We start from the raw sequence: 222,838 nt of genomic DNA on the forward strand, positions 1-222,838 counted from the left end.
CCCGGAGCGGGTGCGCCGCGCCCGCGCGATCGTCGCCGCAATGCCGGCCTATGAGGCGGCCGAGACGGCCTATCGCGCCGACCTTGCCCGGGACCGCTCGGCGAGCCGTCGCCGGCGCTGGGGGCAGGCGGCCGTCCTCGCGGCGGAGCTGCCTGACGATGTCGCGATGATCTACGTCCATTTCCTCCACACGCCGGCCTCCGTCGCGCGCTATGCCGCCAAGCTGCGGGGGCTGCCGTTTGCCTTCTCGGCCCACGCGAAGGACATCTATACGACTCCCGACTGGGACCTTTCCGAGAAGATCGCGGACGCCGAATGGGGGGCGACCTGCACCGCCACGAACGCGCGCCATCTGAACGCTTTGTCGGTCGCGGCCACCGGCCGGGAGAAAGTCGCCCTCGTCTATCACGGGCTCGACCTCTCGCGGTTCGAGGCTCCGCCGGTGCGGCGACAGGCCGGACCGATCCGGATCCTGTCGGTGTGCCGCGCGGTGGAGAAGAAAGGGCTCGACGATGTCGTGCGGGCGCTCGCCCGTCTGCCGGCGGGGCTCGATTGGCGCTTCGAGCATATCGGCGGCGGTTCCGACATTCCGCGTCTCAAGGCGCTGTGCGACAGGCTTGCGATCGCAAGCCGCGTTGACTTTTCCGGTCCGCGGGCGCGCTCTGACGTCATCGAGGCCTACCGGCGGGCCGATCTCTTCGTCCTCGCGAGCCGGATCGCCAGGAACGGCGACCGGGACGGCCTGCCGAACGTCGTGATGGAGGCGATGGCGATGGGGTTGCCGGTGGTATCGACACGCGTTTCGGCCCTCCCCGAAATCGTCACCGCCGAGACCGGCATCCTCGTCGAGCCACGCGATCCTGCGGCGCTCGCCGAGGCGATCGGCGGCCTCGCGGCGGACCCGGCGCGTCGCGAGGCGATGGGGCGTGCCGGCATCGCGCGCGTCGCGTCCGCGTTCTCGTCGGCGCCGGGGATCACCTATCTCGCCGGCCGCCTGGCAGAGGCCGGGCGGGAGCAAAAGGCGGCTTGAACCCATGCGGATCGGGTTTCTCACACCGATGAAATCCCCGGACCACACGGTCCCCTCGGGCGATCGCACCTTCGCGCGCCTCATCGTAACGGCGCTCGAGCGGGCGGGACACACGGTCCGCTGCCCCTCGCGCTTCGTGACGTGGCGACCGACGCCGGAGGGCCTCGATGCGCTGCTCGCCGAGGCGGGTGCCGAGATCGAGCGGATCGCCGCCGAGTGGCGCCTGGAGGGCGCGCCCGATGTGGTGCTCACATACCACAATTACCACAAGGCGCCGGATCTTCTCGGCCCGACCCTCGCCGCGCGCTTCGGGCTTCCTTATGCGATCGTCGAGGCGAGCCGCGCGCCGAAGCAGGCGGCCGGACCGTGGGGCCGGCATTTCGCTCTCGCCGATATCGCGCTCGCGAGCGCCGATGTCGTCGCCGCCGTCACGCGGCACGACCATGTCGAACTCGAACGGTACATGCCCCGCCGCCTCGAATGGGTGCCGGCGTTCATCGACACACGGCCCTTTCTCGGTGAGCGCCGCCCGCCGACCGGCAACCGTCTCGTGTCGGCCGCGATGATGCGGGAGGGGCGCAAGGCCGACAGCCTGCGCGTCCTCGCCGACGCCTTCGGCAGGCTGACGGGCGCGGCCGAGCTCGTCATCGCGGGCGACGGCGCCGCGCGACCGGCGCTCGAACCGCTTTTCCCGCCGGGCACCTTCGTCGGCCTGCTCGATCAGCCGGCGCTCGCCGCCTTGTTGCGCGACGGCGATCTCTTCGTCTGGCCGGCGCTCGACGAGCCGTTCGGCTTCGCATTTCTCGAGGCGCAGGCGGCGGGGCTTCCGGTGGTCGGCGGCGCGGCGCCCGGCGTCGCGGATGTGGTGCGCGACGGGGAGACCGGCCTTCTCGTCGAGCCGGGCGATCCGGCCGCCTTCGCCGAGGCGATCGACCGGCTCCTCGCCGACCCACCGCGACGGGTGCGGATGGGCAAGGCCGCGCGCGCCTTCGCCGGCGAGCACGATATCGACGTGGGCGCCGCCCGTCTCGACGCACTCGTGACGCGCGCGGTCGCGCATCGCCTCTCGTTCACGGCGAGTGGACTGAAAGCGGTCGCGCCACTTTGATGCGCGCCGTCATCTGGGTGCAGCATCTTCTCGGCACGGGCCACACCGTGCGCGCCGCAGCGCTCGCCCACGCGCTCCGTGACGCGGGCGCCGAGGTGACGCTCGTCCTCGGGGCGCGGGCGCCGGCCACGTTGGACCTGTCGGGCATTAGGACCGCCGCGCTCGATCCCGTTGCGGCGACGGACGCGAGCTTCCGCACGATCCTCGCCGAGGACGGCACGCCCTATGCCGAGATCCAGGAACGCCGCCGCGCGCACTTCCTCAGCATCGTGCGGGAGGCGAACCCCGATATTCTCCTCACCGAGACCTTTCCGTTCGGCCGCCGGGCCTTCGCCGGCGAAATCTTGCCGGTGCTCGAGGCGATGCCGGCGAAAACGGTGGTCGCAAGCTCGGTCCGCGATGTCCTCGTGCGCAAGAGCGCGGCGAAGGAGGCGGCGATGACCGGCCTTGCGCGGGCTTGGTACGATTTGATCCTCGTCCACGCCGACCCGGCCTTCGTCCGCCTCGACGATTCGTTCGCCGCGGCGGGAGAGGTCGCCGATCTTCTGCGTTATACCGGCTTCGTGCACCGGCCTGCGCCGTCCGCGCCCCCGACCGGGCCCGTGTCCGAAGGCGATTTGGACGGGGCGGGAGAGGTCGTCGTCTCCGCCGGGGGCGGTGGTGTCGGCGGGACCCTCGTCGAGGCGGCCATCGGCGCCGCGCGGCGCGACGAGGCGGTGAGGTGGCGTATTCTCGTCTCGCCGAAAATGGGCGCCAAGCTCGCCGCCTGGCGCGACCGTGCGCCCCGCAACGCGATCGTGGAGGCGAACCGGCCGGATTTCGGCGCACTTTTGGAGCGGTCGAGCCTCTCGGTCAGCCAAGCCGGATACAACACCGTGCTCGACGTGATGGCGGCCGGAACGCGGGCGATCTTCGTCCCCTTCGCCGCCGACGAGGAGACCGAGCAGACCGACCGCGCCAACGCCCTCGCGCGGCGGGGCCTCGCCCGCGTCCTGCCCGAGGCGACGCTGACGGCCGAGGGCCTCGCCGCCGCCGTCACCGCGGCGCTCGCCGAGCCGCGGCCCGGCCGTCACGCGGTCGACACCGAGGGCGCGCGCCGCAGCGCCGAAATGCTGATCGCGGCCCGGCGATGAAACCCGTCTTCGACCGCCTCACGCGCCTGTTCGATGCCGCGGCCGAAGCCGGAACGCCCCGGCGCGTCTGGTGGCGCGACGATGACGCGGTGCGCGAGGGGCCGCGTCTCGACGCGATCACCGCGCTCGCCGCGCGCGAAGCCGCGCCGTTGACGCTCGCCGTCATCCCGAACCATGCCGAGCCGAGCATCGTGCGCCACTGCGAGCGCCATGGGCATGTGATGGTGCAACACGGAATCGCGCACGAAAATCGGGAGCGCTCCGGCAAGTCGGCCGAGCTCGGCGGCGCGCGTGATGTCGCCGATCTCGTCGCCGCCTGCCGTGCCGCGCGGACGCGTCTCGAAGGCTCGCCTGCGTTCTGGCCGGTGATGGTCCCGCCCTGGAACCGGATGCGGGAGGATCTCGCCGCCCCGCTCGCGCAGGCGGGTTATCTCGGCCTTTCCCGTTATGGCGGCGATGTCGTTCCGGCGCCGCTCAAGCGGGTCGACACCCACATCGATCCGATCGCATGGCGCGGCGATCGGAGCCTTGCGGGCGAGGACGCCCTCCTCGCGATGGTCGAGATGGCGGCGGCGCAAAGCGGGCCGATCGGCCTTCTCACCCATCATGCGGTTCATACCGAGGCGGTGGACGGCTTTGTCGCGCGGTTCGTTTCGCTCGTCTCGGCCCACCCCGGCGCTCTATGGTCGGACGCGCGGGCGCTGTGGCCGCGGACGGATGGAGAGGCCCGATGACGGTGCGAGCGCACGCGGTGGACGCACGATGAGCGCGGCGTCTCCCTTCACTCCGATCGAGGAGATCGGCGACCTGTCCGGCGCGCTCTTCGGGCTCGATTACGGCACGCGCACCATCGGGATCGCGGTGTCGGACGAAGGCTGGCGGATCGCCTCTCCGCTGAAGACGATCCGGCGCACCAAGTTTAAGGCGGATTCGGAGGCGCTTCTCGCCCTCGCCGCCGCCTATAATGTCGCCGCCTTCATCGTCGGCCTGCCGATCAATATGGACGGGACGGCGGGGCCGCGCGTCCAGTCGACGCGCGATTTCGCCCGCAACATGACGAAATTGACCGAATGCCCCTTCGTCTCGTGGGACGAGCGCTGGTCGACCGTCGCGGCGAACCGCGCGCTCCTCGAAACCGACACCTCGCGCGCCAAGCGGCGTGAGCAGATCGACCGCGTGGCCGCGGCCGTCATCCTGCAAGGCGCGCTCGACCGGCTGCGCGCCCTCGGCTACCCGAATGCCGCGCGCTGACCAGCGTCAGGCGGTGTGCGCGACGTAGTTTGACGGGAAGAGCGACTGTTTCGCCTCGTCGTCGACCGTGGCCTTGAAGGCGAAATTGTCCGGGATCGCGACCGCGCGGGTGACGGCAGGGCGCGCATTTACCCCCTCGAACCAGCGTTCGATCTCCGGATAGGCGCTGAGCGCGCCTTCGCCGAGAACGCGCTGATGCATTCGGATCCAGGCCCAGCCGGACATGTCGGCGATGGTGTAGGTCTCGCCCACGATATGGCCTCGTCCGGCGAGGTGCTGGTCGAGCACGCGATAGTGGCGGTGCGCCTCGAAGCGATAGCGCCGCTTGGCGTATTCGCCGCCCTCCGCCGCGCCGGCGGTCTGGAAATGGACCCATTGGCCGGAGAACGGGCCGAGGCCCGAGGCGATCCAGAAGAGCCAGGACAACAGCTCGCCCCGGTCGGTCGGGTCGCCGAGAAAGGCGCCGTGCTTTTCGGCGAGATAGAGAAGGATGGCATTGGAATCGAAGACACGCACGCCGTCATCCTCGATCGCCGGCGTCTTGCCGTTCGGGTTGATCGCGAGGAAGGCGGGGGCGTGCTGCTCGCCTTTATAGGTGTCGACGGGCACGACTTCGTAAGGAATGCCGAGCTCCTCGAGGAGGAGAGCGACCTTCATCGGATTGGGCGTGCGGTGGAAATAGAAGCGGAGCATCGGCGCCTCCCATTGTGAAGGCGTAAGAGCTATCCGGTCCGCGATCACCGGCCAATAGGGGCCATAGCACATTTTCGCGAGATCGACCCGCGTACGGTGACGGGGCCGCGGGGACGGGAGCGGTGTGCGGCCGCTCCCGAAGTCGGCCCTCAGCGGGTCGGACGGCCTTCCAGCGGATAACGCGGATCGTGGAAATGCGGGACCGCGTGCGAGCCCGGGGGGACCACGGCGTCGACCGCGGCTTCGTCGTCCGCCGTCCAGGCGACGTCGACGGCTTCGAGATAGGCTTCGAGCTGTTCGAGCGTGCGCGGGCCGACGACCGCGCCGGTGATCAGTGGGTTGGCGAGGACGAAGGCGATCGCGAAGGCCGTGGGGGCGACGCCGCGCGCCTTCGCGTGGGCGACGATCTTGTCCGCCGCGGCGATCGAGGCCGGTTGGAAGTCGGTCTCGAGGAGGCGGGTGTCGGAGGCGCTGGCGCGGCTGTCGCTGGGAACGGTGTTGCCGGAATATTTGCCGGAGAGCACGCCCCGGGCGAGCGGGCTATAGGGGAAGACGGCGATATCATAGTGGCCGCAGGCGGGCAGGACCTCGACCTCGATCGCGCGGTTCATCGCGTGATAATAAGGCTGGCAGACCACCGGGCGGGTGATGTTCGCCTGATCGCAATAACGCACGATCTCGGCGATGCGCCAGGAGCGGTGGTTGGAGACGCCGAAATAGCGGATCTTGCCGCTGCGCACGAGGTCTTCGATGGTGCGCACGGTCTCTTCGAGCGGCGTCTCGTGGTCTTCCTTGTGCAAATAGAGAACGTCGATGCGGTCGGTGTCGAGCCGCTTCAGCGAGCGCTCGACCTCGGTCATCAGCCAGGCGCGGGAGAGACCAGCGTGGTTCGGATTGTCGCCGAACGGGTTTGCCGCCTTCGTCGCGAGGACGACATCGTCGCGCTCTTTGGCGATCAGCCGGCCGACGATCTCTTCCGACTTGCCGGCATTGTAGGTGTCCGCCGTGTCGATGAAGTTGATGCCGGCTTCGCGGGCGCGCGCGTAGATGATCGCGGCGTCGCGTTCTTCGGTGCGGGCGCCGAAGGTCATCGTGCCAAGGCAAAGGGACGAGACGCGAAGGCCGCTGCGGCCGAGGCGGTTCATGGGGATCATGGGGGTCTCTCTCGGGTCGGGCGTGGTGGCGCGCATTGTCGCCAATCATGTCGACCATAGCGCCCATCGCACCCGCAGACCACGCCCGTGCGCCGTGTTCAGGGGCGGATATCAAACCATGCCGATCGCCTGTAGCCGCTCCTTCGCGCTGGCGCACGCCGCCGCGTGGAGGCGGGCGAGCACGGGGTCGGCCATCAGCTCGGCGAGGATCCGGTCGCGCGCCGGCTTCGTGCGATGGATCGAAACGTCTTCTTCGTCGTTTGTATTGAATTCGTCGTATCGCTCGCGTGAATATCGCGGGTCATCAAATATATTTTCAGGGACGGGGCGAAACACATTGCCGCGAAACGCCTTTAATTTGAACGTTTCCCATGTTCTCACGAAATGATGGTTGATCTGTGCCACCGCCCAGGAGGCCGCGACGATCCGAAAGCGGCCGCGATAGGGGTGCATTTCGTTGTCTTCTTTCACGCGGACACCGTGAGGATAGTACATCTGCGAGTGGATGCGCTTTGACGGATCCGTATCCGCAACCTCACGCGGCCGATGCGGGCCGAAAATCGGCCATCGAATATGGTCGCGAATGAGGGACTTGCATTGATTCTGGTTGTTCTGCGGCGTGGCGGCGCGGGTCTGCACGTCGGTCAACGGCGCGTCGATCCAGCCGGTGAGGCCGTTGTCGCCGAACATGCGCCAGCAGATCGGGACGAGATCGGCATCGTCGGGCAGAACGGCGAGAAGATCGGGGATTCGGCCCGCGCCGACTTTGATGTTCAGAAATTCGTCGGCGTCGAGCGTGATGACCCAATCCGCGGTGGCGACCGCCGGATAGCGACGGGCCCGCGCATAGGCCGCGGTCTGAATGTTGATGCCGATATTCTTGTACGGCGGATAATTGTCGAAATGCGTGAGATGGCCGAGCTCGGCGAGCCGGTCCAGCATGTGGTCGGTGCCATCGGTGCAATCGTTCGAGGCGACGACGATGCCGTCGAAGCCGAGCGCCAGATGGTGGGCGATCCATTCGAGAAGGTAGGGCCCTTCGTCCTTCACGGTCGCGATCATCGCGACCCGTCCATCCGCCATGTCCACCCTCCTTGGTTTGGTCCGCGTCGTTGTCTGGTTCCGCGTCGTCCGCGCGAATACGCATCGTCTCGCGGGACCAGCCATCAGCCGGTACCACGAGTCGGTGTCGCTACGATAGATTGCAATTATAGGTAGATTGTGCGCGTGTGTCACGGGCACTTTGCGTGACGCCGTCAGGGTGATGGGAAGGGTCGGCCGATGCGAGGGAGTTTGCGGGTCGCGGTGCTGCCGGGCGACGGGATCGGGCGGGAGGTCACTCCCGCCGCGCTCGCCGTCATGTCGGCCGCCGTCCGCGCGGCGGGGGCGCCGCCTCTCGGCTTCGAGGTGAAGCGCGCCGGCGCGCAGGCCTTTCTCGACACCGGCACGGCCTTGTCCGACGCCGTCGTCGAAACATGCGAGAAGGCCGACGCGATCTATCTCGGCGCCATGGGGCTGCCTCGGGTGCGCAATGTCGACGGGACGGAGATCGCGCCGGATTTCGAGCTCCGGTCGGTGTTCGAGCTTTATGCCGGCCTTCGTCCGATCCGCACGATCCCGGGCGTTCCCTCCCTCCTGAACGGAATGCTGACGCCGGATGTCGACTTCGCCGTGGTGCGCGAATCGACGGGCGGTCATTTCGGCGCCCGCTGCAAGGGCGTCGTCGAGACGGACGAGATCGCGCGGGACGAAATCACGATGACCCGCCGCCTCACCGAGCGCGTCAGCCGCTTCGCCTTCGAGGAGGCGATGCGGCGCGCCGCCGATCGTGCCCGCGCGGCGACCGTCACTCTGGTCGACAAGGCCGACCTCCTCGTCACGCACGCCTTCATGCGCACCGTGTTCGACGAAGTGGCACAGCGCTATCGTGGGATCGGCACGGCGCACCTCTATCTCGACGCGGCGATGCTCGCCCTCCTCACCCGCCCGTCGACCTTCGACGTGATCCTCACCGAAAGCCTCCTCGGCGAACTCCTCTCCACGGTGACGGCGGCGATCGTCGGCGGCCCCGGCTTCACCCCGTCCGCCGATATCGGCGACGATCACGCGCTTTTCCAACCCGCGCACGGCTCCGAGCCGGAGATCGCGGGGAGCGGACGGGCCAATCCCACCGCGGCGATCCTCTCCGGCGCCATGCTGCTCGACTGGCTCGGCGATCGTCATGAGACGGCGCCGCTCAACGACGCGGCGCGTCTCATCGAGAACGCCGTCGATGAGAGCTTCGGCTCCGGCGCCCTTCAGGTCCATGCGCACGGTGGGTCCGACGGGGTGCGGGAGGTGACGAACGAGATCCTCGATCGGCTGGAGCCGCCGAAGGGCGGGCGGCGCTGAGCTCAGGCCGTCGCCGCCGGGCAGAGACGAGCCGTGCCGTCGGGCTCGATTTCGGCGCGCCCGCCAAGTTCGAGCTCGACGAGCGCGGCCAGAACCTCGCCGACCGGCAGCCCCGTCGACCGCGCGAGCGTGTCGATCGCGATGGGGGAGAGGGAGAGACTGTCGGCGATCCGTTCGATCGTGCCGGGATGCGGATCATCCTCGAACGCCACGGGGACGGCGAAGGCGGGCGGCGGGTCTTCCGCGAACTGTCCCGTGTCCTGCTGCGGCCGCAGCGCCTGCAACACGTCCTCGGCGTCGATGGCCATCGAGGCTCCGTCGCGCAGGAGCCGCAGGCAGCCGGCGGCCCGTGGATCGAGCGGGGAGCCCGGAACGGCGAAGAGGTCGCGATTCTCGTCGAGCGCGAATCGCGCGGTGTGCAGCGCGCCGGAATTCGCCGCCGCCTCCACCACGACGACCGCTTCGGAGAGGCCCGCGATCAGCCGGTTTCGCCGGGGAAAGTCTCGCGCATAAGGCGACCAGCCGAGCGGCATTTCCGAGATCAGCGCACCGGTTCGGATGATCTCTTCGGCAAGGGCGGTGTTCGTTTCGGGCGTCGGCCGGTCGACGCCCCCCGCGAGCGCGGCGACCGTCCCGCCCGCGAGCGCGGCCTTGTGGGCCGCGGTGTCGATCCCCGTCGCGAGGCCGGAGACGACGGCGTGGCCGTGATCCGCGAACGCCGCGGCGAGGGTGCCTGCGATCGTGGTTCCGACGCTGGAGGCTTTGCGCGCGCCGACCACGGCGATCGGCCGCCGGGTCAGGATCTCGAGATCGCCGCGCACCATCAGCACCGGCGGCGGCGCGTGGATCGCGGCGAGCGAGGGCGGGTAGCCCGGTCCGCCCAGGAACACGTGCCGCGCCCCGATCCGGTCCGCCGTCTCCACCTCCCGCAGGACCGCCCCCCGTTCCGCGATGCGGATGGGGCGCTTCAGCCCGCCCGCCGCGGCGAGCGCGGGAAGCGCGTCGAGCGCCGCGGCGGCGGTGCCGTAGCGGCCGAGCAAGGCGTGGAAGGTCGCCGCGCCGACATTCTCCGAACGGATGAGGCGCAGCCAGGCGACCGCGTCCTCTTCCGTCCGCGGGCTCATGATTTGCTGCCGATCCGGCTTTCCTCGCCCGCGACGAGGCGGCGGATGTTCATGCTGTGCTTGTACCAGAGGATGGCCGTCATGATGCCGAAGACCTGGGCGAGCAGATAGTCGTCGAGCCAGACGAGGACGAACGGCGTCGCCAGCGAGGCGAGCAGCGCGGCGAGCGAGGAGTACCGCGAGACGAGCGCGGTCGCGATCCAGACGGCCGCGAAGGCGAGCCCGGCCGGCCACATCGCGGCCATCAAGCAGCCGACATAGGTGGCGACCCCTTTGCCGCCGCGGAATTTCAGCCAGACCGGGAAGAGATGGCCTAGAAACGCGCCGATCGCCGCGACCGCGGCGGCCGGCTCCCCGGCAAATTTCCAAGCGACGAGGACCGGCACCGCGCCCTTGACGGCATCGAGGAGCAGTGTCAGTGCGGCAATATCTTTGCGGCCGGTGCGTAATACGTTGGTCGCGCCAATATTTCCCGAACCAATCTTGCGAACGTCGCCGAGTCCGGCGGCGCGAGTCAAAATTAATCCAAATGGAATCGATCCGCACAGGTAACTAAAAGCGAAAAAGAAGACGAAATACGGCCATGCGTCGGCCCAGGTGATCGGATCCGGCATTGAATGTCCCGATTGTGTTGCCTGTACGCCGCGATAGGTGGCTGAATATTCACCGTCTCGCAAGTCGGGCGTTGCTGCAAGCAACCATGACGGGTACACGTTAACGCGTGGGTAATGGGTGTGCGGGTCCGGGGTCCGGTCGGGGGATGGCGCGGTGCATAAGACAATGGACGAGACGCTGACCCGGCGCATCGGCGTGCGCCGCGGCGAGGCGAGTGATGCGCCGTCGTCGCGGACGCCCGATTATGCCGGGCTCAACGCCTATGGCGCCGACCCCGTCCTCGTCGCCTGTCTCGAGTCCGCACTCGACGAAGCGATGGAGGACGAGCTTCAGGCCCTCGGCGCCTATTGGGGCTCGGCCGAGGCGCAGGAAGTCGCCCGCCTCGCCGCGACGCACGGGCCCACTTTGCGGCCGCTCGATTTCGAGGGACGGCGGATCGACCAGGTGGAGATCCACCCCGCCTATCACGCGCTGATGAACCGAAGCGTCGTCTCGGGCCTCCTGTCGTGCGCCTGGGAGGAGGGGGAGGATCGCCGCCAGCACCGCCGCCGCGCCGCCGCCCTCTTTCTGACCGCGCAGTGCGAGCGGGGGCACCTCTTCCCGGTCTCGGCGACCCACACCGCGATCGCCGCGCTCGCCTACGCGACCGACCTCGAGACCGAGCTTTTCCCCCTCATCGCGAGCCGCCGTTACGACCGCCGCCCCATCCCCCTCGAGGAGAAGGACGGGGCGACCGTCACGCTCGCCCTTGCGGAGCGTGATGCCGGTCTCGACCGCACGAACATCACGATGCGCGGCGAGATGACCGCCGGCGATCGGCTCCGCGTCACCGGCGAGAAGTGGCTCGTCGCCGCTCCCAATTCCGATATGGCGCTAACCCTCTGCCGGACGAGCGAGGGCCCCACCGTCGCCATGGTCCCCCGCTTCGCGCCGGAGAACGCCGAGGCGGTGCGGATCGACCGGCTCATGTCGGTCGGCGGTCTCGGCGCGCAGGCGCTCGCCACGATGCGTTTCGACGGGGCGCACGCCCGCCTCATCGGCGAGCCCGGCCGCGGCCTTCAGGTCATGCGCGACGTCCGCACGCTCACCCAGCTCGACGCCGTGTTGATCAGCGCCGGCGCGATGCGCGCCGCCATCGCCCGCGCCGCGCACGCCGCGCGCTACCGCCAGAGCTTCGGACGCGCGTTGATCGCGCAGCCTTTGCACGCGCGCGTCCTCGCCGATCTCGCGCTCGAAAGCGCGGCCCACACCGCGCTCGCGATGCGCCTCGCCAGCGCGTTCGACCAGGCCTTCGAGCGCGATGGCGACCATGCCCTCGCCCGCATCGTGACGCCCGCGGCGCGCATCTATGCGCTCAAGGCGGCCCCCGCCGTCCTCGCCGAAACGCGGGACGCGATGGGTGTGCTCGCCGCGGTCGACGAGCATCCCGTCGCCCGGATCGAGGCGGACCTGTCGGTCCTCGGCCAGTGGGAGGGGAGCGCCAGCGAAGCCGCGCTCGAACTCGCCGCCTTGGTGGAACGGGACCCGAATGTCCTCGCCGACGCGCTCGACGAGATCAGCGCCGACCTCGGCAACCAGAACGGCGATATCGTCGACGATGTGGCCCGGCTCGGCGAGCGGGCGGCGGCGGATGTCTCGCTCGCCCGCGTCTTCGCCGAGCAGCTCGCGATGCTGGCCGCCGCGGGCACGATGCGGCGCAACCTGCCGCGCGTGGTGTCGGACGCCTATATCGCCTCGCGCCTGCGCGACCGGCACCGCGTCGCCTACGGCGCGCTCGACGGCCGGTTCGATGCCGAAGCGCTGATCGACTTCATCGTTCCCGAGGGCTGATCCCCCGGTCAGCGGAAGTGCCGACGGATCACCTTTCCGGTGGTCGTGAGGGGGATCTCGTCCACGAACTCCACGATGCGCGGATATTCGTGCGCCGACAGGCGTTCGCGCACATGGGCCTGGATCCCGGCCTTCATCGCCTCGTCGGAAGGGGCGCCGGGCCGGAGCTTCACGAAGGCGGCGACGACCTCGCCTCGGATCGAATCCGGCCGGCCGACCACCGCGGCGAGCGAGATTTCGGGATGCCCGGCGAGGCAATCCTCGATCTCGCCCGGCCCGATCCGATAGCCCGACGAGTTGATCACGTCATCGTCGCGCCCGACGAAGGTGATGCCGTCCGGTCCGGCGATCCCCTGATCGCCCGTCATCAGCCACGGGCCGCGGAATTTGTCGGCCGTCGCCTCGTCATTGCGCCAATAGCCGAGAAACGTGACGGGATCGGGCGCGGCGATGGCGATCGTTCCCTGCTCGCCCTCGGCGAGGGGCGTGCCGTCCTCGTCGACGATCGCGACGCGGTGGCCCGGAACCGGCCGGCCGATCACGCCGGGCGCGGCGATGCCCCAGCGCCGGCAGCTCGACAGGACGAGATTGCACTCGGTCTGCCCATAAAACTCGTTGATCGTGAGGCCGAGATGCTCGCGCGCCCAATGGAAGGTCACCGCGCCGAGCTGTTCGCCGCCCGAGCCGACGGACCGCAGCCGCACCGTCGGCCGTGTGTCGCGCATCATGCGCAGCGCCGTCGGGGGAATGAAGGCGTTCACCACGCCGGCGCGCTCGATCCAGTCGAGCGCCTCGTCCGGCTCGAAACGCTGGTTGCGCTGGGCGACGACCGGCACCCCCATCATCAGCCCCGGCAAGAGGACGTTGAGGAGACCGCCCGCCCAGGCCCAATCCGCCGGGGTCCAAAGTCGGTCCCCGTCCTGCGGCATCAGATCGTGGTGCATCTGGACGCCCGGAACATGGCCGATCAGCACGCGGTGGCCATGCAGCACGCCCTTCGGCTGGCCGGTAGTGCCGGAGGTGAAGATCATCATCGCCGGATCGTCCGGCTGCGTGGCGACGGACGCGAAGCGGTCGCTCGCTCTGTCGAGGAGGGGGGCGAGGGCGGTGGCGTTCGGGGCGGGTCCGTCGATCGTGAGGATGCGCGCGGCGAGCGGCGGCATCCGCTCCGCGCCGGCGACGGTCGTCGCGATCACCGAGACACCGGCATGATCGACCCGGTACGCGATTGCGTCGGGCCCGAACACGGCGGCGAGCGGTACGGCGATCGCCCCCATCCGGTAGATGGCGAGATGGGTGACCACCGTTTCGAGGCATTGGCCGAGATGCACCGCGACCCGGTCGCCGCGCGCCACGCCCAGTGCCGCGAGAACGTTCGCCATCCGGTTGGTCGCGGCCGCGAGCGCGCCATAGGAGACCGCGCGCGGCGCGCCCCGCTCATCGGGGACGATCAGGGCGGTCTTGTCCGGCGCATGGGCGGCCCAGGCGAAGCAGCAGGCCTCGGCGATGTTGAACGCGGACGGCTGCGGCCAGCGAAAGCGGGCCATAGCCGCGTCGTAGGAGGCGAACGCGGCGAGGTAGATCACGGGACGAAACCTTCGCAAGGGCTGGCCGGGACGGGCGGCCGTCCGGCGAGACGGCCTTCGCGCAACCCTATAGGGGGATCAGGGGGCGGGATCATCCTCGATGTACGCTGCGCATGCCGGCCGTCAGTGGGGCACGCCGAGATAGGCGTCGATGACGTTTTGATCGCGCCGCACCTCGTCGGGCGTGCCGTCGGCGATCTTCTCGCCATAATCGAGCACGACGACGCGGTCCGAAATGTCCATCACGACGCCCATATCGTGCTCGATGAGGGCGATGGTGGTGCCGAACTCCTCACGCACGTCGAGAATGAAGCGGCACATGTCTTCCTTCTCCTCGACGTTCATGCCCGCCATCGGCTCGTCGAGGAGGAGGAGGTCGGGCTCCATCGCGAGCGCCCGGCCGAGCTCCACCCGCTTCTGGAGGCCGTAGGGAAGCCGCCCGACGGACGTCTTGCGGATCGCTTCGATCTCCAGAAAATCGATAATGTCCTCCACCCGCCGGCGGTGCGCGACCTCCTCCTCGAGCGCCGGACCGACGCGCAAGAGCTGCCAGAAAAAGCCGCGATGCATCTTGAGCGTCCGGCCGGACATGATGTTGTCGAGCGTCGTCATCCCCTTGAAGAGGGCGACATTCTGGAAGGTCCGCGCGATCCCGCTCGCCGCGGCCTGGTAGGGCCGCATCCGCCGGCGGGGGACGCCTTTGTAGGTGATCGTCCCCTCTTGCGGATAATAGAAGCCGTTGATCACGTTGAGCATCGACGTCTTCCCGGCGCCGTTGGGGCCGATGATGGCGCGGATCTCGCCTTTCCGAATATCGAGCGAGACCCCGCGGATCGCCTTCACGCCGCCGAACGAGAGGGAAACGTCGCGCACATCGAGAAGCGGAGGCGCGCTTGCCATCTGTGGTGGTATGGCGGTCCGCGTGTCGTCGAGCGCGTCGATGGCCATCACCCGTTATTCCCCCTGAAGGCCGCGATGATCGTTGAAGTTTATCGCGTCGTATCCGGCCCGTTGGGCCAAGTTTGCCAGTGCGGCGTCCACCGTCAAGAGCGTGAGGGATCGGACGCCGCCGGCGCGGGGAGGCGCGGGGAGGCAGGGGAGGCGGGGGGATGGGGCGCCCTATGCCGGATGCTTCTGCGCGGCGTCGATCCGGCGTTTGCGGCGGGCGAAGATGTTGAGCACCTCGACGAGGCTCGAAAAGGCCATCGCGGCGTAGACATAGCCCTTCGGCACGTGGAAGCCGAAACCGTCGGCGATCAGCGTCATCCCGATCATGAGCAGGAAGCCGAGGGCGAGCATGACGACCGTCGGGTTCCGCTCCAGGAAGCGCGAGAGCGGGCCGGCGGCGGCGAGCATGGTGCCGACGGCGATCACGACGGCCACCACCATGATGCCGATCTCATCGGTCATCCCGACGGCGGTGATGATGGAGTCCAGCGAGAAGACGAGGTCGAGGAGCAGGATCTGCACGACCACCGCCCCCATCGTCGCCGTCACCGCCTTGCCCATCATGCCCTCTTTCGCGTCCTCCGGGTCGACCGAATGGTGGATCTCGGTGGTCGCCTTCCAGACGAGGAAGAGGCCGCCCGCGATGAGGACGAGATCGCGATAGGTGAAGGCGTGGTCGAACAGCTCGAACACCGGCTGGGTGAGGTGCACGATCACGAAGACCAGCGAGAGGAGCACGAGCCGTAGAATGAGCGCGAGGCCGATGCCGATCCGCCGCGCCGACGCCCGCTGCGCCTCGGGCAGCTTGTTGGTGATGAGCGAGATGAACACGAGATTGTCGATCCCGAGGATGATCTCCATCGCAATCAGGGTGACGAGCGCCGCGTAGGTGGTGGGATCGGAGAGGAAGGCGAAAAACTCGGTCATCGAAGGCCCATTCGTGTTCAACGGTTCGCGAACAGGACTGAGCTAGAGCGTCGCAGCGACGAAACAATGCACCCGCGCCGCGATCACCACGCTTTCGCGCCTCAGGCGGCGGCTTTGGCGCGGCTGGTCGTGGTCTCGGCGTCGTGGATCGCGACGGTCGCCTGGATGAGCCCCTTCCGTCCGTCCTCGAAGGTGACTTCGGTCGAGATGAAGCAGTCCGTCTTGCCGCCATAAAGCGCCTCGACCAGCGGGGCGTAGCGCTCGGCGACGAAGGCGCGGCGGACCTTCTGGGTGCGGGTGAGTTCGCCGTCGTCGGCGTCGAGCTCTTTGTGGAGGACGAGGAAGCGGCGGATCTGCATCCCGGCCATCTGCGGGTCGTCCGCAAGCGCGCGGTTGGTCGCGGCGACATGGGCGCGGATCGTCTCCGCGACGCGGGGGTGCTGCGCGAGCTCCTGATAGGAGGCGTAGGCGATGTTGTTGCGCTCGGCCCAGTTGCCGACGGCGATGAGATCGATATTCAGCATCGCCGTGACGAAGTCGCGGCCGTCCCCGTAGGTCACGGCCTCACGGATTTCGGGAAAGAATTTCAGTTTGTTTTCGAGATATTTGGGCGCGAAAAGCGAGCCGTCGGTGAGGCGGCCGACGTCTTTGGCGCGATCGATGATCTTGAGCTGGCCGTCCGGCTCGAAGATGCCGGCATCGCCGGTCTTGACGAAACCGTCCTCTGTGAGGGCCTCGACCGTCTTGTCGGCCGCCTTGAAATAGCCGGTGAACATGCCCGGCGACTTGAACAGAACCTCGCCCTTGTCGGCGAGCTTGATCGTGACGCCCGTCATCGCGGGGCCGACCGTGTCGGCGCGAACGGCGCCGTCGGCCTGGGCGGTGATGTAGAGAAACGCCTCGGTCTGGCCGTAGAGCTGTTTGAGGTTGATGCCGAGCGAGCGGAAAAACGAGAAGAGATCCGGCCCGATCGCCTCGCCCGCCGTGTACGCCGTCCGAATTCGGCTGAAGCCGAGGACGTTCTTCAGCGGGCCGTAGACGAGCCGTTCGCCGAGCCAATAAGCGATGCGGCCCGGCAGCGGCACCGGCCGCCCGTCGAGGATCGCCTCGCCATGGCGTTTGGCGACGCGCATGAAGTGGTGGAACATCGCCCGCTTCGGCCGGCTCGCATCCTCCATGCGGATGAGGACGCGGGTGAGGAGGCTCTCGAACACGCGCGGCGGCGCGAAATAGAAGGTCGGCCCGATCTCGCGGAGATCTTGCTGCACTGTGTCCGGGCTTTCCGGGCACGCCATGCAGAACCCCGCGACGAGGCCTTGCGCATAATTGAGATAATGATCGCCCACCCAGGCGAGCGGCAGATAGGCGAGCACCTCGTCGCGCTCGCTGATATGGTCGAACGCGGCGGTGTCGCGCGCGGCGGCGACGGCGCCGGCGGCCGGCAACACGACGCCCTTCGACTGGCCGGTGGTGCCGGAGGTGTAGAGGATCGTCGACGGATCGTCCCCCGAGGCGGCCATGATGCGCCGCTCCCAACTCGCGGCGAGTTTGGGGTCGGTGGCGAGCCGGTCGGCGCCGATCGCCTGGACGGCGCTGAAGGCGTGGAGGTGCTCGGGATCGTAGTCGCGCAGGCCGCGCGGCTCGTCATAGATCAGCGTCTTCAGCTTCGGCAGCCGCTCCTGCTCGCCGAGACATTTGTCGACCTGCTCCTGGTCCTGGCAGACGGCGAAGCTTGCGTCGGCATGGTCGAGAACGAAGGCCATCTCCTCGGCGACGGCGTCGGAATAGACCGGGACGGGGATCGCCTGGAGCGACTGGGCGGCGACGAAGGTCCAATAAAGGCGCGGACGGTTGCCGCCGATGATCGCGACCGTGTCACCTCGTTTGACGCCGAGCGCTTCGAGACCGAGGGCGAAGCGCATCACCTCGTCTTTCATCTGCGCCCAGGTCCAGGTCCGCCAGATGCCGAGATCCTTCTGCCGCATCGCCGGCCGGTCGGCCCGCCGGCGCGCATTGTCGAGCAGAAGCTTCGGGAAGGTGTCCCCCTCGGCCTGTTCGGGCGGATGCGGGCGGCTCTCCATGGCGGCGTCCCCGAGCGTGTTCTTGTCGTTGCAACCATAGAGCACAAAATCGCGGGCCGATCATCCGCCCTTTAGAGTTTCCTGCGAGAAAAGGGCGGGATCCTCCGTGAGGCTGCGATGATCAAACTGGCGCTCGAAAACTTCACTCTGACGCTGTTTCTGGTCGGCCTCGTCGCCGGTCTCGTCGTCTTCCTGGCGGGGAGGGCGCGCACCGGGCACGCGCTCGCCGAGGCGATGCTTGCGACGTTCCTGTTCTTCTCGGTCGGCGTCAGCTATCTCTACAACTTCGTGATGCACACCGTCTTCGGGGAGATCGCGGCCCGGTTCATCGGCTGGGAGCAGAGCCCGTTTCAGGCGGAGGTGGGCTTTGCGAGCCTCGGCTTCGCGGCGGTCGGCGTCTTCGCGACATGGTCCGGCTTTTCGGCGCGCGTGGCGGCTGTCCTCGGTCCGGCGCTTTTTATGCTCGGCGCCGCGGGCGGGCACATCCGGCAGATGATCGTCGCGGACAATTTCGCGCCGGGCAATGCCGGGGTTATTTTCTATACGGATATCGGCTTTGCCTTTGTCGGCGCGGCACTTCTCGTGTGGTGGTGGCGCACGCGGCCGACGTCAGGCGTCCGCCTTTAAGGCGCGTTTCGGCAAAGGGGCGCGCCGCCTTGCGGCGCGGCGCGCGGGGGACGGCGCCGGCGGGTTTTCACCCGCCGCGTGACGTTCGCAGGACGAAGACACGACCCGCCGGCTTTATTCCGGCTGATCGCGCCGCCAATCTTCGTAGGAATCCAGCCCGGTCTCGAGATAGCTGGGAAAGATATCGATCTCGAACAGGCGATGGCTCGCCGGGCCGCTGTGCTGCGCTTTCGCGTCGCGAATGGCGGTTTTGAGGTCGGACGGCTCATAATCGCCGCGGCCGATATAAGTGAGGGCGAGAAGCTCCGCCTGCTCGTCGACATTCAGCGAGTCGATCATCGCGGCGACCTCCTCGCGCGTGCCGTCGACGTCCTCGTCCTCCTCGGCGAGTGCGGCGTCGGAGCGCTCATAGCCCGTGCCGGCGTCGAGCTCGGTCTCGATCTCCGGCTCGTCGTCCTCCGCGTCGGGCATTTCGAACACCACGGCGCTCGCCTTCGCGACGATGAGGCGAACGAGATCGGGATCGACATTGAGGTCGAGGTCCGCATTCTCCTCGCCGCTCTCCTCTACGCTCATCGCTTGGCCTCCTTGGCCTTCTTGTCGGTGCTGTAGCGATTGCCTTTGCCGAGCTCAGCTTTTGCCCGGACGTCCTTGTCCGTCAACTTGGCGCTTTCGACGGGATCGGCGTCCGGCGTCAATTTGGCGTCGGGCATGACCTGGCGCTCGTTGCGCACGCTCTCCTGATCGTCGCCCTGAAGCGCGTTGCGCCCCATGATGTCGCCGGCGAGATCCTCTTCCGAGGGCATGCCTTTGTTGGGATCCTTGGATGGGTTGGAACGGGCCATGAGTTTCGGCTCCTCTCGTTGCTTCCCCACCAACCACGAAGGCCGGGTGATGGTTTCGCGACGGTTTCGCGCAGACGCGCTGCGCTTCGGCTTGACGGGGGCCTGCGGCGGGCGTACTTAGCCCTCGCGCGGCACAGGCTGCGCCCCCACGTCCGTCAGCGCGTAGCGCCCACGGGCGCGTTTTGCGTTGCGTCGATTTACCAACGGGTGGAGCCATGTTCGACAGTCTTTCAGATCGCCTTTCCGGCATCTTCGACAAGCTGACGCGGCGTGGCGCGCTGTCGGAGAGCGACGTCGACATGGCGTTGCGCGAGGTGCGCCGCGCGCTTCTGGAGGCCGACGTCGCGCTTCCGGTCGCCCGCGACTTCATCGAGCGCGTGCGCGAGAAGGCGGTCGGCGCCCTCGTCGTGAAGTCGGTGACGCCGGGCCAGATGGTCGTGAAGATCGTCCATGACGAGCTCGTCGCGACGCTCGGCGAGACGGCCGAGCCGATCGACCTGCACGCCGCCCCGCCGCTGCCGATCATGATGGTCGGTCTCCAGGGCTCCGGTAAGACGACGACGTCCGCCAAGATCGCCCGCCGCCTCCAGACGCGTGACAAGAAGCGCGTTTTGATGGCCTCGCTCGACGTGCAGCGCCCCGCCGCGCAAGAGCAGCTCCGCGTGCTCGGCGAAGAGAACGACATCGAGACGCTGAAGATCATCCCGAACCAGACGCCGACGCAGATCGCCGAACGGGCGATGACCGCGGCGCGTCTCGGCGGGTTCGACGTCGTCATCCTCGACACCGCCGGCCGTCTCCATGTCGACGAGCCGCTGATGCACGAGATGGCCGACATCAAGAAGGCCACCAACCCGCACGAGATCCTCCTCGTCGCCGACTCGCTGACCGGTCAGGATGCCGTCAACGTCGCCAAGTCGTTCGATGAGCGGGTTGGCATCACCGGCATCGTCCTCACCCGCGTCGATGGTGACGGGCGCGGCGGCGCGGCGCTCGCGATGCGCGCGACGACCGGCAAGCCGATCAAGCTGATCGGTGTCGGCGAGAAGGCGGACGCGCTCGAGGAATTCCACCCCAAGCGTATCGCCGACCGTATTCTCGGCATGGGCGACATCGTCTCCCTAGTGGAGAAGGCTGCCGAGCACGTCGACGCCGAGAAGGCGCAGGCGATGGCCAAGAAGATGGCCAAAGGCGGCTTCGACCTCGACGATCTGAAAGATCAGCTCGGCCAGATGGAGAAGATGGGCGGCCTCGGCGGGCTGATGGGCATGATGCCCGGCATCGGCAAGATGAAGAAGCAGATGGCCGAGAGCGGGCTCGACGACAAGGTGATCAAGCGGCAGGTCGCGATCATCAATTCGATGACCCGTGAGGAGCGCAAGAAGCCGGACGTCCTGAAGGCGAGCCGCAAGAAGCGCGTCGCCGCCGGCTCGGGCACCCGCGTCGAGGAGGTGAACAAGCTCCTCAAGATGCACCGCCAGATGGCGGACATGATGAAGATGATGGGCAAGAAGAAAGGCGGCCTGATGGGCGGCCTCGGCGCCATGATGGGTGGCGGCGGTATGCCCAAGATGCCGGCCGGCATGGAGAATATGGACCCGGCCGAGCTCGAGAAGCTCGCCAAGCAGATGCCCGCCAATGCGGGTGGCGGAATGCCCGGCCTCGGCGGCGGCTTGCCGGGTCTCGGCGGGATGCCGGGTGGCGGCCTTCCGGGCCTCGGCGGTCTTCCGGGCCTGCCGGGCGGTCACGGCAAGGGCAAGCGCGCGAAGGGCAAAAAGCGGTGACGATCGCGTTCTCCCCCCTCGAAGCCGAAGCGCGCGAGCGGTCTGAGCGCGCGGCGCTCGGCGGCTTTGCGATGCCGCGTCTCATCGAGACGGAGCGGCTCGTGCTCGAGCCGATGGGCGTCCACCAGCTCCGCGATTTCGCGACCTTCTGGGCCGATCCCGATTCCACCACGTTCGTCGGCGGAGTGAAGGACCTCCCCGGCGCGTTCGAGATGATGGCCCGGATGACCGGCCAGTGGTGGGTGTACGGCTTCGGCGTCTACGGCCTCACCACCCGCGCGGGGGATTTCGTCGGCTATGCCGGCCCGTGGTTCCCGGCCGACCGGCCCGAGATCGAGATCATGTACGGCCTTCTGCCTGGATTTCGCGGCAAGGGGTACGGCGCGGAGGCGGTGCGGGCGATCCGTTCGGTCGCCGAGGCGTGCGGCGCGCCGTCGCTCGTCAGCTATATCGCGCCGGACAATGCCGCCTCGCACAAGCTCGCTCTGTCCGCCGGCGCGACGCTCGACGGGCGGACGCGGCTCGGCGATGACGCGATCGCGGCCGACGTGCTGCGCTATGAGTGCGCCGGCCATCCGGTGCCCGACATCGCCGACGATGAGCGCGAGGTGCTCCTCGAGACGAGCGCGATGCCGCTCACGATCCGCACCCGGCGGCTGACGCTCACCCAGTGGCGGCCCGATCACCTGCCCCGCCTCGCCGCCCATGTCGCGGACGAGGAGACGATGCGCTTTCTCGGCGGCACCCGCCGTTATGGCGAGGCCTCGCGGCTCCTGTTCGCGCTCGCCGGGCAGTGGATGTTGCGCGGCTACGGCTTTTATGCCGTGGAGCATGACGGGGCGTTCGTCGGCTCGGTCGGGCTCTATCACCCGGCCGGATGGCCCGAGGTCGAGCTCGCTTACAACATCACCGCGGACGCGCGCGGTCGCGGCTTCGCGCAAGAGGCGGTCAGCGCCGTGCGCGACGTCGCCTGCGAGCAGGGCCGCATCCGTCTCGTCTCGTTCATCGACGAGGCGAACACCGCATCGCTCAGTGTGGCGCGCCGTCTCGGCGCCACGCATGAGGGGATGGCCGAACTCTCCGGCGAACGCGCCGCCGTCTGGCGGCATCGGATGCCGGATCGTCCCGCGCTCGATCGCGCGATCGGCCTTCGCGCGAACGAGACATCGACACCGGCGTATTGACGCCAACAACGAACCCGGTCGCCCGAGCGGCGCCAATTTTCCGAAGGAGAACCCGAAGTGTCCACCCGTATTCGCCTCGCCCGCGGCGGCTCCAAGAAGCGCCCCTATTATCGCATCGTCGTTGCCGACGTGCGCTCGCCGCGCGATGGCCGTTTCATCGAGAAGGTCGGCACCTACAACCCGATGCTCGCGAAGGACCATCCGGAGCGCGTGACCCTCATCGAGGAGCGCATCCGCCATTGGTTGACGCAGGGCGCCCAGCCGACCGATCGCGTGCTCCGCTTCCTCGATCAGGCCGGCATCGCGAGCCGTCCCGACCGGTCCAACCCGAACAAGGCGAAGCCCGGCAAGAAGGCCCAGGAGCGCGCCGATGCGCGTGCCGCCGCCGCGGCCGAGGCTGCCGAAGCCACCGAAGCGCCCGAGAGCGCCGAGGCGTAAGACCGACGGGACCGGGTTCATGGAACGCGTCGCGGTCTCCGCGGCGCGTTCTGGCCCGTCCGCGAGAGGCGAGCCGGACCTTGTCCGGCAATGATGGAGCGGTGAATGAGTGAGCGGCGGATCGTCATCGCCACGATCGGTGCACCCCATGGCGTGCGCGGGGCCGTGAAGCTCAACGTTTTCGCCGAGGACCCCCTCGCTTTGCGCCGCTACAACCCCTTCGAGGACGAGGCGGGGCGGCGCTACAAGCTCACCTCCGTCAAGCCGATCGGCAAGGCGATCGTCGCCGCCGTCGAAGGGATCGCGGACCGCAACGCCGCAGAGACGCTGCGCGGCACGTCGCTCATGGTCCCCCGCAGCCGGCTGCCGCGGCCGGAGGACGACGAATTCTACCATGTCGATCTCATCGGCCTCGAGGCGCGCCTCGTCGATGGGGCCGTGCTCGGCATCGTGCGCAATGTCGCCGACTATGGCGCGGGCGATATTCTCGACATCGAAGGCGAGCGGGACGCGCTGGTGCCCTTCACGCGCGCGGTGGTGCCGGAGGTGAATATCGCCGAAGGCTATCTCGTGATCGACCCGCCGCTCGGCCTTCTCGACGACGCCGAGCCCGGCGAGGGCGAGATGGAAAGCGCCGAGATGGAGGGCGACGGCTCGGACGCTGATCACGCCGCCGATTTTGCCGGGCCCGGCGACGACGCCGACAGCGAAGAGGGCGAAGGGCCCGCCCGCTGATGTTCGCGGCGACCATTCTCACGCTCTATCCCGAAATGTTTCCCGGCCCCCTCGGCGCCGCGCTCGCCGGCCGTGCGCTGCGCGACGGGCGCTGGTCACTCGACGCCGTCGACATTCGCGACTACGCGACCGACCGCCACCGCTCGGTCGACGACACGCCGGCCGGCGGCGGTCCCGGCATGGTGATGCGGCCCGACGTCCTCGCCGCCGCGATCGACGGGGCGGGCGGTGCCGGCCCGCGTCTATTGATGAGCCCGCGCGGCCGGCCATTCACGCAAACGGATGCGCAAAGCCTCGCCCAAGGCGACGGGGTCACGATCGTCTGCGGCCGCTTCGAGGGTGTCGACGAGCGCGTCATCGAGGCGCGGGGGCTCGTCGAGGTCTCGCTCGGCGATTTCATCCTGTCGGGCGGCGAGATCGCGGCGCTCGCGATGCTCGACGCGGTCGTTCGGCTGCTTCCGGGCGTCATGGGCAATGCGGCGTCCGGTGAGGAGGAGAGCTTCGCCGACGGCCTCCTCGAACATCCGCAATACACCCGCCCGGCGGAGTGGGAGGGGCGGACGATCCCCGCGGTCCTCACCAGCGGCGATCATGCCAAGGTCGCGGCCTGGCGGCGTGCCGAGCGCGAGCGCCTCACCGCAGAGCGCCGGCCGGACCTTCTCGCCCGTCCGGCGCGCTGACCTTCAACGGCGTCCTGCCGACCGGACGCCGCCCAATCCGTTCGGCACCCCGCCCGGCGCGCTGGGGACGGCTGCTTGCGTTTCGGCGACGAAGCCCCAAATATCACTGACGAGAGGGCGCCCGATGGGCCCTCTCAACGGTCGCTTGTCGCAAGGACTGCAAACGATGACTCGGATGACCCCTCTCTCGAGCCCGCTGCTTCTGGGCTTTGAAGAGATAGAGCGCGTGCTGGATCGCGTGACAAAGAGCGGGAGCGATGGCTACCCGCCCTATAATATCGAACGCATTTCCTCGGAGATCGGAGACAAGCTGCGTATCACGCTCGCCGTGGCGGGCTTTACGCGGGATCAGCTTTCCGTCACCGTGGAAGACAATCAGCTCGTGATCCGTGGCCAACAATCCCCCGAGGCGGACATGGGCCGCCAATTTCTCCACCGTGGGATCGCGGCCCGGCAGTTTCAGCGCGCCTTCGTGCTCGCGGAGGGGATTGAGATTTTGAGTGCGGCGCTCGCCGATGGGCTGTTGTCCATCGACCTCGCGCGTCCCGAGCCGGAGCGGACGGTACGTACCATCGAGATCGGTGCCAACCCGGCGCCGCAGTCGAGGAGTTCGTGAGTTATGACTGAGATCGAACGCAATTCCGCCGAACAGACCCACACCATCAGCGCCGAAACGCTGGCTGAACTCGGGTCCGGTCACGTCGCTTATGTGCGCTCCTTCCGTTCGGAGGAGGTGTCCGCACTCTTCCCCAACGCGCCCGAAATTGCGCCGGGCTTAAGGTTGTGGGCGCTCTTGTCGGCCAACGGCACGCCGATCGTGCTCGCCGATACGCCGCAGGCGGTGCTCGCCAACGCGATGGAGAACAACCTCGTCACGGTCAGCGTGCACTGAGGATTCGGACGGCCCGCGCGCGTCGCGGGCGAACGGGGCGCGGTCGGTGCCGCGCCCGTCTGTGAGTGAGGGCGTTTCCCCGCCCGAGCCGGAACAGGGTGTGTTTCCGCGGTGAAGCTGGAGCAAGGCGCGGACCCGCGTCTTTGCCAGAATAAAGCGCGTATCCGCGCGCGTGCCCGAATAAGGCGCGATCCCGCGCGTGTGCGAGAATAAGCCTCAGTCGCGCGCGTGTGCCAGAATAAGGTGCAGTCGCGCCTGTGCCAGGAGGGCCGCCCGGTGCGGCCCTTTTGTTTGTCCGCCGCTGCGCCCGGTCCTCAATAATCGTAGGGGCGGCCGGTGCTGCCGAGTGGGTTGGGCGTCGCCGTGCGATAGGTCCAATGGAAGGCGGCGAGGATCATCATCGCCGCCGCGATCGCGACCGACAGGAGCGTGTCGAACGTGCGCATCGCGCCCGCGCCGATGAAGGCGGCGTTCATCACCGTTTCGGTCAGCGTCGCCACGGCGAACACCAGCGTTCCGCCGACGCGCCACCCGACGCCGCCCCGATAGGCGAGAAAGCCGATCAGCGCGACGAGCGCGTAAAGCGCGGTCGCGATCCCCGCCGCGGCCGGCGTCGCCTCACCGCCGAGGACGGCGGCCGGCATCATCACCGTCATCACCGCGAGGAAGGCATAGCGCGCGCCCATCATCACCAGGAGCCCGACCGAGAGGGCGACATCCATCACGCGCGCCCGGGTGAACGGGCGCCGACGCCGCCACAGGACGACGAGGCCGGCCACGATGGCGAGCGGCAGGAAGGCGATGGTGTCGAAGACGGCGAGGCTCGCCAGGGTCGAGATGATCATACGGGACGCAACAACTCCTATTTGGTCGCCACCAGGGCCACGATGGGGTCGGGCTGTTCTGCGGTCGCCGTCCGATCGCATCAAGCCCGTGCGGGGCGCCATCCTCACTCTCTAGCATGGCTCCAGGCGCTGCGTATGGCCGCTTTTGTCCTAGGGGCACGCGAACTTTATATGGGGGCATGGACTTCCGTTCCGCATCGACGCATTTTCCGCCGCAGCCTTGAGGGGAGACCCGTGATTCTGAAAAATCTGACCGCGCCTCTGCCGGATTGCGTGCGTTATCGCGTTCCGCTCTACGACCCGTCCTTTCCCTATATCCTCCTGTGGAGCCAGAAATCCGGCTGCACCACGGTGGTGAAGTGGTTCTTCGCGCAGCTCGGCCTGCTCGACGAGGCGCTGGCCCATAATCTGTGGATCCACAATTACGAAACCGAGGTCTTCAAGCAGCGCAAAGGCTACAAGCGCGAGCTCACCGCGGCGCTGCGCGAGGGAACGCACAAGGTCGTGAAGGTCGTTCGCGATCCGATGGTGCGCGCGCCGAGCGCCTTTCTCGTGCTCGCCGAACGGGGCGCGATCATCACCCACCGCCGCCACTGGGTGCAGGATCATTGGCTCCTCGTCGACGAGTGGCTCGCCGCGCGCGGCCAGGATCCGAAGGACGGCATCAATTTTCTCGAGCATCTCGAGATGGTGGACGAATTCGAGACCCGCTCGCCGCAGAGCATCAACCAACATCTGTCGCCCCAGTTCATCACCGGGGAGGACGAGTTCGTCCAGCGCATCGTGCCGATCGAGCGGTTCAATGATTGGGTGGCCGAGGTCAGCGGCGAGCCCGGCGTCAAGCCGATCGACATGGACGCGATCGAAGGGTCGAGCCACCATCACGGCTCCGACGCGGATCGGACCGCCGCCCTCGGCGATACGCCGGAAACGGCGCGGATCACGCGCGGCTGCTATGCCGATGGCCGCTTCCCGTCGAGCCGCGCCTTCATCAACGAGCGGACGATGCCGAAGATCCGCGAAGCCTACCGGCTCGATTTCGACGCTTACGGCAAAGAATATTAACCCACGGCCCCGCCGGACCGGCGGGGCGCCTGCGGTTTGCGCGAAAATGTCGTGCGCCGGTGTACACCGGCTTTCTGGATGTTCTAGGTTCGTCCTCTTCGACGTTCCAATGGGAAGCCGTCCTCATGATTGCTCGTTGCGCCGCAATCGCCGCATTCTCCCTCGTCGCCGCGGCCGGCCTGTCGCCCGCCAGCGCCGATGACGCCGCCTGTGACCTCGACCGGCCAGTGATGTTCGGCGGGCTCGATTACGGCTCGGCCGCCTTCCACACCGCGCTCGCCCGCTCCATCCTCGAAAAGGGCTATGGCTGCGAGACCGACGTCATCCCCGGCACCACGCTCGTCCTCAATCAGGGCATGGGCCGCGGTGACGTGGACGTTCTGATGGAGGTGTGGACCGCGAACACCGCCCAGGCCTTCCTGGACGCGGAGGCGGAGGGCAAGGTGAAACGCCTCGGCGCGACCTTCCCCGATGCCACGGAAGGCTGGTACGTCCCGCGTTATCTGGTCGAAGGGCCGGACGCGGCGGCACCCGACCTCAAGTCGGTGACCGATCTCGCCGATTACAAGTCGCTGTTCCGCGACCCGGAAGAGCCGGACAAAGGGCGCTTTCTCAACTGCGTGATCGGTTGGCAGTGCGAGATCGTCAATTCCAAGAAGCTGATCGCATACGGGCTCGCCGATGATTATAGCAACGTGCGCCCCGGCGCCGGGGCCGCGCTCGAGGCGACCATCGAATCGGCCTATCTGCGCGAGCAGCCGGTTCTCTTCTATTTCTGGGCGCCGACCTGGCTGATCGGCAAATACGACTTCGTGAAGCTCGAAGAGCCGCCTTATGACGAGGCGATCTGGAACGAGATGATGGCGTCCGACGCGCCGACCAAGGCGACCGCCTATCCGGTGACGCGCGTCGTCATCGGGGCGAACACGGCGTTCACCGAGTCCGCGCCGAACCTTGCGGCCTTCTTCACGAACTACAGCACGACGAGCGCCCAAACGAGCGAAGCGCTCGCCTTCATGCGCGACAACGATGCCGAGGCGCCGGAGGCGGCCGAGATGTTCCTGAAGGAGCATCCCGACGTCTGGAAAGCCTGGGTTCCCGAGGCCGTCGCCGAGCGGGTGTCGGCCTCCATCGGCGAGTAGGCGCACGCGATGCGCGGACCGGGAGAACGGAAACGCCCGCCACTCCCGGCCTCGCGACACGTCACCCACGGCAGGGCCGGGCCGCGTCGCGCCGCATGGGGCCGGCGGGGCCCGTCCCGACCGGCCGAGCGCGCCGAAGGCGCTTATTCCGCGCCCACTCCTGAACGATCGAAGGCGTTCGCGCGCCTCTCCCCTCGGCGCGGTCCCGCGTCACGGAGCCGGACATGAACGACACATTGTTTCTGGGCGAGCGCGTGGGCGATTGGATCCGCGATGCGACCAACGCCTTCGTGAAGTATCTTGTCGTCCAACATGGCGACACGTTCGAGGCGTTCTCGAACTTTCTGCTGCAGGCCCTCGTGTGGCTGGAGCGGCTCCTGCGGGATTCGCCGGTGCTTGCCGTTCTCGCGGCGCTCGGCCTGATCGCCTATGCCGCCTCCCGCTCGCTCAGGCTGGCGATCGCGATGGTCGTCGCGCTCTGGTTCGTCGGCACGCTCGGCCTCTGGACCCAGGCGATGCAGACGATCGCGATCATGATCGTCGCCGTCGGCATCGCGGTCCTCATCGGGGTGCCGGTGGGCGTCCTCACCGCGAAATCCGACCGGGCGCGCTCGATCATCAACCCGATCCTCGATCTGATGCAGACGATTCCGAGCTTCGTCTACCTGATCCCGGCGGTGATGCTCTTCGGCCTCGGCAAGATCCCGGCGGTGCTCGCGACGGTGATCTACGCGACGCCGCCGCTGATCCGCCTCACCGATCTCGGCATCCGCCATGTCGACGCGGAGGTCGTCGAGGCGAGCCGCGCCTTCGGAGCGACGCGCTGGCAGATGCTGACCGGCGTTCAGATCCCGCTCGCCCTTCCTTCGATCATGCAAGGCATCAATCAGACGATGATGATGGCGCTCGCCATGGTGGTCATCGCGTCGATGATCGGCGCGCGGGGTGTCGGCGAGACCGTCCTTCTCGGCCTGCAACGCAACGATGCCGGGCAGGGGCTGATCGGCGGGATCGCCATCGTGATCCTCGCCATTATCTTCGACCGTATCTCGCAGTCGGTCGGGGCTCGCGCCCAAACCCACCGGCATGTCGCGCGTTAGGACGCTGTATGGCTCTCATCGAAGTCGAGAACGTCACGAAGATCTTCGGGCCCGCGCCGAAACGGGCGCTCGAGCGCTATCGCGCCGGCCTCTCGAAGGAGGCGCTTCTCGCCGAGACCGGCCACACGCTCGGCCTCGCCGATGTCTCCCTGTCGATCGAAAAGGGGGAGATCTTCGTCGTCATGGGGCTGTCAGGGTCGGGCAAGTCGACCCTCATCCGCCACATCAACCGGCTCATCGATCCCACCGCCGGGCGCATCATGGTCGACGGGGTGAACGTCCTCGAGATGTCCAACCGGGCGCTGGAGCGTTTCCGCCGCACCACCATGAGCATGGTGTTTCAGCGCTTCGGGCTGATGCCGCATCGCACCGTTCTGCAAAATGTCGGCTATGGGCTCGCGGTGCGCGGGGTGCGCCAGGCGGCGCGGGACGCCAAGGCGATGGAGTGGATCGAGACCGTCGGCCTGTCGGGCTATGAGAACCAGTATCCGACGCAGCTTTCCGGCGGGATGCAGCAGCGCGTCGGCCTCGCCCGCGCGCTCGCGACGGACGCCGAGATCCTCTTGATGGACGAGGCGTTCTCGGCCCTCGACCCGCTGATCCGCAGCCAGATGCAGGACCAGCTCATCGCGCTTCAGGCCAAGCTCGGCAAAACCGTCGTCTTCATCACCCACGATCTCGACGAGGCGCTGCGGCTCGGCGACCATATCGCCATCCTCAAGGACGGGCGCCTCTCCCAGGTGGGCCGGCCGCATGAGATTCTCCTCAACCCGGCCGACGATTATGTCGCCGAGTTCGTCCGCGACGTGAACCGGGCGCGCGTTCTCACCGTCGAGGTGGTGATGAAGCCGCCCCAGGCGCGGCTCACCGGCGAGAACATGCAGCGGGCGCTCGACGAGATGCGGCGCGTCGGGGCGCGCTATGGCTATATCGTCGAGGGCGAGCGCTATCGCGGCGTGACGAGCGCGGCGCGGCTCGAAGAGGCGGTGTCGGGCGCCGGCGGGAACAGCCAGACCCTCTACGACGTCGCCGAGACCGGGCCGACCCTCGCGGCCGACGATGCGCTCGAGACCGCGCTGCCCGCGGCGCTCGAAACCGAATATCCGCTGCCGGTGGTCGGCGATGCGGGCCAGCTCATGGGGGTCGTGTCGCCGAGCGAGATGTCGACCGTGCTCGCCCCGCCGAAGGCGAACGGCGCTCCGCTCGCCTCAAGGCCCGACGACGAGCGTCTCGCCTCCTGAACCGGCCGCCCGCCGCCCCGCCGGAGGTCGCCGTCAGATCCCGAGGGCGAGCTCCTTGTTGCCCTCGGTGAGACGGTGCCACACGTGCGGGACGAACGATCGCCAGGCCTCCAGACGGAAGGCGTGCGCCGCGTCTCGCCGCAGAACGACGGTGATCCCGTCATAGACGGTGCGCGTGCCGTGACCGGAGGGAAAGGCGTCGAGGTCGATCGCGATGCCTTGGGCGAGGAGGGCGGTGACGGCCTCGCCTTCGAGATCGATCGCGATCTCACGGTCGCTGATATCGACGAGGCTGTGCGGGTGGGCCGCGCCGATCCCGGCGAAGGCCGTGGCGATGGGGGCCCGGTCGGCCTCCGGGGCGGTCAGCACCCATTCGTCCGGCCCGAGACAGAGCGATTCGCGCCCCGCCTCGCGGCCTCGAGCGCCGATCGTCGCGAAGATCGGGGCGCCGAAGGCGGTTTCCGCCGCGGCGAGGTCATCGGGCGTGACGCCGATGCGAAGGCTGAAGCGGGCGCCGGTGTCCGCCATCGAGAGGGCGACCGGGCCGTCGGCGTGTGTCGTCATGCTGGGCCTCACAGATGGAACCGCGCGCCGTCGGGATCGTAGAAGACCGGCGCGACGACCTCGGCGGCGATCGTGGTGTCGGGCATCGGCAGATAGAGCGTTTCGCCGATCCGGGCGCGGCCGTCTTTGACGAGGGCGAGCGCGATCGAGCGGCCGAGCGTCTCGCTCCAATAGGATGAGGTGACGTGGCCGATCATCGGCACCGGCGGCCGCGCGTCCTCCTCCACGAGCTGCGCCCCCTCTTCGAGGACGGTCGCGGGATCCCGCGTCAGCAGGCCGACGAGCTGCTTGCGGCCGGTGGCGACGAGATCCGGCCGGGCGAGCGAGCGCATTCCGACGAAGTCGCGCTTCGTCTTGCCGATCGCCCAGGCAAGGCCCGCATCGTCGGGCGTCACTGTCCCGTCGGTCTCCTGGCCGACGATGATGAAGCCCTTCTCGGCGCGCAGGACGTGCATCGTCTCGGTGCCATAGGGCGTGATGCCGTGCGGTTGGCCGGCCGTCCAGATCGCCTCCCACACCGCGAGGGCGTGGCGGGCCGGGACATTCACCTCGAAGCCGAGCTCGCCGGTGAAGCTCATGCGGCAGAGCCGCACCGGAACGCCGGCGACCTTGCATTCGGCGACCGACATATGGGGGAACGCGTCGGCCGCGATGTCGAGCCCTTTGACGAGCGGGGCGAGCACGGCGCGGGCGAGCGGGCCATTGAGGGCGACGGTCGCCCATTCCTCGGTGGTGGAGGTCAGCCAGACCTTGAGATCGGGCCACTCGGTCTGGAGATAGTCCTCCATCATGGTGAGGACGCGGGGCGCGCCGCCCGTCGTGGTGGTGACGTGGAAGCGGTCCTCGGCGATCCGGGCGATCACGCCGTCATCGCGGATGAAGCCGTCCTCGCCGAGAAGCACGCCATAGCGGCAGCGGCCGGGAGCGAGCTTCAGGAAGGGGTTGGTGTAGAGGCGGTTGAGGAACTCCGCCGCGTCCGGGCCGACGACCTCGATCTTGCCGAGGGTCGAGGCGTCGAAGAGGCCGACCGCCTCGCGCGTCGCGCGGCATTCGCGGGCGACGGCCTCGCGCATCGTCTCGTTGCCGCGCGGGAAATAGCGGGCACGGCGCCAGAGGGCGACCGGCTCGAATACGGCGCCTTGCGCCTCGGCCCAGCCGTTGATCGGTGTCTTGCGCGTCACCTCGAAGGTCGCGCCGGCATGATGGTTCGCGAAGGTGCCGAAGGTGGTCGGTGTATAGGGCGGGCGGAAGGTGGTGAGGCCCACCTCCGGCGGCGACTTGCCGAGCGCCTCCGCGGCGATCAGGAGGGCGTTGATGTTGCTGGTCTTGCCCTGATCGGTCGCCATGCCGGTGGTGGTGTAGCGCTTCACATGCTCGATCGAGCGCATCCCTTCACGCACGGCGAGGCGGACGTCTTTGGCGGTGACGTCGTTCTGATGGTCGACGAAGGCCTTGCCCCGTGTCCCGCGCGAGGGAAGGGCGGCGATCGTCGCGCCGGTTTCGACGCGCTCGCCTTCGACGCTGAAATCGTGGACCCGTCCGAGGTGGCCGACTTTGGCGGCGGCCGTGGCGCCGGCGCGGGCCCCGTCCTCGAGCGCGGCCGCGATGCCCCAATGCCCCGCGCCCCCGCCCGCCGTCACGCAGGCTTCCGGCGATTGGCCGGGCAGGAAGGTCTTGAGGTCCTCGTCCCAGACGAGGCTCGCTTTGGTGTGTGAGAACAAGTGCAGCGACGGCGTCCACCCGCCCGACATCAGCACCGCGTCGCAATGGATCGCCCGCGCCGCGCCGATCGTCCCGCCGGTGACGGGGGCGATCTTGAGGCCGGAGACGCGCATCCGCCCCTCGGTGCCGAGCACGGTGTGTCCGGTGGCGACCGCGATGCCGCGACGCGCCGCCTCGTCGAGAAGGACGGGCTCGACCGTCGGCCGCGCGTCGATGATCACCGGGATGGTCGCGCCGGCGTCCGCAAGCTCGAAGGCGGTCGCATAGGCGCTGTCATGGCTCGTGACGACGGCCGGGTGCTCGCCGACGAGGACACCATAGCGGTTCAGCATCGTGCGCGCCGCGCTGGCGAGCATGACGGCCGGCCGGTCGTTGCCGTCGAACACGAGGGGCTTTTCGATCGCGCCCTGGGCGAGGACGACCTCGCGCGCCCTGACGCGCCACAGCCGCTCGCGCGGGGCGCCATCGGGCGGGGAGGCGAGATGGTCGGTCAGCCGCTCGGCGAGGGCGACCATGTTCTGATGGAAATAGCCGAACGCGGTGGTGCGGGGGAGAAGGCGCACGTTCGGAAGGCTCGCGAGTTCGGCGAGCGTTTCGGCGAGGAAGGACCATGCGCCGCGCGCGTCGATCCCGATTTCGGGCATAGACAGGAGGCTGCCGCCCATCTCCGAATGCTCGTCGACGAGGAGGACGCGTGCGCCGCTCCGCCCGGCCGCGAGGGCGGCGGCGAGGCCGGCCGGGCCCGCGCCGACGACGAGAATGTCGGTGTGGTGGTAGCGGGCCGTGTAGCTGTCGGGATCGGCCTCGTGCGGCGCGCGGCCGAGGCCGGCGGCGGCACGGATCACCGGCTCGTAGACATGGTGCCAGAAGGGGCGCGGCCACTTGAAGGTCTTGTAATAGAAGCCCGCGGCGAAGAGGTGCGGGATCGCGTCGTTTATCGCGCCGATATCGAAGCCGAGCGAGGGCCAGCGATTCTGGCTCTCGGCGGCGAGGCCGTCGAACACCTCCTGCATCGTCGCGCGCGTGTTCGGCTCGAACCGGCCAGGGCCGCGCGACGTGCCGATCAGCGCGTTCGCGTCCTCAGAGCCTGCCGACAGGATGCCGCGCGGCCGATGATATTTGAACGAGCGTCCCATCAGATGAACGCCGTTCGCGAGCAGCGCCGAGGCGACCGTGTCGCCCCCGAGCGCGCCATAGGGCTTGCCGTCGAAGGTGAAGCCGACGCGGCGGGTCCGCTCGACGCGGCCGCGGCGCGCCACGCGAAAGGCGCCGTCCGCCACCGGCGCGCCGGTTTCGCGGAAGGCGAGGCCGATCTCGGGTTCGGCGGCGATGTCGCTCATCGTGCGCGCTCCGTTTCGGCGAGGAGGGTGGCAAGGTCCGGCTTCGGCGCGCCGGCTTTGTAGGTCGCGAGGAAGCGGTCGCTCACCGTGTCGCGCACGGCGTTGAAGAAGCGGGCGCAGCCGTGGACGTGCCGCCATCGCTCGAAATGGGGCCCGCGGGCGTTGGTGCGGATGAAGAGAAAGTCTCGCCAAGCCTCGTCGCTCATCGCGGCCGGATCGGCCGGGCGGACGATATGGGCCTCGCCGGCATAGGCGAACTCCACCTCCGGCAGCGTCTTGTCGCAATAGGGGCAGTGAATGAGGAGCATCGTGGCCTCCTGGCGCATCGTCGGGACCATCGGGGGCCGCCTGGATGATGCGAAAGATGGAGCGGGTCTTGCAATCCCCGGATCAGAGCCGGGCGCGCTTTAATGGGCGACGGCGGCGGCCGCGGCCTCGTCGATCAGCCGGCCCGTCGTGAAGCGTTCGAGGGTGAAGGGCGCGTTGATCGGATGCGGCTCGTCCCGCGCGACGGTGTAAGCGAGGGTGTGGGCCGCGCCGGGCGTCGCCTTGAAACCGCCGGTTCCCCAGCCGCAATTGACGTAGAGGCCAGGGACGGGCGTCTTGCCGAGGATCGCCGACCGGTCGGGCGTCACGTCGACGATGCCGCCCCACATGCGCAGCATCCGCATCCGACGGAACATGGGGAACATCTCGCAGATCGCCGCGAGGGTGTGCTCGATCACCGGCAGCCCGCCGCGCTGGGAGTAGCTCGTATACTGGTCGGTGCCCGCGCCGATCACGAGTTCGCCCTTGTCGGACTGGCTGATATAAGCGTGGACCGTGTTCGACATGACGACGCACGGAAAGCACGGCTTCACCGGCTCGGAGACGAGCGCCTGCAGCGGATAGCTTTCGAGCGGGAGGCGCACCCCCGCCGTCTCCATCACGACCGAGGTGTGGCCGGCGGCGGAGACGGCCACCTTCTTCGCCTTGATGAACCCTTTGCCGGTCTCGACGCCGAGGACGGCGCCGTCCGGTCCGCGGCGGATCGCGGTGACGGGGCAATTCTGGATGATGTCGACCCCGCGCGCCGCGGCCGAGCGGGCAAAGCCCCAGGCGACCGCGTCGTGACGGGCCGTTCCGGCGCGCTTTTGGAGCGCGCCGCCGATCACCGGATAACGCGCCGTCGGCGAGACATTCACCGGCGGACAGAACGCCTTCACCTCGGCGGTCGAGAGCCACTGATTGTCGACGCCGTTGAGGCGGTTCGAGTGGATATGCCGGCGGAAGCTCTGCTCGTCGTGCACCGTGTGGGCGAGCATCAGAACGCCCCGGCGGGAGTACATGACGTTGTAGTTCAGGTCCTGCGAGAGGCCCTCCCACAGGTCGAGGGCATGGTCGTAGAGGCGGGCGCTCTCGTCATAGAGATAATTGGAGCGGATGATCGTCGTGTTGCGGCCGGTGTTGCCGCCGCCGAGCCAGCCTTTGTCGATCACCGCGACATTGGTGATGCCGTGCTCCTTGGCGAGATAGTGGGCCGCGCCGAGACCGTGTCCGCCCGCGCCGACGATGACGACGTCATATTCGTCCTTCGGGGTGGCGTCGGGCCATTGCGGGCGCCAATTTTCGTTGGCGCTGAAGGCACCGGACAGAAGTGACATGAAGGAAAAGTGCGTCACGGCGGCCCTCCACTCGAACGCGAGGCCTGAATGTCGCGCCAAGTGAGGATTCGTGCCTGAAGAATTGCGTCGCGCGGGCATGATTTTTGCGACATAGACGAGATTGCGACGATCGGGCCGCGCCCGGGATCGGCCAGCGCCAGCCGCCGGAGATTTCGCGATGGACACGACCACCAAGCCGCGCCTGTCGATCGGCTTCATCCTCGCCGATCGCTTCACCCTGTCCGCCTTTGCCAACTTCGTCGACGTCCTGCGCCTCGCCGCCGACGAGGGCGATCGCTCGCGCCAGATCTTCTGCCGTTGGCACGTCCTTTCGGCGACGATGAACCCGGTGCGGTCGAGCTGCGGGCTCACCGTCCAGCCCGACGCGCGGCTCGGCGATCCGCGTCGCTTCGATTATGTGGTCGTCGTCGGCGGGTTGATCGGGTCGGTGGAGCCGGTGGGGCGGGAGGTCGTCGACTTCCTTCAGGAGGCCGGCCGGGCCGGGGTGCCGCTCGTCGGCATCTGCACCGGGGCGTTCATTCTTCACCATGCCGGACTGATGCAGGGCTATCAGTGCTGCGTCTCCTGGTTCCATCGCGACGATTTTCTCGACGAGTTCGAGGGGCTGGAGCCGGTGTCCGATCAGATCTTCGTCGTCGACCGGGATCGGATGACGTGTTCCGGCGGCGTCAGCTCGGCCCATCTCGCGGCCCATCTCGTGGAGCGCCATATCGGCCGCGTCGCGGCGAAGAAGAGCCTCAACATCATGATCATCGAGGAGGCGCTCGCGGCGGAGCGGCCGCAGCCCGTCCCGCTCGATCTGTCGACCCGCGACGAGCTGGTGCGCCGCGCGCTCACCCTGATGCGTGAGACGATCGAGGCGCCGCTGACGGTCGCCCGCCTTGCCCAGCGCCTCCACGTCAACCGGCGGACCCTGGAACGCCATTTCGCCGAAGCGCTCGGCCTGTCGCCGCAGGAGGCGGCGCGGGCGATCCGGCTTGCGAAGGTGAAGCAGCGTCTCGACGATCCGTCCGAGAGCATCACGCGGATCGCGGCGGAGACCGGCTTTTGCGACGTCTCCCACCTCGTGCGCACCTTCCGCGCCGCGGAGGGGATGACGCCGCACGCCTGGCGGCGCGTGCGTCAGGCGACGTTGCTGCCGTCAGAGGTCTGAGGCGAAGGCGGCCTCGATCCAGGCGACGAACGCCTCCACCGCCGGCTCGTCGCGCACATGATCGGGGACGACGACATGATGCCCGTCGCCGGGGGTGACCGACACGTCGCCGAGACGGACGAGGCGGCCGTCGGCGAGCGGGCGTTCGAGGAGATTGTGCCAGCCGAGCGTGACGCCTTCGCCGTTGATCGCGGCATAGACGGCATCGCTATAATGGTTAAAGCGCAGCCCGCTGCGGCGTGAGGGGCGTTTCAGCCCCGCCATGGTGAACCACTGGCGCCAGGTGAGCCAGGAGGGCTCCTCCGGGTCGATCTCGATCAGCGGCAATTCGCACAGCCGCGCGATGTCGAAATCTTCGGGCAAGCCGTCGGCGAAATCGGGGCTGCACACCGGATAGGCGGTCTCGGGGTGAGAGACGAGGGCCGTTCCGTCGCGAAACGGGCTCTTGCCGAAGCGCAACAGCACGTCGACCCCGCCATCGCGCAGGTCCACCGGCACATCCTGCGAGATGACGCGCAGCTCGAGCTCGGGATGCTCGTTGCGGAAGGAGGGCAGGCGCGGCAGGAGCCAGAAGTGGGAAAAGGCGAGGGTGGTCGAGACGATGAGCGTGTCGGCCGGCGTCGGATTGCGCACCACTTCGATCGCATCGGAAATCCGCTCGAAGGACTGGCCGACCGCCTCGGCGAGAACGCGGCCGGCGCGGGTGAGCTGAATCTTGCGATGGGCGCGGACGAAGAGGGGCGTGTTGAGGTCGTCCTCCAGCGTGCGGATCTGGCGGCTGACGGCAGCTTGCGTGACGCCGAGTTCGTTGGCGGCCTTGGTGAAACCGCCGAGCCGCGCCGCGGCCTCGAACACCGCGAGTGTCCCGAGAGAGGGGACGCTGCGCTTGAACGTCGTCATGGCGTTCGTCCTCCGTCCTTGGCGCTGCACGCTCGATACATAATCTGGCGTAATGCTGAACCCAACTTATTTGTAGGGCAAGACGGATTTACCGTGATCGAGAGTCGCGCGCGAGACGCGCGGCGGCGGCTCCGGCCCATTCCGACCAACGACTTGGTTGAATTCTTCGCGAGGTCTTGCCGTGCCGGAATGTGTTGCGAGAGGCGGAACGCCCCGGAATGCCTAAGCCATAATCTGATTGCATCGCAATTTCACACGATCGTGCTTAATCCGCGCTCTCGTGGAGCTTGTGGCATGACCTCAAGTTATCCTTTCGACTTAGAATTTATGCCATTGAGCGCGACCTGGAATTGCATCAAATCTTGAAGGCATACGCCGACGGGGCGTTCTGTGTGATTCGTACGATGGCGGCGGCTTATGCTTCATCAATTGCACGACCTGTCCGATAGCGCTTCGCACGCGACCATCGCGTCGCTGATTGCTGCGCGCGAAGCGGGGCACATGCTGCCCGCCGGGCTCTACACCCGGCCCGACGCGTTCGAGGCCGATCTCGACATCATCTTTCACCGCCACTGGATCTGCGTCGGTCTCGAGGCCGACGTGCCCGAGGCGGGCGACGTCTATGCCGTCGATATCGGCCGCTCCTCGATCGTCATCGTCCGCGATGAAGACGAGACGGTCCGCGCCTTCCACAATGTGTGCAGCCACCGCGGCGCGCGCCTCGTGCCGGCGGGTCGGGCGATCGTCGGCAAGCTCGTCTGTCCCTATCACCAATGGGCTTACGAGCTGACCGGCGAGCTCTTCAACGCGCCCCATATGGGCCAGGAGTTCAATCGCGGCCTGCACCATCTGAAGCCGGTGGCGATCCGGTCGATCGGCGGCATCCTCTATGCCTGCCTGTCCGATGATCCGCCGGAGGACATCGAAGAGCTCGACCGTGTGGTGACGCCGCGCCTCGCCGATTACGATCTCGTCAACACCCGCATCGCCTATGAGAGCGATATCGTCGAGAGCGGCAACTGGAAGCTCGTGATCGAGAACAATCGCGAGTGCTATCACTGCGAGGCGAACCATCCGGAGCTCTGCGTCTCCTTCCACGCCAGCGATTTCGGCTTCGACCCCGAGGAGCTCTCCCCCTCCGAGCGGGACGAGGCGGCCGCCCTCGCTGACCTTTATCGGGATCAGACCGAGGCGTGGGAGGCCGCCGGGCTCGCCTCCGCCGCCGTCGAGCATACTGTCGGCGTCGCGACCAACTTCCGCACCCAGCGGCTGATCATCGCCGGTTCCGGCGAGAGCCAGACGCCGGATTCGCTCGCCGCCTGCGCCCTGCCGCTCGGCACCGCGAAAAAGGGCACCGGCGACACCCATTTGTGGGGCATCAACTCCTGGTCCCACATGATGGCCGACCATGCCGTCGTCATGACGCTGATGCCGCTTTCGGCGGATCGGACGCTCGTTCGCACCAAGTGGCTCGTCCACAAGGACGCGGTCGAGGGCGTCGATTACGACCTCGAGAATCTCACCTCGGTCTGGCTCGCGACCAACAAGCAGGACGCCGACCTCGTGCGGATCGCGCAGGAAGGCGTCCAGTCGGCCGGCTTCCGCCCCGGCCCCTATTCGCGGTTCACCGAAAAGCAGCTCGACGATTTCGCCACCTGGTATGTCGAGCGGATGAGCGCTCATGGGTACGGGCGCTGACAAGGGGATGAGCCCCTTCGCCTCTCCCGTCCGCCGCGGCCAATGGCGTCCGGATCGGTGGGGCACCATGGTGTGCCGCGCCGTATGGGACGAGACGCACGATGTGCGCTCGTTCCTTCTCGCCCCCGCCGATGGGGCCCGGATCAACCATGAGCCCGGCCAGTACATCACCGTCCGCACGGCGGGCGAAAGCGGGACCGAGCGCAGCTATACGATCACCTCATCGGCCGCCTCCGACCGGGCCGTGGCTATCACCGTTAAGAAGAAGCCGGGCGGCGTCCTGTCCGGCCATCTTCACGACACGCTGAAGCCGGGCGACACGATCGAGGCGTTCGGGCCGGCGGGCCGGTTCGGTCCGGTCGCGGCGCCGGCGGAGCGCTATCTCCTGCTGTCGGCCGGCAGCGGCGTCACGCCCATGCTGGCGACCGTGCGGACCGCGGCCGATCTCGGCATCGATCTCGATGCGGTCTTCCTCCATGCCGCCCGCACCGAAGAGGATTTGATCGGCCTTGCCGAATTGACGGCGCTCGCGCGGCGACTGCCGCGGCTGCGGATCGTCATGGTGCCGAGCCGGCCGGTCAACGGATGGGCGGGCGCCAAGGGCCGGCTCGACGCTGCCGCACTCGCCGGCCACGTGCCCGATTGCGCGAGCCGCACCGTGCTGTGCTGCGGGCCGGAGAGCTTCATGGCGACGATGCGCGAGGCGCTCGCCGAGCTCGGCCTGCCGCCGACGGCCTATTTCGAGGAATCCTTCGATTTCGGCGCGATCGGCAACGACCTCGTGGCCGATGACACCCTCCCGGCGCGGCGCATCACGTTCGCCCGCTCCGGCAAGAGCTTCGATTGTCCGCAAGGCACCACCATCCTCGCCGCGGCGAAGGCGGCGGGCATCGCGATGCCCTCGTCCTGCGCCAAGGGGGAATGCGGCACCTGTAAAAGCTTCAAGGTCTCCGGCACCGTCACGATGGGGGCCACCACGGCCTTGCGCCAGCGTGAGATCGACCGCGGCTTCATCCTTCCCTGTTCGAGCCGTCCGGAAACGGACGTCGTACTCGACCGCTAACCCCGTGAGGGCCCGCCCGTGCACAACAAGGCTCCGCTCCGCGACGTGATCGACCGTCCCGCAGGCTCGGCACGCACGATCCTCTCCGGCCGGCAGGATCCCCTGCTGCAGCCCTACACGTTCAAGCATCTGACGCTGAAGAACCGGCTGATCTCCACCGCGCACGAGCCCGCTTATACCGAAGGCGGCCTGCCGAAGGATCGCTATCGGCTCTATCACGTCGAGAAGGCGAAGGGCGGGATCGGCCTCACGATGATCGGCGGCTCCACCGTCGTCGCGCCCGACAGCCCGCAATCCTTCGGCAATATCGAGTTGTTCCGCGACGAGGCGGTCGACTGGCTCGCCCGTCTTGCCGACAGCTGCCACGAGTATGGCACGGCGGTGATGATCCAGATCACCCATCTCGGCCGGCGCACCTACTGGTCGCGCTCCGAATGGCTGCCGACGCTCGCCCCGTCCTCGATCCGCGAGGCGGCCCACCGCTGCTATCCGAAGGCCATGGAGGACTGGGACATCGACCGCGTGGTCGAGGCCTATGCCGACGGCGCGGAGAAGGTGAAGGCGGCCGGCCTCGACGGCATCGAGATCAACGCCTACGGCCACCTCCTCGATCAATTCCTCTCGCCCGTCACCAATCACCGTGACGATGAATATGGCGGCTCGCTCGACAACCGGATGCGCTTCGCCTGGCGGGTGTTCGACGCCGTTCGCGAGCGGGTGGGGCCGGAGATGATCGTCGGCATCCGTCTCGTATGCGACGAGGATCTCAAGAACGGCATCACCAAGGCGGAAGGGCTCGAGATCGCCCGCCGCTTTGCGACCTCCGGCAAGATCGACTTCGTCAACGTGATCCGCGGCCATCTCGACACCGAGGAAGGCCTCTCGCGCGTCATTCCGGGGATGGGCGCGCGCTCCGCCCCGCACCTCGATTTCGCCGGCGAGGTGCGCGCCGAGACGAAAATCACCACGATGCACGCCGCCCGCATCCAGGACGTCGCGACGGCGCGGCACGCGATCGAGGCGGGCAAGCTCGATCTCGTCGGCATGACGCGGGCGCACATCGCCGATCCGCACATCGTCGCGAAGATCATGGCGGGCACGGAGGAGACGATTCGGCCCTGTGTCGGCATGGGCTATTGCATCGACAGCATCTATAACGGCGAGGCGGCCTGCGTGCACAACGCGGCGACCGGCCGTGAGGCGACGATGCCGCACGTCACGCCGCCGACCGACGGACCGATCAAGCGAGTCGTGGTCGTCGGCGCGGGGCCGGCGGGGCTCGAGGCCGCGCGGGTCGCGGCGGAGCGCGGGCATCAGGTGGTCGTCTTCGAGGCGCAGGACGCGCCGGGCGGGCAGATCCGCCTCACCGCATCGCTGAAGCGGCGGCGCGAGATCCTCGGCATCATCGATTGGCGGATCGAGACGTGCGAGCGACTCGGCGTCGATATCCGTCTCAACACCTATGCCGAGGCCGAGGACATCCTCGCCGAAGATCCCGATATCGTGGTGATCGCCACCGGCGGAATGCCGGATCCGACCTTCCTGGAGGCGGGCGCCGACCTCGCAGTGTCCTCCTGGGATATCCTCTCGGGCGGGGTGAAGCCGGCCAAGGAGGTCATCCTCTACGATGATAACGGCGCCCATCCGGGGCTGACGACGGCCGAATATCTCGCCAAGGCCGGCGCCATGGTGGAGATCATCACGCCCGAGCGGGTACTCGCGCCGGAGGTCGGCGGCACGTCCTATCCGCCTTATTTCGCGGTCTTCTCCGAGCACGACGTCAAGACCACGCTCAACCTCAAGCTCGTCGCGCTGCACCGGACCGGCAATCGCATCGCCGCCCATTTCGACGACGAATATGGTAAGCGCACCATCGTGCGCGAGGCCGATCAGGTGGTGATCGAGAACGGCACGCAGCCGATGGACGACCTCTATTTCGAGCTGCGCGAGGGGTCGGTCAATCGCGGCGAGATCGACCATGCGGCGCTGCTCGCGGGCCGTCCGCAGGAGGTGGTGCGCAATCCCGCGGGGCGCTATCGCCTCTGGCGTGTCGGCGACGCGATCGCGAGCCGCAACATCCACGCTGCGATCTACGACGCGCTACGCCTCATGAAGGACGTCTGAGCCGGCGGCGCCCGGTCAGCGGGCCGGCCAGTTCCAGGCCGGCGGCTCGGCGCCCGGCACCGTGGTCTCGCCGAGCGGCTTTTCGAGTGCGTGGACGAGGGCGCCGGCCTCTCGGAGCGCCGCCACCAGCGGCGCGGCGTGGGTGACGACGATGATCTGACTGTCCGCCGACGCCGCCGCGATGAGGCCGGCGAGCGGGGCGACGAGGTCGGGATGGAGGCTCGTTTCCGGCTCGTTGAGGACGAGAAGCGGCGGCGGGCGCGGCGTCATCAACGCCGCGACGAGGAGGAGATAGCGCAGCGTCCCCTCCGACAGCTCCGCCACTCCGAGCGGGCGCAACAGCCCCTCCTGCCGCATCAGAAGATGAAACAATCCGTCCGATTCGCGCACGCCGACATGGCTGCCCGGAAAGGCCGCGTCGATCGCCGCATCGAGGCCGGCGACGTCGCCGATCTCGCGAATCGTCTGGATCGCGGCGGCAAGGTCCGCCCCGTCCCCGGCGAGGGCGACGGTGCGGGTGCCGATCTGCGGCTGGCGGGCGGGGGCGGCGCGGTCGGTGCGCAAATGGTCGTAGAAGCGCCAGGCGCGCATCCGCTCGCGCAGCGTGAGGAGTTCCGGCGTCGCGGTCCGGTCCGCGGCGTGGAGCATCATCGTCTCGAACGGGGGAAGGTCGTTGATGATCGTGGTGCGCTTGCCGCGATCGCCGAGAACGGACACGCCCGGCCCCTTGCGCAGCGCGAGGACGTTGGAGCGCCGCATTTCCGGCCCGGCCCAGACCGCTTCGACCTTCACCTCGGGATCGCGGTTGAACGCCGAATCACCCCGCACCGGCAGGCCGAGATCGATCGCATAGCCGAAATCGTCGGACGCGAAGCCGAGCTTGAGGGCGACGCGGTTCTGGCGAACGGTGCCCTGAACCGCGGCCTCGCGCGCCTTCATCGCCCTCGAAAACGCTTCGGGGCCGGCCCACAAAGTCGACGACAGCCCGCCCTCCGCCGCGAGCGAGGCGACGGCGCGGCCCTGCGACACGTCGGCGAGGAGACGAAGGGCGCGATAGAGGCTCGACTTCCCCGCTCCGTTCGCCCCGGTCACAACGGTGAGCCGGTCGAGCGGGAGGACGAGATCGCGCAAAGAGCGGTAGCCGGACACGGCGAGAGTGAGAAGCACCGGACGTCTCGTGGCGTGGACGAGGAGGCGTGAACGCAAGGAGCCTATTGAACCCCATGCGGCCCGCCAAGGGGGCGGCCCGTCGCGCCCGGAGCGGCGAGGCTCGGTGCACGGTGCGATCAGCGGGGAGAGGCGGCGGCAGGCGTTCGGGACCGTGAGGACCGGTGGCGTCTTGCGCGCCGGCAGCCTTGGAGCGCCGATTTGGGCGAGTCGGTCTGGGGAGACGGACGCTTGCGCACCGGCGGGCTGTGCGCTCGAGACCAGCGCTTCAGCCTTCGATGCTGGTGGCCCGAGTGTCGGAGGCTTGGGGGCAGTGGACGGGCGGAGCGCCCGTCCGATCGGATCTCACGCGGCAGGCGCCGCATTGTCTGATCTCATGCGGCAGGTGCCGCATTGTCGGATTTTATGCGGCAGGTGCCGCATAATGCGCGCTTCGCACCCCGCGTTCGCAGGGCGCCTTGCGCGGTGTCGCGATCAGCGCGGGGCGCGCTTGGCGAGGATCCGTTGCAGCGTGCGCCGGTGCATATTGAGACGGCGGGCCGTTTCGGAGACGTTGCGGTCGCACATCTCGTAGACGCGCTGGATGTGCTCCCAGCGGACGCGGTCGGCCGACATCGGGTTTTCCGGCGGATCGGGCCGCTCGGCGCCGTCACGGGTCAGGGCGGCGAACACGTCGTCCGCGTCGGCGGGCTTGGCGAGATAGTCGACCGCGCCGAGCTTCACGGCGGTGACGGCGGTCGCGATGTTGCCATAGCCCGTCAGGATCACGGCGCGCGCGTCCGGCTTGCGACGGCGCAGCCGCTCCACGATCTCGAGGCCGTTGCCGTCGCCGAGGCGCATATCGACCACGGCATAATCAGGAGGATTCCGATCTGCGAGCAGATTGGCGTCATGGGCGCTCTCGGCGACGTCTGTCACGAAGCCGCGCTTTTCCATGGCGCGTGCCAAACGCTGGCCGAACGCCGCGTCGTCATCGACGATCAAAAGCCGTCCACCATTGACGGTCTTAGTCGGTGTCGGTTGAACCAGCGCATCCATCATAGGATCTCCTACTCGAACTCCATTTTACTCAGCTAAGTTAGTCCGTCCGGGGGGTAAACGGGCACACATTGCCGAAATTTAATCTTCAGCGTCGCCTTTCCCACACAGAACGTCGCGTGACCAACTCACGATGGCCGTGGCGCCCGGCCCTTTTCGGAAGGCGATCGACGCCCCCGTTCGCTCCAGCAGCGTCTTCGCGATGAAGATGCCGAGACCCAGGCCGCCGCCCCGCGCTGCCGCCGCCCGGCGGCTGATGAACGGATCGCCCAGCCGGTCCAGAACGTCGTCCGGGAAGCCGGGGCCGTCATCGGAAATCGTCAACGTGAGACGTTGCGTGTCCCACTCCGCCCGGACCGTAACACGAGTTGCAGCGAAATCGACCGCATTTTCGATCAAATTGCCGAGCCCATAGTGAATCGCCGGGTTGCGCCAGACGATCGGCTGGTCTTCGTCGGCCCCCACCATGGTAATTTTGATGTCGACTTCGGTGTCGCGATGCGGCGCGACGACTTCTTCGAGAAGTTGGTGGACGGTAAGCCGGGTGAGCGGGCTCCCCCCGTCTTCGCCGAGCGTTTTCAATTTGCTGAGGATTTCGCGGCATCGTTCCGACTGGGAGCGAAGGAGTCGGATATCGTCGGCGATGGGCGAGTTCGGATCCATCTCCCGCTCGAGCTCGCGGGTGACGACGGAGATCGTGGCGAGCGGCGTGCCGAGTTCGTGCGCCGCCGCCGCGGCAAGGCCGTCGAGCGCCTGAAGATTTTGCTCGCGGGTGAGGATGATTTCGGTCGCGCTGAGGGCGTCGGCGAGCTGTCGCCGCTCCTCCGCGACGCGGAAGGCGTAAGTGCCCATGAAGGTGAGGCTGCACACCAGTGCGAGCCACACGCCGCCGACGAAAAGGAAGGGAGGCGTAAAGCTTTCGCCTTCATACCACGGCAAGGGCAGGTGAAAGATGGCAAGCAGCGTTGCCGACAGCAGCACCAACGCACCGAGCGTGATCGTTCGGCCCGCCGACAATGTCGTCGCCGACACCATCACCGGCGCGATAATTAATAGCGCGAACGGGTTGGTGAGGCCGCCGGTCAGCCAGAGCTGGGCGGCGAGCTGGAGCACGTCGAACCCCATCACCCACGCCGTCCACTCCTCGGTCATCCGCCGATTGCCGGCGAATCGCAGCCGCAGGAAGACGTTGGACCAGGCGGACAGCGCGACCAGGCCGAGGCAGGCACTGGTCGCCATTGTAAATTCCAGCCCAACGGAAACGAACAGAATCGCCGCCAGTTGCCCCAGAATCGCTAGCCAGCGTAGAAGGAGGAGGGTTCGTACGCGAACCACTCGCTCATCGAACGCCGGAACGGCTGCATCACTCATGCGGTTGTACGAGTCCCTTCGTTCGAGACATCACAGAAGCTTGCCATCGGCCTTAACCAGCGCGATATGCTGCACTGCAGCAGAGGCTCGAGTCCGCCTTTGGCGCCGCGTCCAACCCGTACGAGGCTTTCATGTACTACCAGTTCTACGAATGGAATCACGCGATCCTCAGCCCGGCCCGTGTGATCAACGACGCGATTCGCCTCTACTACAAGAATCCTCTTAACCCGTTCGCACATACCGAGATGGGCCGGCAAATCGCCGCTGCCGGCGACGTGTTCGAGAGGCTGACGCGCCGCTATCGCAAACCCGAGTTCGGATTGGACACCACCGAGGTCGACGGCCGCACGGTCGACGTCACCGAAGAGGTGGTCTGGGAGCGCCCATTCTGCCGGGTTCTCCACTTCAAGCGGGACCTGCCGCCCGGCACGCCGAAGCAGTCCAATGTTCTCCTCGTCGCCCCGATGTCGGGCCATTATGCGACGCTGTTGCGCGGCACGGTGCAGGCGCTTTTGCCTCACCATGAGGTCTACATCACCGATTGGGTCGACGCCCGGATGGTGCCGATCGCCTACGGCAACTTCGATCTCGACGACTATATCGACTACGTCATCGACTTCACCCAGTTCATGAAGGGCGACATTCACATCGTCGCCGTGTGCCAGCCTGCGGTGCCGGTGTTCGCGGCGACGGCGCTGATGGAGGCGGGCGGCTCCCCGGTGCAGCCGAAATCCATCACGCTGATGGGCGGCCCGATCGACACCCGCGAAAACCCGACCGAGGTGAACACCTACGCCGCCAAGCATGACCTCGACTGGTTTCGCCGCAACGTGGTGATGTCGGTGCCGATGCCCTATCCGGGCATGATGCGCCAGGTCTATCCGGGCTTCCTGCAGCTCACCGGGTTCATGACCATGAACCTCGACCGGCACGTCTCGGCCCATTACGATTATTTCGACCATCTCGTGAAAGGCGACGGCGACAGCGCCGAGAAACATCGCGACTTTTACGATGAATATCTGTCGGTGATGGATCTCACCGCCGAGTTCTATCTGCAGACCGTCGACACCGTGTTCCTGCGGCATCTGTTGCCGAAGGGCGAGATGATGCACCGCGACTGGCATGTCGATCCGAGCCGGATCCGGCAGACGCCGATCTTCACGATCGAAGGCGAGAAGGACGACATTTCCGGCCTCGGCCAGACGAAAGCGGCGCACCGGCTGACGCCGAATCTGCCGGCCGAGAAGCATGCGCATTATATGCAGGAAGGCGTCGGCCATTATGGCGTCTTCAACGGTTCGCGCTTCCGCCAGGAGATCGCGCCGCGCATTACCGATTTCATCAACCGCTGGGACGATCCGAGCGGCGTGACGGCGACCGCGCAGGATACGTTCAGCGCCGCGGGCGAAGCCGCCGCGACTGCCGCCAAGGCGATGGAGAGCGCGGCGGCGAGCGTGTCGTCGGTCACGAACATCCTTCCCGTGGAGGCTGAGGCCAAGGCGGACGGCGCGGCGCCTGACGAACGCAAGACCATCGGCATGATCGAAGAGGCGCTCGCCCCCGAGACGGAGGCCGACAGGCCCGCCGACGACAAGCCCCGCGCGGAGCGGAAGGCGATCGCCGAGGCGCCCGAGGACGACGACGTCGAAAACCCGCTTCCCAAAGCGAGCCCCGTCCGCAAGCCCCGCTCCCCGCGCCGGCGCGTCGTCAAGTCCACCCCGCCGAGCACGACGCGGCATTGACGCCGGTGCGGCTCGCCGCCGGGCGGGCCGCTGGTCGCGCCGTTCGCCGTCGGCGGGCGGCGGTTGGATCGAAAGGCGGGTTGGTCTATGGAGGCCCCCGTTTGCGGGAGGCAGGCTCCCGCCCGAAAGCGCTTGTACCCGAAGACATCCTTTCTTAGTGGGTGGCGGGTATTGTTACCTATCCTTGTAATCCCCGCCCGCTCCGCCATCGCGGGCGTTTCAAAGGGATCGTCGAATTCTTGCGACAGGCACTGAAGGGGGGACGGCGCGATGACCGACCCCGGTGACGCTATGCGTGCGAAGCGGCGCGGGTCCGTCACCTTGAAGGACGTGGCGCGCGAGGCCGGTGTCGGCATCATGACCGTCTCGCGGGCGATCAACTCACCCGACGCCGTGTCCGAAAAGCTGCGTACGCGCGTCGAAAGCGCGGTCGTCGCGCTCGGTTATGTTCCGAACCGCTGGGCCGGGACGCTCGCGTCCGCCCGCTCGCGGCTCGTGACGGTGATCGTCCCCTCGCTGTCGAGCCGCGTGTTCGGCGAGATCGTAAGCGCGGCGGACGCGGTGCTGACCCCGCACGGCTATCAGATCATGGTCTCGAACACCGCATTTTCGCTGGACGACGAGGAAACCGTCTGCCGCAAGGTGCTCGGCTGGCGGCCCGAAGGCATCATCATCTCGGGGATCGACCACAATCCGGCGACGCGCGAGATGCTCATGCAGTCGGGCATTCCGGTCGTCGAGGCGTTGGAGCTCGGATCGGATCCGATCGACATCAATATCGGCATCTCCCACGCCGATGCGGGGGCGACGGCGGCGGAGCATCTGTTGTCGCGCGGTCGCCGGCGCATCGCCTTCATCGGCGCGGAGATGGATCTCGACTTTCGCGCCCAGCGGCGGCGGGCCGGCTTTTGCGAGGCGCTCGCCCGTCATGGTGTGACGCCGGCGTTGGAAATCCACCATTCGGGGCGTGTCGGCTTCGCGACCGGGGCGCGGGCGATGGAGGAGCTGCTCGCGTCAGGGGAGGCGGTCGACGCCGTGTTCTGCGTCAATGACGAGCTCGCCGTCGGCGCGGTCGGCGCCGCCATCCGCAATGGCCGGGCGGTGCCCGACGATCTCGCGATCATCGGCTTCAGTGACCTCGATGTCAGCGCGGAGATCGTCCCATCGCTGACGACGATCCGGCTGCCGCGGGTCGAGATGGGGCGGCTCGCGGCCGAGGCGGTCCTCGCCGGGCGGCGCGAGACGGGCGAAAAGCGGATCGATGTGGGCTACGAGCTCGTGGTGCGCGAGTCGTCTTAGACGCGTCCCGGCGGCGCCAGCGAAACGCCGCTCACGCCGCTGCGCGCTAATCCGAATACTGCAAATCAGGCCGGCTCGGCCGTCCACGCCGCGGGCGGGCCATGCCGGATCCGCCTTCGCCGACAAGGATTTACGGGCGAGCCGGGGTGCGAAGGCAATCATTCGGCCTCACGCTAGGTCCATGAAAATAAAGGAAAAATGCAATCCTCGCCAAAATGGTAGCGTTCCCAAATGAAGCGTGATAGGCGTCGCCGCACTGCTTCATGCCGAGCGATATCGACTGACATTTCGGTGCGAAGCGTCGACGGAGGAAGCGTACAATGAGACTCTCAACCTATCTCGCGGCCGGCGCCTTGGCTCTCGGCATGATGCAGCAGGCGGGCGCGGCCGAACTGCGCTTCGCCCATACGAATTCGCCGCAGAGCTACGGCCACATGGCGGCCGAGAAGTTCGCCGAGATCGTTGCGGAGAAGACGAACGGCGATCTGACCATCGGCCTTTATCCGGCCGGTCAGCTCGGCGGCGGCGGTGATCTTTTGAAGGGCGCCCGGCTCGGCACGATCGACATCACGATGAACGGCAATCCCTGGTACACGGGATTCAATGCCGTCCAGAACGTGCTCGACCTGCCCTTCATCTTCGACGATCACGCCCACGTCTATCGCGCGCTCGACGGCGAGGTCGGCGAGAAGATCGGCGAGAGCCTCGAAGCGCATGGCTTGAAGCTGCTTGCCTTCTGGGAAATCGGCTTCCGCAACGTCATCAATTCCAAGCGTCCGGTGAAGGAGCCCGCCGATCTCGCCGGCCTCAAGATCCGCACGACGGGCAACAAGGCCCACATCTCCGCCTTCGAGCTTCTCGGCGCGAACCCGCAGCCGCTTCCCTTCGGCGAGGTCTATCTCGCCCTCCAGACCAACGTGATCGACGGCACCGAGCATCCGGTGAACGAGATCTACGAGATGAAATTCCAAGAGGTCACGGACAATCTCTCCCTCACCAATCACGCTTATACGGCGATGGTGGTGACGATGAACCTCAACCGCTGGAAGTCGCTGAGCGAAGACGAGCAGACCGTCGTCATGGAGGCCGCCAAGGAGGCGACCGACTATCAGCGCGCCCTTCTCGCCGAGGAGAATGTAAAGCGCCTCCAGCTCCTGAAGGACGCCGGTATGGCCGTCGTCGAAGACCCGGACCGCGAGGCGTTCCGCGCCATCGTCTACGACAAGGTGAAGGCCGACTACGAGGCGGAGTTCGGCGACGAGCTGACGACCGCGATCGAAGCGGCACGCTGATCGAAGGGCCGGCCCGGCGCACGCCCGGCCGGCTTCAGGAGCGCCCGGCCGGCCGGCATTCCGGCGCGGCTCGGCGCGCTCGACAAGGGAGAAGCCGTTGAGCGACGTGTCCGTGCGACCCACTCCAGCCCCGCGCCCCTTATGGCGACGGGGACCGGCCATGGTGATCGATCTGATCCTCGGCCTTCTCCTCCTCGCCATCGTCGCGATCACGCTGGGGGCGACGGGCAACCGCTATCTTCTCGGGGGCGCGCTGCCCTGGGCGGAAGATCTCAACATGCTTCTCTGGGTCTGGATGATCCAGATCGCGGCACTCCGCGCCGTGCACATCCGCGTCGATTTCGTCGTGAAATTGTTTCCTCCCCGACTGCGGGCGGCGTGGTCGGTCGTGCTTGCACTGATCAGCCTCGCCGTCCTCTTTTTCGTGACGCGGTCGGCGATCGGGATGGTCACGTTCACCGCGAGCGACTTTTACATTTCGCTCCCCGGCCTGTCTGAAAAGTGGGTCTATGTGCCGGTCGTCATCGTCGGCCCGCTCTGGGCGCTGCGCATCGTGATCGACACGATCGACGGGCTCAAGGAAGAAGGGCTCGCCGCGTGAACGTCGCTCTGTTGCTGGGTGGGATGCTGCTTCTCACCTTTCTCGGCCTGCCGCTCGTCTTCGCCATGCTCGCGGCCTCGATGGCGACGATCGCCGTCTATCGCGGCTTCTGGCCGGACGAAATTCTCTCCCAATATTTCGTCTCCGGCGTTCAGAATTTCCCGCTCCTCGCGCTCGCTTTCTTCTTCCTCGTCGGCGAGTGGATGAACTCCGGCGGCATCACCAAGCGCATCGTCGACTTCGCCGATGCGCTTGTCGGCCATATTCGCGGCGGCCTCGCGCAGGCGAACATCGTGTCCTCGATGATGTTCTCCGGCATTTCCGGCTCCGCTCTCGCCGACACGGCAGCGCTCGGCTCGGTGCTCATTCCGTCGATGAAGCGGTCCGGCTATGGCGCGGCCTTCTCGGCGGCGGTGACGCAGACCTCGGCGGTGATCGGGCCGATCATTCCGCCCTCGATCCCGATGATCATCTTCGCCTTCCTCGCCGAGGTGTCGGTCGGGCGGATGTTCATCGCCGGCATCGTGCCGGGTCTCGTCATCGGCATCGGGCTGATGGCGGTCGCCTATATCATCTCGCGCCGGCGCGGCTACCCGGTGAACGACCGGCCGACCGTCGGCACGATCGCGCGGGCCTTCCGCCGCGCGGCGATCGCGATGCTGGCGCCGGTCATCATCATCGGCGGCGTTCTCGGCGGGGTCTTCACGGCGACGGAAGCGGGCGCGGTCGCCGCGCTCTATGCGTTCATCGTCGGTCGTTTCGTGCTCGGCGAGCTCTCCTGGCGCGAAACCTGGCTCGGCGTCGTCCGGGCCGCGGTCGCCACGGGGCAGGTGCTCATCATCCTCGGTGCGGCCTCGCTGTTCGCCTTCCTGATCGCCGACTTTCGGGTGAGTGAGACGCTGGCCAAATTGATCTTCGCGGTCTCCGACAACCCGCTCGTCTTCCTGCTGCTCCTCAACATCGCGCTTCTCGTCGTCGGGCTCTTTCTCGACAACATCCCCGCGATGGTGATCATGGTGCCGATCTTCTTCCCGATCGCGATGGAGATGGGGATCGACCCGATCCATTTCGGCATCATCTTCGTGATGAACACGCTGATCGGGCTGTGCACCCCGCCGATCGGCATCCTCATCTACATGTCCGCCAACATTGCCGGCGTCGGCCCGGAAAAGGTGATCCGGGAAAGCCTTCCCTTCATCGCCGTCCTCGTCGGCGCCGTCCTTCTCGTCACCTACGTCCCGGCGATCGCACTGACCCTGCCGGATCTCGTTTTCTCCGGAAGAGGTTTGAACCCATGACGCGCCGCCTGATCGATCTGTCGACGCCGATCCGCACGGACCATTTTCGCTGGCCGGTCTCGCGCAAGGAGCTGAAGAGCCACGGGGCGGACTCCTATCTCCAAGCGACATGGATCGGCTGGCCGATCCATGGCTTCACCCACATGGACGCCCCCCGCCATTTCGACGCGAACGGCAAGACGACGAGCCAGTTGCCCCTCGACGTCGCCTGGGGACCGGCGGTGGTGGTCGACCTGTCGGCGATCGGGCCGGACGAGCCGGTGACGCCGGCGATGCTGGAGGCCGCCAATGCCGATATCCGGCCCGGCGACATCATCCTCCTGAAGACCGCCTGGGACACCAAGGCGTCGATCGACGAGGCGACCTTCTGGTCGACCGCGCCCTACATGACGACCGAGGCTTGCCGCTGGCTCTACGCCCGCTCGCCGAAGGGCGTCGCCTACGATTTCCCGCAGGACCATTGCATCCGCGACATGGTGAGCGGCGAGCGTGAACCGGCCTTCGAGGAAAATGTCACGCACATCGAGCTCCTCCTGAAGGGCGTCACGATGTTCGAATATCTCTGCAATCTTTCCGAAATCCGGCGCGAGCGGGTCGAGTTCTTCGGCCTGCCTTTGAAGGTGCCGGACAGCGACGGCGCGCCGATCCGCGCCGTGGCCGTCGAGGACGAGTGATGGACGTCAACTTCCTGCTCACGCAAAGTGGCGCCGAGGCGCAGCTCATCGGACGCAAGGGCGCCGACATCCCGACGCGCGCGGCGCTGATCGGCGTCGGCCAGTTCGGCCGCACGCTGCTGATGCAGTCCCGCCGGATTCCGCTCCTCGATCTGCGCGTGCTCTGCGACATCGATCTCGATCGCACGGAAGCGGTGTGCGTCTCGGCCGGCTTCGATGCCGCGGACGTGGCCCGTGTGACGTCCGTCGCCGAGGGGGAGCGCGCGCTGGACGCGGGCAAGATCGTCATCACCGACGATGCGGAAATCGCGATCAAGCTGCCGATCGACGTGCTCGTCGAGGCGACCGGCAACGGGGCGGTCGGCGCCGCGAACGTCGCGCTGGCGATCGAGGAGGGGCGGCACATCGCCCTCGTCAACAAGGAGACCGACAGCGTGGTCGGTCCGCTGCTCGCGCACCAAGCGCGCGCCGCCGGGCTCGTGCTCAGCCAGGTGGACGGCGACCAGCCGAGCCTCCTTCTCGGTCTCATCTCCCGCGCCCGCGCGCTCGGTTTCGAGATCGCCTGCGCCGGCAAAGCGAGTGAGCATGATTTCGTCTGGAACCCAGAGACCGGCATGGTCCGAGGCGAGGGCGGGCTCGACATCTCCGCCCCCGCGCCGGCCGAGATCTGGGACGGCGGCGGCCGGCCCTTTCCCGAATTGATCGCTTGGCGTTCGTCGGTGCTCGCGGCGATCCCACAGCGGACGCCGCCGGATTATTGCGAGATGTGCCTCGTCTCCAATGCGAGCGGCCTGACGCCCGACCGGCCGCAAATGCACGCCGCCGTCGCCCGCATGACCGAGCTGCCGGACATCTTCCGCGGCGGCGAGCATGGCGGCGTCTTCGCCAAAGACGGCCATCTCGACATCTTCAACTGCCTGCGCCGCGAGGACGAGATCAGCGCGGCGGGCGGGGTGTTCGCCATTCTCACCGCGCCGGACCTCGAAACGGGCGAATTGTTCCGGGCAAAGGGCATCCCGGTGAGCCGCGATGCGCGCCACGTCCTCGTCTACAATCCGACCCACCTTCTCGGGGCCGAGGCGCCGTTGTCGATCCTCGTGCCGCACCGGCTCGGCCTGTCGACGGGGGCCCAGCGGGTGGCGCCGGTCTCCGACCTCACGATGCGCGCGACGCGCGACATGAAGGCGGGCGAACGGCTCACCCAGTCCGGTTCGCACCACAAGGTCGACGGGATCGCGCCGGAATTGTCGCCCAACATGGTCCTCACCGAGGATGCGGCGGTCCCTTATTTCATGGCCGTCGACCTGACGCTCGCGCGCGACGTGAAGGCGGGCGACGCGGTGACGGTCGGCGATGTCGTGAAGCCGGAGGCCTCCTCGCTCTGGGCGATGCGGGCCGAGCAGGACGCGATGAAGGACGCGCTCAGCCTCTAGGCCCGACCGCCGGCAGGTCGGAACGGCCGCCGCGCATCTCGCCTTTTTGGGGGGCGGCCGGACCTATCGGCCCTCGAAAAGGTCGGCGAGGCGCGCGCCCGCCGTCCAATGCACGGCGTTCCAGCCGGCAGCACGCGCCGCGTCGACATTGGCCAAGGTATCGTCGACGAGGAGCGTATCCCCCGGCGCGGAGCCGCTTCGCCGGAGCGCCGCGTCGAAGAAGGCGCGATCGGGCTTCCGCGCCGCGATCTCGGCCGAATAGACGATCCCGTCGACATGGTCGCCGAGCGCGAGCCGGTCCATCAGATGGCGCGCCCGCAAATGCTCCTGATTGGTGGCGAGATAGACCGTCACACCGCGCGCCCTCAGGGCATCGCAATCGGCGAGGACCGCTGCGTCGAGGGCGGCGTCCTTGGTGAACCAATAGTCGATGAAGGTGTGGGCCGAGAGCGAGGGGGCGAGTTCGGCGAGACACGCGGCGAGCGTGTCGACGAGCGGCTTGCGGCCGGTGACGATGTCGTTCCAATGCGGGACGAAGAAGGCCCCGTGCAGCCGATCCGGTGCGATGCCGAGATCGCGCTCGATATCGGTTGCCCAGGACCGGCCGTCCTCCTCGCGTCCGTTGACGACGACCCCGTCGACATCGAGCATCAGGCACTGCGTCATGGTGCGGATCCGTCCCTCGCGGATGGCGAATGATCCCCCTCAATCCGCGCAATCGCGCCGATGTGCAATCCCGTGCGGGATGAGCCTCCGCATGGCCTTCCTTTGTCTGCGCGTCTGGTTAATCTGCGCCCGCGGAGCGTTGCACTCATCCTATCGGCGCGGCCTCCACCCATACGACCAACGCGGAGGAGCCCGATGAGAATCCTGTTGACCCACACGCGGCACATGCTCGCGAACTATTATGGCGCAGGGCCGCTCGCCGCCCTGCGCGCGCTCGCCGACGTCCGCATCAACGACAGCGACGCCGTGCTCGAAGGCGCCGCGCTCGCCGAGGCCGCGAAGGGCTGCGACATCGTTCTTTCGGACCGGCAGACGCCCGGCCCTACGCCGTTCTTCGCCGCGGCACCCGACGTCGTCGCCTTCATGCGGTGCGCCGTCGACGTGCGCAATATCGACGTCGACGAAGCGAGCCGGCACGGTGTTCTCGTCACCCAGGCGACGCCGGGCTTCACCGCCTCCGTGGTCGAGCTCGGGGTGGGCTTCATGGTCGACCTCGCCCGCGGGATGACGGATTATGCATCGGACTATCGCAGCGGGGGCGAGCCCGACGGGCAGATGGGGCGCCAGCTCGCCGGCGCGACGGTCGGCGTGATCGGCTATGGAACGCTCGGCAAGCGCTTTTCCGAGGTCGCCCGGGCGATCGGGATGCGCGTCCTGGTGAGCGACCCCCACAAGACGATCACCGACGAGGGGATCACCCAGGTCGACCTGCCGACGCTGCTGTCGGAGGCCGATTTCGTCGTCTGCCTCGCGATCGCCACCGAAGAGACGGAGAATCTGATCGACGCGGCGGCGTTCGCGCGGATGCGGCCGACGAGCTATTTCATCAACCTGTCCCGCGGCAATCTCGTCGACGAAGCGGCGCTCACGGCGGTGCTCGACGCGAAGGGGATCGCCGGCGCCGCGATCGATGTCGGCCGCGCGCCGGACCAGAAGCCGAGCCTCGATCTCGCACGGCGGTCGGACGTGATCGCCGCGCCGCATGTCGGCGGCCTCACCCCCGAGGCGATCTCCCATCAGGCCTACGACACGGTGGCCCAGGTGAAGGCGCTCACCGAGGGGCATATGCCCAAAGGCGCGGTGAACCCGGACGCCGCCGAGCGTCTCGCGCGGATCGGCGTCGCCCGCTGATCCACGGCATCGAGGGGCTCCGCGGGGCCCCTCAGCCTTTGTTCGGGCCGGGGGAGAGGCCGAGGCGCTGGAAGCCCTCCATCGCGACCGGCCGGCGCGAGGAGATGCGGCGGGAATTGACGCCGGACCAGCGGATCTCACCCGAAAGGCGGCCATATTCGATCTTCGGGCAGCGGTTCTGGATGACGGTGAGGCCCGCCTGTTCCGCGACGGCGGCCGCTTCGTCGTTGCGCACGCCGAGCTGGAGCCACAGCACCTTCGGCAGCGGTTCGAGGGCGAGCACCTCCTCGACCACCTGCGGCACCGCCTCCGACGCGCGGAAGACGTCGACCATGTCGATCGGCTCCGGCACGTCGGCGAGGCGGCCATAGCAAAGCTGGCCGCCGATCGTCTTGCCGGCCTGGCCCGGATTGATCGGGAAGACCGTGAAGCCCTTCTGGACGAGATAGAGAAGCACGAAATTCGACGGCCGGACCGGGTTCGCCGAGGCGCCGACCATCGCGATCGTCTTCACCCCGTGGAGGATGCTCTCGATGAGGGCGTCGTCATACTGGTCGTGGTTCATGCGAAAGCTTCCGGGGTCGGGAATGGGGACGGGTCGGTGATCAGCGGTCCCGCCATTCGGGCGGACGCTTCTCGGCGAAGGCGGCGAGGCCCTCGCGGCCGTCGTCCATGAGGAGATTGTCGACCATCGCCGCGCTCGCGCATCGGTAGGCCTCGTGGACGGGAAGGCCGGCCTGCGCCTTCACCGCGCGCTTGCCGAGGGCGAGCACGGCGGCGGACTTCTCGGCGATATGGGCAGCGAAGGCCATCGTCTCCGCCTCGAGGAGGGCGGTCGGAACGATACGGTTCACGAGCCCGATCCGCAGCGCGTGCTCGGCGCCGATGAGGTCGCCGGTCATCAACAGCTCGGCCGCGTGCTTGGCGGCGACGGTGCGGGTGAGGGGCACGGCCGGGGTGGAGCAGTAGAGGCCGAAGGTGACGCCGGTGGTGCCGAAGCGGGCGGCCTCGGAGGCGACGGCGAGATCGCAGGCGGCGACGAGCTGGCATCCGGCGGCGACCGCGGTGGCGTGCACCTCGGCGATCACCGGCTGGGGGACGCGCTCGATCTTCTCCATCATCGCCGAGCATTCCTCGAACAGGGCGGCGAAGAAGGCGCGCCCACCGTCGGCGTCGGCATGATGGGAGGCCATCGCCTTCATGTCGTGTCCGGCGCAGAAAGCCGGGCCGGTGGCGGCGATGACGATGACGCCGGCATCCGGCGCGTCGAGCGCGGCGGAGAGGGCGGCCATCATCTCGTGCGTCAGAAGATTGCGCTGCGGGCCGCGATTGAGCACGATCCGCCGCACGCGTCCGACATCCTCGATGAGAACGGCGTCAGTGGGTGCTTGCGAGGGGGGCGATCCATCCATAGGGCTTAGAAAACGCCCGCCACAACGTGCAGTCAATCCATGACCCTCGACGAGATCCGCGCCTATCTGACCGCCGAGTTTCCGCAAGTCTTCGCCCGGCCGGGCATCGCGATCGACCGCGCCGAAGACGGATTCGCCGCGCTCCATTTCCTGCCGGGTGAGGATCATCTGCGTCCCGGCCGCATCGTCTCCGGGCCGACTTTGATGATGCTCGCCGACGCCGCCGCCTACGCTGCGCTCCTCTCGATGCCGATCGACGCCAAGATGGCGGTGACGACGAACCTCAACGTGTCCTTCCTGCGGGCGAGCCCCGAGGGGCAGACGATCGTGCAGGAGGCGCGAGTGATGAAGCCCGGCAAGCGGCTCTCCGTCATCGTCTGCGAGGCGTTCGGGGCGGATCGGACCGCGCTCGCCCACGCCACGATGACTTACGCGATGCCGACGGTTTCTCCGGTCGCGTAAGAAGATCGGCGTGTGGTAATATCATACCCTTGATGTAAGATATTGATTTTATTGGTATAATAAAAGTCGCTTGACGTTTCCGCGGGAAGGCCTCATATGCGCGCCACGCTGCGGCTCACGCAGCACGACATCTTTTTCATGGAACACGCCATGCACACCATTTCCGCAAAGCCTGCGGAGGTCGAAAAGCGCTGGGTCGTGGTCGACGCCACGGATCTCGTTGTGGGTCGCCTCGCAGCGCAGATTGCCCTGCGCTTGCGCGGCAAGCATCTGCCGATCTTCACGCCGCACGTCGACTGCGGCGACAATGTCATTGTCATCAATGCCGACAAGGTGGCCTTCACGGGCCGCAAGTACGAGCAGCAGATGTACTATAAGCACACCGGCCATCCCGGCGGCATCAAGGAGCGCACGGCGAAGCAGATCCTCGAAGGTCGCTTCCCCGAGCGCGTCCTCGAATCGGCCGTGAAGCGGATGATGCCGCGTGGCCCGCTCGGCCGCCAGCAGATGAAGAATCTGCGCATCTATTCGGGCCCCAATCATCCCCACGAAGCCCAGCAGCCGGAGGTTCTCGACCTCGGCGGGCAGAACACGAAGAATGTGAGGGCGAAGTGAGCGATACCGTTCAGTCGCTGGAAGATCTCGGTGCCGCCATCGGCCAGGGCGAGGGTGACGCGGTCGAAACCGCGCCCGTCCACGTCCAGAAGCTCGACTCGTTCGGCCGCGCCTACGCGACCGGCAAGCGCAAGGATGCGGTCGCCCGCGTCTGGGTGAAGCCGGGTACCGGCCGCATCACCGTGAACAAGAAGCCGTACGAGGAATATTTCGCGCGGCCCGTGCTCCAGATGGTGATCCGTCAGCCGATGCTCGTCGCCTCGCGCGAGGGTCAGTTCGACGTGATCTGCACCGTCTCCGGTGGTGGCCTCTCCGGTCAGGCCGGCGCGGTCCGTCACGGCATCTCCAAGGCGCTCACCCACTATGAGCCCGAGCTGCGCAGCATCCTGAAGCGCGTCGGCTTCCTCACGCGCGACAGCCGCGTCGTGGAGCGTAAGAAATACGGTCGCCGGAAGGCCCGTCGTTCGTTCCAGTTCTCCAAGCGCTAAGCGCTCGGCTCCCATCTCGTATGGTACGAAGCCCGGCGCATTGCGCCGGGCTTTTTTTGTTTCACTGGGCTATCGGGGACAGACATGGACACCCTCAACGTCGCGATCTATGGCGCTTCCGGCTACACCGGGGCCGAGCTCATCCGCCTTCTCGCCCGCCATCCCGCGGTCCGAATCGCGGCGTTGTCGGCCGAGAGCAACGCCGGCAAGCCGATGGCCGACGTCTTCCCGCAATTCTCGACGCTCGACCTGCCGATCCTCCAGAAGCTCGACGAGGTGGATCTCGGCCCGATCGACGTCCTGTTCTGCGCGCTGCCGCACGGCACGACCCAGGTGACGCTGAAGGCGGCGCTCGAGGCGAAGCCGAGCCTCAAGATCGTCGACCTGTCGGCCGACTTCCGCCTGTCCGATCCGGCGTCCTACGCAACCTGGTACGGTCACGAGCACCAGGCGACCGCATTGCAGAAAGAGGCCGTTTACGGCCTCGTCGAGATCCATCGCGAGGCGCTGAAATCGGCGCGGCTCGTCGGCAATCCCGGTTGCTACACGACGGCGACGCTCCTGCCGCTGGTGCCGATCGTGAAGGCCGGGCTCGTCGACCTCGAAGAGATCGTCGTCGACGCCAAGTCGGGCGTCACCGGGGCGGGCCGGGCGGCGAAAGTCGCGAACCTCTTCGGCGAGGTGTCGGAGGGTTTCCACGCCTATGGCGTCGGCAAGCACCGGCACACGGCCGAGCTCGACCAGGAGCTCAGCCTTGCCGCCGGCACCAGCGTCGCGCCGACCTTCACGCCGCATCTCGTGCCGATGAACCGCGGCATCTATGCGACGATCTATGTGAAGGGCGATCCGAAGGCGATCCACGCGACGCTCGCCGAGCGTTATGGGGACGAGCCCTTCGTCGCGGTGCTGCCGTTTGGGGAGGTGCCGCAATCGCGCCATGTGCGGGGCTCCAACCACACCCGTATCGGCGTGGTGCCCGATCGGCGCAGCGGGCGGGCGATCGTGCTGTCGACGCTCGACAATCTGGTCAAGGGCGCGTCCGGCCAGGCCGTTCAGAACATGAACGTCGTGACCGGGCTCGACGAGGCGACGGGGCTGTCACAGCTCGCCCTCTTCCCCTGATCCGCGGCGACAAGCCCGCGGCAACCGAGCCGTGTTTCCTGGTCCCGCATTCGGGGACCAGGGGAGGGCGCGATGCGCCGGCTCGTCGTCATTCTCGCCGCCGCTGGTTTCGCCGCCGTGGCGTTGCCGCTTCATGCCGCCGCTGCCGCACCCTCGCGGCTCGGCTGGCACGGCGAGGGTGCCGTGCGCCCCGCGCAATTCGACGCTGAAGCGCGGCAAAAGGCCTATAAAAGCCAGGAGGAGCGACGGCGCGCCGTCGAGGAACGCTATCGCGCCACGGCGCGCGAGCATCGCGAGCGTCTTGAACGGCTCCGCCGCAATGCCGACATCGCTCGCGAGGCGCGCCGCCGTGCGATCGCCAATGAAGCGGATGGCCGCGCCTTTACCAATGAAGCGGACGGCCGCGCGTTTACGAATGGCGCGGATGGCCGCGTGATCGCCAATGGCGCCGACGGTCGCGCGATGACGGGCGACGCGGACGGCCGCGGCGGCCCCTCGGCTCCCATCCTCGGCGACGAGGGGCTCGACATCGCAGCCCCCAGCGCACGGTGGACCGCAGAGGCGATCATGCGCGTCGACAGGGCGGCGAGCGCACGGCGTTCCCGTCAGGCCGCATGGGAGCAGCGCGAGCGTGAGGCCGCGCGCCGCGCCGGTCCGTCCGGTCAGCGTGCGCCCGAGCTCGGCGCGCTCGTCCGCGCCAATGCGGACCGGCTCGTCTATATGGCCGGAGACGGTCGCTCCCTCGTCGTCTCCCGCAAGCCGCTGCGCTTTGCCTGGCATGCCGAGACGACGGAGGTGACGGCGCTCGATCGAGGGTGGCGGCAAGAGGTCATCTCCCGGCACGATGGATCGAAGCTCGAACTCACCATCGACGAACGGGATATGCGGGTGCTCCTGGAACGCGTTGCGCCGGGCGGCGCGCGCATCCGGCTTTATTCCAATCGCCCCCGCTGGCGAACCGCGGCGCAAGCACCGTCACGCGAGGCCGATCAGCCCATGGCGAGTTCCGTCTTCGTGCCGGATGCGACGCGCAATTCCGCCGGGGGCGATGCGGTGGTCGCTGCCGCGCGGTCGGAGCCCGTCGCGGATCTATCGCGGTCCTACACGCTCCATCAGGTGCTTCAGAGCCGGTCCCTGCGCGAGACGATGCCGCAGATCGAGCTCGACACGATTTCGTTCGATTTCAACTCGGCCACCGTCCGTGCGGCCGAGGCGCGATCGCTCGACACGCTCGCCCGTGCGATCCGATCCGCCCTCGCCACAAACCCCGGCGAGGTCTTCCTCGTCGAAGGGCACACCGACGCTGTCGGCGATGCGATCGACAACCTGGAGCTCAGCCACCGCCGCGCCGAGGCGGTGGCGGCGCTCCTCACGGCCGGATATGGCATCCCGCCGGAAAATCTGGTGACGCAAGGCTATGGCGAAGCCTTCCTCGCGATCCCGACCGCGGCGGCGGAGCGGGCCAATCGGCGGATCGCGGTCCGCCGGATCACGCCGCTCCTCACCCAGGGCGAGGATCCGATCGCGACCGGCGCGTGAGGCTCAATAACGCATCTTCACGAAGCGCCCGGGGGCATCTTCGATCGGCGTAAGCACGCCGCCACCCGGCGTCCGGCCGGGCACCGTTTCGCCCGAGCGATGCGCGGTCAGCCACTCGTGCCACATCGGCCACCAGGAGCCGGGCGTCTCCGTCGCGGTGGCGAGCCAGTGCTCCAGCGTTCCCGATGAGTCGCCGTCGGTCCAGACCTGATATTTCGTCTTCGCCGGCGGGTTCACGATCCCCGCGATATGCCCCGATCCGGTGAGCACGAATTTCGCCTCGCCGCCGAACATCTTGTTGCTGCGGAACACCGACAGCGCCGGGGCGATATGGTCTTCCTTGGTGGCGACGTTGAACACCGGCACCGTGATGAGGTCGGGCGACAGCGCATAACCGTCGACGAGGAGACCGCCCTTCGCAAAGTTGTTCTCAAGATAGAAGTTGCGGAGATAAAAGGCGTGGTTCGCCGCGGGCATCCGCGTGGAGTCGGAGTTCCAGTAAAGGAGATCGAAGGGGAACGGATCCTTCCCCTTTATATAGTTGTTGACCACATAGGGCCAGATCAGGTCGTTCGCCCGCAGCATGTTGAAGGCCGAAGACATGACCGACCCTTCGAGATAACCTTTCGACCGCATCTTGCGTTCGAGCGCTTCAAGCTGCTCCTTGTCGACGAAGACCTTGAGATCGCCCGAATGGGTAAAGTCGACCTGCGCCGTGAGGAAGGTCGCGCTGTTGATCCGCGTGTCGCCGGTGCGCGCCATGTAGGCGAGCGTCATCGCGAGGAGCGTGCCGCCGACGCAGTAGCCGACAATGTCGAGCTTGTCGGTCTGGGTGGACTTCAAGGCGACGTCGATCGCCTCGAAGATGCCCTCGTGCATGTAGTGGGTGAAATCCTTCAACGCGTGCGTCTCGTCGGGATTGACCCAGGAGATCACGAACACCGTGTGCCCCTGACCGACCAGCCAGGCGATCAACGATTTGTCCGCGTTGAGATCCAGAATGTAATATTTATTGATCCACGGCGGGACGATCAGCAGCGGCTCCTTCGCCACCGTCTCGGTGGTCGGCGCGTACTGGATCACCTGGCAGACCTCGTTCTCCGCGATCACCTTGCCGGGCGTCGTCGCCATGTTGACGCCGACGGCGAAGCCGTGCGGATCGGTCTGCCGAAGGCGCAGCTCGCCCTTGCCGCGGGCGACGTCCTCGGCGAGCATCTTCATGCCCTTGGCGAGATTCTCGCCCGACCGACTGGCCGTCTCGCGCAAAAGCTCTGGATTGGTCAAAACGAAGTTGGACGGTGACAGCGCGGCCGAGAGCTGGCGCACGTAAAAGCTCGCTTTGGCGCGGGTGTGCTCGTCGAGATCGTCAGTCTCGGCGACGAGCTGCTCAGCCCAGCGTGTCGTGATGAGATAGGCCTGCTTGAGGAAGTCGAAAAACTGAACCGTCGACCAATCGGGGTCGCGAAACCGTTTGTCGGCGGGGTCGGGCGAGACGACCGGATGCGATTCCTCGCCAGCGAGGCGGCGCATCGCGTGGGCGTAGAGGTTCATCCAGTCGCTGGCGAGGCGGGCCTGCGCCTCGAACGCGCGATGCGGATCGGACAGCCAATAATGGCCGACCCGCGAGAGCGTCCGCATCCACTCCGACAGCTCGGTCGAATAATCGGATTTGATCTCACCCTGCTGGGCCGGCGCGATATAGGCGGCCATCGCCTCGTTCGCGTGCTCCAGCATTTTCGCCAGGTTTTTCGCAAACTCCTCGGGGTTTTGAACGATGTAGTTCAAAACTGGATCGCGTGGTGTGTCGGCAGTGCCACGTGCGTCCATTTTCGTGCCCTCCAGGAAGCGCGATTAACGACCTGTTCTTTCCTTTGCGTCCCACTCATGGAACCTCGTCAGCCGATTGCCAACACATAAGGCGGCGAGCGCTGGTTGCCCATCATGTGAGATGCGTAGCCTATCGCATAGTCGGATGATCCGCTCATGACGCGTAAGAGTATCTTAGTTAACGCGCTCATTGCCGCATTCCTCGCCGGCTGCGGCATGGATCCGGCTGCTCCCCTGATTCCGACGCCGAAACAACAGGCGACCGTGTTGCCGACCGAAGTGGCCGCCGTCAACGAGGACGGCTTCCCGAATATTCTGGCGGACCCGGTTTCCGTGGCCGGTCTGCCCCGATCGAGTCGATCGGTCGCGGCGGAGCGCGACGCGGTGGCGGCCGAAGGGGCCCGCACCGCCACGCAAGCGCGCCGACTCGCGGCAAGTGGTGGTCCCGCGACCGATCTCGCGTCGCGCGGTCGCAACCATGTCGAAGAGACGCGCCGCAAGATCGAGGCGAGCGGCCGGCCGCAGCAGGCCGCCGCGGCGGCGCCGCAGCCGGCGACCGTCCCCGCGGCCACCGCGCCGGCGCCGGACGAGGCGGTCGATATCGGCCGCCCCCTCTCGCCGGACGAGCCGCAGCCGCGCGCCGTCGGCGCGATTCCGCCGCAAGGCGCGGCGCCCACGAACGAAACAGTTGCCCCCGCACAATAGGGACTTTATTGCGCTAGTCAGTTCGGAGTGTTGGTGATGCAGAACTTCCATAAAATTCGCCGTCTGCCCCCTTACGTGTTCGAGGAAGTCAACCGCCTCAAGGCGGCGGCGCGCGCCAACGGGGCCGACATCATCGACCTCGGAATGGGCAATCCGGACCTTCCGACGCCGCAGGCGATCGTCGACAAGCTGACCGAGACGGTCGCACGGCCCCGCACGCACCGCTATTCCGCCTCGCGCGGCATTCCGGGGCTGCGTCGCGCGCAGGCCGCCTATTATGAGCGCCGCTTCGGCGTGAAGCTCGATCCGGACACCGAAGTCATCGCGACGCTCGGCTCCAAGGAAGGCTTCGCCAACATGGCGCAGGCGATCACCGCGCCCGGCGACGTCGTTCTGACGCCGAACCCGTCTTATCCGATCCACGCGTTCGGCTTCCTGATGGCCGGCGGCTCGATCCGCTCGATGCCGGCCGAGCCCGGGCCGGACTTCTTCCGCGCGCTCGAGCGGGCCGTCGTCCACTCGGTGCCGAAGCCGATCGCGATGGTGCTGTGCTATCCGTCGAACCCCGGCGCCTACACGGCCGATCTCGATTTCTTCAAAGAGGTGATCGCCTTCGCCAAGAAGCACGAGATTTTCGTGCTCTCCGATCTCGCTTATTCGGAGATTTATTTCGAAGGCCCGCCGCCGCCGTCGGTGCTCCAGATCGAGGGCGCGAAGGATATCGCCGTCGAGTTCACCTCGATGTCGAAGACCTACTCGATGCCCGGCTGGCGCATGGGCTTCGCGGTCGGCAATCCGGAGCTGATCGCCGCGCTCGCCCGCGTCAAATCCTACCTCGATTACGGGGCGTTCACGCCGATCCAGGTCGCGGCCGCCGCGGCGCTGAACGGTGGCGACGAGCCGATCGTCGAGATCCGCGAGACGTACCGCAAGCGGCGCGATGCGCTGGTGGAATCCTTCAGCCGCGCCGGGTGGGAAATTCCCTCGCCGACCGCCTCGATGTTCGCCTGGGTGCCGATCCCGCCGTCGATGGCCCATCTCGGGAGCCTGGAATTCTCCAAGCAGCTCCTCGAGGAGGCGCAGATCGCGGTGGCGCCCGGCATCGGCTTCGGCGAACACGGCGACGGCCATGTCCGCATCGCGCTCGTCGAGAACGAGCAGCGTATCCGCCAGGCTGCCCGCAGCCTGAAACGCTTTATCGATCGGCAGCACAATGTGGTGTCGTTCAACGCCGCCACCCGCTGAGGTTCTGTGTCGACGCTGAAAATTGGAATTGCCGGTCTCGGCACCGTTGGTGCCGCGACCATCGAGTTGTTGGAAGCCGAGCCGACCCATGGCGGGTCCGGCCGCACCATCGAAGTGGTCGGAGTTTCCGCCCGTGATCGCAACCGCGATCGCGGCGTCGACCTGTCGGGCGTCGCCTGGTTCGACGATCCCGTCGCCCTCGCGACCAGCGACATCGACGTCTTCGTCGAGCTGATCGGCGGAGAGGGCGGCAAGGCGCTCGCCTCCGTCGAGGCGGCGCTGAAGGCCGGCAAGGCGGTGGTGACGGCGAACAAAGCGCTTCTCGCCGCGCATGGGATGCACCTCGTCGCGCTCGCCGAAGCGTCCGGCGCGCCGCTGATGTACGAGGCGGCGGTCGCCGGCGGCATTCCCGCGATCCGCACGGTGCGCGACGCCCTCGCCGGCATCCCGATCGACAGCGTGCTCGGCATCATGAACGGCACCTGCAACTACATCCTGACGCGGATGGAGAACGAGGGGCTCACCTTCGACGCCTGCCTCGCGGAGGCGCAGCGGCTCGGCTATGCCGAGGCCGATCCGACCTTCGACGTCGACGGCTTCGACACCGCCCACAAGCTCGCGATCCTGTCCTCCATCGCCTTCACGACCGAGCTCGATGCGAGCGCGGTCTCGGTCGAGGGCATTCGCGGCATCGAGCCGGCGGACCTCGACGCGGCGGCCGAGCTCGGCTTCCGCATCAAGCTTCTCGGCATCGCGACGATGTCCGAGGAGGGCGTCGACCAGCGCGTCCATCCGACGATGGTGCCGCGTGGCAGCGCCCTTGCCGAGACGTCCGGCGTCACCAACGCGGTGTCGATCCGCGGCAAGGCGTTCAGCGAGCTCGTCCTGTCCGGTCCCGGCGCAGGCGGCAGCGCGACGGCGAGCGCCGTCGTCTCCGACCTCACCGACCTCGCGCGCGGCCTCGCGCCGCCGCCGCTCGGCCGTCCCTCGTCGAGCCTTGCGCTGTACCGCAAGCCGCAGGCCGGCGGGCATCGCGGCGCATTCTATGTGCGCCTGCCGATCGCCGACCGGGCCGGCGCCTTCGCCGCTCTCGCCTCGCGCATGGCGGCGGAGGGGATCTCACTGGAGCAGATCGTCCAGAAGACCCCGCACCGGCCGGAACACCTGCCGCCGCTCGACGAGCAGACCGTGATCCTCGTGACTTATCCGACCACGGGCGCGGCCCTGTCCCGCGCGCTCGATGCGATCGCCAAAGACGGCATCATCGTGCGCGGGCCGCACGTCATTCCGATCGCGCAGACACTTTGACCAAAAGGCCGATGCAACTTTCGTTGGATCGGCCTTTTTCGTCCAAGACATCCGTCGGTCAGCCGGGCCGATCGGGTCTCGGCTCTCTCCCTGGCACAATCGAGCGGATGATCTGGGGCCGGCGAGATCCGGCCCGCCGGCAGCTTTCGTGACCAAATTGTGTATTAGTTTAAAAAGCGCTGCCTCGGATAAGGCGTGAATGTGAACTTATCCGCCGCGGCACTTGGTCAATTCTTTGCCGGCGCGAACATGGGTGCTATGTGCTTGCGCGTTGGCGTTTCGCGCGTCAGAAAGAAACGTGTTTGTGAGCCGGAGCGCTACCGTCATGCAAGAAGATCGTACCCCTAAGGGGGCGCTTGATCGCGTCCTCACCGTCGAAGTGATGCGTGTGACGGAGCGAGCCGCCGTCTCAGCCGCACGACTTCGCGGACGGGGCGATGAGCGCGCCGCCGATCAGGCTGCCGTCGACGCGATGCGCCGCGAATTGAATCGCCTCAACATCGAAGGCATCGTGGTCATCGGTGAAGGCGAACGCGACGAAGCGCCGATGCTCTATATCGGCGAAGCCGTCGGCACGGGCGCCGGCCAGCGCGTCGACATCGCGCTCGATCCGCTCGAAGGCACCACGTTGTGCGCCAAGGACATGCCGAACTCCCTCGCGACGCTCGCGCTCGCCAAAGGTGGTTCGCTCCTCAACGCGCCCGACGTCTACATGGAAAAGATCGCGATCGGTCCCGGCTATCCGCAGGGGATCATCGACATCGACATGCCGCCCGTCGAAGCCATTCGTAAGGTCGCCGCGGCCAAGGGTGTGCCGACGGAAGAGATCACGGCCTGCATTCTCGACCGGCCGCGCCATGCCGAGCTGATCCAGGCGGTGCGTGAGACGGGCGCCGCGATCCGCCTCATCGGCGACGGCGACGTCGCGGGCGTCATCCACACCACGAACCCGCTCGAGACCGGGATCGACATCTATATCGGCACCGGCGGCGCGCCGGAGGGCGTTCTCGCCGCGGCGGCGCTGCGCTGCATCGGCGGCCAGATGCAGGGTCGCCTCATCCTGAGGACCGACGAGCACAAGGCTCGCGCCGAGCGCATGGGTATCTCCGACTTCGAGAAGGTCTATACCCACGAGGAAATGGCCCGCGGCGACGTCTATTTCTCGGCGACCGGCGTCACCGACGGCAACCTCCTCGAAGGCGTGCGCTTCTATCCCGGTTACATCACCACCGAGACCATCGTGATGCGGTCCTCCACCGGCACGGTGCGCACCATCAAGGCCCGCCACACGGACTTTTCCAAGTTCATCCTCGATTAGGCCCAGGCGGAACGATCCGACTGAGATGGCGGATCGGCGGCGATCACGGTCGCCTGCCGGCCCACGGGGTGTGCGGCGCAAATTGCGGGGCGATTGATCCATGATCGCCCCGCTCGATCCATTCAACGCATTCGTCGATCGTGTCGACGCGCCGGGGGAGGGGCCCCGCGTCGCCGTCAAGGACATGATCGCCGTTCGCGGGCGACTACAGACGGCGGGCCTCGCGGTCTATGAAGGCCGCCGGGCCGAGGCGGACGCCGCGATCGTCGCGGCCTTCCGTCGCCATTCCTACGCAATCGTCGGCACCACGCGCAGCGATGCGGCCGGCTACGGCACTATGACCGACGAGGTCGCAAACCCGCGGGACGCCGACCGCGCTGTCGGCGGCTCGAGCGGCGGTTCGGCGGCCGCCGTCGCGGCCGGCCTCGCCGACATCGGCGTCGGCACCGACACCGGCGGCAGCGGGCGCATTCCGGCGGCCTATTGCGATCTCTTCGCCTTCAAGCCCAGCCTCGGCCGATCCGATATGGTGGGCATCATCCCCCTCGCCGAAACGTTCGACACGCCCGCGCTGATGACGGCGGATCCGGCGCGCCTGGTCTCTGCCGCGCCGATGATCGTGACCGATTGGCGCGACGCGGAGGAGGCGCCCGCGCGCCTCACTTATGACAGCATCGACCGGATCGCCGATCCGGCAATCGTCGCAGCGTTCGCGAGCGCCTTGCGTCACCTCCCGGCCTCCGCCCCGAAGGCCGTGCCGACGGCCTACGAGCCGATGGCGGTCGCCCATTCCGCGCTGGTCTGCCGGGAAGGGCTCGCCGTCCACGCTTCGGCGTGGGAGACGGCGCCGGAGCGTTTTCCGGCCGTGGTCGCGCAAGCCTTTCGCTATGCCGAAAGCCTCACGGATGATGAGATCGGCTATGCCCGCGAGGCCGTCGCGGCGGCGCGTGCGGCCTGGCGCGCGGCGATCGGGCCGAACGAGATTCGCATTCGCCCGACGCTGCCCATCGCGCCCGCCCCGCGTCATACCGAGGCGGTGACGCTGCGGGGCGTCCGCCAGCCCATCACCAACGCCAATATTCGGCTGACTTTGGCGGCAAGCGTCGCCGGGCTTCCGGTGGTCGTGGCGCCGGTCAATGGGCTGTCGCTTCAGTTTATCGGCGCCTATCGGCGGGACGAATGGCTTCTCGCCCGCGTTCTCGAACTTCTCGCCGAAGCCTAGGCCGCGTTCCGCACCGACGCGGCGGCGTCGGCGATGTCCAACACCACGATTTCGGCCCGCGGCACGCCGCGAAAGACACCGTGCGAGACGTCGACGGCGATATGCAGCGCCTCGCCGCGGGCGCGCTTCAATCGGTCGCCGATCGGGCCGGTGGTGCGGAAGGCCATCGCCTCGAGCCGCCCGCCTTGGAGGGAGGAGAAGCCGAGGCGGAGCGAATCGGCAGCGCCGACCGGCACGACACTGTCGAGGACGAGCCCGTCGAGCGCGATCACCGGCTTTGCCCGCTGCGCGCCCCATGGGCCGGCCTCGGACAGGGCGCGGGCGAGCGTCTCGTCGATCGAAAGCGGCGCGGCGATCGCGTCGACCTTCAGGCTCTCGGCCGCGACGGCTTCCGCGACGCTCTCGCCGAGCGCATCGGTGAGATAGGCGGTGAGGAGGGGGATCTTGTCCGCCTCGATGGTGAGGCCGGCCGCCATCGCGTGCCCGCCACCCTTGACGAGGAGGCCGTCAGCGGCGGCTGCGCGGATCGCGGCGCCGAGATCGACGCCCGGAATCGAGCGGGCCGACCCTGTCCCAGTGCTCACCTCTCCGTCGACGCCGATCGCGACGGCCGGGCGGCGATACCGCTCCTTGAGACGGGCCGCGACGAGGCCGACGACGCCCGGATGCCATGGCCCGGCGACGACGATCACCGGAGGGTCGCCGGTGACGTGCGCGTCGGCCTCGAGGAGGGCGCGCTGTTCGAGGGCGCGCCGCTCACGGTTGAGCTGGTCGAGGATCCCGGCGATCCGCTCGGTCTCGACCGGATCGTCGCTCGTCAGGAGCTTCGCGCCGAGGCCCGAATCGCCGATCCGTCCGCCGGCATTGATGCGCGGCCCGAGAACATAGCCAAGATGAGTGGAATCGACCGGGCCGCCGATGCGCGCCACGGTGATCAGCGCCGCAAGGCCCGGATTGGTGCGATGCCGCATCGCGATCAGCCCGCGGATGACGAAAGCGCGGTTGAGCGCCGTCAGCGGCACCACGTCGGCGATCGTGCCGAGGGCAACGCAGTCGAGAAGGCTCATGAGGTTCGGCTCGGCCCGGTCCGCGAACCGCCCGCGCCGCCGCATCTCGCGCACGAGACCGACCATCACAACGAACGCGACGCCGACCGCGGCGCAGGCGCCGAGCCGGGACAGATCGTCCGGCCGGTTGGGATTCACGATGGCATCGGCCGGGGCGAGCGTCGTCACCGGATGGTGGTCGATGACGAGCACCGTCATGCCGCGCGCCTTGGCGGCGGCGATCGGCTCGATCGCGCCCGCCCCGCAATCGAGCGCCAGGAGCACGTCGGTGCCTTCGGCCGCGAGCCGCTCCATCGCCTCCACCGACGGTCCATAGCCCTCGGTGACGCGGTCGGGGATGACGATACGCGCGTCGGCGCCGAGCCCGCGCAAGGTCCGGGTGACGACGGCGGCCGACGTCGCGCCGTCGACGTCATAATCGGCGAAGAGGGTGATCCTCTCGCCGCGGTCGATCGCATCGGCGAGGCGGGCGACGAGGGCATCGCAATCGGTGAGGCTCGACGGGTCGGGCAGCAGCGCGCGGAGCGTCGGGGCGAGCTCGTGCTCGGCATTCTCGAGCGTCACGCCACGCCCGGCGAGGACGCGCGAGACGATGTCCGGCAGGGCATGGCGCTGGGCGAGCGCCATCGCCGTTCGCTCGCCGGTCTCGTCGAGCCGGCGCAGCCAACGGCGGCCCGTCACGGAACGGGAGACACCAAGAACCGGCGGTGGGGCGTTGGGGGCGTCCACGGCAAACTCACGATCGGTACGGTACGAGTATGGCTCATCCGATCGCGACATGGTTGGCAAGCCGTTAACGTCCCCGCAATTGCGGGCCTGTGGATGGACGGCTTGTGGAGAAATCAGGCCGCGAGCATCACAGGCATGCTGTCGCGCACCTCCTGGGCGAGCGTCTTCGTCGCATTCTCGGCGCGGCGACCGATGCACAGGCGCACGTCGTAGGTGGCGAGTTCGGGAAGCCCGTCGCTCGGGCCGATCGCTTCGAGGCCGGGGCCGAGAAGGCTGACGGGAAGCGGGGCGATGGCGAGGTCGGCGCGAAGGGCGGCGATCTGCCCCTGCGAATGCTCGGAGGTGAAGGCGACGCGATGATGGCGCCCGCGGCGCTCCAGCGCGTCGAGGGCGGCATGTCGCCAGACGCAGCCCGGCCCGGACAAGGCGAGCGGCAGCGGGTCGTGCGATTTCGCGGTGCCGCCGGCGCAGCCCACCCAGATCAGCTGCTCGGTGTGGACGATCTCGCCGCCGCGCCCGCCGTCGCCCTTGCCGTCGGAGGTGGTGAGGGTGATGTCGATCTCGCCTTTATCGAGCCGGTCGAGGAGGACGATCGTCGGGGCGAGAATGACCTCGACCTCGACTTGCGGGCAGAGCTTGGCGAAGCGGGCGAGGATGCGCGGCAAAAGGCGCGTGCCGTAATCGTCCGGCGCGCCGAAGCGGACCTTTCCGTCGACCTTCGGGCCGCGAAACCGGGCGAGCGCCTCCTCGTTGAGCTGAAGGATGCGCCGGCCATAGCCGAGCAATTCCTCCCCCGCGGGGGTGAGGGCGACGGATCGGCCATTCTTCAGGAAAAGCGGGGTTCCGATCTGCTCTTCGAGCTTGCTCATCTGCATCGAGATGGCCGAGGGCGTGCGGTGGACCTCGTCGGCGGCGGCGCGAAAGCTGCCTTTGTCACAGATGGCGACGAAGGTGCGGATCAACTCGCTGTCCAACATCAACTGCATCGACGGATCCCTCCCGGCGGCCCCGTCCGAATGTTCACATTCTGTGATCAGTCGGATCAGAACAATTCGTTCGACTGACCATTAGATGTGTCCCATCTACCCGTCATCGTCAATGCGGTGATGGAGAAGAAAGATGGCCGTGAATGATGTGACGCCAACGCGGTGGGCCGGAGAGAGCGAACCGCGTCCGGTGAGTGTGGTGTTGACCTGGCTTCGCGACAAGGTGCGTGAACGCCGCCGGGTGCGTGCCCGTCGGGCCGCTTTCAACCACCTTTTGACGCTCGATCAGTCCTTGCTGGACGATATCGGCGTGACGCGCGACGAAGTGACCTGGGGGTCTTATCTCCCGATCGAGCGGAACGCTGCGCACGAAGTGCAGGAGCGCGCCCGTAAGCGTCGCGCGTCGGAAGGTTGGATCACGCGTCGCACCCGCTGACACATGACAAACCAGCAATCGGCCATCGCACGAACGTCCCTCCGGGCCAGCTCGGGACGTGGGGTTCAACGACCCTCGAAGTGCGGTGGCCGTTTCTCGATGAAGGCCGCCCGGCCTTCGATATAGTCGTCGCTCATGTCGGCGACATCGACGAGGCGCTTGGCCTCCTCGAACAGGTCCGAAACCGCCCCCTGCTCGGCCGCCCTCAGCGCTACCTTCGCCGCCGCGAGGGTCAATGGCGCATTCTCCGCGAGGCGTGCGGCGAGCCGCTCCACTGCATCGTCGAGTTCGTCCTCCGGCAGGATCTCGTGCACCGCGCCGGTCACGAAGGCGCGCTGCACCGGCAGCCGCCCCGCCGTCAAAAGGATCCACCGCGCCGTCGCCATCCCGACGCCGCGCACGAGGCGGGCGACCCCGCGCGGGTCGTAGCCGAGCCCGAGACGCGCCGCCGGAACCATGAAAAACGCATCCTCGGAGGCGAGGCGAAGGTCGCACGACAGGGCGAGCGCCGCGCCCGCGCCGACGACCGGCCCCGCGAGCCGCGCGATCGTCGGCTGGCGAATCGCCTCGATCGCGGCGCATGCGAGTTCGAGCTGGTCGTCATAAAGGCGGGCGGCGTCGCGATCGGCGCGCGCCTCTTCGAAGCCCGTGATATCGGCCCCGGCGGAGAACACGTCTCCGTCGCCCTGGAAGATGACGACGCGCACGTCCGGATCGTTGGTGATCGCGAGGGCGAAGGCTTCGAGCTCCTGCCACATGCCGACGCTGATCGCGTTGCGGCGGGCGGGATTGGACAGGGTGACGACCGCGACCTCGCCCTCCTGGGCGATGACGACGCGGGGAATCTCGTCGCGTTCTTCCATGTCAGACGCCGTCACTGGGCTTCCCCTTTTTTATCGCGCGTCGCGTGAGGTACAGGCCGCTTGCGGTCGAACGCAAGGGTCAAGCGACCACCCGGCGCATCATGGTCGGCGGAAGCCCCTTCGATCGAAGCCGCGCGATCGTATCGGCGAGCCGTTCCACCGCCGTCATCATATGGAAGCCGTTGGCGTGCAGCAGGCGCTCTTCATCGAGCATGATGCCGACATGGCCCTTCCAGAATACGAGATCGCCACGCACGAGGCCCGCCGGATCGAGCGGCAGCGGGGCGCCGAGTTCGGCCTCCTGCATGTCGGAATCGCGCGGCGCGGTCTGCCCGGCCGCCTGAAGCGCGATCTGGACGAGGCCAGAGCAGTCGATCCCGTCCCACGATTTGCCGCCGAAATAATAGGGCGCGCCGACGAAGATCTCGGCGATCGAGACCCAATCGGCGGCGAGCGGCCCGCGCGAGACATGTTGGTCGAGGATGTAACCACCATCGGCGAGGGCGTGGAAGTGCTCGCCGCCGGTGCGGTCCTCGCCGCTCGTTTCGATCCATGCGCCCATCGGCAGCCGCATCGAAGGCGGCACCTTGATGGATGGGGAGGGGAAGACGAGCGCCAGCGGGGCCGAGACGCGGTGCGTCGGTGCGCCGGGGCCGGCGAGCGCCTCCTCGCGGACATAGCCGACATAACCGTCGACGCCGCTCTGTACCCAGGCCCAGCCGTCGGCGCGATCGAACACGTCGACCGGCTCGCCGAACAAAAATTCGGTGTCGAGCGGCGCATCGCCTCTCGGACGGCGACGGCAGGCGGTGATCGGGACGGCGATGCGGGCGACGGTCGGCGTTGCGTAGCGCGGGGCCTTCACGGCGTCTTCGAGGCGGACATCGGCGAGATCGTCGCGCACCGCGTTGCGGCGGGTGTCGAGCTTCATCCTCTGTAGCGAACGCCGAGCCAGTGATAGAGCGCGCGGATCGCCTGTGCCTCGCCGCCTTTCGGTCGGCCCGGCCGTTCCTCGGCGTTCCAGGAATAGACGTCGAAATGAACGTAGGCGCGCGCCTGCTCCACGAAGCGGTGGAGGAAGAGGGCGGCGGTGATCGATCCCGCGAAGGGCTGGGACGAGATGTGATTGATGTCGGCGATCGGCGACTTCAGCCACTTTTCATAGCGCGGCCAGAGCGGCAGGCGCCAAACCGGATCGTGAACGTCCTCGCCCGCGAGGCGCACCTCTTCGGCGACGACATCGTCGCGGGTGAAGAGGGCGGGAAGGTCCGGCCCAAGGGCGACGCGCGCCGCGCCGGTGAGGGTCGCGAAATCGATGAGAAGGTCGGGGCGTTCCTGGTCGGCGAGTGCCAAGGCGTCGGCGAGGACGAGGCGGCCCTCCGCATCGGTGTTGCCGATCTCGACGGTGAGGCCCTTGCGCGAGCGCAAGACGTCGCCCGGCCGGAAGGCGGCACCGCCGATCGCGTTTTCCGCCGCGCCGATGAGGACGCGCAGCCGCACCGGAAGGTTCGCGTCCATGATCATCGTCGCGAGGCCGAGCGCCTGGGCCGCGCCGCCCATGTCCTTCTTCATGAGGGACATCGCGCGATCCGGCTTGATATTGAGGCCGCCGGTGTCGAACACCACACCCTTGCCGACGAGCGTGAGCTTCGGTGCGTCCTCGCTCCCCCAGGTCATGTCGATGAGGAGGGGCGGGCGCGGCGAGGCGGCGCCGACGGCGGCGATCATCGGAAAGCCGTTCTCGAGGGCCTCGCCGTCGGTGATGGCGATGTGGGCGCCGTATTTGCGGCCGAGCGCCTGCGCGGCGTCGGCGAGTTCGGCGGGGCCGAGATCGTTGGCCGGCGTGTTGATGAGATCGCGCGTCAGATAGATCGCGTCGGCGATGCGCCGCACGTCGACCACGTCCACCCCGTCGGGGGAGACCAGGCGCGGGGCGCGCTTCTTGCCGGTGGCGTAATTTTCGAAGCGATAGAGTGAGAGGAGGAAACCGAGCGCGCTGGCGGTGTGGTCGCTCCAGCCTTCGCCGAGCACGAAGGCGCCTTCGGGAAAGCGCGAGAGGGCGGCGCTCGCGAACGGGTCGGACCCGTCGCCGACACCGATCAGCACCATGGAGAGGCGGCCGGCTCCATCGGGGAGGGCGAGAACGTCGCCCGGGGCGCCGTCGAAGCCCATGGCACGGGCGAATGTCGCATGTTCGGAGGACAGCCGGGCGATGAAGTTCGCCGCATTGGCTTTGGTGACGGCGTGGGCCGGCGTCGACCTGTCGACCTCGTGACGACCGACGATCATGACCGGGCTCCTTCGATCAGCGCAGGAATGCAGTGTCCAACCCGGAGAGCATCTCCAGGACGGGACCGCCGGCCGCCATGACGGCGACGACGACGGCCATGACGAGAAGAGCGGCCACCATCGGCAGCTCCGTCATCGTTTCGGCTCGCGGTGCCTTGGCACCGCGATGCCGCGTTTGGATGTTGGCCCCTTTGCCCATGGCGTTCTCGCGACCCTCGTCCGGCGGTTTCATCACGAGCGAAACTCACTGGCTCACCTTTGTGCCGAGTTAACGTCGTGCGCCGTTGCGACCTCGCCAAATCGTTTGTCGTGCTAGCCTTAACGTTCGGTGACCAAAGACGGTTGGGATGTTTCAGATGGACTGATTGTAATCGCCGACTTCGCTGTTTTCGCGAAGCACGCCGTCGACCGCCTTGAACATCTCCCGCATCGCCGCCTCCGACGTCGGGCTTTCGACGACGACGACGAGCTCCGGCTTGTTGGAGGAGGCGCGGACGAGGCCCCAGGTGCCGTCTTCGGCGACGACGCGGACGCCGTTCACGGTGATCAGCTCTTTGATCTTCTGGCCGGCGACCATCTCGCCCTGCTTTTCCATGTCCTCGAAGCGCTTCACCACGCGGTCGATGACGCCATACTTCAGCTCGTCATCGCAATGCGGGCTCATGGTCGGCGTCTGCCAGGTCTTCTGGAGGTCGCCGCGAAGGTCGCTCATCGAGCGGTCCGGGTTGCGGTCGAGCATCTCGAGGATGGCGATCGCCGAGACGAGGCCGTCGTCATAGCCGCGACCGATCGGCTCGTTGAAGAAGAAATGGCCGGATTTCTCGAAGCCGGCGACGGCGTTGAGGTCGTTGACGCGGCGTTTGATGTAGGAATGGCCGGTCTTGTAATAGTCCGTCTTGGCGCCGTTCTGCTTGAGGACCGGGTCGGTCATGAAGAGGCCGGTCGACTTCACGTCGACGACGAATTGCGCGTCTTTCGTGATCTTGGACAGGTCGCGCGCGATCATCAGGCCGACGATATCGGCGAAGATCTCGCCGCCTTTCTCGTCGATCACGCCGCAGCGGTCGCCGTCACCGTCGAAGCCGAAGCCGACATCGGCGCCGTTTTCGAGCACCGCATCGCGGATGGCATGAAGCATCTTCATGTCTTCCGGGTTCGGATTGTAGCGCGGGAAGGTGTGGTCGAGCTCGGTGTCGAGCGGGATCACGTCGACGCCGAGGCGCTCGAGGACGTGCGGGGCGAAGGCGCCCGCCGTGCCGTTGCCGCAGGCGCAGACGATCTTGAGCTTGCGGTTGACGTGCCGCCCCTCGACGAGATCGTTCATGTAGCGGCGGGGGAAGTCGTCGACGAATTCGTAGCCGCCACCGCCCGACAGGTCGAACGCGGCGGCGAGGGTGATCTCCTTGAGCCGGCCCATCTCGTCCGGCCCGAAGGTGCGCGGGCGGTCGGCGCCCATCTTCACGCCGGTCCAGCCGTTCTCGTTGTGGCTCGCCGTGACCATGGCGACGGCCGGCACGTCGAGCGCGAACTGGGCGTAATAGGCCATCGGCGTCACCGCGAGGCCGATATCGTAGACCTTGCAGCCCGACGCCATCATGCCCTGGATGAGGGCGGTCTTGATGGAGGAGGAGTAGGAGCGGAAGTCGTGACCCGTCACGACTTCGCGGGGTTTGCCCATCTCGCCGAGCAGGGTGCCGATGCCCATGCCGAGCGCTTGGACCCCCATGAGATTGAGCTCTTTGCCGAACAGCCAGCGCGCATCGTACTCGCGAAATCCGGTGGGTTTGACCATCGGCTGCGACTCGTACGCGTACGTGTTTGGCGTCAGCTGGGGGTGAGGCTTAGGGAACATCAGGCTGGCTCCGACAGTACGACCACATCATGTAGCTATCGCGTTTGTGCGGTCGAGCAAAGATCACACGATGCGCGCCTGCTGCCCGAAGCGGGAGGGGCCGCGCAATATAATCCGATAAGCGAGCGATTTAGGGCGCCGCTCGCCGAAATCTAAGGTTCAACACGCGCACCGGCTCAAACGAGCTTGCGGAGGAGCCGGAGGAGCTGCTCGCGCTCGCGCGCGGTCAGCGGCTCCAGCGTCTCCTCGGTGATCGAATGGCCGCGCCGGCAAAGCTCGGGGACGAGGGCACGGCCGTGTTCGGACAGGTCGATCACGCGCCGACGGCTGTCCTTCTCGTCGACCGACAGCGTGATGAGACCCTTCGTCTTCAGACGGTCGACGACCCCCTTCACGGTGGCATTGTCGAGACCGGCGAGGCGGCCGAGCTGATTTTGCGAGGTTGGCCCACCCTCCGCGAGGCGGATGAGGACGGTGAATTGCGGCGGCGTCAGCCCCTCGGCAATCCGCTCCTGGAAGATCGCCGTGTGCCGCTGGCTCGCAAGACGCATCAGATAGCCGATCTGATCGTCGAGAATGTAGTCGCCCGACGCGGTCATATCGCGAGCGTCGTCTTCGCGATTTCGGGATCGGCATCGAGGTCGGCGAACGTGCCGGCGAAGCGGACGGCGCCTTTCTCGATGATCACCGCGCGATCGGAAACGAGGCGCGAGAAATGGAGGTTCTGTTCCGAGATCAGGACCGCGAGCCCCTCGCGCTTCATCTCGGCGATCACCCGCGCCATCTGCTCCACGATGAGCGGCGCGATGCCCTCCGACGGTTCGTCGAGGAGGACGAGGCGGGGATTGCCCATCAAGGTGCGGGCGATCGTCAGCATCTGCTGCTCGCCGCCGGACAGACGCCCGCCCGCCTGGCGACGCCGCTCGGCAAGGTTCGGAAAGAGGTGGAAGAGGCGCTCCACCGTCCATTCCGGCGCGTTCTCGCGCGCGGGCCGGCGGCCGACTTCGAGATTTTCCTCCACCGTCAGCTCGGTGAAGATGCGCCGCTCCTCCGGCACGTAACCGATGCCGAGCCGGCACACCCGGAAGGCCGGCGCGCCGAGGATCTCCTCTCCGTCATAGACGATGCTGCCCGAGCGCGGGCGGACGAGACCCATGATCGACTTGATCGTCGTCGACTTGCCGGCGCCGTTGCGGCCGAGAAGGGCGACGACCTCGTTGCCGCCGACGGTGAGGGCGATGTCGGTCAGAATATGCGCCTGACCGTAGAAGGTGTTGAGGGCGGCGACCTCAAGCATCGTTCGCCTCGCCTTTGAAGACCGTGCCGCCGCCGAGATAGACCTCCTGCACCATCGGATTGGCGCGGATTTCCGGCCCCGTCCCCTCGGCGATCAGGGTGCCGCGATTGAGGACGAGGATGCGGTGGGCGTGGGTGAAGACGACGTCCATGTCGTGCTCGGTGAAGAGGACGCTGACGCCTTCGGATTTGATGATCTCGCCCGTCAACGCCATCAGGGCGATGCGTTCGCTGGGCGCCATGCCGGCGGTCGGCTCGTCCATCAACAGCACCTTCGGCCGGTGGGCGAGGGCGATCGCGAGTTCGAGCCGCTTGAGGTCGCCATAAGCGAGTTCGGCGCAGGGCCGCGCGGCCTCCTCCGCCATGCCGACGCGGGCGAGGAGCGTGTCGGCTTCCTCGGCATAGAGACGGGTCGCGCGGCGGGTCATGTTGAGCGTGCGGCGATGGTGCGAGATCAGCGCCATCTGGACGTTCTCGCGCACCGTCATCGACGGGAAGGTCTGCGTGATCTGAAAGGTGCGACCGACGCCCATGCGCCAGACGGCGCGCGGCTTTCGGCCGACGAGCTCGACCCCTTCGAGCGTCACCGAGCCGCGATCCGGGCGGATATAGCCGTTCAGCATGTTGAAGCAGGTCGTCTTCCCCGCTCCGTTGGGGCCGATGAGGGCGAGGAACTCCGCCGCGCCGAGCGCAAAGGAGACGTCGCGCACGGCATCGACACCGCCGAAGCTCTTGGACAGGTTGGAGACGGACAGGACACTCATGCCCGCTCCCCCGTCTTGCGTCCGCCGCGGACGAGCTGCCACAGGCCCGACAGTCCGCCCGCGATACCGTTCGGCGCTGCGAGAACGATGACGAGGATGACGCCCCCGAGGATCGCCCGCCAATAATCGAGCCGGCTGATATAATCTTCGAGGAGGACGAAGGCCGAGGCGCCGAAGATCGGCCCGATGAGCGCCTGGACGCCGCCGAGCAGCACCATGATGAGCCCGTCGATCGACTGGCCGATCGACAACGCGTCGGGGAAGACCGAGCCCTTGGAAAAGGCGAAGAGGACACCCGCGAGACCGGCGAACGCGCCGGCGAGGATGAAGCCGAGCCACTGGTGCGCCCGCAGATCGATGCCGATCGCCTCGGTGCGGATCGGCGAATCGCGGCCGCCGCGCAGGACATAGCCGAACGGCGAGTGGGCGAGATGCCGGATGAGGACGAGCCCGGCGACCGAGAGGACCAGCGCGAGGTAGAAGAAGGCGGGCTTGGAGGAGGCCCATCGTGCCGGCCACACGCCGAGGATCCCGTCATCGCCGCCGGTGACGCTCTGCCACTGGAAGGTGACGCCCCACAGGATCTGTGCCGCCGCGAGCGTCAGCATCGCGAGATAGACGCCGGACAGGCGCACGCAGAACCAGCCGAAGATCATCGCCCCCAAGGCCGCGACGAGCGGGCCGAACGCCATCGCCGCGAGCATCGGCAGGCCGAGCGCCTTGACGGCGAGCGCGGCGGCATAGGCCCCGAGGCCGAAATAGGCGGCATGTCCGAAGGAGACCATGCCGCCGACACCCATCAGGAAATGAAGGCTCGCGGCGAACAGCATCGCGATCAACACGTCGATCATGAGGACGAGGATGAAGCCGTCATCGAGCCGCGGCAGGAGGGCGACGAGCGCGACCGCCGCCGCCACGACCGCGATGCCGGCGATCGACATCGGCTTCATCGGCGCTTCCGGCACGGTCGGCGGGCCGTGGGCGGAGGCGGCGGTGCCGAAGAGGCCGTAAGGCCGCACGATGAGGACGACCGCCATTACGAGGAAGGGCAGCACCAGCGAGATCTGCGGGAAGACCAGCACGCCGAACGCATTGAGGACGGAGATGATGACGGCGGCGACGAACGCGCCCGTCACCGAACCCATGCCGCCGATCACGACCACGACGAACGCCTCGCCGATGATCGAAAGGTCCATCAGGAGGGAGACGGATTCACGCGGCACCTGCAGCGCGCCACCCAGTCCGGCGAGGAAGGCGCCGACCATGAAGGCGCTCGTGAACAGCCAGCGCTGATTGACGCCGAGCGCGCCGACCATCTCGCGGTCCTGTGTCGCGGCGCGGACCAAAACGCCCCAGCGCGTGCGGCTGAAGAGGAGCCAGATGAGGCCGAGCACCACCGGGCCGATGATGATGAGGGCGATGTCGTATTCCGGGATCGGCTCGCCGAAAATGCGAACGGCGCGCGACAGGCCCGGCGCGCGCGGGCCGAGCAGGTCCTCGGCGCCCCAGATCGCGAGCGTGACGTCCTGGATGATGAGGAGGACGCCGAAGGTCGCGACGAGCTGGAAGAGCTCCGGCGCGCGATAGATCCGGCGCAGGACGAGGATCTCGATCACCGCGCCGATGACGGCGACGATGAGGGCCGCGAGGATCACGCCCGTCCAGAAGCCGAAGCCGCCGGCGTCGAGCGTGGTGATCAGCGTGTAGGCGAAATAGGCGCCCAGCATGTAGAGCGAGCCGTGGGCGAAGTTCACGATCCGGGTGACGCCGAAAATGATCGACAGGCCGGACGCGATCAGAAACAGCGAGGAGGCGTTGGCCAGCCCCGTCAGAAACTGTGCGAAATAAAATCCCATGGCGCGCTCGCGTCAGGGGCGCGGCAAGCCGCGCCCCGTCTGCGATTTATTCCGCCGGCCGCATCTTGGCGGCGTCTTCCTCCGAGGGGAGGAAGTCGGCGCCGTCGGCATAGACCCAATCGACCATGCCGGGCTTGCCGTCGACCATGCCGGTCTTGCCGACATAGGCGCCCATCGTGGCCTGGTGATCGGCCGGGCGGTAGAAGAAGGGCCCGGTCGGGCTGTCGACCTCGAGACCGCTCATCGTCGCGAGGAGGTCGTCCGTTTCGAGCGAAGGGGTCTGCTCGAGGAGCGTCTTGATGGTCATCATCGAGTTGTAGCCGACGACGGAGCCCGTCTTCGGCGCTTCGCCCCACTTGTCGACATAGGCCGTCTCGAACGCGTCGTGCTCGGGCGTGTTGACCGCGAGACCCGGATAGCCGGTGACGATCCAGCCTTCCGGCGCCTCGTCGCCGAGCGGGTCGAGATATTCCGGTTCGCCCGACAGGAGGCTCACGACGGGCCGATCGTCGAACAGGCCGCGGATCGAGCCTTCACGCACGAACTTCGCGAGGTCGCCGCCGAAGGTGACGTTGAAGATCGCATCGGGCTTGGATTGCTCCAGCGCGCGCACGGTGGAACCGGCGTCGATCTTGAAGAGGGTCGGCCATTGCTCCTCGACGAACTCGACGTCCGGCTTCAGCGCCTTGAGCTGCTCCTTGAACGCCGCGACGGCGTCGGTGCCGTAGGCGTAATTCGGCGCGATCGTCGCCCATTTGGTGGCGTCGAGCTTGGCGGCCTCGGCGGCGAGCATTCCGGTCTGCATCCAGTTCGAGGGACGCAGGCGATAGGTGTATTTGTTGCCGTTCGACCAGACGATCGCGTCCGTCAGCGGCTCGGAGGCGAGATAGAAGATCTGGTTCTGGTTGGCGAAGTCGGCGAGGGCGAGGCCGATATTCGACAGGAAGCCGCCGAACAGCATGACCACCTCGTCGCGATTGACGAGCTCTTCGGCGATGCGGATCGCGGCGGCCGGATCGCCCGTGTCGTCACGGGAGATGATTTCGAGCGGACGGCCGTTGATCCCGCCATTGGCGTTGATCTCCTCGAGCGCCAGCTCCCAGCCCTTGCGATAGGGCTCGGTGAAGGCGGCCATGCGCGTATAGGAGTTCATCTCGCCGATCTTGATGGGGTCCTGCGCGTGGGCAGCGCCCCCTGCGAACGGCGCAGCGATGATCGCAGCAGCGAGCGCCATCTGAAGTTCGCGACGGGTCAGCATAGGTTCTCCTCTTTGAGGCAGGTCAGCGAAGGCCGTCTTCGCCTTTGATTTCATTCTTGGCGAGTCCACCGACTCGCGCGAGCGGACGCCCGGATGCCGTCACCGCGACGGCGACCAGGATCTCTCCGGCACGCGGCGCATCGTTGAGGCGCACCTCCATGCCGTCGAAATGGGAGCGGACATAGGCGGCGTCCTTGTGTCCGAGCGGAATGTCGAGCACCTGGCCGGGGCCGCCCATCTTCTTGGAGGAGGGAACGAGCGCCTTGCCGCCGCCCACCTCGGCGCGCAGCGGGGCGCCGAGCTTGGGGTGGAGGATCGCGGCCGCGTGCTCGAGTTCGCCGTCCTCGCCGACCATCGCGGCCTTGCCGTAGCTTTCGGCCGCGTCGGGCGCGATGCCGAGTGCATCGATGCAGCGCTTGCCGAGCAGCCCGCCGAGTTGGGCGCCGATTTCGATCAATGCCGAGAGGTCGTCTTCGTAGCGGCCGGCGAAGGGGTTCGCGATCACCGCGACGGCCGCCGCGCGGCGGGTCGGCGGGTCGATGGCGCGGCCCATCTCGCGATAGGTCTCGTCCAGAAACAGCGCGATCTTGCGGATGTCGGCGGTCATCGGACCTCCTCGTGGGCCGCGGCGGAACCTGTCATCGACCTCATGCGGGGTTACGCATCGGAGGAACCGCTTTCGATGCGGTTAAAGTTGCCTACAGTTCTTGCGTGGCCTTGCAAGAAAAATGCAGCGCCGAAAATGAGTTTGTTGGACAGCATCTCCTCAGCGGCGCGAATGCCGGCCGAAACCGCGAGGTATTTTTCTTCGCGGGTCAGTCTGCCGCACCCGGTGGTGACGAGGCGGGAGCCGAGATCGCTGTCGGGGTCGAGCGTCTCGGCCGGGACGCGGGTGATCGACGGATGATCGGGAAGGTCGACCGCGTTGGCGAGGAGCGTGGAGGCGGCGTCCGCCTCCGCCGCGCCGGCGGCGAGCACCGTGACGCTGTCGGCGATGCCGAGCGACAGGCTGCGCCCCTCGCGGCCCGACGTCGCGATCCCGCCGATCGCGTCGCTGCCGCCGAGGGTGACGCTGCCGAGATCGGTGTTGTCGGCGCCGACGAGGCGGACGTGCGCGATCTCCGGCATGGTGAGGTGCACCGCGATGTCACCGCCATTGTTGACGAAGGCGCGCGTCAGCGGCGCCGATGCGGTCATCACGTCGAGAATTTCGTCGGCGACGGCGCCGGCGACGGCGGCCATCGGGGTGATGAAGGTGTGGTGCGAGTGCGGTGCGACCGCGCGCACCATGCGCGAGGCGATGAGCCCGCTCATCGCGCTGTCGGGATCGACCGGCCGGCGCAGCACGGCGAGCTCGTCGACGAGTTCGTTGAGGACGGACACGAACCGGCCGGCGGCGGCCCGAAAGCCGACATCGACCGCCTCCGTCGGTCCGTCGGCGCTGATCACAAGATCGATCGGGCCGTGCTGAAGGTGGAGCCGTCCATCCGGTAGGATGGCGGCCGATGGTCCACTGCTGGTCATTAGGCTGCCTCCCCGCTCTTCGGCGTCGTGTCGTCCATATCGGGCGCGCCGTCTGCGTCCGGCGCGTCGGTGGCGCCGCCGCGGGGGACATGGCGAAGGCCCGCATGGGTGCCCTTGGCGAGGACATCGCTCAACGTGCGGATCTCTTCGACATGGCCGCCGAGAGCGGCATAGTCGTCCTTCGTCATCGTAAACTCGATCGGGGCGACGAGGGCAGGGGTCGGCACGTAGCCGAACGCATTTTCCGGCATGTCGAGAATGTCGGCCATCACCGTGATGCCGCCGCCGGGCCAGACATAGGCCTTCGCCCCGCCGATGGTGACGGAGGTGAGCGCATCGCGCACCGAGCGGGTGAGGGCGACGGGATTTTCGGTGACGCCGGCGCGCAGCGATCCGCCCGCGCCGCCCATGAAGAGCACCGAGCACGTCGCCGGCTCGCAATTCTCCGCGATGCGGTCGACGACCGCGTCGAGGGCCGGCGTCATCGGCGCCGGCTGCGGGACGAGATCGTCGTCGAGAATGAAATAGGCGAATTGCTCCCCGGTGGTGGAGACCATGAGGAGGCGGAGGCCGGTCCAGGCCACTTTCGGATCGAACGGCCCGAGGATCTCGCGGGGATCCTCGATGTTCGTGCCGCCCCAGGACGTGCCGGGGTCGGCGACCTGGAAATAGCGGCCGGGCGTCGACTTGCGGCCTTTGATCTTGATGCCGGTCGGCTTCATGTCGAGGAGCTTGCCGGCCTGATGTTCCGACAGCACGCCGGTGATGTGGTCGTCCACCACGACGACCTCGTCCGCATGGTCGAGCCATTGCGTGGCGAACATGCCGATGGTCGCCGACCCGCAACCGACGCGCATCCGCGCCTCCGTGACGCCGTTGATGATCGGGGGCTTCCCCGCCTGGACGATCAAGTGTGCGCCGTCATCGATGGTCATTTCCACCGCCTCCCGGTTGCACAGTGCGAGAAGCGCCGCGCAGGTGACGCGGCCCTCTTTCTTCGAGCCGCCGGTCAGATGGTCGACGCCGCCGAGCGACAGCATCCGCGAGCCGTACTCCGACGTCATCACGTGTCCGATGGCCTCGCCGTCGACACGCACGATAGCGCGTTCTTCGCCGATATGGCGATCCGTGTCGATTTTCACCTTCACGCCGCAATAGGAGAAGATCCCCTCGGTCACGACGGTGACGACATCGGCCCCGCGGAGCGGCTGGCTGATGATGAAGGGCGCGGGCTTATAGTCCGGATAGGTCGTTCCCGCGCCGACGGCGGTGACGAACGGCCGGTCCTTGAGGAGAAGATCGCCGTCCCAGTCCTCGCCCCCGCCATCGAGGAAGGGGACGAGCTTGCCGCCGTCGCGGGCGTTCGCCTCGAGGATGGTGAGCGGATCGAGCCGGACGAGATTGCCGGCGTGGTTGGCATAGCGGTCGCAAGCGCCGGTGCGCCCGTCGGCGATGTAGCACAGGACCGGGCAGGCGTCGCAGCGGATCTTGTCGGCCGGTGCAACACTCGTCATGGCCTTGCCTCCAGGATTGCGGCGCGCACACGGTCGGGCGTCGCCGGAACTTGGGTGATGCGGGCGCCCGTCGCGTGCCGGATGGCGTTGAGGATCGCGGGGGCGGTCGGGATGAGGACGTGCTCGCCGAGACCCTTCGCGCCATAGGGGCCGTGCGCGTCGGCCTCCTCGACGATGAGGGTGGTGACGGGCGGCATGTCGCCGATCGTGGGGATCAGATAGTCGTGCAGGTTCTCGGTGCGGCCGGGCAGGTAGGCCTCCATCAGCGCCATGCCCGCCCCTTGCGCGATGCCGCCCTCGACCTGCCCCTCGACGAGAAGCGGATTGATCGCCCGCCCGACATCGTGCGCCGCGGTGAAGCGCAGAAGGCGGACGGTGCCGAGCTCGACATCGACCTCGAGCTCGCACAGATGCGCGGCATAGCCGTAGACCGCATAGGGCGCGCCCTGGCCATTCTCGTCGAGCGGGGCGGTCGGCGGATCGTAGCTCTCGGCGACGAGGAGCGCGTAGCCTTCGCCGCCGGCTTCGAGGGTGGAAAGATCGAGCGGGCGGCGCACCGCGCCATCGACGACCGCGAGCCCCTCCGGACCGGTTTCGATCGTCGCATCGTCGCCGGCATTGGCCTGGCGCAGCAGTGCACCCCGCAAGGCGGCACCCGCGAGCCGCGCGGCGTTGCCGGAAATGAATGTCTGGCGGGAGGCGGAGGTCTTCCCGGCGTCGGGCGTCACGTCCGTATCCGGCCCGACGATCGAGACCGCGGCGAGCGGCACACCGAGCGCCGCCGCGAAGATCTGCGCGATCACCGTGTTCGCGCCCTGGCCGATATCCATCGCGCCCTGGTGGAGGACGATCCGCCCGTCCGGCGTCACGCCGGCCTTGATGGTGGACGGGTTCGCCATCGAGGTGTTGCCGCAGCCATACCAGCCCGCGGCGAGGCCGGCCCCGCGCCGGCGCGTGTCGCCGGACGCCGCCGCCTCCCGGTTGAAGGCGGCCGCCGCCTCGCGGGCGATCGCGAAATGGGGACGCAGCGCGTCGAAGCAGGCGCGGATGCCGACGCCCTGCTCGAAGACCTGGCCGCACACCGTGGGCACGCCGTTGGCCAAGGCGTTCTTGTGGCGGAACTCCAACGGGTCGAGCCCGAGCCGTTCGGCGAGATCCTCGAACAGGACCTCCTGCGCGATCGCCGATTGCGGGACGCCGAAGCCGCGAAACGCGCCCGATGGCGGGTTGTTGGTGTGGATCCCGGCGCTGCGGGCGCGATAGTCGGCGATGCGGTAGGGGCCGGATGCGTGGACGGGCACCCGGTTCGCGACCGTCGGCCCCCAGCTCGCATAGGCGCCGGTGTCGAAATCGCCGTCGAAGACGAAGCCGCAGATCAGCCCGTCTTTCGTCGCGCCGACCTTGGCGCGGATGTCGGAGGGATGGCGCTTGGTGGTCGATTGCATCGATTCGGTACGGCTATAGGTCATCCGCACGGGACGGTCGCAGCGCATGGCGGCGATCGCGAGAAAGGGCTGGACCGACAAATCGAGCTTCGAGCCGAAGCCGCCGCCGACCGCCGTCGGCACCACGCGCACTCTGCCGAGCGAGACGCCGAGGATCGCGGCGACGCCTTCCTGGTCCATCACCGGGGCCTGGGTGCAGGCATGGACCTCGACCCGGTCGCCCACCCGAACCGCATAGCCGGCTTCCGGCTCGATATAAGCGTGCTCGACGAAACCGGAGCGGAACCGCCCCTCGACCACGATGTCGGCCTTGGTGAGCGCGTCGTCGGCGTCGCCCCGCTGGACGAGCCCCCGGCACATCACGTTTCCGGCGCGTCCGGGGTGGAGCATCGGCGCGCCGTCGACACGGGCGTCGGCGACGGACTGGAGCGCCGGCAAAGGCTCCCATGCGATGGGGATCGCGTCGAGATCGAGCCGCGCCATCGCCTCCGCCTCGCCGACGATCGCCGCCACCGCCTCGCCGCGATGGCGAACCTCGCTCTCGGCGAAGACCGGCTGGTCGGCGAAAGGCGGGATGACGCCGAAAATGTTCGTCCCCGGCACGTCCTTCGCCGTCAGCGCCATGACGAGGCCCGGCCGCTCGCGCACGAAGCCGTCGAGATCGCCGAGCGTGAAGCGCGCGCGGGCATGGGGGCTGCGCACGACGCGCAGGACGAGACTGTCCGCCGGCGCGACATCGTCGCCGAAGCGCTCCGTCCCGTCGACCTTCGGCCGGCCGTCGATCCGCACGACGCTGTCGCCGATCCCTCCGATCCCGCCGGTGCCGGGCCCCGTCGCCGCGGCGCCGACATCGAGAACGGCGTCGATGATCTTGCGATAGCCGGTGCAGCGGCACAGAACGCCGCCGAGCGCATCCATCACTTCCGCCTCGCTGGGGGCGGCACGGCGCGCGAGGAGCGCGTGGGCGCAGACCATCATCCCCGGCGTGCAGATGCCGCATTGGGCCGCGCCATGGGCGAGAAAGGCCTCCGCGAGGCGCTGCATTGGCGGCGTCCGCGACAGGCCGGTCAGCGTCTCGACCCGCCGGCCCTCGGCCTGATGCGTGGCGACGAGGCAGGCGCACACCACCTCGCCGTCGAGGAGCACGGAACAGGCGCCGCAATCGCCCGCATTGCAACCGATCTTCACGTCCCGCGCGTCGAGCCGCTCCCGCAGCGCCTCGGACAGCCGCAGCCCCGGACGGGCCGCGACGGCGACGGGATCGCCATTGAGGGTAAAGCGGACCGGCTGGTCGGCCGTCGCGTCCGGATGGGGGAGGGTGACGGCCGTGTCGGTCATTGCAACTCTTGTGGTTTCGAGAGTGAGAGGAGGAGGCGCTTCAGAAGCGTTCGCGCCGCGTCGCTGCGATATTCGGCGGAGCCGCGTAGATCGTCGATCGGCGCGAGCGGCCGAAGATGAGCCGGCTCCACGCGGTCCGCCATCGCCGCGACCGGCGTGCCGAGGAGGGCCGCCTCGAGCGCCGGCAGGCGCACCGCGACGGGGGAGCATGCGCCGACCGCGACACGCGCCGCTGCGACGCGCCCGCCTTCGGCGCGGACGACGGCCGACACCATCGCGATCGAGATGACGAGATAGCGCCGCGCGCCGAGCTTCAGAAAACCGCCGAGCGCCTCCCCCTGCGGCGGGACGAGCACGGCGGTGACGATCTCGCCCGGCCGCAATGCCGTACGGCGCGGGCCGGTGATGAACTCGTCGAGCGCGAGGACGCGCCGGCCGTGATCGGAGGCGATCTCCACCGACGCGCCGAGCGCCATGAAGGCCGGCACGCCGTCGGCCGCGGGCGAGGCGTTGCACAGGTTGCCGGCGACGGTCCCCGTGTTCTGGATCTGCACCGAGCCGACCTCGCGCGCGGCCGCCTTCACCCCGTCGAACGCGGCGGGAAGGGGGGCGGCGAGAAGGTCGGTCCAGGTCGTCGTCGCTCCGATCCGCCAACCGTCGGGACCAGAGGCGATCCCGCGCAAGCCTTCGGTGCGGGTGATATCGACAATGGGGCGATCGGGCGCGCGCTCGCCGAGCGCGGGAAAGACGTCGGTCCCGCCGGCGAGGATCGAGGCCGGGCCGAGGCGCTGCAAGGCGTCGAGCGCGTCTTCGAGCGTGAGGGGCGTCACATACGTCACGATCAGGTCTCCGCTAGATCGTTCGTATGCAAACGATATGCCGTGACCTTCCATCTCGTCAATCGTCTCCTCGTGCCCGAGAAAAGGGGCTTCGCGCGGAGCCGATTCGACGCCATGATGCGCCGGTCACGATCGTGGCGGGACCGTCATGAGGACGGCCTGCCGCACGCGGCCGGTCCCCGCCGGCGTGCGAAGGCCCCTTAAGGAGATCCGATGAACGGCGCCGAAAGTTTGGTCCGCACCCTCCATGGAGCGGGCGTCTCCGTCTGCTTCGCCAATCCCGGAACCTCGGAAATGCAGTTCGTCGACGCGCTCGATCGGACCGGATCGATGCGCTGCATTCTCGGCCTCTTCGAGGGCGTCGTCACCGGCGCGGCGGACGGGTATGCGCGCATGGCGAAGGTGCCGGCGGTCACGCTGCTCCATCTCGCGCCCGGTTTCGCGAACGGCGCGGCGAACGTCCACAACGCCAAGAAGGCGCGGACGCCGATGATCAATCTGGTCGGCGATCACGCGACCTATCACCTCAAATATAACGCCCCGCTGACGGCCGATCTCGAAGGCGCGGTCGCGCCGTTCAGCGACTGGGTGCGCACCGCGACGACCGCCGAGACGATCGGGCGTGACGGTGCCGAGGCGGTCGCGGCGGCGATGAGCGGTCCGGGCCGGATCGCAACGCTTCTCGCGCCCTCCGATACCGGCTGGAACGAGGGTGGCGTGGTCGCCGCTCCGGTGGAGCCCGAGCCGCTTGCGGCGTATGATCCCGCGGCGCTCGACGCGGCGATCGCGATGCTTGAAAGCGGCGAGCCGACGTTGATCTATTTCAGCGGCGCTGCGCTCGAGGATCCGGCGCTGACCGGCCTCCTGTCCGCCATCGCCGACAAGACGGGGGCGAAACTCCTCTCGCCGACCTCCAATCGCCGGATCGAGCGCGGGGCGGGACGTCCGCGGGTCGACAAGCTCTTTTATGCGGTCGATCTCGCGCTCGAACAGCTTCGGCCCTACCGCAATGTCATTCTGATCGGCGCGCCGGAGCCCGTCGCCTTCTTCGCCTATCCCGACAAGCCGAGCGTTCTCCTGCCGGAGGCGGCGCGCCGGCTCACCCTCGCGACCTCGGAAGAGGACGGCGTGGCGGCGATCCGCGCGCTCGCCGATCGTCTCGGCGTCTCGCGTCCCGTGATCGTCGACGCGCCGCGGCCGATCCCGCCCAAGGCCGGCTCCATCACCTACGAGGCGCTCGCCGCCGCCGTCGCCGCCGCGCTGCCGGAGGGGGCGATCGTTGCCGATGAGGGGATCACCGTCGGCCGTGGGATCTACGCCGCGACCACCGGGTCGGCGCCGATGAGCTGGATCGCGATCACCGGCGGCTCGATCGGCATCGGCCCGCCGCTCGCGACGGGGGCGGCGGTCGCCTGCCCGGATCGCCCGGTGGTGGCGCTCCAGGCGGACGGCTCGTCGATGTACACGATCCAGGCCCTGTGGACCCAGGCGCGGGAAAACCTGAACGTGACGACGGTCATCTTCGCCAACCGCTCCTACGAGGTCCTGAAGCAGGAGCTCTATAAAGTCGGCGCCAATCCCGGCCGCGGCGCGCTCGATATGCTGGAAATCGACCGGCCGGCGCTCGATTTCGTGGCGCTCGCACGCGGGATGGGCGTGCCGGCGAAGCGCGTCGAGGACGCGGCCGAACTCTGCCGGACCATCGCCGACGCGACCAAGGAGCCGGGCCCCTTCCTCATCGAGGCGATGGTGGACGATTGAGGCGGCGGCGCGGCGCGGCTTCGCCCGGCCCGGCCCGGACCGGAATGAGACGGCGGCCGGCGTGATGCGCGCCGCTCGTCACCCCGTCCCGTAGCGCCTCCACATCCCCATCGCCCGCGGGAGCGCGGCGAGCGGAGGCGTGACCCGAGCGGCGATCCTGTCCATGATCGCCGGCGGAAAGAACCCGAGACAAGTAGCCTGACCCATGTATATCGGTATCGACCTCGGAACGTCCGGCCTCAAGGCGGTCCTGATCGACGAGACGCAGACCCTGGTGGCGGAGGCGACGGCGCCGCTCGTCGTATCGCGCCCGCATCCCGCCTGGTCCGAACAGGATCCCCAAGATTGGATTCGCGCCGCGACCGAGGCGCTGGCCGCCCTCGCCGCGAAGGCGCCGCTCGACGCCGTGCGCGGCATCGGCCTGTCCGGCCAGATGCACGGCGCGACGCTCCTCGACGCCGCGCACGAGGTTCTGCGCCCGGCGATCCTGTGGAACGACACGCGCGCCGCCGACGAGGCGGTGACGCTCGATGCGACGACCGGCTATCGCGAGGTCTCCGGCAATATCGTGTTTCCAGGCTTCACCGCCCCGAAGCTCAACTGGGTGCGCCGTCACGAGCCGGAGCTTTTCGAGCGCGTCGCGATGGTGCTTCTGCCGAAGGATTATCTGCGCCTCTGGCTCACCGGCGAAACGGTGACCGACCCGTCCGACGCGTCCGGCACGAGCTGGCTCGATGTCGGCGGGCGGACCTGGTCGGACGATCTCTTGGAGCTGTGCGCCCTCGACACCGGCCATATGCCGCGCATCGTGGAGGGGCCGGCAGTTTCGGGCGGGCTGCGCGCCGATATCGCCGGCCGGTTCGGCTTGCGGCCCGGAACGCCGGTCGCCGGCGGGGCCGGGGACAATGCGGGCGCCGCCATCGGCATGGGCGTCGTGCGGCCCGGCGAAGCGTTCCTGTCGCTCGGCACCTCGGGCGTCCTCTTCGCCGCCGCGCCGGGCTACAACCCCGCGCCTGAAACGGCGGTGCACACCTTCTGTCACGCGCTTCCCGAGACCTGGCACCAGATGGGCGTCATCCTCGCCGCGACCGATGCGCTCAACTGGTATGCGCGGTTCGTCGGCGAGGGCGCGGCCGATCTCACGGGCCGGCTCGGTGCGTTGCAAGCGCCGGGACGGGCGTTGTTCCTGCCCTATCTCGGCGGCGAGCGGACGCCGATCAACGATGCGGCGGTACGCGGCGCCCTCATCGGCCTCGCCCACGAGAGCGACACCGATGCCGGAACCCGCGCGGTCCTCGAAGGGGTCGTCCACGCCGTGCGCGATTGCCGCGATGCGCTCGCCGCGGCCGGCACCACGGTCGACCGTCTCGTCGCGGTGGGTGGGGGAAGCCGCTCGACCTATTGGCTGGAGGCGATGGCGACCTCGCTCGGCGTTCCGATCGACATACCGGGCGCCGGCGACTATGGCGCCGCCTTCGGTGCGGCGCGGCTCGGCCTGATGGCCGCGAGCGGGGCGGGCGCCGAGATCGCGACCCCGCCGGTCATCGCGCGGACCATCGAGCCGGACCGGACGCTGACGCGCGCCTTCGACGAGGCGCACGCGCGCTATCGCGCCACCTACCGGGCGCTGAAAGATCTGTCATAAGCCCGCCGGCCGGGCCTGCCGCGCCCTTGTTCGCACGCCGCGGGTCTCGCGGAGGGGCGCCGGCCGGGGCGGATGATCAGCCGCCGAGGCGCTGCCGGACCTTGGCGACGCTCGCCTGCGCCGCCGACGCGAGAAGGCGGGCGTCGCTCCCGACCGTCACCATGTCATAGCCCCATTCGAGGGCGCGGATGGCGTATTCGGGGCTCGCGCAGTGGATCGCGGCCTTGATGCCGGCCTTGTGCGCGGCGTCAAGGATGGTCTTGATCGCGGCGACGATCTCGGCCTCCTCCCGGTCGAGGCCGGCGGGGAGGCGGCCGTTGGTGATGCCGATCGAAAGATCCGACGGGCCGACATAGACGGCGTCGAGACCGGGCGTCGTCACGATCTCCGTGAGATTGGCCATCGCCTCGGCGGTCTCGATCATCGCGAAGGCAAGGATCTCGTCGTTCGCCTCCGCGCCATAATTCGCCCCGGCGGCGAAGGCGACGCGCGTCGGGCCGTAGCTGCGCAGCCCGTGCGGCGGATACCGCATCGCCGAGACGAGCGCCTCGGCCTCCGTCCGCGAATTGACCATCGGGCAGATGATCCCGTAGGCGCCGGCGTCGAGCGCCTTCATGATGATGCCCGGCTCGTTCCACGGCACGCGCACGATGGGGACCACGCCGCTCGCGCGCATCGCCTGGATCATCGGCAGGGCGACCATATAGTCGAGCGCGCCGTGCTGAAGATCGATCGTAACGCTGTCATAGCCTTGTTCGGCCATGATCTCGGCGGTGAAGGTGTTGCCGATCGACAGCCAAGCATTCAGCGCCTGTTGCCCCTCCGACCAGTGGTGTTTGACGGCGTTCTTGATCATCGGGGTTTCCTCATCATCGGGTCTTGTTTTCCCCGTGATACCCGATCGCGACGACGTTTGCGCGGACTTCCGTCCGTCCCGGTGGATCGACGGGCGGCGGTGGTGCGGCTGTTATTTCGATTGCCTGTCGTCGCGAACGGTCGCGGCGCGCTGATACCAGCGGATCGCCTCGGTCTGGTCGCGCGGAACGCCGTCGCCGGCGAAGTACATGTCGCCGAGACGGTACATCGCGGCCCGGTCCCCGGCCTCGGCGGCGTCGCGCGTCTCGCGCACGAGGCCGGCCTCGTCGGCGGGGGCCGCGTCGGCGAGCGTGTCGAGACGGAGGGCCGCGGCGCGCGCTTCGGGGGTATCGGGATAGGTCTCGATGAATCGTTTCAAAACGGCCGTATCCCGACTTTCCGCGACGAGGGCGTAGACCTCAGCCGCCCGGCTCATGGTGGCCGGTGTCGCCGCGCGTCGGAGTGTCGGCGAAGCGGCGACGATCTCGTGGAGGCGTTTTGCGGCGTTGAGCTCGCCCGGCACGACCGCGCGATAATGAAGGCCCACCATCGCCCGGCTCTCATTGTCGAACACCGGCGCGCCGGAGGAGCCCGGCAGCGTGTCGCACAAATGGAGCATGTCGGCGCCGTCGAGCGCCGGCGAATGGGTCGCGCAGGCGAGGCTCACATGCTGCTCGCGTCCGCCCGGATGATGGACGACGAAGAGGGATTGGAGGTCGCGCACGACCCCGCCCGGATCGAGCGCCACGGTCCCCCATTTGGCGCCCGGCGCGCCGTCGACGCGGTGGATCGCATAATCGAGCGCGGCGGAATCCTCGACCGGATCTAGGGTGACGTCATAGCGCTCGACGCCCACTGAGCTGCGCGGCTTCAGATAGCCCATCCACAGAACCGCCTCGGTCGCTCGGCCGGCGGGATTTCTGGCGATGCAATGATGGTTGGTGAGGAGGAGATCCTCCGCGATCAGCGTTGCGGTGCAATAGCCGACCTGCCGGCCCGCGTCCGTCTCGACCGCGATCGAGAGGCGGCCGACGGGCCGTCCGAGGCGGCGGATCAGATCGTCCGGATGATAGGCGCGGGCCGCGCGCATCCGGCCGGCCGCGCTCGATGTGATGATCGCGCGGTCGATCCCTTCCGCGCCCGGCCGCGTTGCGGCGGGCGGGTCGAGATCGCCCACGGACCCGTCTGCATAGATCGCGACCTGGGCCGCCGCTCCGGCCGTGTGTGCGAGGAGGAGCAGCGCCGCGAGCCCCGCGCGCAAACGCCCCGCCGTCCCGCGGCAGCGGATCCTCGAAGGGAGAGCGCGTCTCGGCTGCATGGCTCGATCCTCCGGGTGGGGCGGAGCCTCGGCACGCGGCCCGCGATCCGTCAGGGATGAACGAGGTGGGCGGGGGCTTCAAGCCTCACTCGGTCCGCGTCATCGCGCGGCGGCGCAAGGGGCCCGTCTGGTAGGGCGTTTCCGTGGGATAGACGCAGGGCGCGGTGCGCACATCGGCCTTCGCCTCCGCCTCTGCCTCCGCCTCTCGTGCGATCGCGAGGCGGGCGAGCCCCGCCGCGCAAGATGGCGCGGGCCGCTCCACGCTGGGCGCGGGCGGTTCGGGCGACGCGCTCCCGTCGGCGAGGACGGCGAGCGGAATGAGGAACAACGGCGCAATCAGCGCGATCGAGACGCGGCGCGCGAGGCGGATGACGATCGGGTCGGCGAAGTCGTGGTGCACGGCGAGGCTCCTTCATGAGGCGACGAAGGAGGCGGTGGAGACGGGAGAGCGATTTTCGCGCGAGCCCTCACGGGGGCGAGGGTGGTGGGCCTGGCGTGCGGCGAAGGGAGATGTCAACGCGCGATATTCTTGAAGTTGCTTCTTGCTCTGATAATATTCGCAATATTAGCTACTGCAATATTGTTTCGATCCCAATTTTAAGGTGATGCATATGAGCGGTGGTGTTGTGAGCTCCGAAGAGCAATTTCGTCTAAAAGAATTTGAATTGATACGCGATGAAATTGCAAAGCGAACCGAGGATCAGGTCGTTCTAGAGCGTAATGTCGCGATCGCGATCGGCGCGATCTTCAGCATCATCGCAACGCTTTCTCCCGGCATCCGACCAAACGTTTCAGATGTCCTGCTGAGTAAGATCTTGTCGGATCCGCGGTTCGCGGTGAGCCCCGATCCCATCATTTTCGTCCTCTGGTTCCTGCCGCCCTTTATCCTCCTGTTCGGCCACTTTCGTTGGAAGGCGAACGAGGAGCAAATTGCCCGCCTCGGTCGCTGCATTAGGGACGAATTTCCGTACGAGACATGGGAGAAGTACAACGCCTGTGCGCGCGGCGCTCCAGATAGCTCCGTGTGGTGGCACGCCATGCGTTGGGGGTGGCGGCTGGCGATCGTCGGCTTCACCGGGCTCGCGATCTACATGACCGTCGACGGCTGAGCGCTGCGCCGCCGGCAGGCCGGTTCGCCCCACCGATCAACCGCAGGTGACAACGCGGCGGGGCCACTTGCCAATCCCATCCGCCGCCGTTACCTGCGGCTCTAGAGGACGACCTCTCCCATCATGGGCACCAATCAGGACGGCCTGACGTTTCGGAGGGCCATATGGCCTGGTTTATGCTCCTTGTCGCCGGGCTTCTCGAAGTCGTCTGGGCGTTTGCCATGAAGCAGTCGGAGGGGTTCACGCGCCTCGTGCCGACCCTCGTGATGGCGGTCGCGATGGTTGGAAGTTTCGTGCTTCTCTCGATTTCGATGCGCAGCCTCCCACTCGGCTCGGCCTATATGGTCTGGACCGGGATCGGGGCCGTCGGCGCGTTTCTGGTCGGCATCGTCGTGCTCGGGGAAGCGGCGAGCGTCGCGCGGATCGCGGCGGCCTCGCTCATCGTCGTGGGCCTCGTCCTCATGAAGGTGTCGACGCCCTCCTGACCGACCTAGTCGGTGAGGCGCAGCACGAAGCGCTCCACCGGGGAAATGGCGTCGTCCGCCCACAGCACATCGACGGGAACGACGAGCGCGCCGACGGTGAGCGCGCGGATCGGCACCGTCGTGGTCTGACCGGGGGAAAGCGCCATCCCGCGGAAAAGCCGCTGATCGGCGGTGATCGCCACCGTTGCGAGAGGCTCGCCGACGCGGATTTCGAGCGTCCGGTCGTCGGCGTCGTTGCGCAATTCGAGCAGGCAGAGGCGGTCGAGCCGGATCTCGATCGTCTCCTCGAAGGTCGCCTCGCGCCGCTCGCGCACCAGTGGGCGGCCGTCGAAGAGAGCGTCGCGGCAGGTCTCGCCGGCGAGGGGGCGGGCGGTGATGATCCGGATCGCGCTCACCGGCGCGTCGGTCACCGGATAGGCTTCGAGCATCGCCTCCGCGAGCGCGCGAGGGGCGGGCAGCGCCAGGAGGACGGCGAGGCAGATCGCGCGGATCGGCCCGGTGCGAGAGGTCATCGGCGCTCTCCTCGGCTGGTGATCGTGAGGGCGGCCGTCTCCGTCTCCGAACGGGCGAGAAGCCGGCTCGACCGTCCGTCCGGCGGCGCACGGAAAACGAGCATGTAGGACGCGCCCGGCGACAGCGCCATCGGCCGGCCGACCGGCGAATCGCCGGCGATCACGATGCCGGCGAACCCATCGTCGAGCGTCAGGGTCACGGGCGAGGCGGCGCGGTTGGTGAAGCGCAGCGCGCATGTGGCGCCGTCGCCGTCGATCGTCGCGACCTCACCATCCACCCGAAGCGTCTCGGCAGCGAGCGGGCGGCCCTCCATGTGGGCGGAAATGCAGCTCTCGCGGTCCGGCGCGCTCAGCCGTTCCAGGCGGATTAGGGAATTGAACCGGTTCAACGTGGTCTCCTTCACGAGGAGAATGGAACCACCAAAGCCGATCGCGACGAGAAGTGCGACGAGCGCCACCGCGCCCCACCGCCCGGTGCGCGGGAAGCGGGGGCGTGGCCGTGCCGGCTTTACGCCTTCTGCCACGCCGGCGGTCAGTCGCTCGATATCGTCGAACGTCGCGAGGGGGAGGCATTCCGCCCCCGCCGGGAGAGCGGCGAGCGCCTCTTGCGCCGCCGGACCGGGCGCCAACGCGACCACCAGACGCGCCTCGGGGCGGGCCTCGGCGAGGATCTGCGAATGGGCGAGCTTTTCGCCGATATGACGCGCCGCGCCGGCCGGGGCCAGGGTCCCATCGACGGCGCCGGTCGCCCAGACGACGATATCCGCCTCGGCGACCGGGGCGAAGACCGCGCCATGGGCGGCGAAGCGATGGGCGATGAGAACCGGAAGCTCCCAGCTCCGCCCATCCTCCACGCGCCCCGACAGGGTGAGATGGAACGGCCCCGTCTGGTCGCCGAGCGCGCGCAGCGGCCCGTCGGCGAGGCGGTGATAGTCGGCGGCGATCGGCAGGGGGCGGAAATCGCCCTCGCCGGTCACGGTGCTCTGGCCGAGATGCGGCTTTTCCTCGAGCCGCACGACACGCGCGAGGCCGCCCGTCGTCGGCACCAGGACGGCGACGCGGCGGGCGTTCAATGGCGGAGCACTCGTCTCGTCGATGCGGGTGGTTAGCGCGGTCACGGGCTTTCGGTATCGGCGTGAACGCCAAGCCTATCCTTCACCTCGCCGGAATGACAGAGCCTCCCGGTCCGCGACGGCGCCCGGTTCAGATCAGGAAGATGTGCGTCGTCGGGCTCTCGATGAGGCGGGCGGCGTCGGCCTCCTGCGGGGCCGTTCGCGAGAGGCCGAACTGCACGATCCCGTCGACCGGCGATGTCAGCGGGAGGCGGACGAGCGTTCCGTCCTCGCCGACGAGCTCCAGCGCCTCGGGGGCGATACCCTCGGGCAGCGTCAGGATCAGCCAGACGGCGTCGTCATCCACCGCGACGCGGATCTCGATGCCGTCGACGATGCGGCGCTGTCCCTCCGCGCTCGCCGCCGCGAAGGCCGTCGGCGAGGAGACATGCGCCGTGATCGCGCGAAGGCGCCGATAGAGGGCGAGCGCGCCGATCGGCACGACGCGGGTCTCGGCGAACGTCTCGCGGGAGGCGGCGCGGCGGGCAAGCTCGGCGACGCCGATCCGCGTGCCGGGATCGGCGCTCTCGGCGAGGGTCCGCGCGGCGATCGCATCGACCATCGCGGCCTTGAGGGGATCCTCATCCGCCATCGGCGCCTCCTCGGGCGGGCCTGTAGCGGCGCGTGAACTCCGCGGCGAACGCGGCCTTGTCGGCCTCGAACGCCTCGCACAAAGGATGGACGCGGCCGTGCGCGGCGATCTGCGTGCGGGCGGTGGCGATCATGCCCGCGAGGGCGAGGAGCGCAGCGCGGATCGCCTCGAAACGCGCACGCAGGACCTCGGGCGGGTGGGCGAAGCTCTGCGACCGGCTGCGGGTGAGAATGGCGCGGCCTTTGTCCCGCACGGCGGCGGTGCGCGCATCGTCGTTCGCGCTCGACAAAGAGAGGAGCACCGCGAGCCATCCGGCCGTCCGCTCACCCATGGCGGCGAGACGCTGGTCGATCTTGTGATAGTCCGCCGCCTCCACGCACGTCACCCGCTCCTCGAGCGGCACCTTCGACCGCCCCGTGCGAAGGGAGTTGGAGAGACCAGACTGGATCGGGTGGAAGGCGAGGAGGCGGAGCAGCGCGCGCGGCCGGCGCTCCCCCTCCGGCAAGGTCGCCGCGACAAGCTCCAGGACGTCGAGCTCGGCCTGGGCGTAAGTCTTGAGGTCGGTCTCGCGCAAGGCGGCGAGCGGCGTGTCGTCCGGTTCGAGCGCGGCGAAATCGAGCCCGCCGTCGTCCTCCTCGCGCCCGCCGAGGGTGCGGGCGAGAAGCGGATCCTCGACCGAACCCGCCGTCTCGAACGCGCCGCGTTCGGCGAGGGCGCGTCGCATCGCGAGAAAGTCGAGCGCCGTCAGGAGCGCGGTGCGGTACATCACGAAATAGCGGTTCTGCGGGTCTCGCCAGAGGGCGAAGATTTCGTCGTCGCTCGTTTCGCGGCGGGGCGAGCCGCCGAGCGTGCGTTTGATGAAATCGAAGCCCGAGGCGGCGTGCCCCTCCGCGAAATGGATCTTGCGATAGTCGTAGAGCCGGCGCGCCAGCGCGCGCACCCCCTCCCGGAAGGCGGTTTCGTCGACCCCGCCGGGTGCGGCCAAGGCGTCGAGGATCGCGGTCACGTCGGCGGTGTGGCGATAATCGTCGGCGGCGAGGAGGAACTCGGCGAGCTTGCGCAACAGCGCGATCCGGGTGCGGCCGAGCGTGATGATCGCCTCGAAGGCGCCGAGGCGGACGACGCGGCCGAGCGGCTCGATCGTCACCGTGGCGGGATCGCTGGCGGGGTGGGCGGCGAGGCGAGCGAACACCTCGTCCGGCGAGAGGGCGAGGAGGAGGAGGCCGCCGGCCCGCTCCGCACCGCCGGTCTTGCCGAGCGCGGCGACGAGGACCGCGAGCGCCCAGACCGGCTTGTCTCGATTGGGCGGCCAGCCACGAATCAACGCGTCCGCGAGCGCATCCTTGAAGCGATCGCTATAGAGGCGGTCTTCGAAAAGAGCCGCGAACTCGCTGTGCGCATGGTCGGACCAATAGCGGGGCGTCATGACACCGTCGTCTCGTTCGCGGGCGATATCGGCACGGCGCGCCCGTTCGATCAAGACCGCGGCGCAAATCAACCGGCTGGCGGCAGCGTCTCGTAACGGACCGTCCAGCCGCGGCTCGGCAGCGCGATCGATCCCATGATCTCCGGGGGAACGGTGAGCGGCTCGATCTGCCAGGCGCCGGCACTCTCCGGCGCCTCGTCGAGGCGGATGAGATGCGGGGCGGGCTCGAGACCGACGGCAAAGCCGTCGAGCGGCATCGACAGGCCGCGACCAAGCGCCTTGATCACCGCCTCCTTGGCGGTCCAGACACGGAAAAAGGCGTTCTGCCACGGGTCGGACATTCGTCCGCCGGGGCCGAGATGGGTGTCGAGAAAGCGCACCTCTTCATGCGCGAAAAAGCGCGTCGCGAGCGCGCGCTCGACCGGCCGCACGGCTTCGATATCGAGCCCGATATCGGCACCCTCGGTGACGCCGAGCGCTGCATATTCGCTGGTGTGGCTGAGGGAGAAACGAAGATCCGCCTGGCCGGCGCGTCGCACCAGATAGGGCTTGCCGTAGGTGCCGAGCGTGAAGGTCAGCGCCTTGGGCGCGACGCCGAGACATCCGCCGAGGATGCGCCGCACGGCGGCATGGGCGACGACATAGCGCCGACGGTCGCGCGGGAAGACGAAACCATCGGCTTTGCGCCGTTCGGCCGGATCGAGAAGCGCTTCATCCTCGGGCGAGACGGTGTCGTCCTTGCCGTCATAGACCGTAAGGTCGAGCCGCCAGATCCACACCCGGACGACGCGCTCATCGGCCGGCTCGCCATCGTTCGCGGGATCGACGGTCGGGCTCATGCGGTCTCCCGCCATGCTCGCAAGGCTGGCCTCCTTTGAATGGCCGGGCGTGGGCGGCGCGAGGATAACAGAGATGACCGCGCGGGCGTCCTCGCAAACAAAAATCGATCGCGGCCGGCCAGCCGCCACAATCGGACGGATACGGCGACGGGATTATCGCGCGGGATGGCGAATCTCAAGATGAGGCGCGTCGCGGTCGGAGGCTCGTCCGGCGAAACATCCGGGGCTCGATCGCGCAAAAATAAAGGCGCCGCGACAGAGTCGCGACGCCGGAAAACGTGACGCGGGGCGCCTTATTCGGCGGGGGCGTCCTGCGTGGGCGCGTCGGCCGCCGGCGCTTCGGTCGGGGCCGCACCGTTCATACCGCCCATTCCGGGCATGTCGCCCATGTTACCCATGCCGCGCATGGGGCCGCATTCTCCGCGGCCGGGGCCGCCGCGGCGGTCGGCGTGGCGCATGGCATGGTCGCGATCGCCACGGCCGTGACGCCAGCCATGCCGCTCGCGGTCTCCGCGACGCTCGGCGCGGGGCCGCTTGCGATCGGATTTGTCGATCACGCCGTCACCATTGCGGTCGAACTTCTCGACGAGGCCGCCAAAATGCTCGTCCACCTCGTCGCCGCTGATGTCGCCGCTGCCGTCCGGGTCGAAGAACTGGAAGGTGCGGACCATCATCGGACGGGTGAGATCGAGCCAGATCGCCTCGAACTCGTCGAGCGTGATGTTGCCGTCACCGTCTTCGTCGCCGAGTTCGACCTTGCTCGCGATGAAGGCGTCGATCTCCTCCTGCGAGAGCGAACCGTCGCCGTCGGTGTCGGCCTCGCGGATCATCTTCATCATCATGAACCCGCCCGGGCCGCGCATACCGCCATGACGAAAGGCGCCGGGGCCGCCGGGGCCGCCATAGAAACCGGGCCCGCGGTCCGGACCATGCGCGGAGGCGGAGGTGCCGAGCGCGCTGGCGGCGATGCTACCGACGAGGATCGTGGCGAGGGTCAGAGATTTCTTCATCGTTACTCATCCTTGTTACGGGCGTGTCGTGTTCGACGAACGTGACCTAACGCGCCGGGCCGCAGGATGTGTGTCGGGGACGAGGGGTGTTTGTCTCGTCCCGTCGCAACGTCTGACACTCGTTACATATTGCGACAAAGTTCTTCTGCAAGGCGGCCGGAAACCGCTAATCGAAGAGCATGACCGATCCGCACATCCTCGTCGTCGACGACGCGCGCGACATCCGCGAGCCGCTCGGCGCCTACCTCAAGAAGCATGGCCACCGGGTGAGCCTCGCCGCTGATGCGGCGGCCGCGCGCGAGACCATCGGCAACGGCGCGATCGATCTCGTCGTGCTCGACGTGATGATGCCGGGCGAGGACGGGCTCAGCCTCTGCCGCTGGATCACCGGGCGCGGCGGGCCGCCGGTCATCTTGCTCACCGCGATGGCCGACGACGCGGACCGGATCGTCGGTCTGGAGCTCGGCGCCGACGATTATGTCGTGAAGCCCTTCAATCCGCGCGAACTGCTCGCCCGCATCCGCGCCGTGTTGCGCCGCGTCCCGCCGACACCGGCGACCCCGCCCACCGGGCGACGCCGCTTCGCCGCCTTCGTGCACGATCCGAACGCCCGCACGCTTCGCCATAGGGAGACGGAGGCGGTCGTCGACCTCACATCGGCGGAGAGCCGTCTCCTCACCGTCTTTCTCGACCGTCCCCGGGCCGTCCTGACGCGCGATCAGCTCCTCGACCTCACGGCCGGGCGGGAGGCGAAGCCTTATGATCGCGCGATCGACAATCAGGTGAGCCGGTTGCGCCGCAAGATCGAGCTCGACCCCAAGAAGCCCGCGATCATCGTGACCGAATGGGGCGGGGGCTATCGCCTCGCCGCCGACGTCACGGCCGACGCGGAGGAGGAGGGCTGACGATGGCGCGGCGCTGGTGGATGCCGAAGAGCCTGGCCGGTCAGCTCGTCATCCTGCTCCTCGCGGCGATGGTGAGCGCGAACGTCGTCGCGATCGTCCTCTTGAACTCGGAGCAGGCGCGCGTCGTGCGCGAGGTGCGGCGCGGGGCGCAGATCGATCGCATCACGGCGGTTGCGTCCGTGGTCGCCGAGCTGCCGCGTGCGCAGCGGGGCGGCGTTGCCGTCGCCGTGTCGACGCCGTTCCTGCGCGTCGATATTGCGCCGGGTCCTAGGGTTGCCGAGACGGCGCCCGATACCGTCTCGCGCGATCTCGCCGAGCGGATCGCCGCGGCGCTCGGCCTCGCACCGGAGGAGGTGAATGCCACCGTCGCGGACCTCGAAGACCGCCGCCATCATCGCCGCCATTGGCGCCGGTGGGGCGGGCTCGACGTCATGGTCTCGATCGCGCTGCCGGGCGGAGAATGGCTGAACGTGCGGCAGATACGGCCGGATGGCCCGCCGCCTTTCGCAAGCCGCGGCGTCCTCTTCGCGCTGGGGCTTTCGGTGCTCGCGGTGACGGTCGTCGCGATCTGGTTCATTCGCCGGCTCACGCGGCCGATCCGCGCGCTGGGCGATGCCGCCGAGCGGGCCGGGCAGGGCGACACCGGGGCGCGTGTGCCGCTCGGCGGTCCCGGCGAGGTGCGCCGCGCGGCCGAAGCCTTCAACGCGATGCAGGAGCGGATCGCCGAGTTCAACGCCGACCGCGCCCGCACCATCGCCGCCGTCGGACACGATCTGCGCACGCCGATCACCTCGTTGCGCATCCGCGCGGAGATGCTCGACGACGAGACGCGCGACGCGATGGTGAAGACGCTCGACGAGATGCGCGTCATGGCCGACGGGCTGCTGTCATGGGGGCGCAGCGAGGCGGAGCGGGAGGCGGCGCAGACGGTGGATCTCGCCGCGCTCGCCCGTGGCTTTTGCGACGCCGACGGGGCGCGCGTTCGCTATCACGGTCCCGCCGAGCTGGAGGTTACCGGGCGGCCGGTGGCGCTGTCGCGGGCGCTCGGCAACATCGTCGGAAATGCGCGGCGCTATGCCGAGACGGCCGACGTTTATGTTCGTCGCGAGGCGGCGGACGCGGTGATTACGGTGGAGGATGACGGGCCGGGTATTCCGCCGGAACGGCTGGTGGAGGTGTTCGAGCCCTTCACGCGGCTCGAACAATCGCGCAGCGCCGACACGGGCGGCGCGGGTCTCGGTCTCTCGATCGCCAGGACGATCGTTCACGCCCATGGCGGCACCATCCGCCTCGACAATCGCGAGGGTCGGCCCGGCCTGCGCGTGACGATCCGACTTCCCGCCCTCGACCGGCCAGCGCCCGGAGCGGCGAAGCGCGCCTAGCGCGAACGCGTCGACGGCGCGCCGGACGGCGGGACTGGCGAGACGGGCCGTGACCCGCCGGCCGCCGGTTCAGATCGCGCCGAGCGCGGCCTCGGCTTCGAGCTTGTCGCGGCGAAGCGTGCGCAGCTCCTGAAGGCGGGTGTCGATCGTGTTGGTGCGTTCGACGATGCGCTGGCGCACCTGACCGCCTTCGGGCGTGCTGACATCGATCGCTTCGAGATTCTCACGGTCGATCTTCACCGCCTCGCGCAGGTCCGCGATATCGGCCTCGGCCGACTGGATGCGCCGATCGAGCGCCGCGATCTCCGCCGTCATCGCGATGACGCGTTCGAGGCTCGCGCGGGTGTCGTCGTCGAGCCTGCCGCCGAGGGCGAGGACCTCCTCGATCATCGGCGTCGAGAGCGTCGTGATGCGGTAGCCCTCGATCTGCGGCCGCGTCGCCACAATCTCGATACGGCTCGCGCCTGCCGGCAGCTCCGCGCGTAGCCGGGCGCGACGATCGTCGAGCGGGGCGATCTCGGTGCCGACGCCGTCGCTCGCCTCGATGCTGTAATCGGTGCCCGAGGCGTGATTCTGGTCGGCGACCAGCGTCACCGGCTGTTTGGCGTCGAGCGCGAGGGTGGTCCGCGTCACCTGATTGCGGGTGAGGCGGAGCGTTCCGGCGCGAAGCGAGGCGTTGACGAGGCTCTGGCTCGCTCTGTCCGTCATCGTGACGTCGAGATCGGCGGTGTGGGCGAAGGGGAGGATGCGGACCTCGCCGCCATCGGCGCCGGCAAAGCGCGCATCACCGGCGAACCCGTCCGCATCGTAGACGGCGATGAGGCCGCCGGGAACGGTCGCGTCGGCATCGAAGGCGAGTTCGAGCGCGTCCATCGCGTCGGTGCCCCGCGCGAGGTCGACATAGGCGATGCGGCTCGCCTCCTTCGCGGCCGAGAGGAAGGGCACGGAGAGTGTACGGCCGGCGTCGAGGTCGATCTTCTCGGGGACGATGAAGGTGGTGCTCGCGCTACCGACGAGGGCTTCGCCGCCCGTCATGAGCGGGGCGGCGTCCATCGCCTCGTCGGCGAATTTCTGCCGCGCCATGCGACCGGCGACCATCGGCGCCGGCGCCGCCATTTGCGCTTCGGCGAAGACATCGGCGGCTGAGGCGGCGACGATATCCGTTTCGGCGGTGCGGCCGACCTCGAACGGGGCGACGGGACGGCTCGTGCGGAGCGGGGAATAGACGTCCTGCTGATAGGCGACGGGCGTTCCGACGGCGAGCCGCAGATCGATCCCGTTCCAGTCGAGCCCGGTGGTGTTTTCGAGCGTCGCCCAGCCCTGGAGGTCGACCTGGCCCTCCGCATCGATCAGGGCGCGATAAGACGGTCGCCACACGGTGGTGGGCACCACGAAGGAAAAGCGTGCGAGCCCGTCATGAGCGAGCTTCACGGCGAGCTGGCGGCGCCCGTCATCGACGCTCTCGCCGAGCGCGGGCATCAGCTCGGCCATCCGCCGCGCGACGGCGTCACCCTCGATCGACAGGGTGTCGAGGGAGGGGAAGGTCGCATAGCGGACGGTGCCGTCGCTGGCCGCGAGCGAGACGCGCACGGCGGGGCGCGGCTCGCCTTCGGCCGTCGGCGGGATCATGATCGGCGTGAATCCGAGAAGCCGGCCCTCGGCGGCAACAGGTCCGCCCTTCAACTGAACCGTCTCGCCGACGAGGGCGCCGAGCACGGTGAGCGGGTCCGACAGATCGCCGGCGAGGAGACGGCCGGCGGGCGATCGCGCGCCGATCGGCTCGGCCGCCGGCATGTCGATCGACACGACGGGGGTATCGCCGGTGACGACGAGGGTGCGCAGGACGTCGGCCACCTGCGGCCGCTCGATCGCGAGGCGCATCACCGAGCCGGGCGCGTTCATCGCCCCCTCGACCTCGGCAAGACCGCCCGTCGCGAGGGTGACGCGCGTCACCGCGATATTGGGGTCAGCATTCACGTCGGTTGGATCCTGGGCGATCGCGGGGACACTCGCCGCGATGATGACGGCAAAAGCGCCGAGGGTACGAAGGACCGGCATACGCAACTCCGCTCTGTGGCGCGAGGGCGTAGCATGTCGGCCCTCGCCCGCAAAGCGGATCGATGGCGCGCGCCTTGCCGTCCCGCGCATCGGGGAAGGCCGCGCCGACGGCGCGGGACGGGGTGGGAGGATGGAAGGCGCAGGCAGAGTTTTCCCGCGGCGACCGCCTCCTTGGGCGATCGCCGCGGGGGCGTTAGCGGGGCGTGATCAGCCGGTGACGCCGATCGGCCAGGGCGCGAACTCTTCCTCGCCGACGCCCATCGCTTCGCTCTTCGACCGTTCGCCGGAGGCGACGGCGAGGATCTTGGCGAAGATCTCCTCGCCCATCTCGTCGAGCGTCTTCACGCCGTCGATCACCGGACCGCAATTGATGTCCATGTCGCCGACCATGCGCTCGTACATCGGCGTGTTGGTGGCGAGCTTGATCGTCGGGGAGGGATAGGAGCCGAAGCAGGATCCGCGCCCGGTGGTGAAGCAGACGAGATTGGCGCCGCCGGCGATCTGCCCGGTCGCCGCCACCGGATCGAAGCCCGGCGTGTCCATGATGACGAGCCCGTGCGCATCGACCGGCTCGGCATATTTGAAGACGCCCTCGATCCCCGTCGAGCCGCCTTTCTTGGAGCCGCCGAGCGCCTTCTCGATGACGTTCGCGATCCCGCCCGCCTGGTTGCCGGGGGAGACGACACCGTTGATCTGCGTGTCGCGGCCACGCGTATGGTCGAGCCACCAGTCGATCCGCTCGACGAATTTCTGGCCGATCTCGGCGGTGCGGGCGCGGGCGGTGAGGGTGTGTTCGACGCCGTAGAGCTCCGGCGTCTCCGACAGCATCGCGGTGCCGCCATGGCGCACCAGGATGTCGACCGCCTTGCCGAGCGCGGGGTTCGCCGACAGACCGGAAAAACCGTCCGAGCCACCGCATTGGAGGCCGATCGAGATGTGCTCGGCCGAGCACGGCTCGCGCGTCGCCTTGTTGGCTTCGGGCAGCATTTCGCGCACGGCCTTCTTGCCGGCCTCGATCGCCGCCGCCGTGCCGCCGACGTCCTGCATCGTCACGGTGTGGAGCATCTTGCCGGCGGCGAGGCTCTGCTCCTCGAAGAATTTGGGCAGATTGTTGCGCTCGCAGCCGAGCGACAGGACGACCGCGCCCGCCATGTTCGGATGGCGGATATAGCCCGCGAGCGTGCGGCGCAGCAGATCCATCGGCTCGCCCGTCAGCTCCATCCCGCAGCCCTGCTCGTGGATGAAGGGCACCACGCCGTCGACATTCGGGAAGTCGGCGAGCCGGTCCTCGTCGAAATAGGCGCCGATCTTGCGCGCCACGGTCGCGGAGCAGTTCACCGTGATGAAGAGGCCGATATAATTGCGCGTGCCGACGCGGCCGTCGGGGCGCTTGAAGCCCATGAAGGTGGCGCGCTCGGCCGCCGGCAGCTTCTCGGTCGGCACATAATCGAGGCCGTGGCGATAGTCCTTCTCGAAGCCGTCCATCAGCACATTGTGGGTGTGCATGTAGGTGCCGGGCGCGATGTCCTCCCCGGCGAATCCGATGATCGTCGCGTATTTCAGGACGGGATCGCCCTTCTTGATCGGGTGGGTCGCGATCTTGTGGCCGAAGGGGATGTCGGCGAGCGTCGTCACGTCTTCCGAGCCGATATGCGTGCCGGCCGGGATCGCCTCGCGGGCGACGACGACATTGTCGGCCGGATCGAGGCGGATGACGGGGTCGTTCGGCCGGGTCGGTGCGGTGGCGAGAGTGGCGCTGTCGCTCATAGTGCGGATATGTCCCACGGTGGGGCCGAGGCGCGCGGCGCTCGTCGGCCGGGATTGCGGCGAATCAGGAGGCCCGCTCGTCGGGCCCATCGGTCGGACCGGCGGCCGCGCGTGGCGGCCACCGGACGCGTTCGGCTCAGCGGCCGTTGGCCTTCTTCCACTCCTCGAAGAGGGCGAGATTCTCGTCCTTCGTCGCGGGGTAGAGGCCGACGATGGTGTGTCCGTCCCGCACGCGCGAGACGACGAAATCCTCGTAGGCCGTCATGTTGGTGGCCTCGTCTGCCACTTCGTCGGCGAGATGGGCGGGAATGACGATGACGGCGTCGTCGTCGCCCACCACGATGTCGCCGGGAAAGACGGCGACGTCGCCGCAGCCGATCGGCACATTGAGGTCGATCGCCTCGTGGAGGGTGAGGTTCGTCGGCGGCGAGGGGCGGTTGTGATAGGCGGGGATCTCGAGCTCGCTGATCCGCATCGCGTCGCGGAAGCCGCCATCGGTGACGACGCCCTCGACGCCGCGCTTCATCATCCGCGTCACCAGGATGTCGCCCGCCGAAGCGGCGCGCGGATCCTTGCGCGAATCCATCACGAAGACCGCGCCGGCCGGGCAGGTCTCGACCGCATGGCGTTGCGGGTGCTGGGGATTGCGGAACACGTCGAGCGTGTTGCGGTCCTCGCGCGCCGGCATGTAGCGCAGCGTGAAGGCCGGGCCGACCATGTTGCGGCCCTTCGGCTTCACCGGACGCACGTCCTGGATGGTCTGGTTGCGCAGGCCGCGCTTATAGAGCGCGGTCGCGAGGGTTGCGACGGAGACCTTTCGCAGTTTCGCGATGGTCTCGGGATTGGGGTCGGTCATGACTTGGCCTCGAAGGTGTCGGACGTCCAGCGGCGCGCCTGATCGCTCAGCGTCAGGCCGAGTCCCGGTCGGCCGGGCACCAACATTCGGCCGTCCTTGATCTCGAGGCGCTCGTTGAAGAGGGGCTCCAGCCACTCGAAATGCTCCACCCACGGCTCGTGCGGGTAGGCCGCGGCGAGGTGGAGGTGGATCTCCATCGCGAAATGCGGAGCGAGGCGGAGGCGTTTGTGGTCGGCGAGCGCGCAGATCTTGAGGAACGGCGTGATGCCGCCGACGCGCGGCGCGTCCGGCTGGATGAAATCGACGGAATCGTTGCGGATCAGCTCGTAATGCTCCGCCACCGAGGTCAGCATCTCGCCCGTCGCGATCGGCGTCGCGAGCTCGCGGGCGAGCGCGGCGTGGCCCTCCGCGTCATAGGCGTCGAGCGGCTCTTCGATCCATTCGAGATTGAGCGGCTCGACGATGCGGCCGAAGCGCAGCGCCGTCACCCGGTCCCATTGCTGGTTGGCGTCGATCATCAGCGGCCGTGAGCCGCCGATATGGGCGCGCACAGCCTCGAGCCGCTCGATGTCGATCATCGGGTCGGGCTGGCCGACCTTGATCTTGATGCCCTCGATGCCCTTTTCGAGCGCGATGTCGATCTTTTCGCGGACCTCTTCGATCGGTGAGGAGAGGAAGCCCGACGAGGTGTTGTAGCACCGGACCCCGTCCCTGTGCGCGCCGAGGAGCTTGGCGAGCGGCAGGCCCGCCCGCTTCGCCTTGAGATCCCAAAGGGCGACGTCGAAAGCGGCGATCGCCTGCGTCGCGAGGCCGGAACGGCCGACCGAGGCGCCGGCCCAGGTGAGCTTCGTCCAGATCCGCGCGGTGTCGGACGGATCCTCGCCGATCAGCTCGTGGGCGATTTCCTTGGCGTGGGCGTAAAGGCCCGGCCCGCCGGCGCGCTTGGAGTAGGAGAAGCCGAGCCCCTCGAGGCCGCCTTCGGTCTCGATCTCGGCGAACAGGAAGGCGACCTCGGTCAGCGGCTTTTGCCGCCCGGTGAGCACCTTGGCGTCGGAAATCGGGTTTGCCAGCGGCAGGGCCGCCGCCGAGATTTTCACCCGTGCGATCCGGTCGAGGGTCGCCGGGCCGGCTTCGAGGCCGGCCTGCATCGGATTCGCCGGGATCAGCCGCTCGCGGCCCGGCTTGATGTCTCCAAGGTCCATCGGTTCCTCCTCCTAATGGATCGCCGGCTCGGGCACTTTCGGCCCGAATTCCGTCCGCAGGAAGTCGAAATCGCAGCCTTTGTCGGCCTGCTCGATGTGCTTGGAGAACATATATCCGTAGCCGCGACCATAATTCGGCTCGGGCGCCTTCCAGGCGGCGCGGCGGGCGGCGAGCTCCTCGTCCGAGACGCGCATATTGAGCGTGCGGTTCGGCACGTCGAGCTCGACGATATCGCCATTCTGCAGGAGCGCCAGCGGCCCGCCGACGAACGCCTCGGGCGCCACGTGGAGAATGCACGCCCCGTACGAGGTGCCGGACATCCGCGCGTCCGACATGCGCACCATGTCGCGAATGCCTTGCTTGATGAGCGCCTGCGGGACCGGGAGCATCCCCCATTCCGGCATCCCCGGCCCACCCTGCGGGCCGACATTGCGCAGCACGAGGACGGTGTCGGCCGTCATCGGATAGTCGGGATCGTTCACGATCGTCTTCAGCTCGTCATAGCTGTCGGCGACGAGGGCCGGCCCGGCATGCTTGTAGAATTTCGGATCGCACGCCGCCGGCTTGATGACCGCACCGTCGGGGGCGAGATTGCCCTTGAGGACCGCGAGCGAGCCCTCGTGATAGACCGGATTGTCGAGCGGGCGGATGACGTCGTCGTTAAACACCTTGGCACCGTCGATCGCCTCGCCGACCGTCTTGCCGGAGACGGTCATCGCCGACTGGTCGAGCTTGTCGCCGAGATTGACCATCAGCGCGCGCAGGCCGCCGGCATAATAGAAGTCCTCCATCAGGTAGCCCTTGCCGGAGGGGCGCACATTGGCGATCACCGGCGTGGTGCGGCCGATCCTGTCGAGGTCGTCGAGTTCGAGCGCAATGCCCGCCCGGCGCGCCATCGCGATGAGGTGGATGATCGCATTGGTCGAGCAGCCCGTCGCCATCGCGACGGTCACCGCGTTGGTGACGGCGGCCTCGGTGATGATCTTGTCGGGGGTGAGATCGTCCCAGATCATCTCGACGATCCGCCGCCCGCACGAGGCGGACATGCGCTGATGCCCCGCGTCCGCCGCCGGGATCGAGGAGGCGCCGGGCAAGGTGATTCCGAGGCCCTCGGCGATCGCCGTCATCGTCGAGGCGGTCCCCATCGTCATGCAGTGACCGTAGGAGCGGGCGATGCCGCCTTCGATGCCGGTCCACTCGTCCTTGTCGATGTTGCCGGCCCGGCGCTCATCCCAGAATTTCCACGCGTCGGTGCCGGAGCCGAGCGCCTGGCCGGCATAATTGCCGCGCAGCATCGGACCGGCCGGCAGGTAGACGAAGGGCAGACCCATGGAGGTGGCGCCCATCACGAGACCGGGGGTCGTCTTGTCGCAACCGCCCATGAGGACCGCGCCGTCGACCGGATGGGAGCGCAACAGCTCCTCCGTCTCCATCGCGAGCATGTTGCGATAGAGCATCGTGGTCGGCTTCACGTAGCTTTCCGACAGCGACAAAGCCGGCAACTCCAGCGGGAAACCACCGGCCTGGAGAACGCCGCGCTTCACCCACTCCACACGGTCCTTGAAGTGCATGTGGCAGGGCTGGGCGTCCGACCATGTGTTGATGATGGCGACGACGGGGCGCCCCTCCCAGTCTTCCGGTCCATAGCCCATCTGCATCGTGCGCGAGCGGTGGCCGAAGGAACGCAGGTCGTCCGGCGCGAACCAGCGCGCGGACCGAAGCTCGTCATAGGTCTTCTTTGTCATCTGTTCCTCGGGGAATCGGCAGCCCATCGACCACGGTCGGATCGGGACGGACGGGGCGATGGGGCGCGGCCGCGCCCATCTCCGCCGATCGCATCCCGCATCCGTGGCGGTTGTACATTTTTCGAATTCCTAGCGTGCGTGGCAATAGGGTTCAAGTGAAGTAATATATTAGATGCACCAGTCAGCGGTGACGAACGGCGGCGGGTGTGGCAGATACGGGGGCGTGATGGGACCAACGAAGGGCGGACGCGGGTGAGCGAGCACAGCAAGGTGGACAGCGCGGTCTTGCGCGCCCTTCCCGCCGGCGGTGCGATCGGCGCGGCCGGCGGGCGCGTCTACGAGGATTTGCGCCACCGGATCGTCAACATGGAGATCGTGCCGGACACGATTTTGTCGCGCGCCGCGCTCGCTCGCGAATATGGCGTCAGTCAGACCCCGATCCGCGAGGCGATCCAGCGGCTCGATCAAGACGGCCTCGTGCGCACCTTCCCGCAGTCCCGCACGGTGGTGACGCGGATCGACGCGGCGGAACTCTTCGAGGCCCATTTCCTCCGCACCGCGGTGGAGATCGAGGTCGCCCGTCAGATCGCGGCGGGGGCGAGCGAGGAGGCGCTCCGGCAGATCGAGGCGCGGATGCGGATGCATGAATCGCTCGCCGGCCACATCGACCAGATCCTCATTTTCTACGAGCTCGATCGTGATTTTCACGGCCAGCTCTTCGCGACCGTCGGTCATCACGGCATCCACACGATGCTCGTCGGCCGCTCCGGCCACCTCGCCCGCGCGCGGCGGCTCGAGGAGCCGACGGCGGAGCGGATGCAGATCGTGGTGGAGGAGCATCGCGCGGTGATGGAGGGGCTTCGCGCGCGCGATCCGGACGCGGCGGCGGCCGCGATGCGCGCGCATCTCAACAGCACGATCGCGCGGATCGAGAAGCTGCGCGTGCGCTTTCCGGACGCCTTCTCTCCGGCCTGACGGGCGGACGGCGCCGGCGATCGTTGCGGCAGCGTGCGGCCGCAATCGCGGACCGTGCGGCGCACCGCATTTCAAAATCGCCTGAGGCCCGCGGCCCGCTGAAATGCTGAACTCATGGTCAGCGATTCCCATGGGCGCAGCCGCGTGATTCAAACTCTCGGCGTTCGGGTGTCTGGACGGGACGCGTTACGATTTGAGCGATATCGGGTTGCCGCTCGTCAAACTCCTCTTGCCATTGGCGCCGCCGTGCCAGCAGAGGGGCGACGATTGGCGCGTTCCGAACGGCACCTTCGGGCTTTTGCGCGCTGGCTCGCCATCGAGCGATCTGCCCGCTCGGTACCGGCCTTAAACGCTGCTCCACAACCGCTGCAACAGGTTGGACCAATCGCGGTATGTGGCTGGCGCTGTTCGAGGCGCTGGCTCGGGAGGAGCCGGCTGCGTTGAAGCTCACCCGCAGCTCGATTGTGAGGCCCGACCGCCTCGCCTGCGCAAACAGGGGTTTCGCATCACGCTATCGACCCTTTTGGTGAAGGATTGGCGGCCAAACTCCACGCTGTCGTCAACGCACGTCGCCTGCCGGTTCGCTTCCTGAACCCTGGCCAAGCGGCGGATAGGGCGACCGCCTTGGTCCTCTTGGACGGCTTGGCCCTTGCGCCGGATATCGGCGCAAGGGCCATAGCGCGAAGGCACTCATCGACTGGTGCGCCGCACGCCGCGACCGCGCGCATCCCGCGCCCGCGTGACCTTCGCGTCATCCGCAGCATCGCGTCGGAACACGGCCGACGGCACAACCTCGGCGAACGCGGCTTCAATACATCCAAGCGCGTTCGCCGCGTCGCGACCCGGTTCGACAAGCCGGCGCCCACCCCATGGCAGCCGTCGCCCTCGTATCCTCCCGCTTTGGATTTTGCCGCCATGAGGCCACGACCGAGACAGACCTGGCGACAAATCCCATCCGCCGCCTATGTTGCATTCTGAGCGTTGCCGAAAGGCGCGCCCGACTGCTGACCGGACGGGATCCGCCGTCCAATCATGGGAGCAAATGCATGAAACGGAGTGCTTCGGCCGTCTGGAAGGGGTCGCTCAAGGATGGAGGCGGCGCGCTTTCGAGCCCCTCCGGCGTCCTCGACGACACGCCCTATTCCTTCAAGACCCGCTTCGGCGAGGGTGTCACCGGCACCAATCCGGAAGAGTTGATCGCCGCGGCGCATGCGGGCTGCTTCACGATGGCGCTGTCCAATGCGCTTTCGCAGGCGGGGCATCCTCCGACCGAGATCGACACCACCGCCACCGTTCAGCTCGATCAGGTCGAGGGGGGCTTTTCGATTTCCAAGGTCGATCTCGTGACGAAGGCGACCGTGCCGGGCGTCACGGCCGACGAGTTCGCGAGCTTTGCGAAGGGCGCGAAGGAGAATTGCCCCGTCTCCAAGCTCCTCAAGGCGGAGATCACGCTCGACGCGAAGTTGGCGGGCTGATCTCTGACGAATACGGTCGGCGCGGATCGCCTGCGCCGACCGTTCGACATCGCACCCGGATCGCCTCAGGCGGCGACACGCATATGCCGCCCTTCGCCGATCTCCTCGATGATCTTTTCGCAGAAGGCGTCGAGGTCTCCCGGATTGCGGGACGTGATGATGCCCTGATCGGCGACGACTTTGGCGTCGTGCCACACGCCGCCGGCGTTCGCGACGTCGGTCTTGATCGAGTGATACGACGTCACGTTCCGGCCCGCGATGATCCCCGCCTCGACGAGCATCCAGGGCCCGTGGCAGATCGCGGCGATCGAAATCCCGGCATTATAGGCGTCGCGTACGAACCGGACGGCGGCCGGAACGGTCCGCAGGACGTCCGGATTGATCTGCCCGCCGGGCAGGACGAGCGCGTCATAGTCGCTGGCGCGGGCGTCGGAGAGCGCGAGGTCGACGTCGACGCTCTCGCCCCAATCGGTCTTGTCCCAGCTGCGGATCGATCCCGCCTCAGGGGCGATCACGACCACCTCCGCCCCCGCTTCGCTCAGCTGCCGTTTCGGCTCGAAGAGCTCCGACTTTTCGAAGCCGTCGGTCGCGAGGATGGCGATCTTGGCGTTCTTGATATCGGTCATGGCCAACTCCTTGCCTGACGCGCCCCATGCGGCCGCGGTCGCTCGGGGCGCCTGTGGGTCGAAGCGAGCATCACGGCAATTCGTTCCGTTCGGCGGTGGCCGTTGGGGCGAGGGCGTCACCATGTCGCTGACGCGGGCGGGCCGGGTCACGGAGGCTGAAATCGCGGTTTCGCGGGCGATTTGTCCGACGCGGCGGCTGGCGGCTCGCGGCCCGCGCCGCGTCGCGATCTGCGGGCCGCGGAATTGACCTTTGCGCCGCACGGCGCGCTCATGGAGGATGAGGCGGCGGGACACGGCGATGCGGCCGCGAGAGGAGGGACGATGAAGGTTCTGGTCACCGGCGCGGCGGGTTTCATCGGCTTTCACACCGCGCGGCGCCTTCTCGAGCGTGGCGACAGCGTCGTTGGCTACGACAATGTGAACGACTATTATGACGTGTCGCTGAAGGAGGCCCGTCTTGCCCTTCTCGCAGAGGCGGCCCAACGCCTCGGCGCCGACTTCCGCTTCGTGCGGGCCGACGTCGCCGATGCGCCGGCGGTAAGCGCCACCTTCGCCGAGCATGGGTTCGACCGGGTGATCCACCTCGCGGCGCAGGCGGGCGTCCGGCACAGCCTCGTCAATCCGGGCGCCTACACGCAGTCCAATCTCGTCGGCTTCACCAACATTTTGGAAGCCTGCCGCCACAATGCCGTCGGTCACCTCACCTACGCGTCGACGTCCTCGGTCTATGGGGCGAACACGACGCTGCCGTTCAGCGAGCATCAAGGCGTCGATCACCCGCTCCAATTCTATGCCGCGACCAAACGGGCGAACGAGTTGATGGCGCACAGCTACAGCCACCTTTTCCGCCTGCCGACGACGGGGCTGCGCTTCTTCACGGTCTATGGCCCGTGGGGGCGGCCCGACATGGCGCTGTTTCTCTTCACGCGGAAGATCCTCGCGGGCGAGCCGATCCCGGTGTTCAATCACGGCAACCACTCCCGCGACTTCACCTTCGTGGACGATATCGTCGAGGGTGTCATCCGGGCGAGCGATACGCCGGCGGCGCCCGCGGATGGCTTCGACCCGGCCGCTCCCGATCCCGCGACGTCGAACGCGCCGTTCCGCCTGTTCAATATCGGCAACAGCGATCCGGTCACGCTGTCGGCCTATATCGACGCGCTCGAGGCTTCGCTCGGCCGCAAGGCGACGCGCGAACTCCTTCCCATGCAGCCCGGCGACGTTCCGGACACCTTCTCCGACACCTCCGCCTTGGAGGCGGCCGTCGGCTACCGCCCGGAGACCTCGGTCGCGACGGGCGTTGCCGCGTTCGTCGCCTGGTACCTCGATTATTATGGCGAGACGGCGGCCGGACCGTCGGGCCCGCGCGGGTAGGCCGGAACGGGCGATGCGTCTGGGGGAGCAAGGTTCACCGAGTGGCCGGCAAGAGCCGTTCTTGGCGATGCGGCGTCGCCGTGAGGGTGATGTATTCGCGCTCGGCCGGTTTGCCGGACGGGCGGCGGGCAAAGTCGCTGCGGACGAGGCTGTTGACGAGATTGCGGCCTGCGCGATCGCGGCTTCGTAACGCGCGGCGCACGAGGGCCGCGGCGTGGTTCCCTCAGGCTGCGAGGCGCGGAGCCGGCAATGTGGCCGGATGACGGTTCGCTGCCACCTAAAGGGTCGATCGGGGCGCGCGAAGCGCCGTCTCGGCTTTGGGCGAAAAGATCTCGGCATCGGCGGTCTTCATATGGCGCGCCATCTCGGATCGGTGGGCGTTCGTCGGCCGGCTTCGGACCGTTCGATTGCGGCGTAGGGAGGCGGCGGCGTCGCGGCCATTCTCGGGCGCTCAATTGGAGGCCGTGGCGCCGCCGCCAGGCCGCGTGACGGGCGGCGGGCGGGCGAGGCGGCCGACTATTCTATCCGACATGATGGGCTCTATCCGACATGATGGGCATGGCGCCCGATGCCATGTCGATGCGCTGTCGAGGCGCGCATGGGAGGACGAGGCGGTGGCGTGACCGCGGTGCCGTGGACCGTCGCCGGGACGCCGCAAAGATAGACGTTCGGCGGAAACACGCCCTGAACCACACTGTTGGGCGCCACCACGGTTCCCGCGCCGAGGCGAGTACCCGGCCCGATGCGGGTGTTGCGGCCGACAAGCACATTGTCGCCGATCACCACGGCGGTGGATCCGCGGGGAGCGCCGGTTCCGACCGTGCGGATGCGGGCGGCATCGTCGCTCACGATGACGCCGTCGGCGAGGGCGACGTTGCTGCCGATGCTGACGAGGCGGCGTGCGACGAGCGCGCACCCAGCATCGAGCAGCGTGTCGTCCCCGACGATGATCGTTCCGGACCGGCCCGTTTCCAGCCGGACGCCGGGGCCGATGATACAGTCCGAACCGATGGTGATGTCGAGGCAGAGGCCGACGTGTCGCATGTTGCCGAACACGAGTGCTCCGGGGCCGACATGGCGCCAGAAGAGAGGGCACGTCGCGCGGAGGAGGTCCGCGCGAAAACGGGGGAGAGCCGGGCCTTTCGCCACGCCGTCCCGGCGGATTTTTCGGCCGGGAGAAGCGGGTTTGGCGACGGAATGGTCGTTGTGGCGAGACATCAGCGTCCCCAAGCCTTGGCGCGCCGAATGCGGCGCCGGGCCCCACGGGCCCCTCGGTGTCAACGATTGGTTGTCCTAAGCTGCGCAGCCACAGGCGGTGTTGTCAACATAAAAAGCAATGATAGGTTGTGATCGTGCTTTGATCATCGTATGCTTGCGTCGCGTCTCGGAGCGCATCTAGAATGGAGGACCAAAGGGAAGGCGCAATCAATGCGCCCGATTTCGGGAGCCGAAGCGTTGAGGAGCAGCGTCGATACCTTCGATGCGATCATCGCGGCGCATCGCGACCGTGACGGACCGCTCTTGCCGATCCTGCACGACATCCAGGCGACGTTCGGTGCGGTCGACGAGGCGGCCAAGCGCCATGTCGCCGAGGCGTTGAACCTCACCCGTGCCGAGGTCCACGGGGTCGTGAGCTTCTATCACGATTTCCGCGACACGCCGGCCGAGCGACCGGTCGTCAAGCTATGCCGCGCCGAGGCGTGCCAGGCGCGCGGTGCGGAAGCGCTCGCGGCGAAGGCGGAGGCACTCGCGGCCGGACGTGCGGTGGTCGAGCCGGTCTATTGTCTCGGCCTCTGCGCGATCGGACCGGCGGCGATGGTGGGGACGACGCCCTACGCACGGCTCGACGAAACGGCCTTTGCGCGCCTCGTCGAGGAGCTCTGAGATGCGTATCGCGATACCCGATGACGCGGCCGCTATCGCCTGCGGCGCCGACGCCGTGGCCACCGCTTTCGCCGGCCATGCGCCGGAAGCGGAGATCGTGCGCACGTCGAGCTACGGGATGCTTTGGCTCGAGCCGCTCGTGGACATCGACGGCATCGGCTATGGTCCGGTGACGCCGGCCGACATTCCGGCCATCCTCGCCGGCGACCGCCGCCTTTCGATCGGGCCGATCGCCGACCATCCGTTCCTCGCGCGGCAGGAGCGGCTGACATTCGCGCGGGCGGGCCTCACCATGCCGCTAAGCCTCGAGGATTATGTCGCCACGGGCGGCTGGGCCGGCCTCTCCCGTGCCCGCGCCATCGGCCCCGCGGCGATTGTCGACGACGTGACGAAGAGCGGACTGCGCGGCCGCGGCGGCGCGGGCTTTCCCGCCGGCATCAAGTGGAAGACGGTGGCCGAGGCCGCGAGCGAGCGCAAATTCATCGTCTGCAATGCCGACGAGGGCGACAGCGGCACGTTCGCCGACCGTATGCTGATGGAGGGCGATCCCTACGCCCTTCTCGAAGGCATGGCGATCGCCGGGCTCGCGGTGGGCGCAATGCACGGCTTCATCTATGTGCGCTCGGAATATCCGCAGGCGATCGCCAAGCTCACCCGCGCGATCGAGGCCGCCGCGGACATCATCGCCCCGTTCCGAGTGGAGGTGCGCGTCGGCGCCGGGGCCTATGTGTGCGGCGAGGAGACCTCGCTCCTCAATTCGATCGAGGGCCGGCGCGGCGAGGTGCGCGCGAAGCCGCCCCTTCCGGCGGTCGAGGGGCTGTTCGGCAAGCCGACGGTGGTCAACAACGTCCTGACGCTCGCCGCGGTCCCGCATATCCTCGCCGATGGCGGCGCGCGCTATGCCATGTTCGGCCACGGCCGCTCGCGCGGGACGATGCCGATCCAGCTCGCCGGCAATATCCGCCATGGCGGCCTGTTCGAGGCGCCGTTCGGCATCACGCTCGGCGAGCTCGTCCACGAGATCGGCGGCGGCACGGCGACAGGGCGGCCGGTGAAGGCGGTGCAGGTCGGCGGGCCGCTCGGCGCATATCATCCGCCCTCGATGTTCCATCTCCCGTTCGACTATGAAGCCTTCACCGAGGCCGACGGGCTGATCGGCCATGGCGGCATCGTCGTCTTCGACGACACGGCCGACATGCTGGCCCAGGCCCGCTTCTCCATGCATTTCGCGAGCGTCGAGAGCTGCGGCAAGTGTACCCCCTGCCGCATCGGCGCGATCCGCGGCCGTGAGACGCTGGACCGTATCCGCGCCGGCGGCCGGCCGGTCGATCCCGTCGAGCGGCTGCCGCAGATCCACAATGCGCGCCCCACCGCGCGCAATCTCGCCGAGGAGGTCGCCCTCCTGACCGACCTTTGCGAGACGATGAAATTCGGCTCGCTCTGCGCGCTCGGCGGCTTCACGCCCTATCCGGTGCTGAGCGCGCTCACCCATTGGCCGGAGGATTTCGGGCTCGATCCCGAACGGCGGGTGGCGGCCGAATAGATGCGTGATCGGGGCCCGCGGGCGATGATAAACCCCCGTGAGCCCTTATATGATGTGGTAGGAGCCCCTCGGCCCCGCCGTGACGGCTCCCCAGAGAGTGCGGCCCGCGAGGCCGGCGGCGATTCGGACAGCGACCCGGCGAGCCGCGACACATGACGAGGAGGGGCGGTCGGACGGCCGAAGCGCCCGACATGCCGCGCCTCGACGGAGGGAGAGGCAGCATGGTTTATGGCCCGCAGCACGATCTCGGAACGCCGCCGGGCGCCGGCCCGCACATCGCCCTCACCATCGACGGCGCGACCGTCCGCGTGCCGGCCGGCACCAGCGTGATGCGCGCCGCCGCCCTTCTCGGCAACGATATCCCGAAGCTCTGCGCCACGGACAATATGAAGGCGTTCGGCTCCTGCCGCCTTTGCCTCGTCGAGATCGAGGGGACGCGCGGGACGCCGGCCGCATGCACCACTCCGGTGCGCGAGGGCATGGTGGTCAAGACCCAGTCCGACCGGCTCGCGCGGCTGCGGCGCGGGGTGATGGAGCTCTATATCTCCGACCACCCGCTCGATTGCCTCACCTGCAGCGCCAACAATGACTGCGAGTTGCAGGACCAGGCGGCCGCGGTCGGCCTGCGCGATGTCCGCTTCGGCTATGACGGCGAGAATCATCTCGCGATGCCGCCCGACGGCTCGAACCCCTATTTCGACTTCGATCCGGCGAAGTGCATCGTCTGCTCGCGTTGCGTGCGCGCGTGCGACGAGGTGCAGGGTACCTTCGCCCTCACGATCGACGGGCGAGGGTTCGCCTCTATCGTATCCGCCGGGACGCCGGTCGACGACTTCCTCTCCTCCGAATGCGTCTCATGCGGGGCGTGCGTCCAAGCCTGCCCCACGGCGACGCTCACCGAAAAGTCCGTCAGCGAAATCGGCCTGCCGCAACGAGCGGTGGTGACGACGTGCGCCTATTGCGGCGTCGGCTGCACGTTCCGCGCCGAAATGCGGGGCGAGCAGCTCGTGCGGATGGTACCGTGGAAGGAGGGTAAGGCCAATCACGGCCATAGCTGCGTGAAGGGGCGCTTCGCCTACGGCTACGCCAAGCACGCCGACCGGATCACGACGCCGATGATCCGCGGCTCGATCGACGAGCCGTGGCGGCCGGTCTCCTGGGTCGAGGCGCTGTCTTACGCCGCCTCCGAAATCCGCCGTGTGCAGGCGACCTACGGGATGCGCGCCGTGGGCGGCATCTCCTCCTCCCGCTGCACCAACGAGGAGACTTATCTCGTCCAGAAGCTCGTGCGCGCCGGGATGGGCAACAACAACATCGACACGTGCGCCCGCGTCTGCCATTCGCCGACCGGCTACGGGTTGAAGGCGACCTTCGGCACGAGCGCCGGCACGCAGGATTTCGACAGCGTCGCCGCCGCCGACATCATCATGGTGATCGGCGCGAATCCGACCGACGGGCATCCGGTCTTCGCAAGCCGCATCAAGCAGCGTCTGCGGCAGGGGGCGAAGCTGATCGTCGTTGACCCGAGGCGGATCGATCTGGTGCGGACCCCGCACATCGAGGCGGCCTTTCATCTGCCCTTGCAGCCCGGCACCAACGTCGCGCTTCTGAGCGCGATGGCGCACACGATCGTCACCGAAGGCCTCGTCGACGAGGCGTTCGTCCGTGAGCGGTGCGATTGGGACGAGTATCGCGAGTGGGCGGCCTTTGTCGCCCGGCCGGAGCATTCGCCGGAATTTCTGGAGGCGGTGACGCGCGTGCCGGCGGCCGATGTGCGCGGCGCGGCGCGGCTCTACGCGACCGGCGGCAACGGCGCGATCTATTATGGTCTCGGGGTGACGGAGCATTCGCAAGGCTCCTCGACGGTGATGGCGATCGCGAACCTTGCGATGGCGACCGGCAATCTCGGCCGGCCCGGCGTCGGCGTGAATCCGTTGCGCGGGCAGAACAACGTCCAAGGCTCGTGCGATATGGGATCGTTCCCGCACGAATTGCCCGGCTACCGGCACATTTCCGACCCCGAGACGCGTGCCGCCTTCGCCGCCGATTGGGGCGTCGCCCTCGACCCGGAGCCGGGGCTTCGCATTCCCAACATGATCGACGCGGCGGTCGATGGGGCCTTCAAGGCGATCTACATTCAGGGCGAGGACATCCTCCAGTCCGATCCCAACACGCGCCATGTCGCGGAGGGGCTCGAGGCGATGGAGTGTGTCATCGTCCACGATCTTTTCTTGAACGAGACGGCGAATTTCGCGCACGTTTTTCTGCCGGGTTCCACCTTCCTCGAAAAGAACGGCACGTTCACCAATGCCGAGCGCCGCATCCAGCCGGTGCGCAAGGTGATGGAGCCGCCGGCGGGGCTCGAAGATTGGGAGGTGACGCAAAAGCTCGCCCAGACGCTGGGGCTCGATTGGAACTACACCCACCCCTCCGAAATCATGGACGAGATCGCCCGCCTCACCCCGACCTTTCGCGGCGTGAGCTTTGCCAAGCTCGATGCGGCCGGTTCCCTGCAATGGCCGGTGAACGAGGCCGCCCCGGAGGGCACGCCGGTGATGCATGTCGGGGCGTTCACGCGGGGCAAGGGCAAGTTCGTCGTCACGGACTATGTGCCGACCGATGAGAAAACCGGGCCGCGCTACCCGTTGCTCCTCACGACCGGGCGGATTCTCAGCCAATATAATGTCGGCGCGCAGACGCGGCGGACGGCGAACACGATCTGGCACCAGGGCGACGTGCTCGAGATCCATCCGAGCGATGCGGACAATCGCGGGGTGAAGTCCGGCGATTGGGTGCGCCTTGCGAGCCGTTCGGGGGAGACGACGCTGCGCGCCCTCGTCACCGATCGCGTCGCGCCGGGGATCGTTTACACGACCTTCCATCATCCGCAGACGCAGGCGAACGTGGTCACCACCGAGTTTTCGGACTGGGCGACGAACTGCCCCGAATATAAAGTGACGGCGGTTGAGGTGACGGCGTCCAACGGGCCGACCGATTGGCAGTCGGCCTATCGGGAATTCAGCGACCGCGCCCGCCGCGTCGAGGACGTGGAGCCTGCCGAGTGATCACGGCCGAGAAGACGGTGCACATGGCGAACCAGATCGCGCGAAGCATCGCCGCCGGCTCTGAGGACGAGGCGGCCCGCGCCACGGCGGACCATATTGCGAAATTCTGGGATCCTCGGATGCGCCAAATCATTCTCGATCATGTGGCCGAAGGGGGCGAGGACATGCTTCCCGCGGCCCGCCGCGCGGTGGAGATCCTGCGCGATCAGGGACCGCCCCGGCCCGCATGATGGCGAAGGATCATCGCGAGGATACGTTCGAGGAGATCTTCTCCGACGGCCGCGCCCCGGCCGCGCGCACCCGTGGCGTGCCGCTCGAAACCCCCGTCGCTCTGGAGTTCAACGGCATCAGCTATGCGGTGATGATGGCGAGCCCGTCGGCGCTCGAGGATTTCGTCACCGGCTTCGCGATCGCCGAGCGCCTACTGCCGCCGAAGGGCACGTTCGACGATATCGCGATCCACGAGAACGAATTCGGGATCATCGCCCGCGCGAACCTGCCGGCGGAGGCGGCCGCGCCGGTCTTCGAGCGGGCGCGCCGGCGTGTCGCCGAATCGAGTTGCGGCCTTTGCGGGATCGAGAATCTCGAGATCGTGAACCGCGCTTTGCCGCCGATCCCGTCTCCGTTGTCGCTCAGCCGCAGCGTGATCTTCGCGGCGCGCGCGGCGCTCTCCGACCACCAGACGCTCGGCCGGGCGACCGGCGCCGTCCACGCCGCCGCGCTCTGCCGGCCGGACGGAACGATCGCGCTCGTTCGCGAGGATGTCGGCCGCCACAATGCGTTCGACAAGGCGATCGGCGCGCGGGCTCGGTGCGGTCTCGAAGGGCCGCTCTTCGCGCTGTTGTCGGCGCGATGTAGCTACGAACTGGTGGAGAAGGCCGTGACGGCCGAGATCGGCGCATTGGTCACGATCTCGGCGCCGACGACGCTCGCCCTCGATAGGGCGAAAGCGGCGAAGTTGCCGCTTTATGTCCTCGCCCGAGCCGATTCGGTGCTGCGCGTCGTCTAGCGTGCCGGCAGAGCGGCGATGGCGGCCGGCCTGCCGGTGGCCGCTCTAGCGCTCCGCCGTCGCGCGGTGCGTCTCGATCCCATCGGGCGAGAGGACGCGGGCGATGAGCGTACCGTCCTCGGCCTCGAAGGCCTCGACGGTCATCGTGCCGCCGGCGATGAGGGGCGACAGGCCGCGATAGGCGAAGCGGCGCGGCGGGCGGCCGAGCCGCTCGGCGACGAGGTTCAACATCATCGTCGCCTGCAACGGCCCATGGACGACGAGGCCGCGATAGCCCTCCACCTCGCTCGCATAGGCCGCGTCGTAGTGAATCCGGTGGCCGTTGAAGGTGAGGGCGGAGTACCGGAAAAGCAGCGTCGGCGTCGTCTCGATCGACAGGCGTGACGCGCCGTCCGGGGCGGGCGCGGCCGGCGTGGGGGCGCGCGGCGGCGGGGCGCTCGGATCGGGATCGTCGCGATAGACGATGTCCTGGCGCTCGGTCAGGACCAATGCGCCGCCGGCTTCGTAGCGGTGGGCGAGCGTCACGAAGGCGAGGCGGCCGCTGCGGCCGGATTTGAACGAAATATCGTCGATCGTCGACGTCTTGATAACGGTATCGCCGAGCGCGAGCCGGCCGCCCTCGAAGATGAGTTCGCCGCCCGCCCACATCCGCCGCTGATAGCCGAGATCGGGCAGCACGATGCCGAGGCGCGGATGCCCGTCACGGCCGAGATTGGCGGCCGGCAGCGCATCGGGCGCGAGACACCAGAGGAGCCCCAGCGGCACCTCGACCCCGCCGGCGAGGTGGGGGGCGAGTGTCGCGACGAATTGGTCGACCAGGCGGTGGGTGACGATGTCCTCCCGCCGCGAGGTCCGGCCGATCCACAGAGCGGTCTTGTCCTCCATCGGGCGACTCAGGCGTTCAGGAGGTGGCCGATATCCTGCGCGGAGCGGACATCGATGCTGTCGACCGAGCTCCAGATGGCCTCCGCGGCCGCCTTGCCGAGCAGCGTTTCGGCCTTGGTGCGAAGGCCGTTTTCGAGAATGTCGACCGGGAGGCGATCGGCGAGATCGTGGGCGATCGCGATCGTCTCGCCGCCGCCGAGAACGATCTGCCCGGTGGTCGCGGTGTCGGAGATGCTCGGATCGCCGGTGACGAACACGTGGTGGGCGATCGCCGTGACCGCCGGATCGACGCAGACCGCTTCGGTATAGGCGTCGTCCGCGGCGGTGGAGATGTCGTTCACCACCATGCCGGCGAGGACGCAGTAGCTGAATTTTGCTTCGAGGCCGGTGCGCGGGGCTTTGATGTCGCACACATCGAGCCAGCGGGGATTGACGTTGATGTCGATCCGCTCGATCGCCGCCGGGTCGATCGGGCGTGCACGCCGGGCGGTCTGCAAGGCCTCGATCATCGCGTGCGTGCCATGGCAGCAGGCGTGCAGCTTGTACTTCACATCCTCGAAGATGAAGCGCTCGGGCGGCATCGCCTCCCAGGCGGACAGGTCCGGCGCCTCGTCGGAGTGGGTGGCGAAGAAGCCCTGCGGCCCGCCGAACCCGTCATCGGCCGAGACGAGGCCGCGTCGTGCGAGAAGCGCCGCCTCGACGCCGTTGGAGGCGGCGATGCCGGCATTGAACGGCTTGCCCATGGTGCCGAACTGCGACTTGAGGCCGGAGGCGCGCGTCGCAACGAGGCTCAGCGCGTTGCGCATCTCCTCCTTCGAGAGGCCGAGCAGGCGGCCGGCCGCGACGGTCGCGCCGAATGCACCGGAGGTCGCGGTCTGGTGGAAGCCGCGCAGATAGTGTTTGCGGCCGAGCACCATGCCGACCCGGCACGCCGTTTCCGCGCCGAGGAGAAACGCGTCGACGATATCGCTCGCCGGCGCGCCGACGGCCTCGCCCACCGCCAGCGCGGCGGGGTAGATCCCGACCGAGGGATGGCCGACATGGGCGAAATGCGTGTCGTCATAGTCGAGCGCGTGGGAAATCGTACCGTTCGCGAGCGCGGCGGCACGCGGCGGAACGCGCACGCTGCCCCCGAACACCGCGGCGATCGGCTTGCCGGCTTCCTCCGTCACCATGTCGCGCACGATGCGGCTCGCCGGCTCGTCCGTCCCGGTGCGACCGGCGACGATCCAATCGAACAGGGAGAACCGGGCCATCTGGCGCGCTGAATCGGAAATCGCGCCGGCGGGGAGGGCGGCGAGTGACACGATGTTGTGCATCGTCGTGTCGGTGTTCATGGACAAACTCCTCGTGCGGGCGCAGCGCGCGCGATACGCGCCGAACCTCGATCCACGTTATCGAGCTTCGCCGGCGGCTTGTGAAGATGCATGGATCCGCGCGCCGACGCGCCGTGCCGTTTGCCTCGCCCGCCCGCGTCGATTACCGATTAGGAAAAGTGCGACCAGAGTCGCCGGTGCCGAAGCGCCGCTATTCGAGCGGACCGGACGATAGGAGGATTGATGCCCAAAGTCGCCATCTTGCCGATCTTCGAGTTGCGGCCCGGCTGCCGTCCCGACTTCGTGGCGCGGGTGAAGCGCCAGCGCGACGACACGTTGCGCGAGGAACCCGGCTGCCTCCGCTTCGACGTTCTGGAACCCGATATCGCGAGCGACCGCGTGGTTCTTTACGAAGTGTACGAGACCCAGGACGACCTCGATCGGCACCGCGAGACCGCTCATTACGCCTCATTCCGCGAAGACACCGACCCCTTGGTTCAGTCGGTGGACCGCAGCGTCTTCACCGTCCTCGATTGAGGCGCGGACCGGCGGCGCCATCAAGGCGTCGCGCCCTTCCCAGCGCGGTCGGCGTCATCCGGCCCATCCGAAAGAAACTTCGATGTCCGATCTCATCAATTATCTCACCAAGATCCGTTTCGGCGTTGGCGCCATCAGCGAACTGAAAGAGGAGCTTGCCGCGTTCGGCATCGAGCGTCCGTTGATCGTCACCGATGGCGGCCTCGTGGCGATCGGGTTGATCGCCGAAGTGTTCGAGAAGGCGGGGCTTGCCGCCGACACGCCGGTCTTCTCCGAGACCCCGGAGAACCCGACCGAGGAGGCGACGGAGCTCGCGCTCGAGCTTTTGAAGGGCGTCAACGCGGACGGGATCGTCGCGATCGGCGGCGGGTCGAGCATCGACCTTGCGAAGGGCGTCGCCCTGCTCGCGACCCATCCGGGCCCGCTCGAGACCTATGCCGCGATCCGCGGCGGTGTCGCCAAGGTGACGCCCGCCGTCCTGCCGCTGATCGCCGTGCCGACGACCGCGGGCACCGGCTCGGAGGTCGGCCGCGCGACGCTGATCACGCTGCGCAACCAGCGCAAGCTCGGCTTCCTGTCGCCCTATCTCATCCCGCGCGTCGCCCTTTGCGATCCGGCGCTGACGCTGAAACTTCCGCCGCGCCTCACCGCCGCGACCGGCGTCGACGCGCTGTCCCATTGCGTCGAGACGTATCTGAGCCCGAAATTCAACCCGCCGGCCGAGGGGATCGCGCTCGACGGGCTCGCGCGGGCTTGGGAGAATATCCGCGCCGCGGTGGCCGACGGGTCGAACATCGACGCGCGCACCGAGATGATGGCCGCCGCGGTCGAGGGCGCGCTCGCCTTCCAGAAGGGCCTCGGCGCGATCCACTCCACCTCCCACGCGCTCGGCGGACTGAAGCAATACCGCCTCCATCACGGCACGCTGAACGCCGTGATGATGCCGCCCGTCCTGCGCTTCAACGCGCCGGTCTGCGAGGCGAAATACGCCAAGATGCGCAAGGTGATGGATCTCGCGCCGGAGACCGATCTCGCCGACACCTTCACCCAGTTGAACCGCGATCTCGGGCTGCCGACGAGCCTGTCGGAGCTCGGCGTCTCGCCGGACGTGATCGACCAGGTGGCGCAGTGGTCGGAGGAAGATCACTCGACGCCGACCAATCCGCGCCCCGCCAAGAAGGCGGATTTCGTCGCGATCCTCGAAGACGCGATGGGTTGATGCGGGCGGTGGGGCCGGCCGTGCCGGCCCCGCGTCACCCGGCCGGGATCAGTCGATCAGGCCGTATTGTCGGGAAAGGTTGCGCAGGAAGGGCAAGCCCTCCTCCATCACCTGCTCCGCGCTGTCGGCGACCGGCCGCCACACCGAGAGGGCGGCGCCGATCTGCGGCGGCAGATTGATGAAGCTCTCCATCGCGAGGCCGCCTTTGAAGCCGACGGCGGCGAGCGCGGCGAACACCTCGTTCCAGCCGATCGTGCCCGCGCCGGGAACGCCGCGATCGGACTCGGACAGGTGGATATATTTGAGGTGCGGCGCGCAGGCGATGATGCCGTTGCCGAGCCCCTTTTCCTCGATGTTCATGTGGTAGGTGTCGAGGTGGGCAAAGAGATTGTCCGCACCCACCGTCTCGATCATCCGCGCGAGGTCGACGCCGCGATTGAGGATGTGATTTTCGTACCGGTTCACCGCCTCGATCCCGAGTTCGATCCCGCGTGAGCGGGCGTGCGCGGCGGCGGCCTCCAAGCAGCGGGCGACATTGTCCCATTCGGCGCGGGTGGGCGGGGCGCCGGTGCGCTCGCCGATCCCGCCATAGGTGACGCCGGCGAGGGCGGCGCAGCCCATGTCGGCCGTCACGTCGATCGCGTTTGTCAGGAAGGCGATGCCGGCCTCCGGGTCACGGCTCGGCCACGCGCCTTCCGGCAGGCCGAGCGAGCAGATCGCGGTGAGGCCGGCGCGCTCGAGGAGGGCGCGGGTGTGCGGCGCGTCGGCGGCGTCCGGGTCGAGGAGGGGGATCTCGATGAAGTCGAGGCCGAAGCGGGTCGCCTCCGCGACGCTCTTCTCGGCCGCCTCACGGGTCCATTCGTGAGACCAGAGGCTCGTGTGGACGCCGAAACCCGTGACTGTCATGGCCGTTTCTCTCGTTCGTGTCGGTGTCAGGTCGTCTCGACGATATGGTGGGGGACGATGCCGGAGGCGTCGATATAGGGATCGACCTCCTGTCCCGCGAAGATGCCGTGATCGGTGATGAGGATCGTGCCGAAACCGGCGGCGCGCCCGCCGAGAATGTCGGTGTGGAGCGTGTCGCCGACCATCGCCATGCGGTGCGGCGGCGGGGCGTCCGGGCCGAGCCGCTCGATCACCGCGTCGAAGGCGTTGCCGAACGGCTTGCCGAAGAATTCCGCCGCGACCCCGGTGGCGTCCATCAGATCGTGCGCCCAATAACCGGGCTCGATCGACAAGCCGTCCTCGCGCGGGGCGACGAGATCCGGGTTGGCGACGAGGACCGGGCGCGGCTGGCGCTTCAGCGCGGCGACGAGGTGGGCGTGAAGCGCCCCGTCCCATGCGCCGCCGGACAGGAGGATGAAGGCGTCGGCCTCGTCATATTTCGCGTCGTCCTCGCCGAGGGCGAAGGCGTTGGCGGGAAGCCCGACCATCGAAGCGGGGCCGTGGGCGGTCACACCCCAGCGGGTGGCGGCAGGAAAGCGCGCCATCGCCGCCATCGTCACATCGCGGCTCGACACGATCTCGTCGGCCGTGAAGTCGAAGCCGAGGCGGTGATATTTGTCGAGCGTTCCAGCCGGCGGGTTGGTCGCGGCATTGGTGAGCACGATGACGCGGCGGCCGGCCGCCCGCATCTCGCCGATGCGCTTCACCGCGTCCGGGATCGCCGCTTCGCCCACATTGAGAACGCCGAATCCGTCGAGGACGAAGACGTCATAGGCGTCGAAGAGGGTGGACAGATCACGCGAGCGGGTGGTGGCGGGCGTTCCCTCGGGCAAGGTCGGCAGACGGTCGCGCACGGACTCGTAGCGGCGGAAGACCCATTCCGCGTCGACGACGGGGCTGAGCGCGATGGCGTTGGTCATAGTGAGGAATAGCCCCCTTCGATCATGATGAGCGCCCCGTTGACGAGGTCGGATGCGGGCGAGGCGAGGTAGAGCGCGCAATCGGCGATCTCGACCGGCTCGCCGAACCGGCGCAGCGGCGTCGCCTCGATCATCGGCCGGCTCTTGTCCTCTTCGCCCCAGACCTCTTTGCCCATCGGCGTGAGGACGACGGTGGGGCAGATCGCGTTCACCTGGATATTGTGCCGCGCCCATTCGGCCATCAGCGATTTGGTCAGCGCGTTGAGCGCGCCCTTCGAGGAGGCGTAGGCGGCGTGGTCGTCGAGCGCGATGACGCCGGTCTGGGAGGAGATGTTGACGATCTTGCCGGACCGCTGGGCGATCATCGCCGGGGCGAGCGCGCGCGACAGGAGAAACGGCGCGCGTACGTTGACGGCCATCGACAAATCCCAGTCCTCGGCGGTCAGCTCAAGGGCGGGGGCGATGCGGGCGACGCCGGCATTGTTGACGAGAATGTCGATCGTGCCCCACGCGGCTTGCGCTTCGGCGGCGATCCGGCCCGGCGTCTCCGCGTCGGCGAGATCGCCGATGAGGGTGAGGCATTCGCGGCCATGGCCGCGCACGGCGGCGGCGGTCGCGGCAAGGTCGGCCTCGTCGCGGCCGACGGCCACGATGTCGGCGCCGGCATCGGCGAAGACCGCCGCGATCTCCGCGCCGATACCCTTCGAGGCGCCTGTGATCAGCGCCTTGCGGCCTTCGAGGCTGAAGCGGAGTGTCCAGTCCGCCATCGGTCTATTCGAGGTTGGTGTGCCGGGCGCGCATATGCTCCGGCGAAACGCCGAGGCGGTCGCGCAGCATGAGCACCAGCACCTCGAAGGCGAGATATTGCGCGCCCTCATAGAGCGAGCCCATCGGCAGGGTGGACGTCGCCGCGCCGTCAGTGTCGTCGGCCATCGTCTGAGCGGGCAAAGTGAGGAGGACGTCGGCCGCTTGCGGCACCGCGCCGTCCGGCTGCGCCGTGATGCACGCGGTCGCCGCGCCGGCCGACTGCGCGACCCCCAGGAGGGCGGCCACGGTGGAGAAGGCGCCCGGCCCGGCGCTGACGATGAGGAGATCCCCGGCCCGCAAAGGCGGCACGGACATGTCGCCCACCACATGGGCGTCGAGCCCCAGATGATAGAGGCGCATCGCGAGAGCGCGCATCATGAGGCCTTCCCGACCGACGCCGTGAAGGGCGATCGTGCGGGCATGGGCGATCGCTTCGACGAGCGCCTCGAAATCGCTCCGCTTGGTCGCGAGGAGGACGCCCTTGAGCTCCTCCACCGCGCGCACGGAAAGGTCGACGGGATCCATCATGGCCCCCTCTTACGCGACGTAAGCGGGCGCGGCGAGGGCTTCGCTGATCGCGGCTTCGAAAAGTCCGCATTCTTCGATGAGGTCGAGGATCGTGTAACGCGAGCGGATGAAGCGCGCGGCGTGGACCGTCGTGCGCAGATGCTCGGGGTTGATGCCGATCTCCCGCGGCGTCGTCGGCGCGCCGGCCTCCCGCAAGAGGCGTTCCATTTCGGCCGTCCGCTTGAGGTGCGAGGCGAGCCGCTCCTTCAGCGTCGGCCACGTCTCTTTCAGCGTGTGGAGCCGGGCGCGGTGCGTCTCGGGATCGGCGTGCTTGGCCTCGGTCTCCACGATGGCGCGCTCGGCCAGCGTGCCGTCCATCAGCGAGGCGATCTCGGCCCGCTTCGTGTCGATCGACGCGGCGGCGGCGACCACGTCGTCGATCGGCAGGGCGGTGAGGTCCTTGTCGAGCAGCCAGTCGAACAGGCGGAGCGCGGCGAGCGTGCCGATCGACACGCACGCGCCGTGTGAGACCCGTTCGCCGTCGAGCGTCAGCCCCTCCATCTCCCACATGTGCGCGATCTGGTGATCGGCGCCCGAGGCGGGGCGGGAGGTTCCGTGAAACTCCATCGCGAGGCCGGACAATGTGAGGCCGACAAAAAGGTCGGCGAGCGCCTTCGGCTCGCCCGCCTTCACCGCGCCCGGAGCGGAAAGCCAGCCGGCGAGATTGTCCTGCACCAGGGGCCAGGCGACGTCGTCGATGGGCTCGATGCCGAGCGCGTCGGCGATCAGCCAGTCGCCGCCCGCCGGCACCTTGCCGGCGAGATCGCCATAGCCCCAGCCGGACATTTCGGCCGGCGCGCGGGCGATCACGTCGAGATCGGCGAGGATGGCGTGCGGGGCGCGGCAGGGGATGGTCTTCTTGAAGCCCTGGTCGGAGAGCGGCGCGCCGGCGGAGGAGTAGCCGTCCATCGACGCGGCGGTGGCGATGCACAGATAGGCCCGGTCGCGCGAATGGGCGGCATATTTGGTGACGTCGTTGAGGACGCCGGAGCCGACGGAGATCGGCGTGCGATCGCCGAGCGCGTCAGCGATCGACCGGCCGAGCTCGACGGTGGGCTTGGGCCGTGGGCGCGCCGGCAGAATGTGGGTCGCGACATCGACGCCGGCGGCCTCGAGCCGTTCGACGACCGCTTTGCCGGCCGCGGCGAAGGTGTTCTCGTCGGCGACGACCATCGCCGGACCGTCGCCGAAATGACGGCGCAGGACGGCCGGCGCGTCGGCGAGGATCGCATTGCCGACGGCGATCTCGGCGATCGCATCGGAGCGCTCGACCGCGGGGCCGAGAATGTCGTTCACATTGGCCATGGCGCCGCGCCTCAGGAGAGCGAGAGGTTGGTGCCGTCGGCACCGAAAAGGTGGATGCGTTCGGCCGGAAATTTCAGGCCGACGACATCGCCGTGCTTGGTCGGATCGTCGCCCCCGGTCTTCACGACGATGCGTTCGCCCTCAGGCGCGATCGCATAGAGATAGCTTTCGCCGCCGAGGGCTTCCTTCACCTCGATCGTCGCATCGAAGGCACCGGAGCCGGGTTGCGTCAATTCGATATGCTCCGGCCGGATGCCGAGGCTCACCACGTCGGCGGGGGCCGAGGGGAGCGGGTTCTCGACGGCGTTCCCATTATAGCGGACGGCGCCGCCCTCGCTGCGGACCTTGAGGAAGTTCATCGCGGGCGCGCCGATGAAGTCGGCGACGAACTGGGTGCGCGGGCGGTGATAGAGCTCCATCGGCGGGCCGACCTGCTCGACACGGCCCTTGTTGAGGACGACGATGGTGTCGGCCATCGTCATCGCCTCCACCTGGTCGTGGGTCACGTAGATCATCGTCGCCCCGAGCTTGGAGTGCAGCGCTTCGAGCTCGACACGCATCTGGATGCGCAGCTTGGCGTCGAGGTTCGAGAGCGGCTCGTCGAACAGGAAGACCTTCGGCTCCTTGACGATCGCGCGGCCGATCGCGACGCGCTGACGCTGACCGCCGGACAGATGGGCGGGCTTGCGGTTCAAATAGTCCTGAAGCTGGAGGATGCGGGCGGCTTCGTCGACGCGGGCGCGCCGGGTCTTCCGGTCCACCCCGTTGATCTTCATGCCGAATTCCATGTTCTCCCGCACCGTCATGTGCGGGTAGAGCGCATAGGATTGGAACACCATCGCGACGCCGCGATCGGACGGGGCGACGTGGGTGACGTCCTCGGAGCCGATGCTGATGGTGCCGGCGGAGATCCCTTCGAGGCCGGCGATCGAGCGCAGAAGCGTCGACTTTCCGCAGCCGGACGGGCCGACGAAGACGACGAAATCCCCGTCTTTGATGTCGAGCGAGATGTCGAACAGGGCCTGCGCATCGCCATAGTGTTTGTCGACATGCGACAGGCGGACATCCGACATTCTCAACCCTCCCCAGAACCGACGGCGCAAAAAATGCGTTTGACGCGCCGTCATTTTCTTACAATTGTATTGCGACCGTTACAAACGAGTCAATCAGGACGAATGCGAGCAAGGCGGCCGGACGCCGTAAAGCGAGCCGCCACACAGGGAGAGACGCTATGAAGTTGAGGACCACAGTGAGCGCGCTCGCGCTCACCGCAGCGATGGCGTTCGGCTCGAACGCGGCACAGGCTTGGTCGCTCGAAGAGGCGGCGAAGCCCTACGAAGGCACCACCATCGACGTCGTGTTCCTGCTCCGCCCCGGCTACGAAGCCGCCGAGGAGATGCTCAAGGACTTCACCGAGCGGACCGGCATCAACGTCAACCTCATCAAGCATCCGTACGAGAACGCGCTCGGCGAGCAGGTGCGCGACTTCATTTCCGGCGGCGATCTCGACGTCGCGCTGGTCGATCTCGTCTGGATCGGCAATTTCGCCGAGAATGGCTGGATGGTGCCGATCGAGGAGTTCACCTCGAACCCGGATCTCGCCGACCCGGACCTCGATCTCGAGGATTTCTTCCCCGTCACGCTCGACGCGTTCGGCACCTGGGACGGCACCGTCTACGGCCTGCCCTTCGATAACTATTCGGGCCTGATGTACTACAACAAGTGCATGCTCGAGGACGCCGGTTTCGACGGCCCGCCCGAGACCTGGGAAGCGCTCAAGGACGAATACGGCCCGGCGCTCACCAAGGATGGCAAGTACGCCTACGCCCTCCAGTCGAAGCGCAACGAGACCCAGTCGGCGGACAGCTTCGCCCGGATGCTCTGGCCCTTCGGCGGCTCCTTCCTCGACGCTGAATTCCGCTCCAACCTCAACTCCGAGGAAAGCCAGACCGGGCTGAAGTTCCGCCAGGATCTGATGCAGTACATGCCGCAGGGCATCGTCGCCTACGATCACGCCGAGACGGTGAACGCCCTCGCGCAGGGTGACGTCGCGATCATCACCGAATGGTCGGGCTTCGCGTCCTCGCTGAAGGATCCCAACACCTCCGCCGTCGCCGACTGCATCGAGGTGGCGGCCGAGCCGAGCGGGCCCGCCGGCCGCAAGCCGGCCCTCGGCGGCTTCTCCCTCGCCGTCGCCTCGCAGGCCGATGACGACGAAAAGGCCGCGGCCTGGCTGATGATCCAGTATCTGACCTCGAAGGCCAATGCCGAGAAATATCTCGATCTCGGCGGCGTCTCGGCCCGTCAGTCGGTCTATGAGGACGAGTCGGTCCGCGACAAGTTCTTCTTCGCCGACGCCCTCGTCGAGAGCTGGCAGGAAGGCGTGCCGGAGTTCCGTCCGCGGTTCGCCGAATGGCCGGAGATCACCGAGATCGTGCAGGAGTGGGGCACGAAGATGATGCTCGGCGAAGTCACCACGGAAGAGGGCGCCGAGGAGATCGGCACCCGCATGGAAGCCGTGCTCGACGATGCCGGCTACTATGACGGCGAAAAGCCGCTCGCGCAGTAACCTCTCCTGACGCCAGGCGCCCAAGCGGCGCCTGGCCGACACCAATGCGGTGCGACCCATGTCCCAGTCGGTGAAATCTCCGTCGATGCCGGGGCGCGTCTCTCGCGCCACGCTGTTCGGCTTTCTCGGTCCCGCGGTCATCACGCTGGCGTTGATCGGCATCGTGCCGCTGGCCTTCGCCGTATGGACCTCGATGCGCGACTACAATCTGACGAAGCTCGCGCGTCAGAAGTTCATCGGGTTCGAAAATTACGTCACGGTGCTGAACGACGGCGCGTTCTGGGACGCGATGGGCCGCACCTTCACCCTTCTCGCGATCGCGCTGCCGATGCAGCTCATTTTCGGCCTCGGCATCGCGCTGCTCCTCCACAAGCCGGGCCTCGGCTTCTTCAAGACGATCGCGCGCCTGTCCCTCGTCGTTCCGATGGCGACGACCTATGCCGTCGTCGGCCTGCTCGGCCAGGTGATGTTCAATCTCAAATATGGCGTGGTGAACCAGCTTCTCGGCTTTCTCGGCCTCGGCCCGTTCGATTGGCTCGGCGATCCCAATCTCGCCTTCGTCACCGTCATCTTTTGGGACGTGTGGCAGTGGACCCCGTTCTGTGCGCTGGTGCTGCTCGCCGGCCTCACCACGGTGCCGCCGGAGATCGAAGAGGCGGCGCGGCTCGAGACCAAGAGCTGGCTGACGATCCTGCGCCACGTGCAGCTTCCCTTCCTCGTGCCGGGGCTGACGGCGCTCCTCATCCTGCGCACCGCCGACACGTTGAAGCTGTTCGACATGGTGTTCACGATGACGCGCGGCGGACCGGGCGCGGCGACGGAGTTCATCGCGCTCCTCATCCAGCGCGTCGGTTTCCGGGCGTTCGATCAGGGCCTCGCTTCTGCGCAGGCGGTCATCCTTCTCATCATCACGATCGTGCTGTCGCGGCTTTATATTTCCTTCTTCTATCGTGAGGTGCACTCGTGAGCGTCGAGACCGCCACCGGGACCGCCGCGACGTCCGCCCCCGCCACGGCGCACCGCACCGCACAGCGCGAAAGGCGGCTCTGGGTGCAGATCCTGCTGATCGCGCTCGTGATCCTGTTCTGCATCTTCCCGTTTTATTGGATGGTGACGACGAGCCTGAAGACGCAGATCGTCGCCCTCCAGTCGCCGCCCGCCTGGATCTTCGACGCGACGACGGCGAACTATACCGAGGTGCTCTTCGCCGACGGCGTCGGCTACACTCTGATGAACTCGTTGATCGTCGCGGTCTGCACCACGATCCTCGCGGTCGGGCTCGGCTGCCCGGCGGCCTACGCGCTCGCCCGGTTCGAGTTCCGCGGCAAGAAGGATCTGTGGTTCTGGTTCATCACCAACCGCATGGTCTCGCCGGTGGTTCTCGCGCTGCCCTTCTTCCTGATCGTCAGGATGCTCGGGCTTCTCGACACCCACATCGTGCTGATCCTCATCTATCTGACGTTCAATCTGCCGATCGTCATCTGGATCTGCACCGACCAGTTCCGCTCGATCCCGCGCGATCTCGACGAGGCGGCGCTCCTCGAAGGCGCCTCGCAATGGCGCATCTTTCGCTCGGTCTGCCTGCCGCTCGCGATGCCGGGGGTCGCGGTCAGCTCGATTTTCTCGTTCATCTTCTCCTGGAACGAGTTGATGTTCGCGCTGGTGCTCACCCGCACCTACGCGAAGACGGCGCCGGCCATGGCCGTCTCGTTCATGGAGGGCTACAACCTGCCCTATGGAAAGATCATGGCGACCTCGACGCTCATCGTCATTCCCGTGATCATCTTCGCACTCATCGCCTCGAAGCAGCTCGTCCGAGGGCTGACGATGGGCGCCGTGAAATAGGCGCGGCGATGGCGCGCGCGCCCAGGATCGTCGGGATCGACGAAAACGAACGGTTTCTGGCGCGTGTCGCCTGGGCCTATCATGTCGAGGGGCTCACCCAGGGGGCGGTCGCCGAGCGGCTCGGCGTCACCCGGCTTCGGGTCAACAAGGCGCTGTCGGAGGCCCGCCGCATGGGCCTCGTGCGCATCACGCTCAACACCTCCTATGCGCCTTGCATCGAGGCGGAGGAGGGGCTGAAGGCGCGCTATGGCCTGCGCGACGCGGTGATCGCGCCCCAGCCGCTCCTCTCGGAGGACACGCAGACCGTGGTCGGCGTCGCGCTCGGCCACCTTCTGACCGACGTGCTCGCCGATCCCGCCGTCACCCGGTTCGGCATGAGTTGGGGCAACACGCTCAACATCGCGACGCGCCATCTCGACCGGCTCGACCGGCCGGATCTCGAAATCCTCTCGGTGATGGGCGGCACCACGCGCGGCTCCGACGTCTCCTCCTTCGAGATCACCTCGCGCCTCGCCGCGCTCTGCAACGCACGGCACTTCTTCTTTCCCGCGCCGCTCTATGCCGGCACGAAGTCCTCGCGCGACACGATCGTCGGCCAGGCGGTGTTCACGGACATTCTGGAGCGGATCCGCAGGGTGGACGCGCTGACGATGGCGGTCGGCGACATGTCCGAGCGGTCGCTTCTGATGCGCGACGCGCTGCCGGCCGACGTGAGCATCGAGGCGCTGCTCGATGCGGGCGCCGTCGGCGACCTTCTCGGCACGGTGCTCGACGCCTCGGGCCAAGCGATCGACCATCCCATCAACGAACGGCTCATCGGAATCGACTTCGCCGATCTCGCCGCGATCCCCAACGTGATCCTCGCCGCGGGCGGGGCGCACAAGGTGGCGATCATCCGCGCCGTGCTGTCGCTCGGCCTCGTCGACACCTTCGTCAGCGACGAGGCGACCGCGCGGGCGCTCCTCGAGCCCGCGCCGCAGATGGAGCGCGCGTGAGCGTCACGATCGGGATCGATCTCGGCACGTCCGGCGTGAAGGCGGTGATCGCCGAGGGCGTCGACGAGCCGCTCGCCGAGGCGGATAAGCCGATCGCCGTCTCCGCCCCGCATCCGGGGTGGAGCGAACAGGATCCCGACCTCTGGTGCGCCGCCGTCGGCGACTGTCTCGACCGGCTCGCGGCCGACCATCCGCACCTCATGGCGCGCGTCGCCGCGATCGGGCTCTCCGGCCAGATGCTCGGCGCGGTCCTGATCGACGCGGCGGATCGGCCCGTGCGCCCGGCGATCCTGTGGAACGACCAGCGCTCGATCGCCGAGTGCGCCGAACTCGCCCGCCGCGTGCCCGATATCGGGATGCGGACCAACGGGCGGCCGGATCCGGGCCTCACCGCGCCAAAACTCCTCTGGCTCGCCGCCCATGAGCCCGCGAGCCTCGACGCGGCCGCGACGATGATGTTGCCGAAGGATTATGTCCGCCTCTGGATGACCGGCGAGCACGCCACCGAGGCGAGCGACGCTTCCGGCACCATGCTGATGGACAATGCCAGCGCGACCTGGGACGCGGCGCTGTGCGAGGCGGCCGGCTGGTCTCCCGCGCGCCTTCCGACGGTGGTGCCGTCCTGGTCGGCGGCCGGGGGCTTGCGGCCGGCGCTCGCCGCGCGCTGGGGGCTCGCGCCGGGTCTGCCGATCGCCGCCGGGGCGGGGGACAACATGGCCGCCTCGCTGGGCGCCGGCGTCGCCGCGCCGGGCGATGCGCTCATCACCATCGGCACGTCGGCGGTGGTGTGCGCGGTCGACGGCGCCTTCCGGCCCGCGCCGCAGGACGCGGTCCTCACCGGGGTCCATGCCGCGCCCGAGGCGTACCTGTCGATGGCGGTCGTCATGAGCGCGACGTCGGCCTTCGCCTGGACGGCGGGGCTCACCGGCGCGAGCGTCCCGGAGCTCGCGGCCGAGGTGGACGGGTTCGCGGCGTCGGGCCGGATCGGCGAGGCGCCGCTCGCGCTTCCCAGCCTCTCCGGGCTGCGGACGCCACACAACAGGCCGGATGTCGGGGCGACCTTCACCGGGCTGACGGGGCGAACGGATCGCGCGGCGCTCGGCTATGCCGTGCTCGAAGGCGTCGCCTTCCAGCTTCGCGAATGCGTCGACGCGCAGCGGGCGGCGGGGCTGTCGCCGAGCGCTTTCTTCGTCGTCGGCGGCGGCGCGCGCAACGGGCTGTGGCTGACGCTGATCGCGACGATGCTCGGCCGGCCCTTGCAAAGCAGCCCCGCCGCGCCGATGGCGGCCCCGCTCGGCGCCGTCCGCCTCGCGCGCATCGCGGCCGGTCTCGCGGCGCCGTCCGATCTCGCCGAAAAATCCGCCCCCACGATGACGATCGAGGCCGACACGGCGCTGAACGGCGCGCTCGCCGACCGCTTCGGACGTTATCGGGAGATGCTGTGCGGCCTCGGGATCATGACGCGGACGGCATAGACCCGGCGCTCAGTCGTTCGCCTCGGGCGGCAGGAAGTCCACATCGTGCGCGGCGGAAAGGCGGACCACTTCGTCGACGTCGGTCAATCGGTCGAGGGCGATGAAGAGATCCTGCAGCTTTCCGGCCGGCGAGACCCAGAACAGCGCGCGCGTCGGCTTGTCGGACTTGTTGAAATAGCCGTGCGGGATGCCGCGCGGCATTCGGACGAGATCGCCGGCCTTCGCCTTCGACCAGATCCCGCCAAGCTTGAGGTCGAGTTCGCCCTCCTGCACGAGGATGAACTCGTCCTGTGTCGGGTGGATGTGGACGGGCACGAACTGTCCGGGCTCGGCATTGGTCTCGAACGCGAAGGTCGAGCCGCAGACCGCCTTAGGGAAATAGAGCTGGCCGAGAATGTTCCAGGAGACGCCCTCGAACCCCTCTCCGTTCGGGGTGATGCCTCCGGCCAAATCGTTCATGTTCGCCCCCTTGATCGGCGCCCGGTGTTCGCCAAGGGCCGCTCGGAGTGTCCTACCACGCCGCCGCCATGTCGAGCGGGGCGATCGACACGAAGCGGGGTCAGTGGCCGCCGCCGCTCTCGCCTTTTTCGCCCGCTACGGTGGGGATCTTGCCGGCCGGCGGGGTGTTGCGGCTGCGGCGGGAGCGGATCACGCCGTCGATGATCGTCATCCCGACACCGGGCAGATTGCCTTGCTCGATCGATTCCAGGATCGTCTTTCCCGGCGCATGTTGGGCTTGATCCATGATCACGAAGTCCGCCGCGCGGCCGACTTCGATGATGCCGCAATCGAGTTCGCGCACCCGCGCCGTGTTGCCGGTCGCAAAACAGATTGCGATCTCGGCCGGCACGTTGCCGAGGCTCGACAACAGCGCCACCATCCGCAGGATCCCGAGCGGCTGCACGCCGGAGCCCGCCGGCCCGTCGGTGCCGAGAATGAGCCGCTCCATCTCTTTCAGCTCGCGCGCGGTGTTCAGCGTCAGGAGCGCTGCCCGCTCGTTGCCGTTATGCACGATCTCGAGGCCGCGCTTGCAGCTTTCACAGAGGCAGATGATCTGATCGTCCGGCAGGGCGGAGTGCCCGCCATTGATATGGCCGATCACGTCGGTGTCGGCCTCCAGAACGACGTCCTTGTCGATGAGGCCGGAGCCGGGGATCGACGGCCCGCCGGTGTGGATCGTCGACTGCATGCCATATTTGCGCGCCCAGGCGACCATCTGGCGCGCGGTGGGGCCGTCCTTGACCGTGCCGAGGCCGACTTCGCCGAGAAGTTTGACGCCCGCGTCCGCCATTTCCTTGAAGTCGTGCTCTTCGAGGCCATGCTCGATGACCGGCGCGCCGGCGTGGACCTTCATGCCGGAGGGACGGAGATTTTCGTACCAGCGCTGCGCGGCGATCGCCATCGCCTTCAGCCCGACAGGATCCTTCGGGCGGCCCGGCATGTGGACCTCGCCGGCGGAGATGATCGTGGTGACGCCGCCATGGAGGGTCGAATCGATCCAATGGAGCTGCTGCTGGCGCGGCGTGTAGTCGCCGACGACGGGGTGGACGTGGCTGTCGATGAGGCCCGGCGCAAGCGTCACACCCTGCGCGTCGACGACGATATCGGCGCCATCCGTATCGAGATCGGCCTTGCGTCCGATGGCGGCGATGCGTCCACCTTCGGCAATGATGCAATCCGCGTCGAGGATAGGGTCTTCCATTTTGCCGGAAAGGAGCAGACCGATATTGTGTACGACGAGCTTTTGCGGTTCAGACATGGCAGCCCTCTCGGCGCTTGCGTCAATCGACGTCCGGATTCATTCGTACACTAACACCGGACATCCCTGGCACAAGCGTTGCAGGCGCACGCCTTGACGATCCGATTTCCCCTCTAGTATTTGTTCGTGCACTAACGATCTTTTATGGCGACCGACTCAAACGCTGGGAGTGTTTCCTTGGACACTTTGGCTATGGCCGACGGCGCGCGCGCCGAGTTCCCGATTCCGGCCAATTGCTTTGCCGAAACGGTGACTTCGGTGCACCATTATACCGACCGTCTGTTCAAGTTCCGGATCACCCGCCCGGCGAGCTTCCGCTTCCGCTCGGGCGAGTTCGTGATGATCGGCCTTCCGAACGCGGAGAAGCCGGTCTTTCGCGCGTACTCGATCGCGAGCCCGTCCTGGGACGAGGAGCTCGAGTTCTTCTCGATCAAGGTGCCGGGCGGACCGCTGACCGAGCATCTGCAAAAGATCAAGGAGGGCGACACGATCCTCCTGCGCAAGAAGCCGACCGGCACGCTCGTCAACGATGCGCTGCTGCCCGGCAAGCGCGTCTATATGTTCTCGACCGGCACCGGCATCGCGCCCTTCGCCTCGCTGATCCGCGACCCGGAGACCTACGAGAAGTTCGACGAGGTGGTCCTCACCCACACGTGCCGCGAGATCGCCGAGCTCGCTTACGGCAAGGAACTCGTGGAGGAGACGCTCGCCGATCCGCTGGTGGGCGAGATCGTCGCCGGCAAGCTGAAATATTATGGCAGCACGACACGCGAGGCGTATGACCGGACGGGCCGCATCACCGATCTCCTGACCTCGGGCGAACTGTTCGACCAGCTCGGTCTGCCGCCGATCGATCCGGCGATCGACCGCGCGATGATCTGCGGCTCGATGGACATGATCAACGACACGAAGTCGATCCTCGAAGGCTTCGGCCTCGAGGAAGGCGCCAACAATGCGCCGAACACCTACGTCGTGGAGCGCGCCTTCGTCGGCTGACGGCGCGAGCGGGTGAAGGCCGCGGTCTCGATGGGCCGCGGCCTCGTCGCCGCGATGTGATGGCGAATCTGTGGCCGGCAATCATCACGGCGGCCGCAACCGGCCATGTCCGTCGCCTTAAAGCGCGAAGTCCTTTGTAAAATACGATTTTTTCGTGGACTCTGAGTGGCCAAGTCGGTAGTCGAACGCGGTTCGTCCGATTGCCGGCTATCCATCGATCAGGGTCATTTTCGTGCTCATTTCCATCCTTGCGGCGTTCACGTGGGCGTACTTTCGCAGGCGGGAAACCAAGTCGCGCTGAGGCGCGCCGGTGCTTTCGCGCTTCAACTGATCGGCAGGCACCAAGGCCGCCTTTGATAGATCTGGCCGAACGCCATCAGATGGAGCGCCGACGCGAAATAGGTCGTCGGCCGATAGTCGAAAAGGGCCGGGTCCACCACGGTCCCTTGCACCTCGCAGCGGACCATGTCGGCGATGATCCGATAGCCTGGATCGCGCAATTCGGTGACCACCCCATCCGCCGTGCGGCGTATCAGATAGGGTGAGTTCATCCGGTGGAAGAGGGCGATCGCGCTCTGCTGAGACGGCCCCTCCCGCGCCATCAGATTGTAGCCGATCCGGATCGCATTATAGCCGAACTCGTGCGGCTCGACCTTCCGGGCGACGGTCGGCCGATCCACGTCCTCGAGCGCGTTCCAATCCGACAAGGTGCCCTGTTCGAGCGCCAGCGCGATGAGCGCGACGCCGGTGTCGGCGGCCCGCTCGAACGGGTAGCGCGGGGCGAGGGCGCCGACGACGCGCAGCGCGTCGAAATTATAATAAGAGAGGTTGACGACCGGGCCGTCCGGCTGGGAGCGGCGGTCGAAGCCCTCGATCGCCGGCATCAGCAGAACCTGCCCCTCATGATAGCGCAGCAGCTTGCGGCCGATGGTGCCGGCGGTGCGGATCGCCTGGCTGAGATAGTCGCCGCGATTCCAGCGCTTGGCGGCGAGGGCGAGGGTGCTTGCAATCAGGAGGTCGGCGTCAGTCGCATTGTTCCAATCAGTGACACCGCGCTCCGGCATATAACGCCACGCGAAAAGGTCGTCCGGGCGGCGCAGATTGGTCTTCGTAAAGCGCCAGATCTGCTCGAAGGTTACCGGCTCGTCGGCGATGAAGGCGATCAGCATCCCGTAGGCCTGCGCCTCGGAATGCGTGACGCCACCATTCTCCGGATCCACGATGCGCCCGTCGATGCGCATATAACGCTGCCGGAAGGCGGAGAAATGGCCGCGATACCAGTGCAGGAATTGCGGCCCCATCGGCCGGGACATCTCGTCGAGCACCGGCGCGACGTCGGCGTGAGCCGTCTGGTCGGTGCTCGCGGTCAGCGCAGCGACGCACGCGATGAACGAGACCGCGAGCCTCTTGCAAAATGATGCCATGAACCATCGCCTTCCGGATGAGGACCGGACGGTGATGGTGTCATCATTGGGGGTCGCTCGACTTGCGCTGGATCAATCCGCTTGCATTAAGGCAGATAACCCAGTTGCCGCTGGGCTATTTTGTGCCGAACATCCGGTCGCCGGCGTCGCCGAGGCCGGGAACGATATAGCCCTTCTCGTTGAGCTTTTCGTCGATCGCGGCAGTCACGATCGGCACGTCGGGATGGTGGCCGACGAAATTGTCGACACCCTCCGGCGCGGCGAGAAGGCAGACGAAGCGCATATCGGTCGCGCCGGCTTCCTTGAGGCGATCGACGGCGGCGATCGCGGAGTTCGCGGTCGCAAGCATCGGGTCGAGGACGATCACCCGGCGCTCGCCCATGTCTTCCGGCGACTTGAAATAATACTCGACCGCCGAGAGCGTGTGCGGATCGCGATAGAGGCCGATATGGGCGACGCGGGCCGACGGCACGAGGTCGAGCATCCCGTCGAGGAGGCCTTCGCCGGCGCGCAGGATCGGTGCGAATACGAGTTTCTTGCCCGACAGGCGCGGCGCCTTCATCGGCATGAGCGGGGTCTCGATGTCGACGAGCTCGACGTCGAGATCGCGCGTCGCCTCGTAGCAGAGGAGCATCGCGATCTCGCGCAGGAGCTGGCGGAAGCCCGCCGTCGACGTCTCCTTGTCGCGCATGATGGTCAGCTTATGCTGCACCAGCGGGTGGTCGATGACGGTGAGCATGGTATCGGCGGACACGGGGGCGGACATTGAGGCGGGCATGAGATCTCCGAAGGGCTCCGCGCTGGGAAACTAGAAGACGGTTCCGTCGCTTTCGATCGCGATCGGGGGGCTGGCATCGGCCCGCAGGCTCTGCGCCAATTTGCGGCCGGCGAGCCATGTGCCGCCTTCCAGGATCGAGGCGAGGGGCAACGTCTCGGCGCTCACGCCGAGGCGTTCGCGGACCATCGGGGCGAGCGCATCGAGCAGCGTGACGGTCGCCGCGCGCCATTCGACGACGAGCGGATGGCTGACCGGCAGCGGCGTCTTCCCCATCGCCGGATCGCGCAGGACGAGTGCCCCGCCGTCCACGAAGAGCCCGCCATTGCGGTACTCGGCGAGCCCCGTCAGTCCGTCGATGTCGGTGACGACGATGCCGCGGACCGTCAGCGGCTCGATCAACGAATAGGATAGCCACGAGGACAGCTTGTGAAACGGCACGAGGTCGCTGCCCGGCGTGCCGCGATCGAGCGGCTCGTAGCGCCAGGTGTCGCCGAGCGGGATGCCGGCAAGGCTTTCGCGGCTCGGCCAGATCGGGCCGAGCCCTTCGAGCACGGCCTCGAGAATCTTGGGCGCGGGCAACTCGCCGTCCTCGGCCTCGGCCGCGAGGGCGTCGATGATGCCGCCGGGGCGCGGGTCGTCCTCGACCGCGAAGATATCGGGCGACATGCGCAGGGCGAAGGCGAGCTCACGCAGGAGATCGCGCCGGCCGTCGGCGCCGGCGAGCGGATTGTCCTCGGTGATCTGGAAGCCTTGCGCGAACTCCGCCTCGGACACGTCCTCGAGGCCGGCGGCGTCGGCCCGCAGCGGGTCGGCCGGAACGGCGGAGAAAGCGCCCGAGGCGAACATCGCGAACGAGGCGAGGGCGAGCCCTTCGGACCGCCCCATCACTTCGCCGGTCACCGCCTCGTGATAGCGCCAGGTCGGCCCGGCGCCGGCATCGAGCAGGACGGAGACGATCGCGAGATCGCCCATCGCCCGCGCGGCCTCCTCCGGCGTCGACCACTCACGGGCGGCGGCGAGGCTTGCAAAGCGGTCATAGCCGGCCGCCTCGAAATGCCGCCAGCGGGAATGGAAGGGCACGGCGAGATCGGGAAAACGCTCGCGCGTCAGCTCGGCCACGCTGTCGGCGAGCGCGCCGAGACGGTCGCGGTCGAGGGTGAAGTACGCCGACGCGCCGTCGTCGATGCGCGCCGTGACCTCGCCGGCGCGCGTGCGGATGGCGTCGGCCGACAACAGCCAGCGAACGGTTTCGAGCGTCGCTTCGTCGGGCGTCTCTTCGCCCGCGCGATCGTCCTCAATCATCGAGCTTGCGACCATGCACGGAGGACAGGTCCTGTGAGGCGCCGCTCTCCGAATAGTAGCCGGCCGCCTTCTTCGCCTCGATCTCGACCATCGCGTCGGCCGGGATGAGGTCGTCAGGGATCGACACGCGTTCGCCGATCGTGATGCCGGAATTGACGATCGCGTCGTACTTCATGTTGCTCATCGACACGAAGCGATCGATCGTCTTGATGCCGAGCCAATGGAGCGTGTCGGGCATCAGCTCCTGGAACCGTGCGTCCTGGACGCCGGCGACGCATTCGGTGCGCTCGAAATATTCGGAGGCGGTGTCGCCGCCGACCTGGCGCTTGCGCGCATTGTAGACGAGGAATTTCGTCACCTCGCCGAGCGCCCGGCCTTCCTTGCGGTTGTAGACGATGAGGCCCGCGCCGCCGGCCTGCGCCTCGCGGATGCACTCCTCGATGCCGTGCACAAGATAGGGCCGGCAGGTGCAGATGTCGGAACCGAACACGTCGGAGCCGTTGCACTCGTCATGGACGCGGCAGGTGAGGCGGCGGTTCGGATCGGCGACCGCGTCGGGATCACCGAAGACATAGACGGTGATCGAACCGATCGGGGGAAGGAAAGCGAGAAGGTCGGGCCGGGTGACGAGCTCGGGGAACATGCCGCCGGTCTGCTCGAAGAGCACGCGGCGAAGGCGCGTCTCCTCGACCCCGAAGCGCTCGGCGATGCCCGGAAGGTACCAGACCGGCTCGATCGCCGCCTTCGTGACCGACACGTCGCCCGACGGGAGGACGATCTTGCCGTCGACTTCGAGACGGCCGAGACGAACGGCGTCCTTCAACTCATGCAGCGTGAGGTGCGCCCGCGTCACCGCGATCGTCGGACGGATGTCGACGCCCTCGGCGATGAGGTCGGAGAACGCCTCGCTCGCGACATGGCCCCACGGGTCGAGCGAGACGATGCGCTTCGGATCGGACCAGGCCGGGAAGGGGCCGATCTGATGGGTCGGCGCCGTGTTGGTGAGATCCGGGCGCTTGATCGGATTGAGCGCGCCCGACGTGACGGCGAGGGCGCGATAGAGCGAGTACGAACCGCCGTGCGTGCCGATCGCATTGCGGTCGGCCGTTTCCGTCACCGTGCCGACGACAGGGCCGCGGCTGCGCGCGTCCGGCGCGCCCCAATGGAGGGGAAAGCGTAGCTTGTTGCCGCTTCCCGGATGCGAGGTGAGGCGGATATGTGTCTTGCGGTTGACCGGATCGCCCATGGCGAAAACTCCCGTGACGGGCCCGTCGCGAAAAGGTCCGGGCGCGAAGGAAGAGGGCCCTTTGGCACATCTTGCTGCGCAATGCCAGCATACTCGACGCTTTCGGCGCGTTCAGCCGTATCGGACGCAACCAACTGGGCCTTCATTCGTTAACTTGGCTCGGCTATGGTGACACGATCATGACTCCGCCCCCTCGCCGCCGCGCGTCCGATATCCGCCCCATCCCGTTTCCGGTGCTGATCGCCGATATCGGTGGGACCAATGTTCGCTTCGGAGTTCTGTCCGAAGTCCACAGTCCCCGCCGCGATTTCGAAACGGTGCAAACGCACGACTATCCCGATTTCGCGACCGCTGCGCAGAGCGTTCTCGATCGCACCGCGATCCTGCCGCGCTCGCTGTTGCTGGCGGCGGCCGGGCCGATCGTCGGAGGAAGCACGAAGCTCACCAACGCCGAATGGATGATTGATCCGGCGAAGCTGCGTGACGAGCTCAATCTCGACACCGTCATCACCTTCAACGATTTCGAGGGCGTCGCCCTCTCGCTCCCCGCCTTGGCGGACGACCAGGTGCGGCAGATCGGCGGCGGCGAATCGATTCCGCGTGAACCGCGCGTCGTGATCGGCCCCGGCACCGGGCTCGGGGTCGCGGCGCTCGTCTATGGCGACCAATGCTATACCCCGCTCGCGGGTGAAGGCGGCCATGTGAGCGTCGGCCCCATCACCGAGCGTGACTTTCAGATATGGCCGCACGTCGCCCGTTTCCATGGGCGAATTACCGGCGAGACCCTGCTATCCGGCAACGGCCTCGTGCGCCTGTACGATGCGATCGCGGCGGCCGACGGGAAGGGCACAGACTGCACCGTGGGCGCCGACGTGACCGCCGCAGCGGACGCGGGCGATCCGGTGGCGGAAGAGGCGCTCGACCTCTTCTTCACCTATCTCGGCCGCCTCGCCGGCGATCTCGCGCTGATCTTCCTGCCGAAAGGGGGCGTCTATATCGCCGGGGGGATCGTGCCGCGCATGGCCGACCGGTTCCTTGCGAGCGGCTTCCGTGAGGCCTTCGAGGACAAGGCGCCGCATCGGGCGATCATCGAGACCATACCGACATTCCTGATCACAGAGCCCAAGCCCGCCGTGGCCGGAATGGCGAGCTTTGCGATGCTTCCCGAACGTTTTGCACTGGATCTTAGGGGTCGACGCTTCGATCGATGAAAAAGGGGCTTGCATGCCCGCCGCTTATCGTTCATATCGCGTCCCACAACGGAGCGCGGGTGTAGCTCAGGGGTAGAGCACAACCTTGCCAAGGTTGGGGTCGTGGGTTCGAATCCCATCGCCCGCTCCAATGTTTCCCAAACAATCCAACGGCTTACGGCAAGGCCCACGGGACAGCGCTCACCCGGCGCACGTCCTGCGGATCGCCGCCGTTGATCGGTGCGCTACCGTCGCACCGGGGCCGCGCAGCCGTCTTAATAAAGGCCGCGCCGCGTTCGTCATGCGCCTGGCCGTGTGCGCCGAAATTCCTGTTCCATGACCTCCGCCCCCCATTGCCGCCCCGGTCGCTCGTCGGCCAGCACGAAGCCGCGACGCTCATAAAGGCGCCGCGCGGCGTCGAGGCCGGCGAAGGTCCAGAGCCGGGTCTCGTGCACGCCGCGTTCGTCCACGAAGTCGAGCGCGGCGTCGATCAGCATCGCGCCGATGCCGCGGCCGCGCGCCTGGTCTGCCATGATGAACCAGCGCAGGTGTGCGAGCCCCGCGCCGAGGTCCTCTCCGTCGATTGCGATCGTGCCGACCGGGTGGCCGTCGATCTCGGCGGTCCAGAACCCGTTCGCCGGATGGTCAAGCCGGGCGAAGAAGGCGGCCATGTCGGCGGCGAGGCGCGTTTCGAACGGGGCGCCGAAGCCGGCGGCGGCGGCATAATATTCGCCGTGCATCGCGAGCATCGTGCCGAGAATGCCCGGCCGGTAGCCCGGGACGAGCCTCGCCGTCGCCGCCGTGCGGGCGCTTGCCGCTCCGGTCAGCGCCGATGCGTAGGTCTCGAGCCCGGCCGCGATCGTCTCCACTGCGTCGGCCGAAAGAGGGGCGATCGCCGTGCCGACTTGATCGACGGCGAAATCGGTGATGCCGGCAAGGCAGGCGACGCCGCGATCGGTGAGACTGAGGCGCTTCACGCGGGTGTCGCGCGCGTCGCGGGTTTCGGCGAGATAACCCTCGCGAATCAACCGCTTCAGCATCCGGCTGACGGTCGACTTGTCGAGGCGGAGACTGTCGGCGAGATCGCGGGCGCTCGTGCCGCCGGCCGCGCCGATCTCGATGATCGCATGGACGGCGGACGGGGAAAGCGATGTCCCGGCGAGCGTCGCGTCCATGAAGCCGAGCGCGCGGACGAGGTGACGCGACGCGAAACGGATGCGCTCGACCGCCTCCCTATCCACCCGGTTCATGAGGGTCCGCCATATAGTTGTATTGCGCAACTATATGGCGGGACTCAACTGCGTCAAGGGAGTGGACCGGGGCGCTCGCCGGCGCCCCGGTGGTTCGGTCAGGCGAGGCTCGCCAGTGCGACGGCGAGGCGGCAGCCTGTCAGATAGTCGGCCACCTCGACATATTCGTGGACGGTGTGCGGCTCGCATTGGCCGGCGCCGATCGTCACGCTGGGAATGCCGTGTTTTTCGAGCCAGTTGGCATCGAGCCCGCCATTCGAGAGGCGGCAATTCGGCGTCAGGCCGAGCGCCTCGACGGCGGCCTTCGCATGGATGACGACGGGGCTTTCCTCATCGAGGCGGAAGGGCGGGTAGGTGGTCGATTGGCGGAAATCGATGGTCGCGGTCTCGCCGCTCTCGCTCGTCACCTTGGCCTTCGCGGTCTCGAACGCGGCGGCAAAGCCCGCGGTGATCGTCTTCGCGAAAGCGGCGTCGGGCGAGCGCGCCTCGCCGCGCAGAAAGGCATAGTCGGTGACGACGTTCGTCGCGTCCCCGGCGGCCTTGCCGTTCTTGCCGCCGAAAATGCCAATATTGCTCGTGCCGGTGCCCTCGTCCTTGACCACCTTGCCGAACCAGCCGCCCGCCGCGGCCTCCGCGAGCGCGATCGCCCCGACGAGGGTCGACGAGACGCCTTTCTGCGGCGCGACGCCCGCATGGGCGGCCTTGCCGTGGATCTCGGCCTCCCATGTCTCCTGTCCGACGGCGCCGATCACGAGGTCGCTCGGAAGCCGCCCGTCGACATTGAAGCCCATCACCGGATCGCCGAGGCGGGCAATGTCCACCTCGCGCGCGCCATGGAGCCCGCTCTCCTCGCGAACCGTGAAGAGGAGCGTGAGCGGCGGATGGGGGATCGCGTTCGCGAGCAGCGTTTCGACCATGGTGACGAGGACGCCGCAGCCCGTCCGGTTGTCGCCGCCGAGCGCGGTGGTCCCGTCGCTCACGATCCGGTCGCCGACCCGCGAGGGCTTCGCCCCGGCGACGAGCGGCACGGTGTCGAGATGGGTGGAGAACAAGAGCCGCGGTCCGGTCTTCGTGCCCGGAAGCGTCACGATGAGGTTGCCGGTCTCGGTTGGAACGGGAATGCGCGTGTTGGCGTCGTCATAGGCGATGGCGTCGGCCGGGACGCCGAGGGCGAGAAGCTCCTCCACGATAAGGGCGCCGATCGCGGCCTCCTGGCCGGTGACGCCCTCGACGGCGAGGTAGCGCATCAGCCGGTTTTCGGCGGCATCGGCGTCGATGGAAAATGCCTCTGCACTCATCGTAGGGGTCCTTTCGGTTCGCTGCGCACGGGCACGCCGGGCGGCGCGCTCATTCGGAGGGGGAGGAATCGATGGGCGCGTCGCGCCGGCCTCCGAGCCGTGGGGATTATCGCCACAAAATGCCGGACGCCAACAGGTGCGATCCGGCCGGGCGCCGCAAGGGTTCAGCCAAATCGTTTCAGCCGTTGCCGCAACAGGGGCGCGGCGAAATCGAGGAAGCGGCGCATCTTGAGCGGCAACTGACCGCGTGCCGCGTGGAGGAGATGGATCGGCGCCGGTTCGCTCTCATAGGCGTCCAGGATGATCCGCAGCGCGCCGGCGTCGACGGCATCGGCCACCTGATAGTGGAAGAGGCGCGCGAGCCCGATATCGCCGGTCGCCGCGTCGCGCACGGCCTCCGCGGTCGAGACCCGCAGCCGCATGTCCGGCGCGATCTCGATCGCATCGCCGTTCTCGGCCCGGAAGCGCCAGGCCGCGACCGGGGTCGGTGCCTCGAAGCCGATCGCCGGAAAGGCCGCGAGATCGGCCGGCGTCTCCGGCGTGCCGTGCGCCGCGAGGAGGGACGGGCTCGCGACGATCACGGTGCGCATCGTGCCGACTTTGGTGGACTTCATCTGGCTGTCGGGCAGAGGGCCGAGGCGGACGGCCATATCGACATGGTCGTCGACGAGGTGGAGGTTCCGGTCGGACAGGGTGAGGCGGACCTGGATCTCGGGATAGAGGGCGAGAAAGTCGCCCACGATCGGGAGGACGTGAAGCCGTCCGAACAGGATCGGCGCCGTGATGACGAGCTCCCCCTTGGGCATCGTGAACTCGCCGGCGGCCTCGCGCTCCGCCTCCTCCACCGCGTCGAGAATGCGGCGGGCGGCGGTGATATAGGCCTCGCCGGTGTCGGTGAGGGAGAGCTTGCGCGTGGTGCGCGTCAGGAGCCGGGTGCCGAGCCGGATCTCGAGGTCGGTCACTTTCCGGCTCAGCGTCGCCACCGGCACGCCGAGCGTCCGGCTCGCGGCCGAGAAGCTTCCCTCGGCGACGACCGTCAGAAGCATCGACATGGCCTCCAAACGGTCCATTGATCTTTCCATATTTCGGTAAAGTGGAAGCCAAAGAATAGCAATTATACCGATATGCGGAAAGGGGCATATCGCGGCGAGACGAGCCGGCGGTCGGCTCGCCGAAGACGGAGGTGGCCCATGGCCCGCATCACCATCCCCTCGCGCGACGACGCGCCGGACGGCTCGAAATCCACGCTCGACGCGGTTCAAAAGCAGCTCGGCACCATTCCCAACCTCTTCCGCCTGCTCGCGGTGAGCCCGGCGGCGCTGCAGGCGTTCACGGGCCTCCAAAGCGCGCTCGGCAAATCGCTCGACGTGAAGACGCGGGAGCGGATCGCGCTCGCGGTCGCCGAGGTGAATGGCTGCGATTATTGCCTGTCTGCGCACACTTATCTGGCCCGCAACCTCGCCAAGCTCAGCCCGGAGGAGATCGAGCGCAATCGGGCCGGCGGATCGACCGACCCGCGCGCCGACGCGGCCGTGCGTTTCGCCGCGCGGGTCGCCGCCGAACGCGGCCGTGTCGCCGATGCCGACATCGCCGCCGCGCGCGAGGCGGGCTATAGCGATGCCGACCTCGTCGAGATCGTCGCGCTCGTGACGGAGAACGTCTTCACTAACTTCCTCAACGAGGTGGCCGGGACGGAGATCGACTTTCCCGAGGTGCACCGGGCGGCCGCCTGATCGGCGTGACGCCGCCGGGGAGGCGCGGGGGCTCTATCGTCCCCGCGCGATCAGACCACCGTGAGGTGGCGCCCGTCTCGGCTTGAAACCGAGGGCCGGCGCTTTCGGCGGGCGCGTCGAGGGTCTAGTGATGAGGTGTGCGGACGATCCGGCTGTCCGCATCACCCCATCGCCGCGCCATCCCCCTCCGGCCCGGCCAGGATCGACATGACGCCACGGCTTCCCCTCCCGGCCGACGATGCGCGCCCCCGGCATGGGGCCGGACGATGATCGGCGCGCCCTTGCGCCGGCAAGGCGCGCGATGACGCTGCCCTTCGATCTCGCGGCGCTCGTCACGCTCTGTCTCGGCGGGGCGGCGACCGGCTTTCTCGCCGGGCTGTTCGGCGTCGGCGGTGGCGCGATCACCGTGCCGATCCTGTTCGAGATTTTCGGCGTCATGGGCATCGGCGACGATGTGCGGATGCCGCTCGCGGTCGGCACGTCGCTCGCCGTCATCATTCCGACATCGCTGCGCTCGGTCCGTTCCCATTATCTGCGCGGCGCGGTCGATCTTGCGGTGCTGAAATCCTGGGCGGTGCCGATCATGGTGGGCGCGCTCGCGGGCGCCGCCGTTGCCCGCTATGCCGCGCCGGAGGTCTTCCAGGTCGCGTTCGTCGTCTTCGGCACCGTGATGTCGGCGAAACTCTTGTTCGGCAAATCCACCTGGCGCATCGCGACGGACATGCCGCGCGGATGGGTGTTGCGGGGGCTCGGCTTCTTCATCGGGTCGGTGTCGTCGCTGATGGGGATCGGCGGTGGGGCGATCTCCACCCTCGTGATGACGTTGCACAATCGGCCGATCCACCAGGCGGTGGCGACGTCGGCGGGCGTCGGCGCGTTGATCGCCGTTCCGGGAACGCTCGGTTATATCCTCGCCGGCTGGGGCAAGCCCGGCCTGCCACCGGATGCGATCGGCTTCGTCTCGCTGATCGCCTTCGCATTGACGGTGCCGGCAACATTGGTCACGACGCCGATGGGCGTCGCGGTCGCCCATCGGTTGCCACGCCGCGCGCTGGAGGTGCTTTTCGGCCTCTTCCTCGCGACCGTGGCGTTGCGTTTCGTCATCGCCGTCTTCAGCGGCTGATCGACGCGGCCTTCGCCGCCTCAGGGCATCGGAATGTCCTGCGCGGTCGGCACGCTATAGCCGCGCTTCACCGCATCGCGCGCGGCGATCGTGGTGTACCAGCGCTTGACGTTCGGGAAGGCGTTGAGGTCGATGCCGTGCCAGCCGAATCGTGCCGCCCATGGCCAGGTCGCGATGTCGGCGATCGAGTAGTCGCCGGCGATGAACTCCCGTCCGTCGAGGCGCTGGTCGAGCACGCCATAAAGGCGCTGGGTCTCCTTCAGGAAACGCTCTTCGGCATAGTCCGCCTTGCCGGGATTGAAGTGGTGGAAATGGTGCGTCTGGCCGAGCATCGGCCCGAATCCGGCCATCTGCCACATCAACCATTCGACCGTCCGCCAGTGAGCCTCGCCCTCCGCCGCAAAGAGTTTCCCGGTCTTCTGCGCGAGATACATCAGGATCGCGCCGGATTCCATGAGCTGAACGCCCGTATCGTTGTCGACGATAGCCGGGATTTTGTTGTTCGGTGCGACAGCAAGAAAGGACGGGTCGAACTGTTCATCCTTCGTGATGTTGATCGGGTGCGTGTTATACGGCAGGCCGACCTCTTCCAGCATGATGGACACTTTCTTGCCGTTCGGGGTGCCCCAAGTATAGAGTTCGATGCTCATGCGTGTCCTCACCGGGATTGGTTTCGTATTGGTGCAACACTAGAGCAGCCTGCGCGCGATCGAAATCGACCCGGCGAGAAAAAGGCGGTTCGCCGTGCCCGGACCGCCGCGTGGCGACGCGAGCGGGGGCGAACTTGATGCCATGGGTTGTGTGTCGCGCAAATTCGCATAACGTTCGGCACGACAAGAACACCATAAGGGAGGATCGAAACATGAAGACATCCGTCTGTGTGCTCACCGCCGTCGGTATCGCATTGGGCGCGGGAAGCGCGTCCGCGGAGACCATTCGTCTGATGACCGGCCCGCAGGGCGGCTCTTGGTATCCGCTCGGCGGCGCGATCCAGAATATCGTCGAAAATGGGGTCGACGGCGTGACGGTGCAGGTGCTGCCCGGCGCAGGCATCGCCAACGTGAAGGCGGTGCAGGCCGGCAAGGCGCAACTCGGCTTCGCGAATTCCGTGTCGACCGTGGACGCGATCAACGGCAACCCGCCCTTCGACGAGAAGGCCGACGACGTGTGCAACGTCGCGACGCTCTATCCGCAATATTTCCAGGTCATCGCGCTTGCCGATTCGGGCATCGAGACGCCCGCCGACCTCGGTGACAAGGCCGCCGCCGTCCAGCCCAAGGGCAACACCGGCGAGGCGATCACGCAGCATCTGTTGACCGCCGAGGGCCTCAGCTACGAGCAGCTTCCCCGCGTCAATCACGGCTCCTATTCCGACGCCGTGTCGCTGATGAAGGACGGCAATGCCGACTTCTTCACCCTCGGCACCACGGTGCCGTCCGGCGCGGTGATGGATCTTGCCAGCGCGCGCGACATCAAGGTCGTCCCGATCCCGGACGAGCTGCTCGCCAAGATGCAGGAGCTGAACGCCGGCTATAAGCGGATCATGATCAAGGCCGGCTCTTATCCGGGACAGGACGAAGACGTGCCGACCATCGGTTACGCGACGCACATCATCGCGAGCTGCTCGCTCGATCCGGATGTCGTCTACAACGTCCTGACGGCGATCAACGACAATATCGGCGACCTCACGGCGATCGCGAAGGCGATCGAGGGTTCGACGCCGACCGAGATGGGCCGCGATATCGGCGTGCCGATGCACGAGGGCGCCAAGCGCTTCTATAGCGAACACGGCGCGAGCTGACCCGTCCTCAACCCGGATTGCCGGCGCGTCCCTGACGCGCCGGCTGCCCAACGGTGATGCCTGTGAGCCTCTTCAAAAACCATTGGAGCGCGACCGCGATCGCCGGTGTGGCGCTCGCGATGTCCTGCTATCATCTGTACGTGGCCTTCTTCGGGCCGCCGGATGCGCAGATTTTCCGTGCCGTCCACCTGACATTCGTGTTGGTTCTGGCGTTCCTGATGCTGCCCGGCTACTGGGCGAAACCGGGGCCGCGCCGGCCGAATATCCTGGATATGGCGCTGCTCGCTCTGGCTTTTGCGTCCGCCGTCTATCCGATTGTCTACTACGACTATCTCGTCAATCGGATGTACTATGTCGACGAACTGACGACGCTGGACTTCATTTTTGGCTCGATGGCCGTTCTGATGATCCTGGAGGCGACGCGGCGCGCGGTCGGCTGGGCCTTGCCGGCGACCGCCGCGGCCTTCCTGTTTTACACGCTCGTCTGGCGCGGCTTCTCCCTCGAGATGACGCTCGATCAGCTCTATCTCACGACCGAAGGCATCTTCGGCATCCCGCTCAGCGTCTCGGCGACCTACATCGTCCTCTTCATCATCTTCGGCGCGCTGGTGGAACGGTCCGGCGCCGGGCGTCTCTTCATGGACTTCGCGATGAGCTTGACCGGCCATGCCGCCGGTGGCCCCGCGAAGGTCGCATGCGTGACGAGCGGCCTCTTCGGCTCCGTCTCCGGCTCGGCCGTCGCGAACGTGATGACGACGGGCGTCTTCACGATCCCGCTGATGCAGAAGATCGGCTATCGGCGCGGCTTCTCCGGCGCGGTCGAGGCCGTGGCGTCGACCGGCGGACAGATCATGCCGCCGATCATGGGCGCGGCCGCCTTCGTCATGGCCGAGTTTCTCGGCATCTCCTATCTGGAGGTCGCCGCCTTCGCACTCTTCCCGGCGATCCTTTATTATCTCGCCCTCTTCATGGCGGTGCATTTCGAGGCCAAGCGCACCGGAATGGTCGGCCTGCCGCGGAGCGAATTGCCGAAGCTCGGCGTCGTTCTCAAGGAGCGCGGCCACCTCTTCCTGCCGCTCGTCATCATCATCGGCGTTCTCCTCTACGGCTACAGCGCCCCGCTGTCGGCGCTCGCCGGCATCGTTTCGGTGATTCCGACGGCGCTGTTGCGCTCCACGACGCGCAAGGAGATCCGTCTCGACACGCTCGCCGATGCGCTGATCTCGGGCGCCAAGAACACCGTGCCGGTGGCGCTCGCCTGCGCCTGTGCGGGCATCGTGGTGGGAACGATCACGCTCACCAATCTCGGCACCGAGTTCACCCAGCTCGTCATCATGGTCTCGCAGGACTCGCTGGTTCTGGCGCTGGTGCTCACGATGATCGCCGGCATCATTCTCGGCATGGGGATGCCGACGACGCCGGCTTATATCGTGCAGGTGGCGCTGCTCGTTCCGGCGCTCGTGAAGCTCGGCGTCGTCACCGAAGCGGCGCATATGTTCGTCTTCTACTACGCGATCCTGTCGGCGATCACGCCGCCGGTCGCGATGGCGGTCTATGCGGCGAACGGGATCTCGCGCGCCGGCCTTTGGGAAACGGGCGTCGCCGCCCTGAAGCTCGGCGCGACGGGGTACATCATCCCGTTCATGTTCGTGTTTGGGCCGTCGATCCTCCTGATCGGCGAATGGCCGACGATCGTCTCGACGCTGGTGACGGCGACGGTCGGCGTCGTCTGCCTCGCGGCGGGGATGACAGGCTATCTGCTGACGAAGGCCGGCATGATCGAGCGGCTGTTGCTGGTCGCCGCGGCGCTCGTCCTCATCAAGCCGGGCCTTTGGACCGACGCCACCGGCATCGGTCTCCTCATCCTCGTGGTCGCGTGGCAGATCCTCGGCCGCCGATCGGCGGCGGTGAGCGAGGAGGCGGCCTAGGGCTCGGGCCGGCCGCCTCGATCGACAGAAAAACCGGAAACGGGCGCCTCATAAGGCGCCCGTTTTCAGTTGCGGCCGATGTGGATCGCGTCGGTGCGCCGCCGATCGCGCCGGGTGAAGGCGGCATCACGGATCGCGCCGAGGCGAGGCCGGATGAACCGTCGACCGAGGTGGTTCCGGCCCATGATGAAGCGGGCGGGCTCACCCGGACGGCCGCGGCGAGGCGGACCGGCCGCCGCCGTCAGCGGGGGCTTTCCACCGGCGGCAGCACATAGCGGGAGAAGAATTTCGCCTGCATGATCGAGAGCACGATCCGCAGGACGTGATGCGCCGTCACATAGACGACGCTGATCTCGAGCGACACGGCGACCAGCGACATCTCGGCCACCCCGCCCGGCGCGAAGGCGAGCGTCACCGCCTCCGTCTTCTGGCCGACCGCCCGATGCAAAGCGAGCGAGGCGAGGACGGCGAGAATCATCGTCATCAAGATGTTGGCGAAGGCGAGCTTGAGGGCGGTCACGAACGCCTTCGGCGCCATGCCCACGAAGCGCGTCCCGAGGCTGACGCCGACGACGAGCTGCGTCATCTCGACCGACCAGGCCGGTGGTATGACGTTCGTCCACCCCGACAGATGGGCGATCCCGCTGACGAGGATCGGCCCCGTGATGATGTAGGCCGGCAGCCGCAACAGTCGCCCGCCGAAGAAGCCGATCGCCCCGAGCGCGACGAGTTCGACGATATGGGAGAGCGTGACCGAATCGTCCCCGCGCACGAGGACCGCGCCGGCCGCGCTGCCCACCGAGCCGCCGCTCAGAATGGTGAAGGCGAGAGGGACGAGCATCACGCACAAAATCAGGCGCATGAACTGGAGCGCGCCCATCATGCGCACGTCGCCGCCGGCTTCCTCACCCATCGCGATCGCCTCGATCAGGCCGCCCGGTATCGAGGCATAATAGGCGGTGCGCGGCTCGATCCCGCCGAAGCGGCTATAGCCGATGAAGCCGAGCATGTGGACGGTCGGAATGAAAACGCAGAGCGCTAGCAGCGTCGGCCACCAGTTGATCGCCTCGCGCATGATCTCCGGCGTGAAGGCCGCGCCGATCGACAGACCGATGATTGGCATGAAGAACAGCCGGATCCACATCGGGAAGATCGGCGGGCGGCCCCGCGTGTGGAAGCCGAACACGGAGATGAAACCGACGAGGAAGACCGAGCCGGTCAACATCGGCAGCGGCGCGCCGATGAATTTCGCGGCAAAACCGCCAGCCGCCCCCACGGCGAAGGTCAAGGACCAGGCGAGGAGGTTGACGTTTTCTCCAGCGATGCGGAGAGGAGCCATGCTGAAAAGAGTTCCGGATAGACGCGGATCGGAACCGGCCCGATATGGGGCGCAAAAGCGAGCGTCTAATCTGACCGATCGGTTGATTTTATCGTGGAGCGCGAACCCCCTCAAGCAGAATATCGAGATAGTCGGCGATGACGGCGCGGATCGATTGCTTCCCGTTCGGGTCATGCCAGCGGGGAAGGGCGTTGAGTGCGCCGAAAAGAAGCCGCCCCACCGTCGCCGGATCGACCTTGCGGAAGGTTCCGTCGGCGACGCCCTCGGCGATGATCGCGCGCAGGAGGCTTTCCATCCTGTCGCGCGCGGCGATGACGGCGCGGGAGCGGTGGCTCGACTTCAGAAAGCGGAAAAGATCGGCCGAGACGATCCAGGCGCTGCGGTCGTCCTCGATGCGTTTCGCCGCCGCCATCATGAAGGCTTCGAGCTTGGCGAGTGGGGTGTGGGCGGCGTCGACCGCGGCGAGGGCGAGGGCATAGGTCTCCGCCGCGCGGGAGAGGACGACGGCCTCGTAGAGCGCTTCCTTCTCGCAGAAATGATAATGGATCGCCGCCTTCGTGACGCCGGCGGCGCTCGCAATGTCCTGCATCGAGGTTCGGTCGACGCCCTCGGCCGCGAAGAGGCGCGCGGCGATCGCGACGATCTCCTCCTTCCGACGCTCTCCTTTTCGCGATCGGCGCTGTCTGAGGGTCGCCATCGGCTGCTGGCCTCCTTGCGCAAGGCTGCCATGTTTGCTGATAAACTGATCGCTTGGAAAGTGATGCTAGTGTCGGTCGCCTGAAATAGACTGCCGATGAGTGCCGTCGCCACGCCTGACCGACGGCGCGCCCTGAAGGATTGTTGCTGATGTCTGAGCGGAAGGGCCGGATCGAGGACCTGCGCCTCGTCACCGGACGGGGACGTTTTACCGACGATGTGGCCGAGCCGGGGGCGCTGCATGTCGCCTTTCTGCGTTCGCCGCACGCCGCTGCCCGGATCGTGGCGATCGACGCGGCGGTGGCGATCGCGATGGACGGCGTTGTGGCCGTCCTCACCGGCGCGGACCTTGTCGCTGACGGGATCGGCCCGGTTCAGGCGCCGATGAAGCTCGAGGGGCCCGATGGGCGGACGTGGGAGGCGGTCGAGCGGCCGCTCCTCGCCACCGGTCATGCGCGCTTCGTCGGCGAACCCGTCGCGATGGTGGTGGCCGAGACGCGCGCCGCGGCGATGGACGCGGCGGAAATGATCGAGGTCGAGTTCGACGAGAGCGATGCCGTCGTCGACGTGGACACCGCGCTCGGCGAGGGTGCGCCGCGCGTCCACGAGACCCGTCCCGGCAATGTCGGCTACGAATGGGGGCGCGGCGACTGGGACGCGGTGGGCGATGTGATCGCAGCCTCGGCGCACCGCGTCGCGCTGCGGATCCCGGTGAGCCGCGTCAACGCCGCCGCGATGGAGCCGCGCAACGCGCTCGCCCGTCAGGAGGGCGAGACGCTGGTTCTTTATGCGAGCCATCAGGCGCCGCAGAATCTGAAATCGCTGCTCGTCGGGGCCTTCGGGATCGAAGCCGGGTCGTTGCGTGTCGTCGCCGGCGATGTCGGCGGGACGTTCGGCATGAAGGCCGGTCCGATGCGCGAGGAGATGCTGACGCTCTGGGCGGCGCGGCGGCTGGGGCGCGCGGTGCGCTGGCGTGCCGATCGGACCGACGATTTCCTCTCCGACGAAGGCGGGCGCGATGTCGTGATGGAGGTGGAGCTCGGGCTCGACGCGGGCGGCATCTTCACCGGCCAGCGCGTGCGGATGCTCCAGAATGTCGGCGCCTATGTGACCGGGCGGTCGCTGCCGCCGATCATGAATTTCGGTGGCATCGCGGGTGTCTATCGCACGCCGCACATCGCCGGCCGGGTGGTCGGCGTGATGACCCACACCGTGCCGATTGCGCCCTATCGCGGGGCGGGGCGGCCGGAGGCGACGCTCGCGATCGAGCGGGCGGTCGACGCGGCGGCGCGGCAGATCGGGATCGATCCGGTCACCTTGCGGCGCCAGAACCTCATTCCCCCCGAGGCGATGCCTTGGCGCTCGCCGTTCATCTTCGACTATGATGTCGGCGAGTTCGAGCGCGTGCTCGACGCGGGTCTCGAGCGCGGCGATGTCGCCGGGTTCGCCGCGCGGCGAGCCGACTCGGAAGCGCGGGGCAAGCTCCGCGGGATGGGCCTCGCGCTCTGCATCGAGGTTGCGGGCGGGCCTTACACCGCGCCGAGCACCGATTATGCCGACGTCACGCTCGACGCCGACGGGACCGTGACGGTCCTCGGCGGCGCCTTCAATGCCGGGCAGGGGCTCGAAACGGCGATGATCGATGTCGTGGCCGATGCGCTCGGGATCGGGCCGGATGATTTCCGCTATCGTCAGGGCGACACCGACGCCGTGCCGCGTGGCAAGGGGATGGGTGGCTCCTCGGGGATGATTGTGGCGGGTTCCGCCGCGCTCGACGCAGTCGACAAGGTGCTCGACCAGGCCAAGCGCTTTGCGGCCGACGAGCTCGAGGTCGCGCAGGACGATCTCGAATATGGCGCGGGGCGCTTCCGTATTGTTGGGACGGACCGGGCGGTCGACCTCAAGACGATCGCGGGCGTCGCGGCCGCCAAAGGGACGCCGCTCCACGGCGCGGGCGAGTTCAAGCCGAAATCGGCGACGTTCCCGAACGGCTGTCACATCTGTGAGGTCGAAGTCGACCCCGAGACGGGGTGCGTCGCGGTGCTGTCTTATCGCGCGATCGAGGACATCGGCCGTGTCCTCAACGAGCAGCTCGCCGAGGGGCAGATCCATGGCGGCGTCGCGCAGGGACTCGGCCAGGTTTTCATGGAGGCGATGCGGTTCGGCGGTGACGGCCAGGTCCTCAGCGCGAGCTATATGGACTATGCGGTGCCGCGGGCGGACGATCTGCCGGTGGTCGATTGCGGCTTCGCGGAGGTGGAGACGGAGCTCAATCCGTTGAAGGTGAAGGGCGTCGGCGAGGCGGGTTCGGTCGGCGGTCTTGCCGCCGGAATGAACGCGGTGTGCGACGCTTTGGCGAGCGCGGGCGTCACCGATTTCGCGATGCCGGCGAGCCCCGGCCGCATCTGGGAGGCGCTGCGGGCGGCGCGCTGAGGCGGCCGTGCGGCCGTTCGTGTGACGCCGTTCGTGTGACGCGGATGGAAGTGGCCTCCGGGAAAAGCCGGCGCTCGCGGCTCTGCGCAACCGGGCCTGGCGGCGTCCGATCTCGGAGCCGCGACGGGCGGCGTGCTGAGGGCGGGCGTGAGCGGCCGCTCACGCCTGCCTATCGACGCGGGGGTTTCACTTAAGGTGATGACTATCGAAACTATTCCGCTGACCGCTGACCGCTGACCGCTGACCGCTGACCGCTGACCGCTGACCGCTGACCGCTGACCGCTGACCGCTGACCGCTGACCGCTGACCCGATGTCGGGCGCGGGCAGCTCCTTGAAGGTTGCCGTGCCGACCTCACGCGTGGCGTATCGGTGCGGGTGTCCGGTTAAGCGGATCCTATCCGCGTCGTATCGCCAAAATCTCTGTGGGCGCCCGAGCGAAACTTCGCGCTGACAAGATCGGTGCGCGATCGGAAGGCTATCATCTCGCCGCTCGCCGCTCGCCGCTCGCCGCTCGCCGCTCGCCGCTCGCCGCTCGCCGCTCGCCGCTCGCCGCTCGCCGCTCGCCGCTCGCCGCTCGCCGCTCGCCGCTCGCCGCTCGCCGCTCGCCCTAACCCTTCGTCGCGATCAGGGGCGGGGTGGGCGGAGGTGGCAACCCGCGAACTCGATGGGGCCGGGCACGGAATGGCTCACGAGGATCCATTCCGTGGTCCGTGGCGTCTTCGCAAGGGCGTTGACCAACGGCGGGAAGGGCGTGAAACCCTCGGCCCGTCATGGTTCAATTCGTCGATCGGCTGACCGGGCGGGTCACCGCGAACGGAGCGTTCGAGGCGACGAGCGACAGGTTCGGCTGCGGGGCCGAGACGGGCGTCGGCGCGCTGATCTCGCAAGGCTGGCGCTCGCCGGTGAAGGCGTAGCCCGCGAAGCGTTTGGCGTCGATGACGTCATGGCCGAGGCGCTGACGCAGTTTTTTGCGCAGCTTGCTGATGTGCCCCTCGATCACCGTCTCGTCGACATTCTCGTTGAAGAGGCCGTAGATCGCGTTGAAGAGCTGGGTCTTCGTGATGCGACGGCGGCGGTTCTTGACGAGATATTCCAGGATCTGGCGTTCGCGCCGGGGAAGCTCGAGCGATCGGCCGTCGACCGTCGGATCGCGCGAGTCGAAATAGACGGTGAGACGGCCGAACTGGGCTTCCTCCCGCGCATCGCTCGATCGGCGCCAGATGGCGTGGGCGCGGGCGACGAGCTCACGGACGGGGGCGGGTTTCTTGACCACGTCGTCGACGCCGACATTGAAGAGGGCGAGCGTCTCGTCGAGGCCTTGCTCTTCCTTGAGGGCAATGATCGGCGTTTTCGCTCGGGTGCGGACGATCGTGGGAATGCCGAGCCGATCCGGCGCCTCTCCCACGATGACGGCTTGAATGGCGCGTATGTCGGTATCCGACAGGGAGTGGAGCCAGTCGGAAAAGTCTCGCCCTGAGAAGGTGCTGCAGGCGAGGCCTTCACGTTCGAATCCGGCCTTGTAGCCGTTGGCGACGACGTCGCGTGAATCAATCACGATGTACACGATCGGTTCCTTTCGATGCTACGCGCCGAGGGCGCGTGGCCGAGATGGCCGTTGCTTCGACGATGGGGCCCGTTGGCGTTGCGTTATCTCGTCGGCGCAGCGCCCCCCGATCGGTAGGACCAAACATAAACGATAGGTAAGCAATTGCAACCCATAATGCAACTTATAAGGGTTTATCGCTAAACCTTGCACCGGGATGGGCGGCACGGGGCGTGCCGCGCGCCGTAGGCCATCGCCGTCACAGGCCCGTATCGTATCGTCGGTCCGCCGACATCGGATCTCCGTGTGATCTCAGGCGGGTTGGAAGACCGATTCAATCTTCCCTTTCAGTGTTTGCGCATTGAACGGCTTCACGATGTAGTTGTTGACGCCGGCTTTCTTCGCCGCCACCACGTTTTCGGACTTCGCTTCGGCGGTCACCATAATGAACGGCAACTCCGCAAGAGCCGGATCCGCACGGACTTGCTTCAAGAGCTCGTATCCCGTCATCGGTTCCATGTTCCAATCGGAGATGACGAGGCCATACGTCTTAGCGCGTAGCTTTTCCAGGGCCTCTCCGCCGTCGGCGGCATCATCAACATCCTGAAAGCCGATTTGTCGGAGAAGGTTCTTGATGATCCGAATCATAGTCTTGTAATCGTCAACCACGAGAACAGGCATATTTAAGTCGAGAGACATTTCGTTCTCCGTATCTTTGCGGCGTCGGCAAAATCAGGTCTTGCGACGATGCAAAGTAGGAGAGGTCGCTTGCCTGAGCCTGCCTGGAAGTCTTGCGCGAGGCTCGGATGTAGGTGCCCTCCCTGATTGCGAAGACACGTTTTGCGTGTATGGTCTTGCCAAGCGTATGTGGATTGGAGCCGGCGAATGAAGGCGCGACGATTCCGAGTCGAAATCTCCGAAGCGAAACGGCTTGCTGAAAGTTCGCCGATGACGCAGCAGGTGGACTATATCCTCCAGGAACTGCACACGATGCGGGCGAAGGGCAGCGACAACGAACCCGTCACCACCGCGATCGCGATGTGGAGCGGTGTCGAGGACATTCAAAAGCGGATCGACGTCACGAAGACGGAAATTTCCGCCCTGCAAGCGCGCGGCGCCGACGATGTCTGCAAGAACAGAACCGCCGAAGAGCTTCGCGCCGTCGTCAGCGGCACCGAAATGGCGACGGATCAAATCCTCGCCGCCGCCGAAACGATCGACGGTATCGTGCAGCCGCTTTTGACCTGTAAGGACGAGACCACGCGCAAGAATGCGTCAGAGGTCGCCGATTGCGTCCTGCAGATCTTCGAGGCCTGCAATTTTCAGGACATTACTGGCCAGCGGATCACGAAGGTTCTCGATTCCCTTCAATTCATCGAGCAACGCATCGCGACGATGATCGACGTCTGGCGAACCACGCAAGAGCATCACGATACAGAGAAGAAAGAGAAGACCGATCGCGATCTTCTCAATGGTCCCGCGCTGGAAACCGATCACGGCGTGGTCAGCCAGGACGATGTCGACGCGCTTTTCAGTTAAGCGCGCGACCGGTCCTGATGTCCGGGTGGGCGACCTCTGCCCGCCGACCCGGAGCCGCCTGAACCGGCCACTGCGCCGCCGTCCTCCCACGGGTCGAGCCTTTTCTGCGCCCTAAGGTGAGCGGATCGATGCGGTCTCGTGCTCACTTTCGACCCGATGGGGGTCGCCCGGCGATCGTCGTCGCGTCTGCCGCCTTACTCTTCTGCCATTGCCTGCCGACACGCAAAACGCCCGGTCTTCCGAGAGAAGGCCGGGCGTTTTGCGTGCGGACGCTGTGTGTTTTGGTCGGGCCGCCGAAGCGTCCCTCGGGGCCCGGCGAGCGACGCCGGGCCTCGAGGGTCAGACGCGCAGGGTCCGGCCACCCGGACGCTGAACGTCGCCAACGGGATCGGGGAAGGCCCCCGCCGGGTGGCGATCGCGCCGTCCACCGGGCCGCGCATCCGAGCGGCCTTCAAAGCCGCCACTCGTCCCCGGGTCTCCCGCCGCCGACGCCGTTTCGATGCTCACGTCGACCTTGCCGTAGCCCGCGCGACGGATGAGGTCGACGAGTTCGGCCCGATCGTCCTGCAACCGTTGCGCGGTGTCGCGCATATTGGCCGACATCGTCACCTTGAGGCCGTAGGGCGTCAGGCGAAACGTCACCGACAATGTGCCGAGCGAGGCCGGCTGCAGTTGGATCTCGACCACACGGACGGGGCCGTCGGTGCGGGTCGGTTGGACCGTCGCCGGCTGCAGCATCGCCGAGGGACGCCCGTCGACCGGATTCGGCGCCTTGGGAATGGCCTCGAACGCCCGCTTGATCTGGTCGAGGACCGGCTCGTGACGGCTCGGCGGCGCGCGATCCGGCGCGTCCGGAACGGAGGTCTCGCGGCTCGACGCGGTCGATGTGGCTGGCGCGGTGACCTCCGGCTTCATGATGGGCGCGAAATGGGTTTCGCGGCGCACCACGCGGGGCGCATCCTCGCCCGTTGCGAGCGTGGTGTGGGTCGTGTGGGGGCGTCGGGTGAAGTCTCGCCCATGATCGCGTCCGTTCGGAGCCTGGATATCGCGGCGTTGCGGTTCCGGTGTGGCGACGAGGCGGGCGAGATCGGATGCCGTGAGGTTCGTCGCCACGGCGGTCTCGGTCGGCATGGGCGCGGCCGGGCGCAGCGTGGTGGGCTGATGGCGCGGGTCGGGTGCTGCGCGCGCATTGTCCGGAAGCGGGCGCTCGATTGTCTCTGCCACGGTCTTCGGCGGCGCGGCGAGGCGTGGCCCGTCGCTCATGGTAGCGGGGGTGATCGGCGCGGCCGATGCGGGGCGAAGGGCGCTCGGGCGGCGCGCCGGCCGAGGCGCGGCCTCCTCCACGGGGCGTTCGAGCGGTGAGGGTATGGGTCGCGTCGCGGCCGGCTGCGCGATCGTCGTGGCTGGGGGCTGAAGCGGCGCCTCGGTGAGCTGCGGCTTGGCGGTCACCTCGATATCGGGGCGAGGTGTGCGCGTTTCCCGCACGGGCTCATGCCGGTCGGGCTTGCCGCGCAGTGGGTCGACGATCGGCGCGCGGCTGGTCGGCGCAGGACGGCGCGGGTCGACCGTGGGGGCGTCGTCGGCCTTGCCCTCGCTCGTCGGCTTGATCCAATGCTGATGGGGTTCGGAGCGAACGCGTTCGCCAGCCACTGGCTGCGGTCGGACCTGTGGCTCCGGGATCCGCGCGCCTTCGGGTGGGCGCGCCCGCACCGGCCGATCCTGAGCCGGCGCGAGAAGGCGGGTGAGATCGCCGTTGCGGGGGTCGCTTTTGGCGCGCGGAGGCGCCTCGGCGCCCTTCACCGTCTCCGGCGGGACGCGTTGCGGAGTGGTGATCGGCTTCGCCCCGTCATCGACCGCGAACCCCATGGCGCGGTCTGCATTGCGCATGGCGGCGTCGAGCGCCGCGCGGAAGGCTCGATCACCTTTCCGCGTCGCGACGCCCGGATCGCGCGGGGGCGACGGAAGCGGGCTCTGCTCGGCTTGCACCCGGGTCATGGGCTGTTCTCCAACAAGGTGTCGACCTCGGCGAGAGCCGCGGCGACGCGCTGCTCCATGGCCGTGGCATTTGCAAATGGGCCGGTGTCAATCGGATCGGAGGGCGGCGCCGCATCGGCCGGTGCGGCGGCCGTCTCGATCGGTGTGGCGGAGGTCGTCGACGGCGCCGGAGGCGGGGCTTGGTTGTCGAGGGCTGCGAGTGCGACCGGCGGGGCCGGATCGGTTCGGTCCGGCGGAGGAAGGTCGCTCACCGTCGCGGACAGGCGCAGCGCCGCATCGAGGAGGGCACGGTCGTCGTCCGGAAGCTCCTCGTCGCGCAGCGTGTTCAAGGTGGTGAGCGCCGCGAGGAAATCAGTCGGATCCACGATCTGGGCGGCGGCCTCATAGAGGCGGCCGCGCCGGTGATCGAGGCTGTCCGGCACCGCCGTCTCCTGGACGCGCTGGGCGGCGATTTCGGCGGCGAGGCGGTTGCCGTTCTCGATCGCGGCGCGGGCGAGGAGGAGATAAAGCTCCTGCCGGCTCGCCACCGTCATCGGCTCGAGCATCGCCGCGAGCTGGTCGAAGGCCTCAGGCTCGTCGATGAAGCTCATCCGCGTCAGCGCGGCGGCGAGGCGTTGGCGGAAATTTCCGGCATAGACCGAGGTGTTGAACTTCCGCAGATAGCGGCTGACCATCCGCTCGAAGAGGTCGAGATCGTCCCGCTCGGCGGCGATGAGGACCGTGCGCCGGAGCGCCGCCTCCTCGACAAGGGTGCCGGGGCCGGTGACGCGCGCGCGGTCGAGAAGCGCTTGGGCCTCGAGGGGGTCGTCCGCGACCTCGAGTGCGGCGCGTGCGAGATACACCGCGCCGCGCACACTGTGGTCGAGGTCCTGCACGCGGAATTTCTCGAAGTGGCGCTTGGCGTCCTTGGACCGTCCTTCGACGAAGGCAAGCGCACCGGCGACCGCGGCGTCGTAAGGCGGCTCCAGCGTCTCCAGGTTGACGATGGTGCGGACGATGGTCGGGTTGCCGCCCGACAGGGCGTAGATCGCGAGGGCATTGCCGTTCGCCCGCTCCGCCCAGATCCGGGGCGGAACCGTGAGAAAGGTCTCTCCCAGGCGGCGCGAGAGGATCCGCTGCGCGGTCATCGCCTCGACCGACCCTCGCGCGATGTCGTCTTGCAGCGTCGAGAGCATTCGGACCAGGCGGTCGGGGCGCGGGCCATCATAAGCCACGATCTCCGCCGGGGGCTCGGTCTCGGCGTCGCCATGATTTGCCGCGCCGTGGGCGGCTTTGGCGGGTTCGGACGGCCCGTGCCCGTTGTCGGTGGATGCAGACGGCGCGTCCCCGTCACTGGTGGACGCAGACGGCGCGTGCCCGTCCGTGGCGGGCTCGGCGGACGCATGTCCGCCCGTTTCGGATGGGGCGGACGCGTGCCCATCTTGGGCGGCACGCTGGCTATGGTCCGCGTCGGCCGGCTGCGGCTTCGGGGCGTTATGCTCCGCCGGGGCGCCGTGTGCCTCGCCCGGCGACGTCTCCACGTGTTGCGACGCGGACGGCGCGGCCATCTCGGATGGTGGTGGTGCGACTTCGTCGGAGACGGGCGCGTCGCCGGAAGCCGGCGGGGTGGGCGTTGCCTCGGGGGGCGCGATGGAGCTTGCGTCGGCGGGCGGGCCGGACGGCATGGTTGCCGCGGTCTCGTCCGGCCGATCGGGTGCGGTCGCCACCTGTTGGCCGGCCTCGCCGTCCGCTTCGGCGACGATCGCAGGGGCGATCGTCACGGCCAACGCGGCGCGGCGCGGGTGGCGACGCGGAACGCCATCGGGGAGAGAGGCCGCCGCGACCGCCAGAGAGATGGTATCGGGCGGCGTTGCCGCTGCGGGGCGACGGTTTTCCGCGAGGCGGGGTGGTGCGTTGCCGGCCGCCGGAGCCGGCGCATCGACGGCGGCCTTGTCCGGCTTCGCCGTCGGGGGCGAGGCCGTGGCTTTGGGAGGATCCTGGCGCTCCCCGAGGGCGTCGAGCGCGCTACGGCGCGAGGCCGGCGGCAAGGGCGCGGCGCCGTCGTTCGCTTTGGTCGAATTGAAGGTCGGCTTGATCGAGAATTGCGCGTCGAACGCCGGAGCCGACTTGCGGCCTTGGCGTTTCGTGTCCTGCGAGGCGCCGAAGAGCTCGGACATGTCCGCGTTGGCGACCGCGATCGATGGGCCCGACAATGCGCGGTCGGCTGCGGTGAGGCGCGTGTCGTCCGTGCGGACGAACGGCGACCGCGCGGCCGGCCGGACCCGGCTCGGCCGAAGGGGCTCTGTCTCGATCCGGTCGGATCGGTCGGTGACGCTCGGGGGCAAAAGCCGCATTGGTCCGCTCGCCGGAGAGGGCTCCTGCGCATGGGCGCCGATGAGAGGCGCTGCCGCGAGGAGGGCGACGATCGCCGTCGCCTCGAGCAGGCGACGCGTCATGTCGAGGCCGCCGTTCATGGCGTATCTCCCGTCGGCTCATAAAGGATTTCGATACGCCGGTTCTCGTCCGCCAGCGGGTCTTCCGGGCGGGAGGGCTCGCGATCCGCGAGACCTTCGACACGGGCGATCCGGTCTTCCGGAACGCCGTTTTCGACGAGCGCGTCCTTCGTCGCGTGGGCGCGGGAGAAGGAGAGGACCCAGTTGTCCGATGTGCCGCCGCGAAACGGGCGCGCGTCGGTGTGACCGCGCACCACGATGCGACCATCGCGCGAAGCGAGGGCGCCGGCGACGCGGGCGAAAAGGTCGCTCGCTTCCGCCGTCGGGCTCGCCGAGCCGATGGGGAACATCGAGAAGGCGCTGTCGTCGGTGAGGGAGATGAGCACCTTGTCCTCGCCACCGGTTTCGTCGATGCCGACCTCGATGCCGGTCCCGGCGAGCGCATCACGGATCGCTTCAAGCGCATCGCTGGCGTCGGAGGGGATCGGCGCCGAGGGCGGGGGAGGCGGGCTCGCCACATCGCTCGCGTCGGTCTGCGCCGTGGCGCTCGGGGGCGACGTGGTGTTGGGCGTTCCGGTGCTGTCGTCGCCGAAGGCCGCGATGATCGCCTCGGCCATCGCCGAGCGCGGGCCGACAATGACGGGCTGCGCCGTCGTCGGGGCATCGGGCGGTGGGGCGGGCATCGGCGAGGATGTCGTGTTGGCGCTCGACGTGTTCGCCGTCGCATCGATCGTGTCGTTCGACTGATCGGTTTGGAACGGGCCGGGTTGCGGCGTGTCGGTCGGGCGCCTGTCGCGCACGTCGATGGTCGCATTCGGCGGGAGCTGGTCGGCGGCGTCGGCCGGGCCGGGGCGCAGCGTGCGGGCGACGCGGGGGGATGTCGTCTGCCAATAAGCGGGGTCGAACGGATCGCGCACGGATTCCGTCACCGCCGTCGTGCCGGTGGTGCCGAGCGTCGAATCCGGGACGTCGACCTGGACGGGGTCTTCGGGGTTCGCGTCCGAGGCGGCGGACGCCATCACGGCATAGGGGTCGTTGAAGCTCGCCCCGTCCGTCGCCTCCAGGATCCCGGCCGAATCCATCTTGTTGTCGTTGCCCTCTTCGGCGTTGCCGCCGGAGGCGATGCCGCCTTCGCCGGGACGATCGTTGCCGAGCGGGCGGGTGCCGGAGACCTCTCCCGATTCGTTGCCGCTCACCGGCGGCTCCGCGTCCTTCTGGATGTCCATGATGCCGCGCGCGTCGGTCGGCGAGGCCATGAGGTTCATCGGATTGAAGTAGTTCGCGATCGACTTCTTGATCTCTTCATCCGTCGCGTTGACGAGCCACATGATGAGGAAGAACGCCATCATCGCCGTCATGAAATCGGCGTGGGCGATCTTCCAGACGCCGCCTTTCTTGGCGTCGGCCACCTCCTCGACCCGTTTGAGGATGATGATCTCCTGCTTGTCAGACGACATCGCGCTCATGTCCCATGGCTTCCGCGAGGGTTTCGGCCCAGGCGCCAACCGTCGTGTCGAGCCGCGTATCGCCGACGGTGACGCTGAGTTCGATCGCGTCCGCTTCTGCGAACGCGACGCCCGATGATGCGCCCATGATCTTGCGCAGGGCCGCGATGAGATCCGGCGGTCCCTCGACGGTGAGCGACGGCGCATCCGCGCTCGCGCCGATCAGGTCGTCGAGGACGCTCGCGAAGCGGCGCACCGCGAGGTCGCGGATCGCCTGCTCGGCGATCGGCGCGAGGGCACGGCCGAACGCGTCGGAGAGCCTGGCGTGAAGGGCCTCGAACCCCGCCTCGAATTGGGTCGAGAGCGCGGCGGCCTCGTTCGTGCACCAGTCCTCCCGTGCGGTCTCGAGGGCCTTCGCCGCGGCGGCTTTCTCCTCGGCCCGCGCGGCCGCGACGGCGGCGGTGCGGGCTTTGTCGGCCTCCTTGCGCGCTTCGGCGACCGCGGAGGCGATTTGGTCCGCGACGGTGTTCGCCGTCTCGTCGAAGGAGGGGAAGGGCGATGCGCTGCGCCGGCGCGCGCCGCCGTCGATGGACGCGGCCGGTTCCGCCTCGCCGATGGCGGGTGCGGTCGCCGCCTGCGGTGTGAACGGGAGGACGCGCGCGACGGCCTGGGAGGTCGGCGCGGAAGCGGGGTCCGCCTCCGCGCGCTGGGCGAGAACCCGTGCGAGGATGCCGGGATCGAAGCGCTGGCCGTCCGTGCCGGCGGCGGGGCGGGCGGGCGCCCCTTCGCGCAGCGTCGGCAAGGTGTCAACGAAGCGGCGCATCTCAGACGCGCTCCGCTTGCAGCAGCCACTGCTTCAGGAGAGTGGCAACCCGGTTGGAATCGTAGTCCACGACCTGCTCCAAGCGTTTCTGTGGCGTTTTGTGCATGTTGGCCTTGAGCTGCTCGATGAGGTTCACCTCGTCGGTGACCGCCTCCTGCTCGTCGGTGTCCTGCGTGGCGATCAGCTCGGCCATCGTGTTCTCGGCGGGGCGCGCCGTGAGCGCGCGGATCGCCGGGCGCAATCCGAACCAGATGAGAAGGATCGCGACGATGAGGACGATCGTGGCGTTGATGATCGTCCCGAGCTGGCGGTTGAGGGTCGCGAGGAAGCCCTCCGAAGGCAGCGCCTCGAGATGGTCGCGCTCGGGCGCGAACGGAACGGTCGCGACCTTGAGCTCGTCGCCGCGCTCCTCCGAGAAGCCCGCCGCCGTGCGCACCAACGCCCCGATATCGGCGAGCTGCGCGTCAACGGCCGGCCCGTTTTCGGCATCGGCGTTCGCCTGGAGGCGGTCCTGGTTGACGAGGACCGCGATCGAGAGGTGCTCGATGGCGAACCCGTCGCGCACACGCTCCACGACGCGGGTCGAGATCTCGTAATTGGTGAGCTCTTCGCGGCGGTTCGAATCCTCGGTGGAATCGGCGCCGCCGGCGCCGGGGAGCTCTTCCTGCGGAATGTTCTGCTGCACCGTGACCGGCTGGTCGAGATTGCGGTTGCGCGCCGATTCCTCTTCCTTGACGGTCCGCACCGACCGTTCGACGCGCGAGGCCGGATCGAAGATCGTCTCGTTCTCGCGCGTCTTGTCGATGTTGAGCCGCGAGGTCACGCTGACGGTGAAATTCTGCACCCCGAGAAACGGCACGAGGGTTTTGCGGATCTGATCTTCCAACGTGTTGTTGGTGTCCGACTGGAGGCGGGCGAGTTTGCCGGTCGACTGGTTGGCCGGATCGCCGCCCGAGGCGAGAACGGTGCCGCGCGTGTCGAGGACGGTGACGGCGCCGATCTCCATCGCCGGGATCGCGCCGGCGACGAGGTGCCGGATCGCGTCGGCCGCTCCGTCGCCCTTCGGCCCGTCGGTGCGGATGACGACCGAGGCGGATGCGGGTTGGTTTTGCCGGCGAAAGGAGCCTCTGTCCGACAGGACGAGATGCACGCGCGCGGCGCTGATGCCTTGCATCTCCTGGATCGTGCGGGCGAGCTCGCCTTCGAGCGCCCGGACCCGTGTCACCTCCTGCATGAAGGAGGTGAGGCCGAACGAACTCATGTCGTCGAAGAGCTCGTAACCGGCATTGGGGCTGCTCGGCAGGCCCTGTTCGGCCAGCATCATCCGTGCCGGGGCCGTGTCCGCGTGATTGACGAGGACGGCGTCGCCGTCCGGCGAGACGTCGAAGTCGATGTTCGCGTCGGCGAGGACGTTGCCGATCCGGGTCACGTCCTCCCGGTCGAGCCCGGTATAGAGGACTTCCCGTTGGGGTTGGGCGAGGTAGCTCGCGCCGACGCCGACGACGACGAGCGTCGCGATGGCGATGGCGGCGAGTGCGCTGAGGCGCCTCGGCCCCAATTCCCGTAAGTTGGTGAGCACCCGCTCGACGTGTTCGCGGCCGGTCATCGGCCCTCCTCATGGCGATACGTTTGGTCGGTCGAAGACAGGGGCGGCGCGCGCTCATTGCGCGGACACGAGATGCCCCTCGCCCCGCCAAACTCGCTGAACTTCCTGTCCCGTGACTTGCGACTTCCGGCTTTCGCTCGCTGCGTTGCGGGCCGGTGCCGATGGATCACGGCCGCCTTGGCCCACGGCCGCGGCGCTGACGTGTGGACGAACGAGAAAGCGGCGGGCCGGAGAACCGACCCGCCGTTGAGTTGGGCCGCGCGCGGAGAAGCGGCGCGACCTGTGGGAGAGGGAGAGGCGCCGTCCGAGACGGCGCGCTGAGAGTGTGGCCGCTGGCGGCGTCTCACGCCCCCGGCGCGGCGGGGACGTGAGAACTCAGCGGGCTAGGCCCTAGCGAAAGAGCGCGAGGACGTTCTGGGCCGAAGCGTTGGCGATGGAGAGGGATTCGACCGAAAGCTGCTGCTGCGTCTGCAAGGCGCGCAGACGGGTCGATTCCTCTTCCATGTTGGCATCGACCAGTGCGCCGACCGCCCGGTCGTTGGCATCCATCAAGGCCGATACGAACGATTGCTGCGATTCCGCGCGGGCGAGGTTCACACCCACCGTGTTCTGCGCCGAGATCACCTCGACCAGCGCCGTGTCGACGAGGGTGATGAGCTGATCGAGACGGGTCAGATCGTCGGCCGAATCGGTCAGTGCGCTGATGTCGATATTGACGATCGTCGCGGTGGTCGCCGCGAGTGCGCCCGCGGCGGCGACAGTTCGCTCCTGGTCGAGAATGCCGGTCTTGGAAGCGGCCGTCGTGTGGGCGTCGGTCAGCACGATGGTGGAGATGTCGAGATCGATGGTGGAAATCGAGATCCCGGCGGACGAGCGCTCGAACGAAGCGACCACGGATTTCGTCGCGTTCCAGTCCGCCGCGGAGGTGTCGACCGCGAGGAAATTCTGTTCGTTGATGACGGATGCAGACGCCTTGTTCTGCATGTCCGTCTGGATGCCGTCGATCTGGGTCTGCACGTTCGTGCGATCGACGCCCGGCTGGCGCGCCGCGACCATGAGCTCCTTCATCTGCTGAAGGTTCTCGCGGGTGGTGTCGAGGCCGTTATAGACCACGTCCAGCGTGGAGTGGCCGAGTGCGATGGCGTCCCTCACGGCGCCGAGGGCGCCATTGTCCGAATCCGTCGTCGTCGCGATGGCCCAATAGGCGGCGCTGTCGGACGCCTGTGCGATCCGCAGGCCGGTCGAAACGCGATTGTTGGTCGTGTTGAGGCTCTGGTTGATCTGGTTGAGCGTTTGCAGCGCAACCATTGCCGCAGTGTTGGTCAGAAGGCTCGTCATCGTCTTTCCCCTGATGTTTACTGAAAGACATGCCGACGGGCGGCAGGGCAGGACGGCGTCATGCCTTTGGTTCTCGGGGTGCTTCCTGCATCCTCACGAGGCGGGCACTGGCCCGACCAACCTGCGATGAAGGGCATATAAGGACTTCGGCTGGCGCGGGGCTTGCCAGCTCCCGACCGCGATCGAGAAAGAAGCGATCGGTCGCGCGATTCGCCTTGCCGGACCGATCGGGCCAACCCTTGGACGGGCGGGGGCCGCGGCCCGCTTCGCGGCGCCGCGGGCCGGGCGACCGCGCGGCGTCGCCGACGGCACGGAAACCCGCCGCGTTCTCCACCGTTGACGGCGGGGCGAAAGAAGCCTCGTTCCGCACGGCGACGTCATCCCCCGGTGACTGGCTCGCCGCTCGCCCCCATGCCGCCCGAGGTTGGGGCCGTCGTGGTCGCCACGGTTCCGCCGCCCATTGCGGCCTCGCCCGATCCGCTCGACCCGTTTGCGATCGGCCGCTGGGCCGTGGACAGCTGCTCCTGCGCCTGGATCGCGAGGAGGACCGCGGCAGTGTTCTCCAGATTCTTCTCGATGAGAGACGGCTCGGGAAAGCGGGTAGCATCGATGAGAGCGGCGATAAACGCCCCTTGCGACTTCGCCCGCGCGACCATCGTCGTGACGAGATCCGACTGGGTGATGATGTCGACGAGGGCCGCGTCCACGATGCCGAGATATTCGGCGAGGGTGGTGAGGTCGGCGACGGAATCGGTGAGGGCCGAAATATCGATCCTGTCGACGGCGCTGGCCGTCGATCCCGCCGTGCGGATCTTCGAGACGATTTCCCTCGTCGCCTCGAGGCCCGCCGTGACGGGCGCGGCCGTATCGCGGCGTCCGCCTTCGATCGCCGGTCCCTGGATGCCCCTCCCGGTTGCGAGGATGGCGCGAAGATCGCCGAGTTTCGCAGCGATCGCGCTCTGCGCGGCGGCGCGGTCCGTCCCACGCACCTGCGCGCTCGCGAGGATGTCTCGGATCTTGCTGAGGTCCGTGCGTGCGGCGCCGAGTGTCGCAGCGGCGACCTCCATCCGGACGCTGCCGCGCACCAGCGCATCGTGCACCGAGTGCAGCGTCGTCATCTCGGCCTGGGCGCTGCCGGGGATCGTCCAATAGGACGTGTTGGTTCGGGTCTCGCCGGGCCGCTGGCCGGGCGAGACGCGGTTGATCATGAGATCGGTGTTGATGGCGCTCAGTGGCTGAGCGGCCGTGATCGAAACGTTGGTCAGGGAGTTCATCACCGTCGTTCCTTGCTCAGTGAATGGCGAAACGTGCCGAAGCCGGCGATGCATCCGGGCGTCATGCCATTTGCGATCGCCGTCCGGTCGGATCGCGTGCCGTGCATCCACCCATGATCATGCGGGCCAGGCTTGGCCGAGGCTGGAACGGGCCGAAAAAGCGGGGTGCGCTGCCGCTATAGCAGACACGCCCGCAAAAACCGGGCGGCGCGAGCCCGCCGTGGGGGCGTTCGCGCCCCCACGTCAGCGCAGACAGGCGAGGAACACGTCGAGCCGTGGGCGTTTCTCGAGCATTGCCGCCAGCGTCTCCTGATGTCGCGACAGGAGGAGGTCGAGCGAATCGGGGCGCAATGGGCGCCGCGTGGGCGAGGGGGCCTTCGCCGCCGAGGCGGGGTCGCCGACCGTCGCCGAAAGCGGGTGGAGTTTCGTCATCAGTGGATTCCTTTACGCAACACTTGAGGAGATACGCGGCCTCCCGCACGCCGAGATGCCGCCGGAAATCAAGCGAGGGCGCGGCGCGGATCGTCCCGCGCCGCGGTGGCGGTCGTCCGCGGGCCGTTCAGCCGGCGGGGGGCGCCACTGTTCGATCGGACGCGCCAGGCGCGTCGGCGACAGCATTCTCGATGATTGCCGAAAGGGATCGCACGGTGCGCTGCGGAGCGGTGAGCACCGCGCCTCGCCTCGGTGGATCGTCCGGAGCGGGGCGCGTCACGCGCCGGGCGGCGGCGGCGCTGAGAGCCTGTCCCGTGAAGCGGCGCGGGGGATGCGCTGGGATCCGGCGCGGATCGTAGGCGACGCCATGGAGGAAGATGACGTTGCCGCGTGGCCCAGGCGGTTCCTGCGAGGGCGTCCGGCGCGCCGGCGTTCGGTTCGCCGCGTCGTTCGCGGTGTCGTGACGGAGCCGGTCGACGACCGCGCCATAGTCGCAATCGAAGCCGTCGGATCGATCCGGAGCGGCCGCCATCCAGTCGCCCGAGGACGGGAAACGGACGGTGGATTGGGGGAAGGGGAGAAGAAGCTGCTCGTTCTCCGCCGGGGTGTGCGAGCCCGATGGGCGGTTCCGCAATTCGTCGAAGGTGTCGTCGAACTGATCGTGCGACATCGTCGTCATTTCAACCTCCACGCTACGCATTGTTGAAGGCGGTCCGGTCCCCGATCCGTCGGTCGCGTCCGATTGCGATCCGGCGGCGGCGAGGTGTCTCGAACCTCGATCCTACAATGCGCAAAGAGGCCGATTGGTCTCCGATAGAATGAACAATATCAGTGTGTTAGAAGGAATTTCAGGTTTGCTGAAATAGGGCCGACGAAAAAAGGGCCGCCCGAAGGCGACCCTCAGATCGGGGTAGGGCCAAGGGCCCCGTCATGGGCCGATCGCGGTGGCGACCGGCCTCACGGATTAGCGAAAGAGCGCAAGGACGTTCTGGGCCGAGGCATTGGCGATGGAGAGGGATTCGACCGAGAGCTGCTGCTGCGTCTGCAAGGCGCGCAGACGGGTCGATTCCTCTTCCATGTTGGCATCGACCAGCGCGCCGACGGCCCGATCGTTCGCATCGATCAGGGCGCCGATGAAGGTCTCCTGCGAATCCACACGGGCGAGGATCACACCGACGGTGTTCGATGCCGAGATCACGTCGACGAGCGCAGCGTCCACGATCTCGATATAGTCGTCGAGCTCCTGAAGGTCGGCCGCCGAGTCGGTGAGCGAGGAGATCACGGTGCCGTTGAGGCCGGTGATCGACTCGGTCGTGCCGTTGGTGCCCGTGCGGTCGATATCGAGAATACCGGCCGGCGTGCCGCCCGCCGGGTCGATCAGCTTGATGTTGTCGATGTCGAGCGTGATGGTGGAGATCGAGATGCCGGAGGCCGAACGCTCGAACGATGCGACGACCTGCTTGCTGGCGTTGTAACCGGCCGCGCCGGAATCGACCGAGAGGAAGTTCTGCTCGTTGATCACCGAGGCCGACGCCTTGTTCTGCATGTCGGTGATGAGGCCGGTGATCTGCGTCTGGATGTTGGCCCGGTCGACGCCCGGCTGACGCGCAGCGACGAGGAGCTCCTTCATCTGCTGAAGGCTCTCGCGGGTGGAATCGAGACCGTTATAGACGACGTCCATGGTCGACTTGCCGAGCGCGAGAGCGTCCCGCACCGTCGACAACGCGCCGTTGTCCGATTTCGTCGTCGCCGCGATGGCCCAATAGGCCGCGCTGTCGGAGGCTTGCGCGATCCGCAGGCCCGTCGACACGCGATTGTTGGTCTCGTTCAGACCGCGATTGATGTCCGTCAGGGTCTGAAGGGCGACCATCGCGGCGGTGTTGGTGAGAAGGCTCGTCATCGTAGTTCCTCTACACGAAGGCTTTCGGGGGGAAACATGCCGATGAAAGGCTCCGCAGTCGGGCATCATGCCGTTGGCGCGCCGCATGTGGCGGCGTGCGATCAACCTGCGCTGCGGCCTTATGTGGAGCGCGATGCTGGAGCGGGCCTGTCCTTCTCACGACGGCCCGCCGGCGGACGAGACGCCGTCAGGTGAATGAGCGCACGAGCGATCCGATCAAGAGGTTCCACCCGTCGATCAAGACGAAAAAGAGGATCTTGAACGGGAGGGCGATCACGGTGGGGGGCATCATCATCATGCCCATCGACATGATGAGTGTCGCGACGATGAGGTCGATCACGAGAAACGGCAACAGGATCAGAAAGCCGATCTCGAACCCGCGCCGCAATTCGGAAATCATGAAGGCGGGAATCAACGTGCGCAGTTCGACCGCCTCCGGCTCCGCCGGTGCGGTGCCGGCAAGGTCGGCGAAGAGGGCGAGATCGCGCGGCCGGACCTCGCGCAACATGAACTCGCGGAACGGCGTGGTGACGCGCGTATAGGCCTCCTCCTCGGTGATCTCGTTGCGGGTGAGGGGCAGGATGCCGTCCTTCCAGGCCGCGTCGAAGGTCGGCCCCATGACGTAGAAGGTCATGAACAGGGCGAGCGAGATCATGACGATATTGGCCGGCGTCGTCTGGAGGCCCATGCCGGCGCGCAGGAAGGACAGCGCGACGATCATTCGGGTGAAGCTCGTCACCATGATGAGAAGGCCGGGGGCGAGCGACAAGATCGTGATCAGCGCGACGAACTGGACGATCCGCGCCGAAGCCGAGCCCGACCCCTCCGGCAGGAGCGCACCGAGATCGAGGACCGGCGTCTGCCCTTGCGCGAACGCGGCGTGCGGGAGAAAGACGAGTGCCGTCATGGCGAGGAGGGCGGCGATCGGCGCCCTCCGAGGGAGGCTCATCCTCCGCTCGATCGGATCTGTCATTGGAGGACCATCGTCTCGATGATGAGCTCCTTCACCGTCCCGGAGGAGGCGATGCGAGCCCGTTCGTTGAGATCGTCACGAAGGTGATTGAAGGCGCTCGCGCCTTGCAGATCGGAGAGGGAGACGGTGCGCAGGAAGGCGAGCACGCTCTCGCCGAGCACGGCCTTCATCCGTTCGACGTCCTCGACCGCGTCCCGGTCGAACACCATCGCCGTGTCGAGACGGATCCAGATATTCTGCGGGCTCGCGAGGTTCGCAAGCACGGGGTCGATCTGCGCGACGGCGCTCGTCTCGTTCCAGGCGAGGGCGTTCTCGTCCTTGACCGGGGCCTCGTTCGCCTTCTTGGTCGCAAGGGTCGCGATCGTGTCGACCTGTTTGATGGCGAAGAAGCCACCCGCGCCGGCGCCGAGGACCGTGATCCCGAGAACGGTAAGGATGAGGCCGAGAAGGTTGCCTTTGGGCTTCGTGTCGTCGGTGATTTGCGGATCTTCGATTTCGTCATCCATCAGAAGGGCACCACTTTGTCATATATCTGCTGGCCCCAATTGGGGGACTGGATTTCGCTCTGACGCCCACGTCCGCCATAGGAAATGCGGGCTTCCGCGATCTTCTCGTAGCCCACGATGTTGTGCTGCGAGACGTCGAGCGGGTTCACGAGACCGGCGAGCTTGAGGACGCGGATCTCATCGTTGACGCGGATTTCCTGCGTGCCGGAAATCAGGAGATTGCCGTTCGCCATCACCTCCGTGACGACGACGGCGACGCGCAGATTGAGCTTTTCGGATCGGTCGATCCCACCCGTCCCGCGATAGCGCGAGGATGAGCCGATCCCGAGATTGCCGGCCAGTTCGCCCGAATTCTCCGGCCCGTCGAAGCCGCGCGCGGACCCGAACAGGCCGATATCGAAATCGGTGTCGGCCTGACGCTCGCGTTTGCTCTCATTGTCGAACTCGGCCTTGTCGTCGATCTCGATGACGACCGTCAGCGTGTCGCCGACATTGCGGGCGCGCACGTCGGTGAGGAGGTCTCGGTTGCGTCGGCCATAGAGGGAGGTCGGATTGCCGAAGCCGGGCTCGGGGATGGTCACGGGCAGTGCGGTGCGCGTCACGATGAGGCCTTCGCCGATCGGACTGAGGGCCGGCGTGCCGAGCGGCTGGCCTTCCGCGCATCCCGCGACGGTGGCGCAGGCGAGGCCGACGGCAAGAAGGGGGCGCCCTCTCATCCGGCCGACCGCTGCGGTTCGACGCGCGACAGACCCGCCATGATCGAGGCGATCCGCGCCGCCTTCTTGGGCTCCATCTCGTTGAGGATCGCCGAGGCCGTGCGCGGCGTGACCTTGGCGATCACCGCCGCGGCCGTCAGCTCGTTCATCTCGGCGAGCTGCGCGGAGGCGGCGTCGGGCCGCATCGCGGAATAGATCGACACGAGGCTGTCTTCGGCAAGACGCAGGAAGCGCTCGCGCCGGGCGAGCCAGTCCTCATATTCGGCGCGCTTGGTTTCGAGCGCGGCGAGCCGGTCGGCGACCTTCGCTTCGGCCGCTTCGAGGGCGGCGAGCTTGCGGGCGAAGCGGGCGTCCGCCGCCTCGTCGGCAAGGTTGGTGCAATAGGCGAAGGCGGTGTCGTCGGCGCTCTGGGCCGCCGCCGGCGGGACGACGCTCGTCACGCCGAGGAGGGCGAGGGCGATGAGCGCACCCTCGCGAAGGGGGCGGAGCGCCGATGTCCGCCAGGTGTCGAAGGTCTCGGATCGGTCTGTCATTGGACGATGAGCTCCGCTTGAAGGGCACCCGCGGTCTTGATGGTCTCGAGGATGGAAATGATGTCGGTCGGCTTCAGCCCGATCCGGTTCAGCCCGTGAACGAGGGTCTGCAGATCGGTCCCATCGACGACGGCGAGCTTGCCGCCGGTCTGGTCGGCTGTGATGATCGTGTTCGGCTGGATCGCGGTCTCGCCATAGGAGAACGCGTCGGGCTGGATGACGGTCGGCGCCTCGGTGACGCGCAAGGTCAGGTTCCCGTGCGCGAGCGCGACGGTCGACACCTGGACATTCTGGCCGATCACCACCGTGCCGGTGCGCTGATCGATGACGACGCGGGCCGGAATGTCGGGTGTGACCTGGAGGTTGCCGATCTCGGCCAGGAACCGGGTGGCGCCGACGCCGGAGGGCTTGTGAAGGGCGACGGTGCGCAGATTTTCCTCGGCGGCGATCCGCTTGCCCCAGCGCGTCTCGGTGTAGGCGTTGATCGCGTCGGCGATCCGGGCCGCGGTCCGATAGTCCGGATTGTTGAGCTCGAGGACGAGCCGTTCGAGGCCCTGAAGCGAGCCCGGAACAAGCCGTTCGACGAGCGCTCCGTTCGGGATGCGCCCCGCGGTGGCGACGCCTTGCGTCACCTCGGCCGCATTGCCCTGGACATTGAAGCCGGAGACCTGAACCGGCCCTTGCGCCACGGCATAGACTTGGCCGTCGCCGCCCGTGAGCGGGGTGATGACGAGCGTTCCGCCCCGCAGGCTCGTCGCATCGCCGATCGATCCGAGCGAGACGTCGATCCGCGAGCCGATCCCGACGAACGGGGGCAGCGTCGCGGTCACCGTCACCGCGGCGACGTTCTGGGCGCGCAGGGGCACGCCCCGCACGGCAACGCCCATCCGGTCGAGCATCGATTTCAGCGCCTGCTCGGTGAAGGGCGCGTTGCGCAGCGTGTCGCCGGTTCCTTGCAGCCCGATGACGAGCCCGTAGCCGATGAGCTGGTTGTCCCGCACACCCTGAACGGTCGTGATGTCCTTGATCCGCGTCGCCGCGGCGGGCGCCATCGTTGCCAGGAGTTCGAGGAGGGGGAGGAGAACGAGGAGCCAGCGCCTCATGGGGCCGACACCTCGATCAGGCCGTCCATGCCGACGACGCCGTTGATGACGCGGTTGGAATCGATGTTGCGGGCGCGCACGAGGTCGCCGGCCGCGCCATCCTCCAGCGGAAGCACGGTGGCGGTGATCGTGAGGTTGCCCATCCGGAAGCGGGCCTCGGTGGGCTTGCCGCGGACGACGAGCTTGGCGACGCGAAACGCGCTGACCGGAATGGGCTTGCCTGCCGGAAGCGTGCGCCGCGCCTCCCGGCCGATGGCGCGGGAGGGATCGGTGAGCACGGACAGCGGCCGGCTCGGATCATAATAAAAGTGCTTTTCGGTGAGCATATCGGCGGTGATGCGCTCACCGCGCGTGATCGTGTCGGATGGGACGGGGAGGAGGCCGCCGGTCTGATCGGCGCGCGCCACTGCCGGCGCGAGCGCCACGGCGAGGCCGAGACCGGCCGCGAGGACGGCGGCCGGGCGCCGCTGGCGGTGGTACGCGCCGCGCATCAGCGGATGCCTTGGGAGATGACGCCGGACATGTCGTCGGCGGTCTGAATGACCTTGGAGTTCATCTCGTAGGCGCGCTGGGCGGAAATCAGCTCGGTGATTTCCTTCACCGCGTCGACATTGGAGGCCTCGAGATAGCCCTGATAGACGACGCCGAAACCGACATCGCCGGGAAAGCCGGCGACCGGCTGACCGGACGCGGGCGTTTCGCGGAAGAGATTGTCGCCGATCGCCTCGAGGCCGGCATCGTTCGGGAAGTTCGCGAGGGTGATCTGGCCGAGGAGCTGCGGCGCGGGCTGGCGGTCGATCTCCGCGAACACCTCGCCCGACTTGTTGATGACGATCTCGGTGGTCCCGGCCGGGACGGCAAGACCGGGCTGAACCTGGTAGCCGTCGAGTGTCAGGATCTCGCCGTTGGGGCCGAGATTGAAGCCGCCGGCGCGGGTATAGAGCGTCTCGCCGTCCGGGCCGGTGATCTGGAACCAGCCGCGCCCGTTGATCGCAAGGTCGAGCGGGTTCGAGGTCTGGCCGAGCGAGCCTTGAATATGGAGATTGCGCACCGCGATCGTGCGCACGCCGAGGCCGATATGGGCGCCCTCCGGCACCGGCAGCTCGCCGCCGCGGTTCGGGACGCCTTGCGCCCGGTCGGTCTGGTACAGAAGATCGGCGAACTCGGCGCGGGAGCGTTTGAACCCGGTCGTGTTGATGTTCGCCACGTTGTTGGCGATCACCTCGAGATTGGTCTGCTGGGCGCTCATGCCGGTGGCGGCGATGGCGAGGGCCTTCATAAGACGCTCCTTCGACGGCAAAGGGGGACTGTTCGGCCGAACGGTGTCCGGCCGTTATTCGCGTGGCCCCTCGGGGCTTTTGGAGGACGAGGCGTGAGGCGCGGATGCCTAGATCTGCATCCGGCTCACCTCCTGATAGGCGGCGACGACGCGGTCGCGCACGGCGATCGCGGCGCGGAGCTGCTGCTCCGCCGTCATCAGCGATCGGACGACGTTCTGCACCGACGTGTCGCCGTTGACGCCGGCGATCGACGCGGCTTCGCCGGCGCGCAGGGAGTCGCGCGCGGAGGCGGCGACCTCGGCGAACATGCGGTGGAACGAATCGGTGGGGCGGGCGGTGGCGCCCTCGCTCGGTATGCCGTCCGGGCGTGGGGCGGCGGCGCCGGTGATGCTGGAAACGTTCATCATGAACCACTCCTCAGAAGATCGATCGTCATCGAGATCATCGAGCGCGCCCGCTTCATCATCTGCAGGTTCGCCTCGTAGCTGAGATTGGCTTCGCGCATGTCGGCCATCTCGATGAGCGGGTTGACGTTCGGGTATTTGACGTTGCCGTCCGCGTCGGCGGCCGGGTGGCTCGGCTCATGGACGAGCGTGTAGGGGCTCTCGTCGAGCGCGGTGCTCTTGACCTTGACGGAGAGCGCGCCGACCTCGCGGTCGAGCTCGGAGGCGAAGACGATCGTCTTGCGCGTATAGGGGTCGTCACCGGGCGCGCCGCCGGTCGATCGCGCATTGGCGATGTTCTCCGCGACCACGCGCAGGCGGTAGGATTGGGCCTCGAGCCCGGCGCCGGCGAGCCGCGTGACGGCCGAAAGAGGATCGACGCCGTTCATCGGAACGACACCGACGTCATCAGCATCCGATGGAAGGTGCCGAGGACGGACAGCGACAATTGGTGCGATCGCTGCGTCTCGTCGGCCTTCAGGAGCTGCTCGTCGAGCGAGACGGTGTTCGCCGAATGGGTGACGTCCCAGGTGTCGTCCGGCTTCACCTCGGTGGCGCTCATTTCGATCGGCGAGAGCGCGAGGTGCGCACGCGACGTCGCCGCCATCTGAAGGCGCGTCTCGTGCAGGTTCGCTGCGAAGGGCTCGATATCGCGGGCTTTGTAGTCCGGCGTGTTGGCGTTTGCGATGTTGCCGGCGATGGCCGCCTCACGGGTCGATGCCCAGGCGGCGCGGCGCGTGGCGAGGTTCATCACATAAAGCGGCGACGTGGCCGCGGGATCAGTGCTCGTTCCAACGATCATGTCGGTCCTGGACGCTCCAGAGTTCGTTTCCTCGAACGCGTCCAACCTACCCCCGGCGACTTGCTCGGGGCTGGCGAAGAAAAGAGCTATGCGGAATGTGAGTTTTGCCGTTTCTTGGCGTCGTTGCGCTCGTAGATGAAGTAGAGAACCTCGGCGACCGCGCGATAGAAATCCTCGGGAATCGAGCGGTCGACCTCGACGGCATAATAGAGCGCACGGGCGAGCGGCGGGTTGTCGACGACGGGAATCTCGGCGGCGGTCGCGATCTCGCGGATCTTGAGAGCGACGAGATCGACGCCTTTGGCGACCAGGCGCGGAGCACCGCCGGCGCCGCGCTCATAGGCGAGCGCGACGGCGAAGTGGGTCGGATTCGCGATGACGACGGTCGCCTGCGGTACGGCGGTCAGCATCCGCCGGCGCGACCGATCCTTTTGGGCGGAGCGAATGCGGGCCTTCAGGATCGGATCGCCTTCGCTCTGTTTCAACTCGTCCTTCACTTCGCGCCGCGTCATCTTGAGGTCGCGCCGCCATTTGAAGCGGGTCCAGACGAGATCGGTGGCGACGAGGACGATCGTCGCGGTGCACACGACGGCGAGAAGCCGGACCGCGATCGACAGGATCTGAGCGGGCAGGAGCGTCGGGTCGACGAACACGGCGCGCACCACCATCGGAATCTCGCTCATGAGGAGCGAGATCGCGATGGCGCCGACGACGGTGAACTTGAAGAGCGAGCGCAAAAACTCCGCGACACCCTGACTGCCGAAGATGCGCTTGGCCCCGGCCACGATCGAGATGCGTTCGAGCTTCGGCCGGATTCGCTCGGCGACGATGCGCGGCGGCGATTGGGCGAGCGCGGCGATCACCCCGAAGATCGCGAGGAGGATGACGATCGGCAGCACGAAGATCGCCGATGCGCGATAGACGTGCAGGAACAGCGCGGTCGCGTCGGGGCCGTTGCTGAGATCCAGCGTGGCGGCGTTGCCGAAAATACCGGAGAGCGAGCTGACGAAGATGCGCGTCTGATCGCTCGCCGTGATCGACAGGACGACGAGAAGACCGAGGAGCGAAGCAAAGGTCGGCGCCTCGCGGGAAAAGGGCGTCTGACCCTTCTGGAGCGCGTCTTCGATCTTCTTCGGCGTCGGCTCTTCCGTCCGTTCCGAGGCGTCCGGCCGATCGCTCAAAACGTGATCCGATCGGTCCGGGGGAAGCGGAGGGGGACGCCGCGCCCGAGCGCGGCGTCGCGCCGAGGACGGATCGCGACGCCGCGGATGTTACTGGACGAGTTCGCCATCCTCGTCCCCGGTCGCGAGGTCGATCTCGCCGCGTTGGCCCATGGCGAGGGCGAGGTCGGTGATCTTGCGCCGGGCATCGTTCACCTCGCGTTGGGTTGAAGGCTCGCCCGAAGCGAGCTCCTGCTCGACCATGCGCCGTGTGCGCGAGGCGAGGCAGGACAGGACCGTCGTGCGGAAGCCCGCCTCCGTCCCCTTGAGGGCCATGACGAGATCCGTGTTGTCGATCGAATCGAACAAGACGGTGAGCGACTTGGGGCTCAGCTTCACGATGTCGTCGAAGGTGAAGAGGAGCGAACGCAGGATTTCGGCCGATTTCGGGTGCGTCCGCGTCAGGCCGTCGAGGACGCCCTCCATCTGCGTGCGCTCCATTTTGTTGATGATGTCGGCCATACGGGCATGGCTGTCCCCGCCCATATTGAGCGACAGGTTGACCGTGAAGTCCTCGTGGAGCGCCTTCTCGACGAGCTTCAGAGCGTCGTCGACGACGGCCTTGCAGCTCAACATGCGCCTCGCGATCCCGTCGCGCAGGTCTTGGGGCAATTCGCTCATCACCTTGGCGGAGGTGATGGGATGCAGCTTCGACAACACGAGGGCGGTCGTCTGCGGATGCTCGTTGAGGAGATACGGCACGAGGCTCCCTTCAGAGACCGCAGAGATGCGGTCCCAGATCGACTGGTTCACCCGCCCTTCCATCTCGGCGATGATCTCGGCGATCTGGTCGGCCGGGAGTACGCCTTGGAGGAGACGCTGGACCGTGCTCGTGTCGCCCACGAGATTGGTGCCGATGCCGAACTGTTCGAGGAACTCGTTCACGAGCTCCTCGACCTGGGTGACGGACACCGGCCTCAGCTCCGCCATCGCGTGGGTGACGGACTTGAGCTCCGTCTGGTCCCAATGCCGCATCACCGCCGCCGCCGCATCGGGGCCCATCGTCATGACGATGGTGGCCACCTTTTCGACGGGCGTCATGGCACGCGAGCGGACCATGGGGGTGGTCGCCATGCTCAATTGTCGTCACCGGAGGACGGGCCGACGATCTCGGTGAGCGAGACGCCGAAGCGGGAGGAATCGTCGTCGACGACGACCACCTCGCCCCGCGCGATGACGCGGCCGTTGACGACGATGTCCACCGGTTCGCCGACCCGATGGTCGAGCGCGACGACCTGGCCGCGGCCGAGCTTCATGAGGTTGGCGACCGGCATCGTCGCCGAGCCGAGCACGACCTGCATGACGACGGGAATTCGCAGGATGGTGTCGATGGACGGTTCGGCCGAGCCGTGTTGGCGGGACCGCTTGGCTTCGGCGCTGTCGTCTTCAGACATGATGGTGCTCCGATCGATCGTGTGACATCAGGCGAAAGTCAGCCGGCGCGTTGCGCCGCTTTGGCGAGATCGTGCCAGGTGACGCCGTGGTGATTGGTGCCCTTGGCGGCCTTGGCGAGGCTCGCGACGGCGTTGGTGCCGATGCGCGCGGTCTTCGCCTGGGGCGGCGTCCATTGCGTGGTGGCGGATGCCGCGACGACGCCGGTCGCCTCGGTCTCCGCGGGCGCCTCGCGGTCGTCCCCGGCCGCCTCGGTGGTTTTGTCCCGCACCATCACCATGACCGGACCGGTCGGTGCGGGCGGAGGGCTCGCGCGGGTCGCGGAGCGTTGATAGGGCGTCTCGTGCGGCGCCGTCGCGCGGGTGCTTGCGGCCGGGGGGCGCGATGCGGAGCGGGCGCGGGCGAGGCTTGCCTCGCGCTCGGCCATCAAACGGGCCCGGGCGGCGTTGCGGATCCGCTCGGCCGCCGGAACGGGCGCCTCTTCCCCATAGGGACGGCGGCCGTCGCCCGATGCGGGCGCGTTCGTCGGCGTGGTGGGCTCGGGCCGTGCCTCCACGGGGCGTGGCGCAGGCGGCGCCGGCGGCATGTCCACGCGCTTCGAGCCGGCTTTGAACGCTTCGGTGGTCCGGCTCGTCGCCTCGTCGACATCGTTCATGACCATGCGCGCCTCGTTGAGGCGGGCGGCGAGGGTGACGGCCATGTTGCCGCCGTCGGCCTGAAGCGCTCGGATCGCGTCCCGTGCCCGGTCGAGTGCTTCCGACGAGCGCGCGAATTCCTTCGCGGCCTGCCCCTGGAGCGCGTCGAACCGGCGGAGCCTGCGGTACATCAGCAGAACGGAGCCCGAGGTCGCGGCGAGGGCGCTCAGGAGAACAAAGTCAATGATTGAGGATATCACCTAAGAACTCCTGCTCCGGATCGAACACATCATCGATCCTCAGTTTGTAGACACCATCGGATTGTCCGAGTTGACACCAGAAGAGCGGTTGCTCGTTGGCTTCCAGCTTGACCGGGGTCTTCGGGGTGGCCGTCAGCGGGATCAGAGAACCCGGCTTCAGTCGCGCGATTTCGTCGAGCGTCATGTCCTGTTCTTCGAGGATCGCGCGGAGCGAGACCTCGGCGCGGGTGACGCCGGCCTGCATCTGCCGCACCCATGTCGGGTCGCGCGTACCCGGCTCGCTGCCGGCCATCGTGGAGAGCGCGCGGCGGACCATCTGGAGGCCGGCATGAGGCAGGATGATGAACATCTCGCCGCCGCGATTGATCGCCTGAACGAGGAATTTGGCGGCTGCGGCCTGCGAGTTGCGCCGCCCGATCACCGCGAAATGCATCCGCGTCTCGAGCCGCTCGAGCCGGAAGGTCGCTTTCGTGGCGACCGAAAAGGCTTGGCTGAGGGTGCCGCAGATCATCTCGGCGAGCTTCGCGCAGATCTTCATCTCGATATTCGAGAAGGTGCGCCCGTCCTCTTCCGGCTGCTCGTTGCCGTCGCCGCCGAACATTACTTCGACGATGGTAAAGATGAAATCGCGATCGAAGCCGAGGACGACTTCCGAGTCCCACTCCGGGACTTCGAGGATCGCGGTGACGGCGTTCGCCTCGTAGGGCTCGAGCAGGTCGCCGATCCGGCCCTGCTCGATATCCATCACCGAGAAATAACAGGGCGAGGCGGCGATGGAGCGGAGCTGCTCGGCGCATTGGTTCGCCACGCGGTCGAAGATGACCGGCAGCATCGGCAACCGGTCGATCTGGATGCCGGCGGCTTCGAGTAGCCGGTCGGAGACGGAGTTTCCATCGATGCTCATGAGATCCTCAAGCCGCCTGCTTGTCGCCGCCGCCGAGGGCTTCCTGCTCGACTTCGTCGATCGTCGGGCGGTAGCCGGAGGCGATGGTCTTGCGGCCATGCTCGAGTGCGATCTGGGGCATCGCGCCGTTGATGTAGGCGAGCAGTGCCTGTTTGGTGATGAGGAACGGCTTCATCTGCTTCTCGCGGATCGTCTTGATCTTGGAGGACATCGGCGAGAAGAACGCGTACGATGACAGGATCCCGATGAAGGTGCCGACGAGCGCCGCGGCGATGAGCCCGCCGAGGATCTCCGGCGACTGGTCGATCGCCCCCATCGCCTTCACGATGCCGAGGACGGCGGCGACGATGCCGATCGCCGGGAGGGCGTCCGCGATCTCGCCGAGGGCGAGGGCGGGTTTCAGCTTCTCCTTGCGGATCGTGTTGATTTCCTGGTCCATCAACGCCTCGATCTCGAAGCCGCGGGCGTTGCCGATCAGGATGAGCCGCACATAATCGCAGATGAAATTGAGGAGCAGCTTGTCCTTCAAGATGTTGGGGAACTGCTTGAAGAGCTCGGATTCTTCCGGATTGTCGACATGAGCCTCGACTTCGTTGCGGGGCTTGGCCTTCAGATCACGCATCAGCGCGAAGAGAAGGCCGAGAAGCTCCAGGAAGTCTTTCCGCTTGGGCGACTTGCCGGTCGAGGCGTCCATGATGGCGCCGAGCGTCTGCTTGGCCATCGCGAGCGGGTTCGCCACGATGAAAATGCCGGCGGCGAGGCCGAAGATGATGAGGAATTCGAACGGCTGCCAGATGACCTCGATGTGGCCACCCATCGCCATGAAGCCACCAAACATCGAGCCGATGCCGATGACGAGACCCAATATGACTGCCAAGAGTTCATCTCCCGTATGACGCAACGGGATTAGAGCCTCCTGAACTTGTCCGAGGCTGGTCGCAAAGCAGGTTTCGCGTCTCCGGATGGAACAGCGCCGCGCGCACAGCCCCGGCCCAGCGCTGTCACCGATAGTGACCGCCTCACCGCGCGCCGCCTGCCATCCAGCGGCTGGCGGTCCTACAGGGGGACATTAGAATGAGTGTCTCAGTCAGCTATCGCCTGATCGCTCAGAACTTGGACCGCTCGCTCGCGATCACGGCGAACCAGGCGCCGGTCAAGCTCGAGAGTGAGTATTATCTCGAGAACTTTCGCAGCGTCACGAGCATCGACGAATTCGTCGCCGACACCCGGCTCTTTCGCTTCGCGATGACGGCGTTCGGTCTCTCCGATCTCGCCTTCGCGAAAGGCTATATGCGGAAGATCTTGGAGGAGGGGGTCCTCGAACCCGATTCCCTCGCCAACCGCACGTCGGACTATCGCCTGCGCGAGTTCGCGGCGGCGTTCGATTTCGACTCCTTCGGCGATCTGACGATGCAGCGCGAGGCCACCGGTCAGGCCGTCATCGATCGCTATGTCCGGCAGACGATGGAAGTCGATGCCGGCGAAGTCGACGGCGAAGGCGTTCGCCTCGCGCTCTATTTCGAGCGTATGGCGCCCGACATCACCACCGCCTACGACGTGCTCGCCGACCCGGCGCTCTTCAAGGTCGTGCGGACGGTGCTCGGCCTCCCCGCCGCGTTCGCGGCCATCGACATCGATCGGCAGGCCTCGCTCATCAGCGAGCAGCTCGATATCGCCGCCTTTTCCGATCCCGAAGAGCTCTCCCGCTTCCTCACCCGCTTCACCGCGGTGTGGGACGCGACGGAGTCCACCTATTCCGACCCGGTGCTCAGCCTTTTCGGCGTCGGCGCCGCGCCGCCGAGCGTGTCGCTCGATCTCGCTTTGTCGGTTCAGTCTTTCCGTCTCGGAGGGTTGTGAGTGGCGTCGGATATCTACGTCGCCTTGTCGGGACAATTGGCGACCGAGCTGCGGCTGTCGACGGTCGCCAACAATGTCGCGAACATGCGCACCGCCGGCTTCCGCGCCGAGGTCGTCTCGTTCGACACGGTGCTGTCAGACTATCGCCGCGACCAGGTCGCCTTCGCCAATGTCGGGGACGCGTTCATCGACCGTTCGCTCGGTCCGATCGAAGCCACCGGCAACCCGCTCGATGTCGCGATCGCCGGCGATGCCTGGTTCGGGATCGAGACACCCTCGGGCCTTGCCTATACGCGCGACGGCCGGTTCACCATCGACAATGAGGGTGAGCTTCGGACGCTGACCGGATATCGCGTCGCGGACGAAGGTGGCGCGCCGATCCAGCTCCTGCCGGGCGGTGGTCCGGTCTCGATCGGATCCGACGGGACGATCGCGCAGGACGGCCGCAATCTCGGTGTTCTCGGTCTTTTCGACCTGCCGGCCGGTGCGGTTCTGACCCGCTATGGCGATACGGCGCTCGTGTCGGATTTGCCGGGCGAGCCCGTCGTCGATCGCGCGGCCAATGGGGTGCGCCAGGGTTATCACGAGGGATCGAACGTCGATCCGATCCAGTCGATCACCGAATTGATCGAGATCCAGCGCGCTTTCGATCGTGCGGAGACGGCGGCGAAAGATCGCTTCTCGTCCCTCGAACAGGCGGTCCGCATCCTGGGCGCCGATTAGATCCTGGGCGTAGACGAGAGCCGGCGAGGCGAACCGACACGCACGCGCGCCTCCTGACCCTCCGGCGCAGTTTGCGTCGCGACATGGTCCCATGTCGGCGACGCGCATTCTGGAGACGACCGCACCACAGGTACCCGGCGGCCCCGTCCGCGGGCCGACCGTTCCGAGGGCATGCGGCCCCTCGAAGACCGACCGTATGAACCGGCGGCTCCCGCGCAGCATCTCGGGCACGCGAGCCGATCCGCAATGGGAATGAAAATGGGCGTTTTGGATCAAATGGCGTCAGTGCTCGCCGGCCATCATCGTCCCGCAGTGCGCCTGTCCGGCGTCGTCGACGAGGCGACGGCGGGAGAGCGCTTCGTGCGGGGGCTCTCGAACCACGCCGCGCTCGGCGACCAGCTCCTCATTTCGCACGCCAATGGACCGGCGCTCGCCGAGATCATCCGCATCGACCGCGAACGCGTCGTCGCTGCGCCCTATGAGCGGCGCGGCGCGGCCTTTCTGGGCGCCCGTGCCGCGCTGATGGGCGGTTTCGCCGTCCGTCCGCACGAATCCTGGCCTGGCCGGGTGATGGACGCACTCGCCCGCCCGCTCGACGGGCGCCGCCTCGATCTCGGTCCCGCCCGGCCGGTCGACGCCGATCCGCCGCCCGCCCTCTCACGCGCCCCGCTGACGACGGCGATGCGCACCGGCGTCAAGGTTCTCGATATCTTCGCCCCGCTGGTGGAAGGCCAGCGGGTCGGCATCTTCTCGGGCTCGGGGGTCGGGAAGTCGACCCTTCTCGGAATGATCGCCGCGGCCTCCTCCTTCGATGTCGTCGTCGCCTCGCTCGTCGGCGAGCGCGGGCGGGAGGTGAACGAGATGCTCGAAGGGCCCTTGAAGCCGCACAAGGACCGCACCGTCACCGTCGTCGCGACGGGGGACGAAACGGCGATGATGCGCCGCCTCGCGCCGTTGACCTCGATGGCCATCGCCGAGCACTTTCGCGACGCGGGGCAGCGCGTCCTCCTCATCGTCGACAGCCTGACCCGATATGCCCATGCCGCGCGCGACGTCGCCCTCGCCGGTGGGGAGCCTCCGGTCTCGCGCGGCTATCCGCCCAGCGTTTTCGCCGACCTCACCCGGCTCGTCGAACGCGCTGGCCGCGGTTCCGGCTTCGGCTCGATCACCGCCGTCTTCGCCGTCCTCGTCGACGGGGACGACATGGAGGAGCCCGTGGCGGACGCCGCCCGCGGCTCGCTCGACGGGCATATCGTTCTGTCCCGCGCGATCGGGGAGGCGGGGCGATATCCCGCCGTCGATCCGCTCGCCTCGCTCTCCCGCCTCGCGCAGCGCGCGTTTCGGGCGGACGAATGGGAGCTGTCCCGGCGCTTGCGCGGCCTCGTCGCGCGCTTCGAGGATACGCGGGACCTGCGTCTACTCGGTGGTCACAAAACCGGTGCCGACCCGGAGCTCGATCGCGCCGTCGCGCTCGTCCCCGAGATCTATGAGGCGCTGATCCAGACCCCGACCGACCCGGCCTCGTCCGATGCCTTCGCCGAGCTCGCCGCCGTTCTCGCGCAGCGGCACGGCAACGCCGAGAAGGCGAACGTCTCAGCCTGAGACAAGGACTTTCGGCAACACTGCATTTCGTCGAGTGGACGGGCGTGACGCCCGCGTGAGTTCGCCCCGTGCGGCCGGACGCCGTGATCGAGCGACGCCCAAGGAAGGGAAGTCCATGAGCCTCTACAATGTTCTGCGCACCGGCGTTTCCGGCATGGAAGCGCAATCCTATAAATTGGCGACCGTGGCGGATAACATCGCCAACGCCAATACCGTCGGATACAAGCGAGCCGACGCTGAGTTCTCTTCGTTGATTTTGGATGCTGGACCCGGAAGCTACTCATCCGGCGCCGTGACCGCGAACATCAACTATGAAATTTCCCGAGAAGGCCCGTTGAGCTACACGCTGTCGAAGACCGACATCGCCGTGCAGGGCGAGGGCTTTTTCGTCGTCGAGGGCGACAATGGCGGACGGTTTCTGACCCGCGCCGGCTCGTTCGTCATCGACGGGCAGTCCGGCAATCTCGTGAACACCGGCGGTTTCGCGCTTCTCGGCTTTCCGTCGGTCGCCGGTGAGGAGCCGGTGATCACGCTGAACGGCACGGCGGGACTCGAGCCGGTCAATATCGATTACATGAACATGCGCGCGACCCCGTCGACCTCCGGCACGTACCGCGCCAATCTCGAACTGGACGCGGAAGTCGCGACCGGCGACACGCCGTCGGCCAATGCGGTCACCTCCGAACACACGGTCAAGAGCTCGATCGTCGCCTATAATGATCTGGGCGGCGAGGTGACGCTCGACGTCTATTGGACTAAGGTTCAGGAATACGACCCCTCGGTTCCTCAGTCGGCGCAGTGGGAGGTTGTCGTCTTCGACAAGTCGACCGCCGATCCGAGCGTGACGACGGACTTCCCCTACACGAACCCCAATCCGCCGATCGGTGGGGCGACGCCGGCCAATCCGATCCTCGCCCAGGCGACGCTCACCTTTGACGAGTCGACCGGCCTCATCAGCAACGTCAACTCGACGGTGCCGGCGACCGCCTATTCCGGCCCGGTCAACTCGATCGATCCGGCGCAGCAGGCGATCCTGGAGGTGCAGCTTCCCGATTCCTCCGCGCCGCTGATGCTCAACATCACGGACACCACGCAGCTCGCCGCCGATTTCGAGCCTCTGGAAATTGCGATCAACGGCAATGCCCCGGCGACCGTCCAGGACGTATCGATCAGCGATGATGGTCGCATCTCCGCGATCTACGAGGACGGCACCCAGGTGGAATTCTACCGCCTCCCGCTCGCGAATGTTCCGAGCCCGGATCAACTCGATCCGCGACCAGGCAATGTCTACGGCGTCACGGTTCAATCGGGTGATCTGCGGATCGCGTTGCCGAACGATGCCGGCAACGGCTCGCTGGTGATCGGGGCGATCGAGCAATCGAACGTCGATCTCGCGAACGAACTCACCGGCATGATCATCGCGCAGCGTGCCTACACGGCGAACTCGAAGAGCTTCCAGACGGGCAACGAGCTCCTCGAAGTGCTCGTGAACCTCAAGCGCTGACGGCGAAGCAAAGAGCAGCACCATGAGTCTCAACGTTGCGGCCAACGTTGCGCGGCAATCCCTTCTTGTCTCGCAAAATCAGATCGCGCTGTCCGGCCGCAACGTCGCGGCGGCCAGCGACCCGACCCGTTCGCGTGCCATCGGTCTCGCCACGACGACGGCCGATGGCGGGGTCCATCTGTCCGGCATCCGCCGGGCGGAGGATCTCGCTCTCTTCACTCGGATGATCAAGGCGACCTCGGCCGCCGCCGAGCAGGACGCGATGCTCGCCCACCTCAAGGTGCTCGCCGACACGGTCGGCGACCCCCAGGACGGGGTGTCGCCCGCGGCCCTCGTCGGCGACCTGCAAGCCGCGCTCGCCGAATATGCGAACGCGCCGGACGACCCGCTGTTCGGTCAGACCGCGATCGAAACCGCGCGGGATCTCGCCGACGCGCTCAACAGGGCGGCGAACGAGCTCAATCTCCTGCGCGAATCCGCCGATCGGGAGATGGGCTCCGCGGTCGAGGAGTTGAACCGGCTTCTCGGCGAGTTCGACAAGGCGAACACCGCCATCGTGAAGGCGACTAGCACGGGCGATGACGCCACGATGTGGCAGGATCGCCGCGACGCCATCGTGGCTGAGATGTCGGAATATATCGGCATCACGACCATGCAGCGCGAGAATGGCGACGTCGCGCTCTTCACCGATAGCGGCATCACCTTGTTCGACAAGGTGGCGCGCGACGTGTCGTTCACCCGGACCCCGGTCTACACGGTCGACACGATCGGCGGCACCGTCTTCGTCGACGGGCTCGCGGTGACGGGCGACGACGCGACGATGCCCCTTCGGAGCGGCTCGATCGCGGGTCATGCCCAAATTCGGGACAATCTCGCCCCGACCTACCGCCTCCAGCTCGACGAGATCGCCCGCACGCTCACCGAAATTTTCGAGGACGGGACGGGCAGCCTCTTCATCAACGCCGGCGGGCCCGACTATGCCGGGACCATCGCCGTCGCGCCCGACGTCGATCCCTCGCAAGGCGGCGCCGTCGAGAATTTGCGCGACGGTACGGGCAATCCATCCGGTTACGCGGCCTTTGCCGAGCGGCTGTTGCAGCTCGGCGAGGACCTCACCGCGATCCAGACCTTCGACACGGACGCACAGATCACCGCGTCGGGGACGCTTCAGAACTTCGCGACGGCGTCGGTCGGCTGGCTCGAGGAGTTGCGCTCGAACGTCTCCGCCCAATCGACCACCGAGCGCGCCATCCTCGCCCGCACCTCCGACGCCCTCTCCCGCGCGACCGGGATCAACATGGACGACGAGTATGCGATGCAGCTCGAGATCGAGCGCAATTATGCGGCGAGTTCGCGCCTCATCATGATCATCGACGAAATGTTCGACACGCTCTTGAGGGTCGCCTGATGCAAACGAGCTATATTTCGACCGCGGCTTTGCGCAATGCGCCGCGCGCGTCCGTTCAGCGTCTGCAAAGCGAACTCGTTGATCGAACGACGGAAATCGCCACGCAGCGCCATGCCGATGTCGGCCTGACGCTCGGGAGCGGTACCGGGCGGACCGTCTCGACGCGCATGGATCTCGCCCTGCTCGAGACGCTGATGACGTCGAACGCCGGAGCGACGGCGCGCCTGTCGCAAACGCAGACGGCGCTGGCCGATCTCGAAACCGTCGCCTCCGAGATGTTGAGCGCGCTCGTCGCCCTGCCACCCGGGGTGCAGTCCGCGAACACGATGGAGGTGCAGGCCGTCTCCTCGCTCGACCGGCTCGCCGATCGCTTGAACGCCTCGGATGGCGGCTCGTATCTGTTCGGCGGTCTCAACTCCACGGCGCGGCCGTTCAATCGCTATGACAATGGTCCACGGGCGGCGGTGGAAGCGGCGTTCCTCGCCGAGTTCGGCGTCGCGGTCGGCAATCCGGCTTCGGCCGCGATCACGCCGGCGGCGATGGAGACCTTCCTCGACAACGCCTTCGCGAACCTCTTCGACGATCCGGCCTGGACCACGGATTGGTCGGCCGCATCGTCGACCAACATGATGAGCCGCATCGCCCCGTCCGAGCGCACCGAGACGTCGACGAACGCCAACGAGGCGGCGATGCGCGATCTCGCGCGGGGCTTCACGATGATCGCCGGGCTCGGATTCACCGCGCTCAGCCAGGAGACCCGCAACGCCATCGTCTCCGAAGCGCGTATCGTGCTCGGCACGGCGATCACCGAGGTGCTGGCGTTGAAGGGCGAACTCGGCTTTGCCGAGAATGCGATCGCCAAAGCCGACGGGCGGATGAGTCTCGCCCGAGACATCCTGTCCCTGAAAATCGCCGATGCCGAAGGCGCCGACCCCGCCGAGGCCAAGGTCCGGATCGATCTTCTCACGACGCAGATCGAGATGAGCTACGCGCTCACCAACCAGCTCTCGCGCCTCAGTATTCTCAACTACGCGTAAGGAGTCCGATTTTGCCGGCTGACAGCTATGTGGACGTGCGGGACGGGGCGAGCGATGTCCGGCGAGAGCAGGAGCGCATCGCCTTCGACCAAGGATTGACGCTGATGGAACAAGCAAGAGCCACTCCCCAATCGCCTGCGCTCGCTCTGGAAGCGTCCCGCTATATGCAAACGCTATGGGGCCACCTCATTCGCGATCTCAGCCACCCGGCGAACGATCTGTCGGACGAACTGAAGGGAAATCTCATCTCGATCGGCCTGTGGACCATCAAGGAGACCGACGCGATCATCGCGGGCAAGGGCGAGAATTGGGGCCCGCTCATCGAGATCAATCGGACGATCCGCGACGGGATCGCGGCATGAGCCCGGCATCCCGCCGGCCACGCCGGAACGAGGCCGACAACCGGCCGCCCGGCGTTCGGCCGATGCACCTGTCGTTGCGGGCAGGGGAACGGCTCTTCCTGAATGGCGCGGTGGTTCGAGTGGATCGCAAGGTGACGCTCGAGCTCCTCAACGACGCGACGTTCCTCCTCGAAAACCACGTCCTCCAGGTGGAGGATACGACGACGCCGCTCCGGCAGCTTTATTTCGCGGTCCAGGCGATGCTGATGGATCCGCAGAATGCCGAGGCGAGCCGCCGTCTCTTCGACGCGATGGCGACCGATGTGCGCCGCGTCCTCGACACCCCGCTTCTATCCGAGGGCGTGGCCGAGGCGGCGGGGCAGGTGGCGGCCGAGCGGCCCTTCCATGCCTTGCGGACGCTGCGAAATCTCTTCGCGGAGGAGGCTGCGCTCCTCGCGCTTCCGCCCGAGGCGGCCGACCCGCGCGGGCGGGACGATCGGCGGAGCCGCCGTGCCGCGTCGGAGACCGATGCGACACCGTGCGCAATCGAGCCGCCGCGCGACGACGAGGCGGCGACCGAGAACGTGCCGGGCGCCAAACGCGTCGTCGATCCGCCGAGACGAGGCCGGCCGAACCATCTTCTGAATTGAGATCCGAGCGAGGATGACATGACCACAGTTCCCCCCGTCGGCAACAATCCGCAAGGCCAGGTCGGCGATGTCACCATGGCCCAGAGCGCGCCGACCCTCGATTATGACGCCTTCCTGCGCCTCCTGGTGACGCAAATGCAGAACCAGGATCCGCTCGAGCCGATGTCGGACACCGAATACATCGCCCAGCTCGCGAATTTCTCGAATGTCGAGCAGAACATCATCACCAATGATCGCCTCTCCGCGATGATGACCGCGAATGCGCTCGGCGACGCGCAGGCGATGATCGGACGCACGATCGCGACCGCCAGCGGCGAAAGTGGGGTCGTGGCCGCGGTCCAGATCACCTCCGACGGCGCCTATGCGACGCTCGAGAGCGGCGAGAGCGTCCGCCTCGGCGCCGGCCTCACGATCTTCTGACAATGACCGAGGTCGACGCCATCGATCTGGTGCAGTCGGCGATCTTCACCGTGTTGATCGCCGCCGCGCCCGCGGTCATCGTCGCGATGGTCGTCGGCGTGGCGATCTCGCTCCTCCAAGCGCTGACCCAGGTGCAGGAAATGACCCTCACCTTCATCCCGAAGATCATCGCGATCCTCGTGGTCGCGGCGCTGTCGGCCTCCTTTATGGGGGCGCACATCTTCGCCTTCACCGAAGAGGTCTACAACCGTATCGCGATCGGGTTCTGACCGGCCGCGATCCGCGCCATCGCGGGCGGCGGCGGGGCGAAACGCGCCGCCACGCCAGCCCCACTCAAGCCTTTCCCGACAGACTTTGACGCGGCCGCAATGAGTCGGCCGGGCCGCGATCGGCCCAGCGTGCCTTGCCATGAGGGCGGACTACCTATGACGACGACAGCCAGTCCCGCGCGTGATCAGACGCGCAACGGCGTCCCGGATATCGTGCCGGCCGGAGTGCGCGACATCGCGTTCGCGGTGGGCGTCATCTCGATGCTCGGCGTTCTCATCCTGCCGATCCCAACCTTCCTCATCGATATCGGCCTCGCATTCTCGATCGCGCTCGCCGTGCTCATTCTGATGGTCGCGCTGTGGATCGAGAAGCCGCTCGAATTCTCCTCCTTTCCGACGATCCTTCTCATCGCGACGATGTTGCGGCTCGCCTTGTCGGTCGCGACGACGCGCCTCATTCTCGCCAACGGCTATGAGGGCGTGACGGCGGCGGGCAACGTCATCGCCGGGTTCGCCAACTTCCTGATGAGCGGCGACTTCGTCATCGGCATCGTCGTCTTCATCATCCTCGTCGTGGTCAACTTCCTCGTCATCACCAAAGGCGCGACCCGGATCGCCGAGGTCGGGGCCCGCTTCACGCTCGATGCGATCCCCGGCAAGCAGATGGCGATCGACGCCGACCTGTCGTCCGGCATCATCAACGAGGAAGAGGCGCAGCGGCGCCGTCGCGAACTCGAAGAGGAGAGTTCGTTCTTCGGCTCGATGGACGGCGCGTCGAAGTTCGTGCGCGGCGAGGCGATCGCCTCGCTGATCGTGATCGCGGTCAATATCTTTGGCGGGATCATCATCGCGACCACGCGATATGGAATGGAGCTGTCTTCCGCGGCCGACGTCTTCACGCGCCTGTCGGTCGGCGATGGCCTGGTGAGCCAGATCCCCGCGCTCATCATCTCGCTCGCGGCCGGTCTCCTCGTCTCGAAGGGGGGGACGCGCGGATCGGCGGACAAGGCGGTCCTCGGACAGCTCGGCGCCTATCCGCGGGCGCTCTTGATGGCGGCGACGCTGATGGCGCTGTTCGCGATCGTTCCGGGCCTTCCTTCGATCCCCTTCATTATCCTCGCCGCGGTGCTCGCTTTCGTCGCCTACACGATCCCCCGTCAACGGCGGGCCGAGGCGCTGGCGCGCGAGACGGCGGCGAAGGCCGCGGCCGACGAGGCGGTGCGATCGGCGCAGGATTCGGTCAAGGCCGAGCTCGACGTGCCGGAGATCGAACTCGTGGTCGGCAAGCAGCTCGCCCGCACGGTGCTCCGCTCGCCGACCGAGCTCGCGCATCGCGTGGCGAAGATCCGCCGCAAATTCGCGCGCGAATACGGATTTGTGATCCCCGAGATCAAGGTCAGCGAGAGCCTGACCGTGCCCGCCAAAGGCTACGAAATCCTGATCCACGGCACGGTGGTCGCCTCCCAAGCGCTCCGGGTCGGTGACTATCTGATCGTCACCGGCGAGGCGCCGTCCCCACAGGTGCCATGCGACGCGACACGCGATCCGGCCTTCGGCATGAAAGCCGTCTGGATCAACGAGGCCTTCACGGCGGACGTCAAGCGGGAGGGGTTCGTTCCGATCGACAATCTGTCGGTCGTCCTGACCCATGTCGTCGAGATCACGCGCAACAACCTCGCTCAGCTCCTGTCCTACAAAGACATGCGCGCCCTGCTCGATCGCCTCGATCCCGAATATAAGCGCCTCATCGACGAGATGGTCCCGTCCCAGATCTCGAATTCCGGGCTCCAGGCCGTCCTCAAGCTCCTCCTCGCCGAGCGAATCTCGATCCGCAATCTCCATCTCATCCTCGAGGCGATCGCGGAGGCGAGCCCGCACGCGCGCCGGGCCGAGGCGGTTGCCGAACACGTGCGCATCCGCATGGCCTCGCAAATCTGCGGCGACCTTGCCGAGAATGGGACGCTTCACGTGTTGCGTCTCGGCAATCGCTGGGATCTCGCCTTCCATCAGGGGCTGAAGCGCGACGCCAAGGGTGAGGTCGTGGAACTCACTCTCGATCCGCGCCTCGTCGAGGAGTTCGGCGAGGCGGCCTCGAAGTCGATCAAGGAGCTGATGGCGATCCATTCACGCTTCGCGATCGTCACCGCACCCGATGCGCGTCCCTATGTGCGGATGATCATCGAGCGCATGTTCCCCTCGATTCCGGTCCTGTCGCATCTCGAAATCGCGCGTGGCGCCACGGTCCAGCCGATCGGCTCGATCTCGTGAACGAGGCGGCGCTTTCGAGCGTCGTTCTGGGCCTCGCCGTGGTGTTCGCGCGCGTCGGGGGTGTGTTCATGATCGCACCGGGATTTTCCTCGATGCGGATCCCGGTCCAGGTGCGTCTCTTCCTGGCGCTGGGGCTCGCCCTGTCGATCGCGCCGGTTGCGATTGATCGGGCGATCCTCGCTGTCGGCAACGCCGCGCCGGCCGATATCCTCATCCTTCTCGGAACCGAGACGATCATCGGTCTCCTCATCGGGCTTTTGTCACGCCTTCTCTTCATGGCGTTGCAGACGCTGTCGGTCGGCATCGCGAACGCGATCGGGCTCGGCGGCATTCCCGGCGCGGGGATCGAGGGGGGAGAGCCGAGCCAGGCGGCGGCCAATCTCTTCATGGTGACGGCGGTGGCCATCCTCTTCCTCGCGGACCTTCATTACGAGATCCTGCGCGCGCTCGTCGGCTCCTATCAGGTGATCGGGCCGGGGGACGGGCTCGACCTTCGCGAGGCGTTGGTGTCGGTGACCGACCGCGCTTCGGAAGCGTTCTTCGTGGCGCTTCGCCTGGCGGCGCCCTTTCTCATTTATTCGGTGGTCGTCAACTTCGCCGTCGGTCTCACCAACAAGCTGACCCCGCAGATCCCGGCTTTCTTCGTGGCGCTGCCGTTCATCACGGCGGGCGGTCTCCTGATGATGGCGGTCACGATCCGCGAGATGATGTTCGCCTTCATGGACGCCTTCCGCCAGCTCGCGGAGGCGCTGTGATGGGCCGGTCCGCCGATCGTCTGCGCCGTGTCGCGGAGGCCCAGCGCGCGCTCGCCCGCCTCGCCGCGGCAGAGCACCGCGCCGCCGAAGACGCCTATCGCGAGAGCGAGGCACAGGGCGCGGCGATCGTCGAGGCGCTCAACGAGGACAGCCCCCTCCACGGCATGATCGTCACGACGATGGCCGGCGCGCTGCAACGCAACGCGCGGCGGACCGAGGAACTGCGCCGCCGCGCGGCCGCCGCCCATCACCGCCACGCGAAGGAGGACGTCGCGGCGCGCCGCCTCGACGAGAACGCGAAGACGGCCGAAGCGGGCGAGCGTCGCAGCGAGGCGGCCAAGCAACTTCTCGTCATCGCGCTCGAACATCTGCAGCGCAGGCGATGACGACCCCCTCCAGGCAAGCCTGCCGACAGGCTCCGCGCTTAGCCTCTCTCGAGCGGTGCTTCGCGCGCCATGCTCGGACGATTTCAGTTATCGCGAAGCCCGGCCTCGTCCCCCGCGCCACGCCCGGACACCGCGACGCCGATCGCGCGGAGCGTGACCGTCGGAGGCTCACCGACCGCCCCGGACCGCGGCACCGTCGATAAAACCGGCCCCGCGCCGATCGATGGATCGACCCGGCCGGGTGTTCAGAAGGAAGAACGGCATGTCACCTATTTCGATGGGGCCGAACCCGATCCTCGCGCTCGACGGGCGGTCAGTGTCCATCATTCAAGGCCGCTTGGATGGGCAAGGCGGGGTGGACGGGATGATGCGGGCCGCCCGCGCCGCTCCGTTCGCTCCGGTCGCCAACGACAATCGCGTCGATCGCGCCTCGTTCGACGACGTGGCCCGCGCCGCTGGCGGCGACGCCCTCGGCAACGCGCCGTCGGAGAGCCTCGGCCGAAAGTTCGAGGCGGCGATGCTCACCCCGTTCATGGCCAGCATGTTGCCCGACGCGGACAACCCGGTCTGGGGCGGCAGCGCCGGCGCCATGTGGCGCGGCCTCTTCGCCGAGCATGTCGCCGCGAGCGTCGCGGAGACGGGCGAGATCGGCGTCGCGCAAATCATCGACCGGATGCTCGACGATCGTGCCGGAGACATCGGATGACCCAGGCCCTCGCAACGTCCTTGGCGCGCCTCGAAGCCCTCGTCGACGACTGCATCGCGGCGCTCGAGACCGGCGGACGAGTGGACGATGCCGGCTTCGCCGAGGCGAAGGGGCGGGCGCTGTTGCAGCTCAGCCGGTTCGGTGCGGTCCCGATCGACGCGCTCGACGATGCGCTTTCCGATCAGGTCAGCCGGCTCCGCCATAAGCTGGCGCGCGAGGAATCGCTCCTCAAGGTGCGTCTGCAGGCCGCCGAGCTCGTCGCCGAGTTGGTCGCCGATGCGGTGATGGCGGACGAATGGGACGGCACCTACGCCCCGCATTCCCCGATCCGGCCGCCGGCACAGGAGCGTCTGACATGAAGCTGTTTCTCGTCGGCGTGTGGGCGGTCTGCGTGACATTGGGCGCGGGCTATGCCGTCGCCTCTTGGAAAATGCAGGAGACCGACAAGCAGGAGACGCCGCGTCTCGAAGGCCTTCGCTATACCTCGCTGCCGACGATCTCAGTGCCGGTCGTCCAGGGCGGACAGGTGACGGGCTATGTCGTCGTGCGGATGGTCTACACGGCCGATGCGGCGGTGCTGCGCGGGCTCGCCTCCGAGCCCGACCCCTTCATCACCGACGAAATCTTCCGCTCGATCTACGGCAACGCCGAAGCCTCGTTCGGCAAGCTTGCCCGGTTCGATCTCGCGTCCCTCGCCGAGGAGGCGAAGGTGCGGGTCAACGAACGGATGGGCGCGCCGGTCGTCGAGGACCTACTCGTCGACGGGCTGAATTATATCGACCTCACGGCGCCGCAGAAGGGGATGCCGGGCGCACCCGCGCCAGCGCCCAAGTCGCTGGGAGCGGCCCGCATCGCCTATCCGAGTTCGGTCCCGAAAGGTGAGGCGAAGGCCGCGCCCAAAGGGGGCGGACATTGACGGCGGGTCGGAGCGACCGGTGAACGGTCCGATCGCGCGCTCCGGTGGCGGGCGCGCCGCCGATGATGCTTCGGCATCGCTCACGCTGTCTTCGCGCAAGGTGGCCCGTTCACAATCGGCATGGTGATCACGGCTCCACCCACAGCGAGGCGGAGACGGATGACATGAAACGATGAGTTGGAGCGCGCCAGCGGGCTGGCTCCGGGGTCTCCGGTCCCCTGGTCCGGAGTTCGACAGCGTACTCGGTCAAGCCGCTGCCTGAGGAGGACGAGCATGGACGGAATGGACGATCTCCTCGCGGAGTTCATCACGGACACCTACGAATCACTGGAGCAAGTGGACATTCGCCTCGTCGAACTCGAGAACGAGGCGGACGGCACGGCGATGGTCAACGAGCTGTTCCGGATGATGCACACCATCAAAGGAACATGCGGATTCCTCGGCCTGCCGCGCATGGCGGGGCTCGCGCATGCGGCTGAAAGCCTGATGGACCGGATGCGCAATGGCGAGCCGGTCACGCACGAGGCGATCGACGCCATGCTGCGCGTCGCGGATCGGTTGAAGCAGATTCTCGCCGCGATCGAGGCGAATAGCGGGCAGGAGCCCGAAGGGTCCGACGAGGCGATCATCAGCGCGCTCAACGAGGCGGGCAGTGACGTGCCGGCTGCACCCCCCGCGGAGGCGGAGGCGGACGCTGGAGCGGCGGCGGACGAGAGCCCCATGGCGGCCGTCGCGGAGCCGACCGGCGACGGCGGCGCCAGCGAACTCGCGGCGACCGCCATGACGCCCAAATCACCCCCGAAGGCGCCGCCCGCCAACGATGCGAGCACCAAGCCGGCCGCGAAGGCGGAACAAGAGAAGGCCGAAGGCGGCGACCAAGGCGGCGACCGCTCGATTCGCGTCTCCGTCGAGACGCTCGAGCATCTGATGACGGTCGTCTCGGAATTGGTCCTCACCCGAAACGAACTCACCGAGGTGATGCGCCACGAGGAGCGAACGAACCACAAGCTCGCCCTTCAGCGTCTCTCGACAGTCACCGGCGAATTGCAGCAGGCGGTGATGTCGACCCGCATGCAGCCGATCGGGAATGCCTGGCGCAAGCTGCCACGGATCGTGCGCGACGTGTCCTCCAATCTCGGCAAGCAGATCGAACTCGAAATGTCGGGTGCGAACACCGAGCTCGATCGTCAGGTGCTCGAAAGCATCAAGGATCCGCTCGTCCACATGGTGCGCAACGCGGCCGATCACGGTCTCGAAATGCCGCTCGAGCGGATCGCGGCCGGAAAGCCGGAAAAGGGCAAGATCACCCTCAACGCCTATCATGAAGGCGGTCAGATCCTGGTCGAGATCGCCGACGACGGACGCGGGCTCGACGTCGACAAGATCAGGGCGAAGGCGGTCGAGCGCGGCATCACGACGGCCGAAGAGGCTGAGCGCATGTCGGCCGAGCACGTGTTTTCCTTCATCTTCGAGCCTGGCTTCTCGACCGCTGCAACGGTGACGAGCGTCTCGGGACGCGGCGTCGGGATGGACGTCGTCCAGTCCAACGTGGAGCGGATCGGCGGGTCGATCGACGTGCGCTCCAACAAGGGGCAGGGGTCGGTCTTCACGCTGAAGATCCCGCTGACGCTCGCGATCTTGCGCGCGCTCATCGTCGGCGTCGACGACGAGGATTTCGCGATCCCGCAAACCTCGGTCGACGAGCTTTTGAAAGTGGAGCCGGGCGGCCCGCACTCGATTCAGCTCATCAAGGAAGCGCCGGTGCTGCGTTCGCGCGATCGCCTTCTGCCGGTGGTGGACCTCAAGTCCGTGCTGCAATTGCCGTCGAGCCTCGATGAGATGGGCGTGCCGCGAAACGCCGACGAGAACACCCGCGGGTTTGTGATGGTGATGCGCGCGCGCGGCCTTCGTTTCGGGATGCTCGTCGACACCGTGGCGCGAACGGAGGAGATCGTCGTCAAGCCGATGCCGGCGGCGCTTCGCGGGCTCGAGATCTTTTCCGGCTCGACGATCCTGGGCGATGGCCGGGTCATCATGATCGTCGATCCGAATGGCGTGCGCTCGGCGGCATCAAACCCCAGCGAGGCGGCGGTTCAGGCGGTCAACAAGCAGGCCGAGGAGATCGAGGCGGCGGAGGACAAGCAGCTTCTTTTGATGTTCCGCGCCAACACCAAGAACCGCAAGGCACTGCCGATCAGCCTGATCACGCGGCTCGAGGAAATCTCGCTCGCCGACGCCGAGCAGAGCAACGGTCAATGGCACATCCAGTATAATAACGAGCTGATCCCGCTCGTCTGGTTCGGCAATCCGCCGGATCCGAGCGAAGGCGAGCGCAAGCCGCTTCTCGTGATGTCGGACGCAGGCCGCTCGATGGGCCTCCTCGTCGACGAGATCATCGACATCGTGGAGGACAGCGTGGAGGTGCAGATCCCATCGGAGGAGGTCGGGATCCTCGGCAGTGCGATCATCAACGGTGCGGCGGCCGAGATCATCGACGTCAGCTACTTCCTGGGCCTCGCCTCGGCGCACTGGTTCGAGCCGCACATGAACCGCAAGCTCGCCGCGAGCATGGATCAGATCCTTCTCGTCGACGACAGCGTCTTCTTCCGCAATCTCGTCGCGCCGGTGGTGCGCTCGGCCGGCTTCGATCCGGTGGTGTGCGAATCCGGCGTCGAGGCTCTCGATAAGCTCGAAGCGGGCATGGTCCCGTCCGTGATCGTCACCGACGTCGACATGCCGGAGATGGACGGCTTCGCCTTCGCCAAGGCCGTGCGGCGGATTGAGCGGCTCAATCACGTGCCGATCCTGGCGCTGACCGGCCTCATCGACGAGGACGCGATCCAGCGGGCGCGCGCGGCGGGCTTCTCCGACTACATCTCGAAGCTCGATCGCAATGGCCTTCTCCAATCGTTGCGCGACTTCACGCGGCCCCGAAGCGAGGAGATCGCGGCGTGAGCAGGCAGAACAAAGTCATCGTCGACGAGGCGGAAGGATACGTGACCGCAAAGCTCGCCGGTCATTGGTTCGCGTTGCCGATCAGCGCCGTGCACGAGGTCTTTCTCCTCACGCGCATCACGACGGTGCCGCAGTCGCCACCGGGGATTATCGGGGTTCTCAATCTGCGTGGGCGGTTGGTGACGGCTGTTGATACGCGCCAGATCCTCGGCTTTTCGCCAGCGGCAAATGAGTTGACGATGGCGATCGGAATCGAGCGGCAGAACGAGCTTTTCGGCCTCGCCGTCGACCAGATGGGGGATGTTCTGCGCTCCAGCTCGGCGGAGAGGGAGCCCGCGCCGATGAACCTCGATCGCCGTTGGCGCGAGATCGTGACGGGCGTTCAGCGCTCGGACGGTCATCTCGTTCTCATCGTCGCTGTCGATCGTCTGTTCGACAATGTCGTGACGTTGGCCAGCGCGTGACGCTCACCGATCTGCCGGCGGAACGGACGAGACCACGCCGCGTCCAGCTCCTGGCGCATTCGATGGCGTTGCGAACAGCGTTGCGACGCGCCTTTGCTGCGAGGGGCTCGGAATTCGTGCTCGCTCTGCAGTCGGCGTCGCCCTGCGGCGAGGGTCGGGAGGCGGACGACAATCCGGACGCGCTCATCCTCGATGTCGAGCTTCCCGGTCTGCGCGGCCTTGCGCTGTTGCGCCAGATCGTCGGTAGCAATCCGAAGATGTCGGTGGTGGTTCTCGCCCCCGACACGCTGGACGGCCGGGCGATGCGCGCGGAGGCGACGGAGCGCGGTGCGACCTTCATTTTGAAGCCGGCCGTCGACGAGCCGCTCGCCTACCGCTCCATCGCCGAAGAGATCGTGCAGGGGCTGCGCCGCGGCAACGGCCACGGATCGGGGACCGCCGCCGGTGCGCCGCCGCGCCCCGCCGGAGCGTCACTCTCACGCCCGGAGGCGCCGGGATCGAGAGCCGGGCCCGGCCCATCGCTCGCCCGTGCCGGCGATGCGTCGCTCGGCGCGGCCGTTCCGACGCGCCTGTCGTCCGGCACAATGCGGCCTCGCCCGCTGCGCGGTGCGCCGCCACAGGTTCTCCTCGTCGCGAGCTCGACCGGCGGTCCCCAGGCGCTGATCACTCTCTTCTCACGCCTTCCGGCCGCCAGCGTCGATGTGCCGGTGCTCATCGTCCAGCACATGCCGGCGGCGTTCACCCCGATCCTCGCCGAGCATCTCACGCGCGCAACATCTTGGCGCGCCGTCGAGGCGAAGGACGAGGAGACGCTTTCGCCCGGCGAGATACGGATCGCCCCCGGCGGCTTTCACATGATCGTCTCGCAAAGCGGTTCGACGCGGCGGCTCCGCCTTACGGAAACGCCCCCGGTCAACTTCTGCCGCCCGTCGGCCGACGTTCTGTTCGTCTCAGCGGCGGAGATCTATGGCCGCAATCTTCTCGCCGTCATCCTCACGGGGATGGGCAATGACGGGTGCGAGGGCGCGAAGGTCATCGCGGCGGCGGGCGGACGGGTGTTCGCCCAGGACCGCGAATCGAGTGTCGTATGGGGGATGCCGGGTGCGGCGGTCGGAGCCGGTGTCGTCGATCAGGTGATTCCGCTGGGTGAGATTTCGGCGGCGATCCAGTTGGCGATGAAGGGAGCGCTCTGATGCTGTTGGAGGAAGACTTCTCCTACCTCAGGCGCCTTCTGAAGGAGCGCTCAGGCCTCGCGCTGACGACGGACAAGGCGTATCTGATCACGACGCGACTCAAGCCGATCCTCGAACAGTTCGGGCTGAAGGACATCGGCACGCTCGTCGCGCGGATGAAGACGCCGGGCTCGCGCGAAATCGTCGAGCAGGTCGTCGAGGCGATGACGACCAACGAGTCGCTCTTCTTCCGCGACACGAAGCCGTTCGAGGCGCTGACGGCGATGATGCTTCCCAAGCTCATCGCCGCACGGGGCGGGCGGCCGATCCGCATCTGGTGCGCTGCCGCCTCGACCGGGCAGGAGCCCTATTCGATCGCCATCCTCCTCGAGGAGAATGGCGGCCGGCTGCGCAACCACCCGATCGAGATCCTCGCGAGCGACCTCTCGCAAGCAGCTCTGACGCGTGCCCGTATGGGCGAATACACCGCCTTCGAGGTCGGGCGCGGTGTGCCGCAACATTATCTCGACCGATACTTCCAGAAAACGGCGCGCAATCACTTCGTGATTCTGCCGAAAATCCGCTCTCGCATCAATTTCCAGTGCCGCAATCTGCTGGAGCCGTTCGATCGTGTCGGGCCGGTCGACATCGTCTTCTGTCGGAACGTGCTCATCTATTTCGACCGGGTCACGAAGGCCGATGTCCTGAACCGGATCGCGAGTATCGTCCCCTCGGACGGCTATCTCGTTCTCGGCGGTGCGGAGACGACGCTCGGCCTGACGGATGCCTTCGTCCGCCACACCGAATGGCGCAATGTGTACCTGCGCGCCCCTGTGACCGGAAAGCCGGCGGCCCTCGCCACGGACAAAATTTGCGCATAAGGTGCCGCCGCACGGATGGGTGGCCGAGCGGTTGAAGGCACCGGTCTTGAAAACCGGCAGGCGGGGAACCGTCTCGTGGGTTCGAATCCCACCCCATCCGCCAGCTGCCCTAGCGAAAGCGTTCTCCCGATCCGGCTGCGGCCGGAAATTCCCGTTATATTCGAGGGTTATGCGGGAGGGGCTGAGCACTGGCTTCGACGCCAAGTGGCCTGAAAGCCCTCTCTCCAGGCCGAAATTCTCCGAACCTGATGACTGCACAGATACGGTGAAGGGCTTTTAAGGCGCTGAATAGAAAGGGGAAATGCCGCAGCTAAAAATTGCTTCGACGAGGGGGTCAGAGGAAGTGCTGCCACCGTCGTCGAAATTTCGCTCTTCTGCCACTGCCGTTGGTTACATTATTTAACCATCTTGTCGATGAAGCCAAGCGTTGTTGCATTCTCAACCAGGGTCCGGACTTTCGCGCGGTCGAGACCCGTGGGCACTTCAGCGTCGATCTCCAGCGTGATCGAAACGTCGGCCCCCGGCACAGTGGTCAACTGCTCGATGATTGCTTCGACAATTTGGTGGATGTCCCGCGCTGGGCGCTCTGGCGAAATCATTACGGTCCCGTGGAAGCGTGTAGGCTTCTGCTCAGGGGACGGTGTGACCGATCCTTCCGGAGTAGGCTTGGTGTCGCCTCCTGGCCCATGAGTGACAACCGGTGCCGGTCCTTTCGAGGGTACTGCTGACGTTTTATTCTGTCGATGTTGCTCCGCAATATCAGGCCTAATGATAACGGACTGGTCGTCGATCACCGCCTGGGTGGCGGACGCGCCTGAGATCGCAAGGCCCACGTAGGTGGCGTTTTGCTCATCCCAGCGTTCGGCATACGCGAACGCACCCGGAAGCATGCCGCTGACGGCTGCATGCACCGCCTTGGACAAGACGGATCTGTTCTTTACCCGCGGGAGGTATGTGTACCGGTTAAGATATTCCCACAGGTCCTTGAGGAGCAGATGTTGCTTGCCATTCCAGATGTACTTCTCAAGCTGACGATTGAGATTATCCGGGCCAAGCTCCGGCCAAATGCCTTGATCGCTGACCAGCTTCTTGCTGGCGCGAGCAAGGAGTCCATCCTGTGCAGGGACCTTCGCGGAACTCCATTCGACATCAGACTGCGCGCTGTCCTGAACCGGATAGATCAGGTAGCACCAAGCTTCCTTCATACGCGTCTTCAGAGTCTCGCTTGCTTCCTTCAATTTGGCTTCAGCGAGTGCGCTATCGCTTTGCGTGAGGTTGAGGCGCTTAGTCTCCTTCACGATCTCGGACCATGCGAGAGCAGCGCGTTGCGCTGCTTTGAGGTTGTCGAGCTGCCGTTGCTCGGCGGCCAAAAAGACAAGCATGTTGCGGTAGACGCGAGGCGTATTTCCTCGCTGCATCATGATGTCTTTTGCTTCCGTTAAGGCCGCTGACCCCTCCCGCCCGGTATGCGGATGTGCAACGCCCAGGACGACTGCCCTGACACCGCCAGCTTCGTCCGGGATATCAGCAGAGCTGCCCGGCGCAATCTGTACCGCGTCGAAGTGGCCTCGGTCCGCTATGCCGTTGATGTAGACCGTCAGTGCCTTATCAATCTCGTGAAGGACGAGGGCCTCTTCAAATTGCGCGGCACGATCCGCAGCAAGCCGGTTAAGGCTGGCCGACATGGAGTACCAGTACCGGCCAAGATCGCTATGCATGAACTTGGCTTGGTTCGCGAGCCGGCGAAGGGCATCGCCGAAGATAGCAGGACGCTCGCCCGGCTGCGTCACGCCGAGGTAGATCTGCTTGTCCTCGAGCCCCTTGTTCTCCTGAGCATGCGTCGGCGCGGTTCCCATGAACACGGCGCGCGCGATACGGCGCGTTGCCGAGTAGCGGTTCAGGTTCGGTGCCGATTGATCGATTTTGTAGGGTGTCGAGGAAACGCCATCGACGTCAGCGGCTATGATCGATTGCCAGCTCGTATCGAGATAATGGAGCAGTTCCGGCTCGACCCGCGCAGAGCTGATCGCCACGCTGCCAGGCATGATCATTACCGACGGGTCGTTGCCCATCCAAAGCTCGTGGATGACCTGAGCCATTAGGCGGAGAACGCCACGTGTCCGCTGAAACTTCTCTAGGGAGCCCCAGCTCGTGTAGAGCTGGTCGAACAGCTCCGGGTGGATCGGGTAAGCCTTCTCCAGCTTCCGTCGGTAGTCCTCGTCGGCGCAGCCGTTCGGGAACTCGTTCGCGTTTTCCCGATAAAGCTTGGCGAACTGCTTCAGCGTGTTGTCCCGGTGGTGAAACTTGTCGCCGGGTATGTCCTTGAACAGTCTGCGCCGGACGATCTCGTAGCTTTCCTCCTGACTGGCCGGCCGCCAGGACGACTCCACACGGCTGAACGTCTGCTTGAGCCGGGCGAGCGCTTCCTGTCCGCCCTCGCCACCGACCTCGATCTGCGATGCCGGCAGCGACGCGACCAGCAGCACGCCAGGGCACGCCTTGACGGCCTCGGTCAGTGACTGGACGAACGACAAGTTGGCGTCAAAGGATCCTGATGGCAGATCGGCGACCTTGTAGATCTGGCGCAGGTACGCGACCCACTCATCGATCAGGATCAGGCCGGGCGCGTATCGCTTGAAGAGCGCTTCTAGGAGGTTGGAGCCCGGCGCGATGCCGCGTTCATCGTTCTCCCGCAGCATCTCGAACGCCTCGGTGCCGCCGAGCTGCCAAGCCAGTTCGCCCCAGATCGTGCGAATCTTCTGGCCGCTTTCGAGCACAATCACGTCCTGCGGGCCGCGCGAGGTACCGACCAGCACCGCGCGATTGACGTTGGTCGGCACCGTCAGGCCATTGCGCGACAACAACTGGTCCAAGCCCGGGAGATCCTCGGCCGAAGTACCGCCTACCATGTGGTAGAGCGCCAGCATCGAGTGCGTCTTGCCGCCACCGAAGTTGGTCTGAAGTTCGACTACGGGGTCGCCGCCTGCGCCGCTCATCCGTTTGGCCGCGCCGATGAGCAGGTTGCTCAGCCCGTCGGTGAGATACGTGCGGGCGAAGAACTCGCGCGGGTTGCGATACTCCGACGGGGCGCTGCCGTTGTGGACCTTTGCAAGATCCGCTGCGAACTCGGCCTGCTGGAATTCGCCGGTGGCGACGTCCTGGTGGGGCTCGACCACGTCGCGCCATGGGAGAAGGCCGCCCACCGTGTCGACGGAGATGTCGAGCCGCGCGGTCTTGCGGCGCTCCTCATTGCGGGCGAGTTCCGCGTACTTCGTGCGCAGGATCGTGTCGCGGGAAGCGCTGATCTTGTCCGCCGTCTCCTTGGCGCTGACGGACTCGAGGAGCCGCCGCATCGTGTCGAGGGCGCGTTCGGCGTCGTCGTAGGTGAAGGTCTCGTTGTGGGCGAGGCGGTTGCGCACCTCGAGCAGCTCCGAGACGTAGGAGCGTTCCGGGTGGCCGAGGACGGTGGAGAAGGCCTCTTTCCAGAAGGCCATCATCGCCTTCAGGAGCGCCTGCTGGTCCCAGCCGACGGCGCCGGAGCTGTTGGGGCGCAGGCCCGAGACGCGTTCCACCACCTGCACCTGCCAATGGCCGGTGAGTGAGGTTTCGAGCCGCTTCTCGACGAACGGGATCAGAGCCTCGGGCAGAAGCTCCATGCCCTCGAAGACGTGCTGTCGGGTGGACTTGGCCATCGTAAAATACCTTAGACTTCGAAACGCATTTGCCCGCCGCGCCCTTCCAGCGAGACGGTGGCGGCCATCTGGGTGAGATCCGACCAGTCGGCGATGAGAGCGTTGTAGGCGGTGGCTTCGGAGGCCTCGCGCCGCTTGTTGGCTGCGATGTCGTAGAGGCAGTAGGCGAGGTCCTTCACCGCCTCGGCCTGGGGGCCGAAGCGCTTGAGGAGGGCGGCGGTGTCGTGCGACAGGCCCTCGCTCTGGTGCAGGCGCACGAGGTGGGCGAGGCATTCCCAGACGGTCAGGTGATCGTCGTCCTCGGGCGCCCAGGTGGGGTCGAGCTCGTCGCGCTTCAGGAGGCGCACCTTGCCCGCCGCGCTTTCGACGATCCCGGCATGCTTGACGCTGTCGACCGAGATGCCGCGGGCGCGGGCGAGGTTGTCGGCCACGCCATATTCGCCCTTGCCCATGCCGTTCTGCTCGAACCAGGTGATGGCGAAACGGGTGTCGGCGTCGAACTCTCCCTGGATGCCGCCGAGATAGTCGTCGAGCTCGGCATTGATCAGCTGCAGCGCGGTCTTGACCGTCATCGGGCTGTCGTCAGCCTCGAGCACGGCGGTGTAGCGCGAGAACACGCCCATGCCGGGGCCGATGGCCGATTGCGGCATGTCGGCCGGGGCGATGTTGGCGGCCTGAAGCTCGGCGATGGCCGGGGGCAGTTCGCGTTTCAGAGCGCGGATGAACTCGGCGCGGGTGATGGTGTCGGCCGTGGCTTCCTTCTTGCGGCAGACGAGGACGACCGAGTTGGCAAGAACATTCGTACCGACTTTTAGACCGGTGTCGCGCTCGGTCCTTACTGGCCACGTACCGACTATCGAGTACCCGGCATCTATCACTGCTGCAAGAAAAGTAGCCCAGCCCGTCGAACTAATCCCTTCCGCGGCGATTTCGCTTTGCTTGAAGGCGTAATAAATTGTCGTCGGGAAGTCACCAGATACCTGTTGCGCCATTCGAGATACGGCAGCCGTCATTCCACTAAGGAAGAAACCTTCCGCTGCCTCCTTTCCGCCATGACGATATGGCGCTGCAATCAATTCGTCAGCTTTCGGCGTAACGAGGACACTAAAAGTTTCCGGATAGATGACTTTAAGAGATGGGCTCATCCACGTGTAGAAGAAATCGGAAAGATCAGCATACCCAATGTTATCATAGTACGGCGGGTCGGTGGAAATAACCGCCTTATAACAATACTCCCTTGACTGAGCATCAGACTGTATCTCTTCGCCCTCAGCGGATGGCGAGAACCTAAGCAAAACCTTCACGATGCTGTTCAATGAAGTCCGATAGTCCCCAGCCATTCCGGAGAATAGCCCCGTTTCCGCATAGCTCCACACCATCGGTATCGCTTGTCGACCAAAGAGATGTACTGCCTGGTTTGCGGAACTCGACCATACGCAGAGCGCATTTGAAATATCTGCAAGTCTGCTGATGCCGAAGGCCAAATACACGCTCACCGCCTCAGCATAAGCCTTGGGACCTTTGCCGCCATCGCGAAGCGGAGTCGGCGCGACCGAGAGACCAGCGTCGGCCGCATCGACTTCGATCTGGGCCCGAGCCTCGTGCACCAGGTCGCTGAAGGTGTTGAGCGCTACCAGTTGCCGGTCGGTGAACAGATCACCGAAGGTCTTCAGTCCATAGGGCGGCGTCCAAAAAGCTCGCATGTCTCCTGGTAAGGGTGTTTCAGGCTTCCAGCTCGGCTTCGCAGAACGGGCTATTTTAGCATGTTCGTCCGATGGCGCGAGAAAAACACGTCCCCTCTTTCCCTCAGCAACGATTGCAAGTAGCGCTGCGCCCATCGTTCCGGAGGCTCCCGACTTCTTGGTATAGTCTGGGGTGATCGCGGTATCAGACATCAAGCACCGGAAATTCGCACCTCGTCCAGCCTTTGTGCCTTCCTTAGCCTCCGCGAGCTCGGCCTTCGTGCCACGGTGTCGGATGCGATAGGTAATTGTCTTAGCTTGGCGGTCCACCGTGGGCTCGACCCAAGCCTCCTTCCCGGCCTTCGAACTCAGCAGGAAGCTCGAGGCAATCGGCACTTGCACATTCGAAAAGGCCGGGTCCGGGCTCGGCACCGTGCGTGCCCAGATCCAGGCGATCACCGTTGCCTTGCCGCCGCCATACTCCTTCGGCAGGTCAACCTGAGGGTAGAGGTGCCCGATGCGCTCCCATGCCTTCTCGCGCATCCATTCGCCGTAGTATTTCACGTCCTCGGCCAGCCCCTCGGCGTTGCGGTAGAACGACCGCTCCTTGATGCCGGGGTGGATGGGGAGCTTGTCCTTGAACTTGGGCGGGATCTCGATCATCGCCTTGCCGATCATCACCGCCACCGGGTTCAGGTCGGACCCATAGGCGGGCAGGCCCAGCCGCTGCGCCTCGAGCGGGATCGACCCACCGCCCGAGAACGGGTCATAAACTGGGGGCAGCTCGCCGCCGCAGCTCTTCCGGATCTCGGCCCGCGCGCGTTCCAGCACCTCCTCGTTGGTCGAGTTCTCCCACTTCACCAGGTCCTCGATGATGGCGAAGAGCCGCTTGCGCTCGATCTCGACCGCCACATCCTCCAGCGTCGGCTCCGGCGCATTCGCCGCCGCCCCCTGCGCCGAGGCCTTGCTCTTCTCCCACGCCGCCACCCGCTCCGGCAGCTCCGCCTCGGCCCGCCTCCGCAGCTTCGGGTCTGCCATCAGCTCATCCACCCGCGACGATGGATCATCCACCAGCTGCGAAAACAGCACCGCCCGACACGCCGCCAGCGGCCGCCGCGCCCACCACAGATGCAGCGTCGAAGGATGCCCATGCCGGATCGATTTCTCCCGCGCCGACGCGGCGTTGATTGCCTCCAGCGGAATGGCAACTTCGATGAGTTTCTTTTTGTACGGCATCTCAAATTTCAGCTCGTGTTGCCGACAGCGCTAGCAAAGCAGGTCGGGGCTCTCGGTCTGCGGCCATTGCGCGGGTCACAAAGCCTGCATCAACATTTCGGTCTCCAATGAAGCACTTAAGGTGTTGCTCAAAAAACCACTGCAGGCTTTGATGGTACAGGTGTAGAGGATCCTGCGACGCGAGGCCCCGTATTGATATCGCCGGGACGATCCGCATTCCGATCTCGTTGGAGTACAGAAGCACAAAAGATGCGGGGGATTGTGCTAGCATTTTTTCTGACTGCTCCTCCAAGCGCGCCCAGTCCTTTAACCGGCCTCCAGGCTCCGCCCGTTTGGCTTGGACTAGAAACCCCTTCGTGACTTTGTACTCTGGAAAGTCGATGCTTAGGGTCCCCACGAAGTCAGCGCCGATTGCGCTTTCCTCGCCAGACCGACCTCGTCCAGTCTTGAGGGTCTTCGCCCGCCAGCTGATGCCAGCAATCTGCCGGTCGTCGACACCCATCTTAATCGCGCCGAGAAGGCGGTCGGTGATATTCTCCTCCCAAGGGGCATCTCCTTCCGCATAGGCGGTGAGCGCCGATTGCGCGGCCTTCTCTATGACTTGGCAGACTTCCCGGACGGCAGCGTCGTATCTGAGCAAGGCTTAATCCGATTTCATGCCGGCGCCACTGCGCGCTCCAGAAGGCTCTTTATGCTAAACTGAATCGCATTGTGCCCGAAGGGCGGCTCGCGCGTGTCGAGCGCTCCTCGCACATATCGCGGCTGGTGGACAAAGCCGTCTCCGACCTGGACGACCGCCAAGATGAACTTGTCCGGCTCGTGCAGCGAGGTGATCACCTCCTGTCGCGTGATCATGACGGTGTCCGCGCCGTCGATACGGCCCTTGACCTCGATGAAGCGCAAGTGATCCACCTTCGGGTCGTATGACGCGATGTCATAGCCGACCTTCTGGGCCGAGACGTCGCTGGGCGCGTTCCCGAGCGCCCGTTCAGCCGCCATCACCGCCTCCATCGCCGCAATCTCAATCTCCCGACGGGCAATGGGATCTTCCGAGAAGCCGCTGCCGGCTGTGGCGAGTTCGCGCGCAGGCGCCCGCGCGACCAGTAGCCCGTGGGGGATGACAACCATCCCACCGCGGACGCGGGGAGGCTGGGCGGAGATGAAGCCCTCCTGTTCCAACGCATCCAGGCGACGCTTCAGCCGTTCGGCCAACTCTTCGGCCCGGCGCTGCGCATTTTGCCAGTTGAGGCGGGTCTTCTTGCCGGCGCGCTCTTCCTCCTTCAGCTCGAATGCGCGCGCGTCCCAGTAGTTGATCTCTTTCTTGAGCCGCGTCTTCACCTCCCGCTCGACCTTGTCGATCTCCGGAATGCGGCGCGCCTTGACCTCGGCGACGTGCTTCTGAGCGAGCTCTACGGTGGCGAAGCGGACAGCGGTCTTTTCGAGATCCGTGCGAAGCCAGTCCGCGTGCAGGCAGTCCTCAACACGCGCCAGCTCCTCAGGTCGAGCCGGCCGCAGGTTCAGGTGAGGCGCGATCCCGGCGTTCGTCGCCACGCCGTATTGGTCGATCGCTGCGAACTGCAGGCGCTCCGACACAATATGCGGTTTACCGGTTGCCGTTAGTCGGCCGTCCCGGACGCTGTGCTCCAACAGGAAAAGTGCCGTGATCTCCTCGCCGGGGTCGGTATCGTCGACCAGAACAGCTCCGCGCTTCATGAGATGGTCGTGTTGTTCTCGGACAAGGCTGATGACCGACTCAAGCAGTGGGTGTCCCGGGCAGACGAAGACTGCGACCGGTTGCTGATTGATTTTACTCTTTTCGAAGCAAATCCGCTCATACTTCTTCTGAATTGGCGCGCCGGTGCCGATCTGACGATCGCGCTCGCGGATGCTGAGGGGGACGTGGGTGATCTCCCAGCGCCCCTCTTCGCGGCGCTTGATCTGCCCTCCGAGGTGTTGGAACGCCTCGATGAAGAAGCTCTGGATGTGGTGAGGCTGGAGCCTCTGCGCCTCCGCGCGTTCCATCTCGAGCCGCAGCTCTTGGACGCGTGCCGACGGCATCGTGTCGTTGGTCAGCGCTCTGCGCTCAAGCAGCTGAAGAAGGTGCCGCTGATCGACGGCCCCGTCCACCGCCTGGAAGAGCTGCGCTTTGACGTCTTCTTGCTCACCATACTGGATTGCTTTCACAAGAAGGTCGCGCAATGCGGTTCCTTCGAACAGCTCGCCAAGAACATCGTAGACGCGGCCGCCTAGCGCCTCCCGAGCCGCTTCGAGCTTCTCCAGCAGCCGCGCATACACCTCGCCCTCACGCGTCTCAGCGGCGACCAGGTTCCAGAGGTGGCATACCTCGGTTTGGCCAATCCGGTGAATGCGGCCGAACCGCTGCTCGATCTTGTTCGGGTTCCAGGGTAGGTCGTAGTTGACCATCAGGTGCCCGCGCTGAAGGTTCACGCCTTCGCCCGCAGCATCGTTGGCGATCAGGACGAGCATGTCCCGATCCTGCATGAAGCGCTCGACGACCTTCCGCCGTTCTTCCCGCGTCACGCCCCCGTGGATGACTTCGACAGCATCCGGCTTTCCAAGCCGCGCCCGCACCTTTTCAACAAGGTAGTGCAGGGTGTCTTTCGGCTCGGTGAAGATGATGAGTTTGCGCCGGTTTCCGACGCCATCGACCATCAATTCATCGTCGAGGATACGATCGAGCTGCGTCCACTTGGTATCCTTTCCCGACCGCAGCACGTCGAGAGCCATGATCTCGAGGCCTTTGAGCGTCTGGACCTCGATTTCCAGCTGCTCAACCGTCTCGGCCGTCGTAGCACCAGTGGAGATCAGATCCTCAAGCTCATCGACCTCATCTTGACCGAGCTCGTCCAGGTTCCGCATCACCTCATCGGGGACGGGCGGCTGTCCGAGATCGGCGCGGCTCCCCTTCCGTGCCAGTCTGGCCTCCGCCAGCTCAGCCTCCAGACGCTCTCGTCTGCGCTTCAGTGACTGGTAGATGGCGGCGGGGGAAGAGGCGAGGCGGCGCTGCAGGATCTGGAGCGCGAAGCCCACATTGTTCCGCTTCTTGCCGTCTTGCTCCGCGAACCGCTGGACACGGTTCATTTCCGTGCGAACGTACTCCGTGACGGCGCTGTAAAGCGCCGATTCCTCGGAAGATAGTTCGTATTTCACCGTATAGGCGCGACGCTCAGGGAACAGAGGCCGGCCATCGAACTTCAGCAACTCTTCTTTCGTCAGCCGGCGCATCATGTCCGCGCTGTCGGCGTAATGGACCCCATCGCGGAAGCGACCCTCAAAGCGGTCGCCGTCCAGCAGCGCCATAAAAAGCTGGAAATCCTCCTCTTTTCCGTTGTGCGGCGTTGCCGACATGAGCAGCAGGTGGCGGCAAACTTGACCGAGCTGCTGTCCGAGCTGGTACCGCTTCGTGTATTTGACGTCGCCCCCGAAATAGCTTGCCGACATCCGGTGGGCTTCGTCACAGATGACTAGGTCCCACTCCGCGGAAGATCCTAGTTTTTGCTGAAGTTCGTCATTGCGCGCAAGAACGTCGAGACGAGCAATCAGACGATTGCGATCGTCGAACACGTTGCCAGAGCGCGACGACTCAATCATATCACGGGTGAGAATGTCGAACTCGAGGGCGAATTTTTCGCCTAGCTCGTCTTGCCACTGCTCAACGAGGCTTCCTGGCGCGACAACGAGGCACCGTTCAAGATCGCTTCGTGCAATCAGCTCCTTGATCAGAAGCCCCGCCATTATTGTCTTGCCGGCCCCCGGATCATCGGCAAGCAGGAACCGCAGTGGTTGGCGTGGTAGCATTTCGCCGTAGACAGCTGTGATCTGGTGCGGGAGCGGATCGACCAAGCTCGTGTGGATCGCCAGATACGGATCGAAGTAGTGGGCAAGTTTGATCCGGTTCGCCTCAGTAACGAGGCGCAAGAGATTGCCGTCGGCATCGAAGGACCAACCTCGGCCGCGCTGCTCGACAACTACGCGATGCTCGTCGTCGCGATAGAGCGTCGTCTCCGAAACGCTCCCGCTAGGAAGCCGGTAGACAAGGTTAATCGCCTGGTCCCCGATCCACTCGACGGAAACCGTCTCAACGGTCTGGTTTGGAACGACGCCCCCGATAGAAGCGCCATTCTTGATGTCTTCCAACCTCGTCACGCGGCAACCTCCCGGGTCTCTATGAGTACGATCTGCTGATCGTTTGGCGATCGCGCGGAAGGGTCAGTGTCCAGCCCAAGACGTTTCAGTGTGTAGTAAAAAGCGATTTTCGCACCGTGATAGCCGCTTGTCCGTCCGACATTCTGTAGTCGAATTCGATAGCGGCTCGTTGGCCTGGGGAAAGTCGCGGGTGTGGCGCAAAAATAATCGCGACTCTACTCTGCCAATCGCTGTCTAGCGTTACCTGCACGTTGAAGGGTTCGGATTTACGTATTTCTATTATGCGTGGAAGGACGAAATCCTTAAATGTGTCATCGGTGCAACAGAAGGCTCGAGTGTGCCATCGGAAACCATCGAAGGCGATGGCGTGCGGTGCAATCCAGCGCCAGCGCGGTTCGGGGTACGACATGGACTGGTATTTTACCTCGATCGACTCACTACGGCGGATGGCACTAACAACCGAGCGGAGCATCATCGGATCAACCCCGCGCACCGGCGTCGGCGCGGCCGCGTAGGGCGGGAGGGCAGCGATCCACGACTCCTCGCGGTCGAGGATCCCGTCCGCGAGCGAGCGCAGCTGGGCAAGGTAGCGACTGGCGTCGGGCTCGAGGAACCGCGGCTTGAAGGCCTTGCCACGGACATAGGTCCGCGCGCTCTTGTCGTAGACCATGTTGTCCGGCGCGAAGCCAATGTAGCGGTTCAGGTCGGTTGACGCTTGGTTCACCGAGACCCCGAACTGGTCCATCAGATCGCCGCGGTTCACATGTCCCTCCCAGAACAGGCGGAACTCTATGAACTCGAGGCGCTGCTCGACGCCCCACCGGTATCCTGACTGACCGCGTCTCACGTCCGACCCTGCCCAGGCAGTGGGCGCAGAAACTGTGTCGGCCCAGTTAGTGGTGCTTGGTGAGGCTATCTAATCCGCTTCAAACGGGCAAGCCCGAGATCATCGAGCGGGCCAACTACGGCCTTGTTCTCGCCACTCCACCGGAAACGGCTCCAGCACCCGCGCCAGCGTGACGTCCGGCGTCTGTCTGCCGTCCAGGATCGCCTCGACGATGTCCGGCGCGAGCAGGGTTAGCCGAAGCACTCGAGTCATGTAGGACGGCGCGATCCTCTCCCGCTCGGCCAATTCGGCGATCGTTGCGACTTCTCCTGACCGCAGCATGCGATCCCATCGGAAGGCGCGCGCCAGCGCTTTGACCAGCGCGTTGTCCAGCTCCGACCTCGAGGGTGCACCCTCCGGCAGCTGGATTTCCTTCCGCCCGCCGCGCTTCACGACGCGAAACGGGACGTGCACCGTCACGGTGTCGGGGATCGGCGTGTTGCGGGTCATGCAGCGCGGTCCATGTCGCCCGCCAGCATCTCGCGCGCGAGCCCGACGAGGCCATCGACCCGCAGCCGGACATTCAGGCCCTCGGTGCCGAGGTCGATCCGCTCGACCAGGAGCGCCACGATGCGCGCCTGCTCGGCGGGAAACAGCTCATCCCAAGTAGGATCCACCTGCTGCAGAGCGGCATGGACGTCCGCCTCGGTGATGTCGCGGTGCTCTTGGCGCGCCGCCTTCCACGTACCCGCCACGATTTCGGGCTGGCGGAACACGGCCCGCAATTGGTCGATTACCGCCGCTTCGATCTCGCCCGCCGGCACGCGGCCGACGGGGCAGGACCCCGCGCCATGCCGGAGCACTGTCTGGCTAACGTAGTACCGATAGAGCCGATCGCCCCTACGGGTATGAGTGGGCGAGAAGGCGGCGCCGTCCGGCCCGAAGAGAAGCCCCTTCAGCAGCGCTGGTGTTCCGGCGCGCGTGCGAGCGGCTCGCTTGCGCGGGCTCTCCTGCAGGATCGCTCGGACCTTACCCCAGAGATCCTGATCGATGATCGGCTCGTGCTCGCCCGGGTAGTTCACGCCCTTGTGGGCCGCCCCCCCGATGTAGGCCGAGTTGTTCAGCAACCGGTACAGATACTTCTTGTCGATCGGGTTCCCGCGTTTGGTCGTGACGCCCTCGGCCCGCAGCTTCTTCGCCAGCACCGTCGCCGAGCCGATCTCGACGAACCGCTCGAAGATCATCCGCACCGTCTTCGCCTCGGCGCCGTTCACAGCGAGCTTGCGATCCTTCACGTCGTACCCGAGCGGCGCCCAGCCTCCCATCCACATGCCCTTCGCCCGCGACGCCGCGAACTTGTCGCGGATGCGCTCGGCGGTGACCTCCCGCTCGAACTGGGCGAACGAGAGCAGGATATTGAAGGTCAACCGGCCCATTGACGTCGTCGTGTTGAACGACTGCGTGACCGACACGAACGTGACGTCGTTGCGGTCGAACACCTCGACCAGCTTGGCGAAGTCGGCTAGAGAGCGGGACAGTCGGTCGATCTTGTAGACGACCACGACGTCGACAAGCCCGTCCTCGATGTCGGCGATCAGCGCCTGCAGGCCAGGCCGCTCCAGCGTTCCGCCCGAGAAACCGCCGTCGTCGTACTGGCCGCGCAGCAGCACCCAGCCCTCGGAGCGCTGGCTCGCAACGTATGCCTCGCACGTCTCCCGCTGGGCGTGGAGGGAGTTGAACTCCTGCTCCAACCCTTCCTCGGAGGACTTGCGGGTGTAAACCGCGCAGCGGCGCTTCAGCTTGATCTCAGGATTCGTCTTCATGCCGACCGCCGCTGGTTCTTGAG

202 protein-coding genes and 2 tRNA genes (1 of these 204 cut by a window edge) are annotated in these 222,838 nt (G+C 67.2%); 93 read left to right on the forward strand and 111 right to left on the reverse strand.

Annotated features, from left to right (window positions below):
• The 5 genes in view from L1787_RS02625 to ruvX are tightly spaced (at most 28 nt apart) and all read left to right on the forward strand, a layout consistent with a single transcriptional unit that may run on beyond the window.
• Positions 1-1,030, forward strand: the 3' portion of a protein-coding gene (locus L1787_RS02625) for a glycosyltransferase family 4 protein (RefSeq protein ID WP_235706916.1). The gene continues 242 nt to the left of window position 1, outside the view; only the last 1,030 of its 1,272 coding nucleotides appear in the window; its start codon lies beyond the left edge, outside the window; it ends in the stop codon at positions 1,028-1,030.
• A 4-nt stretch (positions 1,031-1,034) separates the two neighbouring features.
• Positions 1,035-2,138 carry a glycosyltransferase family 4 protein gene (locus tag L1787_RS02630; protein ID WP_235706917.1) on the forward strand — a complete coding sequence of 368 codons (1,104 nt, stop codon included), beginning with the start codon at positions 1,035-1,037 and terminating at the stop codon, positions 2,136-2,138.
• The gene (locus L1787_RS02635; RefSeq protein WP_235706918.1) at positions 2,138-3,271 is read left to right on the forward strand and encodes a glycosyltransferase family protein; all 1,134 of its coding nucleotides are present in this window, start codon (positions 2,138-2,140) and stop codon (positions 3,269-3,271) included. Before L1787_RS02630 ends, L1787_RS02635 begins: the two co-directional genes overlap by 1 nt.
• The gene (locus L1787_RS02640; protein WP_235706919.1) at positions 3,268-4,005 is read left to right on the forward strand and encodes a polysaccharide deacetylase family protein; all 738 of its coding nucleotides are present in this window, start codon (positions 3,268-3,270) and stop codon (positions 4,003-4,005) included. The genes L1787_RS02635 and L1787_RS02640 overlap by 4 nt, the downstream gene beginning before the upstream one ends.
• Positions 4,006-4,033: 28 nt before the next feature.
• Positions 4,034-4,522: a Holliday junction resolvase RuvX gene (ruvX, locus tag L1787_RS02645; RefSeq protein WP_235706920.1), complete on the forward strand. Its 489-nt coding sequence runs from the start codon at positions 4,034-4,036 to the stop codon at positions 4,520-4,522.
• 6 nt (positions 4,523-4,528) lie between these two features.
• Here the strand turns inward: ruvX and L1787_RS02650 are convergent, their stop codons facing one another.
• From L1787_RS02650 to L1787_RS02660, 3 genes are all read right to left on the reverse strand, one after another.
• Positions 4,529-5,215, reverse strand: coding sequence for a glutathione S-transferase family protein (locus L1787_RS02650; protein WP_235706921.1), 687 nt, complete (start codon positions 5,213-5,215; stop codon positions 4,529-4,531).
• A 149-nt stretch (positions 5,216-5,364) separates the two neighbouring features.
• Positions 5,365-6,366, reverse strand: coding sequence for an aldo/keto reductase (locus L1787_RS02655; protein WP_235707161.1), 1,002 nt, complete (start codon positions 6,364-6,366; stop codon positions 5,365-5,367).
• A gap of 114 nt (positions 6,367-6,480) precedes the next feature.
• Entirely contained in the window at positions 6,481-7,452 is a 972-nt protein-coding gene (locus L1787_RS02660; protein WP_235706922.1) for a glycosyltransferase family 2 protein, read from the reverse strand.
• A gap of 198 nt (positions 7,453-7,650) precedes the next feature.
• Between L1787_RS02660 and L1787_RS02665 the strand changes: the two genes are divergently transcribed.
• The gene (locus tag L1787_RS02665) at positions 7,651-8,760 is read left to right on the forward strand and encodes an isocitrate/isopropylmalate family dehydrogenase (RefSeq protein WP_235706923.1); all 1,110 of its coding nucleotides are present in this window, start codon (positions 7,651-7,653) and stop codon (positions 8,758-8,760) included.
• A gap of 2 nt (positions 8,761-8,762) precedes the next feature.
• Here the strand turns inward: L1787_RS02665 and dprA are convergent, their stop codons facing one another.
• On the reverse strand, positions 8,763-9,884 hold the full coding sequence (gene dprA / locus L1787_RS02670) for a DNA-processing protein DprA (protein WP_235706924.1): 1,122 nt from the start codon (positions 9,882-9,884) through the stop codon (positions 8,763-8,765).
• Entirely contained in the window at positions 9,881-10,498 is a 618-nt protein-coding gene (gene plsY, locus L1787_RS02675) for a glycerol-3-phosphate 1-O-acyltransferase PlsY (RefSeq protein WP_235707162.1), read from the reverse strand. The genes dprA and plsY overlap by 4 nt, the downstream gene beginning before the upstream one ends.
• Positions 10,499-10,652: 154 nt before the next feature.
• Between plsY and L1787_RS02680 the strand changes: the two genes are divergently transcribed.
• The gene (locus tag L1787_RS02680) at positions 10,653-12,329 is read left to right on the forward strand and encodes an acyl-CoA dehydrogenase family protein (protein ID WP_235706925.1); all 1,677 of its coding nucleotides are present in this window, start codon (positions 10,653-10,655) and stop codon (positions 12,327-12,329) included.
• 8 nt (positions 12,330-12,337) lie between these two features.
• On the opposite strand, the gene L1787_RS02685 is transcribed toward L1787_RS02680, so the two are convergent.
• From L1787_RS02685 to L1787_RS02700, 4 genes are all read right to left on the reverse strand, one after another.
• On the reverse strand, positions 12,338-13,876 hold the full coding sequence (locus L1787_RS02685; RefSeq protein WP_255720216.1) for an AMP-binding protein: 1,539 nt from the start codon (positions 13,874-13,876) through the stop codon (positions 12,338-12,340).
• A 162-nt stretch (positions 13,877-14,038) separates the two neighbouring features.
• Entirely contained in the window at positions 14,039-14,815 is a 777-nt protein-coding gene (locus L1787_RS02690; protein WP_235707163.1) for an ABC transporter ATP-binding protein, read from the reverse strand.
• 219 nt (positions 14,816-15,034) lie between these two features.
• Positions 15,035-15,790: a TerC family protein gene (locus L1787_RS02695; protein ID WP_235706927.1), complete on the reverse strand. Its 756-nt coding sequence runs from the start codon at positions 15,788-15,790 to the stop codon at positions 15,035-15,037.
• A 101-nt stretch (positions 15,791-15,891) separates the two neighbouring features.
• On the reverse strand, positions 15,892-17,871 hold the full coding sequence (locus L1787_RS02700) for an AMP-binding protein (RefSeq protein ID WP_235706928.1): 1,980 nt from the start codon (positions 17,869-17,871) through the stop codon (positions 15,892-15,894).
• A 117-nt stretch (positions 17,872-17,988) separates the two neighbouring features.
• Here L1787_RS02700 and L1787_RS02705 point away from each other — a divergent pair, with 117 nt between their 5' ends.
• A complete protein-coding gene (locus tag L1787_RS02705) occupies positions 17,989-18,498 on the forward strand; it encodes a DUF6790 family protein (protein ID WP_235706929.1) in 510 nt (169 codons plus the stop codon).
• 114 nt (positions 18,499-18,612) lie between these two features.
• Here L1787_RS02705 and L1787_RS02710 read toward each other — a convergent pair whose 3' ends face one another.
• Both L1787_RS02710 and L1787_RS02715 read right to left on the reverse strand, forming a co-directional pair.
• Positions 18,613-19,074, reverse strand: a complete 462-nt coding sequence (locus tag L1787_RS02710) for a DUF3775 domain-containing protein (protein ID WP_235706930.1) — start codon at positions 19,072-19,074, stop codon at positions 18,613-18,615.
• The gene (locus L1787_RS02715) at positions 19,071-19,343 is read right to left on the reverse strand and encodes a hypothetical protein (protein ID WP_235706931.1); all 273 of its coding nucleotides are present in this window, start codon (positions 19,341-19,343) and stop codon (positions 19,071-19,073) included. Before L1787_RS02715 ends, L1787_RS02710 begins: the two co-directional genes overlap by 4 nt.
• Before the next feature lie 215 nt (positions 19,344-19,558).
• On the opposite strand from L1787_RS02715, the gene ffh reads away from it, so the two are divergent.
• The 7 genes from ffh (at position 19,559) to L1787_RS02750 (ending at position 25,056) form a co-directional block, all read left to right on the forward strand.
• Positions 19,559-21,127 carry a signal recognition particle protein gene (gene ffh, locus L1787_RS02720; protein ID WP_235706932.1) on the forward strand — a complete coding sequence of 523 codons (1,569 nt, stop codon included), beginning with the start codon at positions 19,559-19,561 and terminating at the stop codon, positions 21,125-21,127.
• Complete coding sequence (locus tag L1787_RS02725; protein ID WP_235706933.1) at positions 21,124-22,311, forward strand: GNAT family N-acetyltransferase; 1,188 nt, start codon at positions 21,124-21,126, stop codon at positions 22,309-22,311. The genes ffh and L1787_RS02725 overlap by 4 nt, the downstream gene beginning before the upstream one ends.
• A 57-nt stretch (positions 22,312-22,368) precedes the next feature.
• Complete coding sequence (gene rpsP, locus L1787_RS02730) at positions 22,369-22,749, forward strand: 30S ribosomal protein S16 (protein WP_235706934.1); 381 nt, start codon at positions 22,369-22,371, stop codon at positions 22,747-22,749.
• A gap of 105 nt (positions 22,750-22,854) precedes the next feature.
• Entirely contained in the window at positions 22,855-23,484 is a 630-nt protein-coding gene (gene rimM / locus L1787_RS02735; RefSeq protein WP_235706935.1) for a ribosome maturation factor RimM, read from the forward strand.
• Positions 23,481-24,164, forward strand: coding sequence for a tRNA (guanosine(37)-N1)-methyltransferase TrmD (gene trmD, locus L1787_RS02740; protein WP_235707164.1), 684 nt, complete (start codon positions 23,481-23,483; stop codon positions 24,162-24,164). The genes rimM and trmD overlap by 4 nt, the downstream gene beginning before the upstream one ends.
• A 166-nt stretch (positions 24,165-24,330) precedes the next feature.
• A complete protein-coding gene (locus L1787_RS02745; RefSeq protein ID WP_235706936.1) occupies positions 24,331-24,780 on the forward strand; it encodes an Hsp20 family protein in 450 nt (149 codons plus the stop codon).
• Between the two features lie 3 nt (positions 24,781-24,783).
• Positions 24,784-25,056 (forward strand): BQ00720 family protein, encoded by a 273-nt coding sequence (locus tag L1787_RS02750; protein WP_235706937.1) that lies wholly within the window; start codon positions 24,784-24,786, stop codon positions 25,054-25,056.
• Positions 25,057-25,370: 314 nt separating this feature from the next.
• Here the strand turns inward: L1787_RS02750 and L1787_RS02755 are convergent, their stop codons facing one another.
• A complete protein-coding gene (locus L1787_RS02755; RefSeq protein ID WP_235706938.1) occupies positions 25,371-25,901 on the reverse strand; it encodes a hypothetical protein in 531 nt (176 codons plus the stop codon).
• A gap of 234 nt (positions 25,902-26,135) precedes the next feature.
• On the opposite strand from L1787_RS02755, the gene L1787_RS02760 reads away from it, so the two are divergent.
• From L1787_RS02760 to L1787_RS02775, 4 genes are all read left to right on the forward strand, one after another.
• The gene (locus tag L1787_RS02760; protein WP_235706939.1) at positions 26,136-26,966 is read left to right on the forward strand and encodes a hypothetical protein; all 831 of its coding nucleotides are present in this window, start codon (positions 26,136-26,138) and stop codon (positions 26,964-26,966) included.
• Positions 26,967-27,091: 125 nt separating this feature from the next.
• Positions 27,092-28,108 carry an ABC transporter substrate-binding protein gene (locus L1787_RS02765; protein WP_235706940.1) on the forward strand — a complete coding sequence of 339 codons (1,017 nt, stop codon included), beginning with the start codon at positions 27,092-27,094 and terminating at the stop codon, positions 28,106-28,108.
• A gap of 224 nt (positions 28,109-28,332) precedes the next feature.
• The gene (locus tag L1787_RS02770; protein ID WP_235706941.1) at positions 28,333-29,208 is read left to right on the forward strand and encodes an ABC transporter permease; all 876 of its coding nucleotides are present in this window, start codon (positions 28,333-28,335) and stop codon (positions 29,206-29,208) included.
• 8 nt (positions 29,209-29,216) lie between these two features.
• Positions 29,217-30,449, forward strand: coding sequence for a quaternary amine ABC transporter ATP-binding protein (locus tag L1787_RS02775; protein ID WP_235706942.1), 1,233 nt, complete (start codon positions 29,217-29,219; stop codon positions 30,447-30,449).
• A gap of 33 nt (positions 30,450-30,482) precedes the next feature.
• Here L1787_RS02775 and L1787_RS02780 read toward each other — a convergent pair whose 3' ends face one another.
• The 4 genes from L1787_RS02780 to L1787_RS02795 all read right to left on the reverse strand — a co-directional run bounded on the left by L1787_RS02780 (position 30,483) and on the right by L1787_RS02795 (position 35,718).
• Entirely contained in the window at positions 30,483-31,013 is a 531-nt protein-coding gene (locus tag L1787_RS02780; protein WP_235706943.1) for a sarcosine oxidase subunit gamma, read from the reverse strand.
• A gap of 8 nt (positions 31,014-31,021) precedes the next feature.
• On the reverse strand, positions 31,022-34,075 hold the full coding sequence (locus tag L1787_RS02785; RefSeq protein WP_235706944.1) for a sarcosine oxidase subunit alpha family protein: 3,054 nt from the start codon (positions 34,073-34,075) through the stop codon (positions 31,022-31,024).
• Positions 34,072-34,383 (reverse strand): sarcosine oxidase subunit delta, encoded by a 312-nt coding sequence (locus L1787_RS02790; protein ID WP_235707165.1) that lies wholly within the window; start codon positions 34,381-34,383, stop codon positions 34,072-34,074. The genes L1787_RS02785 and L1787_RS02790 overlap by 4 nt, the downstream gene beginning before the upstream one ends.
• A gap of 99 nt (positions 34,384-34,482) precedes the next feature.
• The gene (locus L1787_RS02795; protein ID WP_255720218.1) at positions 34,483-35,718 is read right to left on the reverse strand and encodes a sarcosine oxidase subunit beta family protein; all 1,236 of its coding nucleotides are present in this window, start codon (positions 35,716-35,718) and stop codon (positions 34,483-34,485) included.
• 178 nt (positions 35,719-35,896) lie between these two features.
• On the opposite strand from L1787_RS02795, the gene L1787_RS02800 reads away from it, so the two are divergent.
• Positions 35,897-36,892: a GlxA family transcriptional regulator gene (locus L1787_RS02800; protein ID WP_235706946.1), complete on the forward strand. Its 996-nt coding sequence runs from the start codon at positions 35,897-35,899 to the stop codon at positions 36,890-36,892.
• Here the strand turns inward: L1787_RS02800 and L1787_RS02805 are convergent.
• Positions 36,881-37,792 carry a LysR substrate-binding domain-containing protein gene (locus L1787_RS02805; protein WP_235706947.1) on the reverse strand — a complete coding sequence of 304 codons (912 nt, stop codon included), beginning with the start codon at positions 37,790-37,792 and terminating at the stop codon, positions 36,881-36,883. The genes L1787_RS02800 and L1787_RS02805 overlap by 12 nt on opposite strands.
• Positions 37,793-38,209: 417 nt before the next feature.
• On the opposite strand from L1787_RS02805, the gene L1787_RS02810 reads away from it, so the two are divergent.
• From L1787_RS02810 to L1787_RS02820, 3 genes are all read left to right on the forward strand, one after another.
• Entirely contained in the window at positions 38,210-39,490 is a 1,281-nt protein-coding gene (locus L1787_RS02810) for an aromatic ring-hydroxylating oxygenase subunit alpha (protein ID WP_235706948.1), read from the forward strand.
• A complete protein-coding gene (locus tag L1787_RS02815; RefSeq protein ID WP_235706949.1) occupies positions 39,474-40,553 on the forward strand; it encodes an FAD-binding oxidoreductase in 1,080 nt (359 codons plus the stop codon). The genes L1787_RS02810 and L1787_RS02815 overlap by 17 nt, the downstream gene beginning before the upstream one ends.
• A 78-nt stretch (positions 40,554-40,631) precedes the next feature.
• Positions 40,632-42,677 carry an oxidoreductase gene (locus tag L1787_RS02820; protein WP_235707166.1) on the forward strand — a complete coding sequence of 682 codons (2,046 nt, stop codon included), beginning with the start codon at positions 40,632-40,634 and terminating at the stop codon, positions 42,675-42,677.
• A gap of 15 nt (positions 42,678-42,692) precedes the next feature.
• On the opposite strand, the gene L1787_RS02825 is transcribed toward L1787_RS02820, so the two are convergent.
• From L1787_RS02825 to L1787_RS02835, 3 genes are all read right to left on the reverse strand, one after another.
• Positions 42,693-43,844 (reverse strand): AAA family ATPase, encoded by a 1,152-nt coding sequence (locus L1787_RS02825; RefSeq protein ID WP_235706950.1) that lies wholly within the window; start codon positions 43,842-43,844, stop codon positions 42,693-42,695.
• Between the two features lie 474 nt (positions 43,845-44,318).
• Positions 44,319-44,882: an ActR/PrrA/RegA family redox response regulator transcription factor gene (locus L1787_RS02830; RefSeq protein WP_235707167.1), complete on the reverse strand. Its 564-nt coding sequence runs from the start codon at positions 44,880-44,882 to the stop codon at positions 44,319-44,321.
• Between the two features lie 81 nt (positions 44,883-44,963).
• Positions 44,964-46,253, reverse strand: coding sequence for an ActS/PrrB/RegB family redox-sensitive histidine kinase (locus L1787_RS02835; RefSeq protein WP_235706951.1), 1,290 nt, complete (start codon positions 46,251-46,253; stop codon positions 44,964-44,966).
• A 131-nt stretch (positions 46,254-46,384) separates the two neighbouring features.
• Here L1787_RS02835 and L1787_RS02840 point away from each other — a divergent pair, with 131 nt between their 5' ends.
• The 7 genes from L1787_RS02840 to L1787_RS02870 all read left to right on the forward strand — a co-directional run bounded on the left by L1787_RS02840 (position 46,385) and on the right by L1787_RS02870 (position 54,592).
• Positions 46,385-47,995, forward strand: coding sequence for a polyhydroxyalkanoate depolymerase (locus tag L1787_RS02840; protein ID WP_235706952.1), 1,611 nt, complete (start codon positions 46,385-46,387; stop codon positions 47,993-47,995).
• 270 nt (positions 47,996-48,265) lie between these two features.
• The gene (locus L1787_RS02845; RefSeq protein ID WP_235706953.1) at positions 48,266-49,294 is read left to right on the forward strand and encodes a LacI family DNA-binding transcriptional regulator; all 1,029 of its coding nucleotides are present in this window, start codon (positions 48,266-48,268) and stop codon (positions 49,292-49,294) included.
• A 320-nt stretch (positions 49,295-49,614) separates the two neighbouring features.
• Positions 49,615-50,586, forward strand: a complete 972-nt coding sequence (locus L1787_RS02850) for a TRAP transporter substrate-binding protein (protein ID WP_235706954.1) — start codon at positions 49,615-49,617, stop codon at positions 50,584-50,586.
• A gap of 160 nt (positions 50,587-50,746) precedes the next feature.
• Complete coding sequence (locus L1787_RS02855) at positions 50,747-51,187, forward strand: TRAP transporter small permease (protein WP_235706955.1); 441 nt, start codon at positions 50,747-50,749, stop codon at positions 51,185-51,187.
• Positions 51,184-52,485 (forward strand): TRAP transporter large permease, encoded by a 1,302-nt coding sequence (locus L1787_RS02860; protein ID WP_235706956.1) that lies wholly within the window; start codon positions 51,184-51,186, stop codon positions 52,483-52,485. The genes L1787_RS02855 and L1787_RS02860 overlap by 4 nt, the downstream gene beginning before the upstream one ends.
• Entirely contained in the window at positions 52,482-53,159 is a 678-nt protein-coding gene (locus L1787_RS02865; protein ID WP_235706957.1) for a cyclase family protein, read from the forward strand. Before L1787_RS02860 ends, L1787_RS02865 begins: the two co-directional genes overlap by 4 nt.
• The gene (locus tag L1787_RS02870) at positions 53,159-54,592 is read left to right on the forward strand and encodes a flagellar biosynthesis protein FlgA (protein WP_235706958.1); all 1,434 of its coding nucleotides are present in this window, start codon (positions 53,159-53,161) and stop codon (positions 54,590-54,592) included. Before L1787_RS02865 ends, L1787_RS02870 begins: the two co-directional genes overlap by 1 nt.
• A 63-nt stretch (positions 54,593-54,655) precedes the next feature.
• On the opposite strand, the gene L1787_RS02875 is transcribed toward L1787_RS02870, so the two are convergent.
• The gene (locus L1787_RS02875; RefSeq protein WP_235706959.1) at positions 54,656-55,258 is read right to left on the reverse strand and encodes an HAD-IA family hydrolase; all 603 of its coding nucleotides are present in this window, start codon (positions 55,256-55,258) and stop codon (positions 54,656-54,658) included.
• A gap of 195 nt (positions 55,259-55,453) precedes the next feature.
• Here L1787_RS02875 and L1787_RS02880 point away from each other — a divergent pair, with 195 nt between their 5' ends.
• Positions 55,454-56,449 carry an NAD(P)-dependent oxidoreductase gene (locus L1787_RS02880; protein ID WP_235706960.1) on the forward strand — a complete coding sequence of 332 codons (996 nt, stop codon included), beginning with the start codon at positions 55,454-55,456 and terminating at the stop codon, positions 56,447-56,449.
• A 31-nt stretch (positions 56,450-56,480) separates the two neighbouring features.
• Here the strand turns inward: L1787_RS02880 and L1787_RS02885 are convergent, their stop codons facing one another.
• Positions 56,481-57,014, reverse strand: a complete 534-nt coding sequence (locus tag L1787_RS02885) for a CoA-binding protein (RefSeq protein WP_235706961.1) — start codon at positions 57,012-57,014, stop codon at positions 56,481-56,483.
• A 40-nt stretch (positions 57,015-57,054) separates the two neighbouring features.
• Positions 57,055-57,798 carry an enoyl-CoA hydratase-related protein gene (locus tag L1787_RS02890; RefSeq protein WP_369415050.1) on the reverse strand — a complete coding sequence of 248 codons (744 nt, stop codon included), beginning with the start codon at positions 57,796-57,798 and terminating at the stop codon, positions 57,055-57,057.
• Positions 57,799-57,900: 102 nt separating this feature from the next.
• Between L1787_RS02890 and L1787_RS02895 the strand changes: the two genes are divergently transcribed.
• The 5 genes from L1787_RS02895 (at position 57,901) to L1787_RS02915 (ending at position 62,087) form a co-directional block, all read left to right on the forward strand.
• Positions 57,901-58,323: a PaaI family thioesterase gene (locus L1787_RS02895; RefSeq protein ID WP_235706963.1), complete on the forward strand. Its 423-nt coding sequence runs from the start codon at positions 57,901-57,903 to the stop codon at positions 58,321-58,323.
• Between the two features lie 150 nt (positions 58,324-58,473).
• Positions 58,474-58,938 (forward strand): 50S ribosomal protein L13, encoded by a 465-nt coding sequence (rplM, locus tag L1787_RS02900; RefSeq protein ID WP_235706964.1) that lies wholly within the window; start codon positions 58,474-58,476, stop codon positions 58,936-58,938.
• Positions 58,935-59,426 (forward strand): 30S ribosomal protein S9, encoded by a 492-nt coding sequence (gene rpsI, locus L1787_RS02905; protein ID WP_439648256.1) that lies wholly within the window; start codon positions 58,935-58,937, stop codon positions 59,424-59,426. Before rplM ends, rpsI begins: the two co-directional genes overlap by 4 nt.
• An 84-nt stretch (positions 59,427-59,510) precedes the next feature.
• Entirely contained in the window at positions 59,511-60,548 is a 1,038-nt protein-coding gene (gene argC, locus L1787_RS02910) for an N-acetyl-gamma-glutamyl-phosphate reductase (RefSeq protein WP_235706965.1), read from the forward strand.
• A 72-nt stretch (positions 60,549-60,620) separates the two neighbouring features.
• A complete protein-coding gene (locus L1787_RS02915; protein ID WP_235706966.1) occupies positions 60,621-62,087 on the forward strand; it encodes an OmpA family protein in 1,467 nt (488 codons plus the stop codon).
• A 3-nt stretch (positions 62,088-62,090) separates the two neighbouring features.
• On the opposite strand, the gene L1787_RS02920 is transcribed toward L1787_RS02915, so the two are convergent.
• A complete protein-coding gene (locus L1787_RS02920) occupies positions 62,091-63,914 on the reverse strand; it encodes a PHA/PHB synthase family protein (RefSeq protein WP_235706967.1) in 1,824 nt (607 codons plus the stop codon).
• A 156-nt stretch (positions 63,915-64,070) separates the two neighbouring features.
• On the opposite strand from L1787_RS02920, the gene L1787_RS02925 reads away from it, so the two are divergent.
• From L1787_RS02925 to L1787_RS02945, 5 genes are all read left to right on the forward strand, one after another.
• Entirely contained in the window at positions 64,071-64,619 is a 549-nt protein-coding gene (locus L1787_RS02925) for a hypothetical protein (protein WP_235706968.1), read from the forward strand.
• A 36-nt stretch (positions 64,620-64,655) separates the two neighbouring features.
• On the forward strand, positions 64,656-65,864 hold the full coding sequence (locus L1787_RS02930; RefSeq protein WP_235706969.1) for an LL-diaminopimelate aminotransferase: 1,209 nt from the start codon (positions 64,656-64,658) through the stop codon (positions 65,862-65,864).
• Positions 65,865-65,870: 6 nt separating this feature from the next.
• Positions 65,871-67,172, forward strand: a complete 1,302-nt coding sequence (locus L1787_RS02935) for a homoserine dehydrogenase (RefSeq protein WP_235706970.1) — start codon at positions 65,871-65,873, stop codon at positions 67,170-67,172.
• A 325-nt stretch (positions 67,173-67,497) separates the two neighbouring features.
• Complete coding sequence (gene glpX / locus L1787_RS02940; protein ID WP_235706971.1) at positions 67,498-68,490, forward strand: class II fructose-bisphosphatase; 993 nt, start codon at positions 67,498-67,500, stop codon at positions 68,488-68,490.
• Positions 68,491-68,590: 100 nt separating this feature from the next.
• Complete coding sequence (locus tag L1787_RS02945) at positions 68,591-69,712, forward strand: amidase family protein (protein WP_235706972.1); 1,122 nt, start codon at positions 68,591-68,593, stop codon at positions 69,710-69,712.
• Here L1787_RS02945 and recJ read toward each other — a convergent pair.
• Both recJ and L1787_RS02955 read right to left on the reverse strand, forming a co-directional pair.
• Positions 69,709-71,460, reverse strand: coding sequence for a single-stranded-DNA-specific exonuclease RecJ (recJ, locus tag L1787_RS02950; protein WP_235706973.1), 1,752 nt, complete (start codon positions 71,458-71,460; stop codon positions 69,709-69,711). The genes L1787_RS02945 and recJ overlap by 4 nt on opposite strands.
• 161 nt (positions 71,461-71,621) lie before the next feature.
• The gene (locus tag L1787_RS02955) at positions 71,622-72,494 is read right to left on the reverse strand and encodes a LysR substrate-binding domain-containing protein (protein ID WP_235706974.1); all 873 of its coding nucleotides are present in this window, start codon (positions 72,492-72,494) and stop codon (positions 71,622-71,624) included.
• 133 nt (positions 72,495-72,627) lie between these two features.
• On the opposite strand from L1787_RS02955, the gene L1787_RS02960 reads away from it, so the two are divergent.
• Positions 72,628-72,930: a YjiS-like domain-containing protein gene (locus L1787_RS02960; RefSeq protein ID WP_235706975.1), complete on the forward strand. Its 303-nt coding sequence runs from the start codon at positions 72,628-72,630 to the stop codon at positions 72,928-72,930.
• Positions 72,931-72,995: 65 nt separating this feature from the next.
• Here L1787_RS02960 and L1787_RS02965 read toward each other — a convergent pair whose 3' ends face one another.
• The 14 genes from L1787_RS02965 to L1787_RS03030 form a co-directional block, all read right to left on the reverse strand.
• Positions 72,996-73,793 (reverse strand): enoyl-CoA hydratase/isomerase family protein, encoded by a 798-nt coding sequence (locus tag L1787_RS02965; protein ID WP_235706976.1) that lies wholly within the window; start codon positions 73,791-73,793, stop codon positions 72,996-72,998.
• Positions 73,794-73,872: 79 nt separating this feature from the next.
• The gene (locus tag L1787_RS02970) at positions 73,873-74,724 is read right to left on the reverse strand and encodes a C40 family peptidase (protein ID WP_235706977.1); all 852 of its coding nucleotides are present in this window, start codon (positions 74,722-74,724) and stop codon (positions 73,873-73,875) included.
• Positions 74,721-76,082, reverse strand: coding sequence for a leucyl aminopeptidase family protein (locus L1787_RS02975; RefSeq protein ID WP_235706978.1), 1,362 nt, complete (start codon positions 76,080-76,082; stop codon positions 74,721-74,723). The genes L1787_RS02970 and L1787_RS02975 overlap by 4 nt, the downstream gene beginning before the upstream one ends.
• 352 nt (positions 76,083-76,434) lie before the next feature.
• Positions 76,435-77,934 carry a phosphomannomutase/phosphoglucomutase gene (locus tag L1787_RS02980; protein ID WP_235706979.1) on the reverse strand — a complete coding sequence of 500 codons (1,500 nt, stop codon included), beginning with the start codon at positions 77,932-77,934 and terminating at the stop codon, positions 76,435-76,437.
• Positions 77,935-78,110: 176 nt separating this feature from the next.
• Positions 78,111-78,533, reverse strand: a complete 423-nt coding sequence (locus L1787_RS02985) for a MarR family winged helix-turn-helix transcriptional regulator (RefSeq protein ID WP_235706980.1) — start codon at positions 78,531-78,533, stop codon at positions 78,111-78,113.
• Positions 78,530-79,231 (reverse strand): ABC transporter ATP-binding protein, encoded by a 702-nt coding sequence (locus L1787_RS02990; RefSeq protein WP_235706981.1) that lies wholly within the window; start codon positions 79,229-79,231, stop codon positions 78,530-78,532. The genes L1787_RS02985 and L1787_RS02990 overlap by 4 nt, the downstream gene beginning before the upstream one ends.
• Complete coding sequence (locus L1787_RS02995) at positions 79,224-79,994, reverse strand: ABC transporter ATP-binding protein (RefSeq protein ID WP_235706982.1); 771 nt, start codon at positions 79,992-79,994, stop codon at positions 79,224-79,226. Before L1787_RS02995 ends, L1787_RS02990 begins: the two co-directional genes overlap by 8 nt.
• Positions 79,991-81,850, reverse strand: a complete 1,860-nt coding sequence (locus L1787_RS03000) for an ABC transporter permease (protein ID WP_235706983.1) — start codon at positions 81,848-81,850, stop codon at positions 79,991-79,993. Before L1787_RS03000 ends, L1787_RS02995 begins: the two co-directional genes overlap by 4 nt.
• Positions 81,851-81,896: 46 nt before the next feature.
• Positions 81,897-83,108, reverse strand: a complete 1,212-nt coding sequence (locus tag L1787_RS03005; protein WP_235706984.1) for an ABC transporter substrate-binding protein — start codon at positions 83,106-83,108, stop codon at positions 81,897-81,899.
• Positions 83,109-83,130: 22 nt separating this feature from the next.
• Positions 83,131-83,715 (reverse strand): amino acid synthesis family protein, encoded by a 585-nt coding sequence (locus tag L1787_RS03010; RefSeq protein ID WP_235706985.1) that lies wholly within the window; start codon positions 83,713-83,715, stop codon positions 83,131-83,133.
• Between the two features lie 50 nt (positions 83,716-83,765).
• The gene (locus tag L1787_RS03015; RefSeq protein ID WP_235706986.1) at positions 83,766-84,632 is read right to left on the reverse strand and encodes a UPF0280 family protein; all 867 of its coding nucleotides are present in this window, start codon (positions 84,630-84,632) and stop codon (positions 83,766-83,768) included.
• A complete protein-coding gene (locus tag L1787_RS03020; RefSeq protein WP_235706987.1) occupies positions 84,632-86,146 on the reverse strand; it encodes a 6-hydroxynicotinate reductase in 1,515 nt (504 codons plus the stop codon). The genes L1787_RS03015 and L1787_RS03020 overlap by 1 nt, the downstream gene beginning before the upstream one ends.
• Positions 86,143-88,929, reverse strand: coding sequence for a molybdopterin-dependent oxidoreductase (locus L1787_RS03025; RefSeq protein ID WP_235706990.1), 2,787 nt, complete (start codon positions 88,927-88,929; stop codon positions 86,143-86,145). The genes L1787_RS03020 and L1787_RS03025 overlap by 4 nt, the downstream gene beginning before the upstream one ends.
• Complete coding sequence (locus L1787_RS03030) at positions 88,926-89,768, reverse strand: FAD binding domain-containing protein (protein ID WP_369415051.1); 843 nt, start codon at positions 89,766-89,768, stop codon at positions 88,926-88,928. Before L1787_RS03030 ends, L1787_RS03025 begins: the two co-directional genes overlap by 4 nt.
• 213 nt (positions 89,769-89,981) lie before the next feature.
• Here L1787_RS03030 and L1787_RS03035 point away from each other — a divergent pair, with 213 nt between their 5' ends.
• Together L1787_RS03035 and xylB (L1787_RS03040) are read left to right on the forward strand one after the other, a co-directional pair.
• Positions 89,982-91,529, forward strand: coding sequence for an acetolactate synthase large subunit (locus L1787_RS03035; protein WP_235706992.1), 1,548 nt, complete (start codon positions 89,982-89,984; stop codon positions 91,527-91,529).
• A gap of 205 nt (positions 91,530-91,734) precedes the next feature.
• Positions 91,735-93,174: a xylulokinase gene (gene xylB / locus L1787_RS03040; protein WP_235706993.1), complete on the forward strand. Its 1,440-nt coding sequence runs from the start codon at positions 91,735-91,737 to the stop codon at positions 93,172-93,174.
• 76 nt (positions 93,175-93,250) lie between these two features.
• On the opposite strand, the gene L1787_RS03045 is transcribed toward xylB (L1787_RS03040), so the two are convergent.
• From L1787_RS03045 to L1787_RS03055, 3 genes are all read right to left on the reverse strand, one after another.
• Entirely contained in the window at positions 93,251-94,030 is a 780-nt protein-coding gene (locus tag L1787_RS03045) for an HpcH/HpaI aldolase family protein (protein WP_235706996.1), read from the reverse strand.
• Positions 94,031-94,141: 111 nt separating this feature from the next.
• Entirely contained in the window at positions 94,142-95,290 is a 1,149-nt protein-coding gene (locus tag L1787_RS03050) for a trypsin-like peptidase domain-containing protein (RefSeq protein WP_235706998.1), read from the reverse strand.
• Positions 95,291-95,432: 142 nt separating this feature from the next.
• Entirely contained in the window at positions 95,433-95,747 is a 315-nt protein-coding gene (locus L1787_RS03055; protein ID WP_235707000.1) for a hypothetical protein, read from the reverse strand.
• Between the two features lie 211 nt (positions 95,748-95,958).
• Here L1787_RS03055 and L1787_RS03060 point away from each other — a divergent pair, with 211 nt between their 5' ends.
• Together L1787_RS03060 and L1787_RS03065 are read left to right on the forward strand one after the other, a co-directional pair.
• Positions 95,959-96,456 carry a hypothetical protein gene (locus L1787_RS03060; RefSeq protein WP_235707005.1) on the forward strand — a complete coding sequence of 166 codons (498 nt, stop codon included), beginning with the start codon at positions 95,959-95,961 and terminating at the stop codon, positions 96,454-96,456.
• Positions 96,457-96,620: 164 nt separating this feature from the next.
• The gene (locus L1787_RS03065) at positions 96,621-96,941 is read left to right on the forward strand and encodes a DMT family transporter (RefSeq protein WP_235707006.1); all 321 of its coding nucleotides are present in this window, start codon (positions 96,621-96,623) and stop codon (positions 96,939-96,941) included.
• A gap of 5 nt (positions 96,942-96,946) precedes the next feature.
• Here L1787_RS03065 and L1787_RS03070 read toward each other — a convergent pair whose 3' ends face one another.
• The 6 genes from L1787_RS03070 to L1787_RS03095 form a co-directional block, all read right to left on the reverse strand.
• Positions 96,947-97,453 (reverse strand): hypothetical protein, encoded by a 507-nt coding sequence (locus tag L1787_RS03070; protein ID WP_235707007.1) that lies wholly within the window; start codon positions 97,451-97,453, stop codon positions 96,947-96,949.
• On the reverse strand, positions 97,450-98,571 hold the full coding sequence (locus L1787_RS03075) for a hypothetical protein (protein WP_235707008.1): 1,122 nt from the start codon (positions 98,569-98,571) through the stop codon (positions 97,450-97,452). Before L1787_RS03075 ends, L1787_RS03070 begins: the two co-directional genes overlap by 4 nt.
• 85 nt (positions 98,572-98,656) lie before the next feature.
• Entirely contained in the window at positions 98,657-99,157 is a 501-nt protein-coding gene (locus L1787_RS03080) for a hypothetical protein (protein ID WP_235707009.1), read from the reverse strand.
• Complete coding sequence (locus L1787_RS03085) at positions 99,147-100,583, reverse strand: hypothetical protein (RefSeq protein ID WP_235707010.1); 1,437 nt, start codon at positions 100,581-100,583, stop codon at positions 99,147-99,149. The genes L1787_RS03080 and L1787_RS03085 overlap by 11 nt, the downstream gene beginning before the upstream one ends.
• A gap of 68 nt (positions 100,584-100,651) precedes the next feature.
• Positions 100,652-101,422 carry a 4'-phosphopantetheinyl transferase family protein gene (locus tag L1787_RS03090; RefSeq protein ID WP_235707011.1) on the reverse strand — a complete coding sequence of 257 codons (771 nt, stop codon included), beginning with the start codon at positions 101,420-101,422 and terminating at the stop codon, positions 100,652-100,654.
• 293 nt (positions 101,423-101,715) lie between these two features.
• Entirely contained in the window at positions 101,716-102,432 is a 717-nt protein-coding gene (locus L1787_RS03095) for an EF-hand domain-containing protein (protein ID WP_235707012.1), read from the reverse strand.
• 179 nt (positions 102,433-102,611) lie between these two features.
• On the opposite strand from L1787_RS03095, the gene L1787_RS03100 reads away from it, so the two are divergent.
• Positions 102,612-103,337: a response regulator gene (locus tag L1787_RS03100; RefSeq protein WP_235707014.1), complete on the forward strand. Its 726-nt coding sequence runs from the start codon at positions 102,612-102,614 to the stop codon at positions 103,335-103,337.
• A gap of 2 nt (positions 103,338-103,339) precedes the next feature.
• Positions 103,340-104,719: an ATP-binding protein gene (locus tag L1787_RS03105; RefSeq protein WP_235707016.1), complete on the forward strand. Its 1,380-nt coding sequence runs from the start codon at positions 103,340-103,342 to the stop codon at positions 104,717-104,719.
• A gap of 69 nt (positions 104,720-104,788) precedes the next feature.
• On the opposite strand, the gene L1787_RS03110 is transcribed toward L1787_RS03105, so the two are convergent.
• The 5 genes from L1787_RS03110 to araD all read right to left on the reverse strand — a co-directional run bounded on the left by L1787_RS03110 (position 104,789) and on the right by araD (position 112,348).
• On the reverse strand, positions 104,789-106,777 hold the full coding sequence (locus tag L1787_RS03110) for a DUF4139 domain-containing protein (protein WP_235707017.1): 1,989 nt from the start codon (positions 106,775-106,777) through the stop codon (positions 104,789-104,791).
• Positions 106,778-106,984: 207 nt separating this feature from the next.
• Positions 106,985-108,544 (reverse strand): UxaA family hydrolase, encoded by a 1,560-nt coding sequence (locus tag L1787_RS03115; protein ID WP_235707019.1) that lies wholly within the window; start codon positions 108,542-108,544, stop codon positions 106,985-106,987.
• A 136-nt stretch (positions 108,545-108,680) separates the two neighbouring features.
• Positions 108,681-109,400, reverse strand: coding sequence for a ribonuclease activity regulator RraA (locus L1787_RS03120; RefSeq protein WP_235707020.1), 720 nt, complete (start codon positions 109,398-109,400; stop codon positions 108,681-108,683).
• Positions 109,397-110,602: an L-talarate/galactarate dehydratase gene (locus tag L1787_RS03125; protein ID WP_304523953.1), complete on the reverse strand. Its 1,206-nt coding sequence runs from the start codon at positions 110,600-110,602 to the stop codon at positions 109,397-109,399. Before L1787_RS03125 ends, L1787_RS03120 begins: the two co-directional genes overlap by 4 nt.
• A gap of 12 nt (positions 110,603-110,614) precedes the next feature.
• Positions 110,615-112,348, reverse strand: a complete 1,734-nt coding sequence (gene araD / locus L1787_RS03130; RefSeq protein WP_235707022.1) for an L-arabinonate dehydratase — start codon at positions 112,346-112,348, stop codon at positions 110,615-110,617.
• Positions 112,349-112,600: 252 nt separating this feature from the next.
• On the opposite strand from araD, the gene L1787_RS03135 reads away from it, so the two are divergent.
• Together L1787_RS03135 and L1787_RS03140 are read left to right on the forward strand one after the other, a co-directional pair.
• Complete coding sequence (locus L1787_RS03135) at positions 112,601-113,323, forward strand: GntR family transcriptional regulator (protein WP_235707024.1); 723 nt, start codon at positions 112,601-112,603, stop codon at positions 113,321-113,323.
• Between the two features lie 1,046 nt (positions 113,324-114,369).
• Entirely contained in the window at positions 114,370-114,798 is a 429-nt protein-coding gene (locus L1787_RS03140) for an OsmC family protein (RefSeq protein WP_235707025.1), read from the forward strand.
• A 65-nt stretch (positions 114,799-114,863) separates the two neighbouring features.
• Here L1787_RS03140 and L1787_RS03145 read toward each other — a convergent pair whose 3' ends face one another.
• Complete coding sequence (locus L1787_RS03145; protein ID WP_235707026.1) at positions 114,864-115,424, reverse strand: type 1 glutamine amidotransferase domain-containing protein; 561 nt, start codon at positions 115,422-115,424, stop codon at positions 114,864-114,866.
• Between the two features lie 321 nt (positions 115,425-115,745).
• Between L1787_RS03145 and L1787_RS03150 the strand changes: the two genes are divergently transcribed.
• Entirely contained in the window at positions 115,746-116,798 is a 1,053-nt protein-coding gene (locus L1787_RS03150) for an NAD-dependent epimerase (protein WP_235707027.1), read from the forward strand.
• A 540-nt stretch (positions 116,799-117,338) separates the two neighbouring features.
• Here L1787_RS03150 and L1787_RS03155 read toward each other — a convergent pair.
• Entirely contained in the window at positions 117,339-117,854 is a 516-nt protein-coding gene (locus L1787_RS03155; RefSeq protein ID WP_235707028.1) for an acyltransferase, read from the reverse strand.
• A 372-nt stretch (positions 117,855-118,226) separates the two neighbouring features.
• Here L1787_RS03155 and L1787_RS03160 point away from each other — a divergent pair, with 372 nt between their 5' ends.
• The 5 genes from L1787_RS03160 (at position 118,227) to L1787_RS03180 (ending at position 124,299) form a co-directional block, all read left to right on the forward strand.
• On the forward strand, positions 118,227-118,682 hold the full coding sequence (locus L1787_RS03160; RefSeq protein WP_235707030.1) for an NAD(P)H-dependent oxidoreductase subunit E: 456 nt from the start codon (positions 118,227-118,229) through the stop codon (positions 118,680-118,682).
• Between the two features lies 1 nt (position 118,683).
• A complete protein-coding gene (locus tag L1787_RS03165; protein ID WP_235707031.1) occupies positions 118,684-120,225 on the forward strand; it encodes an NADH-ubiquinone oxidoreductase-F iron-sulfur binding region domain-containing protein in 1,542 nt (513 codons plus the stop codon).
• 221 nt (positions 120,226-120,446) lie between these two features.
• Complete coding sequence (fdhF, locus tag L1787_RS03170) at positions 120,447-123,290, forward strand: formate dehydrogenase subunit alpha (protein ID WP_235707032.1); 2,844 nt, start codon at positions 120,447-120,449, stop codon at positions 123,288-123,290.
• A complete protein-coding gene (locus tag L1787_RS03175; RefSeq protein ID WP_235707033.1) occupies positions 123,287-123,520 on the forward strand; it encodes a formate dehydrogenase subunit delta in 234 nt (77 codons plus the stop codon). The genes fdhF and L1787_RS03175 overlap by 4 nt, the downstream gene beginning before the upstream one ends.
• Positions 123,520-124,299 carry a formate dehydrogenase accessory sulfurtransferase FdhD gene (locus L1787_RS03180; RefSeq protein WP_235707038.1) on the forward strand — a complete coding sequence of 260 codons (780 nt, stop codon included), beginning with the start codon at positions 123,520-123,522 and terminating at the stop codon, positions 124,297-124,299. Before L1787_RS03175 ends, L1787_RS03180 begins: the two co-directional genes overlap by 1 nt.
• A 45-nt stretch (positions 124,300-124,344) precedes the next feature.
• Here L1787_RS03180 and L1787_RS03185 read toward each other — a convergent pair whose 3' ends face one another.
• Both L1787_RS03185 and L1787_RS03190 read right to left on the reverse strand, forming a co-directional pair.
• On the reverse strand, positions 124,345-125,184 hold the full coding sequence (locus tag L1787_RS03185) for an HTD2 family dehydratase (RefSeq protein ID WP_235707039.1): 840 nt from the start codon (positions 125,182-125,184) through the stop codon (positions 124,345-124,347).
• A gap of 8 nt (positions 125,185-125,192) precedes the next feature.
• A complete protein-coding gene (locus L1787_RS03190) occupies positions 125,193-126,521 on the reverse strand; it encodes an MmgE/PrpD family protein (RefSeq protein WP_235707040.1) in 1,329 nt (442 codons plus the stop codon).
• 222 nt (positions 126,522-126,743) lie between these two features.
• On the opposite strand from L1787_RS03190, the gene L1787_RS03195 reads away from it, so the two are divergent.
• Positions 126,744-127,037: a putative quinol monooxygenase gene (locus L1787_RS03195; protein WP_235707041.1), complete on the forward strand. Its 294-nt coding sequence runs from the start codon at positions 126,744-126,746 to the stop codon at positions 127,035-127,037.
• 82 nt (positions 127,038-127,119) lie between these two features.
• Positions 127,120-128,256, forward strand: a complete 1,137-nt coding sequence (gene gbd / locus L1787_RS03200) for a 4-hydroxybutyrate dehydrogenase (RefSeq protein ID WP_235707042.1) — start codon at positions 127,120-127,122, stop codon at positions 128,254-128,256.
• A gap of 48 nt (positions 128,257-128,304) precedes the next feature.
• Here gbd and L1787_RS03205 read toward each other — a convergent pair whose 3' ends face one another.
• The 6 genes from L1787_RS03205 to L1787_RS03230 are packed head-to-tail and all read right to left on the reverse strand — an operon-like array spanning position 128,305 to position 133,873.
• Entirely contained in the window at positions 128,305-129,162 is an 858-nt protein-coding gene (locus tag L1787_RS03205; protein ID WP_235707043.1) for a sugar phosphate isomerase/epimerase family protein, read from the reverse strand.
• A gap of 26 nt (positions 129,163-129,188) precedes the next feature.
• Positions 129,189-130,121: an HAD-IIA family hydrolase gene (locus L1787_RS03210; protein WP_235707045.1), complete on the reverse strand. Its 933-nt coding sequence runs from the start codon at positions 130,119-130,121 to the stop codon at positions 129,189-129,191.
• Complete coding sequence (locus L1787_RS03215) at positions 130,118-130,888, reverse strand: SDR family NAD(P)-dependent oxidoreductase (protein ID WP_235707046.1); 771 nt, start codon at positions 130,886-130,888, stop codon at positions 130,118-130,120. Before L1787_RS03215 ends, L1787_RS03210 begins: the two co-directional genes overlap by 4 nt.
• Before the next feature lie 4 nt (positions 130,889-130,892).
• Positions 130,893-131,456 (reverse strand): SIS domain-containing protein, encoded by a 564-nt coding sequence (locus L1787_RS03220; protein WP_235707047.1) that lies wholly within the window; start codon positions 131,454-131,456, stop codon positions 130,893-130,895.
• Positions 131,457-131,465: 9 nt separating this feature from the next.
• A complete protein-coding gene (locus tag L1787_RS03225; RefSeq protein WP_235707049.1) occupies positions 131,466-132,800 on the reverse strand; it encodes a sn-glycerol-1-phosphate dehydrogenase in 1,335 nt (444 codons plus the stop codon).
• Positions 132,801-132,811: 11 nt separating this feature from the next.
• Positions 132,812-133,873 carry an ABC transporter ATP-binding protein gene (locus L1787_RS03230; protein WP_235707051.1) on the reverse strand — a complete coding sequence of 354 codons (1,062 nt, stop codon included), beginning with the start codon at positions 133,871-133,873 and terminating at the stop codon, positions 132,812-132,814.
• Between the two features lie 158 nt (positions 133,874-134,031).
• Between L1787_RS03230 and L1787_RS03235 the strand changes: the two genes are divergently transcribed.
• The 5 genes from L1787_RS03235 to xylB (L1787_RS03255) are packed head-to-tail and all read left to right on the forward strand — an operon-like array spanning position 134,032 to position 139,684.
• Positions 134,032-135,369 (forward strand): ABC transporter substrate-binding protein, encoded by a 1,338-nt coding sequence (locus tag L1787_RS03235; RefSeq protein WP_235707053.1) that lies wholly within the window; start codon positions 134,032-134,034, stop codon positions 135,367-135,369.
• Positions 135,370-135,427: 58 nt separating this feature from the next.
• Entirely contained in the window at positions 135,428-136,336 is a 909-nt protein-coding gene (locus L1787_RS03240) for a carbohydrate ABC transporter permease (protein WP_235707057.1), read from the forward strand.
• A complete protein-coding gene (locus L1787_RS03245) occupies positions 136,333-137,214 on the forward strand; it encodes a carbohydrate ABC transporter permease (RefSeq protein ID WP_235707058.1) in 882 nt (293 codons plus the stop codon). Before L1787_RS03240 ends, L1787_RS03245 begins: the two co-directional genes overlap by 4 nt.
• Positions 137,215-137,222: 8 nt before the next feature.
• Positions 137,223-138,209 (forward strand): sugar-binding transcriptional regulator, encoded by a 987-nt coding sequence (locus L1787_RS03250; protein WP_235707059.1) that lies wholly within the window; start codon positions 137,223-137,225, stop codon positions 138,207-138,209.
• Complete coding sequence (gene xylB, locus L1787_RS03255; RefSeq protein WP_235707060.1) at positions 138,206-139,684, forward strand: xylulokinase; 1,479 nt, start codon at positions 138,206-138,208, stop codon at positions 139,682-139,684. Before L1787_RS03250 ends, xylB (L1787_RS03255) begins: the two co-directional genes overlap by 4 nt.
• A gap of 9 nt (positions 139,685-139,693) precedes the next feature.
• Here the strand turns inward: xylB (L1787_RS03255) and L1787_RS03260 are convergent, their stop codons facing one another.
• Entirely contained in the window at positions 139,694-140,143 is a 450-nt protein-coding gene (locus L1787_RS03260) for a cupin domain-containing protein (RefSeq protein WP_235707061.1), read from the reverse strand.
• 100 nt (positions 140,144-140,243) lie between these two features.
• Positions 140,244-141,443, reverse strand: coding sequence for an amidohydrolase family protein (locus tag L1787_RS03265; protein WP_304523954.1), 1,200 nt, complete (start codon positions 141,441-141,443; stop codon positions 140,244-140,246).
• A gap of 192 nt (positions 141,444-141,635) precedes the next feature.
• On the opposite strand from L1787_RS03265, the gene L1787_RS03270 reads away from it, so the two are divergent.
• Entirely contained in the window at positions 141,636-142,439 is an 804-nt protein-coding gene (locus tag L1787_RS03270) for a ferredoxin--NADP reductase (RefSeq protein WP_235707172.1), read from the forward strand.
• 323 nt (positions 142,440-142,762) lie between these two features.
• On the opposite strand, the gene L1787_RS03275 is transcribed toward L1787_RS03270, so the two are convergent.
• From L1787_RS03275 to L1787_RS03290, 4 genes are all read right to left on the reverse strand, one after another.
• Positions 142,763-143,863 carry a family 8 glycosyl hydrolase gene (locus tag L1787_RS03275; RefSeq protein WP_235707062.1) on the reverse strand — a complete coding sequence of 367 codons (1,101 nt, stop codon included), beginning with the start codon at positions 143,861-143,863 and terminating at the stop codon, positions 142,763-142,765.
• Between the two features lie 115 nt (positions 143,864-143,978).
• Complete coding sequence (upp, locus tag L1787_RS03280; protein WP_235707173.1) at positions 143,979-144,602, reverse strand: uracil phosphoribosyltransferase; 624 nt, start codon at positions 144,600-144,602, stop codon at positions 143,979-143,981.
• A 69-nt stretch (positions 144,603-144,671) separates the two neighbouring features.
• Positions 144,672-145,943, reverse strand: a complete 1,272-nt coding sequence (locus L1787_RS03285; protein ID WP_235707063.1) for a URC4/urg3 family protein — start codon at positions 145,941-145,943, stop codon at positions 144,672-144,674.
• Positions 145,936-147,189: a GTP cyclohydrolase II gene (locus L1787_RS03290; RefSeq protein WP_235707064.1), complete on the reverse strand. Its 1,254-nt coding sequence runs from the start codon at positions 147,187-147,189 to the stop codon at positions 145,936-145,938. Before L1787_RS03290 ends, L1787_RS03285 begins: the two co-directional genes overlap by 8 nt.
• A 179-nt stretch (positions 147,190-147,368) precedes the next feature.
• Between L1787_RS03290 and glk the strand changes: the two genes are divergently transcribed.
• Together glk and L1787_RS03300 are read left to right on the forward strand one after the other, a co-directional pair.
• Positions 147,369-148,400: a glucokinase gene (glk, locus tag L1787_RS03295; protein ID WP_235707065.1), complete on the forward strand. Its 1,032-nt coding sequence runs from the start codon at positions 147,369-147,371 to the stop codon at positions 148,398-148,400.
• 55 nt (positions 148,401-148,455) lie between these two features.
• Positions 148,456-148,530: transfer RNA gene (locus L1787_RS03300), tRNA-Gly, on the forward strand.
• Between the two features lie 148 nt (positions 148,531-148,678).
• Here the strand turns inward: L1787_RS03300 and L1787_RS03305 are convergent.
• The 3 genes from L1787_RS03305 to L1787_RS03315 all read right to left on the reverse strand — a co-directional run bounded on the left by L1787_RS03305 (position 148,679) and on the right by L1787_RS03315 (position 151,997).
• Complete coding sequence (locus L1787_RS03305; protein WP_235707066.1) at positions 148,679-149,629, reverse strand: helix-turn-helix domain-containing GNAT family N-acetyltransferase; 951 nt, start codon at positions 149,627-149,629, stop codon at positions 148,679-148,681.
• A gap of 98 nt (positions 149,630-149,727) precedes the next feature.
• Complete coding sequence (locus L1787_RS03310) at positions 149,728-150,927, reverse strand: M20/M25/M40 family metallo-hydrolase (RefSeq protein WP_235707067.1); 1,200 nt, start codon at positions 150,925-150,927, stop codon at positions 149,728-149,730.
• A 164-nt stretch (positions 150,928-151,091) separates the two neighbouring features.
• Positions 151,092-151,997, reverse strand: coding sequence for a LysR family transcriptional regulator (locus L1787_RS03315; protein WP_235707068.1), 906 nt, complete (start codon positions 151,995-151,997; stop codon positions 151,092-151,094).
• Between the two features lie 120 nt (positions 151,998-152,117).
• Here L1787_RS03315 and L1787_RS03320 point away from each other — a divergent pair, with 120 nt between their 5' ends.
• Positions 152,118-152,660 (forward strand): carboxymuconolactone decarboxylase family protein, encoded by a 543-nt coding sequence (locus tag L1787_RS03320; protein ID WP_235707069.1) that lies wholly within the window; start codon positions 152,118-152,120, stop codon positions 152,658-152,660.
• A gap of 301 nt (positions 152,661-152,961) precedes the next feature.
• The gene (locus tag L1787_RS03325) at positions 152,962-153,783 is read left to right on the forward strand and encodes a sulfite exporter TauE/SafE family protein (RefSeq protein ID WP_235707070.1); all 822 of its coding nucleotides are present in this window, start codon (positions 152,962-152,964) and stop codon (positions 153,781-153,783) included.
• A gap of 20 nt (positions 153,784-153,803) precedes the next feature.
• Here L1787_RS03325 and L1787_RS03330 read toward each other — a convergent pair whose 3' ends face one another.
• Complete coding sequence (locus L1787_RS03330) at positions 153,804-154,433, reverse strand: glutathione S-transferase N-terminal domain-containing protein (protein WP_235707071.1); 630 nt, start codon at positions 154,431-154,433, stop codon at positions 153,804-153,806.
• A 212-nt stretch (positions 154,434-154,645) separates the two neighbouring features.
• Between L1787_RS03330 and L1787_RS03335 the strand changes: the two genes are divergently transcribed.
• Both L1787_RS03335 and L1787_RS03340 read left to right on the forward strand, forming a co-directional pair.
• Positions 154,646-155,584, forward strand: a complete 939-nt coding sequence (locus L1787_RS03335) for a TAXI family TRAP transporter solute-binding subunit (protein WP_235707072.1) — start codon at positions 154,646-154,648, stop codon at positions 155,582-155,584.
• 62 nt (positions 155,585-155,646) lie between these two features.
• Entirely contained in the window at positions 155,647-157,512 is a 1,866-nt protein-coding gene (locus L1787_RS03340) for a TRAP transporter permease (protein WP_235707073.1), read from the forward strand.
• Positions 157,513-157,753: 241 nt separating this feature from the next.
• Here the strand turns inward: L1787_RS03340 and L1787_RS03345 are convergent, their stop codons facing one another.
• Entirely contained in the window at positions 157,754-158,851 is a 1,098-nt protein-coding gene (locus L1787_RS03345; protein ID WP_235707074.1) for an AbrB family transcriptional regulator, read from the reverse strand.
• An 88-nt stretch (positions 158,852-158,939) separates the two neighbouring features.
• Positions 158,940-159,548 carry a TetR/AcrR family transcriptional regulator gene (locus L1787_RS03350; protein WP_235707075.1) on the reverse strand — a complete coding sequence of 203 codons (609 nt, stop codon included), beginning with the start codon at positions 159,546-159,548 and terminating at the stop codon, positions 158,940-158,942.
• 149 nt (positions 159,549-159,697) lie between these two features.
• Between L1787_RS03350 and L1787_RS03355 the strand changes: the two genes are divergently transcribed.
• Entirely contained in the window at positions 159,698-161,980 is a 2,283-nt protein-coding gene (locus tag L1787_RS03355) for a xanthine dehydrogenase family protein molybdopterin-binding subunit (RefSeq protein ID WP_235707076.1), read from the forward strand.
• Positions 161,981-162,756: 776 nt separating this feature from the next.
• Here the strand turns inward: L1787_RS03355 and L1787_RS03360 are convergent.
• Positions 162,757-163,545, reverse strand: a complete 789-nt coding sequence (locus L1787_RS03360; protein ID WP_369415052.1) for a response regulator transcription factor — start codon at positions 163,543-163,545, stop codon at positions 162,757-162,759.
• A gap of 291 nt (positions 163,546-163,836) precedes the next feature.
• Positions 163,837-164,223: a response regulator gene (locus tag L1787_RS03365; protein ID WP_235707077.1), complete on the reverse strand. Its 387-nt coding sequence runs from the start codon at positions 164,221-164,223 to the stop codon at positions 163,837-163,839.
• Positions 164,224-164,409: 186 nt separating this feature from the next.
• Here L1787_RS03365 and L1787_RS03370 point away from each other — a divergent pair, with 186 nt between their 5' ends.
• Entirely contained in the window at positions 164,410-165,063 is a 654-nt protein-coding gene (locus L1787_RS03370; protein ID WP_235707078.1) for a protein phosphatase CheZ, read from the forward strand.
• A gap of 339 nt (positions 165,064-165,402) precedes the next feature.
• Here L1787_RS03370 and fliK read toward each other — a convergent pair whose 3' ends face one another.
• The 26 genes from fliK to motA all read right to left on the reverse strand — a co-directional run bounded on the left by fliK (position 165,403) and on the right by motA (position 189,952).
• Positions 165,403-167,058: a flagellar hook-length control protein FliK gene (gene fliK, locus L1787_RS03375; RefSeq protein ID WP_235707079.1), complete on the reverse strand. Its 1,656-nt coding sequence runs from the start codon at positions 167,056-167,058 to the stop codon at positions 165,403-165,405.
• A complete protein-coding gene (locus L1787_RS03380; protein ID WP_235707080.1) occupies positions 167,055-169,511 on the reverse strand; it encodes a MotC family chemotaxis protein in 2,457 nt (818 codons plus the stop codon). Before L1787_RS03380 ends, fliK begins: the two co-directional genes overlap by 4 nt.
• A complete protein-coding gene (locus L1787_RS03385) occupies positions 169,508-170,947 on the reverse strand; it encodes a flagellar motor protein MotB (RefSeq protein WP_235707081.1) in 1,440 nt (479 codons plus the stop codon). Before L1787_RS03385 ends, L1787_RS03380 begins: the two co-directional genes overlap by 4 nt.
• A complete protein-coding gene (locus L1787_RS03390) occupies positions 170,937-171,758 on the reverse strand; it encodes a hypothetical protein (RefSeq protein ID WP_235707082.1) in 822 nt (273 codons plus the stop codon). Before L1787_RS03390 ends, L1787_RS03385 begins: the two co-directional genes overlap by 11 nt.
• A 1-nt stretch (position 171,759) precedes the next feature.
• Complete coding sequence (fliF, locus tag L1787_RS03395; RefSeq protein WP_235707083.1) at positions 171,760-173,364, reverse strand: flagellar basal-body MS-ring/collar protein FliF; 1,605 nt, start codon at positions 173,362-173,364, stop codon at positions 171,760-171,762.
• Between the two features lie 390 nt (positions 173,365-173,754).
• Positions 173,755-174,702, reverse strand: a complete 948-nt coding sequence (locus L1787_RS03400; protein ID WP_235707084.1) for a flagellin N-terminal helical domain-containing protein — start codon at positions 174,700-174,702, stop codon at positions 173,755-173,757.
• Between the two features lie 377 nt (positions 174,703-175,079).
• A complete protein-coding gene (locus L1787_RS03405; RefSeq protein WP_235707085.1) occupies positions 175,080-175,976 on the reverse strand; it encodes a flagellin family protein in 897 nt (298 codons plus the stop codon).
• Positions 175,977-176,219: 243 nt separating this feature from the next.
• Positions 176,220-176,408, reverse strand: a complete 189-nt coding sequence (locus tag L1787_RS03410; RefSeq protein WP_235707086.1) for a hypothetical protein — start codon at positions 176,406-176,408, stop codon at positions 176,220-176,222.
• Positions 176,409-176,535: 127 nt separating this feature from the next.
• The gene (locus L1787_RS03415) at positions 176,536-177,087 is read right to left on the reverse strand and encodes a hypothetical protein (protein ID WP_235707087.1); all 552 of its coding nucleotides are present in this window, start codon (positions 177,085-177,087) and stop codon (positions 176,536-176,538) included.
• 285 nt (positions 177,088-177,372) lie between these two features.
• Positions 177,373-178,308, reverse strand: coding sequence for a flagellin N-terminal helical domain-containing protein (locus tag L1787_RS03420; protein ID WP_235707088.1), 936 nt, complete (start codon positions 178,306-178,308; stop codon positions 177,373-177,375).
• Positions 178,309-178,495: 187 nt separating this feature from the next.
• A complete protein-coding gene (gene fliP, locus L1787_RS03425) occupies positions 178,496-179,257 on the reverse strand; it encodes a flagellar type III secretion system pore protein FliP (RefSeq protein ID WP_439648257.1) in 762 nt (253 codons plus the stop codon).
• Positions 179,258-179,277: 20 nt separating this feature from the next.
• Complete coding sequence (locus L1787_RS03430; RefSeq protein ID WP_235707089.1) at positions 179,278-179,787, reverse strand: flagellar basal body-associated FliL family protein; 510 nt, start codon at positions 179,785-179,787, stop codon at positions 179,278-179,280.
• Complete coding sequence (locus tag L1787_RS03435) at positions 179,787-180,503, reverse strand: flagellar basal body L-ring protein FlgH (protein WP_235707090.1); 717 nt, start codon at positions 180,501-180,503, stop codon at positions 179,787-179,789. The genes L1787_RS03430 and L1787_RS03435 overlap by 1 nt, the downstream gene beginning before the upstream one ends.
• Positions 180,500-181,036 (reverse strand): MotE family protein, encoded by a 537-nt coding sequence (locus L1787_RS03440; RefSeq protein WP_235707091.1) that lies wholly within the window; start codon positions 181,034-181,036, stop codon positions 180,500-180,502. The genes L1787_RS03435 and L1787_RS03440 overlap by 4 nt, the downstream gene beginning before the upstream one ends.
• Positions 181,033-182,139: a flagellar basal body P-ring protein FlgI gene (flgI, locus tag L1787_RS03445; RefSeq protein WP_235707092.1), complete on the reverse strand. Its 1,107-nt coding sequence runs from the start codon at positions 182,137-182,139 to the stop codon at positions 181,033-181,035. Before flgI ends, L1787_RS03440 begins: the two co-directional genes overlap by 4 nt.
• A complete protein-coding gene (gene flgA / locus L1787_RS03450; RefSeq protein WP_235707095.1) occupies positions 182,136-182,630 on the reverse strand; it encodes a flagellar basal body P-ring formation chaperone FlgA in 495 nt (164 codons plus the stop codon). Before flgA ends, flgI begins: the two co-directional genes overlap by 4 nt.
• Entirely contained in the window at positions 182,630-183,418 is a 789-nt protein-coding gene (flgG, locus tag L1787_RS03455) for a flagellar basal-body rod protein FlgG (RefSeq protein WP_235707096.1), read from the reverse strand. Before flgG ends, flgA begins: the two co-directional genes overlap by 1 nt.
• Positions 183,419-183,526: 108 nt before the next feature.
• Positions 183,527-183,826 carry a flagellar hook-basal body complex protein FliE gene (gene fliE / locus L1787_RS03460; RefSeq protein WP_235707098.1) on the reverse strand — a complete coding sequence of 100 codons (300 nt, stop codon included), beginning with the start codon at positions 183,824-183,826 and terminating at the stop codon, positions 183,527-183,529.
• Positions 183,823-184,251 carry a flagellar basal body rod protein FlgC gene (gene flgC, locus L1787_RS03465; RefSeq protein ID WP_235707099.1) on the reverse strand — a complete coding sequence of 143 codons (429 nt, stop codon included), beginning with the start codon at positions 184,249-184,251 and terminating at the stop codon, positions 183,823-183,825. Before flgC ends, fliE begins: the two co-directional genes overlap by 4 nt.
• Positions 184,248-184,664: a flagellar basal body rod protein FlgB gene (gene flgB / locus L1787_RS03470; protein ID WP_235707101.1), complete on the reverse strand. Its 417-nt coding sequence runs from the start codon at positions 184,662-184,664 to the stop codon at positions 184,248-184,250. The genes flgC and flgB overlap by 4 nt, the downstream gene beginning before the upstream one ends.
• A gap of 86 nt (positions 184,665-184,750) precedes the next feature.
• Positions 184,751-185,845 (reverse strand): flagellar biosynthesis protein FlhB, encoded by a 1,095-nt coding sequence (gene flhB / locus L1787_RS03475; protein WP_235707102.1) that lies wholly within the window; start codon positions 185,843-185,845, stop codon positions 184,751-184,753.
• Positions 185,846-185,935: 90 nt separating this feature from the next.
• A complete protein-coding gene (locus L1787_RS03480) occupies positions 185,936-186,958 on the reverse strand; it encodes a flagellar motor switch protein FliG (RefSeq protein ID WP_235707104.1) in 1,023 nt (340 codons plus the stop codon).
• 2 nt (positions 186,959-186,960) lie between these two features.
• Entirely contained in the window at positions 186,961-187,278 is a 318-nt protein-coding gene (gene fliN, locus L1787_RS03485; protein ID WP_235707106.1) for a flagellar motor switch protein FliN, read from the reverse strand.
• A gap of 38 nt (positions 187,279-187,316) precedes the next feature.
• Positions 187,317-188,171, reverse strand: coding sequence for a flagellar export chaperone FliS (gene fliS, locus L1787_RS03490; protein WP_235707108.1), 855 nt, complete (start codon positions 188,169-188,171; stop codon positions 187,317-187,319).
• Positions 188,152-189,075 (reverse strand): flagellar motor switch protein FliM, encoded by a 924-nt coding sequence (locus L1787_RS03495; RefSeq protein ID WP_235707109.1) that lies wholly within the window; start codon positions 189,073-189,075, stop codon positions 188,152-188,154. The genes fliS and L1787_RS03495 overlap by 20 nt, the downstream gene beginning before the upstream one ends.
• 7 nt (positions 189,076-189,082) lie before the next feature.
• Positions 189,083-189,952 (reverse strand): flagellar motor stator protein MotA, encoded by an 870-nt coding sequence (motA, locus tag L1787_RS03500; RefSeq protein ID WP_235707111.1) that lies wholly within the window; start codon positions 189,950-189,952, stop codon positions 189,083-189,085.
• A 197-nt stretch (positions 189,953-190,149) separates the two neighbouring features.
• On the opposite strand from motA, the gene L1787_RS03505 reads away from it, so the two are divergent.
• From L1787_RS03505 to L1787_RS03605, 21 genes are all read left to right on the forward strand, one after another.
• Positions 190,150-190,932 (forward strand): DUF1217 domain-containing protein, encoded by a 783-nt coding sequence (locus tag L1787_RS03505; RefSeq protein WP_235707113.1) that lies wholly within the window; start codon positions 190,150-190,152, stop codon positions 190,930-190,932.
• Positions 190,933-191,655 carry a flagellar basal-body rod protein FlgF gene (flgF, locus tag L1787_RS03510; RefSeq protein ID WP_235707115.1) on the forward strand — a complete coding sequence of 241 codons (723 nt, stop codon included), beginning with the start codon at positions 190,933-190,935 and terminating at the stop codon, positions 191,653-191,655.
• Positions 191,656-191,931: 276 nt separating this feature from the next.
• The gene (locus L1787_RS03515) at positions 191,932-193,257 is read left to right on the forward strand and encodes a FliI/YscN family ATPase (protein WP_235707117.1); all 1,326 of its coding nucleotides are present in this window, start codon (positions 191,932-191,934) and stop codon (positions 193,255-193,257) included.
• Positions 193,258-193,372: 115 nt separating this feature from the next.
• A complete protein-coding gene (locus L1787_RS03520; RefSeq protein WP_235707119.1) occupies positions 193,373-194,761 on the forward strand; it encodes a flagellar hook protein FlgE in 1,389 nt (462 codons plus the stop codon).
• Positions 194,762-194,783: 22 nt separating this feature from the next.
• Positions 194,784-196,169 (forward strand): flagellar hook-associated protein FlgK, encoded by a 1,386-nt coding sequence (gene flgK / locus L1787_RS03525; RefSeq protein WP_235707120.1) that lies wholly within the window; start codon positions 194,784-194,786, stop codon positions 196,167-196,169.
• Positions 196,169-197,206: a flagellar hook-associated family protein gene (locus L1787_RS03530; protein WP_235707121.1), complete on the forward strand. Its 1,038-nt coding sequence runs from the start codon at positions 196,169-196,171 to the stop codon at positions 197,204-197,206. Before flgK ends, L1787_RS03530 begins: the two co-directional genes overlap by 1 nt.
• Before the next feature lie 11 nt (positions 197,207-197,217).
• Positions 197,218-197,568 carry a flagellar biosynthesis regulator FlaF gene (gene flaF / locus L1787_RS03535; protein WP_235707122.1) on the forward strand — a complete coding sequence of 117 codons (351 nt, stop codon included), beginning with the start codon at positions 197,218-197,220 and terminating at the stop codon, positions 197,566-197,568.
• Positions 197,565-198,197, forward strand: a complete 633-nt coding sequence (gene flbT / locus L1787_RS03540; protein WP_235707125.1) for a flagellar biosynthesis repressor FlbT — start codon at positions 197,565-197,567, stop codon at positions 198,195-198,197. The genes flaF and flbT overlap by 4 nt, the downstream gene beginning before the upstream one ends.
• Before the next feature lie 18 nt (positions 198,198-198,215).
• Positions 198,216-198,617 carry a flagellar hook assembly protein FlgD gene (gene flgD, locus L1787_RS03545; RefSeq protein ID WP_235707127.1) on the forward strand — a complete coding sequence of 134 codons (402 nt, stop codon included), beginning with the start codon at positions 198,216-198,218 and terminating at the stop codon, positions 198,615-198,617.
• Between the two features lie 2 nt (positions 198,618-198,619).
• On the forward strand, positions 198,620-198,886 hold the full coding sequence (fliQ, locus tag L1787_RS03550) for a flagellar biosynthesis protein FliQ (protein ID WP_235707129.1): 267 nt from the start codon (positions 198,620-198,622) through the stop codon (positions 198,884-198,886).
• A 156-nt stretch (positions 198,887-199,042) separates the two neighbouring features.
• Complete coding sequence (gene flhA, locus L1787_RS03555) at positions 199,043-201,154, forward strand: flagellar biosynthesis protein FlhA (RefSeq protein WP_235707130.1); 2,112 nt, start codon at positions 199,043-199,045, stop codon at positions 201,152-201,154.
• A complete protein-coding gene (locus tag L1787_RS03560; protein WP_235707133.1) occupies positions 201,151-201,909 on the forward strand; it encodes a flagellar biosynthetic protein FliR in 759 nt (252 codons plus the stop codon). Before flhA ends, L1787_RS03560 begins: the two co-directional genes overlap by 4 nt.
• Positions 201,909-202,295: a hypothetical protein gene (locus tag L1787_RS03565; protein ID WP_235707134.1), complete on the forward strand. Its 387-nt coding sequence runs from the start codon at positions 201,909-201,911 to the stop codon at positions 202,293-202,295. Before L1787_RS03560 ends, L1787_RS03565 begins: the two co-directional genes overlap by 1 nt.
• A 262-nt stretch (positions 202,296-202,557) precedes the next feature.
• The gene (locus tag L1787_RS03570) at positions 202,558-203,001 is read left to right on the forward strand and encodes a rod-binding protein (RefSeq protein ID WP_235707135.1); all 444 of its coding nucleotides are present in this window, start codon (positions 202,558-202,560) and stop codon (positions 202,999-203,001) included.
• Entirely contained in the window at positions 202,998-203,360 is a 363-nt protein-coding gene (locus L1787_RS03575) for a flagellar protein FlgN (RefSeq protein ID WP_235707136.1), read from the forward strand. Before L1787_RS03570 ends, L1787_RS03575 begins: the two co-directional genes overlap by 4 nt.
• Positions 203,357-203,917, forward strand: a complete 561-nt coding sequence (locus L1787_RS03580; RefSeq protein WP_235707137.1) for a hypothetical protein — start codon at positions 203,357-203,359, stop codon at positions 203,915-203,917. Before L1787_RS03575 ends, L1787_RS03580 begins: the two co-directional genes overlap by 4 nt.
• A 273-nt stretch (positions 203,918-204,190) precedes the next feature.
• Positions 204,191-206,872, forward strand: coding sequence for a hybrid sensor histidine kinase/response regulator (locus L1787_RS03585; RefSeq protein WP_369415053.1), 2,682 nt, complete (start codon positions 204,191-204,193; stop codon positions 206,870-206,872).
• Positions 206,869-207,336, forward strand: a complete 468-nt coding sequence (locus tag L1787_RS03590; protein WP_235707138.1) for a chemotaxis protein CheW — start codon at positions 206,869-206,871, stop codon at positions 207,334-207,336. The genes L1787_RS03585 and L1787_RS03590 overlap by 4 nt, the downstream gene beginning before the upstream one ends.
• Before the next feature lie 62 nt (positions 207,337-207,398).
• The gene (locus L1787_RS03595) at positions 207,399-208,529 is read left to right on the forward strand and encodes a chemotaxis protein CheB (protein ID WP_255720195.1); all 1,131 of its coding nucleotides are present in this window, start codon (positions 207,399-207,401) and stop codon (positions 208,527-208,529) included.
• Entirely contained in the window at positions 208,529-209,389 is an 861-nt protein-coding gene (locus L1787_RS03600; RefSeq protein WP_235707140.1) for a CheR family methyltransferase, read from the forward strand. The genes L1787_RS03595 and L1787_RS03600 overlap by 1 nt, the downstream gene beginning before the upstream one ends.
• A gap of 13 nt (positions 209,390-209,402) precedes the next feature.
• A tRNA-Ser gene (locus L1787_RS03605) sits at positions 209,403-209,492 on the forward strand.
• Between the two features lie 292 nt (positions 209,493-209,784).
• On the opposite strand, the gene L1787_RS03610 is transcribed toward L1787_RS03605, so the two are convergent.
• The 7 genes from L1787_RS03610 to L1787_RS03640 all read right to left on the reverse strand — a co-directional run bounded on the left by L1787_RS03610 (position 209,785) and on the right by L1787_RS03640 (position 222,815).
• Positions 209,785-213,081, reverse strand: coding sequence for a DUF499 family protein (locus L1787_RS03610; RefSeq protein WP_235707141.1), 3,297 nt, complete (start codon positions 213,079-213,081; stop codon positions 209,785-209,787).
• An 11-nt stretch (positions 213,082-213,092) separates the two neighbouring features.
• Positions 213,093-215,999, reverse strand: coding sequence for a DUF1156 domain-containing protein (locus L1787_RS03615; RefSeq protein WP_235707142.1), 2,907 nt, complete (start codon positions 215,997-215,999; stop codon positions 213,093-213,095).
• Between the two features lies 1 nt (position 216,000).
• A complete protein-coding gene (locus L1787_RS03620; protein ID WP_235707143.1) occupies positions 216,001-216,639 on the reverse strand; it encodes a hypothetical protein in 639 nt (212 codons plus the stop codon).
• 14 nt (positions 216,640-216,653) lie between these two features.
• Positions 216,654-220,166 carry a DUF8742 domain-containing protein gene (locus L1787_RS03625; protein WP_235707144.1) on the reverse strand — a complete coding sequence of 1,171 codons (3,513 nt, stop codon included), beginning with the start codon at positions 220,164-220,166 and terminating at the stop codon, positions 216,654-216,656.
• Positions 220,167-220,251: 85 nt separating this feature from the next.
• Positions 220,252-220,929 (reverse strand): BrxR family helix-turn-helix transcriptional regulator, encoded by a 678-nt coding sequence (locus L1787_RS25915; RefSeq protein ID WP_235707145.1) that lies wholly within the window; start codon positions 220,927-220,929, stop codon positions 220,252-220,254.
• 183 nt (positions 220,930-221,112) lie between these two features.
• Positions 221,113-221,502 (reverse strand): hypothetical protein, encoded by a 390-nt coding sequence (locus tag L1787_RS03635; RefSeq protein ID WP_235707146.1) that lies wholly within the window; start codon positions 221,500-221,502, stop codon positions 221,113-221,115.
• Positions 221,499-222,815: a recombinase family protein gene (locus L1787_RS03640; protein WP_235707176.1), complete on the reverse strand. Its 1,317-nt coding sequence runs from the start codon at positions 222,813-222,815 to the stop codon at positions 221,499-221,501. The genes L1787_RS03635 and L1787_RS03640 overlap by 4 nt, the downstream gene beginning before the upstream one ends.
• Positions 222,816-222,838 lie beyond the last annotated feature (23 nt).

The sequence above is a fragment of the Acuticoccus kalidii genome (genome assembly GCF_021556395.1).
Lineage (GTDB): Bacteria > Pseudomonadota > Alphaproteobacteria > Rhizobiales > Amorphaceae > Acuticoccus > Acuticoccus kalidii.

Coding starts and splice junctions, on each gene's coding strand:
- L1787_RS03090 (WP_235707011.1), bottom strand. CDS start 101,422: ATGAGCCCGACCGTCGATCCCGCGAACGATGGCGAGCCGGCCGATGAG.
- L1787_RS02660 (WP_235706922.1), bottom strand. CDS start 7,452: ATGGCGGATGGACGGGTCGCGATGATCGCGACCGTGAAGGACGAAGGG.
- L1787_RS03025 (WP_235706990.1), bottom strand. CDS start 88,929: ATGACCGACACGGCCGTCACCCTCCCCCATCCGGACGCGACGGCCGAC.
- L1787_RS03070 (WP_235707007.1), bottom strand. CDS start 97,453: ATGACCTCTCGCACCGGGCCGATCCGCGCGATCTGCCTCGCCGTCCTC.
- L1787_RS03225 (WP_235707049.1), bottom strand. CDS start 132,800: ATGGCCAATGTGAACGACATTCTCGGCCCCGCGGTCGAGCGCTCCGAT.
- L1787_RS03095 (WP_235707012.1), bottom strand. CDS start 102,432: ATGAAGAAATCTCTGACCCTCGCCACGATCCTCGTCGGTAGCATCGCC.
- dprA (WP_235706924.1), bottom strand. CDS start 9,884: ATGAGCCCGCGGACGGAAGAGGACGCGGTCGCCTGGCTGCGCCTCATC.
- L1787_RS02690 (WP_235707163.1), bottom strand. CDS start 14,815: ATGGCAAGCGCGCCTCCGCTTCTCGATGTGCGCGACGTTTCCCTCTCG.
- L1787_RS03610 (WP_235707141.1), bottom strand. CDS start 213,081: ATGGCCAAGTCCACCCGACAGCACGTCTTCGAGGGCATGGAGCTTCTG.
- rimM (WP_235706935.1), top strand. CDS start 22,855: ATGAGTGAGCGGCGGATCGTCATCGCCACGATCGGTGCACCCCATGGC.
- fliQ (WP_235707129.1), top strand. CDS start 198,620: ATGACCGAGGTCGACGCCATCGATCTGGTGCAGTCGGCGATCTTCACC.
- L1787_RS02780 (WP_235706943.1), bottom strand. CDS start 31,013: ATGACGACACACGCCGACGGCCCGGTCGCCCTCTCGATGGCGGACACC.
- L1787_RS02785 (WP_235706944.1), bottom strand. CDS start 34,075: ATGAGCGACATCGCCGCCGAACCCGAGATCGGCCTCGCCTTCCGCGAA.
- L1787_RS03270 (WP_235707172.1), top strand. CDS start 141,636: ATGGCCGACGGCGCGCGCGCCGAGTTCCCGATTCCGGCCAATTGCTTT.
- L1787_RS02870 (WP_235706958.1), top strand. CDS start 53,159: ATGGACGTCAACTTCCTGCTCACGCAAAGTGGCGCCGAGGCGCAGCTC.
- L1787_RS03260 (WP_235707061.1), bottom strand. CDS start 140,143: ATGAACGATTTGGCCGGAGGCATCACCCCGAACGGAGAGGGGTTCGAG.
- L1787_RS03635 (WP_235707146.1), bottom strand. CDS start 221,502: ATGACCCGCAACACGCCGATCCCCGACACCGTGACGGTGCACGTCCCG.
- L1787_RS02685 (WP_255720216.1), bottom strand. CDS start 13,876: ATGGCCCGCTTTCGCTGGCCGCAGCCGTCCGCGTTCAACATCGCCGAG.
- L1787_RS03600 (WP_235707140.1), top strand. CDS start 208,529: ATGCTGTTGGAGGAAGACTTCTCCTACCTCAGGCGCCTTCTGAAGGAG.
- L1787_RS02695 (WP_235706927.1), bottom strand. CDS start 15,790: ATGACCGAGTTTTTCGCCTTCCTCTCCGATCCCACCACCTACGCGGCG.
- upp (WP_235707173.1), bottom strand. CDS start 144,602: ATGCTCACCGTCATCGACCACCCGCTGGTGCAGCATAAGCTGACCATC.
- argC (WP_235706965.1), top strand. CDS start 59,511: ATGGACACCCTCAACGTCGCGATCTATGGCGCTTCCGGCTACACCGGG.
- rplM (WP_235706964.1), top strand. CDS start 58,474: ATGCACACCATTTCCGCAAAGCCTGCGGAGGTCGAAAAGCGCTGGGTC.
- L1787_RS03150 (WP_235707027.1), top strand. CDS start 115,746: ATGAAGGTTCTGGTCACCGGCGCGGCGGGTTTCATCGGCTTTCACACC.
- gbd (WP_235707042.1), top strand. CDS start 127,120: ATGTCCGATCTCATCAATTATCTCACCAAGATCCGTTTCGGCGTTGGC.
- L1787_RS02700 (WP_235706928.1), bottom strand. CDS start 17,871: ATGGAGAGCCGCCCGCATCCGCCCGAACAGGCCGAGGGGGACACCTTC.
- L1787_RS02810 (WP_235706948.1), top strand. CDS start 38,210: ATGCTTCATCAATTGCACGACCTGTCCGATAGCGCTTCGCACGCGACC.
- L1787_RS03405 (WP_235707085.1), bottom strand. CDS start 175,976: ATGAACTCCCTGACCAACGTTTCGATCACGGCCGCTCAGCCACTGAGC.
- L1787_RS02965 (WP_235706976.1), bottom strand. CDS start 73,793: ATGGAAGAACGCGACGAGATTCCCCGCGTCGTCATCGCCCAGGAGGGC.
- L1787_RS02955 (WP_235706974.1), bottom strand. CDS start 72,494: ATGCAGTTGATGTTGGACAGCGAGTTGATCCGCACCTTCGTCGCCATC.
- L1787_RS03640 (WP_235707176.1), bottom strand. CDS start 222,815: ATGAAGACGAATCCTGAGATCAAGCTGAAGCGCCGCTGCGCGGTTTAC.
- L1787_RS02790 (WP_235707165.1), bottom strand. CDS start 34,383: ATGCTCCTCATTCACTGCCCCTATTGCGACAAGACGCTGCCGGAGGTG.
- L1787_RS03390 (WP_235707082.1), bottom strand. CDS start 171,758: ATGCGCCGCTTCGTTGACACCTTGCCGACGCTGCGCGAAGGGGCGCCC.
- L1787_RS03160 (WP_235707030.1), top strand. CDS start 118,227: ATGCGCCCGATTTCGGGAGCCGAAGCGTTGAGGAGCAGCGTCGATACC.
- L1787_RS02880 (WP_235706960.1), top strand. CDS start 55,454: ATGAGAATCCTGTTGACCCACACGCGGCACATGCTCGCGAACTATTAT.
- L1787_RS02770 (WP_235706941.1), top strand. CDS start 28,333: ATGAACGACACATTGTTTCTGGGCGAGCGCGTGGGCGATTGGATCCGC.
- L1787_RS03320 (WP_235707069.1), top strand. CDS start 152,118: ATGGCCCGCATCACCATCCCCTCGCGCGACGACGCGCCGGACGGCTCG.
- fliN (WP_235707106.1), bottom strand. CDS start 187,278: ATGTCTGAAGACGACAGCGCCGAAGCCAAGCGGTCCCGCCAACACGGC.
- L1787_RS03435 (WP_235707090.1), bottom strand. CDS start 180,503: ATGAGAGGGCGCCCCCTTCTTGCCGTCGGCCTCGCCTGCGCCACCGTC.
- L1787_RS03240 (WP_235707057.1), top strand. CDS start 135,428: ATGTCCCAGTCGGTGAAATCTCCGTCGATGCCGGGGCGCGTCTCTCGC.
- L1787_RS03035 (WP_235706992.1), top strand. CDS start 89,982: ATGAACGGCGCCGAAAGTTTGGTCCGCACCCTCCATGGAGCGGGCGTC.
- L1787_RS02715 (WP_235706931.1), bottom strand. CDS start 19,343: ATGGCCCGTTCCAACCCATCCAAGGATCCCAACAAAGGCATGCCCTCG.
- ffh (WP_235706932.1), top strand. CDS start 19,559: ATGTTCGACAGTCTTTCAGATCGCCTTTCCGGCATCTTCGACAAGCTG.
- L1787_RS02835 (WP_235706951.1), bottom strand. CDS start 46,253: ATGAGTGATGCAGCCGTTCCGGCGTTCGATGAGCGAGTGGTTCGCGTA.
- L1787_RS03165 (WP_235707031.1), top strand. CDS start 118,684: ATGCGTATCGCGATACCCGATGACGCGGCCGCTATCGCCTGCGGCGCC.
- L1787_RS03005 (WP_235706984.1), bottom strand. CDS start 83,108: ATGCTGACCCGTCGCGAACTTCAGATGGCGCTCGCTGCTGCGATCATC.
- L1787_RS02945 (WP_235706972.1), top strand. CDS start 68,591: ATGATCGCCCCGCTCGATCCATTCAACGCATTCGTCGATCGTGTCGAC.
- L1787_RS03370 (WP_235707078.1), top strand. CDS start 164,410: ATGAAGGCGCGACGATTCCGAGTCGAAATCTCCGAAGCGAAACGGCTT.
- L1787_RS03355 (WP_235707076.1), top strand. CDS start 159,698: ATGTCTGAGCGGAAGGGCCGGATCGAGGACCTGCGCCTCGTCACCGGA.
- L1787_RS02980 (WP_235706979.1), bottom strand. CDS start 77,934: ATGTTCCCTAAGCCTCACCCCCAGCTGACGCCAAACACGTACGCGTAC.
- L1787_RS03275 (WP_235707062.1), bottom strand. CDS start 143,863: ATGGCATCATTTTGCAAGAGGCTCGCGGTCTCGTTCATCGCGTGCGTC.
- L1787_RS03380 (WP_235707080.1), bottom strand. CDS start 169,511: ATGAACGGCGGCCTCGACATGACGCGTCGCCTGCTCGAGGCGACGGCG.
- L1787_RS03085 (WP_235707010.1), bottom strand. CDS start 100,583: ATGACGCCCCGCTATTGGTCCGACCATGCGCACAGCGAGTTCGCGGCT.
- L1787_RS03210 (WP_235707045.1), bottom strand. CDS start 130,121: ATGACCAACGCCATCGCGCTCAGCCCCGTCGTCGACGCGGAATGGGTC.
- L1787_RS03410 (WP_235707086.1), bottom strand. CDS start 176,408: ATGACGAAACTCCACCCGCTTTCGGCGACGGTCGGCGACCCCGCCTCG.
- L1787_RS03120 (WP_235707020.1), bottom strand. CDS start 109,400: ATGACCGACCCCAATCCCGAGACCATCGCGAAACTGCGAAAGGTCTCC.
- L1787_RS03105 (WP_235707016.1), top strand. CDS start 103,340: ATGGCGCGGCGCTGGTGGATGCCGAAGAGCCTGGCCGGTCAGCTCGTC.
- L1787_RS03575 (WP_235707136.1), top strand. CDS start 202,998: ATGACCCAGGCCCTCGCAACGTCCTTGGCGCGCCTCGAAGCCCTCGTC.
- L1787_RS03185 (WP_235707039.1), bottom strand. CDS start 125,184: ATGGAGGACAAGACCGCTCTGTGGATCGGCCGGACCTCGCGGCGGGAG.
- L1787_RS02745 (WP_235706936.1), top strand. CDS start 24,331: ATGACTCGGATGACCCCTCTCTCGAGCCCGCTGCTTCTGGGCTTTGAA.
- L1787_RS02970 (WP_235706977.1), bottom strand. CDS start 74,724: ATGAAGCTCGACACCCGCCGCAACGCGGTGCGCGACGATCTCGCCGAT.
- L1787_RS03235 (WP_235707053.1), top strand. CDS start 134,032: ATGAAGTTGAGGACCACAGTGAGCGCGCTCGCGCTCACCGCAGCGATG.
- L1787_RS03420 (WP_235707088.1), bottom strand. CDS start 178,308: ATGACGAGCCTTCTCACCAACACCGCCGCGATGGTCGCCCTTCAGACC.
- fliF (WP_235707083.1), bottom strand. CDS start 173,364: ATGACCGGCCGCGAACACGTCGAGCGGGTGCTCACCAACTTACGGGAA.
- L1787_RS02665 (WP_235706923.1), top strand. CDS start 7,651: ATGCGAGGGAGTTTGCGGGTCGCGGTGCTGCCGGGCGACGGGATCGGG.
- L1787_RS03080 (WP_235707009.1), bottom strand. CDS start 99,157: ATGGCGGATGAGGATCCCCTCAAGGCCGCGATGGTCGATGCGATCGCC.
- L1787_RS03570 (WP_235707135.1), top strand. CDS start 202,558: ATGTCACCTATTTCGATGGGGCCGAACCCGATCCTCGCGCTCGACGGG.
- ruvX (WP_235706920.1), top strand. CDS start 4,034: ATGAGCGCGGCGTCTCCCTTCACTCCGATCGAGGAGATCGGCGACCTG.
- L1787_RS02765 (WP_235706940.1), top strand. CDS start 27,092: ATGATTGCTCGTTGCGCCGCAATCGCCGCATTCTCCCTCGTCGCCGCG.
- L1787_RS03180 (WP_235707038.1), top strand. CDS start 123,520: ATGGCGAAGGATCATCGCGAGGATACGTTCGAGGAGATCTTCTCCGAC.
- L1787_RS03325 (WP_235707070.1), top strand. CDS start 152,962: ATGACGCTGCCCTTCGATCTCGCGGCGCTCGTCACGCTCTGTCTCGGC.
- L1787_RS03125 (WP_304523953.1), bottom strand. CDS start 110,602: ATGGACCTTGGAGACATCAAGCCGGGCCGCGAGCGGCTGATCCCGGCG.
- L1787_RS03115 (WP_235707019.1), bottom strand. CDS start 108,544: ATGAGCGACAGCGCCACTCTCGCCACCGCACCGACCCGGCCGAACGAC.
- L1787_RS03585 (WP_369415053.1), top strand. CDS start 204,191: ATGGACGGAATGGACGATCTCCTCGCGGAGTTCATCACGGACACCTAC.
- L1787_RS02925 (WP_235706968.1), top strand. CDS start 64,071: ATGACGCGTAAGAGTATCTTAGTTAACGCGCTCATTGCCGCATTCCTC.
- L1787_RS03365 (WP_235707077.1), bottom strand. CDS start 164,223: ATGTCTCTCGACTTAAATATGCCTGTTCTCGTGGTTGACGATTACAAG.
- L1787_RS02990 (WP_235706981.1), bottom strand. CDS start 79,231: ATGCTTGAGGTCGCCGCCCTCAACACCTTCTACGGTCAGGCGCATATT.
- L1787_RS03530 (WP_235707121.1), top strand. CDS start 196,169: ATGCAAACGAGCTATATTTCGACCGCGGCTTTGCGCAATGCGCCGCGC.
- L1787_RS03495 (WP_235707109.1), bottom strand. CDS start 189,075: ATGAGCATCGATGGAAACTCCGTCTCCGACCGGCTACTCGAAGCCGCC.
- L1787_RS03230 (WP_235707051.1), bottom strand. CDS start 133,873: ATGTCGGATGTCCGCCTGTCGCATGTCGACAAACACTATGGCGATGCG.
- araD (WP_235707022.1), bottom strand. CDS start 112,348: ATGACAAAGAAGACCTATGACGAGCTTCGGTCCGCGCGCTGGTTCGCG.
- L1787_RS03580 (WP_235707137.1), top strand. CDS start 203,357: ATGAAGCTGTTTCTCGTCGGCGTGTGGGCGGTCTGCGTGACATTGGGC.
- L1787_RS02915 (WP_235706966.1), top strand. CDS start 60,621: ATGCGCCGGCTCGTCGTCATTCTCGCCGCCGCTGGTTTCGCCGCCGTG.
- L1787_RS03330 (WP_235707071.1), bottom strand. CDS start 154,433: ATGAGCATCGAACTCTATACTTGGGGCACCCCGAACGGCAAGAAAGTG.
- L1787_RS03565 (WP_235707134.1), top strand. CDS start 201,909: ATGGGCCGGTCCGCCGATCGTCTGCGCCGTGTCGCGGAGGCCCAGCGC.
- L1787_RS03400 (WP_235707084.1), bottom strand. CDS start 174,702: ATGACGAGCCTTCTGACCAACACTGCGGCAATGGTTGCGCTGCAAACG.
- glpX (WP_235706971.1), top strand. CDS start 67,498: ATGCAAGAAGATCGTACCCCTAAGGGGGCGCTTGATCGCGTCCTCACC.
- L1787_RS03615 (WP_235707142.1), bottom strand. CDS start 215,999: ATGCCGTACAAAAAGAAACTCATCGAAGTTGCCATTCCGCTGGAGGCA.
- L1787_RS02800 (WP_235706946.1), top strand. CDS start 35,897: ATGGACACGACCACCAAGCCGCGCCTGTCGATCGGCTTCATCCTCGCC.
- L1787_RS03190 (WP_235707040.1), bottom strand. CDS start 126,521: ATGAACACCGACACGACGATGCACAACATCGTGTCACTCGCCGCCCTC.
- flgD (WP_235707127.1), top strand. CDS start 198,216: ATGACCACAGTTCCCCCCGTCGGCAACAATCCGCAAGGCCAGGTCGGC.
- L1787_RS03520 (WP_235707119.1), top strand. CDS start 193,373: ATGAGCCTCTACAATGTTCTGCGCACCGGCGTTTCCGGCATGGAAGCG.
- flbT (WP_235707125.1), top strand. CDS start 197,565: ATGAGCCCGGCATCCCGCCGGCCACGCCGGAACGAGGCCGACAACCGG.
- L1787_RS03350 (WP_235707075.1), bottom strand. CDS start 159,548: ATGGCGACCCTCAGACAGCGCCGATCGCGAAAAGGAGAGCGTCGGAAG.
- L1787_RS03250 (WP_235707059.1), top strand. CDS start 137,223: ATGGCGCGCGCGCCCAGGATCGTCGGGATCGACGAAAACGAACGGTTT.
- L1787_RS03515 (WP_235707117.1), top strand. CDS start 191,932: ATGGCGTCAGTGCTCGCCGGCCATCATCGTCCCGCAGTGCGCCTGTCC.
- flgG (WP_235707096.1), bottom strand. CDS start 183,418: ATGAAGGCCCTCGCCATCGCCGCCACCGGCATGAGCGCCCAGCAGACC.
- glk (WP_235707065.1), top strand. CDS start 147,369: ATGACTCCGCCCCCTCGCCGCCGCGCGTCCGATATCCGCCCCATCCCG.
- plsY (WP_235707162.1), bottom strand. CDS start 10,498: ATGCCGGATCCGATCACCTGGGCCGACGCATGGCCGTATTTCGTCTTC.
- L1787_RS03315 (WP_235707068.1), bottom strand. CDS start 151,997: ATGGACCGTTTGGAGGCCATGTCGATGCTTCTGACGGTCGTCGCCGAG.
- L1787_RS03290 (WP_235707064.1), bottom strand. CDS start 147,189: ATGGGCGATCCGGTCAACCGCAAGACACATATCCGCCTCACCTCGCAT.
- L1787_RS02920 (WP_235706967.1), bottom strand. CDS start 63,914: ATGGACGCACGTGGCACTGCCGACACACCACGCGATCCAGTTTTGAAC.
- L1787_RS02640 (WP_235706919.1), top strand. CDS start 3,268: ATGAAACCCGTCTTCGACCGCCTCACGCGCCTGTTCGATGCCGCGGCC.
- flgK (WP_235707120.1), top strand. CDS start 194,784: ATGAGTCTCAACGTTGCGGCCAACGTTGCGCGGCAATCCCTTCTTGTC.
- fliK (WP_235707079.1), bottom strand. CDS start 167,058: ATGACCCGGGTGCAAGCCGAGCAGAGCCCGCTTCCGTCGCCCCCGCGC.
- L1787_RS02775 (WP_235706942.1), top strand. CDS start 29,217: ATGGCTCTCATCGAAGTCGAGAACGTCACGAAGATCTTCGGGCCCGCG.
- L1787_RS02875 (WP_235706959.1), bottom strand. CDS start 55,258: ATGACGCAGTGCCTGATGCTCGATGTCGACGGGGTCGTCGTCAACGGA.
- L1787_RS03285 (WP_235707063.1), bottom strand. CDS start 145,943: ATGATTGAGGACGATCGCGCGGGCGAAGAGACGCCCGACGAAGCGACG.
- L1787_RS02960 (WP_235706975.1), top strand. CDS start 72,628: ATGGCCGTGAATGATGTGACGCCAACGCGGTGGGCCGGAGAGAGCGAA.
- L1787_RS03305 (WP_235707066.1), bottom strand. CDS start 149,629: ATGAACCGGGTGGATAGGGAGGCGGTCGAGCGCATCCGTTTCGCGTCG.
- L1787_RS03265 (WP_304523954.1), bottom strand. CDS start 141,443: ATGTCTGAACCGCAAAAGCTCGTCGTACACAATATCGGTCTGCTCCTT.
- L1787_RS02895 (WP_235706963.1), top strand. CDS start 57,901: ATGACCCTCGACGAGATCCGCGCCTATCTGACCGCCGAGTTTCCGCAA.
- L1787_RS02710 (WP_235706930.1), bottom strand. CDS start 19,074: ATGAGCGTAGAGGAGAGCGGCGAGGAGAATGCGGACCTCGACCTCAAT.
- L1787_RS03100 (WP_235707014.1), top strand. CDS start 102,612: ATGACCGATCCGCACATCCTCGTCGTCGACGACGCGCGCGACATCCGC.
- L1787_RS03415 (WP_235707087.1), bottom strand. CDS start 177,087: ATGACGACGATGTCGCACGATCAGTTCGACGACACCTTCGACGAATTG.
- L1787_RS02845 (WP_235706953.1), top strand. CDS start 48,266: ATGACCGACCCCGGTGACGCTATGCGTGCGAAGCGGCGCGGGTCCGTC.
- L1787_RS02985 (WP_235706980.1), bottom strand. CDS start 78,533: ATGACCGCGTCGGGCGACTACATTCTCGACGATCAGATCGGCTATCTG.
- L1787_RS02755 (WP_235706938.1), bottom strand. CDS start 25,901: ATGATCATCTCGACCCTGGCGAGCCTCGCCGTCTTCGACACCATCGCC.
- L1787_RS02635 (WP_235706918.1), top strand. CDS start 2,138: ATGCGCGCCGTCATCTGGGTGCAGCATCTTCTCGGCACGGGCCACACC.
- L1787_RS02840 (WP_235706952.1), top strand. CDS start 46,385: ATGTACTACCAGTTCTACGAATGGAATCACGCGATCCTCAGCCCGGCC.
- L1787_RS02930 (WP_235706969.1), top strand. CDS start 64,656: ATGCAGAACTTCCATAAAATTCGCCGTCTGCCCCCTTACGTGTTCGAG.
- L1787_RS02805 (WP_235706947.1), bottom strand. CDS start 37,792: ATGACGACGTTCAAGCGCAGCGTCCCCTCTCTCGGGACACTCGCGGTG.
- L1787_RS03140 (WP_235707025.1), top strand. CDS start 114,370: ATGAAACGGAGTGCTTCGGCCGTCTGGAAGGGGTCGCTCAAGGATGGA.
- L1787_RS02650 (WP_235706921.1), bottom strand. CDS start 5,215: ATGCTCCGCTTCTATTTCCACCGCACGCCCAATCCGATGAAGGTCGCT.
- L1787_RS03480 (WP_235707104.1), bottom strand. CDS start 186,958: ATGGCGACCACCCCCATGGTCCGCTCGCGTGCCATGACGCCCGTCGAA.
- L1787_RS03195 (WP_235707041.1), top strand. CDS start 126,744: ATGCCCAAAGTCGCCATCTTGCCGATCTTCGAGTTGCGGCCCGGCTGC.
- L1787_RS03215 (WP_235707046.1), bottom strand. CDS start 130,888: ATGGCGGACTGGACACTCCGCTTCAGCCTCGAAGGCCGCAAGGCGCTG.
- L1787_RS03385 (WP_235707081.1), bottom strand. CDS start 170,947: ATGTCGTCTGACAAGCAGGAGATCATCATCCTCAAACGGGTCGAGGAG.
- L1787_RS03010 (WP_235706985.1), bottom strand. CDS start 83,715: ATGACCGCCGACATCCGCAAGATCGCGCTGTTTCTGGACGAGACCTAT.
- L1787_RS03440 (WP_235707091.1), bottom strand. CDS start 181,036: ATGACAGACCGATCCGAGACCTTCGACACCTGGCGGACATCGGCGCTC.
- L1787_RS03060 (WP_235707005.1), top strand. CDS start 95,959: ATGAGCGGTGGTGTTGTGAGCTCCGAAGAGCAATTTCGTCTAAAAGAA.
- L1787_RS03045 (WP_235706996.1), bottom strand. CDS start 94,030: ATGATCAAGAACGCCGTCAAACACCACTGGTCGGAGGGGCAACAGGCG.
- L1787_RS03220 (WP_235707047.1), bottom strand. CDS start 131,456: ATGATGGATCCCGTCGACCTTTCCGTGCGCGCGGTGGAGGAGCTCAAG.
- L1787_RS02795 (WP_255720218.1), bottom strand. CDS start 35,718: ATGTCACTTCTGTCCGGTGCCTTCAGCGCCAACGAAAATTGGCGCCCG.
- L1787_RS03205 (WP_235707043.1), bottom strand. CDS start 129,162: ATGACAGTCACGGGTTTCGGCGTCCACACGAGCCTCTGGTCTCACGAA.
- flgB (WP_235707101.1), bottom strand. CDS start 184,664: ATGATCGTTGGAACGAGCACTGATCCCGCGGCCACGTCGCCGCTTTAT.
- fdhF (WP_235707032.1), top strand. CDS start 120,447: ATGGTTTATGGCCCGCAGCACGATCTCGGAACGCCGCCGGGCGCCGGC.
- flgA (WP_235707095.1), bottom strand. CDS start 182,630: ATGCGCGGCGCGTACCACCGCCAGCGGCGCCCGGCCGCCGTCCTCGCG.
- L1787_RS02865 (WP_235706957.1), top strand. CDS start 52,482: ATGACGCGCCGCCTGATCGATCTGTCGACGCCGATCCGCACGGACCAT.
- L1787_RS03000 (WP_235706983.1), bottom strand. CDS start 81,850: ATGGGATTTTATTTCGCACAGTTTCTGACGGGGCTGGCCAACGCCTCC.
- L1787_RS03335 (WP_235707072.1), top strand. CDS start 154,646: ATGAAGACATCCGTCTGTGTGCTCACCGCCGTCGGTATCGCATTGGGC.
- fliP (WP_439648257.1), bottom strand. CDS start 179,257: ATGAGCCTCCCTCGGAGGGCGCCGATCGCCGCCCTCCTCGCCATGACG.
- L1787_RS03310 (WP_235707067.1), bottom strand. CDS start 150,927: ATGAGTGCAGAGGCATTTTCCATCGACGCCGATGCCGCCGAAAACCGG.
- L1787_RS02815 (WP_235706949.1), top strand. CDS start 39,474: ATGGGTACGGGCGCTGACAAGGGGATGAGCCCCTTCGCCTCTCCCGTC.
- fliE (WP_235707098.1), bottom strand. CDS start 183,826: ATGATGAACGTTTCCAGCATCACCGGCGCCGCCGCCCCACGCCCGGAC.
- L1787_RS03145 (WP_235707026.1), bottom strand. CDS start 115,424: ATGACCGATATCAAGAACGCCAAGATCGCCATCCTCGCGACCGACGGC.
- flgC (WP_235707099.1), bottom strand. CDS start 184,251: ATGAACGGCGTCGATCCTCTTTCGGCCGTCACGCGGCTCGCCGGCGCC.
- L1787_RS02850 (WP_235706954.1), top strand. CDS start 49,615: ATGAGACTCTCAACCTATCTCGCGGCCGGCGCCTTGGCTCTCGGCATG.
- L1787_RS03015 (WP_235706986.1), bottom strand. CDS start 84,632: ATGACCAGCAGTGGACCATCGGCCGCCATCCTACCGGATGGACGGCTC.
- L1787_RS02705 (WP_235706929.1), top strand. CDS start 17,989: ATGATCAAACTGGCGCTCGAAAACTTCACTCTGACGCTGTTTCTGGTC.
- L1787_RS03595 (WP_255720195.1), top strand. CDS start 207,399: ATGGCGTTGCGAACAGCGTTGCGACGCGCCTTTGCTGCGAGGGGCTCG.
- L1787_RS02630 (WP_235706917.1), top strand. CDS start 1,035: ATGCGGATCGGGTTTCTCACACCGATGAAATCCCCGGACCACACGGTC.
- L1787_RS02750 (WP_235706937.1), top strand. CDS start 24,784: ATGACTGAGATCGAACGCAATTCCGCCGAACAGACCCACACCATCAGC.
- L1787_RS02855 (WP_235706955.1), top strand. CDS start 50,747: ATGGTGATCGATCTGATCCTCGGCCTTCTCCTCCTCGCCATCGTCGCG.
- L1787_RS03065 (WP_235707006.1), top strand. CDS start 96,621: ATGGCCTGGTTTATGCTCCTTGTCGCCGGGCTTCTCGAAGTCGTCTGG.
- flhA (WP_235707130.1), top strand. CDS start 199,043: ATGACGACGACAGCCAGTCCCGCGCGTGATCAGACGCGCAACGGCGTC.
- L1787_RS03020 (WP_235706987.1), bottom strand. CDS start 86,146: ATGACGAGTGTTGCACCGGCCGACAAGATCCGCTGCGACGCCTGCCCG.
- L1787_RS02975 (WP_235706978.1), bottom strand. CDS start 76,082: ATGATCGTCGGTCGTCACGAGGTCGACAGGTCGACGCCGGCCCACGCC.
- L1787_RS03345 (WP_235707074.1), bottom strand. CDS start 158,851: ATGGCTCCTCTCCGCATCGCTGGAGAAAACGTCAACCTCCTCGCCTGG.
- xylB (WP_235706993.1), top strand. CDS start 91,735: ATGTATATCGGTATCGACCTCGGAACGTCCGGCCTCAAGGCGGTCCTG.
- L1787_RS03505 (WP_235707113.1), top strand. CDS start 190,150: ATGAGTGTCTCAGTCAGCTATCGCCTGATCGCTCAGAACTTGGACCGC.
- L1787_RS03430 (WP_235707089.1), bottom strand. CDS start 179,787: ATGGATGACGAAATCGAAGATCCGCAAATCACCGACGACACGAAGCCC.
- flgI (WP_235707092.1), bottom strand. CDS start 182,139: ATGAGGCGCTGGCTCCTCGTTCTCCTCCCCCTCCTCGAACTCCTGGCA.
- L1787_RS02885 (WP_235706961.1), bottom strand. CDS start 57,014: ATGAACCACGACCAGTATGACGACGCCCTCATCGAGAGCATCCTCCAC.
- L1787_RS03110 (WP_235707017.1), bottom strand. CDS start 106,777: ATGCCGGTCCTTCGTACCCTCGGCGCTTTTGCCGTCATCATCGCGGCG.
- L1787_RS02995 (WP_235706982.1), bottom strand. CDS start 79,994: ATGAGTGTCCTGTCCGTCTCCAACCTGTCCAAGAGCTTCGGCGGTGTC.
- L1787_RS02830 (WP_235707167.1), bottom strand. CDS start 44,882: ATGGATGCGCTGGTTCAACCGACACCGACTAAGACCGTCAATGGTGGA.